Source organism: Mumia xiangluensis, assembly GCF_010994095.1.
In the GTDB taxonomy this organism is placed as follows: Bacteria; Actinomycetota; Actinomycetes; order Propionibacteriales; family Nocardioidaceae; genus Mumia; species Mumia xiangluensis.
Genome location: NZ_WJYO01000004.1, coordinates 57,029 through 286,651, shown reverse-complemented (window position 1 = coordinate 286,651; position 229,623 = coordinate 57,029). Strand labels below are relative to the sequence as shown.

Annotated in this window: 206 protein-coding genes, 4 tRNA genes and 1 pseudogene (2 of these 211 only partly in view); 62 read left to right on the top strand and 149 right to left on the bottom strand. The window is 70.8% G+C overall.

Going from position 1 to position 229,623, the window contains the following annotated elements:
* Positions 1-432 carry the 3' portion of an ABC transporter permease gene (locus GH747_RS14465; RefSeq protein ID WP_149770300.1) on the top strand. Its footprint begins 372 nt before the window's first position, so only the last 432 of its 804 coding nucleotides appear in the window; its start codon lies off the left edge, out of view; the stop codon is at positions 430-432.
* 90 nt (positions 433-522) lie between these two features.
* Here GH747_RS14465 and GH747_RS14460 read toward each other — a convergent pair whose 3' ends face one another.
* Genes GH747_RS14460 through GH747_RS14450 form a run of 3 tightly spaced genes read right to left on the bottom strand, consistent with a single transcriptional unit; the run spans position 523 to position 5,775 of the window.
* Positions 523-3,705, bottom strand: a complete 3,183-nt coding sequence (locus GH747_RS14460; RefSeq protein ID WP_163695640.1) for an ATP-binding protein — start codon at positions 3,703-3,705, stop codon at positions 523-525.
* Between the two features lie 38 nt (positions 3,706-3,743).
* On the bottom strand, positions 3,744-5,171 hold the full coding sequence (zwf, locus tag GH747_RS14455; protein ID WP_149770298.1) for a glucose-6-phosphate dehydrogenase: 1,428 nt from the start codon (positions 5,169-5,171) through the stop codon (positions 3,744-3,746).
* 28 nt (positions 5,172-5,199) lie between these two features.
* The gene (locus GH747_RS14450) at positions 5,200-5,775 is read right to left on the bottom strand and encodes a GNAT family N-acetyltransferase (RefSeq protein WP_149770297.1); all 576 of its coding nucleotides are present in this window, start codon (positions 5,773-5,775) and stop codon (positions 5,200-5,202) included.
* Positions 5,776-5,893: 118 nt separating this feature from the next.
* Here GH747_RS14450 and GH747_RS14445 point away from each other — a divergent pair, with 118 nt between their 5' ends.
* Both GH747_RS14445 and GH747_RS14440 read left to right on the top strand, forming a co-directional pair.
* Positions 5,894-6,985 carry a ferredoxin reductase gene (locus GH747_RS14445; protein WP_205602946.1) on the top strand — a complete coding sequence of 364 codons (1,092 nt, stop codon included), beginning with the start codon at positions 5,894-5,896 and terminating at the stop codon, positions 6,983-6,985.
* A 10-nt stretch (positions 6,986-6,995) separates the two neighbouring features.
* Positions 6,996-8,279, top strand: coding sequence for a fatty acid desaturase family protein (locus GH747_RS14440; protein WP_149770296.1), 1,284 nt, complete (start codon positions 6,996-6,998; stop codon positions 8,277-8,279).
* 74 nt (positions 8,280-8,353) lie between these two features.
* On the opposite strand, the gene GH747_RS14435 is transcribed toward GH747_RS14440, so the two are convergent.
* From GH747_RS14435 to GH747_RS14420, 4 genes are read right to left on the bottom strand one after another with little or no spacing between them, the layout of a single operon-like run.
* The gene (locus GH747_RS14435) at positions 8,354-10,456 is read right to left on the bottom strand and encodes a heavy metal translocating P-type ATPase (RefSeq protein WP_149770295.1); all 2,103 of its coding nucleotides are present in this window, start codon (positions 10,454-10,456) and stop codon (positions 8,354-8,356) included.
* A gap of 18 nt (positions 10,457-10,474) precedes the next feature.
* Positions 10,475-11,824: a protealysin inhibitor emfourin gene (locus tag GH747_RS14430; RefSeq protein WP_149770294.1), complete on the bottom strand. Its 1,350-nt coding sequence runs from the start codon at positions 11,822-11,824 to the stop codon at positions 10,475-10,477.
* Positions 11,825-11,860: 36 nt separating this feature from the next.
* Complete coding sequence (locus GH747_RS14425; protein ID WP_149770293.1) at positions 11,861-12,529, bottom strand: response regulator; 669 nt, start codon at positions 12,527-12,529, stop codon at positions 11,861-11,863.
* A complete protein-coding gene (locus GH747_RS14420) occupies positions 12,526-13,815 on the bottom strand; it encodes an ATP-binding protein (protein WP_228552935.1) in 1,290 nt (429 codons plus the stop codon). Before GH747_RS14420 ends, GH747_RS14425 begins: the two co-directional genes overlap by 4 nt.
* A gap of 141 nt (positions 13,816-13,956) precedes the next feature.
* On the opposite strand from GH747_RS14420, the gene GH747_RS14415 reads away from it, so the two are divergent.
* The 3 genes from GH747_RS14415 to GH747_RS14405 are packed head-to-tail and all read left to right on the top strand — an operon-like array spanning position 13,957 to position 15,907.
* Positions 13,957-15,330 carry a PspC domain-containing protein gene (locus GH747_RS14415; RefSeq protein WP_149770292.1) on the top strand — a complete coding sequence of 458 codons (1,374 nt, stop codon included), beginning with the start codon at positions 13,957-13,959 and terminating at the stop codon, positions 15,328-15,330.
* Positions 15,327-15,716, top strand: coding sequence for a hypothetical protein (locus tag GH747_RS14410; RefSeq protein WP_149770291.1), 390 nt, complete (start codon positions 15,327-15,329; stop codon positions 15,714-15,716). The genes GH747_RS14415 and GH747_RS14410 overlap by 4 nt, the downstream gene beginning before the upstream one ends.
* Entirely contained in the window at positions 15,713-15,907 is a 195-nt protein-coding gene (locus GH747_RS14405; protein WP_149770290.1) for a PspC domain-containing protein, read from the top strand. The genes GH747_RS14410 and GH747_RS14405 overlap by 4 nt, the downstream gene beginning before the upstream one ends.
* A 19-nt stretch (positions 15,908-15,926) precedes the next feature.
* On the opposite strand, the gene GH747_RS14400 is transcribed toward GH747_RS14405, so the two are convergent.
* Genes GH747_RS14400 through GH747_RS14385 form a run of 4 tightly spaced genes read right to left on the bottom strand, consistent with a single transcriptional unit; the run spans position 15,927 to position 20,226 of the window.
* Complete coding sequence (locus GH747_RS14400; protein ID WP_149770289.1) at positions 15,927-16,367, bottom strand: Lrp/AsnC family transcriptional regulator; 441 nt, start codon at positions 16,365-16,367, stop codon at positions 15,927-15,929.
* Between the two features lie 34 nt (positions 16,368-16,401).
* Positions 16,402-16,788, bottom strand: coding sequence for a nuclear transport factor 2 family protein (locus tag GH747_RS14395; RefSeq protein ID WP_149770288.1), 387 nt, complete (start codon positions 16,786-16,788; stop codon positions 16,402-16,404).
* A 35-nt stretch (positions 16,789-16,823) separates the two neighbouring features.
* Positions 16,824-18,569: an ABC transporter ATP-binding protein gene (locus tag GH747_RS14390; RefSeq protein WP_149770287.1), complete on the bottom strand. Its 1,746-nt coding sequence runs from the start codon at positions 18,567-18,569 to the stop codon at positions 16,824-16,826.
* Positions 18,562-20,226: an ABC transporter ATP-binding protein gene (locus GH747_RS14385; RefSeq protein WP_149770286.1), complete on the bottom strand. Its 1,665-nt coding sequence runs from the start codon at positions 20,224-20,226 to the stop codon at positions 18,562-18,564. Before GH747_RS14385 ends, GH747_RS14390 begins: the two co-directional genes overlap by 8 nt.
* A gap of 231 nt (positions 20,227-20,457) precedes the next feature.
* Between GH747_RS14385 and nhaA the strand changes: the two genes are divergently transcribed.
* From nhaA to GH747_RS14365, 4 genes are all read left to right on the top strand, one after another.
* Complete coding sequence (nhaA, locus tag GH747_RS14380) at positions 20,458-21,765, top strand: Na+/H+ antiporter NhaA (RefSeq protein WP_228552934.1); 1,308 nt, start codon at positions 20,458-20,460, stop codon at positions 21,763-21,765.
* A 208-nt stretch (positions 21,766-21,973) separates the two neighbouring features.
* On the top strand, positions 21,974-22,921 hold the full coding sequence (locus tag GH747_RS14375) for a GNAT family N-acetyltransferase (protein ID WP_149770285.1): 948 nt from the start codon (positions 21,974-21,976) through the stop codon (positions 22,919-22,921).
* An 83-nt stretch (positions 22,922-23,004) separates the two neighbouring features.
* On the top strand, positions 23,005-23,349 hold the full coding sequence (locus GH747_RS14370; RefSeq protein WP_149770284.1) for a YciI family protein: 345 nt from the start codon (positions 23,005-23,007) through the stop codon (positions 23,347-23,349).
* Between the two features lie 10 nt (positions 23,350-23,359).
* On the top strand, positions 23,360-24,607 hold the full coding sequence (locus GH747_RS14365; RefSeq protein ID WP_149770283.1) for an RNA polymerase sigma factor: 1,248 nt from the start codon (positions 23,360-23,362) through the stop codon (positions 24,605-24,607).
* A gap of 12 nt (positions 24,608-24,619) precedes the next feature.
* On the opposite strand, the gene GH747_RS14360 is transcribed toward GH747_RS14365, so the two are convergent.
* The 11 genes from GH747_RS14360 to groES form a co-directional block, all read right to left on the bottom strand.
* Positions 24,620-25,138, bottom strand: a complete 519-nt coding sequence (locus GH747_RS14360; protein ID WP_149770282.1) for a DinB family protein — start codon at positions 25,136-25,138, stop codon at positions 24,620-24,622.
* A 3-nt stretch (positions 25,139-25,141) separates the two neighbouring features.
* Positions 25,142-26,698: a glutamine-hydrolyzing GMP synthase gene (guaA, locus tag GH747_RS14355; protein ID WP_149770501.1), complete on the bottom strand. Its 1,557-nt coding sequence runs from the start codon at positions 26,696-26,698 to the stop codon at positions 25,142-25,144.
* A gap of 64 nt (positions 26,699-26,762) precedes the next feature.
* Complete coding sequence (locus GH747_RS14350) at positions 26,763-28,469, bottom strand: GMC family oxidoreductase N-terminal domain-containing protein (RefSeq protein WP_149770281.1); 1,707 nt, start codon at positions 28,467-28,469, stop codon at positions 26,763-26,765.
* Between the two features lie 102 nt (positions 28,470-28,571).
* The gene (locus GH747_RS14345; protein WP_149770280.1) at positions 28,572-30,188 is read right to left on the bottom strand and encodes a succinic semialdehyde dehydrogenase; all 1,617 of its coding nucleotides are present in this window, start codon (positions 30,186-30,188) and stop codon (positions 28,572-28,574) included.
* An 85-nt stretch (positions 30,189-30,273) separates the two neighbouring features.
* Entirely contained in the window at positions 30,274-31,989 is a 1,716-nt protein-coding gene (locus GH747_RS14340) for a helicase HerA-like domain-containing protein (protein WP_205602943.1), read from the bottom strand.
* 90 nt (positions 31,990-32,079) lie between these two features.
* Positions 32,080-33,183: a GuaB3 family IMP dehydrogenase-related protein gene (locus tag GH747_RS14335; RefSeq protein ID WP_149770278.1), complete on the bottom strand. Its 1,104-nt coding sequence runs from the start codon at positions 33,181-33,183 to the stop codon at positions 32,080-32,082.
* A 42-nt stretch (positions 33,184-33,225) separates the two neighbouring features.
* A complete protein-coding gene (gene guaB, locus GH747_RS14330) occupies positions 33,226-34,743 on the bottom strand; it encodes an IMP dehydrogenase (RefSeq protein WP_149770277.1) in 1,518 nt (505 codons plus the stop codon).
* Between the two features lie 113 nt (positions 34,744-34,856).
* A complete protein-coding gene (locus GH747_RS14325) occupies positions 34,857-35,906 on the bottom strand; it encodes a hypothetical protein (protein WP_149770276.1) in 1,050 nt (349 codons plus the stop codon).
* Positions 35,903-36,502 (bottom strand): sigma-70 family RNA polymerase sigma factor, encoded by a 600-nt coding sequence (locus tag GH747_RS14320; protein WP_228552933.1) that lies wholly within the window; start codon positions 36,500-36,502, stop codon positions 35,903-35,905. Before GH747_RS14320 ends, GH747_RS14325 begins: the two co-directional genes overlap by 4 nt.
* A gap of 160 nt (positions 36,503-36,662) precedes the next feature.
* Positions 36,663-38,258, bottom strand: coding sequence for a chaperonin GroEL (gene groL / locus GH747_RS14315; protein WP_149770275.1), 1,596 nt, complete (start codon positions 38,256-38,258; stop codon positions 36,663-36,665).
* A gap of 107 nt (positions 38,259-38,365) precedes the next feature.
* Positions 38,366-38,665 carry a co-chaperone GroES gene (gene groES, locus GH747_RS14310; protein WP_149770274.1) on the bottom strand — a complete coding sequence of 100 codons (300 nt, stop codon included), beginning with the start codon at positions 38,663-38,665 and terminating at the stop codon, positions 38,366-38,368.
* A 207-nt stretch (positions 38,666-38,872) separates the two neighbouring features.
* Here groES and GH747_RS14305 point away from each other — a divergent pair, with 207 nt between their 5' ends.
* The gene (locus GH747_RS14305; RefSeq protein ID WP_149770273.1) at positions 38,873-40,045 is read left to right on the top strand and encodes a THUMP-like domain-containing protein; all 1,173 of its coding nucleotides are present in this window, start codon (positions 38,873-38,875) and stop codon (positions 40,043-40,045) included.
* An 81-nt stretch (positions 40,046-40,126) separates the two neighbouring features.
* On the opposite strand, the gene GH747_RS14300 is transcribed toward GH747_RS14305, so the two are convergent.
* Together GH747_RS14300 and tsaD are read right to left on the bottom strand one after the other, a co-directional pair.
* Positions 40,127-42,853, bottom strand: coding sequence for an Ig-like domain-containing protein (locus GH747_RS14300; protein WP_149770272.1), 2,727 nt, complete (start codon positions 42,851-42,853; stop codon positions 40,127-40,129).
* A gap of 164 nt (positions 42,854-43,017) precedes the next feature.
* Positions 43,018-44,094: a tRNA (adenosine(37)-N6)-threonylcarbamoyltransferase complex transferase subunit TsaD gene (gene tsaD, locus GH747_RS14295; protein WP_149770271.1), complete on the bottom strand. Its 1,077-nt coding sequence runs from the start codon at positions 44,092-44,094 to the stop codon at positions 43,018-43,020.
* On the opposite strand from tsaD, the gene GH747_RS14290 reads away from it, so the two are divergent.
* The 3 genes from GH747_RS14290 (at position 44,093) to GH747_RS14280 (ending at position 46,752) form a co-directional block, all read left to right on the top strand.
* Positions 44,093-44,593, top strand: coding sequence for a DinB family protein (locus tag GH747_RS14290; protein ID WP_149770270.1), 501 nt, complete (start codon positions 44,093-44,095; stop codon positions 44,591-44,593). The two genes, tsaD and GH747_RS14290, sit on opposite strands and share 2 nt — an antisense overlap.
* A complete protein-coding gene (locus tag GH747_RS14285) occupies positions 44,593-45,570 on the top strand; it encodes an aldo/keto reductase (protein WP_149770269.1) in 978 nt (325 codons plus the stop codon). The genes GH747_RS14290 and GH747_RS14285 overlap by 1 nt, the downstream gene beginning before the upstream one ends.
* 144 nt (positions 45,571-45,714) lie before the next feature.
* Positions 45,715-46,752 (top strand): type IV toxin-antitoxin system AbiEi family antitoxin domain-containing protein, encoded by a 1,038-nt coding sequence (locus GH747_RS14280; protein ID WP_163695636.1) that lies wholly within the window; start codon positions 45,715-45,717, stop codon positions 46,750-46,752.
* Between the two features lie 108 nt (positions 46,753-46,860).
* Here the strand turns inward: GH747_RS14280 and GH747_RS14275 are convergent, their stop codons facing one another.
* The 9 genes from GH747_RS14275 to glmS all read right to left on the bottom strand — a co-directional run bounded on the left by GH747_RS14275 (position 46,861) and on the right by glmS (position 55,825).
* On the bottom strand, positions 46,861-47,622 hold the full coding sequence (locus tag GH747_RS14275; protein WP_149770267.1) for a lysophospholipid acyltransferase family protein: 762 nt from the start codon (positions 47,620-47,622) through the stop codon (positions 46,861-46,863).
* 47 nt (positions 47,623-47,669) lie between these two features.
* Positions 47,670-48,053, bottom strand: a complete 384-nt coding sequence (locus GH747_RS14270) for a RidA family protein (RefSeq protein WP_149770266.1) — start codon at positions 48,051-48,053, stop codon at positions 47,670-47,672.
* Complete coding sequence (gene rimI / locus GH747_RS14265) at positions 48,053-48,502, bottom strand: ribosomal protein S18-alanine N-acetyltransferase (RefSeq protein ID WP_149770265.1); 450 nt, start codon at positions 48,500-48,502, stop codon at positions 48,053-48,055. The genes GH747_RS14270 and rimI overlap by 1 nt, the downstream gene beginning before the upstream one ends.
* Positions 48,499-49,155 carry a tRNA (adenosine(37)-N6)-threonylcarbamoyltransferase complex dimerization subunit type 1 TsaB gene (gene tsaB / locus GH747_RS14260; RefSeq protein ID WP_149770264.1) on the bottom strand — a complete coding sequence of 219 codons (657 nt, stop codon included), beginning with the start codon at positions 49,153-49,155 and terminating at the stop codon, positions 48,499-48,501. The genes rimI and tsaB overlap by 4 nt, the downstream gene beginning before the upstream one ends.
* 66 nt (positions 49,156-49,221) lie before the next feature.
* Positions 49,222-50,271 (bottom strand): tRNA (adenosine(37)-N6)-threonylcarbamoyltransferase complex ATPase subunit type 1 TsaE, encoded by a 1,050-nt coding sequence (gene tsaE, locus GH747_RS22475; protein ID WP_323740636.1) that lies wholly within the window; start codon positions 50,269-50,271, stop codon positions 49,222-49,224.
* Positions 50,268-51,308, bottom strand: coding sequence for an alpha/beta fold hydrolase (locus GH747_RS14250; protein WP_149770263.1), 1,041 nt, complete (start codon positions 51,306-51,308; stop codon positions 50,268-50,270). The genes tsaE and GH747_RS14250 overlap by 4 nt, the downstream gene beginning before the upstream one ends.
* 12 nt (positions 51,309-51,320) lie before the next feature.
* Positions 51,321-52,469, bottom strand: coding sequence for an alanine racemase (alr, locus tag GH747_RS14245; RefSeq protein ID WP_149770262.1), 1,149 nt, complete (start codon positions 52,467-52,469; stop codon positions 51,321-51,323).
* Complete coding sequence (locus tag GH747_RS14240; protein ID WP_149770261.1) at positions 52,466-53,941, bottom strand: NAD(P)H-hydrate dehydratase; 1,476 nt, start codon at positions 53,939-53,941, stop codon at positions 52,466-52,468. Before GH747_RS14240 ends, alr begins: the two co-directional genes overlap by 4 nt.
* Positions 53,942-53,977: 36 nt before the next feature.
* Positions 53,978-55,825: a glutamine--fructose-6-phosphate transaminase (isomerizing) gene (gene glmS, locus GH747_RS14235; RefSeq protein ID WP_149770260.1), complete on the bottom strand. Its 1,848-nt coding sequence runs from the start codon at positions 55,823-55,825 to the stop codon at positions 53,978-53,980.
* 43 nt (positions 55,826-55,868) lie between these two features.
* Between glmS and coaA the strand changes: the two genes are divergently transcribed.
* Together coaA and GH747_RS14225 are read left to right on the top strand one after the other, a co-directional pair.
* Positions 55,869-56,837, top strand: a complete 969-nt coding sequence (gene coaA, locus GH747_RS14230) for a type I pantothenate kinase (RefSeq protein ID WP_149770498.1) — start codon at positions 55,869-55,871, stop codon at positions 56,835-56,837.
* A gap of 43 nt (positions 56,838-56,880) precedes the next feature.
* Positions 56,881-57,765 carry a bile acid:sodium symporter family protein gene (locus GH747_RS14225; RefSeq protein ID WP_149770259.1) on the top strand — a complete coding sequence of 295 codons (885 nt, stop codon included), beginning with the start codon at positions 56,881-56,883 and terminating at the stop codon, positions 57,763-57,765.
* Between the two features lie 6 nt (positions 57,766-57,771).
* Here the strand turns inward: GH747_RS14225 and GH747_RS14220 are convergent, their stop codons facing one another.
* Genes GH747_RS14220 through rplM form a run of 4 tightly spaced genes read right to left on the bottom strand, consistent with a single transcriptional unit; the run spans position 57,772 to position 61,150 of the window.
* The gene (locus tag GH747_RS14220; protein WP_149770258.1) at positions 57,772-58,764 is read right to left on the bottom strand and encodes a GNAT family N-acetyltransferase; all 993 of its coding nucleotides are present in this window, start codon (positions 58,762-58,764) and stop codon (positions 57,772-57,774) included.
* A 51-nt stretch (positions 58,765-58,815) separates the two neighbouring features.
* Positions 58,816-60,162, bottom strand: a complete 1,347-nt coding sequence (gene glmM / locus GH747_RS14215; protein WP_149770257.1) for a phosphoglucosamine mutase — start codon at positions 60,160-60,162, stop codon at positions 58,816-58,818.
* Between the two features lie 10 nt (positions 60,163-60,172).
* Positions 60,173-60,682 carry a 30S ribosomal protein S9 gene (rpsI, locus tag GH747_RS14210; RefSeq protein ID WP_149770256.1) on the bottom strand — a complete coding sequence of 170 codons (510 nt, stop codon included), beginning with the start codon at positions 60,680-60,682 and terminating at the stop codon, positions 60,173-60,175.
* 24 nt (positions 60,683-60,706) lie between these two features.
* Complete coding sequence (gene rplM / locus GH747_RS14205) at positions 60,707-61,150, bottom strand: 50S ribosomal protein L13 (RefSeq protein WP_149770255.1); 444 nt, start codon at positions 61,148-61,150, stop codon at positions 60,707-60,709.
* A gap of 350 nt (positions 61,151-61,500) precedes the next feature.
* Between rplM and GH747_RS14200 the strand changes: the two genes are divergently transcribed.
* The 5 genes from GH747_RS14200 to GH747_RS14180 all read left to right on the top strand — a co-directional run bounded on the left by GH747_RS14200 (position 61,501) and on the right by GH747_RS14180 (position 66,197).
* Entirely contained in the window at positions 61,501-62,814 is a 1,314-nt protein-coding gene (locus GH747_RS14200; RefSeq protein ID WP_149770254.1) for a citrate synthase, read from the top strand.
* A gap of 214 nt (positions 62,815-63,028) precedes the next feature.
* Positions 63,029-63,610 carry an LPXTG cell wall anchor domain-containing protein gene (locus GH747_RS14195; protein WP_163695633.1) on the top strand — a complete coding sequence of 194 codons (582 nt, stop codon included), beginning with the start codon at positions 63,029-63,031 and terminating at the stop codon, positions 63,608-63,610.
* A 105-nt stretch (positions 63,611-63,715) separates the two neighbouring features.
* Positions 63,716-64,762: an NADP-dependent oxidoreductase gene (locus tag GH747_RS14190; protein WP_149770252.1), complete on the top strand. Its 1,047-nt coding sequence runs from the start codon at positions 63,716-63,718 to the stop codon at positions 64,760-64,762.
* Positions 64,763-64,783: 21 nt separating this feature from the next.
* Positions 64,784-65,608, top strand: a complete 825-nt coding sequence (gene truA, locus GH747_RS14185; RefSeq protein ID WP_149770251.1) for a tRNA pseudouridine(38-40) synthase TruA — start codon at positions 64,784-64,786, stop codon at positions 65,606-65,608.
* On the top strand, positions 65,601-66,197 hold the full coding sequence (locus GH747_RS14180; RefSeq protein ID WP_149770250.1) for a class I SAM-dependent methyltransferase: 597 nt from the start codon (positions 65,601-65,603) through the stop codon (positions 66,195-66,197). The genes truA and GH747_RS14180 overlap by 8 nt, the downstream gene beginning before the upstream one ends.
* A 22-nt stretch (positions 66,198-66,219) precedes the next feature.
* On the opposite strand, the gene GH747_RS14175 is transcribed toward GH747_RS14180, so the two are convergent.
* Genes GH747_RS14175 through GH747_RS14165 form a run of 3 tightly spaced genes read right to left on the bottom strand, consistent with a single transcriptional unit; the run spans position 66,220 to position 69,077 of the window.
* Positions 66,220-67,008, bottom strand: a complete 789-nt coding sequence (locus GH747_RS14175; RefSeq protein WP_149770249.1) for an enoyl-CoA hydratase-related protein — start codon at positions 67,006-67,008, stop codon at positions 66,220-66,222.
* A 13-nt stretch (positions 67,009-67,021) separates the two neighbouring features.
* The gene (locus tag GH747_RS14170; RefSeq protein ID WP_149770248.1) at positions 67,022-68,242 is read right to left on the bottom strand and encodes an acyl-CoA dehydrogenase family protein; all 1,221 of its coding nucleotides are present in this window, start codon (positions 68,240-68,242) and stop codon (positions 67,022-67,024) included.
* Positions 68,243-68,258: 16 nt separating this feature from the next.
* Positions 68,259-69,077, bottom strand: a complete 819-nt coding sequence (locus GH747_RS14165) for an SDR family oxidoreductase (RefSeq protein WP_149770247.1) — start codon at positions 69,075-69,077, stop codon at positions 68,259-68,261.
* An 86-nt stretch (positions 69,078-69,163) separates the two neighbouring features.
* On the opposite strand from GH747_RS14165, the gene GH747_RS14160 reads away from it, so the two are divergent.
* The 3 genes from GH747_RS14160 (at position 69,164) to GH747_RS14150 (ending at position 73,525) form a co-directional block, all read left to right on the top strand.
* Positions 69,164-69,814, top strand: coding sequence for a TetR/AcrR family transcriptional regulator (locus GH747_RS14160; protein ID WP_149770246.1), 651 nt, complete (start codon positions 69,164-69,166; stop codon positions 69,812-69,814).
* Positions 69,811-73,035, top strand: a complete 3,225-nt coding sequence (locus GH747_RS14155) for an acetyl-CoA carboxylase family protein (RefSeq protein ID WP_149770245.1) — start codon at positions 69,811-69,813, stop codon at positions 73,033-73,035. The genes GH747_RS14160 and GH747_RS14155 overlap by 4 nt, the downstream gene beginning before the upstream one ends.
* A gap of 64 nt (positions 73,036-73,099) precedes the next feature.
* Positions 73,100-73,525, top strand: coding sequence for a hypothetical protein (locus tag GH747_RS14150; RefSeq protein ID WP_149770244.1), 426 nt, complete (start codon positions 73,100-73,102; stop codon positions 73,523-73,525).
* Between the two features lie 13 nt (positions 73,526-73,538).
* Here GH747_RS14150 and GH747_RS14145 read toward each other — a convergent pair whose 3' ends face one another.
* Entirely contained in the window at positions 73,539-75,245 is a 1,707-nt protein-coding gene (locus tag GH747_RS14145; protein WP_149770243.1) for an ABC-F family ATP-binding cassette domain-containing protein, read from the bottom strand.
* A 145-nt stretch (positions 75,246-75,390) separates the two neighbouring features.
* Here GH747_RS14145 and GH747_RS14140 point away from each other — a divergent pair, with 145 nt between their 5' ends.
* Both GH747_RS14140 and GH747_RS14135 read left to right on the top strand, forming a co-directional pair.
* Entirely contained in the window at positions 75,391-75,894 is a 504-nt protein-coding gene (locus GH747_RS14140) for a hypothetical protein (RefSeq protein WP_149770242.1), read from the top strand.
* Between the two features lie 24 nt (positions 75,895-75,918).
* A complete protein-coding gene (locus tag GH747_RS14135; RefSeq protein WP_205602942.1) occupies positions 75,919-77,424 on the top strand; it encodes a flotillin family protein in 1,506 nt (501 codons plus the stop codon).
* Positions 77,425-77,516: 92 nt separating this feature from the next.
* On the opposite strand, the gene GH747_RS14130 is transcribed toward GH747_RS14135, so the two are convergent.
* The 32 genes from GH747_RS14130 to rpsJ form a co-directional block, all read right to left on the bottom strand.
* The gene (locus tag GH747_RS14130; protein WP_149770241.1) at positions 77,517-77,783 is read right to left on the bottom strand and encodes a GlsB/YeaQ/YmgE family stress response membrane protein; all 267 of its coding nucleotides are present in this window, start codon (positions 77,781-77,783) and stop codon (positions 77,517-77,519) included.
* A 108-nt stretch (positions 77,784-77,891) separates the two neighbouring features.
* On the bottom strand, positions 77,892-78,455 hold the full coding sequence (gene rplQ, locus GH747_RS14125; RefSeq protein ID WP_149770240.1) for a 50S ribosomal protein L17: 564 nt from the start codon (positions 78,453-78,455) through the stop codon (positions 77,892-77,894).
* 48 nt (positions 78,456-78,503) lie between these two features.
* Positions 78,504-79,514: a DNA-directed RNA polymerase subunit alpha gene (locus GH747_RS14120; protein WP_149770239.1), complete on the bottom strand. Its 1,011-nt coding sequence runs from the start codon at positions 79,512-79,514 to the stop codon at positions 78,504-78,506.
* Between the two features lie 113 nt (positions 79,515-79,627).
* Positions 79,628-80,236 carry a 30S ribosomal protein S4 gene (gene rpsD, locus GH747_RS14115; protein WP_149770238.1) on the bottom strand — a complete coding sequence of 203 codons (609 nt, stop codon included), beginning with the start codon at positions 80,234-80,236 and terminating at the stop codon, positions 79,628-79,630.
* A gap of 27 nt (positions 80,237-80,263) precedes the next feature.
* A complete protein-coding gene (gene rpsK / locus GH747_RS14110; protein ID WP_139087808.1) occupies positions 80,264-80,662 on the bottom strand; it encodes a 30S ribosomal protein S11 in 399 nt (132 codons plus the stop codon).
* Positions 80,662-81,039 carry a 30S ribosomal protein S13 gene (rpsM, locus tag GH747_RS14105; protein WP_149770237.1) on the bottom strand — a complete coding sequence of 126 codons (378 nt, stop codon included), beginning with the start codon at positions 81,037-81,039 and terminating at the stop codon, positions 80,662-80,664. Before rpsM ends, rpsK begins: the two co-directional genes overlap by 1 nt.
* A 135-nt stretch (positions 81,040-81,174) precedes the next feature.
* Positions 81,175-81,288 (bottom strand): 50S ribosomal protein L36, encoded by a 114-nt coding sequence (gene rpmJ / locus GH747_RS14100; RefSeq protein WP_068116313.1) that lies wholly within the window; start codon positions 81,286-81,288, stop codon positions 81,175-81,177.
* Positions 81,289-81,368: 80 nt separating this feature from the next.
* The gene (gene infA, locus GH747_RS14095) at positions 81,369-81,590 is read right to left on the bottom strand and encodes a translation initiation factor IF-1 (protein WP_039345467.1); all 222 of its coding nucleotides are present in this window, start codon (positions 81,588-81,590) and stop codon (positions 81,369-81,371) included.
* Between the two features lie 114 nt (positions 81,591-81,704).
* On the bottom strand, positions 81,705-82,541 hold the full coding sequence (gene map, locus GH747_RS14090) for a type I methionyl aminopeptidase (protein ID WP_149770236.1): 837 nt from the start codon (positions 82,539-82,541) through the stop codon (positions 81,705-81,707).
* Positions 82,542-82,578: 37 nt separating this feature from the next.
* Positions 82,579-83,148 (bottom strand): adenylate kinase, encoded by a 570-nt coding sequence (locus GH747_RS14085; RefSeq protein ID WP_267236266.1) that lies wholly within the window; start codon positions 83,146-83,148, stop codon positions 82,579-82,581.
* On the bottom strand, positions 83,145-84,452 hold the full coding sequence (gene secY / locus GH747_RS14080; RefSeq protein WP_149770235.1) for a preprotein translocase subunit SecY: 1,308 nt from the start codon (positions 84,450-84,452) through the stop codon (positions 83,145-83,147). Before secY ends, GH747_RS14085 begins: the two co-directional genes overlap by 4 nt.
* A gap of 131 nt (positions 84,453-84,583) precedes the next feature.
* Positions 84,584-85,024, bottom strand: coding sequence for a 50S ribosomal protein L15 (gene rplO / locus GH747_RS14075; RefSeq protein WP_149770234.1), 441 nt, complete (start codon positions 85,022-85,024; stop codon positions 84,584-84,586).
* 14 nt (positions 85,025-85,038) lie between these two features.
* Entirely contained in the window at positions 85,039-85,221 is a 183-nt protein-coding gene (gene rpmD / locus GH747_RS14070; protein ID WP_149770495.1) for a 50S ribosomal protein L30, read from the bottom strand.
* The gene (rpsE, locus tag GH747_RS14065; protein ID WP_149770233.1) at positions 85,221-85,823 is read right to left on the bottom strand and encodes a 30S ribosomal protein S5; all 603 of its coding nucleotides are present in this window, start codon (positions 85,821-85,823) and stop codon (positions 85,221-85,223) included. Before rpsE ends, rpmD begins: the two co-directional genes overlap by 1 nt.
* A gap of 26 nt (positions 85,824-85,849) precedes the next feature.
* Positions 85,850-86,233, bottom strand: coding sequence for a 50S ribosomal protein L18 (rplR, locus tag GH747_RS14060; protein WP_149770232.1), 384 nt, complete (start codon positions 86,231-86,233; stop codon positions 85,850-85,852).
* Positions 86,233-86,775 (bottom strand): 50S ribosomal protein L6, encoded by a 543-nt coding sequence (gene rplF / locus GH747_RS14055; protein WP_149770231.1) that lies wholly within the window; start codon positions 86,773-86,775, stop codon positions 86,233-86,235. Before rplF ends, rplR begins: the two co-directional genes overlap by 1 nt.
* 16 nt (positions 86,776-86,791) lie before the next feature.
* The gene (gene rpsH, locus GH747_RS14050; RefSeq protein WP_149770230.1) at positions 86,792-87,199 is read right to left on the bottom strand and encodes a 30S ribosomal protein S8; all 408 of its coding nucleotides are present in this window, start codon (positions 87,197-87,199) and stop codon (positions 86,792-86,794) included.
* Positions 87,200-87,274: 75 nt separating this feature from the next.
* The gene (locus GH747_RS14045; protein WP_139087798.1) at positions 87,275-87,460 is read right to left on the bottom strand and encodes a type Z 30S ribosomal protein S14; all 186 of its coding nucleotides are present in this window, start codon (positions 87,458-87,460) and stop codon (positions 87,275-87,277) included.
* Between the two features lie 2 nt (positions 87,461-87,462).
* Positions 87,463-88,032 carry a 50S ribosomal protein L5 gene (gene rplE, locus GH747_RS14040; RefSeq protein WP_149770229.1) on the bottom strand — a complete coding sequence of 190 codons (570 nt, stop codon included), beginning with the start codon at positions 88,030-88,032 and terminating at the stop codon, positions 87,463-87,465.
* Positions 88,032-88,400, bottom strand: coding sequence for a 50S ribosomal protein L24 (rplX, locus tag GH747_RS14035; RefSeq protein WP_149770228.1), 369 nt, complete (start codon positions 88,398-88,400; stop codon positions 88,032-88,034). Before rplX ends, rplE begins: the two co-directional genes overlap by 1 nt.
* The gene (gene rplN, locus GH747_RS14030; protein WP_149770227.1) at positions 88,400-88,768 is read right to left on the bottom strand and encodes a 50S ribosomal protein L14; all 369 of its coding nucleotides are present in this window, start codon (positions 88,766-88,768) and stop codon (positions 88,400-88,402) included. The genes rplX and rplN overlap by 1 nt, the downstream gene beginning before the upstream one ends.
* Before the next feature lie 66 nt (positions 88,769-88,834).
* Positions 88,835-89,110 (bottom strand): 30S ribosomal protein S17, encoded by a 276-nt coding sequence (gene rpsQ / locus GH747_RS14025; protein ID WP_149770226.1) that lies wholly within the window; start codon positions 89,108-89,110, stop codon positions 88,835-88,837.
* On the bottom strand, positions 89,107-89,331 hold the full coding sequence (gene rpmC, locus GH747_RS14020) for a 50S ribosomal protein L29 (protein ID WP_149770225.1): 225 nt from the start codon (positions 89,329-89,331) through the stop codon (positions 89,107-89,109). Before rpmC ends, rpsQ begins: the two co-directional genes overlap by 4 nt.
* Positions 89,331-89,750: a 50S ribosomal protein L16 gene (rplP, locus tag GH747_RS14015; RefSeq protein WP_149770224.1), complete on the bottom strand. Its 420-nt coding sequence runs from the start codon at positions 89,748-89,750 to the stop codon at positions 89,331-89,333. The genes rpmC and rplP overlap by 1 nt, the downstream gene beginning before the upstream one ends.
* Before the next feature lie 3 nt (positions 89,751-89,753).
* Positions 89,754-90,590 carry a 30S ribosomal protein S3 gene (gene rpsC / locus GH747_RS14010; protein ID WP_149770223.1) on the bottom strand — a complete coding sequence of 279 codons (837 nt, stop codon included), beginning with the start codon at positions 90,588-90,590 and terminating at the stop codon, positions 89,754-89,756.
* Entirely contained in the window at positions 90,590-91,036 is a 447-nt protein-coding gene (gene rplV / locus GH747_RS14005; protein ID WP_149770222.1) for a 50S ribosomal protein L22, read from the bottom strand. The genes rpsC and rplV overlap by 1 nt, the downstream gene beginning before the upstream one ends.
* 29 nt (positions 91,037-91,065) lie before the next feature.
* On the bottom strand, positions 91,066-91,347 hold the full coding sequence (rpsS, locus tag GH747_RS14000) for a 30S ribosomal protein S19 (RefSeq protein WP_149770221.1): 282 nt from the start codon (positions 91,345-91,347) through the stop codon (positions 91,066-91,068).
* 13 nt (positions 91,348-91,360) lie between these two features.
* A complete protein-coding gene (gene rplB, locus GH747_RS13995) occupies positions 91,361-92,191 on the bottom strand; it encodes a 50S ribosomal protein L2 (RefSeq protein WP_149770220.1) in 831 nt (276 codons plus the stop codon).
* 19 nt (positions 92,192-92,210) lie between these two features.
* Positions 92,211-92,516, bottom strand: a complete 306-nt coding sequence (gene rplW, locus GH747_RS13990; protein ID WP_149770219.1) for a 50S ribosomal protein L23 — start codon at positions 92,514-92,516, stop codon at positions 92,211-92,213.
* Positions 92,513-93,172: a 50S ribosomal protein L4 gene (gene rplD, locus GH747_RS13985; protein WP_149770218.1), complete on the bottom strand. Its 660-nt coding sequence runs from the start codon at positions 93,170-93,172 to the stop codon at positions 92,513-92,515. The genes rplW and rplD overlap by 4 nt, the downstream gene beginning before the upstream one ends.
* Positions 93,169-93,828 carry a 50S ribosomal protein L3 gene (rplC, locus tag GH747_RS13980; protein ID WP_149770217.1) on the bottom strand — a complete coding sequence of 220 codons (660 nt, stop codon included), beginning with the start codon at positions 93,826-93,828 and terminating at the stop codon, positions 93,169-93,171. Before rplC ends, rplD begins: the two co-directional genes overlap by 4 nt.
* Positions 93,829-93,841: 13 nt before the next feature.
* A complete protein-coding gene (gene rpsJ / locus GH747_RS13975; RefSeq protein WP_039345402.1) occupies positions 93,842-94,150 on the bottom strand; it encodes a 30S ribosomal protein S10 in 309 nt (102 codons plus the stop codon).
* Between the two features lie 413 nt (positions 94,151-94,563).
* Between rpsJ and GH747_RS13970 the strand changes: the two genes are divergently transcribed.
* The 3 genes from GH747_RS13970 to GH747_RS13960 are packed head-to-tail and all read left to right on the top strand — an operon-like array spanning position 94,564 to position 98,587.
* Positions 94,564-95,064 carry a nucleoside deaminase gene (locus GH747_RS13970; protein WP_149770216.1) on the top strand — a complete coding sequence of 167 codons (501 nt, stop codon included), beginning with the start codon at positions 94,564-94,566 and terminating at the stop codon, positions 95,062-95,064.
* An 11-nt stretch (positions 95,065-95,075) separates the two neighbouring features.
* On the top strand, positions 95,076-95,981 hold the full coding sequence (locus GH747_RS13965) for an FAD binding domain-containing protein (RefSeq protein WP_149770215.1): 906 nt from the start codon (positions 95,076-95,078) through the stop codon (positions 95,979-95,981).
* Positions 95,966-98,587, top strand: a complete 2,622-nt coding sequence (locus GH747_RS13960) for a molybdopterin-dependent oxidoreductase (protein ID WP_149770214.1) — start codon at positions 95,966-95,968, stop codon at positions 98,585-98,587. Before GH747_RS13965 ends, GH747_RS13960 begins: the two co-directional genes overlap by 16 nt.
* Positions 98,588-98,702: 115 nt before the next feature.
* Here the strand turns inward: GH747_RS13960 and GH747_RS13955 are convergent, their stop codons facing one another.
* From GH747_RS13955 to GH747_RS13925, 7 genes are all read right to left on the bottom strand, one after another.
* Positions 98,703-99,614, bottom strand: a complete 912-nt coding sequence (locus GH747_RS13955; protein ID WP_149770213.1) for a cation diffusion facilitator family transporter — start codon at positions 99,612-99,614, stop codon at positions 98,703-98,705.
* Between the two features lie 170 nt (positions 99,615-99,784).
* On the bottom strand, positions 99,785-100,978 hold the full coding sequence (gene tuf, locus GH747_RS13950) for an elongation factor Tu (RefSeq protein WP_149770212.1): 1,194 nt from the start codon (positions 100,976-100,978) through the stop codon (positions 99,785-99,787).
* A gap of 72 nt (positions 100,979-101,050) precedes the next feature.
* Positions 101,051-103,159, bottom strand: a complete 2,109-nt coding sequence (fusA, locus tag GH747_RS13945; RefSeq protein WP_149770211.1) for an elongation factor G — start codon at positions 103,157-103,159, stop codon at positions 101,051-101,053.
* Positions 103,160-103,236: 77 nt separating this feature from the next.
* A complete protein-coding gene (rpsG, locus tag GH747_RS13940) occupies positions 103,237-103,707 on the bottom strand; it encodes a 30S ribosomal protein S7 (RefSeq protein ID WP_149770210.1) in 471 nt (156 codons plus the stop codon).
* Positions 103,707-104,081: a 30S ribosomal protein S12 gene (gene rpsL, locus GH747_RS13935; protein WP_139087780.1), complete on the bottom strand. Its 375-nt coding sequence runs from the start codon at positions 104,079-104,081 to the stop codon at positions 103,707-103,709. The genes rpsG and rpsL overlap by 1 nt, the downstream gene beginning before the upstream one ends.
* A gap of 271 nt (positions 104,082-104,352) precedes the next feature.
* On the bottom strand, positions 104,353-107,268 hold the full coding sequence (locus GH747_RS13930) for an FAD-binding and (Fe-S)-binding domain-containing protein (RefSeq protein ID WP_228552932.1): 2,916 nt from the start codon (positions 107,266-107,268) through the stop codon (positions 104,353-104,355).
* Positions 107,265-108,554: a hydroxyacid-oxoacid transhydrogenase gene (locus tag GH747_RS13925; protein WP_149770208.1), complete on the bottom strand. Its 1,290-nt coding sequence runs from the start codon at positions 108,552-108,554 to the stop codon at positions 107,265-107,267. Before GH747_RS13925 ends, GH747_RS13930 begins: the two co-directional genes overlap by 4 nt.
* Before the next feature lie 159 nt (positions 108,555-108,713).
* Here GH747_RS13925 and GH747_RS13920 point away from each other — a divergent pair, with 159 nt between their 5' ends.
* Complete coding sequence (locus GH747_RS13920; protein WP_163695630.1) at positions 108,714-109,880, top strand: hypothetical protein; 1,167 nt, start codon at positions 108,714-108,716, stop codon at positions 109,878-109,880.
* On the opposite strand, the gene GH747_RS13915 is transcribed toward GH747_RS13920, so the two are convergent.
* The 3 genes from GH747_RS13915 to rpoB all read right to left on the bottom strand — a co-directional run bounded on the left by GH747_RS13915 (position 109,856) and on the right by rpoB (position 118,507).
* Positions 109,856-110,941 (bottom strand): acyltransferase family protein, encoded by a 1,086-nt coding sequence (locus GH747_RS13915; RefSeq protein ID WP_163695626.1) that lies wholly within the window; start codon positions 110,939-110,941, stop codon positions 109,856-109,858. The two genes, GH747_RS13920 and GH747_RS13915, sit on opposite strands and share 25 nt — an antisense overlap.
* A 131-nt stretch (positions 110,942-111,072) precedes the next feature.
* A complete protein-coding gene (locus tag GH747_RS13910) occupies positions 111,073-114,951 on the bottom strand; it encodes a DNA-directed RNA polymerase subunit beta' (protein WP_149770205.1) in 3,879 nt (1,292 codons plus the stop codon).
* Between the two features lie 85 nt (positions 114,952-115,036).
* Positions 115,037-118,507, bottom strand: coding sequence for a DNA-directed RNA polymerase subunit beta (gene rpoB, locus GH747_RS13905; RefSeq protein ID WP_149770204.1), 3,471 nt, complete (start codon positions 118,505-118,507; stop codon positions 115,037-115,039).
* A 337-nt stretch (positions 118,508-118,844) separates the two neighbouring features.
* Here rpoB and GH747_RS13900 point away from each other — a divergent pair, with 337 nt between their 5' ends.
* On the top strand, positions 118,845-119,558 hold the full coding sequence (locus GH747_RS13900; RefSeq protein ID WP_149770203.1) for a class E sortase: 714 nt from the start codon (positions 118,845-118,847) through the stop codon (positions 119,556-119,558).
* 24 nt (positions 119,559-119,582) lie between these two features.
* On the opposite strand, the gene GH747_RS13895 is transcribed toward GH747_RS13900, so the two are convergent.
* The 20 genes from GH747_RS13895 to GH747_RS13800 form a co-directional block, all read right to left on the bottom strand.
* The gene (locus tag GH747_RS13895; RefSeq protein ID WP_149770202.1) at positions 119,583-120,323 is read right to left on the bottom strand and encodes a hypothetical protein; all 741 of its coding nucleotides are present in this window, start codon (positions 120,321-120,323) and stop codon (positions 119,583-119,585) included.
* Positions 120,320-120,883, bottom strand: coding sequence for a hypothetical protein (locus tag GH747_RS13890; protein WP_149770201.1), 564 nt, complete (start codon positions 120,881-120,883; stop codon positions 120,320-120,322). Before GH747_RS13890 ends, GH747_RS13895 begins: the two co-directional genes overlap by 4 nt.
* Positions 120,850-122,112: an MCE family protein gene (locus tag GH747_RS13885; protein ID WP_149770200.1), complete on the bottom strand. Its 1,263-nt coding sequence runs from the start codon at positions 122,110-122,112 to the stop codon at positions 120,850-120,852. Before GH747_RS13885 ends, GH747_RS13890 begins: the two co-directional genes overlap by 34 nt.
* Positions 122,109-123,212: an MCE family protein gene (locus GH747_RS13880; protein WP_149770199.1), complete on the bottom strand. Its 1,104-nt coding sequence runs from the start codon at positions 123,210-123,212 to the stop codon at positions 122,109-122,111. Before GH747_RS13880 ends, GH747_RS13885 begins: the two co-directional genes overlap by 4 nt.
* Positions 123,212-124,414 (bottom strand): MCE family protein, encoded by a 1,203-nt coding sequence (locus GH747_RS13875; RefSeq protein WP_163695623.1) that lies wholly within the window; start codon positions 124,412-124,414, stop codon positions 123,212-123,214. The genes GH747_RS13880 and GH747_RS13875 overlap by 1 nt, the downstream gene beginning before the upstream one ends.
* Positions 124,411-125,394, bottom strand: coding sequence for an MCE family protein (locus tag GH747_RS13870; protein WP_149770197.1), 984 nt, complete (start codon positions 125,392-125,394; stop codon positions 124,411-124,413). The genes GH747_RS13875 and GH747_RS13870 overlap by 4 nt, the downstream gene beginning before the upstream one ends.
* Positions 125,382-126,488 carry an MCE family protein gene (locus GH747_RS13865; RefSeq protein ID WP_149770196.1) on the bottom strand — a complete coding sequence of 369 codons (1,107 nt, stop codon included), beginning with the start codon at positions 126,486-126,488 and terminating at the stop codon, positions 125,382-125,384. Before GH747_RS13865 ends, GH747_RS13870 begins: the two co-directional genes overlap by 13 nt.
* The gene (locus GH747_RS13860) at positions 126,485-127,804 is read right to left on the bottom strand and encodes an MCE family protein (protein WP_149770195.1); all 1,320 of its coding nucleotides are present in this window, start codon (positions 127,802-127,804) and stop codon (positions 126,485-126,487) included. The genes GH747_RS13865 and GH747_RS13860 overlap by 4 nt, the downstream gene beginning before the upstream one ends.
* On the bottom strand, positions 127,804-128,631 hold the full coding sequence (locus GH747_RS13855) for an MlaE family ABC transporter permease (protein ID WP_149770194.1): 828 nt from the start codon (positions 128,629-128,631) through the stop codon (positions 127,804-127,806). The genes GH747_RS13860 and GH747_RS13855 overlap by 1 nt, the downstream gene beginning before the upstream one ends.
* Positions 128,631-129,410, bottom strand: a complete 780-nt coding sequence (locus GH747_RS13850; protein ID WP_149770193.1) for an MlaE family ABC transporter permease — start codon at positions 129,408-129,410, stop codon at positions 128,631-128,633. The genes GH747_RS13855 and GH747_RS13850 overlap by 1 nt, the downstream gene beginning before the upstream one ends.
* Positions 129,407-130,396 (bottom strand): ABC transporter ATP-binding protein, encoded by a 990-nt coding sequence (locus tag GH747_RS13845; protein WP_149770192.1) that lies wholly within the window; start codon positions 130,394-130,396, stop codon positions 129,407-129,409. Before GH747_RS13845 ends, GH747_RS13850 begins: the two co-directional genes overlap by 4 nt.
* 68 nt (positions 130,397-130,464) lie before the next feature.
* On the bottom strand, positions 130,465-131,484 hold the full coding sequence (locus GH747_RS13840; RefSeq protein ID WP_149770191.1) for a DUF6801 domain-containing protein: 1,020 nt from the start codon (positions 131,482-131,484) through the stop codon (positions 130,465-130,467).
* A gap of 262 nt (positions 131,485-131,746) precedes the next feature.
* Positions 131,747-132,136, bottom strand: a complete 390-nt coding sequence (gene rplL / locus GH747_RS13835; RefSeq protein ID WP_149770190.1) for a 50S ribosomal protein L7/L12 — start codon at positions 132,134-132,136, stop codon at positions 131,747-131,749.
* Between the two features lie 55 nt (positions 132,137-132,191).
* On the bottom strand, positions 132,192-132,776 hold the full coding sequence (rplJ, locus tag GH747_RS13830) for a 50S ribosomal protein L10 (RefSeq protein WP_149770189.1): 585 nt from the start codon (positions 132,774-132,776) through the stop codon (positions 132,192-132,194).
* Positions 132,777-133,048: 272 nt separating this feature from the next.
* Entirely contained in the window at positions 133,049-133,861 is an 813-nt protein-coding gene (locus GH747_RS13825; protein WP_149770188.1) for an SCO4651 family lipoprotein, read from the bottom strand.
* Positions 133,862-133,992: 131 nt separating this feature from the next.
* Complete coding sequence (gene rplA / locus GH747_RS13820) at positions 133,993-134,706, bottom strand: 50S ribosomal protein L1 (RefSeq protein ID WP_149770187.1); 714 nt, start codon at positions 134,704-134,706, stop codon at positions 133,993-133,995.
* An 80-nt stretch (positions 134,707-134,786) separates the two neighbouring features.
* On the bottom strand, positions 134,787-135,215 hold the full coding sequence (gene rplK, locus GH747_RS13815) for a 50S ribosomal protein L11 (RefSeq protein ID WP_149770186.1): 429 nt from the start codon (positions 135,213-135,215) through the stop codon (positions 134,787-134,789).
* A gap of 90 nt (positions 135,216-135,305) precedes the next feature.
* Positions 135,306-136,226 carry a transcription termination/antitermination protein NusG gene (nusG, locus tag GH747_RS13810; RefSeq protein WP_228552931.1) on the bottom strand — a complete coding sequence of 307 codons (921 nt, stop codon included), beginning with the start codon at positions 136,224-136,226 and terminating at the stop codon, positions 135,306-135,308.
* Positions 136,227-136,256: 30 nt separating this feature from the next.
* Positions 136,257-136,484 (bottom strand): preprotein translocase subunit SecE, encoded by a 228-nt coding sequence (gene secE / locus GH747_RS13805; RefSeq protein ID WP_149770185.1) that lies wholly within the window; start codon positions 136,482-136,484, stop codon positions 136,257-136,259.
* A 64-nt stretch (positions 136,485-136,548) separates the two neighbouring features.
* Positions 136,549-136,621, bottom strand: a tRNA-Trp gene (locus GH747_RS13800).
* Between the two features lie 140 nt (positions 136,622-136,761).
* Between GH747_RS13800 and GH747_RS13795 the strand changes: the two genes are divergently transcribed.
* On the top strand, positions 136,762-137,793 hold the full coding sequence (locus GH747_RS13795; protein WP_228552930.1) for an adenosine deaminase: 1,032 nt from the start codon (positions 136,762-136,764) through the stop codon (positions 137,791-137,793).
* 132 nt (positions 137,794-137,925) lie between these two features.
* Positions 137,926-138,948, top strand: a complete 1,023-nt coding sequence (locus tag GH747_RS13790) for a type IV toxin-antitoxin system AbiEi family antitoxin domain-containing protein (protein WP_149770184.1) — start codon at positions 137,926-137,928, stop codon at positions 138,946-138,948.
* Between the two features lie 27 nt (positions 138,949-138,975).
* On the opposite strand, the gene GH747_RS13785 is transcribed toward GH747_RS13790, so the two are convergent.
* The 4 genes from GH747_RS13785 to GH747_RS13770 all read right to left on the bottom strand — a co-directional run bounded on the left by GH747_RS13785 (position 138,976) and on the right by GH747_RS13770 (position 140,510).
* On the bottom strand, positions 138,976-140,007 hold the full coding sequence (locus GH747_RS13785) for a UDP-N-acetylmuramate dehydrogenase (RefSeq protein WP_149770183.1): 1,032 nt from the start codon (positions 140,005-140,007) through the stop codon (positions 138,976-138,978).
* 87 nt (positions 140,008-140,094) lie between these two features.
* Positions 140,095-140,265, bottom strand: a complete 171-nt coding sequence (gene rpmG / locus GH747_RS13780) for a 50S ribosomal protein L33 (RefSeq protein WP_149770182.1) — start codon at positions 140,263-140,265, stop codon at positions 140,095-140,097.
* A gap of 46 nt (positions 140,266-140,311) precedes the next feature.
* Positions 140,312-140,385 (bottom strand) — tRNA-Met (locus GH747_RS13775).
* A gap of 52 nt (positions 140,386-140,437) precedes the next feature.
* A tRNA-Thr gene (locus GH747_RS13770) sits at positions 140,438-140,510 on the bottom strand.
* A gap of 110 nt (positions 140,511-140,620) precedes the next feature.
* On the opposite strand from GH747_RS13770, the gene GH747_RS13765 reads away from it, so the two are divergent.
* Entirely contained in the window at positions 140,621-141,787 is a 1,167-nt protein-coding gene (locus GH747_RS13765) for a serine hydrolase domain-containing protein (protein ID WP_149770181.1), read from the top strand.
* A gap of 53 nt (positions 141,788-141,840) precedes the next feature.
* On the opposite strand, the gene GH747_RS13760 is transcribed toward GH747_RS13765, so the two are convergent.
* Positions 141,841-141,922, bottom strand: a tRNA-Tyr gene (locus GH747_RS13760).
* A 100-nt stretch (positions 141,923-142,022) separates the two neighbouring features.
* Between GH747_RS13760 and GH747_RS13755 the strand changes: the two genes are divergently transcribed.
* Positions 142,023-142,517: a YajQ family cyclic di-GMP-binding protein gene (locus GH747_RS13755; protein ID WP_149770180.1), complete on the top strand. Its 495-nt coding sequence runs from the start codon at positions 142,023-142,025 to the stop codon at positions 142,515-142,517.
* Between the two features lie 169 nt (positions 142,518-142,686).
* The gene (locus GH747_RS13750) at positions 142,687-143,241 is read left to right on the top strand and encodes a hypothetical protein (protein WP_149770179.1); all 555 of its coding nucleotides are present in this window, start codon (positions 142,687-142,689) and stop codon (positions 143,239-143,241) included.
* A gap of 48 nt (positions 143,242-143,289) precedes the next feature.
* Here the strand turns inward: GH747_RS13750 and rnhA are convergent, their stop codons facing one another.
* The 11 genes and pseudogenes from rnhA to GH747_RS13695 form a co-directional block, all read right to left on the bottom strand.
* Entirely contained in the window at positions 143,290-143,742 is a 453-nt protein-coding gene (gene rnhA, locus GH747_RS13745) for a ribonuclease HI (protein ID WP_149770178.1), read from the bottom strand.
* A gap of 16 nt (positions 143,743-143,758) precedes the next feature.
* A complete protein-coding gene (locus GH747_RS13740; protein WP_149770177.1) occupies positions 143,759-145,189 on the bottom strand; it encodes an NADH-quinone oxidoreductase subunit N in 1,431 nt (476 codons plus the stop codon).
* Positions 145,186-146,700 (bottom strand): complex I subunit 4 family protein, encoded by a 1,515-nt coding sequence (locus GH747_RS13735; protein WP_149770176.1) that lies wholly within the window; start codon positions 146,698-146,700, stop codon positions 145,186-145,188. The genes GH747_RS13740 and GH747_RS13735 overlap by 4 nt, the downstream gene beginning before the upstream one ends.
* Positions 146,697-148,442 (bottom strand): NADH-quinone oxidoreductase subunit 5 family protein, encoded by a 1,746-nt coding sequence (locus tag GH747_RS13730; RefSeq protein WP_149770175.1) that lies wholly within the window; start codon positions 148,440-148,442, stop codon positions 146,697-146,699. The genes GH747_RS13735 and GH747_RS13730 overlap by 4 nt, the downstream gene beginning before the upstream one ends.
* Positions 148,439-148,771 carry an NADH-quinone oxidoreductase subunit NuoK gene (nuoK, locus tag GH747_RS13725; protein ID WP_149770174.1) on the bottom strand — a complete coding sequence of 111 codons (333 nt, stop codon included), beginning with the start codon at positions 148,769-148,771 and terminating at the stop codon, positions 148,439-148,441. The genes GH747_RS13730 and nuoK (GH747_RS13725) overlap by 4 nt, the downstream gene beginning before the upstream one ends.
* The gene (locus GH747_RS13720; RefSeq protein ID WP_149770173.1) at positions 148,771-149,274 is read right to left on the bottom strand and encodes an NADH-quinone oxidoreductase subunit J family protein; all 504 of its coding nucleotides are present in this window, start codon (positions 149,272-149,274) and stop codon (positions 148,771-148,773) included. Before GH747_RS13720 ends, nuoK (GH747_RS13725) begins: the two co-directional genes overlap by 1 nt.
* A 227-nt stretch (positions 149,275-149,501) precedes the next feature.
* Positions 149,502-149,798, bottom strand: a pseudogene (locus GH747_RS22315) (4Fe-4S binding protein); the annotation flags it as partial.
* A 116-nt stretch (positions 149,799-149,914) separates the two neighbouring features.
* Positions 149,915-150,868, bottom strand: a complete 954-nt coding sequence (gene nuoH, locus GH747_RS13710) for an NADH-quinone oxidoreductase subunit NuoH (protein WP_149770172.1) — start codon at positions 150,866-150,868, stop codon at positions 149,915-149,917.
* Entirely contained in the window at positions 150,861-151,619 is a 759-nt protein-coding gene (locus GH747_RS13705; RefSeq protein WP_149770171.1) for an NADH-quinone oxidoreductase subunit C, read from the bottom strand. Before GH747_RS13705 ends, nuoH (GH747_RS13710) begins: the two co-directional genes overlap by 8 nt.
* An 8-nt stretch (positions 151,620-151,627) precedes the next feature.
* Positions 151,628-152,233, bottom strand: a complete 606-nt coding sequence (locus GH747_RS13700) for an NADH-quinone oxidoreductase subunit B (RefSeq protein WP_149770170.1) — start codon at positions 152,231-152,233, stop codon at positions 151,628-151,630.
* Positions 152,224-152,598: an NADH-quinone oxidoreductase subunit A gene (locus tag GH747_RS13695; RefSeq protein WP_149770169.1), complete on the bottom strand. Its 375-nt coding sequence runs from the start codon at positions 152,596-152,598 to the stop codon at positions 152,224-152,226. The genes GH747_RS13700 and GH747_RS13695 overlap by 10 nt, the downstream gene beginning before the upstream one ends.
* Positions 152,599-152,722: 124 nt before the next feature.
* On the opposite strand from GH747_RS13695, the gene GH747_RS13690 reads away from it, so the two are divergent.
* The 7 genes from GH747_RS13690 (at position 152,723) to GH747_RS22310 (ending at position 161,096) form a co-directional block, all read left to right on the top strand.
* Positions 152,723-154,702: a S8 family serine peptidase gene (locus GH747_RS13690; RefSeq protein ID WP_163695620.1), complete on the top strand. Its 1,980-nt coding sequence runs from the start codon at positions 152,723-152,725 to the stop codon at positions 154,700-154,702.
* A 74-nt stretch (positions 154,703-154,776) separates the two neighbouring features.
* Positions 154,777-155,280, top strand: a complete 504-nt coding sequence (locus tag GH747_RS13685) for a hypothetical protein (protein WP_149770167.1) — start codon at positions 154,777-154,779, stop codon at positions 155,278-155,280.
* A 129-nt stretch (positions 155,281-155,409) separates the two neighbouring features.
* The gene (locus GH747_RS13680; RefSeq protein WP_149770166.1) at positions 155,410-156,993 is read left to right on the top strand and encodes a M20/M25/M40 family metallo-hydrolase; all 1,584 of its coding nucleotides are present in this window, start codon (positions 155,410-155,412) and stop codon (positions 156,991-156,993) included.
* A gap of 148 nt (positions 156,994-157,141) precedes the next feature.
* Positions 157,142-159,070: a 2-oxoacid:acceptor oxidoreductase subunit alpha gene (locus tag GH747_RS13675; protein ID WP_149770491.1), complete on the top strand. Its 1,929-nt coding sequence runs from the start codon at positions 157,142-157,144 to the stop codon at positions 159,068-159,070.
* Positions 159,067-160,155 carry a 2-oxoacid:ferredoxin oxidoreductase subunit beta gene (locus GH747_RS13670; RefSeq protein ID WP_149770165.1) on the top strand — a complete coding sequence of 363 codons (1,089 nt, stop codon included), beginning with the start codon at positions 159,067-159,069 and terminating at the stop codon, positions 160,153-160,155. Before GH747_RS13675 ends, GH747_RS13670 begins: the two co-directional genes overlap by 4 nt.
* Before the next feature lie 9 nt (positions 160,156-160,164).
* Positions 160,165-160,896: an EamA family transporter RarD gene (rarD, locus tag GH747_RS13665; protein ID WP_228552929.1), complete on the top strand. Its 732-nt coding sequence runs from the start codon at positions 160,165-160,167 to the stop codon at positions 160,894-160,896.
* Complete coding sequence (locus tag GH747_RS22310) at positions 160,893-161,096, top strand: hypothetical protein (protein ID WP_228552928.1); 204 nt, start codon at positions 160,893-160,895, stop codon at positions 161,094-161,096. The genes rarD and GH747_RS22310 overlap by 4 nt, the downstream gene beginning before the upstream one ends.
* 30 nt (positions 161,097-161,126) lie before the next feature.
* Here GH747_RS22310 and GH747_RS13660 read toward each other — a convergent pair whose 3' ends face one another.
* From GH747_RS13660 to GH747_RS13580, 17 genes are all read right to left on the bottom strand, one after another.
* On the bottom strand, positions 161,127-163,844 hold the full coding sequence (locus GH747_RS13660) for an ATP-binding SpoIIE family protein phosphatase (RefSeq protein WP_149770164.1): 2,718 nt from the start codon (positions 163,842-163,844) through the stop codon (positions 161,127-161,129).
* A gap of 104 nt (positions 163,845-163,948) precedes the next feature.
* Positions 163,949-164,881 carry a polyprenyl synthetase family protein gene (locus GH747_RS13655; protein ID WP_149770490.1) on the bottom strand — a complete coding sequence of 311 codons (933 nt, stop codon included), beginning with the start codon at positions 164,879-164,881 and terminating at the stop codon, positions 163,949-163,951.
* Between the two features lie 95 nt (positions 164,882-164,976).
* A complete protein-coding gene (gene nuoN, locus GH747_RS13650; RefSeq protein WP_149770163.1) occupies positions 164,977-166,596 on the bottom strand; it encodes an NADH-quinone oxidoreductase subunit NuoN in 1,620 nt (539 codons plus the stop codon).
* On the bottom strand, positions 166,593-168,131 hold the full coding sequence (locus GH747_RS13645; protein ID WP_149770489.1) for an NADH-quinone oxidoreductase subunit M: 1,539 nt from the start codon (positions 168,129-168,131) through the stop codon (positions 166,593-166,595). The genes nuoN and GH747_RS13645 overlap by 4 nt, the downstream gene beginning before the upstream one ends.
* Before the next feature lie 5 nt (positions 168,132-168,136).
* The gene (nuoL, locus tag GH747_RS13640; RefSeq protein WP_456085355.1) at positions 168,137-170,092 is read right to left on the bottom strand and encodes an NADH-quinone oxidoreductase subunit L; all 1,956 of its coding nucleotides are present in this window, start codon (positions 170,090-170,092) and stop codon (positions 168,137-168,139) included.
* Positions 170,093-170,102: 10 nt separating this feature from the next.
* Positions 170,103-170,402, bottom strand: coding sequence for an NADH-quinone oxidoreductase subunit NuoK (gene nuoK / locus GH747_RS13635; RefSeq protein WP_149770162.1), 300 nt, complete (start codon positions 170,400-170,402; stop codon positions 170,103-170,105).
* Positions 170,399-171,187, bottom strand: coding sequence for an NADH-quinone oxidoreductase subunit J (locus GH747_RS13630; protein ID WP_240466189.1), 789 nt, complete (start codon positions 171,185-171,187; stop codon positions 170,399-170,401). The genes nuoK (GH747_RS13635) and GH747_RS13630 overlap by 4 nt, the downstream gene beginning before the upstream one ends.
* A gap of 26 nt (positions 171,188-171,213) precedes the next feature.
* Positions 171,214-171,780, bottom strand: a complete 567-nt coding sequence (nuoI, locus tag GH747_RS13625) for an NADH-quinone oxidoreductase subunit NuoI (protein ID WP_149770160.1) — start codon at positions 171,778-171,780, stop codon at positions 171,214-171,216.
* A gap of 7 nt (positions 171,781-171,787) precedes the next feature.
* Complete coding sequence (gene nuoH, locus GH747_RS13620; protein ID WP_149770159.1) at positions 171,788-173,044, bottom strand: NADH-quinone oxidoreductase subunit NuoH; 1,257 nt, start codon at positions 173,042-173,044, stop codon at positions 171,788-171,790.
* On the bottom strand, positions 173,041-175,521 hold the full coding sequence (locus GH747_RS13615; protein WP_149770158.1) for an NADH-quinone oxidoreductase subunit G: 2,481 nt from the start codon (positions 175,519-175,521) through the stop codon (positions 173,041-173,043). The genes nuoH (GH747_RS13620) and GH747_RS13615 overlap by 4 nt, the downstream gene beginning before the upstream one ends.
* A complete protein-coding gene (gene nuoF / locus GH747_RS13610) occupies positions 175,518-176,858 on the bottom strand; it encodes an NADH-quinone oxidoreductase subunit NuoF (protein WP_149770157.1) in 1,341 nt (446 codons plus the stop codon). Before nuoF ends, GH747_RS13615 begins: the two co-directional genes overlap by 4 nt.
* Positions 176,855-177,685, bottom strand: coding sequence for an NADH-quinone oxidoreductase subunit NuoE (gene nuoE, locus GH747_RS13605; RefSeq protein ID WP_377036062.1), 831 nt, complete (start codon positions 177,683-177,685; stop codon positions 176,855-176,857). Before nuoE ends, nuoF begins: the two co-directional genes overlap by 4 nt.
* Complete coding sequence (locus GH747_RS13600; RefSeq protein WP_149770156.1) at positions 177,682-179,034, bottom strand: NADH-quinone oxidoreductase subunit D; 1,353 nt, start codon at positions 179,032-179,034, stop codon at positions 177,682-177,684. Before GH747_RS13600 ends, nuoE begins: the two co-directional genes overlap by 4 nt.
* Positions 179,031-179,750, bottom strand: a complete 720-nt coding sequence (locus GH747_RS13595; RefSeq protein WP_149770155.1) for an NADH-quinone oxidoreductase subunit C — start codon at positions 179,748-179,750, stop codon at positions 179,031-179,033. The genes GH747_RS13600 and GH747_RS13595 overlap by 4 nt, the downstream gene beginning before the upstream one ends.
* Positions 179,747-180,301, bottom strand: coding sequence for a NuoB/complex I 20 kDa subunit family protein (locus GH747_RS13590; RefSeq protein WP_149770154.1), 555 nt, complete (start codon positions 180,299-180,301; stop codon positions 179,747-179,749). The genes GH747_RS13595 and GH747_RS13590 overlap by 4 nt, the downstream gene beginning before the upstream one ends.
* Position 180,302: 1 nt before the next feature.
* Entirely contained in the window at positions 180,303-180,662 is a 360-nt protein-coding gene (locus GH747_RS13585) for an NADH-quinone oxidoreductase subunit A (RefSeq protein WP_149770153.1), read from the bottom strand.
* 265 nt (positions 180,663-180,927) lie between these two features.
* The gene (locus GH747_RS13580) at positions 180,928-181,620 is read right to left on the bottom strand and encodes a demethylmenaquinone methyltransferase (RefSeq protein ID WP_149770152.1); all 693 of its coding nucleotides are present in this window, start codon (positions 181,618-181,620) and stop codon (positions 180,928-180,930) included.
* A 59-nt stretch (positions 181,621-181,679) separates the two neighbouring features.
* On the opposite strand from GH747_RS13580, the gene GH747_RS13575 reads away from it, so the two are divergent.
* On the top strand, positions 181,680-182,978 hold the full coding sequence (locus GH747_RS13575) for an isochorismate synthase (protein WP_163695617.1): 1,299 nt from the start codon (positions 181,680-181,682) through the stop codon (positions 182,976-182,978).
* Here the strand turns inward: GH747_RS13575 and GH747_RS13570 are convergent.
* Both GH747_RS13570 and GH747_RS13565 read right to left on the bottom strand, forming a co-directional pair.
* Positions 182,975-183,532: a DoxX family membrane protein gene (locus tag GH747_RS13570; protein WP_149770151.1), complete on the bottom strand. Its 558-nt coding sequence runs from the start codon at positions 183,530-183,532 to the stop codon at positions 182,975-182,977. The genes GH747_RS13575 and GH747_RS13570 overlap by 4 nt on opposite strands.
* A 105-nt stretch (positions 183,533-183,637) precedes the next feature.
* Positions 183,638-187,006, bottom strand: coding sequence for a DEAD/DEAH box helicase (locus GH747_RS13565; RefSeq protein ID WP_149770150.1), 3,369 nt, complete (start codon positions 187,004-187,006; stop codon positions 183,638-183,640).
* Positions 187,007-187,132: 126 nt separating this feature from the next.
* On the opposite strand from GH747_RS13565, the gene GH747_RS13560 reads away from it, so the two are divergent.
* Genes GH747_RS13560 through allB form a run of 6 tightly spaced genes read left to right on the top strand, consistent with a single transcriptional unit; the run spans position 187,133 to position 192,738 of the window.
* A complete protein-coding gene (locus GH747_RS13560) occupies positions 187,133-188,347 on the top strand; it encodes a pyridoxal-phosphate-dependent aminotransferase family protein (RefSeq protein ID WP_228552926.1) in 1,215 nt (404 codons plus the stop codon).
* On the top strand, positions 188,344-189,609 hold the full coding sequence (locus GH747_RS13555; protein WP_149770149.1) for an allantoate amidohydrolase: 1,266 nt from the start codon (positions 188,344-188,346) through the stop codon (positions 189,607-189,609). The genes GH747_RS13560 and GH747_RS13555 overlap by 4 nt, the downstream gene beginning before the upstream one ends.
* Positions 189,610-189,613: 4 nt before the next feature.
* A complete protein-coding gene (uraD, locus tag GH747_RS13550; RefSeq protein ID WP_205602941.1) occupies positions 189,614-190,138 on the top strand; it encodes a 2-oxo-4-hydroxy-4-carboxy-5-ureidoimidazoline decarboxylase in 525 nt (174 codons plus the stop codon).
* The gene (gene uraH, locus GH747_RS13545) at positions 190,135-190,470 is read left to right on the top strand and encodes a hydroxyisourate hydrolase (RefSeq protein WP_149770148.1); all 336 of its coding nucleotides are present in this window, start codon (positions 190,135-190,137) and stop codon (positions 190,468-190,470) included. Before uraD ends, uraH begins: the two co-directional genes overlap by 4 nt.
* A 1-nt stretch (position 190,471) precedes the next feature.
* A complete protein-coding gene (gene pucL / locus GH747_RS13540) occupies positions 190,472-191,401 on the top strand; it encodes a factor-independent urate hydroxylase (RefSeq protein ID WP_149770147.1) in 930 nt (309 codons plus the stop codon).
* A 2-nt stretch (positions 191,402-191,403) separates the two neighbouring features.
* The gene (allB, locus tag GH747_RS13535) at positions 191,404-192,738 is read left to right on the top strand and encodes an allantoinase AllB (RefSeq protein WP_149770146.1); all 1,335 of its coding nucleotides are present in this window, start codon (positions 191,404-191,406) and stop codon (positions 192,736-192,738) included.
* Positions 192,739-192,744: 6 nt separating this feature from the next.
* Here the strand turns inward: allB and ggt are convergent, their stop codons facing one another.
* Positions 192,745-194,568 (bottom strand): gamma-glutamyltransferase, encoded by a 1,824-nt coding sequence (ggt, locus tag GH747_RS13530; RefSeq protein ID WP_149770145.1) that lies wholly within the window; start codon positions 194,566-194,568, stop codon positions 192,745-192,747.
* Between the two features lie 155 nt (positions 194,569-194,723).
* Between ggt and GH747_RS13525 the strand changes: the two genes are divergently transcribed.
* The gene (locus GH747_RS13525; RefSeq protein WP_149770144.1) at positions 194,724-195,689 is read left to right on the top strand and encodes a type IV toxin-antitoxin system AbiEi family antitoxin domain-containing protein; all 966 of its coding nucleotides are present in this window, start codon (positions 194,724-194,726) and stop codon (positions 195,687-195,689) included.
* A gap of 36 nt (positions 195,690-195,725) precedes the next feature.
* Here GH747_RS13525 and GH747_RS13520 read toward each other — a convergent pair whose 3' ends face one another.
* The gene (locus GH747_RS13520) at positions 195,726-196,496 is read right to left on the bottom strand and encodes an SGNH/GDSL hydrolase family protein (RefSeq protein WP_149770143.1); all 771 of its coding nucleotides are present in this window, start codon (positions 196,494-196,496) and stop codon (positions 195,726-195,728) included.
* 74 nt (positions 196,497-196,570) lie between these two features.
* Here GH747_RS13520 and GH747_RS13515 point away from each other — a divergent pair, with 74 nt between their 5' ends.
* The 3 genes from GH747_RS13515 to pta all read left to right on the top strand — a co-directional run bounded on the left by GH747_RS13515 (position 196,571) and on the right by pta (position 202,091).
* Positions 196,571-199,120, top strand: coding sequence for a DEAD/DEAH box helicase (locus GH747_RS13515; protein ID WP_149770142.1), 2,550 nt, complete (start codon positions 196,571-196,573; stop codon positions 199,118-199,120).
* A gap of 83 nt (positions 199,121-199,203) precedes the next feature.
* Positions 199,204-199,725 carry a GNAT family N-acetyltransferase gene (locus GH747_RS13510; RefSeq protein ID WP_149770141.1) on the top strand — a complete coding sequence of 174 codons (522 nt, stop codon included), beginning with the start codon at positions 199,204-199,206 and terminating at the stop codon, positions 199,723-199,725.
* A gap of 284 nt (positions 199,726-200,009) precedes the next feature.
* Positions 200,010-202,091: a phosphate acetyltransferase gene (pta, locus tag GH747_RS13505; RefSeq protein WP_149770140.1), complete on the top strand. Its 2,082-nt coding sequence runs from the start codon at positions 200,010-200,012 to the stop codon at positions 202,089-202,091.
* A gap of 2 nt (positions 202,092-202,093) precedes the next feature.
* On the opposite strand, the gene GH747_RS13500 is transcribed toward pta, so the two are convergent.
* Positions 202,094-203,656: an aldehyde dehydrogenase family protein gene (locus GH747_RS13500; protein WP_228552925.1), complete on the bottom strand. Its 1,563-nt coding sequence runs from the start codon at positions 203,654-203,656 to the stop codon at positions 202,094-202,096.
* A 148-nt stretch (positions 203,657-203,804) separates the two neighbouring features.
* Here GH747_RS13500 and GH747_RS13495 point away from each other — a divergent pair, with 148 nt between their 5' ends.
* On the top strand, positions 203,805-204,629 hold the full coding sequence (locus GH747_RS13495; RefSeq protein ID WP_149770139.1) for an alpha/beta fold hydrolase: 825 nt from the start codon (positions 203,805-203,807) through the stop codon (positions 204,627-204,629).
* On the opposite strand, the gene GH747_RS13490 is transcribed toward GH747_RS13495, so the two are convergent.
* On the bottom strand, positions 204,630-206,252 hold the full coding sequence (locus GH747_RS13490) for a GMC family oxidoreductase (protein WP_149770138.1): 1,623 nt from the start codon (positions 206,250-206,252) through the stop codon (positions 204,630-204,632).
* Between the two features lie 192 nt (positions 206,253-206,444).
* Here GH747_RS13490 and GH747_RS13485 point away from each other — a divergent pair, with 192 nt between their 5' ends.
* A complete protein-coding gene (locus GH747_RS13485; protein ID WP_228552924.1) occupies positions 206,445-215,573 on the top strand; it encodes a type I polyketide synthase in 9,129 nt (3,042 codons plus the stop codon).
* An 11-nt stretch (positions 215,574-215,584) separates the two neighbouring features.
* Complete coding sequence (gene acpS / locus GH747_RS13480) at positions 215,585-215,962, top strand: holo-ACP synthase AcpS (RefSeq protein ID WP_240466182.1); 378 nt, start codon at positions 215,585-215,587, stop codon at positions 215,960-215,962.
* 7 nt (positions 215,963-215,969) lie between these two features.
* Here acpS and GH747_RS13475 read toward each other — a convergent pair whose 3' ends face one another.
* Together GH747_RS13475 and GH747_RS13470 are read right to left on the bottom strand one after the other, a co-directional pair.
* Positions 215,970-216,593 carry a TetR/AcrR family transcriptional regulator gene (locus GH747_RS13475; protein ID WP_149770135.1) on the bottom strand — a complete coding sequence of 208 codons (624 nt, stop codon included), beginning with the start codon at positions 216,591-216,593 and terminating at the stop codon, positions 215,970-215,972.
* 128 nt (positions 216,594-216,721) lie between these two features.
* Positions 216,722-218,143, bottom strand: coding sequence for a S8 family serine peptidase (locus GH747_RS13470; protein WP_228552923.1), 1,422 nt, complete (start codon positions 218,141-218,143; stop codon positions 216,722-216,724).
* A 252-nt stretch (positions 218,144-218,395) separates the two neighbouring features.
* On the opposite strand from GH747_RS13470, the gene GH747_RS13465 reads away from it, so the two are divergent.
* From GH747_RS13465 to GH747_RS13455, 3 genes are all read left to right on the top strand, one after another.
* The gene (locus GH747_RS13465; protein WP_149770133.1) at positions 218,396-219,901 is read left to right on the top strand and encodes an acyl-CoA carboxylase subunit beta; all 1,506 of its coding nucleotides are present in this window, start codon (positions 218,396-218,398) and stop codon (positions 219,899-219,901) included.
* Positions 219,888-220,097, top strand: coding sequence for a biotin/lipoyl-binding carrier protein (locus tag GH747_RS13460; RefSeq protein WP_149770132.1), 210 nt, complete (start codon positions 219,888-219,890; stop codon positions 220,095-220,097). The genes GH747_RS13465 and GH747_RS13460 overlap by 14 nt, the downstream gene beginning before the upstream one ends.
* Positions 220,098-220,190: 93 nt before the next feature.
* Positions 220,191-221,723 carry an AMP-binding protein gene (locus GH747_RS13455; protein WP_149770131.1) on the top strand — a complete coding sequence of 511 codons (1,533 nt, stop codon included), beginning with the start codon at positions 220,191-220,193 and terminating at the stop codon, positions 221,721-221,723.
* Positions 221,724-221,729: 6 nt separating this feature from the next.
* Here the strand turns inward: GH747_RS13455 and GH747_RS13450 are convergent, their stop codons facing one another.
* From GH747_RS13450 to GH747_RS13435, 4 genes are read right to left on the bottom strand one after another with little or no spacing between them, the layout of a single operon-like run.
* Positions 221,730-223,379 (bottom strand): FAD-dependent oxidoreductase, encoded by a 1,650-nt coding sequence (locus GH747_RS13450; RefSeq protein WP_149770130.1) that lies wholly within the window; start codon positions 223,377-223,379, stop codon positions 221,730-221,732.
* A gap of 12 nt (positions 223,380-223,391) precedes the next feature.
* Positions 223,392-224,297, bottom strand: coding sequence for an AurF N-oxygenase family protein (locus tag GH747_RS13445; RefSeq protein WP_149770129.1), 906 nt, complete (start codon positions 224,295-224,297; stop codon positions 223,392-223,394).
* Positions 224,298-224,351: 54 nt separating this feature from the next.
* Positions 224,352-226,046, bottom strand: a complete 1,695-nt coding sequence (gene menD, locus GH747_RS13440) for a 2-succinyl-5-enolpyruvyl-6-hydroxy-3-cyclohexene-1-carboxylic-acid synthase (RefSeq protein WP_149770128.1) — start codon at positions 226,044-226,046, stop codon at positions 224,352-224,354.
* Positions 226,043-226,969: an o-succinylbenzoate synthase gene (locus GH747_RS13435; protein WP_149770482.1), complete on the bottom strand. Its 927-nt coding sequence runs from the start codon at positions 226,967-226,969 to the stop codon at positions 226,043-226,045. The genes menD and GH747_RS13435 overlap by 4 nt, the downstream gene beginning before the upstream one ends.
* 90 nt (positions 226,970-227,059) lie before the next feature.
* Between GH747_RS13435 and GH747_RS13430 the strand changes: the two genes are divergently transcribed.
* On the top strand, positions 227,060-227,989 hold the full coding sequence (locus GH747_RS13430) for a formylglycine-generating enzyme family protein (protein ID WP_205602940.1): 930 nt from the start codon (positions 227,060-227,062) through the stop codon (positions 227,987-227,989).
* A gap of 2 nt (positions 227,990-227,991) precedes the next feature.
* On the opposite strand, the gene GH747_RS13425 is transcribed toward GH747_RS13430, so the two are convergent.
* The gene (locus tag GH747_RS13425) at positions 227,992-229,032 is read right to left on the bottom strand and encodes an AMP-binding protein (protein WP_228552922.1); all 1,041 of its coding nucleotides are present in this window, start codon (positions 229,030-229,032) and stop codon (positions 227,992-227,994) included.
* 108 nt (positions 229,033-229,140) lie between these two features.
* Here GH747_RS13425 and GH747_RS13420 point away from each other — a divergent pair, with 108 nt between their 5' ends.
* Positions 229,141-229,623, top strand: the 5' portion of a protein-coding gene (locus tag GH747_RS13420) for a 1,4-dihydroxy-2-naphthoate polyprenyltransferase (protein WP_149770127.1). Its footprint extends 390 nt past the window's final position; 483 of the gene's 873 nt are visible here — the first part of the coding sequence; it begins with the start codon at positions 229,141-229,143; its stop codon lies beyond the right edge, outside the window.

Sequence of the window (229,623 nt, the reverse complement as noted above, 5' to 3'; positions counted from 1 at the left end):
GGCGTCCGGTACGCGACGTCGATCGCGGTGACGCTCGGCTTCGGGTACGTGATCGGCTACCGCGCTACCACCAACGTGTGGTCGGTGCTCGCGGGCTGCGCACTCGTGCTGCTCGTGGCGTGGGCGCTGTGCTGGATCGCGGTCTTCCTCGGCATGGTGCTGCGCGAGTCCGGCTCGGTGCAGGGCATCGGCTTCATCGCGCTCTTCCCGCTGACCTTCGGGTCGAGCATGTTCGTCGACCCGGAGACGATGCCGGGCTGGCTGCAGGCCTGGGTCAACATCAACCCGGTCACGCACCTCACCGACGCCGTCCGAGGGCTCTTCACGGGCGGCGCGGAGAGCGGGGACATCCTGATCACTCTCGGGATGGCCGGGGCGATCACCGCGGTCTTCGCCCCGCTCGCGGTACGCGCGTACCGCCGCAAGGCCTGACGCGCCCCAGGCGGCGCCACCCGTTGGTGCGCCCGTGGTCACCGGAACCACCACAGTGACCACGGGCGCACCGACGGAGGTGGCTGCGGCTCACGACTCCGGCAGGGCGAGCGCCAAGGCGTCCTCGCGTGACAGCGCGGCCCCCTCGGCGACGAGCGCGTCGAACCGTGCTCGCCCGAGCGACTCGCCCAGCGTGTCCGTGAGCGTCACCGTGTCGCAGTTGCCGAGGTCGTCGGCACCGCGGATCTGCCGGGCAGCGCCCAGGCGCCGGGCGGCGAGCTCCGCGTCTCCGTCGTGCGCAGCGAGCACCGCGAACGTCGTGGCCACCAGAGCCGCGATCGGCATGTCGCGGGCTCGCCTGGCCTCGGCGGCGGCGCGCGCCAGGTACGCGCGGGCGGCCGCGGCGTCGTACGGGAGGGTCGCGACGGCGGACGCGCTCAGCGCGATCGCGCGGAACTGAGGGGCGCGGAAGGCGGATCCGTCGCTCTCGAGCTCGGTGACCAGCCGGGTCGCCAGACGCCAGGCCGTCTCCCTGTCGCCCACCCAGCGTTCGAGGTCGATCTCGGCCACCTGCGCGTACGCCTCGGTGTCGCGGTGCCCGAGACTCCGCGCCTCCTCGGCGACGACCGCGAGGTCACGGCGCAGCGTCGCGACGTCGCCGCCGGTCCGCGCCTGGTCACCCACGGCGAGCCACACGAGGCGCGCTCGCAGCTGCCCGGCGTCGCGGTCGGCACCGAGCTCGTCCAGGAGCTCGACGGCCGACTGCAGGTGGTCTCGGGCGACGTCGAGCTTCCCCGCGCGCTCGTACGCCGAGGCGAGCGTCGACTCGCCCATCGCCTGTCCCCACCGGTCGCCGACCTCGCGGAACCCCTCGAGCGCGTGAGCGAGGTCGTCCTCGTCCCCTCTCGTCGCCGCGCCGGCGTTGTCCTGCCAGGCGAGCCGGACGAACCGTGCGGCCGACCGCACCCACGGATCGCGGTGCTCCAACGCCGCCGACATGTCGATCTCGCTGACGTCGACCCGCCCTGTGTCGTCCCCGAAGGTCGAGAACAGGTCGGTCGCCACCAGGATCAGCGTGACGGTGGGCGCCTCCCGATCGAGGTCGGGATCCTCGCGGAGCGCGGCGATCCGCTCGATCAGCGCACCCCGTCCGGCTCGGGAGCGGGGGTCGTCGATCTGGGCGACGAAGCGCATGGCGACGCACACCAGCTCGGGCGTCGGCGGCAGCGGGACGTCCATCGCGAGGACGCGGGCGGAGAGGTCGGCGATCTCGTCGTGCTGGCCGCGCAGCGAGAAGTACCACGCCAGGTCGGAAGCGATCCACGCCGCCGAGTCCCCGTCGCGACTGTCGATCGCGTACGACACCGCCGCCAGGAGGTTGCCACGCTCGTCGTCGAGGACGGCGAGCGCCTCGATCTGCTCGCGCCGCCGGAGCCGGGGCTCGAGGTCGTGGGCGAGACGGCGGAAGTACGCGAGGTGCGCACGGCGCACGGCGTCGGCCTCTCCCCGCTCCACGAGCCGGTCGGTGCCGTACTCGCGCAGCGTCTCCAGCATCCGGAACCGCGGCTCCCCGAGGTTGTCGGCGATCGGCGCGAGCAGGGACTTGTCGGCCAGCGCGGTGAGGAGGTCGAGCGCACCCGCCTCGTCGATCCCGACGATCGCGGCGGCCGCTGGGACGGAGATGCCCGCAGGGAACACCGCGACGCGCTCCGCGAGCACACGCTCGGCCTCGTCGAGGAGGTCCCAGCTCCACTCGACGACGGCACGCAGCGTGCGGTGCCGCGGCAACGCCGTACGGCTGCCGCCGGTGAGCAGCCGGAACCGGTCACCGAGCCGCGCGGCGACCTGGGACGCGGTCAGCGTCCGGAGGCGCGCGGCGGCCAGCTCCAGGGCGAGCGGCTGGCCGTCGAGGCGGCGACAGATCTCGAGCACGGCAGGAAGGGTCGCGTCGTCGAGCACGAAGGCGGGGGCCGCGGCCCGCGCCCGCTGCACGAACAGGTCCACCGCGCTGTGCTGGAGGGCCTCCCGAGGGGTCGTCCCGTCCATCGGCACGTCGAGCGGGGCGACCGGCAGCACGACCTCGCCGAGGAGGTCCAGCGGCTCGCGGCTGGTCGCGACGACGCGGAGCTCCGGCAACGCCTGCAGGAGGTCCTCCGTCACCGCGGCCACGTCCGCGACCAGGTGCTCGCAATTGTCGGCGACGAGGAGCACCTGTCGGCCGGTGAGCGCCTCCACCAGCCGAGTCCGGTCGTCCACCCTCCGCTCGGCGGCCCGGTCGAGCACCACGACCTCGCGGAGGTCGAGCGCTCCGACGACGGCGTCGAGGATGTCCGCCGGGTCGGTGACGGCGGCGAGCTCGATCATCCAGACACCGTCCGGGTACGACGCCGCGACCCGCGCCGCGGTCTCGGCCGCGAGCCTGGTCTTGCCCGCGCCGCCCGGCCCGACCAGCGTGACGAGCCGGTGCGACGTCACCAGCGCGCTCAGCTCCGCGACGGCCTGCTCGCGACCGACGAAGCTCGTGAGCGCCGTCCGCAGGTTGGTGCGGGAGGGCGGCGCCTCTCGCGGCGCGCTCGCGGCGACCTCGCCGCTGAGGATCTCCTGCTGGACGGCCTGGGTCATCGGCGACGGGTCGAGGCCGAGGTCGTCGGCGAGACGGACGCGCATCCGCTCGTACGCCGCGAGGGCGTCCGCTGTGCGGCCGGTCGCGGCGAGCACCCGCATGAGCGCCGCCCACAGGCGTTCGCGGTAGGGGTGGGCATCGACGAGCCCGGTCAGCTCGGCGACGACGCCGGCGGGGTCGTACCGTCCGCTGGAGACCTCGTCCTCGAGGCTGTCCTCGAGGACGGCGATCCTGCGCTCCTCGAGCGCGGCGGTCGCCGGGACCACGAACGGGGCGTCGTCGAGCCCGTCGAGCGCGGCGCCGCTCCACACCCCGAGCGCCTCGCGTCTGCGCCCCTCGCCCGCGAGCCTCGTGAACCGGTGGGCGTCGACATCGTCCGCGGCCACGACGAGGCGGTAGCCGCCACCGCTCGAGGTGAGCACCCCGTCCGGGAGCCGGCTGCGGGTACGGGAGACGACGGACTGCAGGGCGTTGTGGGCGTTGCGCGGCGGGTCCGCTCCCCACAGGTCGTCGACGAGCGTGTCGACGGCGACCGCGTGCGGGGCGGCGAGGGCGAGCCGGGCGACGAGGGCTCGGCTGCGGGGGCCGCCGAGATCGACCGTCTCCCCACCGACGACGACCTCGACCGGGCCGAGGAGGTGAACCTGCACGACTCCCATCCTGACACCTGGCGGTGCGACGGCCCGGACTACTCCTTCTTCTCGCGCCAGGGCCGCTCGAAGGGCAGCCGCCACGCATGCGGGGCGATCAGCTGGTGGATCGCGTTCGGTCCCCACGACCCCACCGGATAGACCCGCACCGGTGGCGGGTGGTCGAGCAGCTGCTGCGAGATGCTCCAGAGCTGCTCGATGCCCTCCGCCGTCGTGAACAGCGTGTGGTCGCCCCGCATCGCGTCGTAGATCAGGCGTTCGTACGCCTCGAGCGCCGCGTAGTCGTTCGTCTCGTTGAACGCGAACTGCATCGAGAACTTGTCCATGCGCATGCCGTGCCCCGGGCGCTTGCCGTAGAACGACAGCGACAGGCGCGCGTGGTCGGCGAGGTCGAACGTCAGGTGGTCCGGGCCCTGCGCTCCGACGCCCGAACCCTCGGGGAACATGCTCTTGGGCGGCTCGCGGAACGCGATCGAGATGATGCGCGCCCCCTCGGCCAGCTGTTTGCCGGTCCGCAGGTAGAACGGGACGCCCGCCCACCGCCAGTTGTCGACGAAGCAGCGCAGCGCCACGAACGTCTCGGTGTCGGAGTCGTCCGCGACGTCGGGCTCCTCGCGATAGCCGGTGTACTGGCCGCGGACCACGTCGCTCGGCTCGATCGGCAGCATCGAGCGGAAGACCTTCGTCTTCTCCTCGGTGATCGCGTACGGCGCCAGCGCCGTCGGCGGCTCCATCGCGACGAACCCCAGCACCTGGAACAGGTGGGTGACGACCATGTCGCGGTAGGCGCCGGTCTGCTCGTAGAACCCGATGCGGCCGCCGAGGCCGAGGGTCTCCGGCACGTCGATCTGGACGTGCTCGATGTGGTTGCGGTTCCAGATCGGCTCGAAGAGACCGTTAGCGAACCGCAGCGCGAGGATGTTCTGGGCCGCCTCCTTGCCGAGGAAGTGGTCGATCCGGAAGATCTGGTCCTCGCGGAAGACCTCGTGCAGCGCGGCGTTGAGCCGGCGCGCGGAGGCGAGGTCCGTGCCGAAGGGCTTCTCCATCACGATGCGCGACCGCGCGGCCAGACCGGCCTCCTCGATCTCGTGCACGACCGCGAGAGCAGCCTTCGGCGGCACGCTCAGGTAGTGCAGGATCTGGGGCTCGCCGCCCACCTCGGACTCCGCACGGTGGACGCTCGACGCCAGGCCTTCAGGGCCGCCGTCGCCGGGTGCCCATCGCAGCAGGTCCGCGAACCCCGCCCAGTCCTCGTCGCTGGGCGCCGGGGTGCTGAACTCGGCGATCGCGTCGCGGGCGAGCGTACGGAACTTGTCCAGGTCCATCTCGTCCAGGGACGTGCCGACGATGCGGGCGCTCGGGAGGAGCCCCGCCTGCCAGAGGTGCAGGAGACCGGGCAGAAGCTTGCGCCGAGCGAGGTCTCCTGTCGCACCGAAGAGCACGAACACGTACGGCTTCGACTCCATGGTTTTCAGCGTAGTGCCGGATCGTGGTTCACGGTTCGCGAGACGACTGTCGCGCCTCCCACTCGCCCCGTGTGATCGCGTACTCGACGTCTCCGTGCTCGTCGCCGTCGATCCGCACCGGCCAGTCGGCGTGGAAGATCCGGACGCGCCGCATCCCGACGTTCTCCATCACCCGCCACGACCCGACGTTAACGACCATCGTGGAGGCGTGCACGCGGACGACGTCACAGGACGTGAAGCCGTGGTCGACGAGCGCCTGCGACACCTCGGTCGCGTATCCGTGGCCCCAGGCGGCGGTGTGCAGCCGGTAGCCCAGCTCGGGGTCCCGCGGGTCGTCGTGCTCCTCAGGCCGGTAGTGGAACCACCCCAGGAACCGGCCGCTGCCGCGCTCCTCGGCAGCCCAGAACCCGTACGCAGCGTGGCGGGCGTACCAGCCCAGGAACGCCGGGATCACCTCGTCGACGATCTCCTCCCGCGGCACCGCCGCGCCGCCGTTGATGTAGCGCATCACGGCTGGGTCGTTGTCGAGGGCGTACAGGAGGTCGGCGTCGTCGGCGGTGAACTGCCGCAGGCGGACGCGTTCGGTCGTCAGGAGGACCCTCACGGTTCCGAGTCTGGCAGCGCCACGTGACCTGCGTCACAGCGCCGCCAACTTGCGACATAACCTACGGTTGCGTAGGTTAGGCGGTGCACGGACGTTCACTGAATCCCTCGGAGGCCCCATGGGTATCGTCCGCAAGGCACTCGCCTCGCGACCGATCGCCGCTCTGACCTCGCCGCACACCATCGACCACTACCTCGACCAGATCCACCCCATGCTCGCCGTCAAGCACGTGCGGGCCAGGGTCGTCGAGGTCGTCCACGAGACGGGTGTCGCGAGCACGGTCGTTCTCCGACCCAACGGCGCCTGGCGCGGCTTCAAGCCCGGCCAGCACGTCGAGTTCGGCGTGGAGGTCGACGGCAAGCGTCGCGTCCGCGTGTTCTCGGTGTCGAGCTCCGCGCGCCGCAAGGACGGGACCTTCAGCGTCTCGGTGAAGGCACACCCCGACGGCTACGTCTCCCAGTACCTCCACCACGAGCTCTCTCCCCGGACGCTGATCCACCTCTCGCAGGCCGACGGCGACTTCGTGCTTCCCGACGTCGTCCCGGACGACCTGCTCCTGCTCTCCGGCGGCAGCGGCATCACGCCGGTCATGTCGATGCTGCGCACGCTGAGCGAGTCCGGCCACACCGGCCGCGTCACCTTCCTGCACTACGCCCGCAGCCGCGAGGACGAGATGTTCTCCGAGGAGCTCGACGCACTCGCGGCGTCGTACGAGTTCGTCCGCATCGTCCGCGTCTACACCCGCGAGCCCGAGGCAGACGCCGAGCTGGCCGGCCGCTTCGACCTCGTCCACCTCAAGCACCTCGAGGTCGACCCGACCAGCACCCTCTCGTACGTCTGCGGTCCCGCCGGACTCATCGCCTCCGTGCGCGACACGTACGACGAGCTCGGCGCAGCAGAGCAGCTGCACACCGAGTACTTCAAGGTCCCGACCGTCGACCTCGACGCCGAGGACGCCACCGGGACCCTCACGTTCGACGACAGCGGCATCGACGCCGCCAACTCCGGCGCGACGATCCTCGAGCAGGCGGAGGCCGCCGGGCTCACGCCCGAGTTCGGCTGCCGCATGGGCGTCTGCAACACGTGCGCCCTCAAGAAGAACCACGGCGCCGTGCGCCACGTCATCACCGGCGAGGTCTCCGCCAGCACCGACGAGACCGTCAAGATCTGCGTCCATGTCCCCGTCGGCGACGTCAACGTCGCCCTCTGAGAGGAACGCCATGTCCCACCTCCGCAAGCGGAACGCCCCGATCGAGCCGCTGAGCGCCAGCAACCACAACGCAGCGCCGGCGCCGCTCGTCGGCGAGGACACCACCAAGCGCGCGACCATCGGCCTCGACCTGATGACGTACGAGCAGCTCGAGGACTTCGGCAACGAGCTCGACGCCGTACGCCAGCGCGTCCTCGACGACCTCGGCCAGACCGACGCCGACTACATCCGCCGCGTCATCAAGGTCCAGCGCGTCTTCGACGTGCTGGGACGCGTCGGCATCTTCTTCCCGTTCTTCCTGCCCGTCTTCATCGCCGGCATCGTCTGCCTCGCGGTGGCCAAGATCCTCGAGAACATGGAGATCGGCCACAACGTGATGCACGGCCAGTACGACTGGATGAACGACCCCGTCGTCGACGGCAAGAAGTACGAGTGGGACAACGTGGCGCCGGCTCAGGACTGGAAGCACGGCCACAACTACATCCACCACACCTACACGAACATCCACGGCATGGACCGCGACATCGGCTACAACATGTTCCGGATCGACGAGGCCCAGCCGTGGTACCCGAGCCACCGGGTCAACCTGCCGCTGGCGTTCCTGCTCATGCTGTTCTTCGAGTGGGGCGTGATGTACCACGGCATCGAGCTCGACGAGTACCTCGGCGGCCGCATGAGCAAGTCCGAGTTCAAGGCCCGCAAGAAGCGCGCCTGGCAGAAGGTGCGCCGTCAGGTCGTCAAGGACTACGTCGCGTTCCCGGTGCTCGCGATCCCGCTGATCCCCTTCACCGCGTGGTGGGTGCCGCTGGCCGTGCTCGGCGGCAACGTGGCCGCCAACATCATCCGCAACATCTGGACGTTCATCATCATCTTCTGCGGCCACTTCCCCGCCGAGGTCGAGACGTTCACCGAGGACGAGGCGCAGAACGAGACCCGTGGCCAGTGGTACCTCCGCCAGCTGCTCGGCTCCGCGAACATCACCGGCTCCCGCCCGTTCCACGTGATGACCGGCAACCTCTCGTACCAGGTCGAGCACCACCTGTTCCCCGACATCCCGGCCCGCCGCTACCCCGAGGTCGCGGAGGACGTGCACCTGCTCGTCGAGAAGTACGGCCTGACGTACAACACCGGCCGCCTCTCGAAGCAGATCGGCAGCGTCGTCCGTCAGCTCGCGGTGCTCGGCAGGAAGCCGTCCGACCCGTACAAGGTCGGCAACTCGCCGGAGTCGAAGGCACTGCGCCGCGAGAAGCGCGAGGCCGAGAAGGCCGCCCGCGAGGCGATGGCGAACGCCTGACGCACGCTGAGGCACCCGTTGGTGCGTGAGTGGTCACGGCTGCGATCGCCGTGACCACTCACGCACCGACGCACTCAGGCCTCCGGCCGCAGGTCCAGCCGACGCAGCAGCTGGGCGTTGAGCGCGACCACGACGGTCGATGCGGACATCAGGATCGCCCCCACCGACATCGGCAGCACGAACCCGACCGGCGCCAGCACACCCGCGGCCAACGGGACCGAGATCAGGTTGTAGCCGGCCGCCCACCACAGGTTCTGCTTCATCTTGCGGTACGACGCCCGCGACAGCTCGATGACCGACACGACCGACCGCGGGTCCGAGCTCGCGAGGATCACCCCTGCCGATGCGATCGCGACGTCGGTGCCGGCACCGATCGCGATGCCGACGTCGGCCTGCGCCAGCGCGGGCGCGTCGTTGACACCGTCGCCGACCATCGCGACCTTGCGTCCCTCGTGCTGCAGCTCGGCGACCTTCGCGGACTTGTCCTCCGGCCGGACCCCCGCGTAGACACGGTCGATGCCGAGCTCGTCGGCCACGGCGTGAGCCACGGCCTCCGCGTCCCCGGTGATCATCACGACGCGCACGCCGCGCCGGTGCAGCGCGTCGATCGCCTGACGCGACTCCTCGCGGACCTCGTCTGCGAGCTCGAGCGCACCGACGACCGTGCCGTCGACCAGCACGTGCAGGATGATCGCGCCCCTCGCCCGCCACGACTCGGCGATCGCGAGCTCGGAGGCGTGCTCCTGCTCGAGCAGCGCGGGCCCGCCCACCTGCACCCGTCGAGCGTCGACCGTGGCGGTCACCCCGACAGCAGGGGACGAGGTGAAGTCGTGCGCGGCGACGACTGCCAGGCCGCGCTGCCGCGCCGCCGTCACGATCGCCTTCGCGAGCGGGTGCTCGCTGTCGGTCTCGGCCGCCGCCGCCAGGGCGAGGACGTCGTCCTCGACGTGACCGGTGGCCGGCGCGACAGCGACGACGGTCGGCTCACCCTTGGTCAGCGTCCCGGTCTTGTCGAACAGGACGGTGTCGACGGTGCGCATGCTCTCGAGCGCGAGGCGGTCCTTCACCAGCACTCCGCCGCGTGCAGCGCGCTCCGTCGCGATCGAGACGACCAGCGGGATGGCGAGCCCCAGCGCGTGGGGGCACGCGATCACCAGCACCGTGATGGTCCGGACGACTGCCTCGTCGGGCTGCCCGATCACGGTCCACACCACAGCGGTGATCGCGGCGGCGCCGAGCGCGAACCAGAACAGCCAGCCGGCCGCGGTGTCTGCGAGGCGCTGGGCGCGCGACGACGACGCTTGGGCCTGTGCCACCAGCCGCTGGATGCCGGCAAGGGCGGTGTCGTCACCCACCGCAGTGATCGCGACCCGCAGGCCGGAGTCCGTCGCCACCGTCCCGGCGACGACAGGATCACCGCTCGTACGGCGGACCGTCCGGGACTCGCCCGTCACCATCGACTCGTCCATGTCGGCGGCACCGTCGACCACGTGCCCGTCGGCGGGGATGCTGCCGCCCGGGCGTACGACGACGACGTCGCCCACGCGCAGCTCCGTGGGAGCGACCGTGACGATCTGGTCTCCCTCCACGCGCTCGGCCTCGTCCGGCAGGAGCGCCGCGAGCGAGTCGAGCGCCGACGTGGTCTGCGCGAGCGAGCGCATCTCGATCCAGTGACCGAGCAGCATGATCACGATCAGCAGCGCCAGCTCCCACCAGAAGTCGAGCTGGTGGTGGAGGACGCCGAGGCTCGCGCCCCACGACGACACGAAGGCCACCGTGATCGCGAGAGCGATGAGGAGCATCATCCCGGGCTGTCGCGACCTGATCTCGCTGACGGCGCCGGTCAGGAACGGCCGCCCGCCCCAGGCGTACATCACGGTGCCGAGCACGGGCGAGACCCACTCGACCCATCCGGCGTCGGGCAGGTCGTAGCCGAGGAGTGCCGCGAACATCCCCGAGAACCCGACCACAGGCACCGCGAGTGCGAGCATCACCCAGAACAGCCGGCGGAACTGGCCGACGTGGTCGCCGTGTCCCGCGTGGCCGCCGCCGTGACCGCCGTCACCGTGTCCCGCGTGGGACTCGTGCCCCTGATGGGACTCGGCGGACTCGCCGTGCCCGTGCCCGTGCGCGGCGTGATTCTCGTGCGTGGCGTGAGTGTGCTCGTGCGTGCTCATACCGCCGACCATATACCCCTAGGGGGTATCCGACAATCCCTCTTGCGCTCGTCCGAGGACCAGCGACGCGACCTGCTCCAGCTCGGGCGTCAACGCACTCTCGGCGATCGTGATCTCCGCGCCCTCGTAGGAGAAGGTGTAGGTGAAGCGATCGCCGCCGGGAACCTCGTCAGGGGCCTGGAGCCCGACGAAGTCCGTCCGCGCGAGCAGCGCGGCGACCTCCGCGCCGAGCGGCCCCTCGTCGAGATCGACCGCCGCCTCGCGACTGATCCCGGCGAACCCACCCGAGCGAGACACCACGACACGGCCCGACACGCTCGGAGCCACACCGCCGCCGGGCGCACCCCTCACCGGCGTCACACCGACCTCGGTCCACGCGTCACGCACCGCCTCGGCCTCCTCCGCGCCGTACAACGTCGTCGCTGCAGCCACGGTCGCCGCCGCGAACCCCGCGAAGTCGGTGGCCGGCCCGACGGCGCCGCCGGTCAGCGCGGCGTACCAGATCTGGCCCGTGCGCTCCCAGCTGTAGCCGCCGATCCTCAGCGCGGCCAGCACGAACGCCCGGTTGGGGATGCCGGAGTTGATGTGCACCCCGCCGTTGTCGGCGGTCGTCACGACGAAGTCGTCCATCGTGCCCACCTGCGGGTCCTTGCCGAGCACCGGATCGTCGTAGGCGGTGCCCGGCTCACGCATCGAGCGGAGCGCGACCGCGTTGATCCGCGGTGCGAAGAGCCCCTCACCGATCAGCCACTCGGCCTCCTCGGCGGTCTGGTCGAGCATCCGCTGGAGCGCCATCGCGGCGAAGCAGTCCGACATCGACTCGTTGAGCGCACCGGACTCCCCCGAGTAGCGGAGGTTGGCGGTGAACTGCGTGACCCCGTGGGTGAACTCGTGGAAGTTGACGTCCGGCGGCTTGGTGAAGCGCTCGAACACGTCACCGTCACCGTCACCGAAGACGAGCTGCTCGCCGTCCCAGAACGCGTTGTCGTACTCCTGGCCGTAGTGCACGGTGACCGTGACCGGGCTCCCCGCCCCGTCGATTCCGCTGCGCCCGAAGACCGTGTGGAACAGCTCGTGCACCACCCCCGTGCTGTCGTACGCCTCGTCGACGGCGACGTCGCCCGTCGGCGGGTCGGCGTCGCCCCGGGCCTTCTCGCCGGGCAGGCTCGTGCCGCCGCCGGCGCTGTAGATCGTCTTGGTGCCGTCGGCGTCGGTCGGCTGAGGCAGGGCCGAGGGCGCCGTGGCCCGGCGCTCCCGCAGCTGGGCGTCGAGGGCACGGGTGTGACCGCGGCGATCGGTCAGGTAAGGGTCGTCGCCGGCATCGGCGACGCGCTCCAGCAGGTACGGGGGCACGAACTGACAGCTCATGCGTCCTGTCTACCGCGCAGCGGTGACAGCCGCCGCTCAGATCAGGCGGCGGTCGCTGGCCCAGCGTGTGAGCTCGTGGCGGCTCGACAGCTGGAGCTTGCGCAGCACCGAGGAGACGTGGGTCTCGACGGTCTTCACCGAGATGAAGAGCGCCTTCGCGACCTCCTTGTAGGCATAGCCGCGGGCGATCAGGCGCATCACCTCGCGTTCACGCTCTGTCAGCCGGTCGAGGTCGGAGTCGACCTGCGCGACCTCGATCGTCCCCGCGAACGCGTCGAGCACGAACCCCGCCAGCCGTGGCGAGAACACGGCGTCGCCTCCGGCGACCCGCCGGATCGCGTCGACCAGCTCGTCGCCGGTGATGTTCTTCGTGACGTAGCCGCGGGCGCCGGCACGGATCACGCCGATCACGTCCTCGGCGGCGTCGCTCACCGACAGCGCGAGGAACTTGGTGTCCGGATAGCGGGTCGCGACCCTGCGCAGCACCTCGGCGCCACCGCCGCCGGGAAGGTGCACGTCGAGGAGCACGACATCGGGCCGGTACGCCTCCACGGCCCGGATCGCCTCGTCGACGTCGCCGGCCTCGGCCACGATGCGTACGGTGCTGCCCAGCTCGGCGCGGACGCCCGTCCGGAACATCGCGTGGTCGTCGACCAGCACGACCGCGAGGTCTCGTGGGCTGGCAGCGTTCGTCGGCGTGCTCACGCGTCTCCTCCTTCGGCGCCCTGGGGCGCGGTGTCGCGTCCGCCGTCGGACGACGGCTCGCGCACGAGCGGGAGGACGAGGCGCACCTCGGTGCCCTCCCCCGGTGCCGAGCGTACGTCGACGGTCCCGCGGTGGCGCTTCATCCTCTCCACGAGGGAGCGCCGGATGCCGAGCCGGTCCTCGGGCACCTGCTCGGGGTCGAACCCCACGCCCCGGTCGCGCACGAACACCTCGGCCGCAGCTCCGGCGACCTCGACGTAGACGTCGATACGGTCCGCGCCGGAGTGCTTCGCGGCGTTCGTCATCGCCTCGCGCGCTGCGGCGCGGAGCGCGTCGACGTCGGGATCCGGGTCGGTGTCGCCGACGCCGACCACCTCGATGGGCACCCGGTACGTCGTCTCGATCTCGGCCGCGTCGGCTGCAAGCCCGGATCGCAGCGTGGCGTCGTCCGGGGTCCGGTCGCCGTACAGCCAGTCCCGCAGCTCGCGCTCCTGACGCCGTGCCAGGGTCGCGACGGTAGCCGGGTCGTGCGCGTTCTTCTGCAGCAGCGCCAGGGTCTGGAGCACGGAGTCGTGGAGGTGGGCGGCGACGTCGGCCCGCTCCTGGGAACGCACCCGCTCCCGCCGCTCGGCGGCCAGGTCGCTCACCAGTCGGACCACCCACGGGCCGAGGAGGAGGAGCGCGCCCGCAACGGCGACGACCAGCGCCGCGAGCAGCTGGGCCGCTGACTGCAGGCCGCCGCCGAGCTGGGCGACGAACACGGCGTACGCGATGAGCACGAGCAGGGTCCCGGCCGCGATCCGGAGTGCGGCCTGCCAGCCCGACGTCACGCGGACCCAGCGCTCCAGCGACCGGTCGTCGGCCTGGCGCCAGATCAACGCGAACCCGGCGATCGCGAGGACCGCCGGGAAGACGAGCGTGGAGACGGTGTCGCTCCCGACGACGATCCAGACGACGCCCACGCCGAGGACGACGAGCGCAGCGGTCTGCAGCGTGCTCCGGTTCGACTGCGGGCCGGCGTCCTCGTCCGAGCCGCGGCGCAGTCCGCGCCGGGTCGCACTCGCGAGGCCCGGGGACTCCGCCGCGCTGCCCAGCGGCACGAACACCCAGAACGCCACGTAGGCGAGGACCCCGGCGAGCTGGAACAACGTGCTCACCACGAACGCGAGACGAACCCACAGGACGGGGACGCCGAGGTGGTCGGCGAGCCCCTGGGCCACGCCGCCGAGCACGCGCGGGCTCGGCGAGCGGTAGAGGCGCCTCGGCGGCATCGCAGTCGTCGTCACGTTTCCGATCGTCACACGCTCGACCCCTGCCGGACCACCCGGATCGACCCTGAGCGACCCCGGGGCCCCGTGCCACGGGACCGGCACGAATCAGGGGTCTCACCCATACTGCGAGTGCCGGACGCGACGCAGGATGGACGCATGGACGACTCGACCACACCTCTCGGCGCGGGCACCCCGCCGCCGGAGCCCGACGCGGGGCCTGGCACGCGACCGCAGGACGACCGGCGCACTCCGCACGCCGGAGCGCTGACCGACATCCGACGGACCGAGGACGGGCGCATGGTCGCCGGTGTGTGCGCCGGCATCGGCCGCTACCTCGGCATCGACCCCGTCATCCCCCGCATCATCTTCGGCGTGCTGACGCTCGTCGGCTTCGGCGGCGTCCTCGCGTACGCCGCCGCATGGATCCTGCTTCCCGACGAGGAGACGGGCGAGAGCTTCCTGAAGCGCTGGCTCGGGCTCGGTGAGAACGAGCCGCAGATCCGTCTGGTCGGACTCGGTGCCGCCGCGCTCGTCGCCATCACGTGGACGTGGGGCTGGGGCTGGCCGCTCGGACCGGTGTGGATCATCGCCGCTGCCGTGATCGCCTGGGTCGCCTACCGCGAGTACCAGGAGCGGCGTCGCACCCGACCGGCAGGTCCGCCCCCGCCGTACGGCCCGCCGTCGCCCGGTGCTTACGCGCCGAGCACCTATGCCACGTCCTCCCCTCCGCCGCCGTGGGCGCCGACCCGTCCGGGAACGACGACCGCACCGCCGCCGGCCGTCCCCTTCGCACCGACCGCGCAGGGGTCGTACGGGTACGGCCCGGGGCCGGCCGCGCCCACCGCACCGGTGGTGCCGCCGACGTACGGGCAGGTCCCGCCGGGACCGCCGGTCCGACCGCCGGTCGTGCCGCCGCCGCCCAGGCCGCCGAAGCGGCCGAACCCTCGACACGACCGCGGCGCGCTCACCGTGATCACGCTCTCCCTCGCGCTGATCGCCACCGGCATCGCCCTGGTCACCGGCATCGGCGGTGACGAGCCCTCTGTGTACGTCGCGGTGGCGACCGGCACCCTCGCGCTCGGTCTGCTGGTCGGGACGGTGTTCGGCAACGCCCGTCCGCTGATCCTGCCGGCGATCGTCGCCGTCGGTGTCCTCGCGGCCACCACCGCCGTCCCGCACTGGGACGCCGGCCGCATCGAGGTCACGCCGAGCAGCGCTGCGGACCTGCGCGACGACTACGACGTCGGGTTCGGTGAGGTCATCGTCGACCTGCGCGAGATCTCCGACCCCGCTGCCCTGGACGGACGGCGCCTCGACCTCGAGGCCGGCGTCGGCACCGTACGCGTGTACGTCCCCACGACGGTGGACATCGACATCGAGGCCGAGGTCGGCGCCGGCTCCATCAACGCCCTCGGCTACGAACGCGGGGGCTTCCAGACCTCTCTCGAGGTCGGCGAGCACACCGACCGCCCTGACCTGACACTCGACATCGGCGTCACCGTCGGTGCCGTGGAGGTGATCCGCTCATGAAGCGCCATCCGCTCGACGCCCTGACCCTGGTCGCTCTCGCCTTCGTGCTCGTCGCCGGAGTCCTGTGGGGCATGTGGTACGCCGGGTGGGAGCCCGTCTCCCTCGCGATCGCCGCACCGCTGCTGCTCGTGCTTCTCGGCACGGTCGGTCTCGTGGCGACGCTGATCGCGGCCCGGCAGGCCGGTCGCCGGCAGCGCGAGCAGCGTACGGCGGTGGCCGACCTCGGCGAGGATCGCCCGCCCGCAGACACGGAGGCGGCCGCCGAGGCCGAGCACGAGACCGGCCCGGAGGCCGAACCCGCGCCCGAGCCTGTCGACGCCCCGACGGACACACTCACCCTGGAGGACCTCACCCGGCCCTCCGACGACCGAGAGGACCGACGATGACCGGTACGAAGAAGCTCACCCGCACGACAGGCGACAAGTGGGTCGGGGGTGTCTGCGGAGGGGTCGCCCGCTACACCGGCGTCGATCCGAACCTCGTACGCCTGGCCGTCGTGGTGCTCACCGTGCTCGGTTTCGGCTCGATGATCCTCGTGTACCTCGTCGCCTGGCTCCTCATGCCCGCCGACGTCTGAGGCGTGACGAGCGGCCCCGTCAGCGCGAGCGGGGCCGCTCGAAGAGGCGCGACATGACGATCGCGCTCCGGGTGCGCTCGACCTTCGCGTGCTCGCGCATCCGCTCGACGACCTGCTCGATCTCGGTCATGCTCGTCGCCATCACGTGGACGATCGCGTCGGCATTGCCGGCGACCGTCCATGCGCCGACGATCTGCGGGATCGCCTCCAGGCTGCGCTTGAGCTCGGCGGCCGACACGTTGCCGTCGTAGTAGATCTCGACGTAGGCCTCGGTGCTCCAGCCGAGCGCCGCCGGATCGGTCAGTGCGGTGAAGCCCGTGATCTGCCCGCGCAGCCGCATCTGGTCGACCCGCCGCTTGACCGCGGGTGCCGACAGCCCGACGCCCGCTCCGATCTCGGCGTACGTGGCGCGCCCGTCGCGCATCAGGTGCCCGATGATCTCGCGGTCGACAGCATCCATCGGGGCAGCCCTCCTCGTGGTCGTCCCCGCCAGCCTAGGGCCCGCCGTCTCCGAGCTGGTACGGCGTGCGCCAAGCCGGGGCGTCGTCGAGGTCGGGTCCCGACCAGTATTCGCGGGCGGCGACCACCCGCCCGTCGCGCACCGTCCAGAACCCTGTGGCGACGAACACGCCGTCGACCCCCTCCTGGGTCACCTCGACGTCGGACGCGACGCGCTCGCCGCTCCCGACGACCTCGCGCACCCGGATCGACCAGCCCTCCGGGTAGTCACGGTTCATCGCGACGAAGGACGCGCCGCTGAACCGCTCGCCGGTGCGCGGCCACTCGATCACCGCGTCGGGAGCGACGAGCGCGGCCACGCCCTCCCAGTCGCGCGCCTCCATGCGTGCCTCCAGCCGGCTGACAACCTCGGTCGCATCCATGCCTCCACGATGCACCGTGCCACCGACAGGTCCGGTCAGCTCTGCCAGGACTTCCACAAGGCGGCGTACGACCCACCGCGCGCCACCAGCTCGTCATGGCTGCCGAGCTCGCTGATCTCGCCGTCCTCGACCACGGCGACGCGGTCGGCGTCGTGCGCGGTGTAGAGGCGGTGCGCGATCGCGACCACGGTGCGGCCTTCGAGCACCGCGCTGAGCGAGCGCTCGAGGGCGCGTGCCGCGCGCGGGTCGATCAGCGACGTCGCCTCGTCGAGCACCAGCGTGTGCGGGTCGGTCAGCACGACCCGCGCGAGGGCGAGGTGCTGTGCCTGGGCGTCGGTCAGCCGGTGCCCGCCGGACCCGACCATCGTGTCGAGACCGTGCGGCAGATGCCCGACCCACTCGCGCGCGTCCACGGCGTCGAGCGCGGCCCAGAGCCGGTCGTCGTCGGTGCCACCGGGTGACTCCAGCGCCAGCTGGAGGTTGTCACGGACGGTGCCGACGAACACGTGGTGCTCCTGGGTGAGCAGCGCGACGCGGCGGCGAAGGTCGTCGAGCTCCAGCTCGGTGACCCCGACACCGCCCAGGGTGACGGCACCCCGGGTCGGCCCCTGGATGCCGGCGATCAGTCGACCGATCGTCGACTTGCCCGCACCCGACGGCCCGACGACCGCGAGGCGCTCCCCTGCGGTCAGCTCGAGGTCCACGCCGTGCAGCACCTCGCGCCCCTCGACGTAGGAGAAGCGCACGGCGTCCAGCTCGATCTCCTCGCCTGCAGGAGTCCGGCCGCTCGCGACCCGGTCGTCGGGCACCTCCGCGACGCCGAGGAGCCGCGCGAGCGACGTGGCGCCGACCTGGAGGGTGTCCATCCAGTTGAGGAGCCGGTCGACGGGGTCGATGAGGAAGCGCACGTACAGCACGGCGGCCGTCAGCTCGGCGAGCGTGATCGACCCCTCCGCCATCAGCCAGCCACCGAACAGCAGCGTGCCGGCGACGGGGATGAGGTATCCGATCTCGACGGCCGGGAAGAAGACGGTCCGCAAGCGGCGGGTGTACGACTCGGCGGCGTACGACTCCGCGATGTCGGCGTCGATGCGCTCGCGGCGCTGGTCCCCGAGGCCGAGCGCCTCGACCGTGCGCGCTCCCTCGACGGTCTCCGCGAGGGTCGCGTTGATCTGCGAGTACGAGGCGTGCTCGCGGATGTAGCCGTCGCGTGCGCGCTTGAGGTACCAGCGGGTCGCCAGCCACAGCACCGGCACACCGAGCACGAGCGGCACCGCCACCCAGCCTCCGACGAGCAGGGCAGCGACGATGGTGCACACGGCCGTCACCAGCGCGACGACGGTCTCGGGGACCGCGAAGCGGACGGACCAGCCGAGCGTGTCGACGTCGCGCGACGTCCGCGTGAGGAGGTCACCGGTCCCGGCGCTCTCCACCACACCGATCGGGAGGGTCAGCGCCTCGTCGACGAAGTCCTCCCGCAGCCGCGCCAGGACGACCTCGCCGAAGACGGCCGAGCGGAGGCGGGCGTAGCGGGTGAGGATCGTCTGCGCGATCAGGCAGGCCGCGATGACGGCGGCGAGCCGGTCGATGGTGGCGTTCTCGCCACCACCGGTCGCCGCAGCGACGAGGTCGCCGACGAGCCACGGGACGACGAGCCCCGCGGCAGCTGCGGCGCCGTGCAGGACGACGATGCCGACCAGGGCTCGGCGATGGTCGCGGGCGACCTGGCGCAGGTACGACCGGAGCAGGCCGGTGCCTGCGATCGGGAGTGCGTCACGCAACGTCCTCGGCCTCCTCTCGGGTCAGGACCTGCCGGTAGCGGCTGTCGGTGGTCATCAGGTGGTGGTGCTTGCCTCGTGCGGCGACGCGCCCGCCGGACAGGAACACGACCTCGTCGGCGACGTCCAGCACCAGCGGGCTGCTGGAGGTCACGATGGTGGTCCGGCCAGCGCGGTGCGTGCGCAGCCGCCCGGCGATCCTCGCCTCGGTGTGCGAGTCGACTGCGGACGTCGGCTCGACGAGCACGAGCACGTCGGCCTCCGTGAGCAGCGCCCTCGCGAGGACGACGCGCTGCCGCTGCCCGCCGGACAGGGAACGTCCCCGCTCGGCGAGCTCGGCGTCGAGTCCGTCGGTCAGGGTCTCGAGGACGTCGCCCGCCGAGGCGCTCGCGACGGCGCGCTCGATCTCGGCATCGGTGGTCGCGTGCCGGACGTCGAGGGCGTCGCGCAGGCGCCCGCTGAACAGCGCGGATCCGGTGTCGTTGACGACGATGCGGCGGCGGAGCTCGTCGCGCGCGACCGCCCCGAGGGGCACACCGCCGTACGTCACCGCGTCGACGTCGCCGCCGGGCGCCGGGTATCCGCCGAGGCGGTCGGCGAGCGCCACGACGTCACGGGGGTCGTCACTGACCAGCGCGGTCAGCAGACCCTGGCGCACCACGGTGCCCGTGGGGGCGTCGACGAGATCGCCGTCGGGCGGGCTCACCGGAGCGACGGGATCGGTCACGCTCGGGACGATCCCCAGGATCCGCGTGATGTGCCGCGCAGACACGTGGCCCCGGATGAGCTTGTTGGCGGCCTCGGTGAAGGTGCGCAGCGGGAGCATCAGGAAGGTGGCGTAGCCGTAGAACGCGATCAGGTCGCCGGGCGTGATCTGACCCGAGGCGGCGAAGCGCGCGCCCAGCCAGACCACCAGGACCACGAAGGCTCCGGGCAGCAGGACCTGGAAGGCGTCGAGGTACGACTGGACGCGCGCGACCTGCACACCCGCGCGCTTGACGTCCTGCGACGCAGCACGGTAGCGGCGGTCGAACATCGCCTCGCCACCGATGCCGCGCAGGACCCGCAGCCCGGCCACGATGTCGCTCGCGAGGGTGTTGAGCTCACCCTGCAGCGCCCGGGCGTGCTGGTTGCGCCGGTTGAGGTGGCGCAGCAGCGGCCCGGTCGCGAGCATCAGCAGCGGCACACCGATCAGCACCACCAGACCGAGCGTCGGGGACGCCTCGAGCAGGATCGCGGCGACGACGAGGTAGGCCACGATCGACCCCACGAACCGCCCCATCACGTCGACGGCGTTGCCGAGGTTCGCGATGTCCGTCGCCCCGACCGAGACGACCTCACCGTGGGCGACGCGGCGGTTCAGCTCCGAGCCGAGCCGACCGGCGTGCGTGCTCACCAGCTGCACCGTCCGGTAGGCAGCATCCAGCCAGGTCTGGACGGCGAGGCGGTGGCGCATGATGCCGGCGGTCGCCTGGACCCCACCGATGACGAGGAGCACTCCGGTCCACAGGAGCAGCGAGGTGCCGAAGCCGTCGTCGACGACCGCGTCGATCGCCGCACCGATCACCGCGGGGATCGTCGCCTGAGCCACCATCCACACGATGCCGAAGGCGATCGCACCGATCAGGGTCCATCCCTGGACGCGAAAGATCCACGTCATGAATCGCGTCGCCGAGCGAATGTCTGGTGTGCCTGGATCGGCGAGCGGGAGGTTCTTCACGTCCTCCAGAGTAAGGACGCACCCAGACGCCGAGCGACCGAATATCGCCCGTCCGGACGGTTCTGTGACGCCCGTCTCTCTGAGCGCCTCGCCGGTCGATCGGTAGGATGGCTCCCGGTGTGCCGGGAAGTCTGGTCGGCGTCATTTCCGGCGATCCCTCAGGAGCCCATCGTGCAGCACGACGACACCGTCCTCGGGCGGGGATCGTGGACCGAGACCTCACGCATCGCGGCGCTCCTGCGCAAGGAGACCGTCGGTGGCTTCCTGCTGATCGGCGCCGCGCTCCTCGCGATGGTGCTGGCGAACTCGCCCGCCGGCGACGCGTACGTCTCCCTCCGCGACTACGAGGTCGGGCCGGAGTCGCTCCACCTCCACCTCACCCTCGGCACGTGGGCCGCCGACGGCCTGCTCGCCATCTTCTTCTTCGTCGCGGGCCTCGAGCTCAAGCGAGAGCTGGTCGCCGGAGACCTCCGCGATCCCCGCCGGGCTGCGATCCCGATCATCGCCGCGGTCGGCGGCATGGTGGTGCCGGCGCTGATCTTCGTCGCGGTGAACGCCCGCACGGGCGACGGCGCCCTCCGCGGCTGGGCGATCCCCACCGCGACCGACATCGCGTTCGCGCTCGCCGTCCTCGCGGTCCTGGGGTCCTTCCTCCCGACGGCCCTGCGGACGTTCCTGCTGACGCTCGCGATCGTGGACGACCTGCTCGCGATCGTCGTGATCGCCATCTTCTACACCGACGACCTCGACATCGCCTACCTCGCCGCGGCGGTCGTCCCCATCGCGCTGTTCGCGTTCTTCGTCCAGCGGCGGGTCCGCGCGGCCTGGCTCCTCCTCCCGCTCGCGTTCGCGGCATGGACGCTGGTGCACGCGTCGGGCGTCCACGCCACGGTCGCCGGCGTCGTGCTGGGCTTCACCGTCCCGGTGGTGCGCAGCGCCGCGGCCGGTGGCCCCGAGGCCGGTCCGGGTCTCGCCGAGCACTTCGAGCACGTCTGGCGCCCCATCTCCGCCGGGATCGCCGTCCCGGTCTTCGCCTTCTTCGCCGCCGGTGTCGACGTCGGCGGCATCAGCGGCCTCGTCGATGCCAACCGGTCGACGATCACCTACGGCATCCTGCTGGGCCTCGTCGTCGGCAAGACCGTCGGGATCTTCGGCGCGACCTGGCTCACCGCGAAGTTCACCCACGCCCGTCTCGACCCCGACCTCGCGTGGGTCGACGTCGTCGGTGTCGGGATGCTGGGCGGCATCGGCTTCACCGTCTCGCTGCTCATCGGAGACCTCGCGTACGGTCTCGGGTCGGAACGCGACGACTACGTCAAGATCGGCGTGCTCGAGGGGTCGCTGCTCGCGGCGGTCCTGGCAGCGATCCTGCTCACGACACGCAACCGGCACTACCGCAGCGTGGCCGAGGCGGACGCGGTGGACGCCGACCACGACGGGATCCCCGACACGTACCAGCGCCGCCGCGACGTCGAGTGACCCAGCGCGCAGAACCGGTTTGACCCGACCTCTCGCGGCGACAAGACTCGCGACCATGTCCGTCTCCCTCGCGCCCGTGCCGCTGCCGACCTCGCTGTCCTCGCCGGAGGACTGGGCGCTGCGCGGGGTCGTCCGGGTGCGCGAGGCGATCGATCGCTAGATCCGTGGTCACGACGACCTCGTCCCCGACCTGGCACTGTCGGCCGAGATGATGGCCGACAGGGTCTACCGGCCGCTCGACCGGTGGGTCGCCGTGGCCGACGACTCCCAGACCCCCGAGTCCGTGGTCGGGCACGCCTCCGTACGCCTACCGCAGGTCGGTGACACCGATGTGGTGATCGTCGACGTCGGGGTCGACCCCCGCTGGCGTGGCCGAGGGATCGGGACCGCACTCGCCGAGCGAGTCGCGAGCGAGGTCCGTGCGGCCGGGCGCCACGTCGTCCAGGCCGACACCTCCCACCCGCGTGGCCCGTGGCCGGACGCGGACGAGCTGCAGCCCTCGACGGGCGTGGGCACCGTCCCCGTCGATGCGTCCACCCGCTTCGCGCTCGCGCACGGGCTGGTGCTCGAGCAGGTCGAGCGACAGCTGACGATCGATCTCCCGGTCGACCCGGACCACCTCGCCCGCCTCGAGTCGGAGGCGGCGCTCGCGGCCGGCCCCGACTACCGCACGCACGTGTGGGTCGACGAGGTTCCCGCGGAGTGGGAGGAGCAGTACGCCGCCCTGATGACCCGCATGACCACCGCGCCGCCGGCGGGTGGGATGGCGCACGCCGAGGACGCGTGGGACGTCGCCCGTCTGCGCGCGGCCACCGCTCGGCGCCGCGCCAGCGGGCGGGTCGCCGTCGTCGGAGTGGTCGAGCACCGCCCGACGGGGACGCTGGCCGCCTACTCGGTCGAGGAGTTCGCCGACTCACGCCCGGAGTCGGTCATCCAGGCCGACACCCTCGTGCTGGACGAGCACCGCGGGCACCGGCTGGGGATGCTCGTCAAGACAGCGCTGATGGGCACGCTCGCGACCGTACGCCCGCAGGCGCGTCGCATCCACACGTGGAACGCTCAGGAGAACGCGCACATGCTCGCGATCAACACCACGCTCGGCTACCGTCCGGCGAGCGTCGCGGCACAGTGGCAGCTGCTCCTCGACGTCGCGTAGCGCCGGCTGTCGATCTCGACGCATGCTGTTCGTTACCTGAGTGAGGGCACCGATCGGCGGGGCCCCGGCGAAGGAGGCCCACCATGTCTGAGCGCTACCTCTTCATCCTCTTCGACGACGAGTCCACCTGGGTCGACGCGACCCCGGCGGAGTGGGGCGCGATGATGGCCGCGCACGAGCGGTTCAGCAAGGCCATCGTGGCCGCGGGAGCGATCGATCACGGCGGCGAGGCTCTCCAGCCGACGACGACGGCCACGACGGTCCGGACCGGACCGGACCCGGTCGTGACCGACGGGCCGTTCGTCGAGTCCAAGGAGGCCTTCGGCGGCTACTACGTCATCGAGTGCGACGGGCTGGACGCGGCGCTCGCGCTCGCCAAGGAGGCACCGTCCGCCGTGGTCGAGGTGCGGCCCATCATGGCCGTGTGATCGAGGCTCGATGACCGACGTCGCGGACGTCGTCGCGGACGTCGTCGCGTCCCTGCACCGCGACCACTGGGGTCGCGTGGTCGCGGCGACCGTCCGCACCGCGGGCGACCTCGACACGGCCCAGGACTGCGCCCAGCACGCGTTCGAGCGGTCGCTCGTGGCGTGGCAGCGCGACGGCGTGCCCGAGAGCGGCGTGGGCTGGCTCGTCCGCACGGCGCGCAACCACGCCCTCGACCTGCACCGCCGCGCGGGCTCGCTGCGCGACCGGATGCCCGACCTCGTCCAGCGCGAGGAGTCGCGCAACGTCGACGAGGCGGCGGCGCACTGGAACGACGACCTGCTCCGACTGGTCTTCACGTGCTGCCATCCCGCGCTCGCCGAGCAGGACCGGGTGCTGCTCACGCTCCGCGTCGTGTGCGGGCTCCCGACGCCGACGGCTGCGGGCCTGCTGCTCCTCAAGCCCGCGACGGCTGCCGCCCGCATCACGCGGGCGAAGCACAAGATCACCGCCGCGGGGATCCGGTACGCCGTCCCGACCGCCGACGACCTGCCCGCGCGCCTCGACACCGTGCTCGAGGTCGTGCACCTGGTCGCGACCGCAGCGCACGAGCGCCCCCGTGATCCCGAGACCGACTCCTTGGAGGAGTCCTCGCGTGCACTCGCGACGAGCCTCGCCGAGATCTTCCCCGACGAGCCGGAAGTCCTCGGGCTGCTCGGACTCGTCCTGTTCACCCAGGCACGGACCGAGGCCCGGCGTGCCGCCGACATCGTCCTCCTCGACGGTCAGGACCGCGGCTCCTGGGACGTACGCCTGATCGCCGGCGGGCGCGCAGCGACGGCACGGGCGGTCGAGAGGGCCGTGGCGAGAGACGGGCGGGCCGGCCGGTACGCGCTGCAGGCCACCATCGCCGGCGTGCACGCCGAGGCGGTCAGCGTCGAGACGACGGACTGGCCGGCACTGCTCCGCCTGTACGACCGGCTGGTCGAGGTCTGGCCGACCCCGGTGGTCAGGCTCAACCGCGCGGTGGCCGTGTCGTACGTCGAGGGTCCGGGCGCGGCGCTCGAGGCGCTCGACGCGGTGGCCGGCGCGCCGAGCCTGCGCGAGTACGCCTACCTCCCCGCGGTCCGCGCACGCCTGCTCGCCGACCTCGGGCGTACGGCGGAGGCTGCGGCCGCGTACCAGTGCGCGATCGCGATCGCCGGCGACGACGCCCAGCGGCGCTACCTGAAGGGGCAGCTCGAGGCGCTGGGACCGTGAGCGCCAGCGACGTCAGGCACCGACGTCGTGCGCGTGGTGCTCGATGTCGTGGAGGAAGTACGTCGCGAAGGTCACCACCGTGAAGGAGGCCCCGTCGGTACGGCGTCCGGTGCGCGACCACTGCTCGGGTGCCACGCCGTCGAACGCGTCAGCCGTCAGGGCAGCCTCGCGGGCGAGCTCCTCGGCGACGGTCGCCGGGTCCTGCTCGGCGTACCGCGACTCCACGGCTGTGGCGTCCTGGTCCCAGTTCGGGTAGAGCGGGTCGTCCTCGTCGAGCATCAGCCCCAGCCGGAACCGGTAGAGGGCGAGCACGTCACGCACGTGGCAGGCGTACTCCAGAGGCGACCACGTGCTGTCGTCAGGGCGTACGCCGACGGCGCGACGCGAGAGCACGTCGGGCCAGAGCGCGGCGTTCGTGCGTACGCGTGCTCCGACCTCGGCTGGGACGACGCCCGCCGGGTCGAACCCGCACTCCGGGCACGCCTCGCGCGCGGTCCAGGTCCAGTCCTTCGTGTCGGGGACGATGGCCACGCGTCACTCCCACTCGATCGTGCCCGGGGGCTTGCTGGTGATGTCGACGACGACTCGGTTGACCTCGCTCACCTCGTTGGTGATCCGGGTCGAGATGCGCTCGAGCAGCTCGTACGGGAGACGGCTCCAGTCGGCGGTCATCGCGTCCTCGCTGCTGACCGGGCGCAGCACGACGGGGTGACCGTACGTCCGCCCGTCGCCCTGGACGCCCACCGAGCGGACGTCCGCCAGGAGCACGACGGGGAACTGCCACACCTCACGGTCGAGTCCGGCGGCGGTGAGCTCCTCCCGCGCGATCGCGTCGGCCTCGCGCACGATCGACAGGCGCTCCTCGTCGACCGCGCCGACGATGCGGATGGCGAGACCCGGGCCGGGGAACGGGTGGCGCCACACCATCGCTGCAGGCAGGCCCAGCTGCTCGCCCACCTGCCGCACCTCGTCCTTGAACAGGGTGCGGAGCGGCTCGATGAGGCTGAACTCGAGGTCCTCGGGAAGGCCACCGACGTTGTGGTGGCTCTTGATGTTGGCCGCCCCCTCACCGCCGCCGGACTCGACGACGTCCGGGTAGAGCGTGCCCTGGACCAGGAACTTCACCGGGGCGCCGGGAGTCTCGAGGATCTCCCGCTCGGCCGCCTCGAACGTCCGGATGAACTCTCGACCGATGATCTTGCGCTTCTCCTCGGGGTCGGTCACCCCGGCGAGGTGGCCGAGGAACTGCTCCCGCGCGTCGACGACCTTCAGATTGACGTCGGTCGCCTCGACGTAGTCGCGCACCACCTGGTCGCGCTCGCCCTTGCGCAGCAACCCGTGGTCGACGAAGACGCAGGTCAGCTGGTCGCCGATCGCCCGCTGCACGAGCGCTGCTGCGACCGACGAGTCGACGCCGCCGGACAGGGCGCAGATCACCCGCGCGTCACCGACGGTCTCGCGGATCCGGTCGACCTGCTCGTCGACGATGTTGACCATGGTCCAGGTCTGACGGCAGCCCGCGATCTCGACGAGGAAGCGCTCGAGGATCTTCTGGCCGTGCTCGCTGTGGAGCACCTCCGGGTGCCACTGGACACCGGCGAGACCGCGGTCGACGTCTTCGAACGCCGCCACGGCGGCGCGGGGCGAGGACGCGGTGACGGAGAAGCCCTCCGGCGCGGCTGTGACCTCGTCGCCGTGCGACATCCACGACCGCAGGGTGTCGGGCAGGCCCGCGAGCAGGACGCCGTGGTCACCGACCGCAACGTCGGTCCGGCCGTACTCGCGCTGGCCGGTGCTGGAGACCGTGCCGCCGAGGACCTGCGCCATCGCCTGGAAGCCGTAGCAGATGCCGAAGACCGGCGTGCCCTGCGTGAACAGGGCCGGGTCGAGCCGCGGTGCCCCGTCCTCGTACACCGACGACGGGCCGCCCGAGAGGATGACGGCCTTCGGGTTCCTGGCGAGCATCTCCTCGACGGGCATCGTGTGAGGCACGATCTCGGAGTAGACCTTCGCCTCGCGGACGCGGCGGGCGATGAGCTGGGCGTACTGGGCGCCGAAGTCGACGACGAGGACCAGGTCGTGGTCAGGAATCTCGGTCACGCCCCCGATCCTATCGAGCGACACGGCCGCCCCCGCTGGTCGGTGGACGCGCGGCTCAGCTCACACCGACGATGGGCAGGCGCAGCGCCGCCGGTGCATCCGCGGGGACGACCGGGTTCTTCGGAGCGACCGCGTCCAGCCGGGCGTACGCGTGGCCGACCTCCGGACGTGCGTCCTCCTCGCCCTTGTTCGGCCAGAACGCCATCGCCCGCTCCGCCTGCGCCGTGATCGTCAGCGACGGGTTGACGCCCAGGTTGGCGCTGATCGCAGCCCCGTCGACGACGTGCAGCCCGTCGTAGCCGTAGAGCCGGTGGTACGGGTCGATGACCCCCGACTCCGCCGAGTCGCCGATCGCGCAGCCGCCGATGAAGTGCGCGGTGAGCGGGATGTTGAACGGCTCGCCGATCGTGCCGCCGGGCCAGCCGTCGATCTTCTCGGCCGTACGACGGACGGCCTCGTTGGCCTTCGGGATCCAGCTCGGGTTGGGCTCGCCGCTGCCCTGCTTCGACGTCAGGCGCATGCGGCCGGTGAGGCGGTTCTTCTTCATGTACGTCGTGATGGAGTTGTCGACCGACTGCATGACGAGCAGGATGATCACCCGCTCGGACCAGTGCTTGAGGTCGTACAGCTCGCGGACGTTGCCCTTCTGCGCCCACAGCTCCTTGAGCCACGACTGCCACCGCGGCCGCGGTCCGTCGCCGTCGGTCAGCACGGTCTGCAGCAGCGACATCGCGTTGGAGCCCTTGCCGTACCGGACGGGCTCGATGTGGGTGACCTCGTCGGGGTGGAATGACGACGTGATCGCGACGCCCTGCGAGTAATCGACGTCACGGTTGCCGGCGATCGCCCCGAGCAGCGACTCGGAGTTGGTGCGGGTGAGGACGCCGAGGCGGTCGGAGATCCGCGGGAGCACCCCGTGCGTACGCATGCGGTGGAGCAGCTTCTGCGTCCCGAGCGAGCCGGCGGCGAACACGACCTGGTCGGCGGTGAAGCGCCGGGGGACGCGCCGGCGGCGGTCGGTCCTGCGGGTGTCGACGGCGTACCCACCGCCGGGCAGCGGGCTCACGCTCGTGACGGTCGTGAGCTCGTGCACGGCCGCACCGGCCTGCTCGGCGAGGTAGAGGTAGTTCTTGACCAGCGTGTTCTTGGCGTTGTGACGGCAGCCGGTCATGCACTCACCGCACTGCGTGCACCCGGCGCGCTCGGGTCCGGCGCCGCCGAAGTACGGGTCGGCGACCGTCTCCCCCGGGCCTCCGAAGAAGACCCCGACCGGCGTCGGGTGGAACGTCTCACCGACGCCCAGGTCCTCGGCCACCTCGCGCATGACCTCGTCGGCTGGCGACACGAACGGGTACGTGTTGACGCCCAGCATGCGCTTCGCCTGGTCGTAGTACGGCGCGAGCTCGGACTTCCAGTCCGTGATGTGCCCCCAGGACCGGTCGCGGTAGAACGGCTCGAGCGGCTCGTAGAGCGTGTTGGCGTAGACGAGCGATCCACCGCCGACACCGGCCCCGGACATGATCATGACGTCCTTGAGGACGTTGATCCGCTGGATCCCGTAGCAGCCGACCTCGGGCGCGAAGAGATAGCGCTTGAGGTCCCAGGAGGTCGCGGCGAAGTCCTCGTCGGCGAACCGCGCCCCCGCCTCGAGGACACCGACGCGGTAGCCCTTCTCGGTGAGTCGCAGCGCCGTGACGCTCCCGCCGAAGCCGGAGCCGATCACGAGGACGTCGTAGTGCGTCGGGGCGAAGTCGTGGGTCACAAGCGTCAGGGTATGACCCCTGTCACGTCTGTGCTACCCCCGGGTAGCGAATACGTCATCTTCGATGTCGTATCGAGACCGGGAGCGGTCCGAGGACGCGGGCTACGCGCGGCCGGCCTTCTTCAGCAGCCTCAGCGCCGCGGTGATGGACTTCTGGTACGCGGCGTCGCTGACGTAGCGGGGAGCCGTCAGCGGCAGGAGACGCTGGTTGGCGACCGACTGCGTCTCCGTGTAGCGAAGGATGCCCTCGGCGCCGTGACGACGGCCGGTCCCCGACTCACGCATCCCGCCCATCGGCGCCTCGAGCGTGCCGAAGGTCGCGGCGAAGCCTTCGTTGATGTTGACCGTGCCCGCCTTGATCTGGCGCGCCAGCTCGCGGCCGCGGGCGATGTCGCGCGTGAAGATCGAGGCGTTCAGCCCGTACGACCCCGCGTTGGCGCGGTCGATGGCCTCGGACTCGCTCCCGAACCGGTACAACGACACGACCGGGCCGAAAGTCTCGTCGGCGAAGCACTGCATCATCGGGTGGACTCCCTCGAGGAGCGTGGGCTCGAAGAAGTACGGCCCGACGTCGGGGCGCGGCCGCCCTCCCGTGAGCACGGTGGCACCGTGGGCGACGGCGTCGGCGACGTGCGCGGTGACCGTGTCGAGCTGACGCTGCGAGACCAGCGAGCCCATGTCACCGTCGTACGCGAGCGACGCGGACAGCTTCATCGGCTCGACCCGCTTGACGAGCTTCGAGACGAACCGGTCGTAGATCGCGTCGGCCACGAACAGCCGCTCGATCGAGACGCACAGCTGCCCCGCGGACGAGAAGCAGGCACGGACCGCCCCCTCGACGGCCCGGTCGACGTCGGCGTCGGCGAGCACGAGCATCGGGTTCTTGCCGCCCAGCTCGAGCGAGCAGGACACGAGCCGCTGGGCGGCCTGCGCAGCGACACGGCGACCCGTGGCCGTGGAGCCGGTGAAGCAGACGTAGTCGGCGCGGTCGATGATCGCGCCGCCGATCAGCGGCCCGTCACCGTTCACCAGCTGCCAGAGGCTCGCCGGGAACCCGACCTCGCGGAAGAGGTCGATCGCGGCCAGCGCGGACAGCGGCGTCTGGGCGTCCGGCTTGTGCACGACCGCGTTGCCTGCGGCGATGGCGGGCAGGCCGTCGGAGACCGCCAGGGTCAGCGGGTAGTTCCACGGGGAGATGATCCCGACGACGCCCTTCGGGATCCGGTTGATCCGCGCCTGGGTGAGCAGCGGGTAGACGCCCGGCACGCGCCGGGTCTTGAGGTGCTTGTGCAGCGTGCGGGCGTAGTAGCGCGCCGTGAGCGCCACGTGCAGCACCTCGTCGAAGGCGTGCGCGCGAGCCTTGCCCGACTCCCACTGCACCAGGTCCATGAGGTCGTCCGCATGGTCGAGGACGGCGTCGTGGAGGTCGAGGAGGAGGTCGGCCCGGTGGCCGAGGTCGGTGCGGGCCCAGGTGCGCTGGGCGGCACGGGCTGCGGCGAACGCGTCCTCGACGTCACCCACGTCGGACACCGGCAGCGTCGCGATCGGCTGCCCCGTGAACGGCGCGTACGTCGTCACGCTCTCGCCCGAGGTGGCGCGCAGTGCGGGGACGAGCTCGCGGACGAGGGCAGGGTCCACGGCGAACGAGGCCGCCGGATCGTGCTCGGGGTCGGCAGGCAGCGCGGGAGGTGTCGAAGCGCTCGGGTCGCGGGGTGACATGCCGTCACTCTAGAACGGCGGTCACACCGCCGCTACCTCGCGGTAACCCATACGCCACGATCAGTGGCGCATTCGTGACGCCCCCTCAGCGTCTGCGGAAGATCCGCTTCGTGATCTCGCGCGCGAACGTCCTGCTCGCCTCGCCGACGGCTCGGTCGAGCGGCGACATCCGCGACGACCGCGACCCGCTGCGTGAACGCCTCTTCGGCGCAGGTTTCTCGTCCCAGCCCTCGGGGTAGACCTCACCCGGCTGGCCGCGACGCTCCTCCTCCGGGCCTGCGGGGTCACCTGCCGCCTGCTCGGACCGGCGCTGAGCGAGGACGCTCGCCGCTCCCCCACCGGTCGCGGCCGCCGTCGCGTACCTCTCCCGCAACGGCGAGGCCTGCACGGCCGCAGACATCGCGTCCGCCGGCATGGGGTCCATGGAGCCCTGTGGCGCCCGCACCCGCGTCCAGGCCACCGGCGACGGAGCGCCCTTCTCGTTCATGACGGTCACGACGGCCTCGCCGGTCGCCAGAGCCGTGAGGACCTCCGCCAGGTCGTACGACGACGTGGGGTAGGTCGAGACCGTCGCCTTGAGCGCCTTCGCGTCCGCGGGCGTGTGCGCGCGGAGCTGGTGCTGGAACCGCGAGCCGAGCTGCGCGAGGACGTCACCGGGCACGTCCTTCGGGGTCTGCGTCACGAAGAAGACACCGACACCCCGCGAGCGGATGAGCCGGACCGTCTGCACCACCGTGTCGAGGAAGTCGTCCGACGCGTCCTTGAAGAGCAGGTGCGCCTCGTCGAAGAAGAAGACCAGCTTCGGCTTGTCGACGTCGCCGACCTCGGGGAGCTCGGAGAACAGGCGCGACAGGAGATACATCAGGAAGGTCGAGAACAGCTCAGGCTGGTCCGCGACCGACGGGACCTCGAGGAGCGACACGATGCCCGTGCCGTCGTCGGCGACCCGGAGGAAGTCCGAGACGGCGATCGACGGCTCCCCGAAGAAGCTGTCCGCGCCGGCGTCCGCGAACGCGATCAGCTCGCGCAGGATCACCCCGGCCGTCGCCTTCGAGAGACCGCCGAGCTCGGCCAGGTCGGCCTTGCCCTCGGCGCTGGTGAGGTGCTGCACGACCGCGCGCAGGTCCTCGATGCCGATCAGCCCGAGATCGTGCTTGCGGGCGTAGTGGAACACGAGCCCGAGCGACGACTCCTGCGTCTCGTTGAGGCCCAGCACCTTCGCGAGCAGCGTCGGCCCGAAGTCGGCGACCGTCGCCCGGATCGGGACGCCTGTCCCGACGCCGCCGAGGCTGAAGAACTCGGTCCTGCTGCCGGTCGGCGTCCACTCCTGGCCGATGCTGGCGCAGCGGGCGGCGAGCGCGTCGCTCGGCGACCCGGGCACGGCGATCCCGGAGAGGTCGCCCTTGATGTCGGCGGCGAACACCGGCACACCGTGCGCGGCGATCTGCTCGGCGAGGACCTGCAGGGTCTTCGTCTTGCCGGTGCCGGTCGCACCGGCGACGAGTCCGTGACGGTTGAGCATGGCGAGAGGGATGCGGACCTGGGCAGCGGGGCGGGCCTCGCCGTCCTCGACGAGCGCCCCGATCTGGAGCGCCGATCCCTCGAACGCGTACGCGGCCGCGATCGAGGCGGCGAGCTCGCTCTCGGGCTGGCCTGCTGGCGCGGACGCCGGGTCCGCCTGCTCGGCAGCGGTCAGCGCATCAGCCTTGCGCCGCGCCTCCTCGGCGCGCTCCTGCGCCGCACGGACGGCCTGCTCGGCTTCCTCGGCTGCCCGGCGCGCCTCCTCGGCGTCATCACCCATGTCCATATCCAAGCGCCGACTGCGGGCACCTGCCACTCGCTCCGAGGAGGCTGCGCTCCAGCAAAGGCCTGTCTCGGCGAGGCGGACCCGCTACTGGACGACGACGGCGACCCTCTGGAACTCCTTGAGCTCCGTGTAGCCGGTGGTCGCCATCGCCCGACGCAGCGCACCGACGAGGTTCATCGTGCCGTCGGAGACGGTGGACGGCCCGAAGAGGACCGACTCGAACGAGCCCACCGTGCCGAGGTCGATCCGCTGACCGCGGGGCAGGTCGGCGTGCCATGCCTCCGCACCCCAGTGGAACCCTCGTCCGGGAGCCTCCTCGGCGCGCGCGAACGGCGAGCCGAGCATGACGGCGTCGGCACCGCAGGCGATGGCCTTCGCGAGATCGCCGCTGCGTCCGACCGACCCGTCGGCGATGACGTGGACGTAGCGGCCGCCCGACTCGTCGAGGTAGTCACGCCGGGCCGCGGCGACATCGGCGACGGCGCTCGCCATCGGGACCGCGAGACCGAGGACCTGGCGGGTCGTGTGCGCAGCGCCACCACCGAACCCGACGAGCACGCCGGCCGCGCCGGTCCGCATGAGGTGCAGCGCCGCCTGGTGCGTCGCGCATCCGCCCACGATCACGGGGACGTCGAGCTCGTAGATGAACTCCTTGAGGTTCAGCGGCTCCGTCTGACCCGACACGTGCTCGGCCGAGACGGTCGTGCCCCGGATGACGAAGAGATCGACACCCGACTCCACCACCGTCTGGGCGAACTGCTTGGTGCGCTGCGGCGAGAGGGCACCCGCGACCGTGACGCCGGCTTCGCGGATCTGCTTCAGGCGCTCGTGGATCAGCTCGGCCTTGATCGGCTCGTCGTACATCTTCTGGAGCCGCATCGTGGCCTCGCGGGGCTCGAGGCCGGCGACCTCCTCGAGCAGCGACGCCGGATCGTCGTACCGCGTCCACAGACCCTCGAGATCGATCACGCCCAGCCCGCCGAGCCGCCCGAGCTGGATGGCGGTCTCCGGGGACATCACCGAGTCCATCGGCGCGGCGATCACCGGGATGTCGAACCGGTAGGCGTCGATCTGCCAGGCCGTCGACACTTCCTCGGGGTCGCGGGTCCGGCGGCTCGGCACGATGGCGATGTCGTCGAACGCGTAGGCCCTGCGGCCGCGCTTGGCGGCGCCGATCTCGATGTCCATGCCTCGCAGTCTAGTGACGTGGCACGACGACCGGCGAAGGCGTCAGAGACGCGCGTAGTTCGGTGCTTCGACCGTCATCTGGATGTCGTGCGGGTGGCTCTCCTTGAGCCCGGCCGCGGTGATCCTGACGAACTGCCCGCGGTCCTGCAGCTCGGGCACCGTGTGAGCGCCGACGTAGAACATCGACTGGTGCAGCCCGCCGACGAGCTGGCGTACGACCGCGCCGAGCTGGCCGCGGTAGGCGACCTGCCCCTCGATGCCCTCGGGCACGAGCTGGTCGTCGCTGGTGACGTCGGCCTGGAAGTAGCGGTCCTTCGAGTACGACTTCTTGCCGCGCGACGACATCGCCCCGAGCGACCCCATGCCGCGGTAGCTCTTGTACTGCTTGCCGTTGACGAAGATCAGCTCGCCCGGGCTCTCCTCGGTGCCGGCGAGCAGCGAGCCCACCATCACCGTGTCCGCACCCGCGACGAGCGCCTTGGCGATGTCGCCGGAGTACTGGAGGCCACCGTCGCCGATCAACGGGATGCCGGCCGGCTTGGTCGCCCGCGAGGCGTCGTAGATCGCCGTGACCTGCGGGACACCCACGCCTGCGACGACGCGGGTCGTGCAGATGGATCCGGGGCCGACGCCGACCTTGACCGCGTCCACGCCCGCGTCGACGAGCGCCTTGGCGCCAGCGTACGTCGCCACGTTGCCGCCGATGATCTGGACGTGCGACGTCGCCGGGTCGGCCTTGAGACGTGCGATCATCTCGAGCAGCGCCTTCGCGTGGCCGTGCGCCGTGTCGACGACGAGCACGTCGACGCCGGCCTCGACCAGGGCGGACGCACGCTCCCAGGAGTCACCGAAGAAGCCGACAGCCGCACCCACCAGCAGACGCCCGTGCTCGTCCTTGCTCGCATCGGGGAACTGCTCCGACTTCACGAAGTCCTTGACCGTGATCAGCCCGCGGAGGTGCCCGGTCTCGTCGACCAGAGGCAGGCGCTCCTTCTTGTGGCTGCGCAGCAGCGCCGACGCCTCGTCACGGTCGATCCCGACCGGGCCGGTGATCAGCGGCATCGGGGTCATGATCTCGCCGACGGTCTTGCGGGACCACTCGGCGACGGGGACGAAACGGAGGTCACGGTTGGTGATGATCCCCAGGAGCTTGTCGTCGGAGTCGACGACGGGAAGCCCGGAGACGCGGTACTGGCCGCAGATCTCGTCGAGCTCCTCCAGGGTGGCCTTGGGGGTGATCGTGATCGGGTTGGAGATGACACCGGTCTGCGTGCGCTTGACGAGGTCGACCTGGTAGGCCTGGTCCTCCACCGAGAGGTTGCGGTGCAGGATCCCGATGCCGCCCTCGCGGGCCATCGCGATCGCCATCCGGGCCTCGGTGACGGTGTCCATCGCGGCCGACACGAGCGGGATGCGCAGCGAGATGCCACGGGTCAGCCGAGCGGTCGTGTCGACCTCGCTCGGGATGACGTCGGTCTCTCCGGGGAGGAGCAGGACGTCGTCGTAGGTGAGGCCCAGAGCCGCGAACTTCTCCGGCACTCCGCTGGCATTGAGATCCATGACGTCCTTCCTGATCACCCGACGGTCCCATCCTAACGAGGGTCCCTATCAAGGGCGTCAACGCAGGAGGGGCGCCAGCGCTTCCCGCCTGCCTGCCGCAGACAGGACGCGCATCAGTCGACGGCGTTCAGGAGCTTCCAGATCCAGTCGTACGAGCTGTCGCGGGCGCTGTCGCCGGTCGACGTGCCGCCGGGCTCCTCCTCGACGGGCCCCGGAGTCTGCCCCCTGGAGTCCCGGCCGCTGTCCCGGCCCGTGCCCTTGCCTTCCGCGTCCTTGTCGTCGGAGTCCCGGGTGCTGGGGTCCCGAGAGCCCGGATCCTTCGTGTCGGGCTCGCGGTCGCGGTCACGCCCCCACCCGCGGCCGTCGTCATCGTCGTCGTCGCGGTCCCACCAGTCGTAGCCACCCTTCGGCGGCTTGCTGCCCTCGGCGGGGGGCTTCGAGGGCGCCGGCGTCTTGTCCGGCGCCTCGGTCCTCGGAGGCTTCGGGGGCGTCGGAGACGCGGGTGGAGGGTCGTCGTCCTGCTTCTCAGGCGACCGCGGCGGCTTGGTCGTGGGCTCGTCGGTGTCCTTGCCGGGCTTCGGAGCGGGAGCGGGCTCGACCTCTGACGCGTCGTCCTTCCCCTTGCCGCCGGACGAGTCGGACGGGCCGGACGACCCGTGTGACGGGGGCTTCTGAGCGGCGTCGGTGGGCTCGAGCGTCCCCACCTCGGCGCGGCCGGTGTTCGGGGCGGTCGCGCTCGTCGACGACGGAGCCTGGGACCGCGGCACGTCGGACGCCGTCGGGCTCGCCATGCCGTCACCGAGGCCGACGGCCTGGGAGACGACGTACCGGATCGGTGCCACCGGGCTGCCGGCGACGGCCTGCCCGATGCCCATCGAGAGCAGGAGCGCGGCGCCGACGGTGACCGCGGCCGCTCGACGGACCCGGCTCGCGCGCCTCGGGGAGCGGGCGTGCCGAGCAGCCCGGCACGACGAGCCCAGCGAGCTCGGTGCAGCAGGCTCGGCAAGGGCGACGGCCGCAACCGGGAGCGGAGGCGCCTCCATCTCGGCGAGCGAGGTGCGCCACGCCGCCAGGCCCGCGAAGATCGGATCGTCCGGAACGCGTCCGGCGAGCAGCTCGTCGACAAGGCCGTCGTCGTGAGCGACGGGATCGTGCCTGCTCATGCTGTCACCTCCCCCCTCGTCACCGCGCGAGCCCGGTGAAGGTCTCGCAGCCGCTGGAGCGCCCGGTGCTGGGCGATGCGTACGGCACCGGCGGTCATCCCGAGCATCACACCGGCCTCCTGAGCAGTCAGCCCCATCGCCACCCGGAGCACCAGCACCTCGCGGAGCCGCTCGGGGAGCGACTCGAGCAGGTCGGCCATGTCGCGCGACTCGAGCCGTCCGATGACCTCGGTCTCGGCAGACGCGGTCACCTCCCCCGTGTCAGGGAGGACGTCGACGAGGACGTGCCGCGACCGGTACGAGCTGCGGCGCGCGTCAGCGACCTTGCGGCTCGCGATCGCGTACACGAAGGCCTGGAACGGCACACCCTTGTGGGTATACGTCGGGAGCGCCTGGAACACCGCGATGCAGATCTCCTGCGCGACGTCGTCCGCCAGCTGACCGCCGTCGCCGTTGCCGCTCAGCCGCGCACGGCTGTAGCGGTGCGACAGGACCCGCACGTTGCGCATCAGCGTGTCCATCGCAGACTCGTCCCTCATCGCGCGGAGCGCGAGCTCGGACAGGTCGGTGTCGGCAGACAGGTTGCGAAGAAGCATCCAGGGATCCTTCGTAGATCGTGGTGATCGGCGGTTCGGTGGCGCAGCGTGCCAGGAACACCGTGACACGAGCCTGCAGGGGTGCGCCACCGGTTGTGAAAACTGGGACGAAAAAGCCCGCCCCGGATCCCCGGGGCGGGCGTTCTCGTGAGGCTGACGATCAGTGCGTGTGCCCAGCCGACTCGTCGTCGGCCGGCTTCTCGACGACAAGCGTCTCGGTGGTGAGAAGCATCGCCGCGATGGAGCCCGCGTTCGCGAGCGCCGAGCGGGTCACCTTCACCGGGTCGAGGACACCCTGGGCGACCAGGTCGCCGTACTCGCCGGTCGCGGCGTTGTAGCCCTGGCCGCTCTCGCGGACCTTGGACACGACGACGTAGCCGTTCTCGCCGCCGTTCTCGGCGATCCACCGCAGCGGCTCGACGGCCGACTTGCGGACGATCGAGACACCCACGGCCTCGTCGCCGGTGAGCCCGAGGTCACCGTCGAGCACCGACACGGCGGTCACGAGGGCCGAGCCGCCGCCGGCGACGATGCCCTCCTCGATCGCTGCACGGGTCGCGGAGACCGCGTCCTCGATACGGTGCTTCTTCTCCTTGAGCTCGACCTCCGTCGCAGCGCCCACCTGGATGACGCAGACGCCACCGGCGAGCTTCGCGAGCCGCTCCTGGAGCTTCTCGCGATCCCAGTCGGAGTCGGAGGCCTCGATCTCGGCCTTGATCTGGTTGACGCGACCGGCGACGTCGTCATCGCTGCCGGCACCGTCGATGATCGTGGTGGCGTCCTTGGTGACGACGACACGACGAGCGGTGCCGAGCTCCTCGAGCCCGATCTGGTCGAGCTTGAGGCCGAGGTCGGGGGTGACGACCTGGGCACCGGTGAGGACGGCGAGGTCCTGCAGCATCGCCTTGCGACGGTCACCGAAGGCCGGGGCCTTCACGGCGACCGAGGTGAAGGTGCCGCGGATCTTGTTGACAACGAGCGTCGAGAGAGCCTCGCCCTCGATGTCCTCGGCGATGATCAGCAGGGACTTGCCGGCCTGCACGACCTTCTCCAGCAGCGGCAGGAGGTCGGACACGGCCGAGATCTTGCCCTGGTTGACGAGGATGTAGGGCTCGTCGAGGACGGCCTCCATGCGCTCGGTGTCGGTGACCATGTACGGGGACAGGTAGCCCTTGTCGAACTGCATGCCCTCGGTGAAGTCGAGGTCGGTGCCCATCGTGTTGGACTCCTCGACGGTGATGACACCGTCCTTGCCGACCTTGTCGAACGCGTCGGCGATGAGGCCACCGATGTGGGCGTCACGCGCGGAGATGTTGGCGACGTGCGCCATGTCCTGCTTGTCGTCGACGTCGCGCGCCTGCTCGAGGAGCTGTGCGGAGACGGCCTCGACGGCCTTGTCGATGCCGCGCTTGAGCGCGATCGGGTTGGTGCCGGCGGCCACGGCGCGAAGGCCCTCGTGGACCATCGCCTGGGCGAGGACCGTGGCGGTCGTCGTCCCGTCGCCGGCGACGTCGTTGGTCTTGGTGGCGACTTCCTTGGCGAGCTGGGCGCCGAGGTTCTCGAACGGGTCGTCGAGCTCGACGTCACGGGCGACGGTCACGCCGTCGTTGGTGATCGTCGGCGCGCCCCACTTCGAGTCGAGCACGACGTAGCGACCCTTGGGGCCCAGCGTCACCTTCACGGTGTTGGCCAGGGTGTCGACGCCACGCTCGAGCGAGCGACGAGCGTTCTCGTCGAACTCAAGAATCTTGGGCATGGGGATCCTTCTGTTGGTGTCGGACCCGCCGAGACACCGCGGGCCCGTGTGCTGCGGACGCGTGCGTACGCCCCAGCGATCCTGCGATCGCCGGGGCGAGCACGTCGTTACTTCTCGATGACCGCGAGGACGTCGCGCGCCGACAGGATGAGGAACTCCTCGCCGTCGTACTTCACCTCGGTGCCGCCGTACTTGCTGAACACGACGACGTCGCCGACCTTGACGTCGACAGGGATGCGCTCGTCGCCGTCCTCGTTGAAGCGGCCCGGGCCGACTGCCAGGACGGAGCCCTCGGTGGGCTTCTCCTTGGCGGTGTCCGGGATGACAAGACCCGAGGCAGTGGTCTGCTCCGCCTCAAGAATCTTGACGACGATACGGTCCTCGAGCGGCTTGATGGTGACCGACACTTGTCGACCTCCCCTTTCGGTGTAACCCCGTACGAATGACTGGGACTGTGGTCCAAGGAGGTGCTTCGTGCGTACGCCGTCGCGGGAGCCGTACGCGTCTGCACCGTTAGCACCCAGGATACGAGAGTGCTAAACCCACCGTAGGACCGGGCTGGCACTCGGTCAAGCAGAGTGCCAGCTTCGGACCGGACTGGGAGGATGGCCGCCATGGAGGTCTCCCCGTTCGAACGGCTCCTCTCCCCCGAGGGTCAGCAGATCCTCCACGAGGTCGCAGCCGCGGAGGGCTCGCTCGACGACCTCGCCCTCGGGACCCGCCTCCGCCAGGCAGGCCACCCCGTCGACCTGGTGGCGGCCGCGACCGGCCAGGCAGCCCTGCGACGCCGGGCACGCGTCAAGCTCGGCGCGGACGCCGCCGCGATGTGGCTCACACCGGACGCCCTCGAGCAGGCGACCCGCCCCGCGGTGGCGGTCCACCGCGGCGCACGGCTGCAGGCGGACGGCGTACGCACCGTCGTCGACCTCGGCTGCGGGATCGGAGCGGACCTGATCGCTCTCGCCCGCGCGGAACTCGCGGCGCACGGCGTCGAGCGCGATCCGCTGCGCGCTGCGATGGCGCGCGCCAACCTCGCCGCGCTCGGCCTTCCCGGGACCGTCGAGGTCGCCGACGCCACCGAGGTCGACGTGTCCGCGTACGACGTCGCGTTCGTCGACCCGGCCCGGCGCGACGGGCGCGGCAGGACGTTCGACCCTGACGCGTTCAGCCCGCCGTGGACGTTCGTCAGCGGCCTCCTCGACGACCACGGCGTCGCGAAGGTGCTCCCCGGGATCTCCCACGACCTGGTTCCCGACGGCGTCGAGGCTGAGTGGGTGAGCGAGCGCGGCAGCCTGGTCGAGGCATGCCTCTGGGGCCGTCGGTTCGCCGGGACCCGACGACGCGCGACCGTGCTGGGGACGCACGGCGTCGCGACGCTCACCGACGGCGACGCCCCGGCCGACGCGGAGGTCCGAGAACCCGGCGCGTGGTGGTACGAGCCGGACGACGCGGTGATCCGGGCCGGCCTCGTGACCGGCGTCGCCGCACTGACCGGCGGCTGGCTCGTCGACCCCCACATCGCCTACGTGTCGAGCGCAGCGCACGTGCCGACGCCGTACGCCCGCGCGTTCCGCGTCGTCGACGAGCTCCCGTACCGCGAGAAGCAGCTGCGCGCCGCGCTGCGCGCCCGCGACGTCGGCACGCTCACCGTGAAGAAGCGCGGCGTCTCGGTGGTCCCGGAGGCATTGATCAGACGCCTGCGCCTCACCGGGTCCCAGACGGCGACGGTCGTCCTGACCCGCGTGGCCGGCGAAGGCCGAGCGTTCCTGGTCGAGCCCGTCGCCTGAGGCAGGACGCACCGGTGGCGGGGTCCGGATCGGACCCCGCCACCGGCGGTCGCGTGATCTCAGCCGCGGTGCGGCCTCAGATCATCGGTGAAGCTGACCAAAGATCTTGCAGGCCAGCCACTTGAGCCACTTGAGCGGCTCCTTGATGGGGTTCGGCATCGGGCCGCACTTGTCCACCGGCGGGGTCGTCACCGGCTTGACGGTGACGGTCACCGCTGCGGAGGCCGTACCGCCCTTGCCGTCGTCGACCGAGTACGTGAACGAGTCGGTCCCCGAGAACCCGGCCTTGGGCGTGTAGGTGACGTTCGCGCCCGTGCCGGTCACCGTGCCGTTGGCCGGGGTGCCGTACGAGTAGGCGAGCGTGTCACCGTCGGCATCGGCGCCCTTGAGCGCGATGGCGACCGCCTTGCCCTGGTCGGTCGTCGCGGTCACGGCAGCAGCCGTGGGCGGCGTGTTGACCGGGGGCTCCTCGACCTCGTTGACCGTCACGGTCACCGTGCCCGTCGCCTCGTCCTCGCCGTCGGAGACGGTGTAGGTGAAGGTGTCCTCACCGAAGAACCCGTCCGCCGGCGTGTACGTGACGCTGCCACCAGTCCCGGTGACGGTGCCGTGGCCCGGCTCGCCGTAGGTGTACGTGAGCGCGTCACCGTCGGCGTCCGCACCCGCGAGCGCGATGTCGACGGCCGTGTCCTCGTCGGTCTCGGCAGCCACGTTGCCCGCGGTCGGCGGCGTGTTGTCCGGCGGGTCGACGACCTCGTTGACCGTCACGGTCACCGTGCCCGTCGCCTCGTCCTCGCCGTCGGAGACGGTGTAGGTGAAGGTGTCCTCACCGAAGAACCCGTCCGCCGGCGTGTAGGTGACGTCGGCACCCTCACCGCTGACGGTGCCGTTGGACGGCTCGCCGTAGGTGTAGGTCAGCTCGTCACCGTCCGCGTCGGCACCCGCGAGCGTGATGTCGACAGCCGTGTCCTCGTCGGTCTCGGCAGCCACGTTGCCCGCGGTCGGGGGCGTGTTGTCCGGCGGGTCGACGACCTCGTTCACCGTCACCGTCACCGCGCCCGTCGCCGAGTCGGTGCCGTCGGAGACGGTGTAGGTGAAGATGTCCTCGCCGAAGAACCCGTCCGCCGGCGTGTAGGTGACGCTGTCACCCGAGCCCGTCACCGTCCCGTTGGCCGGCTGCGAGTACGAGTAGGTCAGCTCGTCGCCGTCGGCGTCCGCGCCCTCGAGCGCGATGTCGACGGCCGTGTCCTCGTCGGTCTCGGCAGCCACGTTGCCCGCGGTCGGCGGTGTGTTCGGATCCTCGGTGTCGTTGACCGTGATCGCGATCGTCGCCGTGTCGGTGCCGCCGTTGCCGTCGTCGACCGTGAAGGTGAACGAGTCGGTGCCGACGAAGTCGGCGGTCGGCGTGTAGGTGACCGTCGCACCACTGCCCGTGACCGTGCCGTTGGCCGGCTGCGAGTAGGTGTACGTCAGGTCGTCGCCGTCGGCGTCGGTCGCCGACAGCGTGACGTCGGCCGAGGTGTTCTCGTCGAGCGTCACCGAGCCGTCGACCGCTACCGGCGGCGTGTTCGGCTGCTCGCCGACCGTCACGGTCACGGTGCCGGTCGCCTCGGCCTCACCGTCGGAGACGGTGTAGTCGAAGGAGTCCGAGCCGGAGAACCCGGCAGCAGGCGTGTAGGTGACGTTCGCACCCGATCCCGAGACGGTGCCGTTGGCCGGCGTGCCGTACGAGTACGAGAGGGTGTCGCCGTCGGCGTCCGCGCCCTCGAGCGCGATGTCGACGGACGTGCCGTAGTCGGTCGAGGCGCTCACGTCACCCGCGGTCGGCGGCGTGTTCGGCGCCTCGCCGACCGTGACCGAGACGGTGCCGGTCGCCTCCGCCTCACCGTCGGAGACGGTGTACTCGAAGGAGTCCGAGCCGGAGAACCCGTCGTCCGGCGTGTAGGTGACGTTCGCACCCGAACCCGACACGGTGCCGTTGGCCGGCTGCGCGTAGGTGTACGTCAGGTCGTCACCATCGGCGTCCGCACCCTCCAGCGCGACGTCGACGGCCGTGCCGTACGCGGTGGAGACGCTCACGTCACCGGCGGTCGGCGGCGTGTTCGGCTCCTCGGCCGCATTGATCCCGAAGGTGCCGAAGGTGCGGTCGCTGCCCGTGGGCAGGGCGCACGCCATCGTCACGGCACCCTCGCCGCCGACCAGGTCGCCGTTGGCGTTGCGCAGCGACGCGATCACGTTGAACGAGGCCGGCATGTGGATCGTGCCCGTCGTGGGCAGCTGGAGCCCGGGGTACTCGGCGGGGCTGGGGACGTCGATCGCCGGGACGTCACCTTCGGTCGGGATCTGCCACGGCGGGGTCGACGACGCGGGGACGGGTGACCACGGGGCGGCCAGGTTGGCGATCGGGTAGACGAACGGATCCGTGATGCCGGGGACCGTGATGGAGATGTTGGCGTTGTTGGAGTAGCCGCTCGCGGTCCGCGCGCTCAGCAGACCGTACGTCGCGTTGCGCAGCGTCTCGGGCAGCGTCAGCGTGATCTGGGTCTTGCGACCCGGGATCTCGGTCCCCGGGTCGACCGCATCCGGGATGACCACCTTGGCGTTGACCCCGACCGCGTGGTCACCGAGCGGGAGCCCGGCCGCGACCACGTTGCAGGTGTACGTGAAGTTCTTGTCGAGCTGTACGTCGTCAGCCTGGGCTGCCGACGTCCCGAGTGCCGTGACGCTGACCGCCATGCCGGCCACCAGGGCGCCGGATGCGGTGAGCGACAACGGCTTTCGGGCCGTTGAGCTTCTGAACCTGGACATGTAGATCCCCTCCAGATCTCTCGGACCCCCCCTCCAGGGGCCCTCTGTCCACACCCGTAAACGGGTGTTACGGCTCAGTAACCTACTCAGGTGTAACCCGCAGTTGCAATAGGCCGGACGAACTTTCTGTGGCGCACGACACACGCCGGGAGGGGCCTGCGGGCTCAGGCGACGATCTGCGTCACCGGCATCGACGAGTCGGCCGGGAGGTCGAGCGAGCTCGGGGCGACACCCTTCGCGACCAGCGCGGATCCGAGCGCGGCGACCATCGCGCCGTTGTCCGTGCACAGCACCGGCGGCGGGATCCGGACCTCGATCCCGGCCTCGCTCGCGCGCTCGAGCACGAAGTGGCGCAAGCGCTGGTTCGCTGCGACGCCCCCGCCCAGCACCAGGTGCTTCGCGCCGTGGTCGAGGCAGGCACGGACCGTCTTCGCGGACAGCACGTCGCACACCGCGTCCTGGAACGACGCCGCGACGTCAGGCACCGAGATCTCGCGCCCCATCCGCTCCTCGTGCTCGACATGACGCGCGACCGCGCTCTTGAGACCGGAGAACGAGAAGTCGTAGCGGTGCTTCTCCATGTCGCGCCCCGACGTGAGGCCGCGCGGGAACGCGATCGCCGTGGGATCGCCGTCGCGGGCAGCGCGGTCGATCTGGGGCCCGCCGGGGTACGGGAGGCCGAGCAGGCGCGCCACCTTGTCGAACGCCTCCCCGGCCGCGTCGTCGATCGTCTCGCCGAGCATGCGGACCGAGCTCGTGACGTCGTCGACGAGCAGGAGGTTGGTGTGGCCGCCGGAGACCAGCAGCGCGGCGGTCGGCTCGGGCAGCTCGCCGTGCTCCAGCCGGTCGACGCACACGTGGGCGACGAGGTGGTTGATGCCGTACAGGGGCTTGTCGTACGCGATCGCCAGCGCCTTGGCGGCGGCGATGCCGACCAGGAGCGCCCCGGTCAGCCCGGGCCCGCTCGTCACCGCGATCGCGTCGACGTCGGCGACGGACACACCCGCATCGGCCTGCGCCTTCTCGAGCATCGGCACGAACGCCTCGAGGTGGGCGCGGCTCGCGACCTCGGGGACGACGCCGCCGAACCGGACGTGCTCCTCCACGCTGGAGGCGACGGCGTTCGCCAGCAGCTCGGTCCCGCGGACGATCCCGACCCCGGTCTCGTCGCAGGACGACTCGATCCCCAGCACGAGGGGCGCAGCGTTGCTCACGCCTCCATGGTGCCAGGCTTGACGCATGAGCCGTACCGACGTCCCACCCGCCTTCGACGAGCGCACCATCGCGACGACCCTGCTGCGCTACGTCCGCGAGACCGCGCTCGAGAAGGCCGAGGGCCTCCCTGACGGTCTTGCGCACGCCACCCCGCTGCCCTCGTCGCCCCTGATGTCGGTCGCGAGCGTCGTCAACCACCTGCGCTGGAACGAGCACTACTGGGTCGAGGTGGTCGTCGCCGGCGGCGAGGACCGCGCCCCCTGGTCGGAGGAGCACCCCGACGGCGAGTTCGAGGTCGCCGCCCAGATGACGCTCGACGACGTCCTGACCGGCTATCGCCAGCAGATCGCCGCGTCCGACGCGATCCTCGACGGCCTCGACCTCGACACCCCGACGGCGCGCCCGCGCCGCGACTTCCACCCGACCGTACGCTGGGTCGTCGCGCACCTCGTCGAGGAGACCGCGCGCCACAACGGGCACCTGGACATCCTCCGGGAGCTCGCCGACGGACAGGTAGGCGACTGATGCGGACACGCCAGCTGGGCACGAGCGGCCTGATGGTCTCGGTGGTCGGGATCGGGTGCAACGCGTTCGGCGCCCGGATCGACGAGACCCGGACGAAGGAGGTCGTGCACGCCGCGATCGACGCAGGGGTCACGCTGTTCGACACCTCCGACACCTACGGCACCGGGTCGAGCGAGGTGCTGCTCGGACGCGCGCTCGGAGCCCGTCGCGGAGACGTCGTGGTGGCGACCAAGGGCGGCATGGACATGGGCGGCGCGAACGGACCGGACTGGGGCGCCAGGGCCTCGCGCCGCTACCTCCGCAAGGCGCTCGAGGCGAGCCTGACCAGGCTCGGCACCGACTACGTCGACCTCTACCAGCTCCACACCCCCGACCGGGTCACGCCGATCGCAGAGACGCTGAGCGTGATGGACGACTTCGTGCGCGAGGGCAAGGTCCGCTACGCCGGCTGCTCGAACCTGACCGCGTGGGAGCTCGTCGACGCGGACTGGACCGCGCGGACGACCGGCACGACCGCGTTCGTCTCCGCCCAGAACGAGTACTCCCTCTACAACCGTGCTGCCGAGGCCGAGCTCGTACCCGCGTGCGAGGCGCTCGGCGTCGGGCTGCTGCCGTACTTCCCGCTCGCGTACGGGCTCCTCACCGGCAAGTACGCCCGTGGCGCCGCCGCGCCTGAGGGCTCACGGCTGGCGGCCGGCAGCCAGGCCGCCCGTCTCGCGACAGCCGACTGGGACAGCATCGAGGCGCTCGAGGCGTACGCCCGTGAGCGCGGCCGCTCGATCCTCGAGGTCGCCATGGGCGGGCTCGCCGCACAGCCTGCGGTCAGCAGCGTGATCGCCGGCGCCACGACGCCTGCGCAGGTGCGGTCCAACGTCGAGGCCGCCGCGTGGGAGCCGACCGCCGACGATCTCGCGGCGCTGGACGCGGTCCGACCCGCCGAGCGCCGGTCGTACACGACCTTCGCGCCGCGCCGCTGACGCCCCGACCGAGCGCCGGTTGAGAGGACGCAGCGACGGATGCACCCGTCGCTCGGTTCTCGTGACCGGCGCTCGGTCGCGCTCCGGCGCTGTTGTCCACAGGCAGCCGACCCGCCCGTGCCGGATCAGGGCAGGATCTCTGCCATGCAAGGACTCGAACGCCTCGCACGGCGCACCGGCGGGTACGTGACGACACAGGCCGCAGAGGACCTCGGGTACGGCACCAACGAGCTCGGCGACCTGGTCGAGCGCGCCCTGCTGGTGCGCGTCAGGCGGGGCGCCTACGCGATCGCGAGGTCGTACGCAGCGTTGCCTCCACGCGAGGCCCACCTCGTCACGGCACGCCACGCCCTCGCCGCCCGCGGGCCGGGCCATGCGGTGACGCACGACTCCGCGGTCCTGCTCCACGGCCTGACGAAGGACGCCCTCGACCTGCCCGACGGCCGACTCGACCTCGACGCGGTCCACCTCGCTCGCACCGGCGGCACCACCAGCCGTCGCAGCAACCGGATCCACGTGCACCGCGACGCCCTCCTGCCGACCGACGTCACGACCGTCGACCTGCTCCCGACCGTGCGCGCAGAGCTGGCCGTCACGCAGGTGATGTCGAGCCGGCCGCTCGCGGTCGGCGCGGTCGTCGCGTCGTCGTGGCTGGCTGGACAGCGCCACGAGGCACGCGTACGCGGGATGGTCGAGGAGTTCGACGAACAGGCGTCGAAGGCGGAGCTCGCCGAGGCGCTCGGCCGCCTCGGCCGACGAGCGGGGGTGCGCACCGCCCGTGACGCGCTCGAGGTCGCCGACGCAGGGTGCGAGAACGCCGCCGAGGTGCTCGTGCTCCTGACCTGCTGGTCGTACGACCTGCCACGACCGCTGACGCAGTACCCGCTCGACCTGCCCGACCGCCGGGCGGAGGTCGACTTCCTGTGGCCGGACGTCCGGATGGTCCTGGAGTTCGACGGGAAGGGGAAGTACGAGGACGAGGTCGCGCAGGACGGGCGCGTCATCCGGTCGGGGAAGCAGAAGCTGTGGGCCGAGAAGGTGCGCGAGGACGCGATCCGCGGTCTCGGCTACCACGTCGTACGCATCGGCTGGGACGACGTGCTGCCGCACAACCGCGAGCGAACGGCTGCCCGCATCAGGCGGGAGCTCGCCTACGCAGCCCGTCTCGCCCGCCGGCGCTGAGGGCACGAAGCGCTGCTCCCGAGGACCGAGCGACGGTTGCATCCTCCGCTCGGCGGTCGGAAGTGGCGCTTGCGAACGGTCGGCGCCGCCTGGCGAGCGCCGCCGACGTCAGTCCTCCTGCGCCTTCGCGGCCTTGCGCGCGGCCCGGGCGGCGCGCTCCTCGACGTCGAGCTGCGCGGCCTCCTCCAGGGTCGGCGCGGTGCCGCCGAAGCGCGCCGGCGCCCACCACTGCCCCTCGGTCGGGTCGGGGTACGCGGCGATCGCCTCGTCGAGGAGCCCCTGCAGCGCGGCGTGCAGCTCCTCGGTCTCGGCGACCGGGTCGGCGCCCGTCGGGTGGAGCGGCTCGCCGACGCGGATCTCGATCGGGAGCCTGCGCGGCAGCGCGAGCTTGTGGCCCTTGGTCATGACGCGCTGCGTGCCGAAGAGCACCACCGGGATCAGGGGCACGCCAGCCTGGGCGGCGATGCGCGACGCACCCGACTTGACCTCCTTGATCTCGAACGACCGGCTGATCGTCGCCTCGGGGAAGATCCCGACGATCTCGCCGCGACGGCAGTAGTCGACGGCCGCCTCGAGCGACTCGGCGCCTGCCGCACGGTCGACCGGGATGTGGTGCATCGAGCGGAGGACCGGGCCGCCGACGGGGTGGTCGAAGGCCTCCTTCTTCGCCATGAACCGCACCATCCGCCCGCGCCGCTCGGCGGGGAACCCGTCGAGGACGAAGTCGGCGAACCCGATGTGGTTGGACGCGAGCACGGCCCCGCCCTCACGCGGGATGTGCTCGGTGCCGGTCATCGAGATCTTCCAGCCGCGCAGGCGGAAGAGGGTCTTGGCCGTCGCGATGATCGGCGGGTACGTGAGGTCGCGCATCCGGCAACCCTACCGACCTACGGTGGCGTAGGTCGTGGCCGGAGGCGCTACCGGCCCTCGGCGTACGCGTCGATCTCGACCTCGACCAGGTGGTCGGGATGCATCAGCCGGTTGACCTCGAGCATCGACGCTGCCGGCGGTGTCCCGCCGAACAGCTCGCGGTGGGCCCGCCCCACCTCGTCGGCGTCCGTGATGTCGACGACGTACATGCGGGTCCGCACGACGTGCTGGGCATCGAGCCCACAGCGTCGCAGCGCATCCATCGCGATCCCGAACGCCACCATCGTCTGGACGTACGGGTCACCGACGCCGATGACCGTGCCGTTGACGGTCGCCGTCGTCCCGGCGATCGCCACGTGCGGCCCGTACGAGACGGCGCGTGCGTAGCCGTACTTGTCCTCCCACGGTGTTCCCGACGCGACCCTGAACATCAGCCGTCCCTTCGGGGCACGGAGCGTCGTTCCATCACGACGGCATCCGCGCCCGAGCGGTAGTAGTGGGGCCGGGTCGCGATCGCGACGAAGCCTCCTGCCTCGTACAGCCCGATCGCCGCGTGGTTGTCGGATGCCACCTCGAGCAGCACCCGCTCCACACCTCGGCGTTCGGACTCCCCCAGCAGCGCCGACAGAAGCCGACGCCCTACCCCCGTTCTGCGCTGACCTGGCACGACCGCGATCCGTGCCACGTCAGCGGTGTCACCGGTGGCGAGCAGGCTCGCGTATCCGGTGACCACATCGTCTCGCGCCGCCACGACGACGTGACGGCTCGCTCCGGCGACTTCTGCCGCGACCTGCTCGCGGCTCCATGCGTCGGGGCCGAACGCGTCCTGCTCGAGCGCCGTCAGCGCGTCCACGTCGCTCAGGCCTGCCGCACGGATCACGCCGACGCGCGCTTGCGCTGAGCGGCCGGCGTCGCGTCGGGCCGACGCAGGTAGAGCGGCTCGGTCCCGATCTCGAGAGCCGACCCGGCTGCGACCATGCTCGCGAGGACAGCGGCGTCCGGGTCGGCCGGACCGGCGACGCGGTTGAGGACGTCGGCGTACAGGTCTGCTCCGCGCCCGAGGACCGGCATCGTGCCCGGGAGCCGCTGCGCCAGGTCCGCCGGCCGGGCGACGTCGGCGTCGCCGACGCGCTCCCCCGACGGGGTGTACTCGGCCCAGTAGACCTCTTTGCGACGGGCGTCGGTCGCGACGACGAACGCCTCGTCGACGACGCCGTCCGACACCGCCTGGGCCGCGACGACGTCGAGCGAGCAGACGCCGTGGAGCCGGGCCCGCAGCGAGACGGCGAGGGTCCGGGCGGTCACGATGCCGACCCGCAGGCCGGTGAAGGGCCCGGGTCCGACTCCGACGGTGACGTCGGTGAGATCGCGCCGGTCGGCTCCCGCGGTGGCCAGCACCTGGACGATCGCCGGACCGAGCAGCTCGCCGTGGCTCATCGCCCCCGCGTGCGAGACGGCCGCGAGCACGGCAGACCCGTCGTGCAGCGCGACGGAGGTCGCCGGGGCGGCGGTGTCGAGGGCGAGGATCAACATCGTGGCAAGCGTACGCCCTGGGCGCCGCGGCTCACAGGGGTGTCACGCGCTGCCATGCCTGCAGTCTCAGGCCATGGCCTCGCCGAGGCCGCGCGCCTGCACCGAGTGCGTGATCGCGTCGGGCTCGAGCAGCGTCGAGCGCAGCGGGACCCGCGCCCAGCGGGCGCCGTGCGGCTTCACGGTGACGAGGCGTACGTCGTGGTCGGCGGTGTCGTCACGGGCCGGGTCCTCGGCCCCGAGAGGGTCGAGGACGGTCGCCGCTCGGCGCTCCAGGCGCAGCTCCAGCCACGAGTCGCTGAGATCCTCGGCGACACCCTCGCCCCACTCGACCACCGTCACGGACTCCTCGGTCGCGGTGTCGAGGTCGAGGTCGTCGAGCTCGAGCGCGCCACCGAGCCGGTAGGCGTCGACGTGGACGAGCGGCGGTCCGCCGACCAGGTTGGGGTGCGTGCGGGCGAGCACGAAGGTCGGCGACGTCACCGGCCCCCGGACGCCGAGCCCCTCACCGATGCCCTGCGTCAACGTGGTCTTGCCTGCACCCAGCCCGCCGGACATCACGATCACGTCGCCTGCTCGCAGCAGCGAGGCGAGGCGCGCCCCGAACGCCTGCGCGTCCTCGGCCGTCAGCAGCTCGCGTGCGAGCCACAGCGTCTTGCCGAACTCGATGGTGCTCCCGTCTCGGCGCACCGGGAAGTAGCGACGGCGGGTCCAGAACGTCACGTTCTCCGGCAGCTCCTCGCGCACGTCCAGCCAGACGCCGTCGAGGCCACGCTCCTCGGCGGTGTCCTCGGCGACGCCGACCATCGCCGAGGCGACGCCGCGGTCCTGGTGGTCGGGGTCGACCGACACCCGCCGGAACCCGAGCAGCCCCGGCCGGGAGACGTCGTACAGCATCGCCCCGATCGGCTTGCCTCGCCGCTCGACGAGCAGGCCGCCGCCCTCGGCGAGCGCGGCACGGATCGACTCGACGCTCTCGGTCATCGCCGTCGACGGCGGGTCGAGCGCGGGGCGCGCACCGAACGAACGGCGGATGACGGCCAGCACGTCGGCGGCACGCTCCGGGGTCGCGTCGAAGACATTCAGCGCGTGGAAGTTGGGCAGGGTCGAACCGTTCACGCGCCGACCTCCTCCCGACGGTGAGCGGACGTGGGCGCGGAGCTCCACAGGTTGTCGATCGCCGCGGTCACGTCCTCGTGACGCTCGAGCATCATCATGTGCCCGGCGCCCTCGAACGCGACCAGCTCCGAGCCCACGATCAGCTCCGCCAGCCGGCGCGAGTGGCGGAACGGCGTCAGCCGGTCCTTCGTGCCACCCATCACGACCGTACGGGTCCCCGGCAGCGCCGGGAGGGCGTCGTACAGGTCGAGATCGACGAAGTTCGCGGCGAAGTCCCACAGCGCGCGCGTGCGGGCCCGAGCGATCATCTCGTCGGTCATGTCGGCGTACTTGGCGGGCGAGTCGGGGCCGACGGCGACCGCGCGCGTGACGGGGTACGAGTCGAGGCGCCGGGCTGCCCCGACCAGCAGGCCGAAGCGCGGGAGCCACGGCTGGAGCAGCGCGGCCGGGTCGCGGCGCCCGATGAGGTCACCCGCGCTGGTGCCCATCAGGACGACGCTGTCGACGCGGTCGCGGACGAGGTCGCCGTACTGGGCAGCGAACGACATCACGGTCATGGCACCCATGGAGTGACCGACGAGGACGAGCGGCCCGTCCGGGGCGACTGCGTCGATGACGGACTTGAGGTCGTCGCCGAGCTGGTCGAGGGTGCAGCTCTCGGGAGTGCCGTCGCCGGAGCTGCCGTGCTCGCGCTGGTCCCAGAAGACCATCCGGGCCTGGCCCCGCAGGGCAGCGCGCTGGTAGTGCCAGCAGTCGAGATCGAGGACCCAGCCGTGGCAGAAGACGATGGTGGGTCGGGCGTACGCGTCGGCGTCCTCGGGCTCCTCGACCTCGACGTGCAGCGGCACACCGTCGGTGGCGAGCACCGTCACGCCGGGCACATGGAGGGTGCCGAACTCCATCGCGTCGCCGCGGCGCGCCCGGCGCCGCGAACGCCGTCGGTCCGTCGCGACACGGGCAGCGGCGGCCGTGGCCCCGACGGCCACGGCGGTGCCCGCGGTCACGGCGGCGTACGTGCCCAGCCTGCGCCAGTCCATCCGTGCTCCTTCTCAGGTCGCGTCGACGTACGTTCGGACGATCCTGCCGCCCAGCCTAGTGACGACCTCGTAACCGATCGTGCCCGCCGCCGCCGCCCAGTCCTCGGCGATCGGCTCGCCGCGGGTCCCTGCACCGAAGAGGACGACCTCGTCACCGCGCTCGGCGGCGAGGTCGCCGAGGTCGAGGACGACCTGGTCCATGCAGACGCGGCCGGCGATCGGGACGAGCGTGCCGTTGACCCACGCGGAGGCTGCGTTCGAGGCGGCACGGAGGATGCCGTCCCCGTAGCCGACCGGCACGAGGCCGAGCGTGGTCTCGCGCTTGGTGACGTAGGTGTGGCCGTACGAGACGCCCGTCCCCGGCGGCACGCGGCGGACCAGGGACAGCGCCGTGCGGAGGGTCATCACCGGGGTGAGCCGGAGGTCGGCAGGCGTGCCGAGCGTCGGTCCGGGGCTGATCCCGTACGAGGCGATGCCGACGCGCACGAGGTCGTGGTGGACGCTCGGCCGGGTCAACGTCGCGGCCGAGTTGGCGAGGTGCCGCAGCTCCGGCTCGACGCCGTACGACGCCAGCTCGGCGACCGCCTCGCCGAAGGCGTGCTCCTGGGCCGTGTTCACCGGGCTGGCGGGCTCGTCCGCGCACGCGAGGTGGGAGAAGATCCCCACGATCTCGATGCTCCCGGCATCCTGCGCGGCGCGTGCGGCCTCGAAGAGGGCGCTGAGCTCGGCGCCGCGGACCCCGCCGCGGGCCATGCCCGTGTCGACCTTCAGGTGGACGCGGGGCCGCGTCGTCGCGCCGGCCCCCAGGACGGCCTCCAGCTGCGCGGTCGACCCGGCCGCGACGTCCACGCCGGCGTCGATCGCCGGCGCGAGGTCAGCCCCGGCGGGCGAGAGCCAGGCGAGGACCGGACCACGGTCGCCGCCCCGACGCAGCGCTGCCGCCTCCTCGATCGTCGCGACGCCCAGCCACTCGGCGCCGGCCTGGCGGGCGGCGCGCGAGATCTCCACGGCACCGTGTCCGTACGCGTCGGCCTTCACGACCGCCATCTGCAGCGCGGTCGGCGCGGCGGCGCGCAGGACGGCGAGGTTGGCGCGGTACGCGGCGAGATCCACCACCGCCTCAGCCGGGCCCGTCGTACGCCCCTTCGTCGGCGGGGTCACCGGTCCCTCCAGTCGCGGACCTGCGACTCGTCGAGGGTGCCGTTCCGCCAGGCTGCGATGACGCCCGGGACCGCGTCGGCGACCCGGCTGGCGGTGACCGGCCCCCCGCCCGAGGCGACGACGGCTGCCGCGCCGTGCACGAACGCGGCGAGCGCGCCCGCGTCGCGGGGGTCCGCGCCGGCCGCGAGGAACGAGCCTGCGACCCCTGCGAGGACGTCGCCGGCACCGGCGGTGGCCAGCCATGGCGAACCCGTCAGGTTCACCCGCGCGGGTTCACCGGGGGCGACCACCAGCGTGCGGGCTCCCTTGAGCAGCACCGTCGCCTCCCAGCGCTCGGCGGCACGGGTCGCGTGACCGAGGGGGTCGGCCTCGACCGCGGAGCGCTCGACGTCGAGCATCCGGGCGAGCTCGCCCGCGTGCGGGGTGAGCAGCACCGGGACGTCGAAGCGGTCGGGCACGTGCTGGAGCGCGTCGGCGTCGACGACGACGGGGACCTCGTCCTCCAGCGCCACGGCCAGGCGGGCCGCTGCCTCGTCGCCGCCGCCCGACCCGACCACCCACGCCTGCACGCGTCCGCGCTCGGCGGGGTCGGTGTGGGCGACGACCTCGGGGCACCGGTCCACCACGCGCGCGGCGAGGTCCTGCTCCCCGAGGAAGCGGACCATCCCTGCCGGACCGGACTGCGCCCCGCGCACGCAGAGCAGCGCGGCCCCGGCGTACGCGGTCGACCCGGCGGCGACGCCGACGACGCCGCGGGTGTACTTCTGCGTGGGTGCTTCCCCGCGCTGGTCGAGCGTCGATCCGAGCACGGACAGCAGGAGCCGGTTGTCGGCCGCCTGCAGGGCCTCGATCGAAGGGGCGGGGAGGTACGGCGTGAGGCCGATGTCGATCAGGCGCGGCAGCGCGCCGCGGACCGCCCACCCCGCAGCGGGATCCACGAGCAGTGCGTTCTTGTACGTCCCGAAGGTGCAGGTCGCGTCGGCGGGGATGAACGAGCCCCCGGCGACGGTCGCACCGTCCACGTCGACCCCGCTCGGCACGTCGACGGCGATCACGAACGGCCGCTCTGCCTCGATGGTGGCGCGCCAGGCGTCCGCCGGGGGTCGCAGGCCTGGTGCACCTCCGATCCCGACGACGCCGTCCACCACGACACCGAACCCGCGCGGCGAGTCGACGAGCCGGCACCCGGCCGCCTGCGCGGCGTACGAGCCCTCGACGTGCACACGCGACGGGTCGGCGATCGCGACGGCGACGAACCGCTCTCGCGCCAGCTCGGCCGCCGCGAACAGCGCGTCGCCCCCGTTGTCGCCGGTGCCGACGAGGAACACCACCGGGCCGGAGCCGGGCGCCACCTCGCGGACGTACGCGGCGAGGCCGGCGGCGGCCCAGCGCATCAACGAGCCGGGCGGCACCTGCGACATGAGCGCAGCCTCCGCCGCGCGGACGTCGGCGACCGTGTGTGCCTGCAGCATGTCAGCCCTCCCCGTTGACGGACGCGGTCGCGACGCTCACTCGACCGTGACGGACTTCGCAAGGTTGCGCGGCTGGTCGACGTCGTGGCCGAGGGCCGAGGCGAGCTCGGCGGCGAAGACCTGGAGCGGGACGGCCGCGAGGACGGGTTGCAGCAGCGTCGGTGCCTTCGGCAGGCGGATGACCACGTCCGCGTACGGGTCGACGGACGTGTCCCCCTCCTCGACGAGGACGACCGTGCGGGCGCCGCGGGCGCGGATCTCCTGGATGTTGCTGACGACCTTCTCGTGCAGCTGGTCGCGCCCCTTCGGCGGGACCACGACGAACACCGGCAGCCCAGGCTCGATGACCGCGATCGGCCCGTGCTTGAGCTCGCCGGCCGCGAAGCCCTCGGCGTGCAGGTATGCGAGCTCCTTGAGCTTGAGCGCACCCTCCAGCGCGACGGGGTAGCCGACGTGGCGTCCGAGGAACAGGAACGTCCGGTGGCCGGCGAGCTCGCGCGCAAGCTCGCGGACGGCGTCCGCCCGCTCGAGGATCGTCCGGATGCCGTCGGGGAGCTTCTGGAGCTCGGCGACGGTCGCAGAGATCTCGTCGCCGTACTTCGTGCCGCGCACCTGCGCGAGATAGAGGCCGAGGACGTAGCAGGCGGCCAGCTGCGTGAGGAAGCCCTTGGTCGAGGCGACCGCGATCTCGGGGCCCGCGTGGGTGTAGATCACGGCGTCGGACTCGCGCGGGATCGTCGAACCGTTGGTGTTGCAGATCGCGAGGACCTTCGACCCCTGCTGGCGCGCGTGGCGGATCGCCTGCAGGGTGTCTGCGGTCTCACCGGACTGGCTGATCGCGACGACCAGGGTGGACCGCCCGACGATCGGGTCGCGGTAGCGGAACTCCGACGCCAGCTCCACCTCGCAGGGGATGCGCGTCCAGTGCTCGATCGCGTACTTGGCGACCATGCCGGCGTACGAGGCGGTGCCGCAGCCGATGATGACGATCTTGTCGACGCCGCGCAGCTCGTCGTCGGACAGACGCATCTCGTCGAGGACGAGGCGCCCGGCGGAGTCGTGGCGACCCAGCAGGGTGTCGGCGACCGCCTGCGGCTGCTCGTCGATCTCCTTGAGCATGAACCAGTCGTAGCCGCCCTTCTCGGCAGCGGCGGCATCCCAGTCGACGTGGTACTCGGAGACCGTGGCCGGACGGCCGTCGAAGTCGGTGACATCGATGCCGTCGCGCGTGATCGTGACGACCTGGTCCTGTCCGAGCTCGACCGCGTCGCGGGTGTACTCGATGAAGGCGGAGACGTCGGAGGCGAGGAAGTTCTCGCCGTCGCCCCGCCCCGCGACCAGCGGCGAGTTCCGGCGTGCGCCGACGACGCGATCGGGGTCCGCGCCATCGGCGACCACGAGGGTGAACGCACCCTCGAGGCGGCGGCACACGCGGCGTACGGCGTCGCTGACGTCGGTGGCGTCGCCGAGGAGCTCGCGGTGCACGAGGTGCGTGACCGTCTCGGTGTCGGTCTCGGACGTGAACGTGTAGCCGTCGGCCTCCAGCTCGGCGCGCAGCTCGGCGAAGTTCTCGATGATGCCGTTGTGGACGACGGCGACCCGGTTCGCGTCCGAGACGTGCGGGTGGGCGTTGCGGTCGCTCGGCGGGCCGTGGGTGGCCCAGCGGGTGTGGCCGATCCCCGTGCTCGACTGCGGCAGCGGCCGCTCGGCCAGCTCCTTGTCGAGGTTGGCGAGCTTGCCGACCTTCTTGGAGACGGCGATCCGGTCGCCCATCACCAGGGCGACGCCCGTCGAGTCATAGCCTCTGTACTCGAGACGGCGCAGGCCTCCGAGGACGACATCCAGGGCTGGCCGTTGACCGACGTATCCGACGATTCCACACATGAGGACCAGGGTACCGACCGCCTCGTCACGGACGACGGCCACAATGGGCCCCATGTCCGTCACGCAGCCGGGTTCCGGGGATACGTCGCCGTACGTCGAGCTCGAGCGCAGCGCCTGGGCGGATCTCGCCGGCGACGCGCCACAACCTCTGTCCCAGGCCGAGATCGACGAGGTCCGCGGCCTGGGCGACGAGCTCGACCTGGAGGAGGTCCGTCAGGTCTACGTCCCGCTGGCCCAGCTGATCAGCATGCGGATCCGCTATGCGGGCGAGCTCTACCGGTCGACGGAGGCGTTCCTGCGACGTCCGCAGCCCAAGCGCACCCCGTACGTCATCGGCATCGCCGGGTCGGTCGCGGTAGGCAAGTCCACGACGACGCGCCTGCTGCGGGAGCTGCTCGCCAAGAACCCCGCGCACAGCAACGTGTCGCTCGTCACGACCGACGGCTTCCTGCTCCCCAACGCCGAGCTCGAGCGGCGCGGCCTGCTGGAGCGCAAGGGATTCCCCGAGTCGTACGACCGCAAAGCGCTGCTGCGGTTCGTGATGGCCGTGAAGTCGGGCCGCGAGACGGTCGAGGCGCCGGTCTACTCCCACCTCTCGTACGACGTCACCGACGAGGTCGTCACGCTGAACCGCCCCGACGTGGTGCTGATCGAGGGTCTCAACGTCCTGCAGCCCGCACGGAGCCGGGCGGACGGTCGTACAGGCCTCGCGACCAGCGACTTCTTCGACTTCTCGGTCTATGTCGACGCCGCTCGCAAGGACATCCGACGCTGGTACGTCGAGCGGTTCCTACGCCTGCGCGAGACCGCCTTCCGCAACCCCGACTCCTACTTCGTCCGGTACGGCGCGCTCGACATCGAGCAGGCCACGGCCCAGGCCTCGCTGCTCTGGGACTCGATCAACGGGCCGAACCTCAAGGAGAACATCGAGCCGACGCGCGGGCGGGCCACGCTCGTGCTGCGCAAGGACTCCGACCACTCCGTGCGATGGGTGCGTCTGCGCAAGCTCTGACCACTCTCGCGCTGTGACGTGACTCACCCCTACGCTGTGCGCCATGGACTCAGCGCTCAGCACCGTCGGCCTCCCCATCGCCCTCGGCATCATCATGTTCGGCCTCGGGCTGTCGCTGACGATCGACGACTTCCGCCGGGTGGGCCGCCATCCCCGCGCCGTCGTGGTGGCCCTGGTCTGCCAGCTCCTCCTGCTTCCCGCCGTGTGCTTCGGCCTCGTGCTGCTGTTCGACCTCCCGCCGCTGCTGGCCGTGGGCATGATGCTCCTCGCGGCGTCGCCGGGCGGCACCAGCGCGAACCTCTACAGCCACCTCTTCCGGGGCGACGTCGCCCTCAACGTCACGCTGACCGCGATCAACTCGATCATCGCGATCGTCTCGCTCCCCCTCATCACCAACCTCGCCATCGCGTACTTCGACGCCGACAGCTCGGTCTCCCTGCAGTTCACCAAGGTCCTCGAGGTGTTCGCGATCGTCCTCCTGCCCGTCGCGCTCGGCATGGCCGTCCGGTCGGCACGGCCGGCGTTCGCCGAGCGGATGGACAAGCCCGTACGCATCGCGTCGGCGGTCATCCTCGCCGTGCTCGTGCTCGGCATCCTGCTCGACCAGCGCGAGAACGTCGCCGACTACGCCGCGAAGGTGGGCGCGATCGCGATCGTGTTCTGTGCGACGAGCCTCGCGGTCGGCTACCTGGTCCCGCGGTGGGCCGGCGTCACCGAGCGCCAGGCGGTCGCGTCCTCCTTCGAGATCGGCGTGCACAACGCGACGCTCGCGATCTACGTGGCGGTCGAGGTGCTCGACGAGACCGAGGTCTCCGTCCCGGCAGCGGTCTACGGTCTCGTGATGTTCTTCGTCGCCGCGGCGTGGGGCGTCATCCTGACGCGCTATCTCGTGCGCGCCGACGAGCAGCGGGTCAGCTCAGGCACGTAGCCGCGCTCACAGGTCGCACCGGAACTCCCCCGTCATCGCGGCGAGCCGGAAGCCCAGCGCTTCGTTGACGGAGACCATCGGGGCGTTCTCGGCGGCGTTCCACGTGTGCAGGAGGGTTCGCGGACCGAGCTCGTCGGCCGCGGCGAGGAGGTTGCGGGCCTTCATGGCGAGTCCGAGCCGGTGGCCCCGGTGGTCAGTCAGGACGAGCGTGTCCCACTGGTAGGCGTTCTGCGGGTCCGTCGCCGGGACGATGATCTGGCTGTGCCCGGCGAGCGTCCCGTCCGGCGCGACGGCGACGGTGGTCCACGGAGTACGCTGCTGTGCCGCGAGCTCGGCCTCCTCGGTGCGGACGCGCTCGGGCGGGAAGTCCTCCTTCTCCCACCCCATGTCCCCTGACGGCGCCTCGACGGCCATCACGGCCCGCATCGCCGCGTAGTCCTCCAGCACCTCGTCAGGGACCGGACCCCGCCAGGTCCTCAGCGCGTACGCCGCGTGGTGAGGGGCCGCCCGTTCTGCCAGGCCCGCGAGGTGCTCGCGGTCGGGCGGCAGGTCGAGGACGCGCTGGGCCTCGATCAGGCCGAGCCGGAAGCCGTGGACCCGCAGGATCTTCGCGTCGGGACCCTCCTCGTCGCCGGGCGCCCACTTCGCGACCGACTCGAGACGACCCCGACCGATCCCTCGTACGCGCTGCTTGAGGTGCTCGAAGAACGCTCCGACCGCGTCGCGGTGCTCGGGAGCGGTCGCGACGTCGATCCAGGCGGTCTCGGTGTTGTCGCGCAGCGGCACCTCGAGCAGGCCGGTCGCGATCACGTCGCCGTCGTCGTGACGCGCCCACAGGAGCGTCCGGGAAGTCCAGGGGTCGTCGGTGCGTACCGCGACCGTCAGCTCGGGCAGTGTCCAGTTCGTCCCGTACGGCCGGGTCGCCACGACGCGTTCCTCGTGCGCATGGAACGCGGCCAGGGCGGAGTCGTCGTCAGGATCGATCTCCTCGATGCGCATCTCGCCACCGTAGGTCGTCCCGGCGCGGCGACGCACTCGCGTTTTTCGCGCTCAGAGCGCCAGCGCGGATCCGACCACGGACGCGAGCCGCTGGGCGACGGCGTCGGCCTGCTCGCTCGAGCCCGCCTCGACCATGACCCGGACCAGCGGCTCGGTGCCGGACGGCCGCAGGAGCACCCGACCGGCAGCGCCGAGCTCGGCAGTCGCGTCAGCGACGGCAGCCGCGACCACCGGGTCGGTCGACGCGCGGGACTTGTCGACCCCCGGCACGTTGACCAGGACCTGGGGGAGGCGTCGCATGACCGCGCCGAGGTCGGCGAGGGTGGACCCCGTGTCGGCCATCCGTCGTGCCACAGCCAGCGCGGTCAGCACCCCGTCGCCGGTGGTGGCGTGGTCACTCATGATGACGTGGCCGGACTGCTCGCCACCCAGGTTGTAGCCCCGCTCGCGCATGGCTTCGAGAACATAGCGGTCGCCGACGGCCGTCTGCACCACCGTCACGCCGTGGGCTTCCATCGCCTGGACGAAGCCGAGGTTGGACATGACCGTCGCGACGACGGTGTCGTCGACGAGGGCACCCTCGCTGCGCAGGGCGAGGGCGAGGATCGCGAGTATCTGGTCACCGTCGACGAGCACGCCGTCCGCGGAGACTGCCAGGCACCGGTCCGCGTCCCCGTCGAAGGCGAAGCCCGCGTCGGCGCCGTGGGCGACGACGGCGTGCTGCAGGTCCTCGGGGTGCGTCGACCCGCACCCGGCGTTGATGTTGAGCCCGTCTGGATCGGAGTGCACCGCCACGACCTCCGCGCCGAGCGCCCGGAAGGCAGCGGGACCGACGACCGACGCGGCGCCGTTGGCGCAGTCCAGCACGACCTTCAGTCCGTCGAGGCGCCGCCCGACCGCCTCGACCAGGTGACGCTCGTAGGTGCGCAACGCCGTCGGGCTGTCACCGACGCGGCCGACGGACGCGCCGGTGGGTCGTCGCCACGGCTGCTCGAGCGCGCGCTCGATGTCGTCCTCGATCGCGTCGTCGAGCTTGAGCCCGCCCCGCGCGAGAAACTTGATGCCGTTGTCGGGCATCGGGTTGTGGCTCGCGGAGATCATGACGCCCATGTCAGCGTCGAGTGCCGACGTGAGGTACGCGGCACCCGGTGTGGGGACGACGCCGAGGCGATGCACGTCGACCCCCGCAGACGCGAGACCCGCGACCACCGCTGCTTCCAGGAACTCTCCGGAGGCGCGGGGATCGCGGGCCACGACTGCCGTCGGCCGCTGGTCGGCGAAGGCTCCAGCCTCGCCGAGCACGTGGGCTGCCGCGACAGCGAGGTCGACTGCCAGCTCGGCCGTCAGGTCGACGTTGGCGACCCCGCGGACGCCGTCGGTTCCGAAGATCCGACCCACGGCTGAGCCGTCAGCGCTTGCTGTACTGAGGTGCCTTGCGGGCCTTCTTGAGGCCTGCCTTCTTGCGCTCCTTGGCGCGGGCGTCACGCGTGAGCAGCCCGGCCTTCTTGAGCGTCGCACGGTTGGACTCCTCGTCGACCGCGTTCAGCGCGCGGGCGACGCCGAGGCGGAGCGCACCGGCCTGGCCGGTCATGCCGCCACCGGAGACGCGAGCGATCACGTCGAAGCTCTCGCCGAGGCCGGTCGATGCGAAGGCCTCCTTGGCGATCTGCTGGTGCAGCTTGTTCGGGAGGTACTCTTCGAGCGGCTTGCCGTTGACCGTCCACGCACCGGTTCCCGGCACGATGCGGACGCGTGCGACAGCCTCCTTGCGGCGGCCGGTGGCTGCCGCGGGGGCGATGATCGACGAACGTGCCGCCGACTCCGCACTGGGTGCGGTCTCGGAGGTGTAGGCAACGCCCTCGGCGTTGGTCGTGAACTCGTCGGTCGTGTCGACGGTCTCGGTGCTGGTCTCGGCCACGTTGATCCTCACTGCTTCCTGGGCCTACTGGGCGATCTGCGTGATGTCGAAGGTCTGCGGCTGCTGAGCGGCGTGCGGGTGCTCAGGGCCGGCGTAGACCTTCAGCTTCTTCATCTGGGCGCGGCTGAGGCGGTTCTTGGGGAGCATGCCCCAGACAGCCTTCTCGACAGCCTTGCGCGCGTCCTTGTCGAGCAGGTCGCCGTAGGCAACCTGCTTCAGACCACCCGGGTAGCCGCTGTGGCGGTACGCGAGCTTGTCCTCGCGCTTGTTGCCGGAGAGAGCGACCTTCTCGGCGTTGACGATGATGACGAAGTCACCGTTGTCGACGTGCGGGGCGAACGTCGGCTTGTGCTTGCCGCGAAGCAGGGTCGCGGTCTGGACGGCGAGACGCCCAAGCACCACGTCAGATGCGTCGATGACGTGCCACTTGCGGTCGACGTCACCAGGCTTCGGGCTGTACGTGCGCACGCTAGTTCTACCTTCGTATGGATGGGGACTGATGGTGCACCTCGGGGGACGCAGGAAAACCGCATCGCCATCAAGGCACAACGACGTACAACAATAACTGTCCACCCTGGGCTCGGTCAAAACGGCCCGTGGCGAGGGTGCGTCGTACGCCGCACGCACCACGTGAAGCCTACCCCGACGCCCCAAGCAGCCGGTCGGCGGGAGCGCGCTCCCCACCGTCTGCGGGACCCGGATGCACGCGCGCTGGCGCGACGCAATAAGTTGGAGTGGGTCTCAACACCCAGGGGGACCCCTGATTCGAGCGGCGCATCGACCCAGTGTGCGCACGCCAGGCACAAGGAGAACTCCTCGTGACAGACGCCACACCTTCGGCCGACGGCCAGACCCTGACAGTCCGGGACGACCGGACCGGCAAGGAGTACGTCCTCCCCATCGTCGACGGGACGATCCGCGCGAGCGACCTCGGCAAGATCCGGGCCGGCGACGACGATCCCGGCATCGCCTCGTACGACCCCGGGTTCACCAACACCGCCTCGACGCGGTCCGCCGTCACCTACATCGACGGCGAGAAGGGCATCCTCGAGTACCGCGGCTACCCGATCGAGCAGCTCGCCGAGAAGTCCAACTTCCTGGAGGTCGCGTACCTCCTGATCCACGGCGAGCTCCCGAGCCAGTCCCAGTACGACTCGTGGGTGCACGACATCACCTTCCACACGTTCGTGCACGAGAACGTCAAGTCGCTCATGCAGGGCTTCCGCTACGACGCGCACCCGATGGGGATGCTGCTGTCCGCGGTCGGCGGGCTGTCGACGTTCTACCCGGAGGCGCGCAACATCCACGACGCCGAGACGCGTCACCTCCAGATCGTGCGGATGATCGCCAAGATGCCGACGCTCGGCGCCTGGTCGTTCCGGCACGCGCAGGGCAAGCCCTACGTCTACCCCGACAACGACCTCGGGTACGCCGAGAACTTCCTCGCGATGCTCTTCAAGATGAGCGAGCCGAAGTACGCCGCGGACCCGCGCCTCGTGAAGGCGCTCGAGGTGCTGTTCATCCTGCACGCCGACCACGAGCAGAACTGCTCGACCAACGCGGTGCGCTCGGTGGGCTCCAGCCAGGTCGACCCGTACTCCGCGGTCTCGGCCGGCATCGGCGCGCTCTACGGCCCGCTGCACGGCGGCGCCAACGAGGCGGTCCTCAAGATGCTGCGCCGCATCGGCGACGTCAGCAACGTGCCGGCGTTCATCGAGGGCGTCAAGGCCGGCAACGAGCGCCTGATGGGCTTCGGCCACCGCGTCTACAAGAACTACGACCCGCGGGCCACCATCATCAAGAAGGCCACCGACGACGTGTTCGAGGTCACGGGGGTCAACCCGCTCCTCAAGATCGCGGTCGAGCTGGAGCAGATCGCGCTCGAGGACGAGTACTTCGTCAAGCGCAAGCTCTACCCGAACGTCGACTTCTACTCGGGTCTCATCTACGAGGCGCTGCAGTTCCCGCCGGAGATGTTCACCGTCCTGTTCGCGATCCCGCGGACGGCCGGCTGGCTGGCGCAGTGGCTCGAGCTCGTGAACGACTCGGAGCAGAAGATCGCCCGCCCGAAGCAGATCTACACGGGCGACCGCGGTCTGGTCTTCCCGTCGCGCGAGGAGCGCTGGGCCTGACCCCACGCTTCACTCGACCTGAGCACCGCCGTCCGTCCACGATGTGGACGGACGGCGGTGTTTCTGTCCGTATTGCGACCGCTTTGCCCCGAAGGGGCATCTCACATGCTGCGCGAAGTCGGCCGCGCGTCGCGCGAGGGCCGAATCCTTCGCTAGGTTCCTTCTGGCCTCTCTTCGGACGAGCCACTCCCCCGCACACTCTCGAAGGACACTCGTGAACCCCCGTACCCCCTTCGTTCGGATCGCCCTGCCTGCCGCCGCGAGCATCGTTCTCGGCCTCGGCGTAGCGGCGGCTCCGTCCGCCTCGGCGCTCGCGCCCGCAACCGGCGGCCACCACGGCCATCACCACAAGCCGGGCAAGCCCCACAACCCGGACTGCCCGCCGAGCACCCCGACGCCCACTGCCACGTACTCGCCCCCGACCTCCACGCCGACCGAGACGACGCCGCCGACCACGCCGCCGACCACGGAGCCGACGGAGACCACGCCGCCGACCACGGAGCCGACGGAGACCACGCCGCCGACGACCGAGCCGCCCACCGAGACGACCCCGACGGAGACGACGCCCACGGAGACGACCCCGACGGCGACGCCGAGCGTCGCCGGAGAGAGCGAGACCCCGGCAGCCCCGTCGGAGACCACGCCGCCGAAGGACGTCGCGGGTGACACCGAGACCGACGACGAGGGCGTGCTCCCGAACACCGGTGGCTCCAACCTCGCCTGGACCGCCGGCGGCCTCGCACTGCTGCTCGGTGGAGGCGCCGCCATGGTCACGGCACGCCGCCGTCGCGCCTGACCCGCACGCTGTAGGCCGAAGGCCGCCCGGGGCCCTGCCCCGGGCGGCCTTCGCGCGTGCGCTGCCTCTAGAGTGGCCCGCGTCACTCGAGGAGGAATGCATCCTATGACCGACTCTGCGCCGACCGCGCCGTTCACCGCTCGTCAGGTCCTGCTGAAGCAGCGCCCGCACGGCTACCCCGACGCCACCACGTGGTCGGTCGTGACGACCGAGATCCCTGCCCCTGGTGACGGCGAGTTCGTCGTCCGGGTGTCCCACCTGTCGCTCGACCCGGCGATGCGCGGGTGGCTCAACGACTTCAGCTCCTACATCCCGCCGGTGGAGATCGGCGCCGTCATGCGAGCGGGCGCCACCGGCACCGTGGTCGCGTCGGCACACCCGTCGTACGCGGTCGGCGACACGGTCTCGGGGGCGTTCGGTGTCACCGAGTACGCGCTCTCCGACGGCCGGGGCGTCACGCACATCGACCTCGAGACCTGTGGCGCCCCGACGTGGCTCGGCGCACTCGGGATGCCGGGGATGACCGCCTACTTCGGCCTGAAGGACGTCGGCACGGTCCAGCCGGGCGACACCGTCCTCGTGTCCGGCGCGGCCGGCGCCGTCGGCAGCGTCGTCGGTCAGATCGCCAAGGCGATGGGCTGCACGGTGATCGGCATCGCCGGTGGCCCCGACAAGTGCGTCTGGCTCACGGAGATCGGGTTCGACGCCGTGATCGACTACAAGGCCGAGAAGGTCCTCTCCCGCATCCGCGAGGTCGCGCCGAAGGGCGTGGACGTGTTCTTCGACAACGTCGGCGGCGAGATCCTCGACGCCGGTCTCGCCAACCTTCGCCGCGGCGCGCGCGTCGTCCTCTGCGGGGCGATCTCCTCGTACAACGAGACGTCGTTGCCGCCGGGCCCCCGTCGCTACCTGTCGCTGCTCGTCTACCGCGCGACAATGGCGGGGTTCGTGGTCTTCGACTACGAGGACCGCTACCCGGAGGCCGTCGAGGCGATCTCCCGCTGGATCGGAGACGGCACCGTGGTCGCCCGCGAGACCGTCCTCCACGGCGGCGTGGACGCGTTCGGGGAGACTCTCCTCGGGCTGTTCTCGGGCGTGAACACCGGCAAGCTCGTCCTCGCGCTCGACGAGCACGCGCCGTCGGCCGGTTGACGCGATCGATAGGTTGATCAGGTGCGCTGGAGACTCGATCTTGCCTACGACGGCAGTGCCTACCGAGGCTGGGCGACCCAACCGGGCCTCCCGTCCGTCCAGCAGACGATCGAGGACGCCCTCGCCCTCGTCCTCAGGCTCGAGGAGCCCGCACGGCTGACCGTCGCGGGCCGCACGGACACCGGCGTCCACGCGCGCGGGCAGGTCGTCCACGTCGACCTGCCGGACGACGTGGAGACCGACGAGGTGCACCTCGTACGCCGTCTCGACCGAGTCCTGCCCGACGACATCGTCGTGCGCACGGCACGCATCGCCGCGGACGGCTTCGACGCCCGCTTCTCGGCGCTGCGCCGGCGCTACGTGTACCGGATCTGGGACGGTCCGACCGGTCCTGACCCGCTGCACCGCAACCACGTCGTCCACCACCACAAGCCGCTCGACGTTTCGGCGATGAACGACGCAGCCGTGGGGGTCCTCGGCGAGCAGGACTTCGCGGCGTTCTGCCGCCGCCGCGAGGGTGCCAGCACCGTGCGCTCCCTGCTGCAGCTCACGACTCGCCGGACCGACTCCGGCATCGTCGAGACGACGGTCGTCGCCGACGCGTTCTGCCACTCGATGGTGCGATCCCTGATGGGTGCCCTGACGGCGGTCGGTGACGGGCGCCACGAGCCGGCGTGGATGGGTCGTGTGCTCAAGGCCCGCACCCGCGACTCCCGGGTGAAGGTGATGCCCGCTCACGGGCTGACGCTGGAGGAGGTCGCCTACCCGGCAGACTCCCAGCTCGCAGCGCGCGCCCAGGAGACGCGCGTGTTCCGCGGCCCCGCCGAAGGTCCCGAGAGTGACTGAGCACTACTTCGACGCGCCGACCGGGCCGGAGGAGCGGCGCGACGTCGCCGTACGGATCTGGGACCACGACTACACGTTCACGACGGCCGCCGGCGTCTTCGCGCGCGACGGCCTCGACAAGGCGACCGCCATCCTCCTCAGGTCGTTCGACCCGCCGGACGGTGCCCGCACGGTGCTCGACCTCGGGTGCGGCTGGGGTCCGATCGCCGTCGCCGTCGCAGCCGAGGTGCCCGAGGTGACCGTGCACGCCGTCGACACCAACCCGCGAGCGCGCGACCTCACGCGTCACAACGCCGAACGTGCCGGGGTCGCGTCGCGGGTCGTCGTCGCGGCGCCGGACGACGTCCCTGCGACCACGGTGTTCGACGAGATCTGGTCCAACCCGCCGATCCGGATCGGCAAGACTGCGCTGCACGAGCTGCTGCTGACGTGGCTCCCGCGGCTCTCCCCCGACGGTGTGGCACGGCTCGTCGTCGGCAAGAACCTCGGCGCGGACTCCCTTCAACGCTGGCTGACCGACCAGGGATGGCCGACCGACAAGATCGCCAGCGCGAAGGGCTTCCGCATCCTGCTCGTACGCAGGGGCTAGCGCGCACCTCTCGTGGCACCGTTCACGGCACGGACACACCCGGGAACGCCGGGGCACGGCCCTCGAGATAGCTCGCGACCCCTTCGGCGACGTCCGCCCGGTGGAACGACTGCACCATCTCCGACTCGGCATCGGCCAGTGCGGACCGGATGTCGGTGTCGAGCGCCTGGAGCACCTGTCGCTTGATGACGCTCATCGAGGTCGGCGAGCAGTGCGTGGCGAGGTCCTGGGCGTAGGCGACGGCGGCGTCGACGAGGTCGTCCGCATCGACGACGCGGTCGACCAGCCCCATGCGCAGCGCCTCGTCCCCGCGGACGACGCGGGCCGACATCAGGAGGTCGAGCGCCCGGCTCTGCCCGACCAGCCGCGGCAGCAGCCACGCCACGCCGTACTCGGCGATCAGCCCGCGCCGCGCGAAGGACGTCGTGAGCTTGGCCTCGGGCGTCGCGAACCGCTGGTCGCAGTAGAGCGCCTCGACGAGACCGAGGCCCGCAGCCGCACCGTTGATCGCCGCGATCAACGGCTTGCAGAACATCAGCGGGCGGTGCCGTGGACGCGGATGCTCGGGAAGCTCGACGACCTCACGGGCTCCGATGCTCACGAGCACGTCCATGTCGGCGCCGGCGCAGAAGCCCCGCCCTGCCCCGGTGACGACGACGGCTCGCACCTCCGGGTCCGCCTCGGCCTCGTCGAGCAGGGCGAAGTAGCGCTCCTCGAGCTCGTCGTTCCAGGCGTTCAGTCGCTCCGGCCGGTTCAGGGTGAGCAGGAGGACGCTGCCGCGCCGCTCGGCCAGCACCACGTCTGCGCTCACGCGGGCGACTCCGTCACGCGGTCACCCCGGCGTACTTGCGCAGCTCCTGGCGCGCCAGCGTGCGCTTGTGGACCTCGTCCGGACCGTCGGCGAGGCGCAGCGTCCGCAGGTGCGCCCAGAACGACGCCAACGGGAAGTCGTCGGTGACGCCACCGCCGCCGTGGACCTGGATCGCGCGGTCGACGATCTGCAGGGCGACGTTGGGGACGTCGACCTTGATGGCGGCGATCTCCATCCGCGCCGCCTTGTTGCCCACCGTGTCCATCATCCAGGCGGCCTTCAGCGTGAGGAGGCGAGACTTCTCGATCTCGATCCTGGCCTCGGCGATCCAGTCCTGGATGTTCGACCGCTCCGCGACGGGCTGCCCGAAGGTCTCGCGCGTCAGGGCACGCTTGCACAGCAGCTCCAGCGCGCGCTCCGCCATGCCGATGGCCCGCATGCAGTGGTGGATGCGGCCCGGGCCGAGCCGCGCCTGGCTGATCGCGAACCCCTCACCCTCGCCCGCGAGGACGTCGCTGGCAGGCACCCGGACGTCCTCGAAGACGACCTCGGCATGGCCCTCGCGGTCCTGGTAGCCGAACACCGGCAGGTTGCGGACGACCGTGATGCCGGGGGCGTCGAGCGGGACGACCATCATCGACTGCTGGCGGTGGGGCGCAGCGGTCGGATCGGTCTTGCCCATGACGATGAGCACCGCGCAGTTGCGGTGCATCGCGTTGGAGGTGAACCACTTGCGACCGTTGAGGACGTACTCGTCGCCGTCGCGCTCCATCCGCATCTCGATGTTGGTCGCGTCCGAGCTGGCGACGGCCGGCTCGGTCATGGCGAACGCGGAGCGGATCTCACCCTCGAGCAGGGGACGGAGGTACTTCTCCTTGTGCTCGTCGTTGCCGAAGAGCGTGAAGACCTCCATGTTGCCGGTGTCGGGAGCGTTGCAGTTCGTCGCCTCGGGGGCGAGGTGCGGGCTGCGTCCCATGATCTCGGCGAGCGGGGCGTACTCGTAGTTGGTCAGCCCGGGGCCCCACTCGGGGTGGGGGTGGAAGAGGTTCCACAGGCCGCGCCGCTTGGCCTCGGCCTTCAGGTCCTCGAGGATCTGCGGGTGGTGGTGCGGGTCGCCGGCCTCGCGCATCTGCTCGGCGTACACCGCCTCAGCCGGGTAGACGTGCGCGTCCATGAAGTCCAGGAGCTCCTCCTGGTACTTCTTGCCGCGCTCGGTGGTCTCGAAGAATGACATGACTCCTCCTCGGAGCTCAGGGTCGGTCGGCGAGCAGGCTCGCCTGGTAGCGGCGCATGCCACGGATCCAGCGGTCGTAGTCAGCGCCCTTCTGGCGGTACATGTCGAGCACCTGCGGGTGGGGCAGGACGAGGAACTCCCCGGCGGTGACGGCGCGAACGACGTCGTCGGCGACGGCCTCCGGCGTCAGGACGTCGCCCGCGGACGTCACCGCACGCGTGGCGGCTTCGCCGAGCGGGTCGCCGGAGCGCTCCCCGGCGCGCAGCAGCGCTGTCTCGACGCCCATGGGGCACAGGCAGCTGACGCCGATGCCCTGGTCGCCGTACGTCATCGACAGCCACTCGGCGAACCCGACGGCCGCGTGCTTGGTCACCGCGTACGCGGCGGATCCGACCTGGGTCAGCAGGCCGGCCGCCGAGGCGGTGCTGACGAAGTAGCCGCTCCCCCGCTCCAGCCAGCGCGGGACGAGCACGTCGGCCGCACGGACGTGGGCGCGAAGGTTGACGTCGAGCGCGAGGTCCCACTGCGCCTCGCTGCCGAGGCCGGGTGCGCCGCCGACGCCCGCGTTGGCGGCGTACAGGTCGACCGGCCCGAACGCGTCCTCGGCCCGACCGACGATCGCACTGATCCCGTCGACGTCTGCGGCGTCGGCGCCGAGCGCGACGGCACTGCCGGGGCTGACTGCCTCGATCTCGGCCGCGACCGTCTCCGCCATCGCCGCGTCGAGGTCGGTCACGAGCACCCGCGCTCCGGCCGCCACGAAGCGCCGGGCAAGTGCGCCGCCGATGCCCCCGCCGCCGCCGGTGACGACGGCGACCTTTCCGTCGAGCTCCATCGCGCCCCTTCCGTCGTGGTCTGTGCTCTGTATACTTGAAACCGATTTCAAGTTCAAGTGGCAGGTCGACGATCCAGGAGGCGGGCATGCCGCAGTCGAGCGACGAGACCGACCGCGCCGACCACCGAGAGCCCCCGCGTACGCCCCGAGGCGTGCGCACGCGCGCACGCCTGGTGAGCGCCGCGCGCACGGTGTTCGAGCGCGACGGCTTCGTCGACGCCCGCCTCGCCGACATCACGTCGGAGGCAGGCACCGCGGCGGGTTCCTTCTACACCTACTTCGCGAGCAAGGACGAGATCTTCACCGCCGTCCTCGAGGAGGTGAAGGAGGAGATGCTCCACCCGCAGGTGCGCGAGGTGACCGGCTCCGACGATCCGGTCGCCGTGATCACCGCAGGCAACCGCGCCTACCTGGAGTCGTACGCACGCAACGCTGCGCTGATGCGCCTGCTCGAGCAGGTCGCCGCGATCGACGAGCGGTTCGCCGAGGTTCGCTGGCAGCGCGGTCGCGCGTTCACCGAGCGCAACGCCCGGAGCATCCGCGACCTCCAGCAGCGCGGGCTGGCGGACCCCGACATCGACGCCGACCTCGCGGCTACCGCGCTCTCGATGATGGTCTCCCGCACCGCGTACAACACCTACGTCCTCGGCGAGGCCCGCGACCTGGACACCCTCACCGACACGCTGACTCGCCTCTGGGTGAACGCCCTCGGCATCCCCGAAAGGGTCCTCGCATGAAGGTCCTCATCGCCAACCGGGGCGAGATCGCCGTCCGCATCCACCGTGCCGCTGCCTCGTTGGGCTGGCAGACCGTCGCCGCCCACGTGCGTGCCGATGCCGACACCGTCGCGGTCGTCGAGGCCGACCAGGCGTACGCCCTGCCGGGAGACGGCGTCGCGGGCTATCTCGACCCCGACGCGGTCGTCCAGGCCGCGCTCGCCACCGGCGCCGAGGCCGTGCATCCCGGATACGGATTCCTCAGCGAGGACGCCCGACTCGCCGAGCGCTGCGCCGACGCCGGCGTGATCTTCGTCGGTCCCGACGCTGACGCGCTGAGGCTCTTCGGCGACAAGGCCAGCGCCCGCGAGCACGCCGTACGCCTCGGTGTGCCGGTCCTTCCGGCGACGCCGGCCGGCCTCACGCTCGACGACGCCGGCCGCTTCCTCAGCGCGCACCCTGACGGCATCATGCTGAAGGCGACCGCCGGCGGCGGCGGTCGCGGCATGCGAGCGGTCACCGACCCCGGCACCCTCGCCGACGCGTACGCCCGCTGTCGCTCCGAGGCGCGGCGCAGCTTCGGCAGCGACACCCTCTACGCCGAGGCGCTCCTCCCGCGCGCCCGCCACATCGAGGTGCAGGTGGTCGGAGACGGCTCAGGGCGGGTCGTCCATCTCGGCGAGCGCGACTGCAGCCTTCAGCGCAGGCATCAGAAGATCATCGAGTACGCTCCGAGCCCCGCGCTCGACGACGGCACGCGCAAGGCGCTCCACGGCGCCGCTGTCGCGCTCGTCGAGCCGGTCGCGTACCGGGGCCTCGCGACCGTCGAGATGCTGGTCGACGCCGACGACCCTCGGCGGTTCGTCTTCCTCGAGGTCAACCCGCGCGTCCAGGTCGAGCACACCGTGACCGAGGAGGTCACGGGCATCGACCTCGTCGCCACCCAGCTGCGGCTTGCGGCGGGGGCGACCCTCGCCGAGGTCGGTCTCGCGACCGATGCACCGCCGCGGGGCGACTCGTACGCCGTCCAGGTCCGCGTCAACGCAGAACGCACCCTGCCTGACGGGGCCGTCGTCGCCACCACCGGCACGGTGACGGCCTTCCAGACCCCGGACTCGCCCGCGGTGCGCGTCGACACCCACGTACGCCCCGGGCTGCAGGTCGATGCGACGTTCGACCCTCTGCTGGCCAAGCTCGTGACGACCACGGCGGGGACCTTCGCGGAGGCCTGCTCGGCCGCCGCGGCCACCGTCCGCGCGACCGTGCTCGAGGGGGTCGAGACCAACCTCGCGTCGGCCGCGCGGATCCTCATGCACCCTGAGGTGGTCGCGGGAGCGGCGACGACGACCTTCCTCGCGCGCCACCCGGAGCTCGCGACGGGCGAGCACGCCGACCCCGAGAGCGCCGACCCCGAGAGCGCCGCGACGGTGGTGGCTGCGGGCTTCGCCGGGTCGGTCGTCGCCGTGGCGGTCGTCCCGGGCGACGCGGTCGCCGAGGGCACCGCCCTCGTCGTCCTCGAGTCGATGAAGATGGAGCACCCGGTGGTCGCTCCGGTCTCCGGCACGGTCCGTGAGGTCCACGTCGTCGACGGCGACCAGGTGGGCGACGGGACCGTGCTGGTCGTGCTCGAGCCCGGTGACGTCGTCGCCGGGGAGCGTGCGAGGACGGCGCAGGTCGACCCCGGCCACGTCCGTCCCGACCTTGCCGAGGTCCTCGAGCGCCACCGGCTGACCCGCGACGAGGCACGTTCGCAGGCGGTCGAGAAGCGCCACGGCCGCGGGCACCGCACCGCGCGCGAGAACGTCGACGCACTCTGCGACGGCGACTCCTTCGTGGAGTACGGCGCGCTCCCGGTGGCCGCGCAACGCACCCGTCGATCGCTCGAGGACCTCGTCGCGAGCACCCCGGCCGACGGGATCGTCACGGGCCTCGCCACCGTCAACGCCGCGGACCACGGCGAGGACGCCGCCCGAGTGGCGGTCCTCGCGTACGACTACACCGTCCTCGCGGGCACGCAGGGCTACTTCAGCCACAAGAAGACCGACCGGATGCTGTCGGTCGCCGCCCGCCTGCGCGTCCCCGTCGTGCTCTTCGCCGAGGGCGGTGGCGGTCGCCCGGGCGACACCGACACGTCCGCGGTCGTCACCGCCGGGCTCGACGTCGGCACCTTCGCCGCGATGGGAGCCCTCAGCGGCTCGGTCCCGACGGTCGGCGTGCTCAACGGCCGCTGCTTCGCGGGCAACGCCGCGCTGCTCGGCTGCTGCGACGTCATCATCGCCACGCGGGACTCGTCCCTCGGGATGGCCGGTCCCGCGATGATCGAGGGCGGAGGTCTGGGCCGGTTCGCGCCGGAGGAGGTCGGGCCAATGTCCGTCCAGGGCCCGAACGGCGTCGTCGACGTCCTGGTCGACGACGACGCCGAGGCGATCGCCGTCGCACAGGCGTACCTGTCCTACTTCCAGGGCCCCGTGACAGGCTGGTCGGCCCCCGACCAACGGCTCCTGCGTCACGTCGTCGGCGAGAACCGGCTCCGTGTGTACGACGTCCGCGAGGTCGTACGCACGCTGGCCGACACCGGGTCCGTCCTCGAGCTGCGTGCGGCGTTCGGGCGGGGCATGGTCACGGCGCTGGTCCGCATCGAAGGCCGCCCGTACGGCCTGGTCGCCAACGACCCGACGCACCTCGGCGGCGCGATCGACGCCGACGGCGCCGACAAGCTCGCTCGGTTCCTCCAGCTGTGCGACGCCCACGGCCTGCCCGTGATCTCGCTCTGCGACACCCCGGGCTTCATGGTGGGTCCGGAGGCCGAGCAGACGGCGACCGTACGCCACTTCAGCCGGCTCTTCGTCATCGGCTCGCACCTGCGCGTCCCCATGACGACGATCGTGCTCCGGAAGGCGTACGGGCTCGGGGCGCAGGCGATGGCCGGGGGCGGGTTCCACCGGCCGGTGGCGACCGCGGCGTGGCCGACCGGGGAGATCGGCGCGATGGGGCTCGAAGGTGCCGTGAGGCTGGGCTACGCCCGCGAGCTGGCCGCGATCGACGACCCCGTCGCGCGTGAGGAGCGGTTCCAGCAGCTGGTCGCCGAGCACTACGAGGCGGGCAAGGCGGTCAACGCCGCGATGACGTTCGAGCTCGACGACGTCATCGATCCCGCGGACACGCGACGCTGGCTGATCGCGACCCTCGCCGGCCGCAGCCCCGAGGCGAGTGCCCCGCGCGGCTACATCGACACCTGGTGAGGTCGCCGGCACGCCTGTGGACAACGCTGACGGGAACGAGCCCGGACACGCCACGATGTCGGGCATGACTGAAGCCGATCCCGACCTGCACGCACCGATCCGCAGCCAGCAGGACCTGCTCGACCGCTGGACGACCCTGATGGGCGAGCTGGGATTCTCCCGGCGCTCCCTCTGGTTCGCCGTCGTCGACCCGGACCGCCGATTGGTCTCCCCCATCACCCAGATCGCCGACATCCCCCCGTCCGCGGAGCCCGACAAGGTGGCTGCGCTGCTCACGATGACTGGTGCACGGCTGGCCGAGGTCGGGCCCGACGCGTCGATCGCCTTCCTGCTCAGCCGACCGGGCTACGGCGGCATGGACGCGGCCGACCGCTCGTGGGCCCGCCTGCTGGCCTCCACCGCACGCTACCTCCGGGTGCCGATCGAGACGATCCACCTCGCGACGGACGACACGCTCACCGCGTTCGCCCCGGACGACCTCGCCGCATGAGGCCCGGGAGCCCTCACCGCTCTCGCGCCACGCGCCCCTCGTCCCAGACCGGCTCGTCGCTCTCGTAGACCGTGCCGTCCTCGCCGAGCACCAGGAACCGGTCGAAGGTCCGTGCGAACCAGCGGTCGTGCGTGACGGCGAGCACCGTCCCGTCGAACGCCTCCAACCCGTCCTCGAGTGCCTCGGCCGACTCGACGTCGAGGTTGTCGGTCGGCTCGTCGAGCAGCAGCAGCGTCGCTCCGGACAGCTCGAGCAGCAGGATCTGGAAGCGCGCCTGCTGCCCGCCCGACAACGAGTCGAACACCTGCTCGGCGGAGCGTGCCAGCCCGTAGCGGTCGAGCTTGCGCGCCGCCTCCTCACGCCCCATCCCACGACGCCCGATCCCCCGCGCATCGACGTCACCGCGGTGCAGGATCTCCACCAGCGTCCGTCCGACCAGCTCGGGGTGCGAGTGGGTCTGCACGAACCAGCCCGGACGGACGCGGGCACCCAACCGAGCCGTCCCTCGGTGCGCGACCGGTGCGACGACCTGGTCCCCGACCGGCTCGTGCTCGAGATCCGGCCGGGTGCCGCCGGCCGCGAGCAGCCGCAGGAGGTGCGACTTGCCCGAGCCGTTCGAGCCGAGCACGGCGACGCGCTCGCCGTACCAGACCTCGAGGTCGAACGGCTTCATCAGCCCGGTCAGCTCGAGGCCTTCACAGACCACCGCGCGCTTTCCCGTACGCCCGCCGGTGAGCCGCATCGACACGTTCTGGTCGTTCGGGACGGCCTCGGGCGGCCCGGCGTCCTCGAAGCGCCGCAGGCGGGTCTGGGCAGCCCGGTAGCGCGCCGCCATGTCGGAGTTGTACGCGGCCTTGTTCTTGTACATCAGCATCAGCTCGCGGAGCTTGTGGTGCTCCTCGTCCCACCGGCGTCGCTGCTCCTCGAGCCGCTCGAACCGCGCTGCGCGGGCCTCGTGATAGGTCGAGAAGCCGCCCGGGTGCGTCCAGGCCGTGCTGCCCGCCGCGCCGAGCTCCAGCGCGACGATCCGGGTGGCGGTGTTCGCGAGCAGTGCACGGTCGTGGCTCACGTAGAGGACGGTCTTCTGGGTCGCGCGCAGCTGCCCCTCCAGCCACTCCTTGCCCGGGACGTCGAGGTAGTTGTCGGGCTCGTCCAGGAGGAGGACCTCGTCCGGCCCGCGGAGCAGCCCCTCGAGCACCAGCCGCTTCTGCTCACCGCCCGACATCGTCGACAGGTCGCGCCACTTCGCGCGCTCGTAGCCGATCCCGAGCGCAGCCGTGCAGCACGCGTCCCACGTGACCTCGAGCTCGTACGCCCCCGAGTCGGCGTACTCCGCGAGCGCCGACGCGTACCGCAGCTGCGTCGGCTCGTCGTCCTGCTCCATCAGCAGCAGCTCGACCTCGTCGAGACGCGCGGCCGCGGCACGGATGCGCGGCGGTGCGATCGAGAGCAGCAGCTCGCGGACGGTCTCCAGGTGGGAGCCGTCGGGATGCCGGGTCACCATCTGGCGCATGATCCCGAGACCGCCGCTCTTGTTCAGCGACCCGCCGTGCGGCGAGATCTCGCCGGTGATGATCCTCAGCAGGGTGGTCTTGCCGGCGCCGTTCGCACCCACCAGGGCGACGACCGCACCGTCCCCGACGCGGAACGAGACGTCGTCCAGCAGCACCCTCCCGTCGGGAAGGTCGTACCGGACTCCGGACAGCTCGACGTGACCCACGCCCTCCAGTCTGCGCCCGTCGTCAATGCGATTTCGTCCTACCCCCGGAACCAGGTGCCTGCGACCCCGCCGACCGGATACGATCCGGCCAGCGGTTGCCCGACGGTGGAGCCGACGACGGTTCCGACGTACGGGAGTGAATGACGTGACCGCCTTCCTGATCCTGGGCTGCATCGGCCTCGCCCTGCTCGTGGTGTCGCTCGTCGTCGGAGAGGTGCTCGACGGCATGCTCGACGTGCTCGGCAGCGACGCCTTCTCGAGCGCGGTGATCGGCGGCTTCGTCGCAGCCTTCGGGTTCGGGGCGGCCGCCGCCGACGCCGCCGGCATGCCTCTGCTGGGCTCGCTGCCCGTCGGCGTCGCGTGCGGTGTCGTCGTCGGCTGGTTCGCCGCGTGGCTCACCCGCCTCGTCCGCGGAGGCGGCAGCGACGGCACGCCCTCGACCGGTGACTCCGTCGGCTACAGCGGCCAGGTCATCACCGAGATCCCGGCGGAAGGCTTCGGCATCGTCCGCGTCACCGTCGGAGGCCACGTCCTCCAGCTCAACGCCCGTGCCGACACCGCGATCGGCGCCGGCACCGAGGTCCACGTCACCCGGGTCCTCTCCCCCACCGCGGTCGCCGTGGCACCCGTGTGGGACTCGCTCCCCTGATCACCCACCCGAAAGGCATCCCCCGTGCTGATCCCGATCCTCGGCATCGTCGCCGTCGTCTTCCTGCTCGTCCTCCTGGTGACCAGCCGCTACAAGGTCGCCGGCCCGAACCAGGCGTTCATCGTCACCGGCCGCAAGGGCAAGGCCGTCCTCAACCCTGAGACCGGCGCCCTCACCACCGACCTCTCCGGTCAGAAGGTCATCCTGGGCGGCGGGACCTTCGTGATCCCGTTCGTGCAGAAGCTCGCGACGATGGACCTGTCGAGCCGGCGCATCTCCGTGCAGATCCGCGGCGCGGTGTCCGGCCAGGGCATCAAGCTCAACGTCGAGGGCGTCGCCATCGTGAAGGTCGGCGGCAACGCCGACCAGATCCGTCTGGCCGCGCAGCGGTTCCTGTCGCAGCAGCAGGACGTCGAGCCCTTCACGCAGGAGGTGCTCGCCGGCGCCCTGCGCTCGATCGTCGGCGGTCTGACCGTCGAGCAGATCATCCGCGACCGCGCGGCGTTCGCGCAGCGGGTGGCCGACGAGTCCGAGAACTCCCTCACCGGTCAGGGCCTCATCCTCGACACGTTCCAGATCCAGGACGTCACCGACGACGGCAGCTACCTGGCCGATCTCGGCCGACCGGAGGCAGCGCGCATCCAGCAGACCGCCGCCATCGCCGAGGCCGCCGCCCGCCAGGCCGCCGAGCAGGCACGCCTGAAGGCGGAGGAGGAGATCGCCATCGCGCAGCGAGCCCTCGCACTCAAGCAGTCCGAGATCAAGGCCGAGACCGACGCCGCGCACGCGAACGCGACCTCGGCGGGACCGCTCGCACAGGCCGACCGAGACCAGGCGATCCTGCTCGAGCAGGAGAAGGTCGCCGTCCGTCAGGCCGCGCTCACCGAGCGCGAGCTGGAGACCAAGATCCGCAAGCCCGCCGACGCCGACCGCTACCGCGTCGAGCAGGAGGCCGAGGCACGCCGTACGGCGGAGATCGCTGCCGCCGAGGCACGCAAGGCGTCCACCATCGCTGCCGCCGAGGCGAAGGCGGAGGAGGCCCGTCTCACCGGTGAGGCCGAGAAGTCACGACGGGCCGCGCTCGCCGAGGCCGAGGCCATCGAGGGTGCGCGACGAGGCGAGGCCGAGAAGGCGCGCCGAGTCGCTGAGGCCGAGGCGACCCGCGCCGAGGGCGAGGCAGAGGCAGCAGCGACGCTGGCCGTCGGCCACGCCGAGGCCGAGGCCATGGACAAGCGAGCCGCTGCGTTCGCGAGCTACAACGATGCCGCCGTGCTGCAGATGCTCATCGAGGTCCTCCCGCAGATCGCCAAGGAGGTCGCCGCACCGATCGCGGCGATCGACCAGTTGACCGTGATCTCGACCGAGGGAGCGGGTGCTCTCCCGAAGCAGGTCAACGACAACGTCGTCCAGACGCTGCAGATGCTCAAGACCTCGACCGGCCTCGATCTCGAGGCTCTGCTGCACCGGTCCGTCGAGAAGGCAGCCAACGGGATGGGCGTCACGACCGGGCCCAACGGCAGCGCCAGCTGACCTGCCCCGCGAACGACCACGAGGCGGTCGCCACAGTCACGGACGTGACATGGCGACCGCCTCGTGCTCTGCCGAGGGGGCGGGTCTTCGGGTCAGGCCTTCGTGCTCTGCCGGCCGCGCAGCCACTGCCAGGCGAGCGTCACAAGGAGCGCGCCGACCAGCGAGCCGATGATGCCGCTCGCGCGCAGCTCGAGACCGTCGCCGGACAGGAGGCTGATGAGCAGCCCTCCGACGAACGAGCCGACGAGACCGGCGACGAAGGCCATCGGCCAGTCGATGCCGCTCGAGCCGCCTCCGAGGATGAGCTGGGCACCGGCGCCGATGAGCATGCCGAACAGGATGATCGCGATGATGAGCACGGGTGAAGCATAGAGCCTCTCGGCCCGGGTGTGCCCAGGACATGCAGAGAGCCGGCCCCGGATGATCCGGGACCGGCTCTCTGCTTGTCGACCTGCGGCCGGGGTTCGTCACGCCTTGTCGGCGTCACCCTCGGTCGTCTCGGCGGCGGCCTCGTCGGCCGGCGCCTCGACAACGGCCTCGTCGGTCGTCGTCTCGGTCTCGGCCTCGTCCGCAGCGGCGATCTGGTCCTTGACCTCGTCGGCGCTCTCGGCCACCGGAGCGGCCTCGGTCTTGGCAGCCTTCTTCTTCGGCGTCTTCGTCGTGACGGAGAAGTCCTTCTCCTCGACGAGCTCGATCACGGCCATGGGGGCGTTGTCGCCCTTGCGCGGACCGATCTTGGTGATGCGCGTGTAGCCACCGGGACGCGTCGTGTACTTCGGCGCGATCTCGGTGAACAGGACGTGCAGGATCTCCTTGTCACGGATCACCTTGACGACCTGGCGGCGGTTGGCCACCGTGTCGACCTTCGCACGGGTGATCAGCGACTCGGCGTACGGGCGAAGGCGCTTGGCCTTGGCCTCGGTCGTCGTGATGCGTCCGTGCTCGAACAGGCTGGTCGCGAGGTTGGCGAGGATGAGGCGCTGGTGCGCCGGGCTCCCGCCGAGCCGCGGACCCTTGGTGGGCGTAGGCATTGCTGTGTCTCCTGGGATGTTGTGCGGAGATCAGTGCTGAGCGCGAGCTCAGTACTGCTCGTCCTCCGCGAAGCTCTCGTCGTCGTCGTAGCTGTCGACCACCGCGGACGGGTCGAACCCGGCAGGGCTGTCCTTGAGACCGAGGCCCATCTCGGCGAGCTTCGCCTTGACCTCGTCGATGGACTTCGAACCGAAGTTGCGGATGTCCAGCAGGTCCTGCTCGCTGCGCGAGATGAGCTCACCCACGGAGTGGATGCCCTCGCGCTTGAGGCAGTTGTACGAGCGCACCGTGAGGTGGAGATCCTCCACCGGGAGCGCGAGGTCGGCGGCGAGCGCCTCGTCGACCGGCGACGGGCCGATGTCGATGCCCTCGGCCTCGACGTTCAGCTCGCGTGCGAGACCGAACAGCTCGACCAGCGTCTTGCCGGCCGACGCCATGGCGTCGCGCGGCAGGATCGAGCGCTTCGTCTCGACGTCGATGATGAGCTTGTCGAAGTCGGTGCGCTGCTCGACACGAGTCGCCTCGACCTTGTACGTGACCTTGAGGACCGGGCTGTAGATCGAGTCGACCGGCATGCGCCCGATCTCCTCGTCGCCGGTCTTGTTCTGGACTGCCGACACGTAACCGCGTCCGCGCTCGACCACCAGCTCCACCTCGATCTTGCCCTTGTCGTTCAGGGTGGCGATCTTGAGGTCCGGGTTGTGCACCTCGACACCGGCCGGGGGCGCGATGTCGGCTGCGGTGACGTCGCCGGGGCCCTGCTTGCGCAGGTACATGACGACGGGCTCGTCGTGCTCCGAGCTGACCACGAGGTTCTTGAGGTTCAGGATGATCTCGGTGACGTCCTCGGTCACGCCGGGGATCGTCGAGAACTCGTGCAGGACGCCGTCGATCTTGATCGAGGTGACTGCAGCACCCGGGATCGACGACAGGAGCGTACGGCGCAGCGAGTTGCCGAGGGTGTAGCCGAAGCCGGGCTCGAGGGGCTCGATGACGAACCGCGAACGGAACTCGTCGACGACGTCCTCGGACAGGGTGGGCCGCTGTGCAATGAGCATTTCTGTGGATTCCTTTCCGCGTCGCCCGCTATTTGACGGACACGGTCTGTGGAGGTGGTGGTGGCTGCCCGGGTCGGACCCGGGCAGCCTTCAAGCGATCGGTCGCCGGGCGATCAGATCTTGGAGTAGTACTCCACGATCAGCTGCTCGGTGATCGGCACGACGATCTGCTCGCGCACCGGCGGCTGGTGGACCAGCACACGGCCCTTCTCCGGCACGGCGGTGAGCCACGCGGGGACCGAGTCGGCGACGAACGTCTCACGGGCCACGATGAACGGCGTCATCTCGAGCGACTTGGGGCGCACGTCGATGATGTCGTACTGGCTGACCTGGAACGACGGGATGTCGACCTTGTGGCCGTTCACCATGAAGTGGCCGTGGACCACGAGCTGGCGAGCGTGACGACGGGTGCGCGCGAAGCCGGCGCGGTACACGACGTTGTCGAGACGGCACTCGAGGATCTGGAGCAGGTTGTCACCGGTCTTGCCGGGACGACGGTGCGCCTCCTCGTAGTACTTGCGGAACTGCCGCTCAAGGATGCCGTAGGTGTAGCGAGCCTTCTGCTTCTCCTGCAGCTGCGAGCGGTACTCGCTCTCCTTGACACGACCGCGGCCGTGCTGGCCGGGCGGGTACGGGCGACGCTCGAACGCGGCGTCACCACCGACGAGGTCGACGCCCAGGCGGCGAGACTTCTTGGTCAGGGGTCCGGTGTAACGGGCCATCTGTGTTCTCCTCTCCGATCCGGGCGATCAGACGCGGCGGCGCTTGGGCGGCCGCACGCCGTTGTGGGGGCTGGGGGTGACGTCCTGGATGGTGCCGACCTCGAGGCCGACGGCACCCAGCGAGCGGATCGCCGTCTCGCGGCCCGAACCCGGGCCCTTCACGAAGACGTCGATCTTCTTCATCCCGTGCTCCATCGCCCGACGCCCGGCGGCCTCAGCGGCCATCTGCGCGGCGTACGGAGTGGACTTGCGCGAGCCCTTGAAGCCGACGGTGCCGGCAGAGGCCCACGAGATCACCGCACCAGTGGGATCGGTGATCGTGACGATCGTGTTGTTGAACGTGCTCTTGATGTGGGCCTGGCCCGCGGCGACGTTCTTCTTCTCCTTGCGGCGCACCTTCTTGGCGCCTGTGCCCTTCGGAGGCATTACTTACCCTTCTTCTTGGCGCCGGCAACGGTGCGCTTGGGGCCCTTGCGGGTACGCGCGTTCGTCTTGGTCCGCTGACCGCGCACGGGGAGCCCGGCGCGGTGGCGGCGGCCCTGGTAGCTGCCGATCTCGATCTTGCGACGGATGTCGGCGGCCACTTCGCGACGAAGGTCGCCCTCGACCTGGAACTGGCCCTCGATCGCGTCACGGAGCGCGACCAGCTGGTCCTCGCTCAGCTCGTGGACGCGCAGGTCGGGGCTGATGCCGGTCTGCTCGAGCAGCTGCACGCTGCGGGTACGGCCGATGCCGTAGATGTAGGTGAGACCGATCACCACGCGCTTGTCGCGCGGCAGGTCTACACCGATGAGGCGTGCCATCAGGCGGTGTCCTTCCACTACGGAGGTGTGGACGTGACGCGTCCTGGCTGCCTCAGCCAGGCCCCGGCCTCCGGTCCGGGGGAAGCACCTCGTCAGCAGACGAGGTGAGCGGTCACGTGGTGGGTTGCGGGCTGGTCAGCCCTGCCGCTGCTTGTGGCGCGGGTTCTCACAGATCACCATGACTCGGCCATGGCGACGGATGACCTTGCACTTGTCGCAGATCGGCTTGACGCTCGGTTGAACCTTCATCGAGCTCTCTTATCTTGAACGGACGGATGGTTGGGCGGCACGCGTCGACGGCAGCCCTTGCGGGCGGTCGTCGGTGCGGGTCACTTGTACCGGTAGACGATCCGACCTCGGGTGAGGTCGTACGGGGACAGCTCCACCACCACACGATCCTCGGGGAGGATACGGATGTAGTGCTGACGCATCTTGCCGCTGATGTGCGCAAGAACCTTGTGGCCGTTGGTCAGCTCGACCCGGAACATCGCGTTCGGCAGGGCCTCGATGACCGAGCCCTCGAGCTCGATGACGCCTTCCTTCTTCGGCATGTCCTCCGCAATCTGTCGTACGTCTCTCGGACCGGCCGCAGGCATGCAGAATTGCAGACCACGGCCGACTGTCCATAGTACGGTGCTGGACTGCCGCGGGACAAATCCGCTCGGTCAGGCCTCGGCGGGGCCGCCGTAGGGCACCCCGAGCTCGGCCAGCTTGGCGCGTCCGCCGTCGACGGCGGTGAGCACCCATGCACCGGAATCGGTGAGCGTGAAGGTGTGCTCGAAGTGGGCTGCCCAGCCCTTGTCGTCGGTGACGACCGTCCAGTCGTCAGGCAGGGTGGTGGTCTCGATCGTGCCCTCGGTGAGCATCGGCTCCACGGCGAGGACCAGCCCCTTGACCAGCTTGGGGCCGTGCCCGGGGCTGCCGAAGTTGGGGACGTTCGGAGGCATGTGCATGGCGGACCCGATGCCGTGACCGACGTAGTCCTCGACGATCCCGTAGCGTTCACCGCCGGGCTGCTTGCGGATGTACGACTCGACGCCGTGGCCGATGTCGCTCACCCGACCCCCGAGGCGGGCCGCGGCGATCCCCCGCCACAGCGACTCCTCCGTGACCCGCAGCAGCTCGCGGCGGCTCTCGGACACCTCGCCGACAGCGACGGTGATCGCCGCGTCACCGTGCCAGCCGTCGAGGACGCAGCCGCAGTCGATCGAGACGAGGTCGCCCTCCTCGATGACACGCGGGCCCGGGATGCCGTGGACCACCTCGTCGTTGACCGACGTGCAGATCGTCGCCGGGAACCCGTGGTAGCCCTTGAAGTTCGGGGCTGCCCCGCGGCTTCGGATGTGGTCCTCGGCGATGGCGTCGAGGTCGGCGGTCGTCATCCCGGCGCGCACCGAACCGCGCAGGATCTCGAGGGTCTCGCCGACGATGAGCCCGGCCTGGCGCATCACCGCGACCTGGTCAGGCTTCTTGATCTCCAGACCGCTGCCGAAGAACCCCATTAACGAACCTGCCCCATAGGACTGCGTGCCCGTCGACCTAGCCGGCGTGCGGGAGCGCGTCGAAGATGCGCGCCTGGATGTCGTCGACGGCGCCGATGCCGTCGACCTGGACGAGCAGGCCGCGGTCGGCGTACACCGCCAGCAGCGGCGTCGTCTGCTCGTAGACCTCCTGGCGGTGCCGGATGACCTCTTCGGTGTCGTCGGTACGGCCGGAGGTCTCGGCGCGCTTCAGCAGACGAGCGATGAGCTCCTCACGGTCGACGACGAGCTCCACGACCGCGTCGAGCTTCTCGCCGAGCTCCTCGAGGATGCCGTCCAGGGTGTGGACCTGGTCGACCGTACGGGGGTAGCCGTCCAGCAGGAACCCGGTGCGGGCATCGGCCTCGCCGAGCCGTGCGCGGACCATCTCGTTCGTGACCTCGTCCGGGACGTACTCGCCCTTGTCCATGTAGCTCTTCGCCAGCACACCGAGCTCGGTGCCCTGGGAGACGTTCGCGCGGAAGATGTCCCCCGTGGAGATGTGGGGGATCCCGAGCTTGTCGGCGAGCAGAGTCGCCTGGGTGCCCTTGCCTGCACCCGGAGGACCCATGAACAAGAGACGCGTCACTTGAGGAACCCTTCGTAGTTGCGCTGCTGCAGCTGGCTCTCGATCTGCTTCACCGTGTCGAGGCCGACGCCCACCATGATGAGCAGCGTGGTGCCACCGAACGGGAAGTTCTGGTTGGCGTCGATGAGCATGAACGCGAGCAGCGGGATCAGGGCGACGAGACCGAGGTACAGCGATCCCGGGAAGGTGATGCGTGACAGCACGTACCCGAGGTACTGCTCGGTCGGGCGACCGGCACGGATGCCGGGGATGAAGCCGCCGTACTTCTTCATGTTGTCGGCGACCTCCTTGGGGTTGAAGGTGATCGACACGTAGAAGTACGTGAAGAACACGATCAGGAGGAAGAAGGTCACCATGTAGAGCGGGTGGTCACCTTGCACGAAGTTCTCGGTGACCCAGGTGGACCAACCCTCGCCCTGGTTGAACTGCGCCGCCAGCGCGGGAAGGTACATGAGGCTCGAGGCGAAGATCACCGGGATGACGCCGGCCTGGTTGACCTTCAGCGGGATGTAGGTCGAGGAGCCGCCGAACATCTTGCGGCCGACCATCCGGCGGGCGTACTGCACCGGGATGCGGCGCTGCGCCTGCTCGATGAAGATGACGGCCGCGACGACTGCGAGGCCGACGCCGGTGACGATGGCGAAGGTGCCCCAGCCCTTCTGCTCCTTGATCAGCCACATCGTGCCGGGGAAGGTCGCGATGATCTGGGTGAAGATGAGCAGCGACATGCCGTTGCCGACGCCGCGGTCGGTGATGAGCTCGCCGAACCACATGATGATCGCGGTGCCGGCGACCATCACGAGGACGATCAGGAGGAACAGCGACACGGAGTCGGTGTCGACCAGCAGGTCGCGCGCGCACTGGTTGCCGAACAGGGCACCCGAGCGCGCCATCGCGACGATGCCCGCGCCCTGGAGGACCGCGAGGCCCAGCGTCAGGTAGCGGGTGTACTGCGTGATCTTCGTCTGGCCGGACTGGCCCTCCTTCTTGAGGGCCTCCAGCCGCGGGATCACCACCGTGAGCAGCTGCAGGATGATGCTCGCGGTGATGTACGGCATGATGCCGAGCGCGAAGACGGTCAGCTGGAGCAGCGCGCCGCCCGAGAAGACGTTGAGCAGGCTGAACACGCTGTTGGCGTTCTCGCCGGTGGTGGCGGCGTTCAGGCAGAAACGGACGTTCTCGACGTCGACACCGGGCGCGGGGAGAACGGATCCCATCCGGAACAGCACGAGAATGAACAAGACGAACAAGATCTTCTTGCGTAGATCAGGCGTCTTGAACGCGTTGACGAAGGCGCTGAGCACCGGGTCCTCCTATGGACAACGGCGACGGTGTCCCGTGCGTGGAAATGGGGGGGTATGCGAAACATGGCGACTCTAACAGCCGCTCGAAGAGCAGCTGTCAGAGACCGCCATGTCTCATGAGCTGGTACGGCTCAGAGCTCGGTGACCGAGCCGCCGGCAGCTTCGATCTTGCTCTTGGCCGAGGCCGAGAACTTGTCGACGGTCACCTGGACCGCGACGGAGATCTCGCCGTTGCCGAGCACCTTGACCGGGCGGCCCTTGCGGACAGCACCCTTCTCGACGAGCGCGGCCACGTCGACCGCGCCGCCCTCGGGGAAGAGCTCCTCGAGACGGGTCAGGTTGACGACCTGGTACTCGACCTTGAACGGGCTCTTGAAGCCGCCGAGCTTCGGGAGGCGCATGTGGATCGGGACCTGGCCGCCCTCGAAGCCGACCGGCACCTGGTAACGGGCACTGGTGCCCTTGGTGCCGCGGCCCGCGGTCTTGCCCTTGCTTCCCTCACCGCGACCCACACGGGTCTTGGCGGTCTTCGCGCCCGGTGCGGGGCGGAGGTGGTGCAGCTTGAGCGTCATGTCAGTTCCTCCCCTCAGTCCACAGTCTTGACGTCGACGAGGTGAGGAACCGTCGCGATCATCCCGCGGATCTCGGGACGGTCCTCCTTGACGACGACGTCGCCGATGCGCTTGAGACCGAGCGTGCGCAGGGTCTCGCGCTGGTTCTGCTTGCGCCCGATGGCCGAGCGCGTCTGGGTCACCTGCAGCTTCGCCATCATGCACCCGCCTGGGCAGGAGCCTGCGTCGGCTCCTTGCTCGACTTGAGCAGCGCGGCAGGCGTGACGTGCTCGACCGGCAGGCCGCGGCGGTTGGCCACGTCCTGGGGCGACTCGAGCTCCTTCAGCGCCTGGATGGTGGCGTGCACGATGTTGATCGCGTTGGACGACCCGAGCGACTTGCTCAGGACGTCGTGGATGCCGGCGGCCTCGAGAACGGCGCGGACCGGGCCACCCGCGATGACACCGGTACCAGGAGCGGCCGGGCGCAGCATGACGACACCGGCAGCCTTCTCACCCTGCACGGGGTGCGGGATGGTCCCCTGGATACGCGGCACGCGGAAGAAGGACTTCTTCGCCTCCTCGACACCCTTCTGGATGGCGGTCGGCACCTCCTTGGCCTTGCCGTAACCGACACCGACCATGCCGTCGCCGTCACCGACGACGACGAGGGCCGTGAAGCTGAACCGACGTCCGCCCTTGACGACCTTGGCCACGCGGTTGATGCCGACGACCTTCTCGATGTATGCGGTCTTGTCCGCCGAGTCGCGACCGCGACCCCGACGGTCCCCGCCGCCACTGCGGCGCTGGGCTCCGCTCATTCGACTGTCCTCTTCTCTCGTCTGGCCTAGAAGGCCAGGCCGCCCTCGCGGGCGCCCTCGGCCAGGGCGGCGACGCGCCCCTGGTACTTGTTCCCTGCGCGGTCGAACACGACGGACTCGACCCCGGCGACCTTCGCGCGGTCGGCGATCAGCTCACCGACGCGACGGGCCTTGGCGGTCTTGTCGCCGTCCAGCGAACGCAGCTCGGCCTCCATCGACGAGGCCGACGCGAGCGTACGGCCCTCCAGGTCGTTGACGACCTGAGCGACGATGTGGCGGCTGGAACGCGTGATCACGAGACGGGGACGATCCTGCGTCCCTGCGACCCGCTTGCGACCGCGCACCTGGCGGCGACGACGGCCTGCGGTACGCGCAGCCTCGTGCTTGCGGTGCTTGAGTGCGATTGCCATTACTTGCCAGCCTTCCCGGCCTTGCGGCGAACGTGCTCGCCTGCGTAACGCACGCCCTTGCCCTTGTACGGCTCGGGCTTGCGCAGCTTGCGGATGTTGGCCGCGACCTCACCGACCTGCTGCTTGTCGATGCCGGTCACGGTGAGCTTCGTCGGCGACTCGACCGTGAAGGTCACGCCCTCCGGGGCCTCGAAGGGCACCGGGTGGCTGAAGCCGAGGTTGAGCTCGATCGCGGCAGGGCCCTTCGCCAGGACGCGGTAACCCACGCCGACCAGCTCGAGCTTCTTCTCGTAGCCCTGCGTCACGCCGACCATCATGTTGTTGATCAGGGTGCGCGTGAGGCCGTGGAGCGAACGGTTCTGGCGCTCGTCGTTCGGACGCTCGACCGAGATCGTGCCGTCCTCGGACTTCGTCGCGGTGATCGGTGCGGCCACGGTGTGCGCGAGGGAGCCCTTGGGGCCCTTCACGGTGACGACCTGGCCGTCGATCGCAACGTCGACACCGGAAGGAACCGTCACCGGCTGCTTGCCAATACGTGACATGTCTAGTCTCCTCCCGTCACCAGACGTAGGCGAGGACTTCGCCGCCGACGCCCTTGTGCTTGGCCTGCTTGTCGGTCAGGAGGCCCTGGCTCGTGGAGATGATCGCCACGCCCAGGCCACCGAGGACCTTCGGCAGGTTGGTCGACTTCGCGTAGACGCGCAGCCCCGGCTTGCTGATGCGCCGGATGCCGGCGATCGCACGCTCGCGGTGCTGGCCGTACTTGAGGGTGACGGTGAGCGTCTTGCCCACCACGCCCTCGGACGGCTCGGCCACGGAGAAGCCCGTGATGTAGCCCTCTTGCTTCAGGATCTCCGCGACGCCGGCCTTGAGCTTGCTGTAAGGCATGCTCACCTCGTCGTGGAACGCCTGGTTGCCGTTGCGGACACGCGTCAGCATGTCCGCGATCGGATCAGTCATCGTCATGAGTGTGTTTCCACTTTCCTGCCACGGTTTCCGCACCGGTGGTGCGGACCTGCGGCGTTCAGGGTCGAGTCGGGATTACCAGGAGCTCTTCGTGACGCCCGGGAGCTCACCGCGGTGAGCCATCGTCCGCAGGCAGATCCGGCACAGGCCGAACTTGCGGTAGACGGACTTCGGACGGCCACAGCGCTGGCAGCGGGTGTAGGCGCGCACGGCGTACTTCGGCTTGCGCGCGGCCTTCACCTTGAGCGAGGTCTTCGCCATGGTCAGTTCTCCTTGAACGGGAAGCCGAGCTTGGTGAGGAGCGCGCGCCCCTCCTCGTCGTTGGTCGCCGAGGTGACGATGGTGATGTCCATGCCACGGGTCCGGTCGATCTTGTCCTGATCGATCTCGTGGAACATGACCTGCTCCGTGAGACCGAACGTGTAGTTGCCGCGCCCGTCGAACTGCTTCGGCGAGAGCCCGCGGAAGTCGCGGATACGCGGGAGGGCGATCGTCAGCAGACGGTCGAGGAACTCCCACATACGGTCGCCGCGCAGCGTAACGTGCGCACCGATCGGCATGCCCTCACGCAGCTTGAACTGCGCGATGGACTTGCGAGCACGGGTGACCTGCGGCTTCTGACCGGTGATCGCGGTCAGGTCGCGGATCGCGCCCTCGATCAGCTTCGAGTCACGGGCCGCCTCACCGACGCCCATGTTCACGACGATCTTGGTCATACCGGGGACCTGCATGACGTTCTCGTAGGAGAACTCCTCGTGCAGGGCCGGGAGGATCTCCTCGCGGTAACGCGTCTTGACGCGCGGCGTGACCTTCTCCGTGGTCTCGGCGGTCATCAGATCTCCTCTCCGGTGCGCGTTGCGATGCGCACGCTGCGGTGCGCGCTGTAGGTCGAGCCGTCCGCACGCTTCTTGGTGACCTCGTCACGACGGAAGCCGATGCGGGTGGTGACCTTCTTGCCGTCGACCTCGACCAGGAGCGCCACGTTCGAGACGTGGATCGGGGCCTCCTTGGTGATGATCGAGCTGGTCGTGCCCGGCTGCAGCGCCTTCTGGTGGCGCTTGATGCGGTTCACGCCCTCGACGATCACGCGGTCGGCCTCGGGGAGCACGGCGATGACCTTGCCCTCGACGCCGCGGTCCTTGCCGGACAGCACGCGGACGTGGTCGCCCTTCTTGATGTTCAGGGTCTTCTGGACAGTCATCACAGCACCTCCGGGGCCAGCGAGATGATGCGCATGAAGCGCTTGTCACGCAGCTCGCGGCCCACGGGGCCGAAGATGCGCGTGCCACGGGGCTCGCCATCGCTCTTCAGGATGACTGCGGCGTTCTCGTCGAACCGGATGTAGGAGCCGTCGGGACGACGGCGCTCCTTCGCGGTGCGGACGACGACCGCCTTGACGACGTCGCCCTTCTTGACGTTCCCGCCCGGGATCGCGTCCTTGACGGTGGCGACGATGGTGTCGCCGATCCCTGCGTATCGACGACCGGAACCGCCGAGCACGCGGATGCACAAGATTTCCTTGGCACCGGTGTTGTCGGCGACCTTGAGTCGCGACTCCTGCTGGATCATCGGTTCTCTCCTGTTGTCTCGCTGGTTCTCACGGGGTGTCCGTGAGCCTGGCGGAACGAGTGGTGGTTACTTGGCCTTCTCGAGGATCTCGACGAGACGCCAACGCTTGGTCGCCGACAGCGGCCGGGTCTCCGCGATAAGCACGCGGTCTCCGATGCCGGCCTCGTTGGCCTCGTCGTGCGCCTTCAGCTTGCTCGTACGGCGCATGACCTTGCCGTAGAGAGCGTGCTTGACGTGGTCCTCGACGCTCACGACGACGGTCTTGTCCATCTTGTCGCTGACGACGAGGCCCTCGCGCACCTTGCGGCGGTTGCGCTCGCCTGCTGCGGTGTTGTTGCTCATGCCTCTTCACTTTCGATGATGCCGAGCTCGCGCTCGCGGACGACGGTGTAGATGCGCGCGATGTCCTTGCGCACCGTACGCAGCCGCGCGTTGTTCTCGAGCTGGCCGGTCGCGGCCTGGAAGCGAAGGTTGAACAGCTCTTCCTTGGCCTCGCCGAGCTTGGCGGCCAGATCCTCGGCGCTCAGCGAGCGGAGGTCGGCAGCGGTCGTGGCGTTCGCCATCAGAGTTCACCTGCCTCGCGGGTCACGATCTTGCACTTCATCGGGAGCTTGTGGATCGCACGCCGCAGCGCCTCACGCGCCACCGGCTCCGGCACGCCCGAGAGCTCGAACATGACGCGGCCGGCCTTGACGTTGGCGATCCACCACTCCGGGGAACCCTTGCCGGAACCCATGCGGGTCTCGGCAGGCTTCTTGGTCAGCGGACGGTCGGGGTAGATGTTGATCCACACCTTGCCGCCACGCTTGATGTGACGGGTCATGGCGATACGAGCGGACTCGATCTGCCGGTTGGTCACGTAGTGACCCTCGACCGCCTGGATGCCGAAGTCACCGAACGCCAGCGACGTGCCGCCCTTGGCGGCGCCACGGCGCTTGGGGTGGTGCTGCTTGCGGTGCTTGACCCTGCGCGGGATCAGCATGGTTCAGCTCTCCGTTCCGTTGGCTGCTTCCGCCGGAGCGGCAGCAGCCTCACTGCTGGCGGGAGCTGCCTCAGCGGCCTGCTCCTGCTGACGTGCGGGACGCTCGCCGCGCTGGCCGTCACGTGCCGGACGGCGTGCGCCGCCACGGCCCGGACGCTGACGCCCACCCGGAGCGGCCGCGCGGGCGGCGGCCTGAGCCTCGCGCTCGGCACGGGTGCCGGCGACCTCGCCCTTGTAGATCCAGACCTTCACGCCAATGCGGCCGAACGTCGTCCTGGCCTCGTAGAAGCCGTAGTCGACGTCTGCGCGGAGCGTGTGCAGGGGCACGCGGCCCTCGCGGTAGAACTCCGAGCGCGACATCTCGGCGCCGCCGAGACGGCCGGAGCACTGGATGCGGACACCCTTGGCGCCGGCGCGCATCGTGGTCTGCAGCGCCTTGCGCATCGCGCGGCGGAACTGCACGCGGCCGGCGAGCTGCTCGGCGACACCCTGGGCGACGAGCTGCGCATCGATCTCGGGGTTCTTGACCTCGAGGATGTTCAGCTGGATCTGCTTGCCGGTCAGCTTCTCGAGGTCTCCGCGGATGCGGTCTGCCTCGGCGCCACGACGACCGATGACGATGCCCGGACGTGCCGTGTGGATGTCCACGCGGACGCGGTCACGGGTGCGCTCGATCTCGACGCGGCTGATGCCGGCGCGATCCATGCCCTTGGTGAGCAGGCTGCGGATCTTGATGTCCTCGCCGACGTAGCTCTTGTAGAGCTTGTCGGCGTACCAGCGGCTCTTGTGATCGGTGGAGATACCGAGACGGAAGCCGTGCGGGTTGATCTTCTGTCCCACTAGCGGTTCCCACCCTTCTTGTTGGCCTTGCTTGTTCGGCTCTGCGCCACCGCGTCACGCGGCTGCACGACGACGGTGATGTGGCTGGTGCGCTTGAGGATGCGGTTGGCCGCACCACGAGCGCGCGGACGCCAACGCTTCATCGTCGGACCCTCGTCGACCCTGGCGGCCGAGATGATCAGCGACGACCGGTCGAGACCCTCAGTGGTCTCGGCGTTCGCGGCGGCGCTCGCCACCAGCTTGTACACGTTCTCGGCTGCTGCCTGCGGTGCGAACTGCAGCAGCGGCAGTGCCTCGTCCACCTGCAGGCCGCGGACCATGTCGACGACCCGGCGCGCCTTCTGCGGCGTGACGCGGACGAAGCGTGCGACCGCGAAAGCACCGGGCTCGTCGCCGAGCAGGCTCTCACGTCGGGCGCTGACGCCCTTACGCTCCAATGTGCTCATCTGAACTCTTCCCTTGGTTGTCGCCCGCGTCAGCGGCGGCGGCTCTTACGGTCGTCCTTGACGTGTCCGCGGAAGGTACGCGTCGGCGCGAACTCGCCGAGCTTGTGCCCGACCATCGCGTCGGTCACGAAGACCGGCACGTGCTTGCGTCCGTCGTGCACCGCGATGGTGTGACCGATGAACGACGGGAGGATCATCGAGCGGCGCGACCACGTCTTGATGACGGAGTGCGTGCCGGCCTCGTTCTGAGCCTCGACCTTCTTCATCAGGTGGTCGTCGACGAACGGCCCCTTCTTCAAACTGCGTGGCATGTCAGGTTCTTCCTCAGCGCTTTCCGGACTTGCGGCGACGGACGATCAGCTTGTCGCTGGCCTTCTTCTTGCGGGTACGGCCCTCGGGCTGACCCCACGGCGACACCGGGTTACGTCCACCCGAGGTCTTGCCCTCGCCACCACCGTGCGGGTGGTCGATCGGGTTCATCGCCACACCGCGGACGGTCGGGCGCTTGCCCTTCCAGCGGTTGCGGCCGGCCTTGCCCCAGTTGATGTTCGACTGCTCGGCGTTGCCGACCTCGCCGATGCTGGCGCGGCAGCGGACGTCGACGTAGCGCATCTCGCCCGAGGGGAGACGCAGCTGCGCGCGGTTGCCCTCACGAGCGACCAGCTGGACCTTGGCACCAGCCGAACGGCCCATCTTCGCGCCGCCACCGGGGCGGAGCTCGATCGCGTGGATCGTGGTGCCGACGGGGATGTTGCGCAGCGGCAGGTTGTTGCCGGGCTTGATGTCGGCGCCGGGACCGGCCTCGACGGACATGCCCTGCTTCAGACCCTCCGGCGCGATGATGTAGCGCTTCTCGCCGTCCGCGTAGTGCAGCAGCGCGATGCGCGCGGTGCGGTTGGGGTCGTACTCGATGTGCGCGACCTTCGCCGGCACACCGTCCTTGTCGTAGCGCTTGAAGTCGATGATGCGGTACGCGCGCTTGTGACCGCCGCCCTGGTGCCGGGTGGTGATCCGGCCCTGGTTGTTGCGGCCGCCCTTCTTGGGCAGCGGACGCGTCAGCGACTTCTCGGGCGTCGTGCGAGTGATCTCGCTGAAGTCGGCCACCGAGGAGCCACGACGGCCCGGGGTGGTCGGCTTGTACTTACGGATTGCCATAGGTGCTCAGTCCTCGTTCTCAGGCGCCCGGCGCAGCGAAGATGTCGATGCTCTGACCCGGGGCGACGCTCACGATCGCCCGCTTGACGTCGGCGCGCTTGCCGAGGCCGTTGCGCGTACGACGCGTCTTGCCCTTGCGGTTCTGCGTGTTCACCGCGGTGACCGTGACGCCGAAGACCTTCTCCACGGCGATCTTGATCTCGGTCTTGTTCGCGTCGGGCCGGACGATGAACGTGTACTTGTTCTCGTCGAGCAGGCCGTAGCTCTTCTCGCTCACGACCGGCGCGAGCAGGATGTCGCGGGGATCCTTCTGCAGCGTGCTCACTTGTCACCGTCCTTAGCGGTAGCAGCCTCGCTCAGCTTGACCGTCTCGGCGTCACCGCTGGAGCGGAGCGCGACGAAGGCGTCGAACGCGGCCTTGGTGAAGACCACGTCGTCGCTGAGCAGGACGTCGTACGTGTTGAGCTGCGCCAGCTCGATCAGGTGCGTGCCGGCGACGTTGCGCAGGCTCTTCACCGTGACCTCGTCGGTCGACTCCACGACGACCAGCACGCGCGGGCGGGCGCTGATGGCGCGGAGCGCGGCGACGGCAGCCTTCGTCGAGGGGGTCTCGCCGGTGACGAGGGACTCGACGACGTGCAGGCGACCGTTGCGAGCCCGGTCGGTGAGGGCGCCACGGAGCGCGGCGGCCTTCATCTTCTTGGGGGTGCGCTGGTCGTAGCTGCGCGGGGTCGGACCGTGCACCACGCCACCACCGGTGAACTGGGGTGCGCGGATCGAGCCCTGGCGAGCGCGGCCGGTGCCCTTCTGGCGGTACGGCTTGCGGCCGCCGCCGGCGACCTCGCCGCGGGACTTGGTGTCGTGGGTGCCCTGGCGCGCGGCAGCGAGCTGGGCGACGACGACCTGGTGGATCAGCGGGATGTTGACCTGGACGTCGAAGATGTCCTTGGGGAGGTCGACGTCGATGACGGTGGCGGTCACTTCACGGCTCCCTTCTTGGCGCCGGTGCGGATCATGACGATGCCGCCCTTGGGACCGGGAACCGCACCCTTGATGAGGATGAGGCCCTTCTCGGCGTCGACGGCGTGAACCGTGAGGCTCTGCGCGGTGACGCGGTCGGTGCCCATGTGGCCCGCCATGCGGAGGCCCTTGAACACGCGGCCCGGCGTGGCGCAGCCGCCGATCGAACCCGGCTTGCGGTGGTTGCGGTGCGCGCCGTGCGAGGCGCTCACGCCGGCGAAGCCGTGACGCTTCATGACGCCGGCGAAGCCCTTGCCCTTGCTCGTGCCCGTCACGTCGACGAAGTCGCCGGCCGCGAAGACCTCGGGGCTGACGGCCTGGCCGAGCTCGTAGTCGGCGATCGCCTCGGTGCGGATCTCCGCGAGGTGGCGGCGCGGGGTGACGCTGGCCTTGTCGAAGTGACCGGCCTGCGGCTTGTTGACCTTGCGCGGGTCGATCTCGCCGAAACCGATCTGGACGGCCGTGTAGCCGTCGGTCTCAGCGGTCCGGATCTGCGTGACGACGTTGGTGTCGGCAGCGATCACGGTGACCGGAACCACGCGGTTGTTCTCGTCCCACGTCTGGGTCATGCCGAGCTTGCGCCCGAGCAGCCCGACGGGTGCCTTCTGGTTGCTCATCAGCGATCGTTCCTCAGAGCTTGATCTCGATGTCGACGCCGGCGGGGAGGTCGAGGCGCATGAGCGAGTCGACGGTCTTCGGCGTGGGGTCGATGATGTCGATGAGGCGCTTGTGGGTGCGCATCTCGAAGTGTTCGCGGCTGTCCTTGTACTTGTGCGGCGAACGAATGACGCAGTACACGTTCTTCTCCGTCGGCAGAGGCACCGGGCCAGCGACCGTCGCACCCGTACGCGTGACGGTGTCGACGATCTTGCGCGCCGAGGTGTCGATCACCTCGTGGTCATAGGCCTTGAGCCTGATGCGGATCTTCTGTCCCGCCATGCTCTCGCTTCGTCCTTCTCTTCGTACTGCCTCGGTCTCTCCACCTCGGGGTTTCGAGGAAGAGCGTTGCTTTCCTTCGACCCCCGAGGTCGGGCGTGTCGCGGGCACGTTGCGCGCGCGAGTTCGTCACACCTCTGGAGTTTGATGGTTGGGCCCGAGACCGCCGCCCATCCCTGCGGGATGTGCCTGCCCTGTCTCCAGCCAGGCGCTGCCACACCGATCTCCGCTCGGAAGAAAGGCAGACTACGCCGAAGCAACTTTCCAAGTCTGACAGACACCACCCCGTAATGCCAAATCGGGGGGCGAGACCTGTCTCACCTGAACTGCTCCAGGCTACCGAATCCCGCCAAATGCCTAGAACCAGGCGGGAGAGCCCTCCGAGGGGCAGTCTGGAGGTACCGAACGGAGGCACCATGGACGACCACGACCCCGCACCCGCCGCCGCAGACGCGCACGCCTTCCACCTCGAGCGCGCCGTCGGACTGGCGACCGCCAACGTGGACGCGGGTGGCGGGCCGTTCGGGGCGCTCGTCGTCGTCGACGGGATCGTGGTCGCCGAAGGCGTCAACCAGGTGACGGCCACCCACGACCCGACCGCGCACGCCGAGGTCACCGCGATCCGCCGTGCGTGCGCCGAGCTCGGGACGTTCGCACTCGGCGGCGCCGTCCTGTACGCCTCCTGCGAGCCCTGCCCGATGTGCCTCGCCGCCGCGATGTGGGCACGCGTGGACGCGATCTACTACGCCGCCGACCGCGACGACGCCGCGCGGGTCGGGTTCGACGACCGCGCCTTCCACGAGCGGTTCACCTCACCCCGCGAGTCCTGGCCCCAGCCGGTGCACGCGATCCCGCTCCGTTCCCGGACCGCGCCCTTCGACGCCTGGCGCGCGCACGGCTCGCGGGTCGAGTACTGAGAGCGGCCACGATGGATCTCGTCGACGTGCGGTCGGTGACCACCCCCGGCACCCGCCGGGAGCTCGCGGACTGGCGCCCCGGCGACGCCGTACTCGCGGGTGGCACCTTCCTCTTCTCCGAGCCCCAGCCGTCCGTACGACGCCTCGTCGACGTCACCGGACTCGGCTGGGCGCCGCTGGTGGTGGACGACGACGGCCTCGAGATCGCAGCCACCTGCACGCTCGCCACGCTCGCCGCCGCCGCCGGCGACCCCGCTCCGCTGCTGCGCGGCAGCGCCCGACGCGTCGCGCCGGCGTACGCCTTCCCACCGGGTTGGACGCTGGGCGCGGTGGTCCGGCAGGCCGTCGACGCCCTCGTCGCGTCGTTCAAGATCTGGCACCTCGCGACCGTCGGGGGCAACGTGTGCCTCGGACTCCCCGCTGGGGCCATGACGTCGTTGCTGAGTGGGCTCGGCGGCACCGCGACGGTCTGGCGCAGGGACCTGTCGACCTACGAGGTCCCGGTCGCCGACCTCGTCATCGGTGAGGCAGAGACGCTGCTCTCCCCCGGTGACGTCGTCCGTTCGTTCCGGGTGCCGATCTCGGCGCTGACGGCGCCGGTGGCGTTCGGTCGCGCGTCGCTCTCGTCGCGTGGGCGGTCGGCCTCCGTCGTGGTCGCACGGTCGGCCACCGACGAGTCGACGGGCAGGGACGTCGCGATCATCACCGTCACCGCCGCGACCCCGCGCCCGTACGCCGTCGTGCTGCCCGCCCGCGTCGCGGCGGACGACTGGCACGCAGCCCTCGACCACGCGATCGGCGCGTCGACCTGGCTCGACGACGTGCACGGCGCGGCGGACTGGCGGCGAGCGCAGACCCATCGGCTCGGGCTCGAGGTGCTGGCCGGGATCGGGGTGCTGCGATGGCCGTCACGGTGAACGGGGTCGCGGTCGCCGCGACGCCACGTCCCGGGCAGTGCCTGCGCACCTACCTGCGGGAGGCCGGCGCGTTCGACGTCCGCAAGGGCTGCGATGCCGGGGACTGCGGCGCCTGCAGCGTCCTGCTCGACGGCGTGCCGGTCCACTCGTGCCTCATTCCGGCGGTGCGCGTCCCGGGCCACGACGTCATCACCGCCGCGGGTCTCTCCCCCGGTGACACGACCGACGACACGGCGCGCCGGTTCCTCCAGGCACAGGGGTTCCAGTGCGGGTTCTGCACGTCGGGCATGGTCGTGACGGCCAGCTGCCTCGCTCCCGACGACGCCGAGGACGTCGACCGGCTGCTCAAGGGGAACCTGTGCCGCTGCACGGGCTACCGCTCGGTCCGCGACGCGCTGGCGGGCAGGCGGAACGTCGAGACCGAGGCGCTCGCCGCGCCGCTCGGGCACAGCGTCGCCGCACCCGCGGGCCGTGCGATCGTGCGGGGCCGCCAACGGTTCACGCTCGACGAACCGCCCGACGGAACCCTCCACGCGGCGATCGTCCGGTCACCGCACGCGCACGCCCGGGTCGTACGGGTCGAGACCGCGGGCGCCCTCGCCTCCGCCGGGGTCGTCGCCGTCCTCACCGCCGACGACGCGCCCGACGTCTTGTTCTCGACCGCGCGTCACCACTCCCGCGACGACGACCCGCGCGACACCCGGATCCTGGACCGCGTCGTACGCTTCGTCGGCCAGCGGGTCGCGGTCGTCGTCGCGGAGACCCCCGCGCAGGCTGCCCGTGCGGTCGCCCTGGTCCAGGTCACGTACGAACCACTGCCGGCCGTGACCGATCCCGACGGCGCTCGTGCCCCGGGGGCGCCGCTGCTGCACGCGGACAAGGGTCCGGAGTCCGGCATCGCGGACCCCGGCCGCAACGTCGTGGCGACGATCGACGCCGAGACCGGGTCGGTCACAGCGGGCCTCGATGCCGCCGCGCACACCTACGACGCCGTCTTCACGACCGCGCGCATCCAGGCCAGCCACCTCGAGACCCATGGTGCGGTCGGCTGGCTCGCCGACGACGGCGGCCTGGTGATCCGCACGAGCAGCCAGGTGCCGTACCTCGTCCGCGACGAGCTCGCTCTGGTCCTCGGACTCCCCCGCGACCGCGTCGAGGTGGTCACAAGTCGGGTCGGCGGCGGGTTCGGCGCGAAGCAGGAGATGCTCGTCGAGGACCTCGTCGGCCTCGCGGTGCTGCGTACCGGGCGTCCCGTGCAGCTGGAGCTCAGCCGTACGGAGCAGCTGACGGCCACGACCGTCCGCCACCCCATGCGCATCCGCGTCCGCGCGGGGGTCGACGGCGCAGGGATCCTGACCGCGCTCGACGTCGAGGTGCTCGCCGACACCGGCGCGTACGGCAACCATGCGCCGGGGGTCCTCTTCCACGGCTGCAACGAGTCGGTCGCGGCGTACCGCTGCCCCAACAAGCGGGTCCGCGCCGAGTCGGTCTACACCAACACGGTGCCGTCGGGCGCGTTCCGCGGCTACGGCCTGGGACAGCTCGTGTTCGCGATCGAGCAGGCGCTCGACGAGCTCGCGCGGGCCGCGGGGGTCGACCCGTACGACCTGCGCGCCCGCAACGTGGTCCTCCCCGGCGACCCGATGGTGTCGTACTCGACCGAGCCGGACGACGTCGAGTACGGCAGCCACGGCGCGCTCGAGTGCCTGATCCTGGCCCGCGAGGCGGTGGGACGCGACGTCGCCCCGGTGCCGGACGGCCCGCAGTGGCGCACCGGCACCGGCATGGCCCTGGCGATGATCGACACCATCCCGCCCCGCGGGCACCATGCCGAGGCCGAGGTGCGTGCGCTCGCGGACGGGACCTTCGAGGCCGTGGTCGGCTCCGCCGAGTTCGGCAACGGCTCCGCCACCGCCTACGTGCAGCTCGTCGCGCAAGCACTCGGCACGACGACCGACCGGGTCCGGCTGGTGGCAGGGTCGACACGCGGTGTCCACCACGACACCGGTGCGTTCGGGTCGACCGGTCTGGTCGTCACCGGTACGGCGCTGGCTGCGGCCGCGGACGACCTCGCCCGCCGCGTGCGCCACGCCGAGGAGGCGGGAGAGTCGATCACCGGACTGGTCGGCACGGGGACCGCGGACGGCTCGCCCCGCTCGATCGCCTTCAACGTGCACGCCTTCGCCGTCGCGGTGGACGTCGGGTCCGGCGAGGTGCGGATCCTGCGTTCGGTCCAGGCCGCCGATGCCGGTGTCGTCGTCAACCCCGAGCAGTGCCGCGGACAGGTCGAGGGCGGCGTCGCTCAGGGGATCGGGACGGCGCTGTTCGAGCAGGTGGTCGTCGACGCCGCGGGGGTGGTGCGGACGCCCGTCCTGCGGACCTACCACGTCCCCCAGATCGTGGACGTCCCGGAGACCGAGGTCCTCTTCGCGTCCACGTCCGACCGCATCGGCCCGTACGGCGCGAAGTCGATGAGCGAGTCCCCCTACAACCCGGTCGCCGCCGCCCTCGCCAACGCCGTACGCGACGCCATCGGCGTCCGCGTCACCGACCTGCCGATGTCGCGGGACCGCGTGTGGCGGGCGGCCACCGACGCCCCGCGGTGAGTGTGGTCCCACCCCGCACGCCCGGCGGTGACTCTGGTCCCACCCCGTACGCCCCGCGGTGACTCTGGTCCCACCCCGTACGGCTCGGGTGGGACCCCACTCACCGCTCGGGGGGTCAGCGGTGGGTGTGGTGCTCGGTAGCCGCGTGGCTCGCGGGCTCGAGCTGGAACGTCGAGTGCTCGACGTCGAAGTGGTCCGACAGGCAGCTGCGCAAGTGGTCGAGGACCCCGTGGCCGGCGTCGACCTCCAGCACGACGTCGTCGACCACGACGTGGGCGGACATCACCGGCATCCCCGACGTGATAGTCCAGACGTGCAGGTCGTGGACGTCCAGGACCCCGGGGGCCTCACGCATGTGGGCCCGCAGCTCGTCCAGGTCGAGGCCACGCGGCGTCGACTCCAGGAGCACGTCCGCGACCTCCCGCAGCAGCCCGATCGCGCGCGGGGCGATGAGCGCGGCGATGGCGAGGGAGGCGACCGCGTCCGCGCCGTACCAGCCGGTCAGCATGATCACCACGGCCGCGACGATGACCGCGACCGACCCGATCGCGTCACCCAGCACCTCGAGGTACGCGCCGCGCACGTTGAGACTCTCCTGGGCGCCCCGGCGCAGGACGATCAGCCCGACCACGTTGGCGGCGAGACCCAGCGCGCCCGCGGCCAGCATCCACGGCGAGTCGACCTCGGGCGCGTCGCCGAGTCGGCGGATCGCCGAGACCGCGACGACGGCGCACAGGACGAGGAGCACGAGTCCGTTGAGGCCCGCCGCGAGGATCTCCGAGCGGTGGTAGCCGAACGTACGGCGCGGGCTCCCCTGCCGCTGGGCCACGGTCACCGCGACGAGGGCCATGGCGAGGCCGAAGGTGTCGCTGAGCATGTGCCCCGCGTCGGCGAGGAGCGCGAGGCTCCCCGTGAGCGCGGCGGCCACGACCTCGATCACGAGGACGAGCACCGTCAGGCCGAGCACCAGCGCCAGACGCGGGCGGTGCTGGGCGGACGGAGTCCCGTGCGCATGGTCGTGTCCCACGCATTCACGATACGTCCGTACGCCCGGCCGCGGCGGCGAGCCTCGCGAACTGGGACGCGAGCCACACGTGGGCCAAGGTCGCGACCGCGCGGGTACGACGAAGCCCCGCCCTGCAGGTGCAGGACGGGGCTTCGGCCAGAGACCGGACCCGGGACGAACCCGGGATCAGATCACTTGTTGATCTTGGTGACGCGACCAGCGCCGACCGTACGACCACCCTCGCGGATCGCGAAACGAAGACCCTCGTCCATCGCGATCGGCTGGATCAGCTGAACCGACATCTCGGTGTTGTCGCCCGGCATGACCATCTCGGTGCCCTCAGGCAGCGTGACGACGCCGGTGACGTCCGTGGTGCGGAAGTAGAACTGCGGGCGGTAGTTGTTGAAGAACGGCGTGTGACGGCCGCCCTCCTCCTTCGACAGGATGTAGACCTGGCCCTCGAACTCCGTGTGGGGAGTCGTGGTGCCCGGCGCGATGACGACCATGCCGCGCTCGACGTCCTCGCGCTTCGTGCCACGAAGCAGGAGGCCGACGTTCTCGCCCGCCTGGCCCTCGTCGAGGAGCTTGCGGAACATCTCGATACCGGTGACGGTCGAGGTCTGCTTCTCCGTACGGATGCCGACGATGTCGACGGTGTCGTTGAGCTTGACGATGCCGCGCTCGATACGGCCGGTGATGACCGTACCGCGACCCGTGATCGTGAAGACGTCCTCGACCGGCATGAGGAACGGCTTGTCCGTCTCACGCGGGGGCTCGGGGATGTACTCGTCGACAGCGTTCATCAGCTCGAGGATCGACTCGCCCCACTTGGCGTCGCCGTTGAGCGCCGGGAAGGCGGCCACGCGGACGACCGGTGCGTTGTCGCCGTCGAACTCCTGCTCGCTGAGGAGCTCACGGACCTCGAGCTCGACGAGCTCGATGAGCTCGTCGTCGTCGACCATGTCGCACTTGTTGAGGGCGACGACCATCGCCGGCACGCCGACCTGGCGGGCGAGCAGGACGTGCTCACGCGTCTGGGGCATCGGGCCGTCGGTGGCGGCGACCACGAGGATCGCGCCGTCCATCTGTGCCGCACCCGTGATCATGTTCTTCACGTAGTCGGCGTGACCCGGGCAGTCGACGTGCGCGTAGTGACGGTTCTCGGTCTGGTACTCGACGTGAGCGATCGAGATCGTGATACCGCGCTGGCGCTCCTCAGGAGCCTTGTCGATCTGATCGAAGGCCGAGGCCTCGTTCAGATCCGGGTACTTGTCATGCAGCACCTTGGTAATCGCCGCGGTCAGCGTCGTCTTACCGTGGTCGATGTGACCGATGGTGCCGATGTTCATGTGCGGCTTAGTCCGCTCGAACTTCGCCTTAGCCACTGGGGCTCCTCCTCGATTGAATGTTGCTTGCGCCGTGCGGTTGAGCTGATCCAAGCCTAGTCAGGCCTGCGATCACTCGCCCCTGGCCTTCTTGATGATCTCTTCTGCGACGTTCTTGGGAACCTCGGCGTAGGAGTCGAACTCCATGGAGTACGACGCCTGCCCCGACGTCTTCGACCGGAGGTCTCCGACGTACCCGAACATCTCGGAGAGCGGAACGAGTGCCTCGACGACCCGGTCTCCGGACCGTTCCGTCATCTGCTGGATCTGTCCGCGGCGAGAGTTGATGTCGCCGATGACGTCGCCCAGGTAGGACTCAGGGGTGGTGACCTCGACCTTGAACATCGGCTCGAGGAGCACCGGGTCTGCCTTGCGTGCCGCCTCCTTGAACGCCATCGAACCGGCGATCTTGAAGGCGAGCTCGGACGAGTCGACGTCGTGGTACTGACCGTCGGCCAGCGTCACCTTGACGTCGACCATGGGGTATCCGGCGAGAACACCGAACTCCATGGCTTCCTGCGCGCCCTCGTCGACAGCAGGGATGTACTCCCGCGGGACGCGTCCACCGGTGACTTCGTTGACGAACTCGTAGCCGCCCTCGCCACCAACGACCGGGCCCGTGGGCTCGATGTTGATGAGGACCTTGGCGAACTGGCCCGAACCACCGGTCTGCTTCTTGTGGGTGTAGGAGACCTTCTCGACCTTGCGCTTGATGGTCTCGCGGTACGCGACCTGCGGCTTGCCGACGTTGGCCTCGACGCGGAACTCGCGCTTCATGCGGTCCACGAGGATGTCGAGGTGCAGCTCGCCCATGCCGGCGATGATGGTCTGCCCGGTCTCCTCGTCGGTGTGGACCGTGAACGTCGGGTCCTCCTCGGCGAGGCGCTGGATGGCGACGCCGAGCTTCTCCTGGTCGCTCTTGGTCTTGGGCTCGATGGCGACCTGGATCACCGGAGCCGGGAACGTCATCGACTCGAGCACGATCGGGTTGCTCGGATCGGAGAGCGTCTCACCCGTGGTGGTGTCCTTGAGACCCATCACGGCGACGATCTGTCCAGCACCGACCGACGCGATCTCCTCGCGCTTGTTGGCGTGCATCTGGTAGATCTTGCCGATCCGCTCCTTGCGCCCCTTGACGGAGTTCAGGACCATCGTGCCGGCCTCGAGACGCCCCGAGTAGAGGCGGATGTAGGTCAGCTTGCCCAGGTGCGGGTCCGCGGCGATCTTGAACGCCAGGGCCGAGAACGGCTCGGCCTCGGTGGGCTCGCGCGTGAACTCGGTGTCCTCGTCGCCGACCTTGTGGCCCGCGACGGAGCCGACGTCGATCGGCGAGGGGAGGTAGTCGACCACCGCGTCGAGCAGCGGCTGGACGCCCTTGTTCTTGAACGCGGTGCCGCAGAGGACCGGGACGATCTTGTCGGCGAGGGTCGCGCGACGGATCGCGGCCTTCAGCGTGTCGACGTCGATGTCCTCGCCCTCGAGGTACAGCTCCATGAGCTCGTCGTCAGCGGTCGCGACGGTGTCGAGGAGCTTCTCGCGGTACTCGGCGGCCTGGTCGGCGAGCTCGGCCGGGATCTCCTCGACCGCGTAGTCCTCGCCCATCTGGGTCTCGCCGCGCCAGGTGAGGGCGCGCATCCCGACGAGGTCGACGACTCCGAGGAAGTCCGACTCGGCACCGATCGGGAGCTGCAGCACCGCCGGGTTGGCGTTGAGGCGCTCCACGATGGTGTCGACGCAGTAGAAGAAGTCGGCACCGGTGCGGTCGAGCTTGTTGACGAAGCACATCCGCGGGACGTGGTACTTGTTCGCCTGGCGCCACACGGTCTGCGACTGGGGCTCGACGCCGGCGACGCCGTCGAACACCGCCACCGCACCGTCGAGGACGCGGAGCGAACGCTCCACCTCGACGGTGAAGTCGACGTGACCCGGCGTGTCGATGATGTTGATCTGGTGGTTCTTCCAGAGGCAGGTCGTCGCGGCGGACGTGATCGTGATGCCGCGCTCCTGCTCCTGCTCCATCCAGTCCATCGTCGCCGCACCCTCGTGGACCTCACCGATCTTGTAGGTGATGCCGGTGTAGAAGAGGATGCGCTCGGTCGTCGTCGTCTTGCCCGCGTCGATGTGCGCCATGATGCCGATGTTGCGCACCGTGGCGAGGTTGGTGGTGATGTCTACGGCCACCTTGGCTGACTTCCCTTGCTGTCGTGAGTCGGTTCAGATGAGGGGTGCCGCCGGCCCGAGGGCCTGCGGCACTCGCGTCACCAGCGGTAGTGAGCGAAGGCCTTGTTGGCTTCGGCCATCTTGTGCGTGTCCTCACGCTTCTTGACCGCACCGCCGAGGCCGTTCGAGGCGTCGAGCAGCTCGTTCATGAGGCGCTCGGCCATGGTCTTCTCGCGACGCTCGCTGGAGAACCGGACGAGCCAGCGGAGCGCGAGGGTGTTGGCGCGCGAAGCGCGGACCTCGATCGGGACCTGGTAGGTCGCACCGCCGACACGGCGGGACTTGACCTCGAGCGTCGGCTTCACGTTGTCGAGCGCGCGCTTCAGCGTGATGACCGGGTCGGTGCCGGTCTTCTCGCGGGTGCCCTCGAGAGCGGTGTAGACGATGCGCTGTGCGACCTGCTTCTTGCCGTCCTCGAGCACCTTGTTGATCAGCTGCGTGACCAGGGGGCTCGAGTAGACCGGATCGGCCTCGACGGGGCGCTTCGGTGCGGGACCCTTGCGCGGCATCAGCTCTTCTCCTTCTTCGCGCCGTAACGGCTGCGAGCCTGCTTGCGGCTCTTGACACCCTGGGTGTCCAGCGCGCCGCGGATGATCTTGTAACGCACGCCCGGGAGGTCCTTCACGCGGCCACCGCGAACGAGCACGATCGAGTGCTCCTGCAGGTTGTGACCCTCACCGGGGATGTAGGCAGTGACCTCGATCCCGCTGCTCAGCCGGACACGAGCAACCTTCCGCAGCGCGGAGTTCGGCTTCTTCGGCGTGGTCGTGTACACGCGGGTGCACACTCCACGGCGCTGCGGCGAACCCTTCAGGGCGGGCGTCTTAGTCTTCGCCACCTTGTCCTGACGGCCCTTGCGGACCAACTGCTGGATCGTTGGCACTACATGCTTCTTTCTTCTGTCCGGCTCTGTCGTCTTGCGGTGTGCGGCGGGCGCGGCCCAGGCGGCGCGCCTCAGGCGTGCCGCCACCGCGACGTGCGATGGTAGGTGTTGCTTTCTCGCGGCCCTGCACTCCGTTCGTTCGACCAGGTCCATGACCCGTTCGGACGACTCGACCGACAGTGCGGCGACACGCGAATCGGTGCACACGGACAGTGAGTCCACGGCACAATGTCCAAGACTACCGGGTGCCCCGTGAGGGGTCAAAACGGGTTCACTGTGACCCGCCGACGGGCGTCCGCCCACGTGCCTGTCGGTCGAGCAGCTCGGCCAGGTGCAGTGCCTGGACGTCGGCGAGGTCGTCGAGCTGCGTACGGCACGAGAACCCGTCGGCGAGGACGATCGCCCCCTCCGGCGCCGTACGGACGGCCGGGAGCAGCTGGTGCTCCGCCACCTTCACCGAGACCTCGTAGTGGCCCTTCTCGACACCGAAGTTGCCGGCCAGGCCGCAGCAGCCACCGACCCGGGTCACCGTGGCCCCGGCCCGTTCGAGCAGCGCGGCGTCCGCCTGCCAGCCCAGCATCGAGGCCTGGTGGCAGTGCGGCTGTGCGACCAGTGTCACACCGCGCAGGTCCGGCGGCTCCCACCCCTCGGTCCGGGCGAGCAGCTCCGCGAGGGTGTGGACGCCTGCGGCGACCTCGGCAGCCCGTGGGTCGTCGGTGAGCTCGACCGCGTCCGTCCGCAGGGCCGTGAGGCACGACGGCTCGAGCCCGACGACCGGGATCCCCGCCGCGACGTACGGGTGGAGTGCGGCGACGGTCCGCTCGACGTTGCGTCGTGCGCCGTCGAGCTGACCGGTCGAGATCCAGGTGAGGCCGCAGCACACCGACTCGTCGAGCAGGCGTACGCGGTAGCCGGCGGCCTCGAGCACGCGTACGGCCGCCTGGCCGGGCGCCGTCTGGAAGTAGTTCGTGAAGGAGTCGGCCCAGATCAGCACGTCGGGCCGGCCGTCCGCTCGCCCGAGGGCGTGCATGCCGGCGTCTCGCGTCCGGGTCGCGGTGCCGGCCGACCGGCTCCACCGGCGCAGCGTCGTGGTCGCGAACGCCGGGATGCTCCGCCGCGCGTCGACGCCGGCGAGCCAGAGGGCGACCTGCCGCAGCCCTGGGATGCGGAGCGCGAGGTTGGCCACCCGAGCGATCGGAGCAGACAGGCGTGCCCACCGCGGGAGCATGCCGAGCGCGTAGTGGTTGCGCGGTCGCAGCCTGCCCTTGTACGTCTGGTGGAGCGCCTCGGCCTTGTAGGTCGCCATGTCGATCCCGGTCGGACAGTCGCGTGCGCAGCCCTTGCAGGAGAGGCAGAGGTCGAGCGCGTCGTGGACCGCCGGGTCCTTCCAGCCCTTGCCGACGAGCCGTCCGTCGACCATCTCCTGGAGCACCCGCGCGCGACCTCGCGTCGAGTCCTTCTCCTCGCGCGTCGCCTGGAACGAGGGACACATGACCCCGCCCGCACCGGTGTTGTCCGCGATGCACTTGCCGACGCCCGTGCACCGGTGGACGGCAGCGCCGAGGTCGCCGTCGTCGTGGAGCAGGCGCAGGGCGAGGCGGTCGCGAACGCGCCCCACGCCGGTCCCCCGCAGGTCGGCGTCGAGCGGCGCCGGGTCCACGAGGACGCCCGGGTTCAGCAGGTCGTCCGGGTCGAGGACCGCCTTGACCCGCCCGAAGAGCGAGATCGCCTCCTGGCTGTACATGAGCGGCAGCAGCTCCGAGCGTGCTCGCCCGTCCCCGTGCTCGCCTGACAGCGACCCCCCGTGCCCGGCGACGAGCACGGCGGCATCGCGAAGGAAGTCGCGGAACACCCGCGCGCCGTCGTCCTGCGCGAACGGGAAGTCGATCCGGACGTGCACGCAGCCGTCGCCGAAGTGTCCGTACGGCACGCCGTCGAGGTCGTACTGGCGCAGCAACGCCTCGAACTCCCGCAGGTAGGTGCCCAGCCGCTCGGGCGGGACCGCGGTGTCCTCCCAGCCTGCGTACGCGGGGCGTGAGAGCGAACGTGCGGCGAGGCCCGCGCCCTCCTCCCGGATCCGCCACAGGACCGCCTGCTCCGCAGCGTCGGTCACGAGCCTCGTTGACCGGGTGCCCACGTCGGCGGACACCGCCGCGGCGCGCGACTCGAGCTCGGCGAGCGAGTCTCCGGCCAGCTCCACGAACATCCACCCGGCGCCGGCGGGGAGCTCGGGCACCGACGACGCGCCACGCTGCGCGCGGACGACGTCGACGATCCGGGCGTCGAGGCCCTCGCACGCCGTCGGCCCGTGCGGGAGGATCGCCATCACGTCGTCGGCCGCGTCCGCCATCGTCGGGTAGCCGAGCAGGAGAAGCACGCGGTACGGCGGATCGGTGACGAGGTCGACCTCGGCCTCGAGCATCACCGCCAGCGTGCCCTCGGTGCCGGCGAGGAAGGTGGCGACGTCGAACCCGTTCTCGGGAAGCAGGTGCTCCATGCTGTAGCCCGACACCTGGCGCCCGAACGTCCCGAACTCCGTCCGGACGGTGGCGAGGTCGGCGTCGACGACCGCCCGCAGGGCGTCGAGGGTGGGTGAGGCGGGCAGCGTGGACGCCGACCCCCGGGCGGGGCGTACGAGGTCGAGGCGCTCCCCCGCGATCGTGACCACGTCGAGGGCGGCGACCGTGTCGGCCGAGCGGCCGTACGCGAGCGCGCGCGACCCGCACGCGTTGTTGCCGATCATCCCGCCGACGGTGCACCGCGTGTGGGTCGACGGGTCGGGACCGTAGCGCAGGCCACGAGCAGCCGCCTCGCGCTGGAGCGTCGCGTGCACGGTGCCCGGCTGGACGCGCGCCCGCCGGGCGTCGACGTCGATGCCGACGACCTTGTTGAGGTGGCGGGTGAAGTCGACGACGATGCCCGGGCCGACCGCGTTGCCCGCGATGGAGGTGCCCGCACCCCGCGACGTCAGCGGGACCCCGCTCGCGCGCGAGACCCCGACGGTCGCGAGGACCTCCTCGACCGAGCGCGGGCGTACGACGACCTGGGGGACGACTCGGTAGAGCGAGGCGTCGGTGCTGTAGAGAGCGCGTGCGAGCGTGCTGTCGTCGACGTCTCCCACACCCGCGCGCCGCAGCGCCGCGGCGACGTCGCGGCCCACGTCGGCGACGACAGCGGCGCCGCTCACCACAGGTTGATCGACCGCTCGAAGATCGCCGTGACGGCGTCCTCGTGGACCGGCTTCGGGGCCGTGGCGAGCAGACGCTGCTGCTTCATCGTGCCCTCGACGAGCGTGGGGATGTCGCCCTTGTCGAACCCGACGGCGCCGATGCCGGCCGGGATCTCGATGTCGCGCATCAGCCGGACGAGCACGTCGGGCAGGAAGTCCGCCAGGTCGTCCGGACGTTCCGCGCCCGGCTCGAGGAGCTCGGCCGCGCGCACGTGGCGCTCGGGCGACGCGTCGAAGGTGAAGCGGAACGCCTCGGGTGCGGTGAGCGAGACTGCCATGCCGTGCGGGACCATCGCCTCGCCCTGCGGGTAGCCGTCCGGGCAGAAGTCCCGGACCTGTCCGGCGATCGGGTACGCGTTCGCGTGAGGGATGTGGACCCCGGCGTTGCCGAAGCCCATCCCGGCGAACGTCGCCGCGAGCGACATCTGCTCACGGGCCGCCACGTCGCTGCCGTCGCGGACCGCCGTACGGAACGCCGACGCGAGGAGGCTCATCGACTTCTCGGCCCACATGTCGGAGATCGGGTTCGCGCCGCAGTACGGGACGCGCTGCGCGGCCGTCTTGCGCTCGTACGACGTGTACGGGCGGGCTGTGTAGCTCTCCAGCGCGTGGCACAAGATGTCCATGCCGCTCGCCGCGGTGACCTGCGGCGGCTGCGAGAGCGTGAGCTGGGGGTCGATGATGGCGAGCTCGGGGCGCAGCCGTGGGTGGCTGATGCCGGTCTTCACGTGCTGCTCGAGGACGTCGAGGACGCAGATGGTCGTGCTCTCGCTCCCCGTGCCGGTCGTCGTCGGCAGAGCGATCATCGGCAGCAGCGCCTTCGCCGGAGCGCGACCCGCACCGACCGGGACGTTGATGTAGTCCATCAGCTCGCCGTCGTTGGTGGTGAGGAGGTTCACCGCCTTCGCCGTGTCGATCGCCGAGCCGCCACCCAGCGCCACGACCGCGTCGTACGGCCCGTTGGCGCGGGCGTGGTCGATCGCGTGACGCAGGCTCGCGTCCGTCGGCTCCACGTGAGTGTCCGCGTAGACGTCCAGAGCCACCCCCTCGCCGGCCACCTCGTCGGCGATCCGTGCGGGGATGCCCGTCGCCTCGAGCCCGCGGTCGGTGACCAGCAGCGCCCGGCGCACGCCGAGCGAGGCCAGCTCGTAGCCGAGCTCCGCGCTCGCCCCGGACCCGAACTTCAGTCGCGGCGATCCGTAGGTGAACACGCTCTCGGGCGTGGTCGGGGCAGAGAACGGCATCGAGGACTCCTGGGGTCGGGCCACACGCGGCAGGGGGGTGACGTGCACGACAATACGACGTCACGGGCACGTGTCAGGCACCTGACCACGTTGCCATAGGGTGATCGGGGTCGACATGGAGGTGCAACAGCAATGATTCGGTCGCTGGTGGCTGCGGGAATGGCAGCGGCCGTGGTGGGTGGCGTCAGCGCCTGCAGCCCTCTCGCCCCTGCCGACCCCGACCGGTCGGAGACGACGCACTCCGGCCTGAAGGTCGACGTCGGACAGCACGAGACCTTCGCGGGGACCCCGATCGCGTTCACCCTCACCGTGCCGGAAGGCACGACCCAGCTCGGTCCCCTCGTACGCCGTCGTACCCCGGAGCTCGTCGCCGCGTACCAGCCCGTGCTCGCAGAGGCCGAGCGTCGTCAGGCCATCGAGGCAGCCGAAGAGGCGGCCGAGGATCCCGACGCAACCACGCCGACCCCGACGGAGCCGCTCAACCCGCTCCCGACCACCGACACGTTCGCGATCCTCACCGATCCCCCGGAGCCCGACGTCACGACGGCGCTCCTTCGCGTCGACGGCGATCCCGGCGAGGTCTTCAGCGAGGTCGTCGACCAGGTCGCGAGCCTGATCCCGGACCTCGGCCTCGACGCAGACACCTGGTCGCAGTTCTGCACGGCGGTCGACGGGCTCTACACGAGTTGCTCCTTCGACGTCACCGGACGCACCACCGACGACATCGGTGTCCGGGTGGCCGTGACCCTGGACCCGGGCAACCTCCGCAAGAAGCAGTCGCCCGCCGGTTCGCAGGGCCGCCCGGTCATGACGTACACCGCCGTGGCGACCGACCCGCCGGACATGCGCCCGGCGTGGCAGGCGCTCGACGAGGAGCTCGAGGCGCCCGGCGACGCCGAGACGCCGGAGCCGCCGGTACCGGAACAGATCCCCGCCACCACGACGCCGCTCGCCGCGCAGCCCGAGGTCGATGCCGAGTGGCCGGACCTCCCGGTCTCCCGCCCGGTCACCACGGGCGGCACTCTGGTGACCCAGCGCTGGCGCCTGCGCGACGACTCCGCGCTGCTGCTGTCCGGCGACAAGCCCGCCTTCGCGAGCATCCTCGTCGAGCGCGGCGTCAACGCGGACGCGATCGCCCGCAGCTACGTGCTCAGCTACAGCACGGCCGGCGAGCCGACGCAGGACGTGATCGAGGACCGCACGGAGATCAGCACCACCTACCGGGCCGTGACCCGGCCCGGCGGCCCGTCCGTCTCGGCCACGTTCACGCAGGCCGGACGCGGCAACTACATCGCCCTGTTCTACCTGCCGCCAGCGCGCGCCTGAGCCTCGCCGCGGAACGCCCAGGACAGCTTGGGCGCCACCAGCGGACTGACCACGCGGGCGACGGGGTCCGACATCAGCGCAGTGCCGAGCAGTGCCGAGACCACGAGCACGATCGGGACGGCGAGCGCACCGAGTCCGGCCAGCACGTCGAAGACACCGAAGTGCGCGAGGGCGATCAGGACGAACCCGTGCACCATGTACGCGTTCATGGTCCTCCGGCCCAGTGCCGTCGTGGCATCCTCACGACGCGGCACGACCGAGAGCACAGCCGCCGTCAGGGCGAACCCCACGACCAGCAGGCCGGCCCGCGTCAGCACCCCGCCGACCGGGTCTGCGTCCAGTGGCGACTGGGCGTACGCGTCGCGCCAGTAGAGCCAGGAGACCAGCCAGTCGTCCTGGCGCACGAGGCACCAGACGAGCGTCGCGGCGAGGGCGACCGCCGACGCGACGCGTACGACCGGGCGCCGCAGCATCGCGAAGTGCTCGGGCCGCAGGTACATGCCGGCCACGTAGAACGGGAGCAGGCCGAGGATCCGGTGGATCGACACGACGTTGCTGACCTGCCACAGACCCGCGACGAGGCTGATCGCGATCGCGACCAGGACCGGGGCGCGGACCACGCGCCACAGCGGCGTCGACAGGCGCCACGCCACGAGGGCGATGAGGAACCAGGTCGACCAGGCGGGATCGAGCAGGTTGATGTCGAGCGGCTTGCCGTCCAGGAGGGCACGGAAGCCGTCCAGGCCCACGTTGAGCGCGACGTACGGCAGCACCAGCGTGGTCACGAGCGCGCGGGTCTGCTTCGGCGACCCCTCGTAGCGGCGCGCGACGTAGCCGGAGACGAGCACGAACGCCGGCATGTGGAACGAGTAGATCCAGGCGTACGTGCCGCGCGCGGCGGGCACCTCGAGGAGGTACTGGAGGGCGTGACCGGCCACCACGAGGAGCATCACCCAGTAGCGGGCGTTGTCGAGGAGGGGGTCACGGGTCGTCTGGCGGGCCGGGCCGATCGAGCTGCCGGCGGCGACCTCTGCGGGGGGTTGCATCAGTGTCGAAGACATCCCCATCGACGTAACCAGGCGATCCTTAACAATCCCTGAGAGACCCTGTGAAACCCCTGTGACCTGCACCAACACGTGAAAAGGCCCCCGGAGCACGAAGCTCCGAGGGCCCTTTCGTGGACCAGAGTCGATCAGCCGGAGAAGCTGCCGAAGTCGAAGTCGTCGAGCGCGACCGACTGGCCGGCCGAGTTGCCGAAGTCGTAGTCGTACGACTCGTACCCGGTCACGGCGTACGCCGCCTGACGCGCCTCCTCAGTCGGCTCCACCCGGACGTTGCGGTACCGCTCGAGGCCGGTGCCCGCCGGGATCAGCTTGCCGATGATGATGTTCTCCTTCAGGCCACGGAGCTGGTCCGACTTGCCCTGGATCGCCGCCTCCGTGAGGACACGGGTCGTCTCCTGGAAGGACGCCGCACTCAGCCACGACTCGACCGCGAGCGAGGCCTTCGTGATGCCCATCAGCACCGGACGACCGGAGGCCGGCTGACCGCCCTCGGCCACCACGCGGCGGTTGGCCTCCTCGAACGTCGCACGATCGTGGAGGTCACCCGGGAGCAGCGTGGTCTCGCCCTGGTCGATGACCGTGACGCGACGCAGCATCTGCCGCACGATGATCTCGATGTGCTTGTCGTGGATCGCCACGCCCTGGCTGCGGTAGACCTCCTGGACCTCGTCCACGAGGTGCTCCTGCGCACGACGGACACCGAGGATGCGCAGGACCTCCTGCGGATCGGGCGTACCGTGCGTGAGCTGCTGACCGACCTCGACCTCCTGGCCGTCGACGATCAGCAGGCGCGAGCGCTTCGAGACGGGGTACTCGTGGGGCTCCGAGCCGTCGTGCGGCACGACGACCAGCTTGCGCGCCTTGTCGCTGTCGTCGATCTGGACCCGACCAGCGGCATCCGAGATCGGCGCACGGCCCTTGGGCTGGCGAGCCTCGAAGAGCTCGACAACACGCGGCAGACCGTGGGTGATGTCGTCACCGGCCACACCACCGGTGTGGAAGGTACGCATCGTCAGCTGCGTGCCGGGCTCACCGATCGACTGGGCCGCGATGGTGCCGACGGCCTCGCCGATGTCGACGAGCTTGCCGGTCGCGAGGGACCGGCCGTAGCACTTGGCGCACGTGCCGGACTTCGCGTCGCAGGTCAGGACCGTACGGACCTTGATCTCCTCGATGCCGGCCGCGACCAGCGTCGCGATCTCCGGATCACCCAGGTCACCCGCAGCCTCGACCAGCACCTCGCCGGTCTCCGGGTGGGTGATCTCGGTCGCCGCGTTGCGGGCGTACGCCGAGGTCTCGACGTTCTCGGCCAGGATCAGGCGGCCGTCCTCGAGGCGCTCGGCGATCCGCTTGGGCAGACCGCGCTCGGTGCCGCAGTCCTCCTCGCGGATGATGACGTCCTGGCTGACGTCGACGAGTCGACGCGTCAGGTAGCCCGAGTCGGCCGTACGGAGAGCCGTGTCGGCCAGGCCCTTACGAGCGCCGTGGGTCGCGATGAAGTACTCGACGACGGACAGGCCCTCGCGGTAGTTCGCCTTGATCGGGCGCGGGATGATCTCGCCCTTCGGGTTGGCCACGAGGCCTCGCATCGCGGCGATCTGACGCATCTGCATCATGTTGCCGCGGGCGCCCGACTGGATCATCATCCAGATCGGGTTGTCCTCGCTGAAGGTCTTCTCCATCTCGGCGGAGACCTCGTTGGTGGCCTGCGTCCAGATCTCGATGAGCTCGCTACGGCGCTCGTCGTCGGTGATCAGACCGCGCTGGAACTGCTTCTGGACCTTGGCGTCCTGGTCCTCGTAGGTGGCGAGGATCTCCTGCTTGCGATCCGGGGTGACGACGTCCTCGATCGAGATCGTGACGCCGGAGCGGGTCGCCCAGTGGAAGCCGGTGTCCTTCAGCGCGTCCAGCGATGCCGCCACGTCGACCTTGCTGTAGCGCTCGGCGAGGTCGTTGACGATGATGCCGAGCTGCTTCTTGCCGACCTGGTAGTTGACGTACGCGTAGTCGACCGGCAGCGCCTCGTTGAAGAGGACGCGACCGAGGGTCGTCTCCAGCGTGAGGGCGTCGCCGTAGCTCCAGCCCTCCGGGACCTCGACGCCGACCGGCGGCACGACCTCGGGGAACCGGATCTTGACCTTGCTCTGCAGCGTGATCTCGCCGCGGTCGAACGCCATCCGGGCCTCGGCTGCGGACGCGAACGCGCGACCCTCGCCAGGCTGGCCGTCACGCTCGAGCGTGAGGAAGTAGAGCCCGATGACCATGTCCTGGGTCGGCATGGTGACCGGACGTCCGTCGGCCGGCTTGAGGATGTTGTTCGTCGACAGCATGAGGACGCGGGCCTCGGCCTGCGCCTCCGCCGACAGCGGGAGGTGGACGGCCATCTGGTCACCGTCGAAGTCGGCGTTGAACGCCGAGCAGACGAGCGGGTGGATCTGGATGGCCTTGCCCTCGATCAGCTGCGGCTCGAACGCCTGGATGCCCAGACGGTGCAGGGTGGGTGCACGGTTGAGCAGCACCGGGTGCTCGGCGATGACCTCTTCGAGGACGTCCCACACCTCGGCGCGAGCGCCGCGCTCGACCATGCGCTTGGCCGACTTGATGTTCTGGGCGTGGTTGAGGTCGACCAGACGCTTCATGACGAACGGCTTGAACAGCTCGATCGCCATCTGCTTCGGCAGACCGCACTGGTGCAGCTTGAGCTGCGGGCCGACGACGATGACCGAACGGCCCGAGTAGTCGACGCGCTTGCCGAGCAGGTTCTGACGGAAACGACCCTGCTTGCCCTTGAGCATGTCGGAGATCGACTTGAGCGGACGGTTGCCCGGCCCGGTCACCGGACGTCCGCGGCGGCCGTTGTCGAACAGCGAGTCGACGGCCTCCTGCAGCATCCGCTTCTCGTTGTTGACGATGATCTCCGGCGCACCGAGGTCGAGCAGGCGCTTGAGCCGGTTGTTCCGGTTGATGACGCGACGGTAGAGGTCGTTCAGGTCGCTGGTCGCGAACCGGCCACCGTCGAGCTGGACCATCGGCCGCAGCTCCGGCGGGATCACCGGGACCGCGTCGAGGACCATGCCGGCCGGGCGGTTGTCGCCCTGCATGAACGCGGAGACGACCTTGAGCCGCTTGAGGGCGCGCGTCTTGCGCTGGCCCTTGCCGGTGGCGATGGTCTCCTTGAGGCTCTCTGCCTCCGCCTGCAGGTCGAAGTCCTGGAGGCGCTTCTGGATCGCCGCGGCGCCCATGTAGCCCTCGAAGTACTTGCCGAAGCGGTACGTCATCTCGCGGTAGAGCAGCTCGTCGCCCTCGAGGTCCTGGACCTTGAGGTTCTTGAAGCGGTTCCAGACCTCGTCGAGGCGATCGATCTCGCGCTGCGCACGGTCACGGATCTGCTTGACCTCACGCTCGGCCGCGTCCTTGACCTTGCGCTTGGCATCGGCCTTGGCACCCTCGGCCTCGAGCGCGCCGAGGTCCTCCTCGAACTTCGCCATGCGCTGCTCGATGTTGTTGTCGCGACGCGACTCGAGGTTCTTGCGCTCGACGTCGATCTTGGCCTCGAGCGAGGGCAGGTCGCGGTGACGTGCGTCCTCGTCGACGCGCGTGATCATGTACGCGGCGAAGTAGATGACCTTCTCGAGGTCCTTCGGAGCGAGGTCGAGCAGGTAGCCGAGACGGCTCGGCACACCCTTGAAGTACCAGATGTGGGTCACGGGAGCGGCAAGCTCGATGTGGCCCATGCGCTCACGGCGCACCTTGGAGCGGGTCACCTCGACGCCGCAGCGCTCGCAGATGATGCCCTTGAAGCGGACCCGCTTGTACTTGCCGCAGTAGCACTCCCAGTCCCGGGTGGGACCGAAGATCTTCTCGCAGAACAGACCGTCGCGCTCGGGCTTGAGCGTGCGGTAGTTGATCGTCTCGGGCTTCTTCACCTCACCGTGCGACCATGCACGGATCTCGTCGGCGGTGGCGAGGCCGATCTTGAGCTGATCGAAGAAGTTCACGTCGAGCACGTTGTCTTCTTTCCTTCGTGATGAAAAATCTGGGGACGAGGTCGGAGGCGGGGCGCGGACTCAGGAGAGGCCGCGCCCCCGCGTCTCAGACCTCCTCGACGCTGGCGGGCTCGCGGCGCGAGAGGTCGATGCCGAGCTCCTCAGCAGCCCGGAACACGTCCTCCTCGGCGTCACGCATCTCCACCGCGGTGCCGTCGGACGAGAGGACCTCGACGTTCAGGCACAACGACTGCATCTCCTTGACGAGAACCTTGAACGACTCCGGGATGCCAGGCTCGGGGACGTTCTCGCCCTTGACGATCGCCTCGTACACCTTCACGCGGCCGAGGATGTCGTCCGACTTGATGGTGAGGAGCTCCTGCAGCGCGTAGGCGGCGCCGTACGCCTCGAGCGCCCAGACCTCCATCTCGCCGAAGCGCTGTCCACCGAACTGCGCCTTACCGCCCAGCGGCTGCTGGGTGATCATCGAGTACGGGCCGGTCGACCGTGCGTGGATCTTGTCGTCGACGAGGTGGTGCAGCTTGAGGATGTACATGTAGCCGACCGAGATCGGGTCCGGGAACGGCTCACCCGTACGTCCGTCGAACAACCGCGCCTTGCCGTCGCGTCCCACCATGCGATCGCCGTCGCGGTTGGGGAGCGTCGACTCCAGGAGGCCCTGGATCTCGTCCTCGCGCGCACCGTCGAACACCGGCGTGGCGACGTTGGAGTCCATCGGCGAGCGGTCCGCACCGATCTGGCGCAGGCGCTCGGCCCACTCGTCCTTGCTGTCGCCGATGTCCCAGCCGGCCTTCGCGACCCAGCCGAGGTGCGTCTCGAGCACCTGGCCGACGTTCATTCGGCCGGGGACACCGAGCGGGTTAAGGATGATGTCGACCGCGGTGCCGTCGGACAGGAACGGCATGTCCTCGACGGGGAGGATCTTCGAGATGACGCCCTTGTTGCCGTGGCGGCCGGCGAGCTTGTCACCGTCGGAGATCTTGCGCTTCTGCGCGACGTAGACGCGGACCAGCTGGTTCACGCCCGGCGGCAGCTCGTCGCCCTCCTCACGGTCGAAGACGCGGACGCCGATGACCGTGCCGGACTCGCCGTGCGGCACCTTCAGGGAGGTGTCGCGGACCTCGCGCGCCTTCTCACCGAAGATCGCGCGGAGCAGGCGCTCCTCGGGGGTCAGCTCGGTCTCGCCCTTGGGCGTGACCTTGCCGACGAGGATGTCGCCGTTGGAGACCTCGGCGCCGATCCGGATGATGCCGCGCTCGTCGAGGTCGGCGAGCATCTCGTCGCTGACGTTCGGGATGTCGCGGGTGATCTCCTCCGGCCCCAGCTTCGTGTCGCGGGCGTCGACCTCGTGCTCCTCGATGTGGATCGAGGTCAGCAGGTCGTCCTGGACGACACGCTGCGAGAGGATGATCGCGTCCTCGTAGTTGTGACCCTGCCACGGCATGAACGCCACGAGCAGGTTGGAGCCGAGCGCCATCTCGCCCTCGTCGGTGCAGGGGCCGTCGGCGATCGGCGAACCCTGCTCGAGGCGGTCACCCTCACGGACCAGCGGGCGCTGGTTGATGCAGGTGCCCTGGTTCGAGCGGGTGAACTTCGACATGCGGTACGTCTTGTAGGTGCCGTCGTCCTGCATGACCTCGACGTAGTCGGCGCACACCTCGGTGACGACGCCGGGCGCCTTCGCGACGGTGACGTCACCGGCGTCGACGGCGGCACGGTACTCCATGCCGGTGCCGACCAGCGGCGCGTCGTTGCGGATCAGCGGGACCGACTGACGCTGCATGTTGGAGCCCATGAGCGCGCGGTTGGCGTCGTCGTGCTCGAGGAACGGGATCAGCGCCGTGGCGACCGACACCATCTGGCGCGGCGAGACGTCCATGTAGTCGACCTCGTCGGCCGGGACGAGCTCGGCCTCGCCACCACGCTGGCGGACCAGGACGCGGTCCTCGGCGAACGTGCCGTCCTCGAGGAGGGAGGAGTTCGCCTGGGCGATGATGTAGCGGTCCTCGTCGCTCGCGGTGAGGTAGTCGATCTGGTCGGTGACGCGGATGCCGTCGACCTTGCGGTACGGGGTCTCGACGAACCCGAACGCGTTGATGCGGCCGTACGAGGCGAGCGAGCCGATCAGGCCGATGTTCGGGCCCTCAGGCGTCTCGATCGGGCACATGCGGCCGTAGTGCGACGGGTGGACGTCACGGACCTCGTAGCCGGCGCGCTCACGCGACAGACCACCCGGACCGAGGGCCGACAGACGACGCTTGTGCGTCAGGCCCGCGAGCGGGTTGTTCTGGTCCATGAACTGCGACAGCTGCGACGTGCCGAAGAACTCCTTCAGCGCCGCCACGACGGGACGGATGTTGATCAGGGTCTGCGGCGTGATCGCCTCGACGTCCTGGGTCGTCATCCGCTCGCGGACCACGCGCTCCATGCGGGCGAGGCCCGTACGGAGCTGGTTCTGGATGAGCTCGCCGACGCTGCGCAGGCGACGGTTGCCGAAGTGGTCGATGTCGTCGGCCTCGACGAACGTCGTGCCGGCAGCCATCTCGAGCTCGGCCTCGCCGGCGTGCAGCGCGACGATGTACTTGATGGTCGACACGATGTCGTCGATGGTCAGCGTCTGCTGGTCGAACGCCTCGTCGGTGCCGAGCTTCTTGTTGATCTTGTAGCGACCGACCTTCGCGAGGTCGTAGCGCTTGGAGTTGAAGTAGTAGTTGTCCAAGAGCTGCTGGGCGGCCTCGGTCGTCGGCGGCTCACCCGGACGCAGCTTGCGGTAGATGTCGAGCAGCGCGTCGTCCTGGCCGGACGTGTGGTCCTTCTCCAGGGTCGCGCGGATCGAGTCGTACTGGCCGAACTCCTCGAGGATGTCGGCCTCGGACATGCCGAGGGCCTTGAGGAGGACCGTCACGCTCTGCTTGCGCTTGCGGTCGAGGCGGACGCCGACCTGGTCGCGCTTGTCGATCTCGAACTCGAGCCATGCGCCACGCGAGGGGATGACCTTCGCGGTGTAGATGTCCTTATCGCTGGTCTTGTCCGGCGTGCGCTCGAAGTAGACGCCCGGCGAACGGACCAGCTGCGAGACGACGACACGCTCGGTGCCGTTGATGATGAAGGTGCCCTTGTCCGTCATCAGGGGGAAGTCACCCATGAAGACGGTCTGGCTCTTGATCTCGCCGGTCTCGTTGTTCATGAACTCGGCGGTGACGAACAGAGGTGCGGCGTACGTGACGTCGCGGTCCTTGCAGTCCTCGACCGAGTTCTTCGGCGGCTCGAAGCGGTGGTCACGGAACGACAGAGACATGGTCTCCGAGAAGTCCTCGATCGGGGAGATCTCCTCGAAGATCTCCTCCAGACCGGACTTCTGAGAGACGTCCGTACGCCCGGCGGCCAGCTGCTGCTCGACGGACGCCTTCCAGCTCTCGTCACCGATCAGCCAGGAGAAGCTGGACGTCTGGAGCGACAGCAGCTCCGGCACCTCAAGAGGCTCGGAGATCTTTGCGAAGGAGACACGGCGGGGATTGGTGGTGGCAGAGGCGGCGACAGTGCGCGAGGAAGCCAAGAGGGGTCCTTCCGAAGGCTCGCAGTTCCCGATTGCGGCACCGTCCAGAACCCATGCCGAACGACCCCCGTCAAGGGGTGAGGGCAGGATGCAGGAGGCGCAAAGAAATAGTCTAGACGCCAACGTGGGCAGATTTCAACCCAGGGTGTCAAGCCTCCGCCGTCGATGATGAACGCATCTTCGCCTCAGGTCAAGCAACCCGCCGGAATCGTTGTGCAACGCGTCGCGGAATGCACACTCTGCGGGGCCGTCGCTCGGGGCCCTCACGGGGGTGTGCCACCCTGGGTGTGACCCGCGTTACGCCCGTGATCTCGGCCGAGCACCAGGAGGAGGAGCTGTGCCCGTCGACACCGCCCCGCCCCGGCGCGAGCGCCCGGAGCTGAAGCCGACCCCGCACCTGCGTCCGGCTCGGATGCTCGCGACCGCGCTGACCCTCGTGCTCATCATCGGCGGCGGATGGATCGCCTGGAAGTACGTCGGCACCAACATCGTCGCCAAGCAACGTCAGGGCGAGATGGCGGTCGCGCTCGCCGACGACTGGCGCGGCAACCGCGCCGGTGACGCGACCACCGACGAGGTCCGCATGGGCGAGGCCATGGCAGTGCTGCGGATCCCTCGCTTCGGCGACGACTTCGAGGTCCCCGTCGTCGAGGGCGTCGACGACTCGGCCCTGACCTCCGGCGTCGGCCACTTCCCCGACACGCAGCGCCCCGGGCAGCTCGGCAACTTCGCGGTCGCCGGCCATCGGATCACCAACGGGCAGCCGTTCAAGGACTTCCCGGACCTCCGCAAGGGCGACGAAGTGGTCGTCGAGACGCGCACCCACGTCTACACGTACGTCCTGCAGGGCTCGGGCACCGGCACCATCGTCGACTTCACCGACGTCTGGGTCGTGCAGCCCGTGCCCGAGAAGGCGAAGCACAACAAGAGCCAGCGATCTCGGGCGATCCCCAAGGAAGCCCTGCTCACGCTGACGACGTGCTCGGAGATCTTCCACACCGACAACCGGTCGGTGGTGTTCGGCCGGCTGGTCGACGCCCGCCACGTGTGACCGGGCGGGCTGTGAGCGGCCCGGTCAGGTCGTCGTGAGCTCGGCGACGAGCCAGTCGCCGTCGACCTTCTCCATCCGCACCACGACCGACAGCGCGGCCGGAGAGCCCGCCTTGCCCGCGACGGTCCGGTTCTGGTCGACGAACGCCAGCAGCCGGACGCTCGTGTCCGAGCACTCCTGACCGCACTCCAGCGGAGCGATCGCGCGTACGGTCGCAGCGACGTCGATCTTGCGCTGCTCCGCAGCCGATGCCACCTGCGGCGACAGCTGCTCGTACTCTGCGGCGAAGTCGTCGGTCATCAGCTCCGTGGCCGACTTCAGATCCTCGGCCACGGTCTCGTGGCCGTAGCTGAGGACCGTCTCCAGCGCCGGCGTCGCCGCCGCGGTCGCCGCGTCCTCGGTCGCGACGCGCTCGTCGGCCGACGACTCGGTCTGCTCGACCGCCGCGGTCGCCACGACGGCGAACACCACGGCCACCACCGCGAGGACGCCGAGCGCCGCGAGCAGGACACGGGCGCGGCGGCTCATCGGCGGGCGCGAGGGACGAGGGGTCTCGATCGACTCCGTCGCCTCGACCAGCGGGGAGGGGGTCGCGTCGGCCGGCGGGGAGGGGGTCGCGTCGGCCGGCGAAGAGGGGGTCGCGTCGGCCGGCGAAGAGGGGGTCGCGTCGGCCGGCGAAGAGGGGGTCGCATCGGCCGGTGCGGTCTCGGCGGGATCCGTGGGGCGGCGCCGCTCTCCGGCGATCCGCGGGCGTCGGCTGCTCACGATCCGTCCTCCTCGTCGGGTGTCGCGGTCGGCTTCTCCGACTCGACCGGGACGTTGGCGAAGTTCTCGACGAGCCAGCGGTCACCCTCCAGGACGAGCGAGATCCTCCACCGCAGCCGCGGCTGGCCGACCTGGACGTCCTCGGGTTTCGTCGCGACGGTGATCGCAGCAAGCACCTCGGCGCTGTCGCTGTCGAGGCTCTCGATCGCCACCTGCTCGACCGTGCCCACCGACGTGATCTCGGTGTCGGCGAACTGGGCCAGCAGGTCCTTGGTCGACGCCTCGAACTGCTCGGCCATCGTGTCCGTGAGCAAGGGGGTCACACGGTCCACGTACGGGTCGAGGTCCGTCACGTCGTACGAGTTGACGCTCGCCGCGAACTTCTCCGCAGCCGCCCGCACGTCCTGGCGGGTCGAGGTGTCGGCGTTCGCGGGGATCTGGGGCCCGCGAACGACCGCGCGGACGCCGATCGCGAGACCCGCGACCGCCACGAGGACGAGCACGAGCGCGAGCACGCGCGTCCGGGTCAGCGTGCGACCGCCGGTCCGAGCAGCATCCACTTCCAGGACTCCTTCCCGAGATCCGGAGCATCGGGGATCGTCGTCGGGTCCGAGACGTCCACCTGCTTCGTCGCAACATCGTACGTACCGAGGGTCTGGCCCTCCGTCGCGGCCGCCGGCGACGCGGAGGCACCCGCAGCCTTGGCACCCCGCGTGAGCTTCTCGGTGCAGCCGAGATCGCGCTTCCAGGGCGCTGGCGTCCGGTCGAACGGTGTGCGCTGACGGGCCTCCGGGACGTAGCCCTTGGTGCACGGCGGGTTCTCGGCCTGGATCGCAAGGCTCAGGCGTACGGCGTACTGGCCGGTCCGCGAGTCCTTCGCGATGATCGAGAACGCGCTCTCGACGCCGTACGGGGCAATCACGAGCACCCCACGGATCCCGTCGAGGTGTGCGCGGACGACCTTGTTGAGGCGGATCGCCCGGTCGAGGAGCACCGCCAGGTCGTCGGCGTTCTCGGCGATCACGGTCCGCAGCGTCGTGGCCGTCGGCGCGCCTGCCTCGATGACCGCGCGAAGATCGGCGTCCGACGTCCTCATCGCCGTCGACAGGTCGCGCAGGTTCGTGGCGAAGTCCTCGATGTCGTCCGAGGAGTCGACCTGCGTCTGGAGGACCTGCGTCGACTCGCGGATCAGGTCGGCCGTGACCTCGTACTTCTGGTCCGCCTTGGTGATGAACGCGCTGGTGGCGTCGATGGTGGTCCGGAAGTCGCCGGCCGAGCCCTCGAACGCGTCGCCCAGCTCGGTGATCACCGTGCTGAGGTCGTCTGCATCGACCGAGGTCAGCAGGGCGCTCACGTCGGTGATCAGCGACCGCGTGTCGATGGGGACCTGGGTGCGTTCGCGCGCGATCACGTCCTCGTCAGCGAGGTACGGGGTCGAGTCGGACGTGGGCTGGAAGTCGAGGTACTGCTCGCCGACCGCTGACTTGTTGGCGACCACCACGTCCGTGTCGGACGGGATCGGCGGGGCCTCCTCGTCGATGCGCACCTCGACGTCGACGCCGTCGGTGGTGAGCCACATGTCCTTCACGCGCCCGACGCTGACCCCGCGGTACGTGACGTCGGCGCCGGTGAAGATCCCTCCCGACTCGGCCATCTCGACCGTCACGGAGTAGCCGTTCGCGCCGAACAGCCGATCGAGCTGGGCGTACTTCGCGCCGACGTACGTCACGCCGAGCAGGGTGATGACGACGAAGAGGATCAGCTGGGCCTTCACGCGACCGGTGATCATGGCGCCACCACCGTCGCTGCCATGACCGACGCGACGTCGTCGCCGCGCAGGGCGTCCTTCAGCGAGGCCCGCTCCGCCTCCGTCATCAGGCCGATCGTCGTGGAGAAGTCGGTGGTGAAGTCGATCGACACGTTGGTGTAGTCACCCATCTGGTACGCCGCCGCCTCGGACGGTGTCTCACCGAGCAGGCTGTCGGGGAACGGGAACGTCGGCAGCACCTCGAGCGACGAGATGAGCGCGTCGCCGGCGGACGCGAGGTTGTCGAGAACCGGGTTGAGGGCCTTCAGGTCGGCCACCACCGCCTGCTTGGACTTCACGATCACCTCGGTGCCGACGCTGCTCAGGTCGGTCAGCGCGCTGAGCATCCGGACGAGGTTCTCGCGCTGCTCGTCGACGGTCTTCAGCGCGGCCGGGAGGTCGTCGAGGGCGCTGTTGATCGCGCTCTGCTGGGTCTTGGTCGCCTTGGCGAGACGATCGATCTGCTCGATCGCGGTGACGATCTGCGTCTTGGAGGCGTCCGCGGTGCCGACGAACTCGTCGAGGCGGCGCAGCAGCGTACGCATGTTGGCCTCGCGTCCGGTCGACATCGCGTTGAGCTCGCGGGCGATCACCTGGACCTTGTCGATGGCGCCGCCGTTGAGGACGAGCGACATCGCGCCGAGGACCTCCTCGACCTCGGGCGTGTGCCCCGAGCGCGCGAGCGGGATCTGGTCCCCGTCGGACAGCCGCCCCTCGGCGCCCGTCGCGGGCGGCGCCAGGGACACGAACTTCTCGCCGAGGATGCTGGTCTGCCGGATCGACGCCGTCGCGTTGTCCGGCAGCTCGACCGACCGGTTGACCTTCACGGTCACCTTCGCCTGCCAGCCGTCGAGCTCGACCGCCGTGACCCTGCCGACCGACACGTCGTTGACCTTGACCGCGCTCTGCGGCACCAGGTCGAGGACGTCGGAGAACTCCACGACGACGGTGTACGGGTCGTCGCCGAGGTCGGCGCCACCCGGCAGGGGCAGGTCACCGACGGAGCTGCTCCCGCAGCCGGCGACGAGCGCCAGAGCGGCGGCGGTCGCGACTGCGCCCGCGGCGCGACGGGGCGTGCTCATCACGCAACCCCCATCAGCGTCGCCAGGTCGTCCGCGCCGGTGTCCGCCCGCGCGTCGCCGGCGGTCGACCGCTTCGCCGTACCGTCGGCCTGCTGGCCCAGCCACGTGATCACGTCGCCGAGGGCGTAGCACGCGTCCGCGTACTCGGGGTGCTGGCCCGAGGCGAGCCCGCAGTAGGCGGACACGTAGGCGGGCTGGGTGAGCGTACGGAAGGTGCCGTCGGCCTTGCCCTTGATCGTGCCGCGGGTGTCGATCGTGCCCGTCGTCGGGTTGTAGGCGGTCGCAAGGTTCGCCAACGCCGTCGGCCCCTTCTCCAGGAGCGCCGCCAGGTTCTTGCGCTGGGACGCGAGCGACTTGGTGACGTCGGCGAGGCCGTCGACGTTCTTGCGCAGGCTGACGCGGTTCTCGTCGACGTAGCCCTGGATCATGCCCAGCGCCGACGCCAGCTCGCGCAGGGCTGCCTGGAGGTCGTCACGCTCGCCGGAGAGGACGTCCGAGACCGAGGCGAGGCTGGAGTTGAAGGAGCGAACGCTCTCGTCGTTCTTCTCCAGCGCCTCCACGAACCGCTCGATCTTCTCCATCGACGAGAAGAGCTCGTCCTTGGAGCCGTCGACGGTCGTGGTGACCTTCGCCAGCGCCGCGATGCTGCGCCGGATCTCGGCGCCGCGCCCGTCGAGGTTGTCGGCGCTGGTCTCCAGGAGATCGCTCAGCGCGCCGTCCTTGTTGGCACCCTCAGGCCCGAGGGCGGTCGCCACCCGGTCCAGCGCCTCGAAGGTCTCGTCGAGCTCGGTCGGCGTGGCCGATCGGGTCTGGTCGAGGTGCGCGCCGTCGGCAAGCCTGGCGCCGCCGGAGTAGGCGGGGGTCAGCTGGACGAACCGGTCACCGACGACCGAGGGCGAGACGATGACCGCCTTCACGTCCTCCGGGACGTCGTACCGGGCGTCCCACGACAGGCGCACCCGCACGCTGGAACCCTGCGGGGTGATCGACTCGACGGTGCCGACGTCCACCCCGAGGATGCGGACCTTCGAGCCCTCGTACAACGACACGGTCCGGTCGAACTCCACCGTCGCGGTGTGCTTCTCCGACCGAGGCACCAGCACCACGACGAGCGCGGCGATCAGGGCGAGCACCCCGACGACGACCACGATCTCGACGAGTCGGCGGCTCACGCGCGGACCGCGGGTGACGTTCGCGCTCACAGTCCCTCCTCCAGACCCAGGATGCTCAGCAGGTTGTAGATGAAGCCGTCGAGCCACGGGCCGTTGGCGCTGTTGGAGGCGACCATCGAGTAGAACGCCGGCAGCTGCTGCATGGCGGACTCGATGTTCTTCTCGTTCGACTGCAGGACCTTGACGACGCCGGCGAGCCGGGCGAGCGCGGGCTTCAGGTCCTCCCGCGTCGCGCCGATGAGCTTCTCGATCTCGTCCGACATCCGCGTGACGCCGACGAGCACGTCGTGGATCGCCTGCCGGCGGGCCGTCAGCGCGTCGAACAGGACGCCGCCATCCTCGAACAGGGACACGACCTCCGAGTTGCGGTCGGCGAGGACGCCGGAGATGCCGTCGATGTTCTCGAGCAGCGTCTTGATCTCCTTGTCACGTGCGGCGAGGTTCTCGGAGAGCTCTGTCACGCCGGTCACGGCGCGCTGGAACTCCTCCGGGGTCTTCGCCGTGACCTCGCCGAGCGTGCGCATCGCGTACGCGAGCTGGTCGGTGTCGATCTCCTGGGTCGTCTCGCTGAGGTCGGAGAACGCCTGGACGATGTCGTACGGCGGTGTCGTACGGGAGGCCGGGATCACCGAGCCCGCGTCGAGGGTGCCGTCGCCGGCCGGGTCGAGCGCGACGTACATCGTGCCGAGCAGCGTCTTGATGCGGACCGACGCGCTGGTCTCCTCGCCGAGTCGCTCACGCTCCTTCTTCATGCGGAACGACACGCGGACCTTGTCGCCCCGCAGCTCGAGGTCGCGGACCTCTCCGACCAGGACGCCCGCCATGCGTACGTCGTCGCCCTTCTTGAGGCCGCCGACCTCGGTGAACTCGGCCGCGTACGTGGGACCGCTGCCGACGACGGGGAGCCTGCTCGCCTGGCTGGCGAGGACGAGGAAGGAGGCAATCACCAGGAGGCCGACCAGCCCGACGAGCACGGGGTTGCGGTCGCGGAACGGCTTCATCGCGCGCATCGGCTCACCCCCGCCCCGGTGACCGTGACTCGCTTGGTCGTCTTGAAGGGCCGCGCCTTTTCCCACCCGGGGACGCCGCTCAGGCTCGGGAGCCGGCCGTCGACGCCCACGTCGCAGACGTAGAAGTTGAAGAACGAGCCGTACTGGCCCGTCCGCCCGATCCTGTCGATCTTGACGGGGAGGATCTGCAGCGTGGAGTCGAGCGCCTTGCGCGCCTTCTTGGTGCCGATCTCGTCGGTCAGGTCGCGCAGGTGCGCGATGTCCTGGGTGAGGTCGGGGCGTACGTCGGTCAGCAGGCTCGCGGTCTCGGACGTCAGCACCGCGATGTCGTCCAGCGACCCCGTGAGCACGCCACGGTCGTCCTTCAGCCCGCTGATCAGCTGCTGCAGCGTCGAGATCGTGCTGGACAGCTCCTCGTCACGGTCGTTGAAGGACTTGAGGACCGTGGTCAGGTTGGAGATGACCGACCCGATGAGGTCGTCGCGGTCGGCCAGCGTCTGCGTCAGCGACGCGGTGTGCCCGAGCAGCGACTCGACCGTCCCGCTCTCACCCTGGAACACCTGGATGAGCTCGTAGGCGAGCTGGTTCGTGTCCTCCGGAGACAGCGCCTGGAACAAGGGCTTGAACCCCGCGAAGAGCACCGTGAGGTCCAGCGCGGGCTGCGTGCGGTCCATCGGGATGGTCTCCCCCGGCTCGAGGTCGGCGCTCGAACCCTCGGCGCCCTCCGTCAGCGACAGGTAGCGCTGGCCGATCATGTTGCGATAGCGCAGCGTTGCGAGCGTGCTCTCGGTGAGGTCGATCGAGCGGTCGACGGTGAACGTCACCTGCGCGGTGGAGTCGGAGTGCACGCGTACGTCGTCGACGGTGCCCACGCGGACGCCGGCGATCCGGACGTCGTCGCCCTTCACCAGGCTGGTCACGTCCGCGAACTCGGCCTTGTACTGGTGGGTGTCGATGAAGGAGCGGTTGCCGATGACGACGGCGAGCAGCCCGGTGAGCAGCCCGGTGATCACCAGGAACACCAGGAGACGTACGAGCGCTCCAGCGGTCAAGCGGTCGAGGCGCGGGTCGAGCGTGCGGCGGCGACGGGTCATCCGAGCGTCACCTCCGCCCCACGGAGCACGGGACCGGCGAGTGCCTGCGCGACTGCCGGCACCTCGTCCGGCGCGACGCCGAGCGTGGTCGCGAGCAGCGCGTCGATCTGCTCGGCCTCGGCCTGCGACCCCGCAGGGGTCACCGCTGCGCTCGGGGCGACGAGAGGCTTGGTCTTGCCGAGCGGGCCAGAGATGCCGAGCTGCTCGAGCAGGGCGTTGCTCATCCCGGGTGCAGGTGTGTCCGCGTCGTACGACGTGCCGGGCAGCGACGCGCAGGTCGGGTCAAGGGCGTCCGGTCCACCGGTCGCCGGCGGGAGCGCGTCAGCGTCCGCCTTGGTGTACGCCCGTGGCGTGCGCGCCGCGAACTCGACGGTCGCGTGGGCCCGGTGGTCGCGGAACGCCGAGTCGATCCGGGGCTTCAGCCGGTCGATCCCCTTGAGGACGCAGCCGATCGTCGGGGCGTACTCGGCGAAGAGCTCGAGCGTCGGCCTGGACTGCTTCGACAGCGTGATGATGTCCTGCCCGGACCGGTCGAGGAACGCGTCCGCGGTCGTCGCGAACGCCGCGGTCTCCACGAACAGCGCCTGCAGCTGCGCCCGGCGCGCGGTCAGGGTGTTGCCGGTGACGACGGCGTTGCGCAGCGTCTCCCCCACCTCCGGCATCACGTCGGCGTAGGTCTGCGCGGTCTCGCCGAGGAGCGTGATGTCCTCGACGATCCGCGGTGCCAGCGGCGTGATCTTCTGGAGGTAGCCCTCCAGCGTCTCCAACGTCTCGCCGATCGCCGCGCCCTGTCCGTCGAGCGCCTCCGACAGCGCCGTCAGCGTGAACGACAGGTCGGCGGGGTTGAGCGCGGTGAGGATCGGGTCGAGGTCGATGAGGAGGTTCTCGACCTCGGCAGGGAGGTCTGCCTGCACGATGACGTCACCGGACTCGATCGGGGTCCCGGCCGAGCTGGACACCGGCTGCAGGTCGACGAACTTCTCGCCGAACAGCGTCTTGGGCACGATGAGCGCTTCCACGTCGGAGGGGATCAGGGGCTGGAAGTCCGGGTCGATCATCAGATGGATCGTCGCCGCACCCGCGTCGGAGGTGATCTCCGAGACACGTCCGACGATCACGCCGCGGAGCTTCACGTCGGCGTTGCGGTTCAGCTGCAGGCCGACGTTCTCGCTGCGGATCGTGACCGGGACGTCGCCGGAGAACTGCTTGGTGAAGACCGCGTACGTCGCGTACACGGCACCGATCATCAGGGCCAGCATGAGGATGCCCAGCGTGCGGACGGTGCCGGGGCGGTCGAGGGCAGGGGTGCGCGCCATCAGCCGGCCAGCCTCACCGTTGTCGTGGTGCCCCAGATCGCCATCGACATCAGGAGGTCGACGACGTTGATCATCACGATCGAGGTCCGTACGGCACGGCCGACGGCGACGCCGACGCCGACGGGACCGCCCGACGCGTAGTAGCCGTAGTAGCAGTGGATGAGGATGACCAGCACTGCGAAGACGATCACCTTGACGAAGGACCACAGCACGTCGGCCGGCGGGAGGAAGAGTGTGAAGTAGTGCTCGTACGTGCCGACGCTCTGGCCGTAGATGCCGGTGACCGTCAGGCGGGTCGCGAAGTACGAGGCCATCAGCCCGACGACGTACAGCGGGATGATCGCGACCATGCCCGCGATGACGCGCGTCGTCACGAGGTACGGGAGGGACGGGATCGCCATCACCTCGAGCGCGTCGACCTCCTCCGAGATCCGCATCGCGCCCAGCTGCGCGGTGAAGCCGCAGCCGACCGTCGCGGCGAGCGCGATGCCGGCGACCAGCGGCGCGATCTCGCGGGTGTTGAAGTACGCGGAGAAGAAGCCGGAGAAGGCGCTCGTGCCGAGCTGGTCGAGCGCGGTGAAACCTTGGAGACCGACCTCGGTGCCGGTGAAGTACGACATCGCGGTGATCACGCCGACGGTGCCACCGATGACGGCGAGGGCCCCCTGGCCGAACGTCACCGTGGCGAGGAGGCGGAGCACCTCGCGCGGGTAGTGCACGAGCGTCCGCGGGATCCACGCGAGCACCCGCAGGTAGAACGCCAGGTGACGGCCCAGCGTGTCGATGCCGCCGAGGGGTCGCTGGTAGAGCGCCTTCACGTCCGCCATCACAACGCCTTCGCCGGGACGAGCTGGAAGTAGAGCGCGCTCATCACGAAGTTCGCGAGGAAGAGCAGCAGGAACGTGATGACGACGGCCTCGTTGACGGCCTGCCCGACTCCACGCGGACCACCGTCGGCGTGCATGCCCTTGTAGGCCGCGACGATCGCCGCGATGAAGCCGAACACGAGCGCCTTCGCCATCCCCTGGTAGAGGTCGGCGGTCTGCGCGAGCGCCGTGAAGGAGGCGAGATAGGCGCCGGGGGTGCCGCCTTGGAGCACGACGTTGAACGCGTAGCCGCCGATCACGCCGACCACGCTGACGAGCCCGTTGAGGAAGACGGCGACGAGCATGCACGCGAGGACGCGCGGCACGACGAGGCGCTGGATCGGGTCGATCCCGAGCACCATCATCGCGTCCAGCTCCTCGCGGATCTTGCGCGCGCCGAGGTCGGCCGCGATCGCCGAGCCGCCGGCGCCGGCGACCAGGAGCGCCGTCGCGATCGGACCTGCCTCTCTGACGACGGCCAGCACGGCGGCCGACCCTGCGAACGACTGCGCCCCGAACTGCTGGATGAGGCTGCCCGCCTGGAGCGCGATGACGGCTCCGAACGGGATGGCCACGAGCGCCGTCGGGATGATCGTCACGGAGGCGATGAACCACGCCTGCTGGATGAACTCCCGCACCTGGAACGGCCGCCGGAACACCCCCAGGACGACGTCGGCCCCGAACGCGAAGAGCTTGCCGGCGGTCGCGAGAGGTGCAGTGACGAGGGTCGCGGTGCTCACGCCGCACCGCCGGACGACACCGGCTGTCGAGAGGCGGACGCACCGAGCGCGGTGCCGTCGTCGAGGAACGACCCGGGAGGCGGCGTGACGCCGTTGGCCACGCACCACGCCCCCGGCGGCGCCTGCGTGGGGCGCGGGCGCCCGTCGGTGGGCAGCAGCTGGAGCGGGATCGGGGGCAGCGGCGGCAGAAGGTCGTGGTTCTCGCCGGCGAGCTCGTCGGCGTCCTTCTCCTCGCTCATGCCGATCGGACCGATGGTCTGAGCGTTGAGGAACTGGCGGACCGCCGGCTCCTCGCTGGACAGGAGCATCTCCCGGGGACCGAACATCGCCAGGTGACGGTGGAACAGCAGGCCGATGTTGTCGGGCACAGTGCGGGCGGTGTTGATGTCGTGCGTGACGATGAGGAACGTCGCCTCGATCTGGGCGTTGAGATCGACGATCAGCTGGTTGATGAACGCCGTACGGACCGGGTCGAGGCCGGAGTCCGGCTCGTCGAAGAGGACGATCTCGGGCTCGAGCACCAGTGCCCGCGCCAGCCCGGCGCGCTTGCGCATACCGCCCGAGATCTCCCCCGGCAGCTTGTCCTCGGCGCCGACCAGACCCACCATCGACATCTTTTCCATGACGATCTCGCGAATCTCGGTCTCGGTCTTGCGCGTGTGCTCGCGCAGCGGGAACGCCACGTTGTCGAACAACGTCATCGAGCCGAACATCGCACCGTCCTGGAACAGCACGCCGAACAGCTTGCGGATGTCGTAGAGGTCCCGCTCGCTGCACGTGGCGATGTCGGTGCCCTCGATGAAGATGTGGCCCTCGTCGGGCTTCAGCAGACCGATGAGCGCCTTCAGGAACACCGACTTGCCGGTGCCCGACGGGCCGAGCATCACGCTGATCTGTCCGGCGGGGAGCGTCAGCGAGACGTCACGCCAGATCGTTTGCTTGCCGAAGGACTTGGTCAGGCCTTCGACACGTACCTCGACTCCCACGAGAGAGACTCCTTTGGGGGGACGGGCTCCCCGACGCGCGGGGAGCCACAAGGGGCCAGCAGGGTGTGTCAGGCCTGCGGACTGCGACGACGGGTCCGGACGGCGAGGGCCACGCGACCGACGGCTGCGAGGCCGAGGAGAGCAATGATGCCGATGCCGATCGGAGCGCCCGTCGCCGGGAGAGCCGTGGTCGTGTACGGGGCGACGTCGGTGTCGTCGTCGTTGCCGTTTCCGTCCCCGTTGCCGCTGTCGTTGCCGCCGTCGCCACCACCGTTGTCGTCGCTGGCGGGCGTCGTCGGGTCGATGACCGGCGGGTCCTCGCCGCCGGTGCCGCCACCGTTGCCCGGATCGGGGTCCGGATCGGTCGAACCACCGCCGGCGCCGGGGAGCGGGCACGAGGACTCCTCGCAGCCGTCTCCGACGGGGATCGTGCCGATGACGCGAGCAGCGCGCGTGTCGGCGTCGCGGGTGCACTTGAGGTCGGCCTCGGCGATCGAGCCGAGGACCGGCGGGTCCATCTGCGAGTGGAGGACGAACGAGGGCGGCATCTCGACGTAGATCAGGCCGTTGCCCTCAGGGATCTCGGGAACCTCGATGGGAGCGACCTGGCCGGTGACCTTGATCGCGACCTCCTTGCCCGGCGTGAGGGTGACCCAGTTGGGGGCGACGAGGTTGCTCACCGGCTTGTTCATCTTCTCGATGACCTCGCCGCCCGGGGCGACCCCCTCGAGGACGACGTCGGAGGTCGCCGAGCCCTTGACCCGCTCGACCTCCATCGCGCCCGTGAGCCGGTCGACGAGCTTGACGGGCAGGAACAGCGTGAGGCTCGTGTCGGTCTGCGGCACGGTGTCGCCGGACGCGACGCTGTCGGGGAGGACGGTCTCGGCCGTGACGTAGAACTGCTGCGGGCCTTGCAGCGACGCGTCGACGATCGGGTTCGTCGCCTTGCACGTGTATCCGACGCGCTCGACGCGTGCCTGACCTGCCTGTGCGGCAGGAGTGGCGATCATCATCAGGCCTCCGGCGACCAACCCGACGGTGGCCACGAGTCCTGAGCCTCGACGTGCTGCAGCAGCGCTGACGCGCATGCGGTTCTCCCTCCCAAGCGAACCTCAACGTCCTGGCAGCCCGCGATTGCTACTCCCAGGTAATAACCGTGACTGTAACCAAAGTTTGCACTGTGACACAACCCACAGATCGCGCAATTCGGTCACAACACCGTCACGCGTCCGTGACGTCTCTCACAGCGGGAGCGTACCCAGCCGGACATGCAGAACGGGCGCCCACCCCAGCAGGGTGGACGCCCGTTCGAGGCAGCGATGCTGCCCCAGATTCACACGAAGTGTGACATCACTTGAGGGTGATGGTGGCGCCGGCGGCCTCGAGGGCCTCCTTGGCCTTCTCCGCGGCATCCTTGTTGACGCCCTCGAGGATGGCCTTCGGCGCACCCTCGACGAGGTCCTTGGCCTCCTTGAGGCCGAGGCTCGTGAGTGCACGGACCTCCTTGATGACCTGGATCTTCTTGTCGCCGGCCGACTCGAGGACGACGTCGAACTCGTCCTTCTCCTCGGCAGCAGCGGCCTCACCGGCGCCACCGGCGGCCGGGGCAGCGGCAACCGCGACCGGAGCTGCGGCGGTGACGTCGAAGGTGTCCTCGAAGAGCTTCACGAACTCGCTGAGCTCAAGAAGGGTCATCTCCTTGAACGCGTCGAGCAGGTCCTCGGTGCTGAGCTTCGCCATGGTTGGCGTCCTTCCTGTTGGGGACCCCGAGGGGGGTCGGATACGTGATCGGGCCCTAGCCCTCGGAGCCCTCGGCCTCGGCCGGGGCTTCTTCGGTCTCGGCGGGAGCCGAGGTCGCGGGAGTCTCCTGCTCGAGCTTCGTCTGCAGGGCACCCACAGCACGCGCCGCCTGGGCGAGCGGTGCCTGGAACAGTGCGGCGGCCTTCGAGAGGTTCGCCTTCATGCCGCCAGCGAGCTTGGCGAGGAGGACCTCGCGCGACTCGAGGTCAGCAAGCTTGGTGATCTCGGCAGCGTCGAGCGCCTTCCCCTCGAGGAAGCCACCCTTGATGACGAGGTTGTTGTTCGCCTTGGCGAAGTCACGCAGACCCTTGGCGACCTCGACCGGATCGCCCTTGATGAAGGCGATGGCGGTGGGCCCGTTGAGCAGGTCGTCGACACCGTCGACGCCGGCGTCACGAGCCGCGATCTTGGTCAGCGTGTTCTTGGCCACGGCGTAGTTGACGTTCTCACCGAGCGAGCGGCGCAGATCCTGCAGCTGCTTCACGGTGAGACCGCGGTACTCGGTCATCACAGCGCCGTTCGAGCTGCGGAACTCGTCCGTCAGCTCGGCAACCGCTGCGGCCTTGTCCGGTCGCGCCATGGTTCTCCTTCGTGTCGTACCCGCCGTGCGACGGGCACCTGGTTCGTACGAAGGCCACCGGCGCAAACTCCCTGACATGACGAACGCCCCGGCGCAGGGCACGGGGCGTGGCGTACGGGAGAGTACGTTTCACTCGGTGAACCTGCGCGGGCCGCCCGCATCAGCGGGCCCTTCGATCCGAGGCGCTCCCTTGCGGGACCGTCGCGGACGACCGGCGGTCTTCGGCGTCACCCAGCGTACGTGACGGACCTGGGCAGATCCAAATCGGGTCTTCAGCCACCCAGCATCGACGAGCCGTCGATGACCGAGTCGGGCGACGGGGCGGTCACCTCGACCTTCTCGCCCCACTTGCTGAAGGTCATCTCCATCGGCGTGCCCAGACCCTCGAGGACGATCTTGCGCGGCAGGTTGTCGGGTCCGACCCAGTACTGGTAGGTGATCTCGTCCGGCAGCTGCGCGCCTGCGGCCGCCGGGAGGTCCGCGAGCTTCGAGGTGTCGACCACCGCGTCGTACCGCTTGGCCTCGACGCCGTCGATCGTCGCGGTCTCCCCCGTGTCCTTCAGGTCCTTCAGGGAGTCCTTGAGGTTCTTGATGCTCTGCGCGGGATCGATCGACTCGCGCAGCTGAGCGAACGACCCGCCGGCCGCACCGGCCGCTTCGTCGAGGTCGATCTTCATCCACTTGCCCTCGGGCATGCCGGGCGCCTGCGTGTAGATCGCGCCGTCGACCATGAGCATCTCGACCGCCTGGCCGCCCATGTCCATCGACATGCGCATGGCGGTCTTCGCGGGGTCGGCGTCGGTGGTGAGGTCTGCCTCGGCGTCGATCGACTGCCCGGCGATGTCCATCGACATCGTCATGTGCGTCGACTGCGCGTCCGTCTGCGCACCGGCGACGACCTCGGCGAAGTTCGCGGCGGTGAGCGTCGTCGTACTGTCGCTGCCGTCGCCCGAGCCCTGCGACGAGCTCGACGTCTCCTGCGAGGACCCAGAGGCGTCCGAGACGACGTCAGCACTGCTGCCGCAGCCCGCGACGAGGGCGAGGCCGATCGCGGCGACGGCGGTGGAGAGGGTTCGCATGCGCATGCACCCACGCTACCCGGTGGGTGGGGGCAGCCCACGCCGATCCCCGCTCCGCAGAAGCACAGGAGCCGCCTCCCCGGTGGGGAGACGGCTCCTGGTGCAGTCACGTCACGCGCACGTCGTGCGCGCGGGTGTCACTCCTCGTCGGAAGCGATGTTGCGGGTGCGGTTCGGGTCGACCGGCACGCCCGGGCCCATCGTCGTCGAGACGGTGACCTTGCGGACGTACTTGCCCTTCGAGCTCGACGGCTTGATCCGGAGGATCTCCTCGAGCGCGGCGGCGTAGTTCTCGGCCAGCGCGGAGGCGCTGAACGAAGCCTTGCCGATGACGAAGTGCAGGTTCGAGTGACGGTCGATGCGGAACTCGATCTTGCCGCCCTTGATGTCCGAGACAGCCTTCGCGACGTCGGGCGTCACGGTGCCGGTCTTCGGGTTGGGCATGAGGTTGCGGGGGCCGAGCACGCGACCCAGGCGACCCACCTTGCCCATCATGTCCGGCGTCGCGACGACGGCGTCGAAGTCGAGCCAGCCGCCCGAGATCTTCTCGACCAGGTCGTCCGCACCGACGTAGTCAGCGCCGGCCTCGCGAGCGGCGTCGGCGTTGGGGCCGGTCGCGAACACGAGGACGCGAGCGGTCTTGCCGGTGCCGTGCGGGAGGTTGACCGTGCCGCGGACCATCTGGTCCGCCTTGCGGGGGTCGACGCCGAGACGCATCGAGACGTCGACGGTGGAGTCGAACTTCTTGGAGCCGGACTCCTTGACGAGCTCCATCGCCTTGGCCGGCGAGTACAGCGCGTCTTTGTCGATCTGCTTGGCGGCGTTCTCGTACGCCTTGCTGTGCTGAGGCATTCTGGTTCTTCTCTCTCTACCAGTCGTGGTCGTCGGGCCCAGCTGGCCCTGCCACAGTTCGGTCGGTCGGGACGACGAGGTCAGTCGACGGTGACGCCCATGGAACGGGCGGTGCCGGCGATGATCTCCATCGCGGCGTCGATGTCGTTCGCGTTCAGGTCAGGAAGCTTGGTCTGGGCGATCTCACGGACCTGGTCCTTGGAGATCGAGCCGACCTTGTCCTTGTGCGGGACGGACGAGCCCTTCTGCAGGCCCGCAGCCTTCTTGATCATCTCCGCAGCCGGGGGCGTCTTGGTGATGAACGTGAACGACCGGTCCTCGTAGATCGTGATCTCGACCGGGACGATGTTGCCGCGCATGGACTCCGTCGCGGCGTTGTACGCCTTGCAGAACTCCATGATGTTGACGCCGTGCGGGCCGAGGGCCGTACCGACGGGCGGCGCCGGCGTGGCTGCGCCGGCCTGGAGCTGCACCTTGACGAGGGCAGCGATCTTCTTCTTCGGAGGCATATCTCTTTTCCTTCTCGTGGTCACGGTGGGCCTGCCTCGGCCCTCCCACTGGTGTTGCGCGGAACGCCCTTGCGAGCGTACCCGGGTGGCTCAGACGCGCTGGATCTGCGCGAAGCTGAGCTCGACGGGCGTCTCCCGCCCGAAGATCTCGACGAGCGCCCGCACACGCTGGGCGTCGACGTTGATCTCCGTGATCGTGGCGTGCAGGGTCGCGAACGGCCCGTCCACGACCATGACCGAGTCCCCGACGGCGAAGTCGGTGAACTCGACCTTCGGTGCCTGCGGCTGCGTCGACGACGCTGCGGCAGGCTGGTCGACCGCGACCTGCGCCTCGACGGCCGGAGCGAGCATGCTCTCGACCTCGGCGAGGGTCAGCGGCACGGGCTGGTGGGCGTTGCCCACGAACCCGGTGACCGACGGCGTGTTGCGCACCGTCGACCAGGACTCGTCGGTCAGGTCCATGCGGACCAGGACGTAACCGGGGAGAACGGTGCGCTTGACGAGCTTGCGCTGACCGTTCTTGATCTCGGCGACCTCCTCGGTCGGCACGACGATCTCGAAGATGTAGTCCTCCATGTGCATGGAGGTCGTGCGGTTCTCGAGGTTCGACTTGACCCTGTTCTCCATGCCGGAGTAGGTGTGCACGACGTACCAGTCGCCGAACTGGTTGTGGAGCTTCTCGCGGAACTCCGCGAGAGGGTCGGACTCGACCGGCTCGGTCACGGCGTCGAGCGCGTCCTCGAGGGTACCTGCGGCGTCAGCGATCTCCTGCGCCTCCTCGACGACCTCCTCGGCGGCGTCGTCGAGCTCGGCATCGGCCTCGGACAGCTCCTCGAGCGGCTCCTGCGGCTCGGGGTCGTCCTGCTCGGTCTCGTCGGCAGCGGCGTCGAGGCCTTCCTCGAACTCCTCCACCTCGAGCTCCTGCTCGGTCTCGTCCAACGGCGCACGGTTGCCCTCGGACGCGACGGCGTCGCGCAGGGCGTCGTCGAACTCGTCATACGGCTGGGACACAGCGCCTCTTTCCTCGTCTCGACCCGTGGGTCAGGCGAAGACCCAGAACATCAGCTTGCCGAAGCCGTAGTCCAGGCCCGCCACGATGGCCATCATGACGAGCACGAAGAAGAGCACCACGACAAAGTAGTTGGCGACCTGCGAACGGGTCGGCCAGACGACCTTGCGGAGCTCCGCAACGACCTGACGGTAGAAGGTCACCGGCGACGTGCGACCGGAGCGCGTGCTCTCGGTCGACGCGTTCGACGTCTCACTCATGGTGACCGTTCCCTTCGATCGTGGTGCCCGTCTCGGTCCGCCGTCGGGACGGACCAGGCGTTTGCAGGGCAGGAGGGACTTGAACCCCCAACCTTCGGTTTTGGAGACCGATGCTCTGCCAGTTGAGCTACTGCCCTTCGTTGGAGGTCTTCGCTGCGCGCCTGCACCCGGCCTGGACGAGGTCGGGAGGGCATGACGACACAGTGGAAACTTCCACCAGTCGTCAAGTGTACGGGGTGCCCCAGCGCTGCGTCGAACCGGCTGGCACGATGACCGCATGGCCGCACCGATGCGTTCGATCGACGCCCTCCCGAAGGCCCATCTGCACCTGCATTTCACGGGCTCGATGCGGCACGGGACCCTGGTCGAGCTGGCCGAGCGCGACGGCGTACGCCTCCCCCCGGCGCTGGTCGACGAGTGGCCGCCGCAGCTGCGCGCGACCGACGAGAAGGGCTGGTTCCGGTTCCAGCGCCTCTACGACACCGCACGATCGGTGCTGCGGACCCCCGACGACGTACGCCGCCTCGTGCACGAGGTCGCCGAGGACGACGCGTCCGAGGGGTCGGTGTGGACGGAGATCCAGGTGGACCCGTCCGGCTACGCCGCGAAGTTCGGCGGGATCACCGCGTTCACCGACCTCGTCCTCGAGTGCGTCGAGGAGGCCGGCGCGGCGTACGGGATCGGCATGGCCGTCGTGATCGCCTCCAACCGGACGCGCCACCCGCTGGACGCGCGTACGCTCGCCCGGCTGGCCACGCAGTACGCGGGGCGAGGCGTGGTCGGGTTCGGCCTCTCCAATGACGAGCGGCGCGGCGACACGGCCGCGTTCGCGCCGGCGTTCGCGATCGCCCGTCGCGCCGGGCTGCGCAGCATGCCGCACGGCGGGGAGCTGCGCGGGCCGGCGAGCGTCGCAGCCGTGCTGCAGTACCTCCAGCCCGACCGGATCGGCCACGGCGTGCGCTCCGTCGAGGACCCGGAGGTCCTCGCGGCCGTGGCACGGGCCGGCATCACGCTCGAGGTGTGCCCGTCCTCGAACGTCGCTCTCGGCGTCTACGACACGTTCGAGGAGGTGCCCGTCCGCACGCTGGTGGAGGCGGGCGTCGGCGTGGCGCTCGGTGCGGACGACCCGTTGCTGTTCGGGGCGCGCCTGTCGGGCCAGTACGCCGCCCTCCGCGCCGCGCAGGACTTCAGCGACGCCGAGCTCGCCGAGCTCGCGCGCATGTCGCTGCGGGGGGCGTACGCGCCGGACGACCTGCGCGAGCGGTCGCTGGCCAAGATCGACGCCTGGCTCGCCGCGGACCCCACCTGATCCGAGCTCAGCGGCGGTTCGACCCTCCCCGCGTCTCGACCGAATCGGCGCTGAGCGTGCCGAAGCGTCGCGAGCAGAGTTTGTCCACAGGGGTGCGCACGCCAGATGGCACCTCTCGGCCACTGTTGACCGATGGAGCGACTGCGGCGTACGAGTCACGAGCGGGGCGGCTACTTCACGCGGAAGGACGGCGACGACTGCGGATATCCCCCGTCAGAGCTCGGGCGTCTAGTCGACCGCGCGATCCTCGTCCGACTGCGGCGGGGAGCGTTCGCGTTCGCTGACGACCACAGAAGCTGGTCCGTCCGCCAGGCGCACCTGGTCACCGCGCGAGCAGTGCAGGCGTGGCTCGGCCCTGACTACGCCCTCTCGCACGACAGTGCCGCTGTCGCGCACGGCCTCGGCACGTACGGCCGAAGTCTCGACGTCGTCCACGTGGTCCGGGTCGGCGGCACCACCAGTCGCACACGCAACGGCATCAAGCGGCACCGCGACACCATCGGCGCATCGGACGTCGTCGTGGTCGAAGGTCTCCGCGTCGTGCGTGCGCAGCTGGCAGTTGCCCAGACGCTGACGACGTCCGACCTCGAGGCCGGCGCTGTGCTCGCATCGTCGTGGCTGTCCCATCTGATCTCGGACGCCAGGCGGCGCGGGCGCTGGGAGTGGTTCTCGCAGGACGACGCGAAGGAAGACCTCCGCAACGAGCTCGCTGCCCTCGGGGGACGGCCCGGCACGCGCGCTGCCGCCGACGCGATCACGATCGCCGACGGACGCTGCGAGAGCCCGGGCGAGGTGCGGGTGCTCGTGCTGTGCTGGCGGTTCGGGATCCCCCGACCTGACGCTCAGTACGAGATCCCGCTCGAGGAGGGCAGGGCGGAGGTGGACTTCCTCTGGCCGACCGAGCGCCTCGTCGTCGAGTTCGACGGGCACGTCAAGTACGACGACACCGACCGGGAGGCCGCCCAGCGGACGGTGTGGGCCGAGAAGCGGCGCGAGAAGCGGATCACCGACCGCGGCTACCACGTGATCCGTGTGACGTGGGAAGACCTGGCGCCGGAGAACGCAAAGCGTACGGCGGCGCGCCTCCGCCGCGAGCTCGCGCGGGCCCAGCGCCTGTACGGCCATCTCGGCGCCGGTTCGACCTCGACGCAGTGAGGGCCAGACCGTCGCTGAGCGGCCGTGTCAGAGCGTCGCGCCGACCAGCACCGGCTCGTTCTCGAGGCGGACGTCGAACTTCGCCTCGACACCGTCGCGGATCTCGCGGGCAAGGGCGAGCAGCTCGTAGCCGGTCGCGCCGCCGCGGTTCGTCAGCGCCAGGGTGTGCTTGCTGGAGACACGCGCCGCCGTGTCGCCGTACCCCTTGGAGAAGCCGGCGCGCTCGATCAGCCACGCGGCGCTGGTCTTCACGCGGCCGTCGGGCTGGGTGAAGCGCGGCGCGTCGGTCGGCAGCCCAGCGGCGGCCTCCGCGCTGAGCACGGGGTTGGTGAAGAACGAGCCGGCGCTCCACGTGTCGTGGTCGTCGGGATCGAGCACCATGCCCTTGCCGGCGCGCAGCTCGAGAACCGCCTCGCGCACCGCGCCGAGCGGGACCCGGGCGCCGACCTCGACTCCGAGAGCGCGCGCCAGCTCGGCGTACTGCACCGGGGCGCTGAGGGAACCCAGCCGCAGCTGGAACGTCACCTCGAGCACGACGTGACGGCCGGGCTCCTGCTTGAAGCGGCTCGTGCGGTAGCCGAAGCCACAGTCGTCGGCCGAGTACGTGACGACCCGGCGGTCGAGGCGGTCGTAGGTGCGGACGCGGGAGATGGTCTGCGAGACCTCCTGGCCGTACGCTCCGACGTTCTGGATCGGCGTGCCGCCGACCAGGCCGGGGATGCCCGACAACGTCTCGACACCGACCCACTCCTCGGCGACCGCGTGGGCCACGAAGTCGTCCCACACCTCGCCGGCCGCGACCGTCAGCGTCGCGCCGCTGCACGAGTCGACGTCGGCAACGAGGCCCTGGGTCCGGATGAGCACGACCGTGCCGTCGAACCCCTCGTCGGAGACCACGACGTTGCTCCCACCGCCGAGCAGGAGGACCGGCTCGCCGGCTTCGTCGAGGTCCCGGACGGTGTCGACGAGGTCGTCGGCGCTCGTCACCTCGACGATGTCCCGCGCAGGCCCACCGATCCGCAGCGTGGTCAGCGGGGCGAGGACGAACAGGTCACGCATCCGTGGGGCTCCCAACATGACACTGGGGTCCTCGCCTGCAGGCGGGACCCCAGTGGGAAGTGGTACGAGTGTGCGTACGAGCGACGATCAGCGGGTCTCGCGGTGGACCGTGTGAGTGCGCTCGTGCGGGCAGAACTTCTTCAGCTCGAGGCGGTCGGGGTCGTTGCGACGGTTCTTCTTGGTGATGTAGTTGCGTCGCTTGCACTCGGTGCACGCCAAGGTGACCTTGGGACGGATGTCAGAGCTCTTGCTGGCCACGAGTCTGCCTCTTCTTCGCTGGAACTGCTTCTGTCGACTGGTTGTGTAGCGGGGGCGGGACTCGAACCCGCGACACCACGATTATGAGCCGTGTGCTCTAACCACCTGAGCTACCCCGCCATGCGTCATCCCGCGCCTCGCCACTGGGGGCGAGACACGGGCTGAGACTCAGAGCCCCTTTACGGAATCGAACCGTAGACCTTCTCCTTACCATGGAGACGCTCTGCCGACTGAGCTAAAGGGGCGTATCGGCGAACCGAAAAGCAAAGATACACGGCCGCCGTACGGAACCGAAATCGGGGGTCGGTCCCATGACGTGGGTCACGTGGCCGACCTCTCGGCACACAATGGACCCATGGTTCTCCGCCCCGTGATCGCTGCGACGACGGCTGTGCTCATCCTGTCCGCGTGCAGCGCGGGGGGTGGTTCGGCGTCGCCCGAACCGGCGCGTGAGGCCACTTCGGCGACGCCGAGAGAGACCGTCTCGACGGGTCCGACGGTACCCGGCGAGGAATGGGCACTGACCCCACCGTCGTCTGCCGGCTTCGACGACACGGCGTTGCGGGCTCTCGACCGCCGGCTCGAGCCCCTGGGCACCTCGTGCCTGGTCGTGACCCGCCACGGCGAGCTCGTCCACGAGGCCTACTTCGGCGACAGCGACGCCACGACCATGGGTCCTGCGTTCTCGGTGACGAAGTCGGTGACGTCGCTCGTCGTCGGGATCGCGGCCGACGAGGGTCTGCTCGACCTCGACGACCGTGCCTCCGACTACATCCCGCAGTGGAAGGGCACCGCCGCCGCTCGCGTGACGATCCGCGACCTGCTGGCGAACGTGTCGGGGCGGCACTGGGACGTGCAGACCGACTACCAGCAGATGGCGATCGGCGCGGTCGACAAGACGGCCTTTGCCGTCGGCCTGGCGCAGGACGCGCGGCCCGGGACGGTGTGGCGCTACAACAACTCCGCCATCCAGACCCTCGAGGCCGTCGTCTCGCGGGCCACCGGGATGGCGCCGTCGGAGTACGCCCGCCGCAAGCTGTTCGCACCGATGCAGATGACCGAGACCTTCTGGGGCGCCGACACCGCCGGCAACACCACGATGTTCTCCGGGATCAACGCCTCCTGCCGTGACCTCGCACGGCTCGGCGTCCTGATGCTCGACCGCGGGCGCTGGGGCGACCGGCAGCTCGTCTCCGAGGAGTACGTCGCCGAAGCGGTCGGGCGCTCCTCCTCGCGCCTCAACGCGGCGTACGGGTTGCTGTGGTGGGTGAACCGGAAGGGACCGGTCCTGGGAGCGCTGGCGGCGACCGGGGGCGCGCAGGGCACCGCCCCGGCCGCTGCCGGCCGACTGGCCCCGGGGGTTCCGGCAGACGCCTTCTGGGCCCTCGGCCTCGCCAAGCAGATCGTGGCCGTCGTCCCGTCGGCGGGCATCGTCGCCGTACGGATGGGGGCCGCGCCGCAGGACGCCGAGGCGCTGACGCCCGGGGCGTTCACCCGTGACGTCCTGGCGACGCTGGGGTGAGCCGGCGGTGAATCGGAAGAGCCCGGCCCCATGCGGGACCGGGCTCTTCGACGTGGCAGGTGCAGGATTCGAACCTGCGAAGGCATTGCCGGCTGATTTACAGTCAGCTCCCATTGGCCGCTCGGGCAACCTGCCTCGGGGTTGTTACTCTGCGCGAGCAACAGCAAAGACTTTATCGCAGGGCTCCAACCCACCCGAAACCGGGTGAGCGTCAGCCCCGACCGAGAGGATCCCCATGGCCGCGGACTCGTCGTTCGACATCGTGAGCAAGCTCGACCACGCCGAGATCGACAACGCGATCAACCAGGCCGCGCGCGAGATCTCGACCCGCTACGACTTCAAGAACACCGGCGCCTCGATCGAGAAGAGCGGCTCGACCGCCGTCGTCATCAAGGCCAACGCCGACGAGCGCGCTCTCGCGGTGCTCGACGTGCTGAAGGACAAGCTCGTCAAGCGCGGCGTGTCCCTGAAGACGCTCGAGGCCTCGGACCCGAAGCAGTCCGGCAAGGAGTCGGTGATCAACGGCACGTTCTCCGAGGGCATCACGCAGGAGCAGGCCAAGAAGGTCGCCAAGGTGATCCGCGACGAGGGCCCCAAGGGCGTCAAGGTGCAGGTCCAGGGCGACGAGCTGCGCGTGACGAGCAAGAAGCGCGACGACCTGCAGGCGGTGATCGCGCTCGTGAAGGGCGAGGACCTCGACTTCGCGGTGCAGTTCGTCAACTACCGCTAGACCGGCGAGCTCGTTCCGCGAGGAGCCCGCGCTCGGTCCGGTAGGGTCGCCGCGTGCTGCCACCTCGTGATGATCCAGGTCCCGCCCGCGGGCGGCCGCACTATCGGTTGGTCGCAATAGGCCAGGCCGGCCTCGGTCGCCCGACCTGCCGCCCCGAATGGGGCACCTCGTGACCGAGGTTCGAAGCACGGGTGACAATATCTGGCGACCGAGCCCAGGTCACCGACTTTCCGGCCTTCTGGTCGGCGCGGCGTTCCTCGCCGGCACGACCTGGCTGGCGAGCAACGGCGAGTTGTCCCTCAAGGACAAGATCCTGTTCGGCGCAGCAGACATCACACTCGTGATCCTGTTGCCCGTCATGTTGTTCCGCTGGCGCATGGTTCTCGACCGCGATGCCGTCACCTTCGTATTCCTTCGTGTCCGACGAGTGCCCATTGAGGAGATCGTCGACGCAAAGACCGTGCCGCGTGACGGTTTGACCTTCGTGCTTCGCGATGGCGGGCAGGAGTCGTTCGCAGGGCTGGCAAACTCTGCATGGGGGCACCGCCGGACGACGCCGACGCGAGCTGACAATGCTGCTCGGGAGGTTCTCTGCGCGGCCGCAGCGGCCCGTGGGGAGATTCCACCCGCGGACTTCCGCCTGCCACCGATGCGGGCCCTGAAAAGGGCCGCAGTCGAAGGCGGGATTTGGGCGGCCCTCGTGGCACTGTTCGTCGGCAACTAGCCGCAAGCCCGACTGCAGCGCAGACCTGGCGCCAGCCCTACCGCTGAGCTAGCTGCTGCCCCGGGCCTCGATCGCGCCGCGGCCGGCGAGCTCGTCGGCGCGCTCGTTGCCGGGGTCGCCGGCGTGGCCCTTCACCCAGTGCCAGCGCACGTCGTGCCGCTGCGTCGCCTCGTCGAGCCGGCGCCAGAGGTCCTCGTTCTTGACCGGCTGCTTCGCCGACGTCCGCCACCCGTTGGACTTCCACCTCGAGACCCACGACATGATCCCGTTGCGGACGTAGCTGCTGTCGGTGTGCAGGTCGACGACCGACGGGCGGGTGAGCGCCTCCAGCGCCGCGATCGCGGCCATCAGCTCCATCCGGTTGTTGGTGGTCGCCGGGTCGCCGCCGTACAGCTCCTTGAGGTGGTCGCCGTAGCGCAGCACCGCGCCCCATCCGCCGGGGCCCGGGTTGCCCAGGCAGGCCCCGTCGGTGTGGATGGTCACTGCTGGTTCGTCAGGCACAGCCGAACCCTAGTCGTCAGGGCAGCGGACCGAAGACGAGCGTCGGGTAGACCGACGTGGCGAGCAGCAGGACGACCCCGATGGCGACCACCGAGTACGCGATCGTGGTGCCGCGGCCCCCGCGGACGGCGGCCCCGGTGACCACGGCGCCTTCGTCGACGCGGTCCGCCGGGGCGAACGCGACCACGACCAGCCGCAGGTAGTAGACCAGCCCGAGGGCGACGTTGAAGGCCATCACGACGGCAAGCCACGCGTAGCCTCCCAGCATCACCGGCTGGAGGACGACGTACTTCGCGACCAGCCCGATCACCGCAGGCGGGAACCCCGCGAGGGCGAGCAGGCCCATCACGAGCGCGACGCCGAACAACGGCTGGCGGCGGGCCACGCCGGCGTAGTGGGCGTACGAGGTGCCGCCGAGCGTCCGCAGCCCGACCGCGGCGACCGCGAACACCGTGAGGTTCGCGATGGCGTACACCGCGAGGTAGCGCAGCGGCGCGGACAGGATGTCGTCGGAGCCGAGCGACACCGCGACCAGCGGCGCCAGCACGAACCCGCCCTGGGCGATCGACGACCAGGCGAGCATCCCGACCACGTCACGCTGAGCCAGCGCGCCGAGGTTGCCGATCGTCATGGACAGCGCGGCGACGACCGCGATGAAGATGTCCCAGCGCGGCTGCAGGGGAAGGAACGGGTACGCGAGGACGACGAGCAGGGCGGCCAGCGCGCCGCCCTTGGAGACCACCGACAGGAACGCCGCGACCGGGACCGAGGCGCCGCGGTACGCGTCGGGGATCCACAGGTGGAACGGCACCGCTCCGACCTTGAACACCAGTCCGACGAGGACGAGCACCACCACGACCGCGGTCGTCCGCTCCGGGACACGGTCGTCCTGCAGGCCGACGAGCACACCCTCGTACGTCAGGGTCCCGGTGACGCCGTACAGCAGCGAGAGCCCCATGAGCGTGATCGCCGTGGCCGTCGCCGACGCGATGAAGAACGTCCACGCCGACGACACCGCCGCGGCACGGTCGCGACGCATCGCGACCAGCGCGATCGACGGGAGCGACAACAGCTCCAGCGCGACGACCAGCGTCACGAAGTCGTCCGCCGCCGCGAGGGTGAGCGCCCCCGCGGTGGCCGACAGCAGGAGGAAGCCCGACTCCCCCGCCGGCATCTGCGCGTCGTCCTCGAGCACCTGCGCCAGCAGGACCACCGCGAGCGCCGACAGCAGGATCACCCACGAGAAGCCGGCCACGATCGCCCCGCTGGACCCGCCGTTGGCCAGCCAGGCCGCGGCGGCCGCCAGCGACGCGATCGCGAGCGTACCGGACCGGCGCCACCCGCCCGCGGGCCAGAAGGCGTCGACGACCAGCACCACGATCGCACCGACCGCCACCAGCAGCGGCACCCCGGCCGAGGTCCAGTCGATCGCGTCCACGACCGTCATCGTGCGCCTCCCAGGATCGCCGGGATGCTCGGCTCGACCACACCCATCACCAGGCCCGGCACGAGACCGAGCACGAGCACGGCCACGACCAGGACGATCGCGATGCCACGCTCGGACCCGGCGAGGTCGGTGTCGGCGTCGTGCGGCGTCGGGACGCCCTGGAGCGTACGGCGGAGCACCCGCAGGAAGTACGCGGAGGTCAGCAGGACCCCCAGCAGCGCGCCGACGAGCAGGACGGCGGCGAGGGCCTCACCCAGCCCGGCGCCGTCGGCGCCTGCCGCTGCCTCGTACGTGCCGCGCAGCGCCATCATCTCGCCCCAGAAGCCCGCGAGGCCGGGCAGACCGAGGCTGGCGACCGAGGCGAACGCGAGCACGACCGCGAGCGCCGGCATCCGTGCGTACATGCCGCGACCGAGCACGGAGATCTCCGCGGTCCCGAACCGGCGCTTCAGGGACCCGGCGTTGAAGAAGAGCAGGGCGGTGACGACGCCGTGCGCGACGCTCGCGAACACCGCAGCCGCGATGCCGATCTCGGTCAGCGTCGCGATCCCGAGGACGACGAAGCCCATGTGGCCGACGCTGGAGTACGCGATGAGGCGCTTGAGGTCGGCCTGCCGCAGGCACGCCAGCGAGGCGACGACGATGCCGACCACGCCGAGGAGGCCGAGCCAGGGCGCGAGGTCGCGCGCAGGTCCCGGGAGGACCGCGACGAAGACCCGCAGGAGACCGTACGTGCCGAGCTTGAGGAAGACCGCCGCCAGCAGGACCGACCCGACGGTGGGCGCCTTGGCGTGCGCATCAGGCAGCCACAGGTGCAGCGGCCAGACCGGCGTCTTCACGGCGAGCCCGAGCGCGATCATGCAGGCCGCGAACAGCGCCCAGCCCCCGTCGAGCTGGGCGCCGAGCGCGGCGAGCTCCGGGATCTGCACCGTGCCGGCCAGCGCCCACACCGTCACGAACCCGACGAGCATCAGGGCGGAGCCGACCACGGTGTACAGCAGGAAGCGGGTCGCGGCCGTACGGCGGCCGACGGGGTCGTGCGGGTCGCCCCAGCGCGCGATCACGAACCACATCGGGATCAACGCGAGCTCGAAGAACACGAAGAAGAGCACCAGGTCGAGCGCGGCGAACACACCGATCGAGGCGGTCAGGACGACCATCAGCAGCCCGACGAGACCCGGTGTCGCGTTGTCCCCCCGCGGCGGGTCGTCGACCAGTGCCCAGCAGACGAGCGCGGTGACCAGCGCCGTCATCAAGAGCAGCGGGAACGAGATGCCGTCCATGCCGAGGTGCAGGTGCAGGTCGAGCGAGCGCACCCAGACGAGGTCGACCTCGGCCACGTAGCCGTCGCCGTCGCCCCCCACCCAGGTGACCAGCAACAGCATCGCGACCACCACCGAGACCCCGACCCCGGCCCAGGCCGCGAGCCGGTCGGTCAGCATGTCGCGCAGCACCACGAGGAGCAGCGCCGCCACCGCGGGCAGTGCCAGGGCGACGACCAGGCCGTTCATCGCACCACCACCAGCAGGGTCGTCAGCAGGGCGCCGGCCGCCAGGACGGTCACGTAGGTCTGAGCGTTGCCGCTCTGCGCGCGGGCGAGCACCCGCGACAGCCACACGCTCGTCGCGGCGGCCGCGCGGGGGTAGAAGCCGATGACGTCACGGTCGGTCGCCGTCACGAGGTCGCCTGCGCGGCGAGCAACCACACCGGCGCCGGCGTACCCGAGGTCCCAGTCGAGCTCGCGCGTGAACGCGGGCTGTGCCGGCCCGAGCAGGCTCGCGGGGTCCCGCCCGGCCGACATGGTCCGCCACGCGAGCCACCCGGCGGCGACGACGATCGCGGTCGTCACGAGACCCATCAGCAGGTCGAACGGCATCGCGAGGCTGAGCAGCAGCGTCGCGGCGGCGAGGACCACCAGCGGACCGACCATCAGCGGCGGAGCCTCGTGGACGGCGACGGACGCGCGTGCTGGAGCACCGTGACCCACGAAGGTCATCGACCACGCGCGGAAGGAGTACACGACCGTCACCGCGGCGGTGACCAGGCCGACGACCAGCACGACGACGGCGACCAGCGGCGCGACCGGGGCGTCGTGGCCGATCGCGTGCCACGCGGACTCCAGCACCGCGTCCTTGCTGAAGAACCCGACCGTCGGCACCACCCCGGCCAGCGCGGCGAAGCCGATCGTCCCGGTCAGGAACGTCAACGGCATCGCCACGCGGAGGCCCCCCATGTCGCGCAGCGCCGTGGACCCGATCGCGTGCGCGACCGAGCCGGCGACGAGGAACAGCAGCGCCTTGAAGGCGCCGTGAGAGAGGAGGTGGTCGATCCCGGCGTCATAGCCACCCACGGAGAGCGCGGCGAACATGTACGCGAGCTGGCTGACCGTCGACCACGCCAGCACGCGCTTGAGATCACCCGACGTCAGAGCCAGCAGCGCGGCGAGCAGCATGGTGACGCAGGCGACGACCGCGAGGACCGTCATCGTGACCGCCGACTCCGCGAGGACCGGGTATAGCCGCGCGACGAGGAAGACCCCGGCCGCGACCATCGTCGCCGCGTGGATCAGCGCGCTGATCGGCGTCGGGCCGGGCATCGCGTCGGCGAGCCAGGTGTGCAGCGGGAACTGCGCCGACTTGCCGATCACGGCGACCACGAGCAGGAGCCCGATCGCGGTGAGTCCCTCCGGAGCGTCCGGCGAGGCCATCGCCGTGAGCACCTCGCTGATCTCGTACGTGCCGAAGGTCTGACCGATCGCGAAGACGGCCACCAGCAGGCCGAGGTCACCGATGCGGGTGAGCAGGAAGGCCTTCACGGCCCCCGCGCGGGCCGGCGCAAGCTCCCAGTGGTGGCTGATCAGCAGGTACGAGCAGAGCCCCATGACCTCCCACCCGACGACCAGCAGCCACAGGTTGTCGGCCACCACGACCGTCGCCATCGCCACGAGGAACAGCTGGATGATCGTGGTGTACGAGCGGTAGCGGGCGTCGCCGGCGAGGTAGGCCACCGAGTAGACCTGCACGAGCAGACCGACCGTCGCGGCGAGCAGCAGCATCACCGCGCTCAGATGGTCGACGTAGAACGTCACCGAGACGCCGAGGAGGTCACCTCCGTCGACCAGCGTCGTCGTACGGCCTGCCGGGAGGCCGTACGGGCCCGTGTCGTCGCCGAGCCTCGGGAACGCGACCACCGCCGCGCACACCGCCATCACGGCGGTGATGCCGACCGCAGACGCGGAGTAGCGGCGGTTCACAGCTCGTCACCGCCCTCCGCGAGCAGGGACGTCGGCGGCTCCTGACCATCGACGTCGGAGTTGCCGACCGCCCGGAACAGCGCCAGCACGATCGCGAGGCCGAGCCCGATCTCGGCCGCGGCCAGCGCGATCACGAACAGCGTCAGCGACTGGCCCGTGTGCACGGTGTCCGCCCACCAGGTGTCGAACGCGACCAGGTTGAGGCTCGCCGCGTTCAGCATGAGCTCGATCCCGAGCAGCACCATCACCGCGTGCCTGCGGGCGAGCACGGCGTACAGGCCGAGCCCGAACAGACCGCACGACACCACGAGCGGGAGCATCAGCGGCATCAGCGCTCACCCCTGCGCGTGAGCACGATCGCGCCGACCAGCGCCGCCAGGAGTACCACCGACAGCACCTCGAACGGCAGCACCCACGTCCGGAAGATCGCGTCGCCGAGGCGCGCGGCGGTACCGACCCGGACCTCGTCCTCGTCGATCACCTCGCCGCCGAACCCCGCCCACATCACCGCACCGAGTGCGACCGTCGTCGCTCCGGCCACCACCGTCGCGAGGGGCTGGTTGCGGGTGACCGTGGCCGAGCCCGGACCGGTCGGAGTCCGGGTGAGCATCAGCGCGAACAGCAGCAACACCACGACGGAGCCCATGTAGATGAGGACCTGCACCCAGGCGACCAGCTCGGCCGCCAGCAGGACGTACAGGCCGGCGACCGCGCCGAGCGTCACCACCAGCCACAGCGCGGCGTGGATGATCTGGTCGCTCGTGACGACGAGGAACGCCGACACGAGCGCGACCAGCCCCATCGCCGCGAAGACCACCGTCACCGCCGTCATGCGAGCGGCCCCGGGGGATCCTGCGCCTTCTCCGCCTCGCGCTCTGCCGCCTTCTCCGCTTCGCGCTCTGCCGCCTTCTCCGCTTCGCGCTCTGCCGCCTTCTCCGCTTCGCGGTGGGCAGCCTTCTCCGCCACCCCGATCTCCTTCGGGTCCTCGGCGGCAGGATCGAGCGCCTGCGGCGGGGGCACCGTCCACATCCACTCGCGGAGGCGGTCCTTGTCGTGCGTGAGGTCGCGGATGTCGAGCTCGGCGTACTCGAACTCCGGCGACCAGTGCAGCGCGTCGAACGGGCAGACCTCGATGCAGATGCCGCAGTACATGCAGAGCGAGTAGTCGATGTCGAAGCGGTCCAGGACGTTGAAGGACCGCTCGCGACCGCCCTCGGTCACGGGGGGCGCCGTCTCCTTGTGGGAGTCGATGTAGATGCACCACGCCGGGCACTCGCGGGCGCACAGCATGCAGGAGGTGCAGTTCTCCTCCTGCAGCGCGATCACCCCGCGGCTGCGCGGCGGCAGCTCCGGCATCACGTCCGGGTACTGCTGGGTGACCGCTCGGTGCGTCAGGTTGTGCCAGGTGACCTGGAGCCCCTTGACCAGCCCGCTGCCCTTGACCGCACGTCTCATCGAAGCGCCGAACCTGCTCATGCCAGAACCACCACCGTCGTCAGGGCCAGCTGCCCCAGCGCCACCGGCACCAGGGCCTTCCAGGCCAGTGCATTGAGCTGGTCCTCGCGCATGCGGGGCCACGCGACGCGGAACCACACCACGAAGAACGCCACGACCATCGTCTTGGTCAGCGCCCACAACCACCCGAGCTCCTCCGACGACGGCCCGCGCCACCCGCCGAGGAAGAGCGTCGTCGTCAGCGCGGCGAGCACCAGGATGCCTGCGTACTCGGCGAGCAGGAACATCGCGAACCGCATGCCGCCGTACTCGGTGTAGGGACCGAGGACCAGCTCGGCGTCGGCGATCGGCATGTCGAACGGCGGTCGCTGCAGCTCGGCGAGACCTGCCGTCACGAACACCACCAGCGCCGGCAGCTGCCACAGCAGCCACGACCACTGCCACGCCTCGGCGATGCCGACGAGCGAGAGCGTGCCGGCCATCATCGCCACCGACACCGCGGACAGCACCATCGGCAGCTCGTAGCTCATCAGCTGCGACGCGACGCGCAGACCGCCGATCAAGGAGTACTTGTTGGCGCTCGCCCAGCCGCCCATCAGCGAGCCGAGCACCCCGATGCTCATCACCGCGAGCGCGAAGAACAACCCCAGGTCGAGGTCGGCGCCGACCATGCTCGGGCCGAGCGGGATGACGAAGAGCACCACGAGGTACGGGACGAGGGCGACGGCGGGCGCCAGCGCGAAAACCGTACGGTCGGCGGCACGCGGCGTGACGTCCTCCTTCTGGACGAACTTCACCCCGTCGGCGATGAGCTGGGCCCATCCGTGGAAGCCGCCGGCGTACATCGGGCCGACCCGCGACTGCATGTGCGCCATCGTCTTGTGCTCGATCTGACCGATCAGCAGCGGCAGCACCAGGAACGCCGCGAGGACGACGAGGCACCGCAGCGCGATCTCGAGGACCTCACCCATCCGCGCCGCCCTCCTCGGGTGCCGGAGGCGTCGCCTTGCGGGCCCGGCGCGGCCGGGCGGGGCCGGATGCCGGGCCTGCGGTCGCGTGCGCGAGCGGGTCGGGCGCCGGCGAGCCAGGCTCGCGCGGACCCCACTGCTCGGCGTCCGGCACACCTGGCGGCCGCATCCGACGGCGTCCCGGCGACGCGTCCGCCGCAGCGACGTCGTGGTCGGACTCGCCGGGCTCCTTCGCTCCCGGCCACGGCTTGACGACGCGCGACGCCAGCACGAACTCCTTGCGCAGCGGGTGCCCTTCGAACGCGTCCGGCAGCAGGAGGGTGTCCAGAGCGACGCCGCCCCGGAAGTCGATCCCGAACATCTCGTACGTCTCGCGCTCGTGCCACGCCGCGCCGGCGTACACGGCGACGACCGAGTCGAGCACCGGCTCGGCACGCGTCACCGTCGTCTGCACCAGGACGTCGCGGACGGCGGTCCTGCGGACGCCCGGCGACAACGCCGCCACGTGGCACACGACGCGGAAGCCGCCGGCGAGGTCCGGCTCGTCGGCGTACGGCGTGGGACCGCCGGCCTCGTCGACCGCGCTCAGCCAGTCGAAGTAGCCGCACCCCGCGCGGTCGCGCAGCGCTGCGACGATCGGTCGCCACCAGCCGGACGGGACCGTCAGCGTGACCTGCCCGAGCTCCTCGGAGACGGTGACGCGGTCACCGCCGATCACGCGCCCGAGCTCGAGGACGTCGGAGGCCCAGCCCATCGCGGCCCCTACCTGTCCCGCTCGGGGGTGACCGGGGGGCGGAGGAGCGAGGAGACCGAGCGCCTCGGCCCCGTACGTCCGTAGCGCTCGGCGAGGTCCTCGCCGGCGATCTTGTCCTGGAGCGTGACGATGCCCTGCAGCAGCGCCTCCGGGCGCGGCGGGCAGCCCGGCACGTAGACGTCGACCGGGATGATCTGGTCGACGCCCTTGGTGACGCAGTAGGAGTCCCAGTAGGGGCCGCCGGAGTTCGCGCAGGAGCCGAACGAGATCACGTACTTCGGGTCGGGCATCTGGTGGTAGAGGCGCTCGATGGCGGGCGCCATCTTGTCGGTGACCGTGCCCGAGACGACCATGAGGTCGGCCTGGCGCGGACCGGGCGCGAAGGGGATGACCCCGAGGCGGATGAAGTCGTGCCGGGCCATCGAGGCCGCGATGAACTCGATCGCGCAGCAGGCCAGACCGAAGTTGAACACCCAGAGCGAGTAGCGGCGCCCCCAGTTGAGGAGGTAGCGCACCGGTCGGGGCGCGAGCGCGGAGCCGACGCCGAGGTCGGCCTCGCCGAGGCGCTGCAGCGACGGCACGCCGAGCGGGACGGGCGCGGGTGTCACGTCCACGACAGCACCCCCTTGCGCCAGGCGTACACGAGACCGACGGCGATGAACCCGAGGAACACGGCCATCTCGATCGCTGCGGCCCACCCGATCGACGCGAAGACCACCGCCCACGGGAACAGGAAGACGGCATCGACCGCGAACACGACGTAGAGGAACGCGTACACGTAGTAGCGGACGTTGCTCTGCGCCCAGCCGGCGCCGACGGGGTCCACGCCCGACTCGTACGTCAGCAGCTTCGCGGGGGTCGTCAGCGTGGGTCGGAACAGCCGGTTGACGCCGAGCATCCCGGCCGCGAGGAGCACGCCGACGCCGATGATCGCGGCCACCGACGCGTACGTCGCGAGGTAGTCGGCGTAGTCGGACATGCGCCTGAGTCTAGGGGGTCGAGCGACCCGCGCGGGTTCTGTGCCCGCCGCCCGTGTCCGCGTCGCGACGCCCGGCCGAAGGGGTCCGTACGAGGTGGCCCCCTCGACACGTCACACTGTCCGCATGCCTCGCCTGATCCGCCCCCTCAGCATGCTCGCGTCGCTGGGTCTCGTGCTCGTCGCGGTCCCCCCGGCCCTGGCCTCCGCACCGTCCACCGACGCTCCCGCCGTGGAGAGCCCGCCGACCACCAGCACCCCGTCGCCGCGCGCAGCCGGTCTCGTCGTCACGTACGAGGACGGGTCCCGTCCGATCGCGGCGGTCGCCCGCCGCGCCGACGCCGTCGCCGGGGTCGAGACGTCACCCGCCGCGGCGACCCCTGTCACCGAGAACGTCGAGGCACTGGCGTTCGACGAGCCGACCACGCTCGCGAAGGCACGGGCCGCGGCCGCCGACGTCGCCGCGCTCCCCGGCGTCGCGTCGGTCGAGCCGGACGTCCTCGTCACTCCGGCCGCTCCGAACGACCAGCTCTGGGCGCAGCAGTGGGGCATCCACGGCACGTACGGCTCGCAGACCCACACCGTGTGGCCGGTCACGACCGGTCGCGTCGTCGTCGGGGTCGTCGACACCGGCTCCACCTCGCACGCCGACCTCAACGCAGGGACCGTCGCCGGCTTCGACTTCATCGCGAACTCGTGGACAGCCCGAGACGGGCACGGACGCGACTCCAACCCGAGCGACGCGGGCGACTGGCAGGCCGCCGGCCAGTGCGGTCCCGGCACACGCGCCGCGAACAGCACCTGGCACGGCACCCACGTGGCGGGCATCATCGGCGCCCGCAGCAACACCATCGGTGTTGTCGGCAATGCCCCCGGCGTCCGCATCCAGCACCTGCGCGCGCTCGGTCTCTGCGGTGGCGCCGGCTCCGACATCGCCGCGGCCATCGTGTGGGGCTCGGGCGGCAGTGTGCCCGGTGTCCCCCGCAACCGGACGCCCGCCAAGATCCTCAATCTCTCCCTCTCGGGTGCGCTGAACTACTGCCCCGGTCTCGTGCAGTCCGCCATCTCCGGCGCGCGTGCCCGCGGCACCACCGTCGTCGTCGCCGCGGGCAACGACAACCGGGACGCGCGGGGCTACATGCCCGCGAACTGCCCGGGTGTCGTCACCGTCGCAGCGACCGGCAAGGCCGGCCAGCGGGCCGGCGGCTTCACCGCGACCGGAACGTGGTCCCCGTACACCAACTACGGCCCCGCCGTCGACCTCGCGACCGCCGGCGGCGACGCCGGGGACTCGATCCTCTCCACCTGGAACACGGGCACATCCGTGCCGAGCGTGGCGGGATACGGGCGGATGGCCGGAACCAGCATGGCGACCCCCGCGGTCGCCGCCGCGGCAGCCCTCCTCGCGTCGCACGGCGCGTACTCCCCCGCGACGATCGAGGCCGCGCTCCGCTGGGCCGTCAAGCCGTTCCCGGCGATCGCGAACGGTCGCCCGAACTGCACCAGGGCGCTGTGCGGCACCGGCATCCTCGACGTCTCGCGGCTGTCGCTCGCCCGGACCGGTCCGGTCATGAGCGGCACCGCGCGCCTCGGCGCGACGCTGTCCACCACGAGGGGCACGTGGACGTCGTCGCCGACCAGCTACTCCTACCGCTGGCTGCGGAGCGGTCGGCCGATCGCTGGCGCGACTGGCCCGACGTACCGCGTGTCGATCGCCGACGGCGGGGCGCTGATCCAGGCGCAGGTCGCGGGCCGCAAGGGTGCCACCTCGCCGGCGATGTGGCGCTCGACCGCCGGACAGCGGGTCCCGAAGATCGCGTCGACGGTCCGGCTTCGTGTCAAGCCGAAGGCGACGACGTACGGCCGCAAGGGCGCCAAGCTGGTCGCGACGGTGCGCGTCGCGGCGGGCTCGGTGTCGGGCAAGGTCGTGTTCCGTGACGGCAAGAAGCGCATCAAGTCCGTCAAGGTGAAGCACGGCAAGGCCGTCCTGAAGCTGAAGTCGACCAAGCTCAAGCGCGGCAAGCACAAGATCACCGCGGTGTTCGTCCCGCGCTACTCCGCGTACTCCCGGGCAACGTCGCGCCCGAAGTCGCTGCGGGTGCGCTAGCCCGTCGGGCGACGCCGTACGTGCGTGAGGGCGGGGACATCGATCATGTCCCCGCCCTCTCGTACGCTCAGGCCATGACTGAAGCGACCGCGACCCCGGACCCCGTCATGCAACGCGTCACCGAAGCGGTGACACTCGGGCACCAGGGCGACCGCGACGGCGCCCGCGCCGGGTTGCAGGAGGTCTGGGACCAGATCGGCGCCGAGGGAGACCCGTTCCACCGGTGCGTCGTCGCGCACTACCTCGCCGACGTGACGCCGGACCCGCAGGAGGAGCTCCGCTGGGACGAGCGAGCGCTCGCCGCCGCCCACGAGACCACCGACGCCCGGGCCCAGGAGTACGATTCCGGGCTCGCGGTCGCCGGGTTCTTCCCGTCGCTGCACCTCAATCTCGCCGACGTCCTCCGCCGCCTGGGGCGGTTCGACGAGGCCGCCGTCCACGCCGAGCACGCCGCGGCCAGGATCGACATCCTCCCCGACGACGGCTACGCGAGCACGATCCGTGAGGCGCTCGCCGGCGTCCGCTACGCGATCGCGGCACGCGACACCAGCGCGCGCGAGTCGTCGCCGAGCTCCTAGCGGGAGGCGGCGTGCACAAACGACCAGCAGGCGCTGAGGCGGGCGTCTAGTCTCAGGACCGTTCGGCAGTCTCGGGCACAGGGGGCCGAGCGCTTCAAGAGAAGGGCTCGTTCAGTGTTGCGAAACCCAATGAGGACCGTCTACGCCGGAGTCGCGATCGCGGCTCTGGTCGTCGCTGGCGCTGCGCCGTCGGCAGCCGTCCCCAACAACAACTCCGTCAAGAAGCTCACCAAGGCCGTCACGGTCGACGGCGTCATCGACCACCTCGAGGCACTCCAGGACATCGCCGACGAGCACGGAGACCGCGCCGCGGGCCGGGAGGGCTACGACGCCTCCGTCGACTACGTCGTCGACCAGCTCGAGGGGGCCGGCTACGACCCGGTCGTCCAGGCGTTCCCGTTCGACTACTTCGAGGAGAACTCGGAGCTGATCCGGGTGAGTCCCAACCCTCGGACGTTCGTGAACGAGACCGACTTCCTCCGCAACACCTTCGACTCCGGCAGCCCGGAGGGCACCGCGACCGGCCCGCTGGTCCCCGTCGGCGTCGTCGTGCCCGCTGCGGGGCTCCCGCCGAACAGCAACACGAGCGGTTGCGAGGCGACCGACTTCGCCGGCTTCCCGGCCGGCGGCATCGCGCTCGTCCAGCGAGGGACCTGCGGCTTCAACGTGAAGGTCCTCAACGCGCAGGCGGCGGGTGCCGCAGGCGTGGTCGTGATGAACGAGGGCCAGCCCGGGCGTACCGGACTGATCAACATGATCGGCGACGCCACCGGCCTCACGATCCCCGCGGTGTTCGCGACGTCCGCGGCGGGCGAGGACCTCGCAGCGACACCCGGCGCCACGGTCACCGTCACGGTGGACTACGTCGCCGAGACCCGCACCGCATACAACGTCCTCGCGGAGACGTCGCACGGCGACGACCGCAACACGGTCATGGTCGGGGCGCACCTCGACAGCGTCCAGGGCGGTGCCGGCATCAACGACAACGGCACCGGCAGCGCGGCACTGCTCGAGACCGCGATCCAGATGCAGAAGGTCAAGCCGAACAACACCGTGCGGTTCGCGTGGTGGGGTGCTGAGGAGTCCGGCCTGCTCGGGTCCGAGCACTACGTCGCGAACCTGACGCCCGCCGAGGCGGACGACATCGCTCTCTACCTGAACTTCGACATGATCGGATCTCCGAACTACATGTTCGGTGTGTACGACGGAGACAACTCCGGCGGCACCGCGGCCCCCGGCTTCATCCCGGAGGGCTCGGCGCAGATCGAGGACACGTTCGAGAAGTTCTACGCCGACCGCGGTATCCCGTTCCAGGACACGGAGTTCTCCGGTCGGTCCGACTACGGCCCGTTCATCGCGATCGACATCCCGGCGGGCGGCCTGTTCACCGGGGCCGAGGGCGTGAAGACCGCGGCGGAGGAGGAGCTGTACGGCGGTGTGGCCGGCGCGGCGTACGACCCGTGCTACCACGCGTTCTGCGACAACCTCCGCGGGGACGGTCAGAACGTCGCGCTGTACGACCAGCTCGAGGAGGACTACACGCTGGTCGGCAACGTGAACGAGTACGCGCTCGACGTGAACTCCGACGCGCTGGCAGCCGCGACGATCACGTTCGCGTTCGACACGTCGACCGTCAACGGTGTCCGCAAGCCAGGCAAGTCGCACGGTGCGGGCAAGAGCACGGACGCCATGCAGGACCGCTTCGCTCGCTAGCGGTGGTCGTCGCTGCCCGGGGCTCGGGTCCCGGGCAGCGACGACGCGCGTCTGGCACACTGCGGCAGCCCCGCGCGACATGCCCGTGATCTGATATGGAACAGTGTTCCAAATTCACTCCCCTTACTCTGAAGGTGTGGCTAACCTGATGAAGGGGCACCACTTCAGAGACGACGCACAGAAGGGCCGGGCCTTGGCGAGCGAGAGCAAGCAGGTCGAAAAGCTGGACCGGGTAGTCATCCGGTTCGCAGGAGACTCCGGCGACGGGATGCAGCTGACAGGAGACCGTTTCACGCAGGAGACGGCGGCCTTCGGCAACGACCTGTCCACGCTGCCGAACTTCCCGGCGGAGATCCGCGCACCTCAGGGGACGCTCCCGGGCGTCAGCTCCTTCCAGGTCCACTTCGCCGACCACGACATCCTCACCCCGGGGGACCGGCCCGACGTGCTGGTCGCGATGAACCCGGCCGCCCTCGCGGCCAACATCAAGGACCTGCGACCTGGCGGCATCGTCATCGTCGACAGCCACGACTTCACCAAGCGCAACCTGGCCAAGGCCGGTTACGACACCTCGCCGCTGGACGACGACTCGCTCGCCGACTACCAGGTGCACCCGCTGGACCTGACCGGCATGACCGTGGACGCCGTCGCCGACTTCGGTCTCGGCCGCAAGGACGCCGCACGGTCGAAGAACATGTTCGCGCTCGGCCTGGTGTCGTGGATGTACGGCCGCCCGACCGACGCGACGCTCGCCTACCTGGAGAGCAAGTTCGCAAGCAAGCCCGCGATCCGCGATGCGAACGTCGCCGCGTTCAAGGCTGGCTGGTACTTCGGCGAGACGACCGAGGCCTTCGCCGTCTCGTACGAGATCGCGCCGGCCCCGATGGCGTCCGGTCGCTACCGCAACATCACGGGCAACACCGCACTCGCGTACGGCATCATCGCCTCAGGCCAGCAGTCCGGGCTCCCGGTCTTCCTCGGCGCGTACCCGATCACGCCGGCCTCGGACATCCTCCACGAGCTGTCCAAGCACAAGCACTTCGGCGTCACGACCTTCCAGGCCGAGGACGAGATCGCCGGCATCGGCGCCGCGCTCGGAGCATCCTTCGGCGGGGCGCTCGGCGTCACGACCACGTCCGGCCCCGGCATCTCGCTGAAGTCGGAGACGATCGGCCTCGCCGTGATGCTCGAGCTCCCGCTCGTCATCGTCGACGTCCAGCGCGGCGGACCATCGACCGGTCTCCCCACGAAGACGGAGCAGTCCGACCTCCTGCAGGCCATGTTCGGCCGCAACGGCGAGGCGCCGCTGCCGGTGATCGCGCCTCAGTCGCCGGCCGACTGCTTCGACGCCGCGGTCGAGGCCGCCCGGATCGCCGTCACCTACCGCACCCCGGTGATGCTGCTGTCCGACGGATACCTCGCCAACGGCTCGGAGCCGTGGAGCATCCCCGACGTCGACGCACTCCCTCGCATCGAGCCCGCGTTCGCCACGCTCCCGGCCGACGGCGCCGAGTTCCTCCCCTACGCCCGTGATCCCGAGACGCACGCCCCCGCGTGGGCCCCGCCCGGTGTGGCCGGCCTCGAGCACCGCGTCGGCGGCATCGAGAAGGCCGACGGCACCGGCAACATCTCCTACGACCCCGCCAACCACGACCGGATGGTCCGCAACCGCGCAGCCAAGGTCGCCCGCGTCGCCGACACCATCCCGGACCTCGTCGTCGACGACCCCTCAGGCGAGGCCCGCGTCCTGGTGCTCGGCTGGGGCTCGACGTACGGCCCGATCGGTGCCGGCGTCCGCGCCGCACGCGCCCAGGGCATCGACGTCGCTCACACCCACCTGCGTCACATCCACCCCTTCCCGCGCAACCTCGGCAAGGTCCTGCGGTCGTACGACCACGTGATCGTGCCGGAGATGAACCTCGGCCAGCTGGCCCTGCTGCTGCGTGCGGAGTTCCTCGTCGACGTCCACGGCTACGACAAGGTGACCGGCATGCCGTTCGGCTCCGAAGAGCTCGCCGAGGTCATCGCGCAGGCCGTCAAGAGCATCGACACCCACCGCCTGGAGAATGACCGATGAGCACCCCGACCACCGACCTCCCCACCCCGACCTTGGCCCGCGACGGACTCGCCGGGATGCCCGCGGCGGACGCGAAGCAGACCGGCAAGGAGTTCACGTCCGACCAGGAGGTGCGCTGGTGCCCCGGCTGCGGTGACTACGCGGTGCTCAAGGCTGTCCAGGGCTTCCTGCCCGACCTGGGCCTCAAGCGCGAGAACATCGTCTTCGTCTCGGGCATCGGCTGCTCGTCGCGCTTCCCGTACTACCTCGACACCTACGGCATGCACTCGATCCACGGACGTGCGCCGGCGATCGCCACCGGCCTCGCGACCAGCCGCTCCGACCTGTCGGTGTGGGTCGTCACGGGCGACGGCGACGCGCTGTCGATCGGCGGCAACCACCTGATCCACGCGCTGCGCCGCAACGTCAACATGACGATCCTGCTGTTCAACAACCGGATCTACGGGCTCACCAAGGGCCAGTACTCCCCCACCTCCGAGATCGGCAAGGTCACCAAGTCGACCCCGATGGGCTCCCTCGACAACCCGTTCAACCCGATCTCGCTGGCCCTCGGCGCCGAGGCCAGCTTCGTCGCCCGCACGATCGACACCGACCGCAACCACCTCACCGGGGTGCTGCGCGAGGCTGCGGCCCACCGCGGCACGTCGCTGGTCGAGATCTACCAGAACTGCCCGATCTTCAACGACGGCGCGTTCGACACGATCAAGGACCCCGCGACCCGCGACCACGCGGTGATCCCGCTCGTGCACGGCCAGCCGATCACCTACGGCCCGGACGGCGAGCACGGCCTCGTCCGCAACCCGGCGACCGGGACGATCGAGCCCGTCGAGATCAGCGACGCCAACCGCGACCAGGTCCTCGTCCACGACGCCCACGCCGACGACCCGACCCTCGCGTTCGCGATCAGCCGCCTCACCGACGGCGGCCACCTCGACCGGGCACCGATCGGCATCTTCCGTCAGGTGGAGCGACCGGCCTACGACGACCTCGCGCGCCAGCAGCTCGACACCGCCGTCGGCACCATGGGCAAGGGCAACCTGCAGCAGCTCCTGACCGGCAACGACACCTGGACCATCGACGCGTAACCTCACCAGGTGACACCAGCCGGACAGACACGCGACTTGTCGGACACCGCCCAGGGACTCGCACTGGGAGTCGGGGCGTACCTCATCTGGGGGATCGTCCCGCTCTTCTGGCCGCTGCTGGAACCGGCTTCGCCGCTGGAGGTGCTCGCGCACCGGGTGGTCTGGTCGCTCGTCGTCGTCACCGTGCTGCTGCTCGTCGTACGGCGGTGGACGCACGCCGTCGCGGTCCTGCGTGACCGGCGCCGGATGGCGTACGTCGTCGCAGGCGCTGTGGCGGTCTCGATCAACTGGGGCACCTTCATCTACGCGGTCAACAGCGACCGCGTCGTGGAGGCGTCCCTCGGCTACTTCATCAACCCGCTGATCACGATCGCCTTCGGTGTCGTGTTCCTGCGCGAACGGCTTCGGCCGCTGCAGTGGTGCGCCCTCGGCATCGCGGCGCTCGCCGTGGTGGAGCTGACCTGGGACTACGGTCACCTGCCGGTGATCGCACTGACGCTGGCGATCTCCTTCGGCGTGTACGGCTTGCTGAAGAAGCAGGCCGGCATCGGGTCGATCGAGGGGCTGGCCGTCGAGACCCTCGTGATGCCCCCCCGGCGTTGGCCTACCTCGCGTTCCTGGCCGCGACCGGCGCCATCAGCTTCGGGCAGCACGGCGCCGGGCACGCGCTGCTGCTCGCCGCCACGGGTGTCGTCACGGCAGCGCCGCTGCTGCTGTTCGCAGGAGCGGCGACCCGGTTGAGCCTCACGACGCTCGGGCTCCTCCAGTACGTCGCACCCATCCTCCAGTTCGCGATCGGCGTGCTCGTCATGCACGAGCACATGACCACCGGGCGGTGGGTCGGCTTCTTCCTGGTGTGGGCGGCACTCGTCCTCATCACGGTCGAGGCGACCCGCCACCACCGGCGTACGCTGCGCCGGTCGGCCGACAACATCGTCTGATCCGTCGGACCCGGGCGGCGCGCGCCGAGGTCACTGCGCGCTCACCGGCGTGCGCGGCGTCGTCACCACCCGGGCCCGCACCGTCGACCCCTCGCCGGTGCTCAGCGTCTGCACGTCGCTGCTGAGCTGGCGCACGATGAAGAGCCCCCGGCCCCCTTCCGTCCCCGCCGGAGGCGGCGTGAGGCCCTGCTGGGCAAGGTCGGGATCACCTCGGCCGTCGTCGCTCACCACCAGGACGAGCGCGCCGTCGACGACCTCCGCCGACAGCACGGCTCGCGTCCGTGCCGCGGCGATCGCGTTGGACAGCAGCTCGCCGGCGACGAGCAGGGCGTCGTCACCGGTGATCTCCTGCTCGCTCATCCACTGCGCGAGCTCGCGGCGTACGCGTCCGATCATCGACGTCGCCTGCGGACCGAGCTCCCAGCGCACCACGGAGGCGGCGGCAGGTCGCGCCGCGCGCCTCACGACCAGCGCGAGAGCGTCGTCGTGCCGCTCGGCGCCCTCCAGCGAGCGCAGGACCAGCGCGTCAGAGAGCTTCTGGGCCGGGAGGTCGGCGACCTCCGAGGCGATGCGCTCCAGCTGCGCCATCCCGGCGATGATGTCGCGTCGGGCCTCGACGAGCCCGTCGGTGTACAGGATGAGAGAGTCGCCCGCCCCGAGACGCGTCGAAGCGACGGAGCTGCTCCCGACGCCCGGCCACCCGATCGCGCCACCGCTGCTCGACACCTCCCGGACGGCACCGTCCGGCGACACGACGATCGCCGGCGGATGCCCACCCGAGGCCACGCGGAGGTCGCCGGTCGCCGGGTTGAACCGCGCCACCACGACCGTCGCGACCAGGTCGCTCTCCTGAGCGCCCAGAAGGTCGTCGGCCCGCACGATCAGCCGCTCGAGCGGCGTCCCCTCGACCGCGACGTAGCGGAGGGTGTGGATCACCGTCAGCGCGTCCCGGGTCGCGGTCACACCGTGGCCGAGCACGTCCACGACCGCCACGTGCAGCTCACCGGTGGGGAGCAGGTGCCAGTCGAACAGGTCACCCCCGGTCGGCGCGGTCGGGTCGGACGCGACGTACGAGACGGCGATGTCGACGCCGTCGATCCCCGGCGGCTCCGGAGCCACGGCCTGCTGGAGGTGGTCGACCACGAGCCGCTGCGCCGCCTGCACCGCGACGAGGTGCTTGAACTGCTCGCGCAGCTCGTGGAACTCCGTCGCCGGCGTGATGTCGCGCGCGACCACGACGAGAAGGGGTGAGCCCTCGCTGCCCTCCGCTCCGGCGAAGGAGCACGCCAGCTGCCGCGAACGGCCGTCCGTCGCGGTGATGACCATCTCCCGCGGGAAGTCGTCGATCTCCTGCCACTCGCTCAGGTCGACCGGGCGGTTGGTCGCCGTCCGCGCCTGCACCCGCTGGAGCGCGTCCCGGCGCCCCACCACGTCCGCCGCCGCGAGGCCGGTGATCTGCTCGCACGCCGGGTTCCACGTCGCGATCCGACCGGCCGCGTCCACCGTGAAGATGCCGTCCGACGTGCTCTGGAGGATCTCGGCGAGCGACCGCTCGTTCTGGACCACCTTCGCGATCGCCCAACCACGGGTCAGGGTGTGCGCGGTCTGCCGGGCCAGGGTCTTCATCACGGCCATCTGGTCCCGCTCGCGGCGTCCCGTGGTCGGCTCGGGCACGTCCAGCAGGACGATCACGCCGACGTCCCTCGGACCGATCTGCATCGGGGCCGACAGGCACGACGTCCGGCCGCCCTCGCGCAACAGGCGTGCGATGGCGCTGTTGTCGTCGACCGACGCCCGCGTCGCCTCGCCGCCGCGGGCCAGCCGGCGCTCGAGTGGGCCCACGGGGACGTCCTCCTCGTAGTCGTCGTCGGTCGACAGCCGGTACGCGCTGGCGCGCGCGTCCTCGCGGTGCACCACCAACGACACCGCGCGCGCGTCGAAGCGGTCACGGATCTCCTTGAGGAACGGCCGCACCGCCGTCATCGGGTCGACCGGGTCGGAGAGCACACGGACGGTCTCGCTCAACGTCTCGACGCGTGCGCGGTCGGCGTAGGCCTCCTCGTACAGCCGCGCAGCGGTGAACGTCAGCAGCAGCGGGACAGGCACCAGCAGCACGCCGAACGGGCTGCCGGCGAGCGCGAACACGAACAGCAGCCCGAACAGGGCGTTCACCGCGAGGTGGGCCGCGGCCCCCACGGCCAGGTGGCCGACCGAACGGATCGGGTACGGCCATGAGTCGGCGTCCGTCACCGCTCCCTCGATGACGACCCAGAGCGTGTTCACGACGACGATCACGACGAGCGCTGTGAGCAACGCGAAGATCGCCCGGTCCGTGAGCGCGGCCCCGACGCCGAGGAGGTCGGCGACAGCCGTCCCGGCGGTCGCCGCCAGGGTCCAGCGCGCCATCAACGTCCACGTCCGCATGCGAGGGACTCGGCGGGAGAACAGCGACGGGACGTGGGCGAGAGCAACGGTCGCGGCGACGACGCCGACGCCGTACCCGTAGACCAACGGCGCGATCGCCGACGTCACCAAAGTGAACCGGAAGGGGTCGCGCGGACCGCGGACCTCCACCGTGAAGTGGCTGGCGGCCGCGACCGTGACGAGCAGGACCGGCAGGCACGCCCACGGCAGCGTCGTGCCGGGTTCGAGGTCGTACACGCGCCACGTCACCGAGATCCCTGCCGCGAGCGCCAGCGAGAGCACGACGAGCACCGTCAGGTGGGCGTACGACCTGTGCTTGCTCACTCGGGACCTCCGCGACAGCGTGCTGCCAGTATCCTCCGACGAGCGGGCGTCGGTGGCCAGACGGCGCGGCGAGGTGTCCCCGCCCTGAGCGTCGGCCTGCGGGGTCAGCCCAGGCGCGTCACGACGCGGTCGCAGACTCCCAGCAGTGCCGTACGGGCAGGTCCTGCGGCGAGCTGGTCGAGCAGCGACCGGGCGATGTCGGCCTCGCGGCGCACCATGCTGCGCGCCTGCTCGAGCGCCGGGTTCGTCCGCAGCAGCGAGAGCGCCTCGTCGACCTCGGCGTCGTCGCTGAGCGGTCGGCTGAGCAGGTCCAGGAGACGTGCGTCCTCCGAGCGCGCTGCCTGCTGCACCAGCAGCGTCGGGAGCGTCGGGACGCCTTCGCGCAGGTCCGTGCCCGGTGTCTTGCCCGAGTCGTGCGATTCGCTCGCGATGTCGATGACGTCGTCGGCGAGCTGGAACGCCGCGCCGATCCGCTCGCCGAACTCGGTGAGCGTCGAGACGACACCCGGGTCGGCGCCGCTCATCATCGCGCCGAAGCGCGCCGCCGTCGCCACCAGCGACCCCGTCTTGTCGGCCACCACGCCCAGGTAGTGCTGCAGGGGGTCGTCGCCGGTGCGGGGCCCGACCGTCTCGTGGATCTGGCCGTGCACCAGCCGCTGGAACGTCTCCGCCTGGATCCGGACCGCGTCGGTGCCGAGTCCCGCGACCACCCGCGAGGCGACTGCGAACAGGTAGTCGCCGGTCAGGATCGCGATCGAGTTGTCCCAGCGCGCGTTCGCGGACACCGCCCCGCGCCGCAGCGCGGCCTCGTCCATGACGTCGTCGTGGTAGAGCGTCGCCAGGTGCGTCAGCTCGATGACCACAGCGGACGGGACCACGTCGTCGGCACCCGGATCGTCGCCGAACTCGGCGGCCAGCAGGACGACCAGCGGCCGGAACCGCTTGCCGCCTGCTGCGAGGAGGTGGCTCGCCGCCTCGTCGATGAAACCGTCGTCGTCGTGGACCGCAGCACTCAGCTGCTTCTCGACCTCGTCCATCCGAGCGCGGATGCGTGCATCGAGCTCGGTGTCGGACTCGGCGATGCCCCAGGCGTGTGACGCCACGGCTGCTGCTCCCTCGGTCGTGCGACAGGTCAACGGACGAACGCCCCGGCCTGCTGCACGAGATCGAGCAGCGGACCAGGAAGAACTCCCAGCACGATTGTGACAGCCACCGTGATGGCGACGACCGACCAGGTCAGCGGGCTCGGCACGGCGACCGTCGGTCCGTCACCCTGCGGAGGGGCGAAGAACAGCAGGACGACGACCCGGATGTAGAAGAAGAGCGCCAGCGCGGAGGCCACCACACCCACCACCACGAGAGGCCACGCGCCGCCGTCCCAGGCCGCCGCGAACACCGACCACTTGCTGATGAAGCCGCCCGTGAGCGGGATCCCCGCGAACGACAGCAGGAAGATCGTGAACGCGACCGCGAGCACCGGAGACTCCTTGCCGAGTCCGGCCCAGCGCCCCAGGTGCGTCGTCTCACCACCAGCGTCGCGGACCAGGGTGACCACCGCGAACGCGCCGATCGCCGCCGCTCCGTAGGCGACGAGGTAGAACAGCACCGCCGACACGCTGGTGACGCCGTCGCCGCTGGTGAGCCCCGCCATGCCGACGAGCAGGAACCCGGCGTGCGCGATCGACGAGTACGCGAGCATCCGCTTGACGTCGGTCTGGGCGATCGACGCGATGGCGCCGAACAGCATCGTGATGATGGCGATCGCCCACACCGCGGGAGCCCAGTCCCAGCGAGCGCCGCCGAACGCGACGAAGAAGATCCGGAGCATCGCGACGAACGCCGCCGCCTTCGTGCCGGCCGCCATGAAGGCCGTCACGGGAGTCGGTGCACCCTGGTAGACGTCGGGCGTCCAGGCGTGGAACGGCACCGCGGCCACCTTGAACAGCAGGCCCACCAGGATGAGCGCCATGCCGGCGAGCAGCAGGTTCTGGCCACCGATCTGGCTGCTGACGGCCGTCGAGATCTCCGCGAGCCCGAACGAGCCCGCGTAGCCGTAGACCATCGCGATGCCATACAGGAAGAACGCGCTGGAGAACGCGCCGAGGAGGAAGTACTTCATGGCCGCCTCCTGGCTGAGCAGTCGACGACGCCGCGCCAGCCCGCACATCAGGTAGAGCGGCAGGCTCAGGACCTCGAGCGCGACGAACATGCCGAGGAGGTCGTTGGCCGAGGCGAAGAACATCATCCCGCCCAGGGCGAACATCGCGAGCGGGAACACCTCGCTGTGCTCGATCCGAAGGCGAGTCGCGTGACGCTCGTCCGCGCTGCCCGGAGGGGTCGACGCCTGGCTCGTGAACGCGCTCAGGCCGCCGTCCAGCCGCCGCTCGGCGAACAGCAGGACGCCCAGCAGACCGAAGAACAGGAGCATCGCCCAGGTGACGACCGCAGGTCCGTCGACGCTCAGCGAGCCCATCGCGGTCGGCCCACCGCGGCCGGTCACCTCGCCGTCGACGGTGTCGAGACCGGCACCGACCACGACCGTGGCCACGAAGGCCGCCACCACGCCGACGACCGCGACGGCGATCTGCGTGACGAACCGGTACGCGCGCGGGACGAACGCCTCGACCAGCACGCCGAGGACAGCGGCTCCGAGGATGATGAGCAGCGGCGAGATCGTCGCGTAGTCGACGTCCGGCGCCTCGATCGGCGACGGCGCCGCGCCGACGATGGCTTGCACGCTCACGGCACTCACTTGGAGCTCCCCTCGGCGATCGGGAAGGACGGGGTCTTGGGCTCGGGGTCACCGACCTGCACGTGCTCGAGCGTCTCCGACACGGCCGGATTCACCAGGTCGAGGATCGGCTGCGGGAAGAGGCCGAGCCCGATGAGGAGCACGACCGCAGGGGCGATCGCCACGATCTCGCGCGGCACCATGTCGGTGACGCCGCGGTTGTCCTCGCGCAGCGGACCCGTCATCGTGCGCTGGTACATCAGCAGGATGTAGAGCGCCGCGAGCACGATGCCGAGCGTCGCGAAGACCGCAGCGGTGGTCGAGCGCGTGAACGTGCCCGCCAGCACCAGGAACTCGCCGACGAACGTCGAGAGCCCCGGCAGCGACAGCGAGGCGAGGCCCGCGATCAGGAACAGGCCGGCCATGATGGGCGCGATCTTCTGGACGCCTCCGAAGTCGGAGATCCGGGCCGAGCCGCGCCGCTGGATGAGGAAGCCCGCGATCAGGAAGAGCGCGGCCGTCGACAGGCCGTGGTTGAACATGTAGAACGTCGAGCCCGATGCCGACTGCGACGTCAGCGCGAAGATCCCGAGCACGATGAAGCCGAAGTGCGACACCGACGTGAACGCGATCAGCCGCATCATGTGGTCCTGGCCGATCGCCAGCAGGGCGCCGTACAGGATGCTGATGACGGCCAGCGTGATCACGACCGGGCTCGCCCACTCCGACGCCTCGGGGAAGAGCCCCAGGCAGAACCGGATCATGCCGAACGTGCCGAGCTTGTCGAGCACGCTGACCAGCAGCACCGAGGTGCCCGGGGTCGCCGCGGACGCCGCATCGGGCAGCCACGTGTGCAGCGGGACCATCGGCGCCTTCACCGCGAACGCGATGAAGAAGCCCAGGAACAGCCACCGGCCCTCGACCGTGCCGACCGACAGGTCCTTCATGTCCGCCAGCAGGAACGACGGGTCCCCCTGGCTGCTGGAGATCACCCACATGCCGATCACCGACGCCAGCATCAGCAGGCCGCCCGCGAGCGAGAACATCAGGAACTTGAGAGCTGCGTACGACCGTCGCGCACCGCCGTAGCCGCCGATGAGGAAGTAGGCGGGGACCAGAGCGGCCTCGAACAGGACGTAGAAGAGGAAGACGTCCGTCGCAGCGAAGACGCCGATCACGAGGCCTTCGAGGGCCAGCATGAGCGCGAAGAACGTCTTGACGCTCCAGCGCGCGCCGTCGGCGTCGTTCCAGCCGGCCACGATGACGATCGGCACCAGGATCGTCGTCATCAGGATCAGGGTCAGACCGATCCCGTCGACGCCGAGCGCGTAGTGGACGCCCAGCGGCTCGATCCACTCGTGCTGCTCGGAGAGCTGGAACCCGCCGGAGTCCAGGTCGAACTGCGCCAGCACCGCGAGCGAGATGCCCAGCGAGACGAGCGAGACGCCGAGCGCCGTCCACTTCGCCAGCTCCGGGCGGCTGCGCGGCAGGGCAGCGACGAGCACCGCTCCGACCAGCGGGACGACCATCAGGACGGTCAGCCAGGGGAAGGACATGTCACTCACGCGAGGTTCACCGCCAGGAGGGCCAGGACGAGGACGAGGGCACCACCGAAGATCTCGGCGGCGTAGGTCCGGACGAAGCCGGTCTGGAGCCGCCGCAGTCCGCGGGCTCCATCACCGACGAGCTCGGCCGTCCCCGTGACGGCACCGTCGATGCCGGTCCCGTCCACGTAGACGAGCGACCGGGTGAGGTACTGGCCGGGCCGCATGAAGACCGCCTCGTTGACGGCGTCGCCGTACAGGTCGGCGCGGCCGGCCCGGGTGAAGACCGAGACCTGCTGGGGGGCGGTGTCGGGGACGTCACGGCGTGCGAAGAGGACGTAGGCCAGCGACGCTCCAACAGCGACCACCGCCACGATGATCAGCGTGATCACCCACGCCGGGACACCGAGCTCGTGGTGCTCGGACCCGGTGACCGGTGTCAGCCAGTCCTCGATCCAGTCCGAGAAGGTCAGCGCGCCACCGACGACCGAGAGCGCCGCCAGCACGATCAGCGGGACGGTCATGATCTTCGGCGACTCGTGCGGGTGCACGTCCTCCCGCCAGCGCCTCTCGCCGAAGAAGGTCAGGATCATCACGCGCGTCATGTAGAACGCGGTGACGCCCGCACCGAGCAGCGCAGCGAGGCCCGCCCAGAAGTTCGTGGCGAACGCCGACTCGATGATCCGGTCCTTGGAGAAGAAGCCCGAGAAGCCCGGGAAGCCGATGATCGCCAGGTAGCCCATCGCGAAGGTGATGAACGTCAGCGGCATCAGCTTGCGCAGCGCCCCGTAGTGCCGCATGTCGACGTCGTCGTTCATGCCGTGCATCACCGAGCCGGCGCCGAGGAACATGTTGGCCTTGAAGAAGCCGTGCGTGATCAGGTGGAAGATCGCGAACGCATAGCCGGCCGGGCCGAGGCCCGCGGCCAGCATCATGTAGCCGATCTGGCTCATCGTCGAGCCGGCGAGCGCCTTCTTGATGTCATCCTTCGCGCAACCGATCCAGGCACCGAACAGCAGCGTGACGCAGCCGACGATCACCACCGCCGTACGCGCGACCTCGGACAGGTCGTAGATCGCGGCGGAGCGGACGACGAGGTAGACGCCCGCGGTGACCATCGTCGCCGCGTGGATCAGCGCCGAGACCGGGGTCGGGCCCTCCATCGCGTCGAGCAGCCAGCTCTGCAGCGGGACCTGCGCGGACTTGCCGCACGCGCCGAGCAGGAGCAGCAGACCGAGTGCCGTCGCCACCGACTGCGAGGCGTTGGTGACGTTGAGCCCGACCTCGTGGATGTTGGTGGTGCCGAACTGCGCGAACATCAGCATGATGCCGAGCGCGAGCCCCAGGTCGCCGACGCGGTTGACGATGAACGCCTTCTTGGCGGCGACCGCGGCCGAGCGCTTCTCCTGCCAGAACCCGATCAGCAGGTACGAGGCGAGGCCCACGCCCTCCCAGCCGAGGAACAGCACCAGGTAGTCGCCGGCGAGGACCAGCACGAGCATCGCGGCGATGAACAGGTTGAGGAAGCCGAAGAACCGGCGCTTGCGCGGGTCGTGCGCCATGTAGCCGATCGAGTACACGTGGATCAGCGACCCGACACCGGTGATCAGCAGCACGAACAGTGCCGAGAGCTGGTCGTAGTAGACGCTCATCGTGACGTCGAACCCACCGACCTGCATCCAGGTCCACAGGTCCTGCGTCACGGCACGCTCGGCGACGTCCTGACCGAGCAGCGCGACGAAGCCCACCACGCCCACGACGAACGACGCGATCGCCGCCGCCGTGCCGAGGAGGTGACCGAAACGGTCGAGCGGCCCGTGGTCCCCGGCACCGTCGCCGATCAGCAGGATCGCCGCGCTGACGGCGGGGATCGCCACCAGGAGCCACATCCAGGAGAACACACCGTCGGCAGCGACCGGCACGACGTCGGCGTGCTCGCTCGCTGCCAGCACGATGGAGGACATACTCGTCATTCCCGCCACCTCAGAGCTTCAGCAGACTGGCGTCGTCGACCGAGGCCGAGCGACGGGTACGGAAGATCGACACGATGATCGCGAGGCCGACGACGACCTCGGCCGCGGCGACCACCATCACGAAGAACGCGGCCACCTGGCCGTCGAGGTTGCCGTGGGCGCGGGCGAACGTCACGAACGAGAGGTTGCAGGCGTTCAGCATCAGCTCCACGCACATGAAGACCACGATCGCGTTGCGGCGCACCAGCACCCCGATCGCGCCGATCGCGAACAGCAGGGCCGACAGGCCGATGAAGGGCTCGACGGTCACAGGTCCTCCTCGCCATCGTGTCGCGCGGGTGTCGAGGGCGGCGGCTCGACCCGGCCTCGCTCGGGACCGTCCGCCTCGAGCCGGCGCATCGTGACGGACACGTCGCCGGCGAAGGCGCCGTCACGGACGACACCGCGGTCGCGGAGCGTCTTGGAGGTCGAGATCTCCGACGTCGATCCGTCGGGCAGCAGCGCCGGCACGTCGACGGCGTTGTGGCGGGCGTACACACCCGGCGTGGGGAGGTTGCCCGGGTGCTCGCCGTGCTCGGCGTAGCGCTGCATCCGCTCGAGCGCGAGGTCGCGCTGCGTGCGGCGCGGCTCGAGGCGCTCGCGGTGAGCGAGCACCATCGCGCCGAGGACCGCCGTGATCAGCAGTGCGCTGGTGGCCTCGAAGGCGAACACGTACCGGTTGAAGAGGAGCTTCGCGAGGCCGTGGACGTTGCCGTCGGCGTTGGCCTCGCCGAGGCCGACCACCGGACCGACGAACGCCTGCGCGACGACCGTGACGAGCACCCCGCCGAAGAGCAGACCGAGCACGATGGCGACGAGGCGCTGGCCCTTGATCGTCTCGACCAGCGAGTCGGTCTTGTCGACACCCACCAGCATCAGGACGAAGAGGAACAGCATCATGATCGCGCCGGTGTAGACGATGATCTGCACCGCGAACAGGAACGGTGCGTCCTGCATCGCGTACATCATGGCGAGCGAGATCATCACCACGGCGAGGCAGAGGGCCGAGTGCACGGCCTTGCGCGAGAGGACGACGCCGAGCGCGGCGACGACCATGATCGGTGCCAGCAGCCAGAACGCGGTCACTGCTCGCCTCCCGGCCCCGCGGCGACCGACCCCTCGGCGACCGCACGTGCTGCGGCCTGCCCGCTGTAGTAGTCGCGCTCGTCGTCGCCGAGGCGCAACGGGTGGGGCGGCTGCTCCATGCCCGGCAGCAGCGGCGCCAGGAGGTCGGACTTCTCGAAGATCAGCGACTCACGGCTCGTGTCGGCGAGCTCGTACTCGTTGGTCATCGTCAGTGCGCGGGTCGGGCACGCCTCGATGCACAGCCCGCACAGGATGCAGCGGAGGTAGTTGATCTGGTAGACGCGGCCGTACCGCTCGCCGGGCGAGAAGCGCTCGTCCTCGGTGTTGGACGCGCCCTCCACGAAGATCGCGTCCGCTGGGCACGCCCACGCGCACAGCTCGCAGCCGATGCACTTCTCGAGACCGTCCGGCCACCGGTTGAGCTGGTGCCTGCCGTGGAACCGCGGCGCGGTCGGCCGCTTCTCGAACGGGTACTGCACCGTCACGGGCTTCTTGAACATCGTCCGGAACGTCACGCCGAAGCCGGCGATCGGGTCCCAGAGCTGCTCCTTCAAGGTCGCCATCGCGAGATCAGGCCTCCTTCTCGCCGGAGGGAGCGACCGGTGCGCCGCTGGGGGCGACCGGCTGCTTCCCGGGCATCGGGGGTACGGGGAAGCCACCGGCGAACGCGTCGGGCTCGGGAGCCTCGACGGCCGGTGTCCGGCGCTCGGGGATGAACTGGACGACGAGCAGCGCGACCACGAGGACGCCCGCGACCACCAGGATCTTGGTCGGGTCGAGGTCGTCGTCGATGATCAGACGGCGCATCACGCAGACCACGACGATCCACGCCAGCGAGGCCGGGATGAGGACCTTCCATCCGAACTTCATGAACTGGTCGTAGCGCAGCCGCGGCAGCGAACCGCGCAGCCAGATGAAGAGGAAGACGAACAGCAAGGTCTTGCCGAGGAACCACAGCACCGGCCAGTAGCCCTCGTTGGCACCGTCGATCTGGGAGATGCCCCACGGTGCACGCCAGCCGCCGAGGAACATCGTCGTCGCCAGCGCCGACACCGTCACCATGTTGATGTACTCGGCGAGGAAGAACAGCGCGAACTTCAGCGACGAGTACTCGGTGTGGAAGCCGCCGACCAGCTCGCCCTCGGCCTCGGGAAGGTCGAAGGGCGCGCGGTTGGTCTCTCCGACCATCGCGATCATGTAGATGATGAACGACGGCAGCAGCGGCAGGGCGAACCAGGTGTCCTCGGCCTGCGCAGCCACGATCTCCGACGTCGACATCGAGCCGGCGTAGATGAAGACCGCGACCAGGGACAGGCCCATCGCGACCTCGTAGGAGATCATCTGGGCCGAGGAGCGCACCCCGCCGAGCAGCGAGTAGGTCGAGCCGGACGCCCAGCCGCCGAGCACGATGCCGTACACGCCGATCGACGTGACGGCGAGGATGTAGAGGACGGCGACCGGCATGTCCGTCAGCTGCAGCGGTGTGACCGTGTCGGTGAACGGGATCGTGACCTCGGGGCCGAACGGGATCACCGCCCACGCCAGGAACGCGGGGATCGTCGCGATCACCGGCGCGATGAAGTAGACGACCTTGTGCGCGTGCTTGGGGAAGATCTCTTCCTTGAGCGCGAGCTTCACACCGTCGGCGAGGCTCTGCAGGAGCCCGAACGGACCCCAGACGTTGGGTCCGACGCGGTGCTGCATGCGGGCGACGACCCGGCGCTCGAACCAGATGTTGAAGAGGGTGAAGACCACCAGCACGACGAACACCAGGAGCGCCTTGAGGATGATCACCCACCAGGCCTCGTTGCCGAAGAGCTCGCTCACTGCTCGTCCTCCTCAGTCGGCACGTGCGGATGCGGCGGACCCGACAGCGCGTCCGCCTCGTCGGCAGGGACCGAGCGCTCGACGGTGACGACGGCTCCGTAGGCGGCACCGAGGATCCCGAGCAGCGACAGCCCGTTGGAGTTCGCCGGGGTCCACACGACTCCGTCGGCGATGTCGGCGATGCCGGCCGGCACCGCGACCGCGCCTCGATCGGTCCTCAGCACGATCTCCTCGCCCTCGCGGACGCCGAAGGCCCGCGCCGTCGCGGACGACAGCAGCGCCACCGAGGGACGAGCCGTCGCCTGGTAGTGGCGGTCGCCGTCCTGGCCGCGACCGTCGTCGATCAGGCGACGCCAGGTGTCGAGGACGACCTCGCTGGGGTCGGTCCGCGGGGCGCGTCCGGGCACCACCTCGGGCTTGGGTGCACGAGCGCCGTCCCAGACGCCGACCTCGGCGAGCTCCGCGGCCGCCGCCTCGGGCGTACGGAACCCGAGGTCGTGGCCCGCTGCCTCGGCGATGCCTGCGAGCACGCGGGTGTCGGGCAGGGCGTGCGGCACGGGGATGACGGCCTCGAACGGGCGGCGACGGCCCTCCCAGTTGACGAACGAACCGGCCTTCTCGGCGACGGCGGCCACCGGGAGCACCACGTCGGCGCGCTCGGTCACTGCGCTGGCGCGGACCTCGAGGCTCACCACGAAGCCGGCTGCGTCCACCGCGTCCAAGGCCGCCTGCGGGTCTGCGAGGTCGTCGACCTCGACGCCGGCGACCAGCAGCGCGCCGATCTCACCCGCGAGGGCCGCCGCGAGGATGTCGTCGGTGCTGCGGCCGGGCTCGCCCGGGAGCGAGGCGACGCCCCAGGCGGCTGCCAGGTCGGCGCGCGCCTCCGCATCGGCGACCGGTCGCCCGCCCGGGAGCAGGTTGGGGAGGCAGCCCGCCTCGACGGCGCCGCGGTCGCCTGCGCGCCGCGGCACCCACGCCAGGCGAGCACCGCTGCGCGACGCCGCTGCCAGGGCTGTCGTGAACGCACCCTCGACGCGTGCGAGCCGCTCGCCGAGCAGGACGATCGTGCCCGGGGCGAGTCCGGCCTCGCCGAGCGCCTTCGCCTCGTCGCCCGGGATCGTACGGACCAGCTGGCCGCCGACCTTCTCCAGCGCCCTCGTCGCGTGGCTGGCGACGGCGACGACCTGCGTGCCGTTGGTGCGCCACGCCTTGCGGAGCCGCAGGAAGATCGTCGCGGCCTCGTCCTCGGGCTCGAGACCCACGAGGACGACCTTGGTGGCCTCCTCGAGGTCGCGGTAAGTGACGCCGAGGCCGCTGCCGGCCACCGCGTGCGCGAGGAACTCCGCCTCCTCGGCCGACTGCGGTCGGGCCCGGAAGTCGATGTCGTTCGTCCCGAGGACGGTGCGCGCCAGCTTGGCGTACGCGTACGCGTCCTCGGTGGTGAGGCGGCCACCGGTCACGACGCCGACACCGCTCGTCGCGGCGGCCGCCGCGAGTCCACGGGCGGCGGCCAGGAACGCGGCGGGCCACGACGCCGGCTCGAGGGCTCCGGTCTCGGGGTCGCGGACGAGCGGGCGGGTCAGCCGGTCGGCCTGCCGGGCGTAGGTGAACGCGAAGCGGTCCTTGTCGCTGATCCACTCCTCGTTGACCTCGGGGTCGTCCCCGGAGAGCCGGCGGACGACCTTGCCGCGCCGGTGGTCGACACGGATCGCCGCGCCGCAGGCGTCGTGCTCGGCCACCGCCGGCGTCGACACGAGGTCGAACGGCCGCGAGCGGAACCGGTACGAGCTGCTGGTCAGTGCGCCGACCGGGCAGATCTGGATGGTGTTGCCGGAGAAGTACGAGGAGAACGGCTCGTTCTCGTAGATCGCGACCTGCTGGAGCGCGCCGCGCTCGGCCATCGCGATGAACGGGTCGCCCGCGATCTGCTCGGAGAACCGGGTGCAGCGCGCGCACAGGATGCAGCGCTCACGGTCGAGCAGGATCTGGGACGAGATCGCCAGCGGCTTGGGGTAGGTGCGCTTCTTCTCGGTGAACCGCGTCTCCCCCTGCCCGTGGCTCATGGCCTGGTTCTGCAGAGGGCACTCGCCGCCCTTGTCGCACATCGGGCAGTCGAGCGGGTGGTTGACCAGGAGGAACTCCATGATCCCGTGCTGTGCCTTGTCGGCGACCGGCGACGTGACCTGCGTCTTCACGACCATGCCGGGCGATACCGGCAGCGTGCACGACGCCTGCGGCTTCGGGAAGCCACGACCGTTGCCGGCGTCGGGGACGTCGACGAGGCACTGCCGGCACGCCCCCACGGGAGCGAGCAGCGGGTGGTCGCAGAACCGCGGGATCTCCACACCGATCAGCTCGGCCGCACGGATCACCAGCGTGCCCTCGGGAACGCTCACCTCGACGTCGTCGACGGTGAGCGTGACGAGGTTCTGGTCGGCCAGCTCGGTGCCGGGTTCGTTGCCCTTGGTGACCGTCATGCGGTCGCCCCCTTCGCTGCGTCGGTGGCGGGCTTCGCCCAGGCGGTGGACCCCTCGTACGGGAACAGGTCCCACGCCGGCGTGTGCATCCCGGCCTCGAACTCGTCGCGGAAGTGCTCGATGGCCGACGTGATCGGGCTCGTCGCGCCGTCGCCGAGCGCGCAGAACGCCCGGCCGAGGATGTTGTCGCACTGGTCGAGGAGCAGCTCGATGTCACCCTCCTGGCCCTTGCCGGCCTCGAGGCGCTCGAGCGTCTGCACCAGCCACCAGGTGCCCTCACGGCACGGGGTGCACTTGCCGCAGGATTCGTGCTTGTAGAACTCGGTCCAGCGCAGCACGCAGCGGACGACCGACGTGGTCTGGTCGAAGAGCTGCAGGGCCTTCGTGCCGAGCATCGAGCCCGCTCCGGCGACGCCCTCGTAGTCGAGCGGGACGTCGAGGTGCTCCGCGGTCAGCAGAGGCGTCGACGAGCCTCCCGGCGTCCAGAACTTCAGCTCCGAGCCGTCCCGCATCCCGCCGGACATGTCGAGGAGCTCGCGCAGCGTGATGCCGAGCGGGGCCTCGTACTGGCCGGGCTGCTTCACGTGGCCCGACAGCGAGTAGATCGTCATGCCCTTGGACTTCTCGGTGCCCATGGACGCGAACCAGTCGGCCCCACGCTCCACGATGCATGGCACCGAGGCGATCGACTCGACGTTGTTGATGACGGTCGGCGCGGCGTAGAGGCCCGCGACGGCGGGGAACGGCGGACGCAGCCGTGGTTGGCCGCGACGCCCCTCGAGCGAGTCGAGGAGAGCAGTCTCCTCGCCGCAGATGTACGCGCCCGCGCCGGCGTGGACGACCACGTCGACGTCGATGCCGGACCCGAACACGTCCGCGCCCAGGAAGCCGGCAGCGTACGCCTCCTCGACCGCGGCCTGGAGCCTGCGGATCACGTGCAGGACCTCGCCGCGGACGTAGATGAACGCCTTCTTCGCGCGGATCGCGTGGCAGGTGATCGCGACGCCCTCGACCAGGACGTGCGGGTTCGCCATCATCAGCGGGATGTCCTTGCACGTGCCCGGCTCGGACTCGTCGGCGTTGACCACCAGGTAGTGCGGCTTGTCACCGCCCGGCTGGGTCGGGTCCTGCGGGATGAAGCCCCACTTCATGCCCGTGGGGAAGCCGGCGCCGCCCCGGCCGCGCAGGCCCGAGTCCTTCACGGTCGCGATGACCTCGTCGGGGTCCTGCCGAAGGGCGGAGCGCAGCGCGGCGTAGTCGCCGTACGCGTCGAGCGTCCACGAGCGCTCGTGGTCCCAGCCTCGCGAGAGGACCGGGGTGAGGGGTGCGGCGCTCATTCGGCCTCCTCGGCATCCTCGCGCTGCGCGGGCGGGGTCGTGCTGTCGTCGATCTTGGTCTCGGACTCGGCGCGCTGCGTGTCCGCCTGCGCGACGGCGGCCTCGGCGCTTCCGTCGCCGGCTTCGGCTCGCTCAACCGGCGGTTGGTCGCTGGTCGAGCGAGCTTGCGAGTCGAGACCCTCCTCCCCCGGCGCCTTCCAGCCGTGCTGCTGGGCGAGCCGCAGGCCGGCGAGCGACGCGTCGCCGGCCGACGGGCCTTCGTCGGCGCGACCGTCGGGGAACCCGGCGAGCACGCGCTCGGCCTCGCGCCAGGTCGTGATCTGCGCGCCGCGGGTCGCCTCGCGCGTCTTGCCGGCGCGCAGGTCGTCGACGAGCTCGACCGCCGAGTCAGGGGTCTGGTTGTCGAAGAACTCCCAGTTGACGGTCATCACGGGCGCGTAGTCGCAGGCCGCGTTGCACTCGATGTGCTCCAGCGTCACCTTGCCGTCGGCGGTCCGCTCGTCGTTGCCGACGCCGAGGTGCTCGCGCAGGCGGGAGAAGATCGCGTCGCCGCCCATCACCGCGCACAGCGTGTTGGTGCACACGCCGACGTGGTAGTCGCCGACGTCGCGCCGCTTGTACATCGTGTAGAACGTCGCGACGCCGTTGACGTCGGCCGCCGATAGGTCGAGCAGCTCGGCGCACAGCTCGATCGCCTCGGGCGTCACCCGGCCCTCGACGGACTGCACGAGGTGCAGCATCGGGAGCAGGGCGGAGCGCTTCTGCGGGTAGCGGGCGATGATCGCCTGCAGGTCGTCGCGCACGCGTGCGGAGTCCAGACCGCTCACCGGTCCACCCCTCCCATCACGGGGTCGATGCTGGCGATCGCGACGATGACGTCGGCGAGCATGCCGCCCTCCGACATCGCCGCGGTGGCCTGCAGGTTGCTGAAGGACGGGTCGCGGAAGTGCGCGCGGTACGGGCGGGTGCCGCCGTCGGAGACGAGGTGGCACGACAGCTCGCCGCGCGGCGACTCCACGCTCACGTACGTCTGGCCGGCCGGGACGCGGAAGCCCTCGGTGACGAGCTTGAAGTGATGGATCAGCGCCTCCATCGACTCGCCCATGATGTGGCGGATGTGCTCGAGCGAGTTGCCCTGGCCGTCGGGCCCCACCGCGAGCTGCGCGGGCCACGCGATCTTCTTGTCGGCGACCATCACCGGCGCGCCCTCGAGGCCCCGGAGGCGGCTGACGCACTGCTCGACGATCCGCAGCGACTGGTCCATCTCGTCGAGGCGGATGCGGAAGCGGCCGTACGCGTCCGGCTCGTCGCGGGTGATGACGTCGAAGTCGTACGTGTCGTAGCCGCTGTAGGGCTGCTTCTTGCGCAGGTCCCAGTCGTAGCCGGTCGAGCGCAGCGCCGGACCGGTGACGCCGAGGGCGAGGCAGCCGGCGAGGTCGAGGTAGCCGACGTCCTGGAGGCGCCCCTTGAAGATCGGGTTCTGGTTGCACAGCGCGGCGAGCTCCGGAAGCCGCTTGCGCATGAGTGCGACGAACCGGTCCACGGCGTCGAGCCCGCCGTCGGGGACGTCGGCCGACACGCCACCGGGACGCAGGTAGGCGGAGTTCATGCGCAGACCCGAGAACAGCTCGAAGATGTCGAGGCAGAGCTCGCGCTCACGGAACCCGACCGTCATGACGGTCAGCGCGCCGATCTCCATGCCGCCGGTGGCGATCGCGACGAGGTGCGAGGAGATCCGGTTGACCTCCATCATCATCACGCGCAGGACCTCGGCCTTCTCGGGGACCTGGTCGGTGATGCCGAGCAGCTTCTCGACCGCCAGGACGTACGCGGCCTCGTTGTGCATCGGGGACAGGTAGTCCATCCGGGTGCAGAACGTGACGCCCTGCGTCCAGGTGCGGTACTCCATGTTCTTCTCGATGCCGGTGTGCAGGTAGCCGATGCCGCAGCGGGCCTCGGTCACCGACTCGCCCTCGATCTCGAGGATCAGCCGGAGCACGCCGTGCGTCGACGGGTGCTGCGGGCCCATGTTGACGACGATCCGCTCCGAGATGTCGGGATCGACGCCCGAGACCACGGTGTCCCAGTCCTGACCGGTGACGGTGTAGACGGGACCGGAGGTCGTCTCCTGGCTGGGAGCGTACGGGTCGGTCTGGGTCTGGTCGGTGGTGCTCACGAGTACGACCTCCGCTCGTCCGGCGGTGGGATGGTTGCGCCCTTGTACTCGACGGGGATTCCGCCGAGCGGGTAGTCCTTGCGCTGGGGGTGACCCGGCCAGTCGTCCGGCATGAGGATCCGGGTGAGGGCCGGGTGGCCGTCGAAGACGATGCCGAAGAAGTCGTACGTCTCGCGCTCGTGCCAGTCGGCGGTCGGGTAGACCGAGACGACCGACGCGATGTGCGGGTCGGACTCCGGGGCGGCCACCTCGAGCCGGATGCGCCGGTTGTGGGTCATCGACAGCAGGTGGTAGACGGCGTGCAGCTCGCGGCCGGCGTCGTGCGGGTAGTGCACGCCGGAGATGCCGCTGCACAGCTCGAACCGGAGGCCGGCGTCGTCGCGCAGGTGCTGGCACACGTCGCGGACCCGCTCGCGGGAGACGTGCAGCGTCAGCTCGCCGCGGTCCACGACCGCGGACTCGACCGCACCCGCACCGACGCTCTCGCCGAGCACCTGCTCGAGCCGGTCGGCGACCTCGTCGAACCAGCCGCCGTACGGCCTGGCGGACGCCTCCGGCATCGCGACCGGGCGCTGGAGCCCGCCGTAGCCGGAGGTGTCTCCGGACCCGTGGACGCCGAACATGCCTTCCCGGACGTCGATCACCTCGAGGGTGCGCGCTGTGGACGGGACGACCTCCTCGCCGCCGACCGCGGTGCTGCTCGGGTCCTGAGTCATCGCAGCAGCCCCTTCATCGCCGTGGTCGGGACGGCCTCGAGGGCGACCTTCTCGTCGGCAGCGATCTCGGCGACGCGGTGCGCGCCGAGCTTCGTGTCCTGGATCTTGGTGTGAAGCTTCATCACCGCGTCGATGAGCATCTCGGGCCGCGGCGGGCAGCCGGGGAGATACATGTCGACCGGGACGATGTGGTCGACGCCCTGCACGATCGCGTAGTTGTTGAACATGCCGCCTGAGCTGGCGCACACGCCCATCGCGAGGACGTACTTCGGGCCGGGCATCTGGTCGTAGATCTGACGCAGGACCGGCGCCATCTTCTGGCTGACGCGTCCGGCGACGATCATGAGGTCGGCCTGTCGCGGCGACGCGCGGAAGACCTCCATGCCGAAGCGCGACGAGTCGTACTTCGGGGCGCCGAACTCCATCATCTCGATCGCGCAGCAGGCCAGGCCGAAGGTGGCCGGCCAGAACGACGCCTTGCGGAAGTAGCCCGCGAGACCTTCGACGGTCGTCAGCAGCACTCCGCTCGGGAGCTTTTCCTCCAGGCCCATGTCAGTCCCACTCCAGTCCGCCGCGGCGCCAGACGTAGACGTACGCGACGAAGACCGTCGCGATGAACAGCAGCATCTCGACGATGCCGAACCAGCCGAGCAGGTCGAACTCCACCGCGAACGGGTAGAGGAAGATGATCTCCACGTCGAAGACGATGAAGAGCATCGCCGTGATGAAGTACTTCACCGGGACACGACCGCCGCCCGCTGCCTGCGGGGTCGGCTCGATGCCGCACTCGTACGAGTCGACCTTGGCGCGGTTGTAGCGCTTCGGCCCCGTGAGCGGGGCGATGAGCACGGAGAACACCGCGAACGCTCCCGAGATGGCGGCAAGCACCAAGACCGGGGTGTACTCGGTCACCGCATCCTCCCTTCGTGAAAATGTTCACGAGCCTGTCCACAGGCCGTCACCATGAGGTGTTTCCTGTGTTGCACGTCACTATGCCACGGCCCACGGACGGCCACGACACGGGGTGGGCGAGGTCACAGCGCAATTCTCCAAACGCCGCCCGACCTGCGATTACGCAAGATTTTCGGTGCGTAATTCAGCATCCCCCGAAGGGCGTTTCAGCGCAGGTCGGAGCGCCCTCGCACCGATCGGCGGAGGGTCGGGCGTACGGCGCCCGTCAGGCCCTGGTGGCCGTGTGCAGCGCGACGATGCCGCCGGACAGGTTCTCCCAGCGCACGGGGCCCCACCCCGTCTCGGCGATCACCTTCGCCAGGCCGAGCTGGTCGGGCCACGCCATGATCGACTCCGCGAGGTAGACGTAGGAGTCGGGGTTCGAGGAGACGGCGCGAGCGACCGGAGGCAGGGCCCGCATCAGGTACTCGAGGTAGATCGTGCGGAACGGCGCGAACGTCGGGTGGCTGAACTCGCAGACCACCAGGCGTCCCCCACGCTTCGTCACCCGCAGCATCTCCGCCAGCGCGACCTCGGGCTCGTGGACGTTGCGGAGCCCGAACGAGATCGTCACGGCGTCGAACGTCGCGTCCGCGAACGGAAGACGCATCCCGTCGCCGGCGGTGAACGGCAGCTCGGCGTGGTGCCGCTTGCCCTCGCGCAGCATCCCGATGCTGAAGTCGCACGGCACCACGTAGGCGCCGTCGTCGGCGAACGGGACCGAGGACGTGCCCGTCCCGGCCGCGAGATCAAGCACACGATCCCCGGGCAACGCATCGACCAGCGCCTGCACGCGGCGTCGCCACCGCCGGTCCTGGCCCAGCGACAGCACGTCGTTCGTGAGGTCGTACCGCTTGGCGACGGCGTCGAACATCGACGCGACCTCGTGCGGCTGCTTGTCCAGGTTCGCTCGGCTCACGGAGCAACTGTGTCACGCACCGCGGTGCGCTCGACGGCACGGGTCGTACCCTGGCAGACGTGACCGACACCGTCGTGCCCCTCCGTGGCCCCCTCCGACTGGTGGCGCAGTCGGTCCCGCTGGCGCCCTCCGTCCTCGACGACGTCCCGCTCACCCACCTGCTTCCGGCCGACCGCGCGCTGGCATGGGTCCGCGACGGGGACGGGATCGTCGGCTGGGGCGAGGCCGCCCGGATCGAGACGTCCGGCGACGACCGCTTCACCGACGCCGGCGCCTGGTGGCGCGAGGTCTCGGCGCACTGCGTCGTACGAGACAAGGTCGGGGTCCCCGGGAGCGGACTGGTGGCCTTCGGCTCCTTCGCGTTCGCCGACGACTCCGGGCGTACGCGTGGCCGCGCCGGAGGCAGCTCGGTGCTCGTGGTGCCTCGTGTCGTGGTCGGCCGCCGCGGCGCCACGACCTGGGTGACGACGATCAACGAGTCCGCGCTCGCGCCCACGCCGCGGGTCGCTCCCACCGACGAGCCGGCCAGCCCCGAGGGGGTCGTGTTCACCGACGGGTCCACGTCGGGCGCCCAGTGGGAGACCATCGTCTCCGACGCCGTCCGCCGCATCGAGGCCGGCGACCTCGACAAGGTCGTCCTCGCACGCGACCTCGTCGCGGACCTCGCCGCCCCGCTCGACGTGCGTGCCCCGCTGCGGCGCCTCGCTGCCGCGTACCCGAACTGCTGGACGTTCCACGTCGACAACCTCTTCGGCGCGACACCGGAGATGCTGGTCCGCCGCGAGCGGGGGCTGGTGACGTCGCGGGTCCTCGCGGGCACGATCCGCCGGACCGGCGACGACGCCCGCGACCTTGCGCTCGCCGGCTCGCTCGCGCGGTCGAGCAAGGACCTCGAGGAGCACGAGTACGCCGTCCGCTCGGTCGCCGACGCGCTCGAGCCGTACTGCTCGTCGACGAACGTCCCCGAGGCGCCGTTCGTCCTGCACCTGCCCAACGTGATGCACCTCGCGACCGACGTGGCCGGGGTGGTCGACGCCGAGCACGAGTCCGCGACCTCGCTCGACCTCGCCGCCGCCCTGCACCCCTCCGCGGCGGTCGGCGGGACCCCACGGTCCACGGCGCTCGAGCTGATCGCCGAGATCGAGCACCTCGACCGAGGCCGCTATGCCGCCCCCGTCGGCTGGATCGACGCCGACGGCGACGGGGAGTGGGGCATCGCGCTGCGGTCAGCGGAGTACGACGGCTCGCGGGTCCGGCTGTTCGCCGGGTGCGGCATCGTCGCCGACTCCTCTCCCGAGGCCGAGCTCGCCGAGTCGCAGGCCAAGCTCGTGCCGGTCCGTGACGCGCTGACGGGTTAGCGCAGCCAGGCGTTCGCCTTCACGAGGTCGAGCGCGCCCCAGGTCCGGCCGAGGCCCCACGTGTCGCCGGCGAGCGCCAGCCCGCAGACCACGACCGCGAGAAGGCCGATGATGTGGTCGTCGATGACCGGGTTGGTCGCCGGCGGCAGAGCGACGGTCCACATCAGGAAGTACATGAGGGCGCCGCAGGCCGCCCCGATGCGGATGGCGATGCCCAGCAGCAGGGACACGCCGATCCCGAGAAGCCCGAGCATGAACAGCCAGTCGGCCCACCACTGACCGGCGATCGCGTGGTAGAAACCCTCGAACGGGCCGTCCGCGGCGTTCGACAGGTAGCCGTCCGTGGGGCTCACGCCGTCGAGCCACGACTCGTCGGTCGGCGTCGAGAAGGTCAGACCGAAGGTCTTGTCGAAGAACGCCCACAGGAACGTGAAACCGATCGCCATCCGCAGGAGGGCCAGCGCCCTCGCGACCGGCAGCGACACGACCGGCTGGATCTCCCCGCTCGACGGGAGGGCGTGTGCGCCGCCGGTGTTGGTCTCGGATCCGGCCATCGGGATTCCCCTCGTCGTGGGCGTCTTCCCCCGGCGCCCTTCCCCCAATATGGCGTCCCTCCAGTGGCGTTGCAGCGAAGGTGTCCGGAATGTCTGACAATGCGGTCAGGCGTCGAACAATCCGGCGAGGTCCCCCGCCGTCAACGCGCCCGAAGACAACGCCTCGTCGTCGAGCACACCGGCGACCAGCTCGGCCTTGCGGGCCTTGAGCGCGACCACCTTGTCCTCGATCGTCCCCGCCGATACGAGCCGGTAGACCATCACGGGCGACTCCTGACCGATCCGGTGCGCCCGGTCCACCGCCTGCGCCTCGACGGCAGGGTTCCACCAGGGGTCGAGCACGAAGACGTAGTCGGCCTCCGTGAGGGTCAGCCCGACGCCGCCCGCCTTCAGGCTGATGAGGAACACGGGCTGGTCGCCGGTCTTGAAGCCGTCGACGGCGGCGGCACGGTCACGGGTGCTGCCGTCGAGGTACGCGGTGTCGATGCCCTCGCGCTCGAGCCGGGCCTGGACGCGGCGGAGGAACGTCGTGAACTGGCTGAAGACCAGGGCACGGTGGCCCTCCGCGGCGAGCTCATGGATGTGGTCGACGAGCAGGTCCGTCTTGGCAGACCCCACGCCCTCGTAGCGCTCGTCGACCAGTGCGGGGTCGAGGCTCAGCTGCCGCAACCGGGTGAGCGCCGCGAAGATCGTGATGCGGTGCCGCCGCAGCGCGGCCTCGTCGTCGCCCGCCTCCTCGAGCAGGCCGAGGATGCGCTGACGCTCACGCTGCAGGTGCGTGTCGTAGAGCTTGCGGTGCCGGGCGGACAGCGCCACCTCGAGGACCTGCTCCTGCTTCGGCGGGAGGTCGGCCGCGACGAGCTCCTTGGTGCGCCGGAGCATGATCGGGCGGATCCGGCGCTTGAGCATCGCCAGCAGCTCGGTGTCCTCCCCCTTCTCGATCGGCTTCGCGATCTCGTGGGAGAAGTGGTTGGGGTGCGGGAAGAGGCCCGGCGCGGTGAGCGACAGCAGGGACCACAGCTCCATGAGGTCGTTCTCGACCGGGGTGCCGGTGATCGCCAGGGAGAACGGCGCGTCGACGCGGCGTACGGCTTGGTAGGTCTTGCCGCGGTGGTTCTTCACCGCCTGCGCCTCGTCCAGGATGCGTCCCGACCACGGCAGTGCCACGTAGTCGTCCGCCTCGATCCGGAGCAGCGTGTACGAGGTGACGACGATGTCCGCGCCCTCCGCCACGGCGGCCAGGGAGTCACGGCGACGCGCAGCCGACTCGGTCACCGTGCGGACGACGAGACCGGGCGCGAACGCCGCGGCCTCGCCCGCCCAGGTCGCGACGACGCTCGTCGGTGCGACGACGAGGAAGGGCGGCGCTCCCGGGTCGCGCTCGCGGGCGTGCGTGATCAGGGCGATCGCCTGCACCGTCTTGCCCAGCCCCATGTCGTCGGCGAGGATCCCGCCGAGGCCGTGCTCGGCGAGGAACGCCAGCCAGGAGAAGCCCTCGCGCTGGTACGGGCGGAGCGTCGCCTTGAGCCCCGCGGGTGGCTCCAGCTCGGGGACGCCCTCGGACCCGGCGAGACGACGCGCCAACGCGACCCACCGCGCCGCCTGGGCGTCGACGACCCCGATCTCGTCGAGCTCGTCCCACAGGTCGAACGCGCTCGTGGCGACGCTCATCGTGCCCTCGTCGCGACGGCGGTCGCTCAGAGCGCGCGCGTCGGCGAGCATCCGGGCCAGCGCGTCGAGCTCGGGGTGGTCGACGCTCACGTAGAGGTAGGTGCCCTTCCGATCGGTCTTGTGGAGCAGAATCTTGTCCTGGCCGGTCGCGATCGCCTCGATGATCGTCGCCAGCCCGACCTGCCGTCCTCCGATGGAGACGACCACCTCCAGGTCGAGCCAGTCGGTGCGGCCGGACGGGGTCGGCGCAGTGGTGAACGAGATCTCCGGCTTGCCGACGACCTCCGCGTACGTCGGCTCGTGCCCGTCGACCTGCACCTCGAACGCCGCGTTGGCGCGCAGGCCAGGGAGGACGTCGTGCGCGAAGCGGACGGCATCCATCTCGCGCAGGACGAGCTCGGGGTAGGGAGAGGGCATCGACGTGCCGGCGCGCAGCAGCAGCACCGTCGCGGCCTCGTCGAGCACGATGCCGGCGAGGACGGCCGCCTCGACGGTCGTGTCACGCATGCCGTACGGGGCGGGCTCGTCGTCGAGCGCGAACACCCGCACCGTCTCGCCGGTCGCACGGCTCCGGTAGTGCCAGGCCCACGACAGCCGCGCCTCGGCACCGCCGACCCAGCTGGTCGCGAGGACGAGGTGCGGCGCCGGCGGGTCCGGGACGTGGACGGAGTCGTCGCGCGAGGTCACCTCGAGGAGGCGTCCCACCCGCGGCAGGTAGGTGTGGCGCAGCTCATCCATGCCCTCGGGCGGCACGGTCACCGGGGCGCGAGCGGCGAGCAGCTCCTTGACCGCCGGCGTGAGCGGCCGGTCGAGCGGGGCCAGCGTGACGACCGCGTCGTCGCCGTCGCCGTCCCACAGGGCGACGCCGTGCTCGGGGGTGCCGAGAAAGGCGACGTCGTCGGCCGGTCTCCACGCACCCCCCACGGCTGCCCCGGCGACGAGCACCGCCCCGCCGTTGCCGTCGGCACGCGCGTCGAGCGACACCCGCGCCGGCTGCGGCGCGATCCGGACCTCGCCGAAGCCGGACGCGACCACGGGCAGCCCGACCTCGCCGGCCTCACGCAGGAGCCGCCACAGCGACCCGCCGAGCGCGTTGAGCGGCAGCGCGTCCTCGGAGCCGAAGCCGTAGGAGTAGCGGGCGCGGTGCGTCCCGTGGATCGCCCGCAGGACGTCGAGGTGCTCGGGCACGAAGCGCCCGTCGCGCGGGTCCGCGACGACGAGGTCGCGCCACCCGACGCCGGTCTTCACCCACGTCCCCCGGCGCCCGCGGGTGACGGGCCGCAACCTCAGCGCCGGGCGTACGGCACCGGCCCAGGCCCTGCCGAAGCGCCGCTCCTGCGGGGCGCTCACGCCGGCCTCGACCCGCAGCGCCAGCTCCTGCCCCGGCCGCGCCGGGCGCGGGGACGGAGAGTCGTCACCGCCGGCGTCGCCGAGCAGGTCGTCGAGGACCCGGGTCCAGCGAGACCCGGGATCGCCGGCCGGGGACTCTGCACGGACCGCGCGGTCGCGCGCGACGAGCACGGTGGCGACCGCGTGCTTGCACCAGTGGCTGACCGGGCACGAGCAGGCGGTGTAGAGCTCGATCGGCTGCCCCGGCTCGCTGCGTGCCGAGACGACCGTCTGGTAGCTCGCGGCGCTGGTGCCGGCGACGCTGCTCTGGAGCAGGTAGCCGTCGCGGTTGCGCGCGACGTCCAGGTCGATCACGTAGCCGTCGCGGGCGTAGGTGCGGCCGCGCGCGATCGTGCCCGCATCGATGTGCAGACGCAGCAGTGCCTCGTCCGCGAGGTCGTCGAGCGTCAGCACCCCACCAGCCTATGCGGCGTCACCGACGGGCCGACGCTTCTCCACAGGAGCGGGAAGCAGCGGGTTCTCCGGCCGACACGGCGCGTCGGTGCCAGAGTTGACGACGAGCCACCGAAGGAGGAGGACGTGCCCGTCGCGCCGATCGACCCACCTCCGCGTCTGCTCATGGGGCCAGGACCCGTGAACGCCGATCCGCGGGTGCTGCGGGCGATGTCGGCGCAGCTCGTCGGCCAGTTCGACCCGTGGATGACGGCGACGATGAACGAGACGATGGCCCTCTACCGCGAGGTGTTCCGGACCGCGAACGACGCCACCCTGCTGATCGACGGCACCTCGCGCGCCGGGATCGAGGCCGCACTCGTGTCGCTGCTCGAGCCGGGCGACCGGGTGCTGGTGCCGGTCCTCGGACGGTTCGGCCACCTGCTGCGCGAGATCGCCGAGCGCTGCGGGGCGGACGTGCACGTGATCGAGACGCCGTGGGGCACGGTGTTCGACGAGGAGCAGCTCGCCGACGCCGTACGCCGCGTCCGCCCGAAGGTCCTCGCGACGGTGCAGGGCGACACGTCGACGACGATGTGCCAGCCGCTGTCGCAGATCGGTGCGGTGTGCCGCGAGCTCGGCGTGCTGACGTACGTCGACGTGACCGCGTCGCTCGCCGGCAACGCGTTCGCGATGGACGACTGGCAGCTCGACGTCGCGACGGCGGGGCTGCAGAAGTGCCTCGGCGGGCCGTCGGGGAGCGCGCCGATCAGCCTCTCCGACGCGGCGGTTGACGTCGTGAACGGGCGGCGGCACGTCGAGGCGGGGATCCGTGAGTCCGGCGACGACGACCGCGGCGAGCGGATCCGCTCCAACTACCTCGACCTCGCGATGATCCTCGACTACTGGGGCCCGCGACGGCTGAACCACCACACCGAGGCGACGACGATGCTGTACGGCGCCCGCGAGTGCGCGCGGCTGCTCGTCGAGGAGGGCATGGACGCCGCCGTCGAGCGCCACCGCCTGCACGGGTCGGCGATGACCGCCGGCGTCCGTGCGCTCGGGCTGGTGCTCTTCGGCGACCAGGCGCACACGATGAACAACGTCGTCGCGGTCGAGATCCCCGACGGTGTCGACGGCGACGCGGCGCGGGCCCAGATGCTCACCGACTTCGGGATCGAGATCGGGACGTCGTTCGGCCCGCTCCACGGCCGGGTCTGGCGGATCGGCACGATGGGCTGGAACGCGCGCCGCGACGCGGTCCTCACCACCCTCGCCGCGCTCGAGCAGGTCCTGCGCGCCGCCGGGACGTCGCCGGCTCCCCGCGCCGGGGTCGCGGCCGCTCAGGAGGTGTACGCGTGAGCGTGGACGACGCGCTCGCCGGCGCCCGTACGGCGCTGGAGCGGTGCGACGCCCTCGCGACGCTCAGCGCGCGCGCCGGCCGCATCGACCGCTTCTACCTGACACCGGAGCACGCGGCCGCCAACACCCTCGCGGCGTCGTGGATGCACGAGGCCGGCATGTCCACGTGGACCGACGCGGTCGGCAACGTGTGCGGCAGGCTCGAGGGGGCGACCAACGGACTGCCCGCACTCCTCCTCGGCTCGCACCTCGACACCGTGCCCGACGCCGGACGGTACGACGGTCCGCTCGGCGTCGTCGTCGCGGTCGCCGTCGCCGAGCGGCTGCGCGACCGGATGCCGTCGATGCCGTTCGCGCTCGAGGTCGTGGGGTTCTCCGACGAGGAGGGCACGCGGTTCGGCGCTGCGCTGATGGGCAGCCGCGGGCTCGCCGGGACCTGGGACCACGCGTGGTGGGACCAGGTCGACGACGTCGGTGTGACGCTGCGCGAGGCGTTCGCCGCGTTCGGGCTGCGGCCGGAGGCGGTCGGCGACGCCGCACGGGACCCCGGGTCGCTGGTCGGCTACCTCGAGTCGCACATCGAGCAGGGCCCGCACCTCGAGGCCGCCGACCTCCCGCTCGGCGTGGTCCGCGCCATCGCCGGCGCGCGGCGGTTCTCGCTGCGCGTCGTGGGCGAGGCGCGGCACGCCGGCGGCACCCCGTACGCCCGTCGGCGTGACGCGCTGATCGGCGCCAGCCGTGCCGTGATCGACGTCGAGCGCATCGCCCGCGCCGAAGGGGTCGTCGCCACCGTCGGCTCGATGCAGGTGCACCCCGGCGCGGTCAACGTCGTCCCGGGTCGCGCGGACTTCACCCTCGACCTGCGCTCCGAGCACGACACCGACCGCGACCGGGCGTGGAGCCTGATCGCCGACGCGATCTCGACGCACTGCTCGGAGCGGGGGCTCACCTTCGAGGCGACGGAGACGCACCACGCCCCGGCGGTTGCGATGGACCCCGTGCTGCGCCGCGCGATCGACGCCGGGGTCCGCGCGACGACCGGTGAGCAGGAGCCGATGGTGCTGGCGAGCCTGGCGGGCCACGACGCGATGGCCGTGGCCGCGGTGACGCCGGTCGCGATGCAGTTCGTCCGCTGCCACGACGGCATCTCGCACCACCCGGACGAGTCGGTGCGCGGCGACGACGTCGCGCTCGCGATCGACGCGTTCGAGGCGGCGGTGCTGACGGTCGCTTCCGCGTACGAGAACGTCGTCGAGGCCTAGCGCCATGGACATGGACCTCACCGCCGTCAACACGGTGCCGCCCGCCGAGCTCGCGGCGGCACTGACGGCGTGCGCCGACGTCCCCCGCTGGGTCGACACCGTGGTTGCCGCGCGCCCGTTCGCGAGCACCGAGCAGCTCCTCGCGTACGCCGACGCTGCCGCCCGCAGCTGGAACGACGCCGAGGTCGACCGCGCCCTCGCGCGGCACCCCCGCATCGGCGAGCGGTCGCGGCGCCCCGCCGCCGAGGCCGCGATGTCCGCGCGCGAGCAGTCCGGCGTCCCCGCCGACGACGACGTGGCTGCGAGGCTGCGCGCCGGCAACGCGGCGTACGAGGAGCGGTTCGACCGGGTCTTCCTCGTCCGTGCCGCGGGGCGCGACGCCGAGGAGATCCTGGCGCTGCTCGAGACCCGACTCGGCAACGACGACGACACCGAGCGGGAGGTCGTCAAGGGCCAGCTCCGCGAGATCGCGATGCTGCGGCTGCAATCGCTGGTGGCGGCGCCGCCCAGCGGCAAGGATGGAGCATGACCAGCCACGTCACCACCCACGTCCTGGACACCTCCCTCGGACTCCCCGCAGCCGGTATCGCGGTCACGCTCAGCCACGTCGACGACCGCGCCGTCGAGCCCATGGCGGTCGGCACCACCGACACGGACGGCCGCATCACCGACCTCGGTCCCCGGCACATCCCCGCCGGCACCTACCGGCTGACGTTCGACACCGACGCGTACTTCGCCCGCGACGACCGCGCGACGTTCTACCCGGCCGTGGAGGTCACCTTCACGATCGACGGCGCCGCGCACGTCCACGTGCCGCTGCTGCTCAGCCCGTACGGCTTCTCCACCTACCGAGGGAGCTGACATGGCCGACCCGAGGGCGTCGTACACGCTCGGCCCCAACCAGTACGGCAAGGCCGAGGTCCGCCTCGTACGGGTCGACCGGGACACCCTGCGCCACCGCGTCACCGACCTGTCGGTCACGAGCCAGCTCGCCGGTGACTTCACGGCGGCGCACACGTCGGGCGACAACGCGCACGTGGTGGCGACAGACACGCAGAAGAACACCGTGTACGCGTTCGCGCGAGACGGCGTCGGCGCTCCCGAGACGTTCCTGCTGCGGCTCGCCGACCACTTCACCGGGTCGTTCGCGTGGGTGACCGGCGGTCGTTGGGCCGCGGAGCAGTACGCGTGGTCGCGCATTCCGACCTCCACGGCCCCCGAGGGGCACGACCATGCGTTCTCGCGCGACGGTGCCGAGACGCGTACGGCGCTGGTGGTCCGCGACGGCGACGCGACGACGGTGCTCGCGGGTCTGAAGGACCTCGTCGTGCTCAAGTCGACCGGGTCGGAGTTCGCCGGGTTCCCGCGGGACGAGTACACGACGCTGGCCGACACCGACGACCGGATCCTCGCGACCTCGGTGACCGCGCGCTGGCGGTACGCAGGATCCGTGCCGGCGTCGTTCGGAGCCGACAGGTACGACTCCGCCTACGCCACCGTCCGCGCTGCGATGCTCGACGCGTTCGCCGCGACGTACTCGCTCGCTCTCCAGCAGACGCTGTACGCGATGGGCGCCGCCGTCCTCGACTCCGTGCCCGAGATCGCCGAGATCCGGTTCTCCATGCCGAACCGGCACCACTTCCTCGTCGACCTGGCGCCCTTCGGCCTCGACAACCCCGGCGAGGTCTTCTACGCGGCCGACCGGCCGTACGGGTTGATCGAGGCGGCCGTGCTGCGCGACGACGCCGACGCCGCCGAGCCGGTGTGGGCCGCGGCGGCCGGATTCTGCTGACGATGCGCGAGACCAGCCTCAGCGCGGCGCACGTCCTGCTCGACGGCGCCCTGCGGCCGGCGACAATCACGATCCGCGACGGGCGCGTCTCGGCGCTGGCCGAGGGAGCCGACCCGAGCGCGGACGTCGCGGTCGACGCCGACACGTACGTCCTGCCCGGGATCGTCGACACGCACGTGCACGTCAACGAGCCAGGACGCACCGCGTGGGAGGGCTTCGCGACGGCGACCGAGGCGGCCGCCCGCGGTGGTGTGACGACGGTCGTCGACATGCCGCTCAACAGCATCCCCGCGACGACGACACCCGACGCGCTCGCACTGAAGCGTGGGCGCGCCGCCGGCCAGGTGCGCGTCGACACCGGCTTCTGGGGCGGCGCCGTCCCGGACAACCTCGGGTCGTTGGAAGGCCTGCAGGACGAGGGTGTCTTCGGGTTCAAGTGCTTCCTCGTCGACTCCGGCGTCCCCGAGTTCGCCCCGCTCGACCGCGACCAGCTGCATGCGGCGATGCGCGAGGTCGGCGGCTTCGACGGGCTGCTGATCGTGCACGCGGAGGACCCGGCGGTGATCGCCGCCGCGCCGTCACCGCCCAGCCGGGCGTACGCGGACTTCGTCGCCTCCCGCCCCGACGCCGCCGAGGTCGCAGCGATCGCGACGGTGATCGACGCGGTCCGCGAGCACGGGACCCGGACGCACCTCCTCCACCTCTCGTCGGCCCGCGCGCTGGACCTGATCGCGGACGCGCGCGCTGAGGGCCTGCCACTCACGGTCGAGACGTGCCCGCACTACCTCGTGCTGGACGCCGCCTCGGTGCCCGACGGTGCGGCGGAGTTCGTGTGCTGCCCACCGATCCGCGACCGCGGCAACCAGGACGCGCTGTGGGACGCGCTCGTCCACGGCGTGATCGACTGCGTCGTCTCGGACCACTCCCCCTCGACCGCTGCGGAGAAGACCCGTGGCGGCGGCGACCTCCAGCAGGCGTGGGGCGGCATCGCGGGGCTGCAGGTCGGCTTCGTCGCCGTCGCGGACGCGGCGCTGAGGCGCGGTGTCGGGATCGAACGGGTGAGCGCGTGGATGTCCGCCGCACCCGCCCGCGTCGCCACGGTCCGCGGCAAGGGCGCGATCGCGGTCGGCCACGACGCGGACCTCGTGCTCTGGGCACCCGGCGCGTCGTACGAGGTGCACGCGGACGCGCTGGCGCACAAGAACAAGCTCACCGCGTACGACGGGCTGACCCTGCACGGTCGGGTGACCCGCACCCTGCTGCGGGGCGAGCCGGTCTTCGACGCGGCCACCGGCGGCGTACCAACCGCTCCTACGGGCCGGCTGCTCCGCCGCTGACCCCCGTCACCACCGCTTCGGCCGCACCACCAGTCCCGTGCCGCCACCGCGGCGCACCGGCTCCGCTGCAGCCGTCATCGTTCCGTGCCGCCCGACCTCGATCGTCGCGGCCGCCCCGATCTCCGCGGCGGAGGTGAACGCGTCGCCGGAGGGCACCAGCCGCTGCCCGTACGGCGCGAGCGCGGCGCCGTACGCCTCGATGAACGCCGGCTCCGCCGGAGTCGTCGGCGCGTTGCGGCTCGAGGCCCGCGGGGCCGCGACCGCCTCCGGCAGCGTCATGCCGAGGTCGATCCGGTTCATGAGGATCTGCAGGACGGTCGTGATGATGGTGGCGCCGCCGGGCGAGCCGACCACGTACCTCACCTTGCCGTCGTCGACCACGATCGTCGGTGCCATCGAGGAGCGCGGGCGCTTGCCGGGTGCGATGCGGTTCGGGTCGTTCTCGTCGTACACGGCGGTGAAGTCGGTCAGCTCGTTGTTCAGCAGGAAGCCGCGGCCGGGCACGGTGATGCCGGAGCCGCCGGTCTGCTCGATCGTCAGCGTGTAGGCGACCGCGTTGCCCCACTTGTCGACGACCGAGAGGTGGGTCGTCGAGACGTTCTCGGTGTCCTCCTTCTCGGCCCGAGCGGCGGCGCCGCAGCCCGATCCGTCGAGCGCACCCGGCGCCACCGGCCGGATCGCCGCCGTCGTCGGGTCGATCACGCACGCCCGCGAGTCGGCGAAGCGCTGGCTCAGCAACGTACGGGTGGGCACGTCCACGAAGGCCGGGTCACCGACGTACGCGTTGCGGTCGGCGAACGCGTGCGCGCTCGCCTCGAGGAAGAGGTGCAGGCTCTGCGCCGTGCCCGAGCCGCCGCGCAGCCGGTAGTTCTCGAGGATGTTCAGCGCCTCGCCGACCGTGGTGCCGCCGGAGCTCGAGGGCGCCATCGAGTAGACGTCGTGGCCGCGGTAGGTGACCTTGCTCGGCGCCTGGTTCACCACCTCGTACGCCGCCAGGTCGGCCGCCGTCATCGTGCCGGCAGGTGCCGGGAGCGTGGATGCAGGGTCCTTCGGCGGGTTCTGCACCGTCTCGGCGATCTCGTCGGCGAGGGCACCGCGGTAGAAGGCCCGCGGCCCGCGCAGCGCGATCTTCGCGTAGGTCCGCGCGAGGTCGGGGTTGCGGAAGGTCGTGCCGACCTGCGGGGCGTCACCACCCGGCAGGAACAGGGCGGCCGTGTCGGGGAACGCCGCGAACCGCGCCTTGTTGTCCAGCGTCTGGTTGCGGAACGTCTGGTCGACCGGGAACCCCTTCGCGGCGACGCCGATGGCCGGGGCGAGAGACCGGGCGAGACTGCGCGTCCCGAACCGGTCGAGCGCCTCGTCCCAGGTCGCGAGCGTGCCCGGGACGCCGACGGCGACGCCGGAGGAGACGAGCTCGGGCGTGAACCGGTACGGCGCGCCGGTGGCGGGGTCGATGAACGCCGTCTCGGGGTCGATGCCTGCGGGGGCGGTCTCGCGTCCGTCGACCGTGGAGACCTTGCGCTTCTTCGCGTCGTAGAAGACGAAGTAGCCGCCGCCCCCGATCCCCGCGCTGTAGGGCTCGGTCACGCCGAGGGTCGCCGCCATCGCGACCGCTGCGTCGGCGGCGTTGCCCCCGCGGGCCAGGACGTCGCGCCCGACCCTGCTGGCGGTCGCGTCGACGGAGGCGACCGCGCCACCCGTGCCGTACGACGTGGGTGTCGGCTGTGGGGGCGGCGCTGGCTTGTGCGCCTCGGCCGCGGGGACCCCGGCCAGCACGGCCAGGCCCAGCGCGGATGCAGACAGAGTCGTGGTGATGCGCCTCACGTCCATCCTGCGACGCTACGGCGGGCACGGCCGCGGCGCAGATCGAGAGAGCGTTGGCGGCCTGTGCGGTCCATGGGTGTCACCTGCTGACACCTGTGGACCGCGCTGGCGGTCTGTGGACGACGGGCACGCGTCGGGCCTGCTCACGCCACGCTGGCGCCGTGGACGACGTGGCTGAGCTTCTCGCGACGCAGAGCGGCGTCGTCGCCCGTCGGCAGATCCTCGCGCTCGGGCTCGGCCCGAACGACGTCCGTCGAATGCTCCGACGGGATGAGCTCGTGTCCCTGCATCCCGGCGTGCTCGTGAACCACACCGGGGACCCGACCTGGATCCAGCGCGCGTGGGGCGCCGTGCTGTACGCGTGGCCCGCCGCGCTCGCGGGTGAGTCGGCGCTCCGCGCGGCCCGTAGGCACGGGCTCGACTCGACCCGCGAGGAGGTCGTGACCGTCGCGGTCGATCGCGGCCGCAATCTCAAGGCAGCACCGGACACGATCGATGTCGTACGACGGGCCCGTCTCCACGGGCTCGTGCTCTGGAACACGTCGCCCCCGCGCCTGCGCTACGAGGAGGCCGTGCTGGACCTCGCGCTGGATGCCTCCGACGAGGTCGATGCGGTCGCCGTGCTGGCCGGCGCCTGCGGGTCTCGACGCACCACGGCCCTCCGGCTCGTGTCCACGATCGCCGCTCGGTCCCGGGTCGCGCGCCGACGATGGCTGATCGCCGTGCTGCGCGACATCGCCGAGGGCACGCACTCCGTGCTCGAGCACGGCTACCTCGATCGTGTCGTGCGTCCGCACTGCTTGCCACGCGGGCGTCGCCAGCTCGTCACGAAGGTGGGCGGCCGCACCGCGTACCGCGACGTCGAGCACGGACTCGTGGTGGTGGAGCTCGACGGCCGGATCTATCACGAGTCGAGCGGACAGCGCGACGACGACCTCGAGCGCGACCTCGACGTCCTCGTCGAGGGCCGACCGACGGCGAGGCTCGGGTGGGGTCAGGTCTATCGACGTCCGTGCGCCACGGCTCTCAAGCTCGCGATGCTGCTCCGACGGCACGGGTGGGGCGGTTCGCCGGTCCCGTGCAGCGCTCCGGACTGCGCAGTGCGGTCCATGAGTGTCACCTGCTGACACCTGTGGACCGCGCTGGCGTCTGTGCGCGCCGGCTCAGATCGGCTCGAGGCTCGGGCGCTTCGGCTTCACCGAGTCGCCCGAGGAGGTGCCGTTCATCCGGCGCTGGACCCACGGCATCGCGAACTCCTTGGCCCACGCGAGGTCGGCGTCGCGCTTCTCCTTCTTGGACGGCGGCAGGGCCTTCGGGAGACGCGGCTTCTTCAGGTCGTGGGGGACGCCGAGGGTGTCGAGCACGTGGATCGCCATCTGCTTGTGGCCGGGCGTCGCCATGTGGAGACGATCGGAGTCCCAGTAGCGCTCGTCGCGGAACTCGCGGAACCGCCAGTAGTCGACCACGGTCGCGCCGTGGTTGTCCGCGATCTCCCGCACGATCTCGTTGTAGACCGCGACCCGCCCGCGCAGCTTGCCGAACACCGGCGCGTGGCCGAGATCGAAGCCGGTGAACACGACGACGCGTGCCCCGCAGACGGCGAGACGGCCGACCGCGGCGTCGTACAGCTCGCCCAGGAGATCGAGGTCGACCTTGGGACGGAGGATGTCGTTGCCGCCGGCGTAGATCGTCACGAGGTCCGGTGAGAGCTTGAGCGCCGGCTCGAGCTGCTCGGCGATCACCGGCTTGAGCAGGCGCCCCCGGACGGCGAGGTTCGCGTAGCCGAAGTCGTCGGTCCTCGTCGCCAGCACCTCGGCGACCCGGTCCGCCCACCCACGGAGGCCGTTCGGTCGGGACTTGTCGGGGTCGCCGACGCCTTCGGTGAACGAATCTCCCATGGCGACATAACGGTGGAAGGTGGGTTCGCTGACCATGACCACGATTGTTGCACCGGCGACCACGCGGGCCGAGCACCCCGGTAGGCCCCGCGTGGGAGGATGGACGCATCATGCGCCTCGTCGACCACCTGCCTGCCGCCGAGGAGTCCGACGACGCCGATCTGGTGTTCGATGCGTTCAGCAGCTGGGCCGAGAGTGAGGGCCTGACCCTCTATCCCGCCCAGGAGGACGCGCTCATCGAGATCGTGTCCGGCTCGAACGTGATCCTCGCGACACCCACCGGGTCCGGCAAGAGCCTCGTCGCCGCAGGAGCGCAGTTCGCCGCGCTGGCCAAGGGGAGGCGCAGCTTCTACACCGCCCCGATCAAGGCGCTGGTGTCGGAGAAGTTCTTCGCGCTCGTCGACATGTTCGGCGCCGACAAGGTCGGGATGATGACCGGTGACGCCTCGGTCAACGCCGACGCGCCGATCATCGCCGCCACGGCCGAGATCCTTGCCAACAAGGCGCTGCGCGAGGGTGCCGCCGCCGACGTCGGCCTCGTCGTCATGGACGAGTTCCACTTCTACTCCGAGCCGGACCGCGGCTGGGCGTGGGAGGTGCCGCTGCTGGAGCTCCCGCACGCGCAGTTCCTGCTGATGTCGGCGACGCTCGGCGACACCACCCGCTTCCAGGAGGACCTCACGCGCCGCACCGGACGCGAGACGACCCTCGTCGCCGGCACCGAGCGGCCGGTGCCGCTGGTCCACGAGTACGTCACCTCACCCGTGCACGAGACCGTCGAGGAGCTGCTCGCGACCGGTCAGGCACCGATCTACATCGTGCACTTCACGCAGGCCTCGGCGATCGAACGCGCGCAGGCGCTGTCGAGCATCAACGTGACCACGCGCGCCGAGAAGGACACGATCGCGACCGAGCTCGGCGACTTCAAGTTCCAGACGGGGTTCGGCAAGACCCTGTCGCGACTGGTCCGGATGGGCGTCGGAGTCCACCACGCCGGGATGCTGCCGCGCTACCGGCGCCTGGTCGAGCGGCTCACCCAGAAGGGCCTGCTCAAGGTCGTCTGCGGCACCGACACGCTCGGCGTCGGCATCAACGTGCCGATCCGCACCGTGCTGTTCTCCGGACTGTCGAAGTACGACGGCATCCGCCAGCGGCACCTGCACGTGCGCGAGTTCCAGCAGATCGCCGGGCGTGCCGGACGCGCCGGCTACGACACGATCGGCCGCGTGGTCGTCGAGGCGCCCGAGCACGAGGTCGAGAACGCCAAGATGGTCCGCAAGGCCGGCGACGACCCCAAGAAGCTCCGCCGGATCCAGCGCAAGAAGCCGCCCGAGGGATTCGTCAACTGGTCCGACCGCACCTTCGACAAGCTCTCCACCGGCCAGCCCGAGCCGCTCGCGTCGCGGATGCGGATGACGCACGCGATGGTGCTCAACCTCGTCGCGCGTCCCGGCGACGCCCGCGCCGCCGTACGCTCCCTCGTCACGGGCAGCCACGCGAGCGAGGCAGACCAGGAGCGGATGCTCGCCGAGGCCGAGTCGATCTTCACGACCTTGATCGAGGGTGGCGTCGTCGAGGAGCTGGCCGAGCCCGACGCCGACGGCCGTACGGTGCGCCTGACCATCGACATGCAGGAGGACTTCGCGCTCAACCAGCCGCTGGCCCCGTTCGCGGTGGCGGCGCTGGAGATCCTCGACCCCGACTCGCCGACGTACGCGCTCGAGGTCGTGTCGGTGTTCGAGGCGATCCTCGAGGACCCGCGTCCGATCATCAGCGCCCAGCGCAACCGCGCCAAGGGTGAGGCCGTCGCGGAGATGAAGGCGGAGGGCATCGAGTACGAGGAGCGCATGGAGCTCCTCGAGGAGGTCGAGCACCCGCAGCCGCTGCGCGACGAGCTCGAGGTCGCGTACGAGGCGTACCGCACCGGACACCCCTGGGTCTCCGACTACCAGCTCAAGCCGAAGTCCGTCGCCCGCGAGATGTGGGAGCGGTCGATGACGTTCGCCGAGTACGTGAGCATGTATCAGCTCGCGCGCTCCGAGGGGCTCGTGCTGCGCTACCTGTCCGACATCTACCGGACGCTGCGTCACACGGTCCCCGACAGCTACGTGACCGACGAGATCGACGACATCACGTACTGGCTCGGCGAGGTCGTCCGCCAGACGGACTCGAGCCTCCTCGACGAGTGGGAGGCGCTCGCGTCGGGCGAGGGCGGCTCGGTCGACGTCGTCATCGCCCAGCACGAAGCCCTCGACGCCGGCCCGCCTCCGGTGACGGCCAACGAGCGCGCATTCCGGGTGCTGGTCCGCAACGCGCTGTTCCGCCGCGTCGAGCTCATGGCGCTGCGCCGGTGGGTCGACCTCGGCGCGATGGACGGCGCCGCCGGGTGGAACGCCGACGTGTGGCAGGAGGCGATCCAGGACTACTTCGCCGAGTACGACTCGCTCGGGACCGGGCCCGACGCGCGTGGCCCGGCGATGCTCGTGGTCGACACCGATCCCGAGGGCGCGGAGACCCGGGTCTGGCACGTCCGCCAGATCCTCGACGACCCCGAGGGCGACCACGACTGGTGCATCTTCGCGACCGTCCACCTCGACGCCTCCGACGAGGCCGGCGAGGCCGTCGTGCAGGTCACGGACGTCGGCCCGATGACGGGCTGACCGTTCCCGTAGCACCCCGCTCCCCCGTTCCACGACACGGGACCGTGACCGCACGGCCGAGGCGGCGTCGTACGGTTCCCCGCGTGGCTCTCTTCTTCGTCGTCGATCCGCCCCTGACCCCCGCACTGCGCGACGGGCTCCTGCGCACCTGGACCGCCGCGTCCAACGCCGGCGGCGCGATCGGGTTCGTGCCGCCCGTGACCGAGGACGACGTCGAGCCGACCCTCGACCTCCAGCTCGCCGCCGTCGCGCGGGGCCGCATGCGTCTGCTGGTCGGGTTCGACGGCGACGAGGTGCGTGCCGCGGGCTTCGTGGAGCGCAACACCCACCGCCTGATGCAGCACTGGGTGTGGGCCAAGACCGTGATGGTGCACCCGGAGGCGCAGGGCCGTGGGGCGGGCTTCGCGCTCATGCTCGCGATCGCCGGCCTCGCGCGGAGCATGCCCGGCACCGAGGCGATCAGGCTCAGCTGCCGCGGAGGCCTGGGGCTGGAGGACTTCTACGCCCGGTGCGGCTACAAGGAGGTCGGGCGCGTTCCCGGAGCGATCCGTGTCGGCCCCGGTGACGACCGCGACGACATCACGATGCTCCTGACACTGGGCTGAGTGTCGTCCCACCCACGCCGTACCGCGGTGAGCCTGGTCCCACCCACGCCGTACCGCGGTGAGCCTGGTCCCACCCACGCCGTACCGCGGTGAGCCTGGTCCCACCCACGCCGTACCGCGGTGAGCCTGGTCCCACCCACGCCCTCGCCCGTGGGACCACACTCACCGCCCGGGCGGATGGGCCGGGGGATCGGCGGGACATGGGCAGGGGAATCGGCGGGATGACGCGGGGCTGACCCGCCGCTCGCGGGCGTACGACACCGCCCGCCCCTACGCTCGAAGGCGTGGGAAGCAGCGTCTACATCGCATCCGTCGAAGGATTCACCGGCAAGTCGACCGTGGCGCTCGGGGTCGCCGAGCAGCTGTCGAGGCGGGTCCGTACGGTCGGCGTCTTCCGCCCGGTCGTGCGCGGCGACGCCCACGACACCGGCGGCCGTGACTACGTGCTCGACATGCTCGTCGCGCACGACGCGGTGACCACCTCGTACGAGGACGCGGTCGGCGTCACGTACGACGAGATCCACGCCGACCCGGTCGCTGCGATGGAACGGATCATCGAGCGGCACGCGACGGTGGCGGCGGCGTGCGACGTCGTGGTCGTCGTCGGCACGGACTACACGGACGTGGCGGCGCCGACCGAGTTCGCGTACAACGCGCGCATCGCGGCGAACCTCGCCGCACCCGTGCTGCTGGTGCTCAACGGGGCCGAGCGGACGCGGGCCGAGGTCCAGGGCATCTCCGACGTGACCGTCGCCGAGCTCGAGGCGAACCACGCCGAGCTGTTCGCGGTGATCGTCAACAGGGTGACGGACGCGGCGATCACGGCCGAGCCCGGCACGCTCGTCGACCGCGACGTGCTCGTGTACGCGGTGCCCGACGAGCCGGTGCTGTCGTCCCCGACCGTCGCCGACCTGATGACGGCCTGCGAGGGCACCCTCGTACGCGGCGACGCCCGGCTGCTCGGACGCGAGGCGAGCGGCTTCGTCGTCGCCGCGATGACCTTGCCGAACGTGCTCGACCGGCTCTTCGAGAGCGCCGTGGTCATCGCCCCCGGCGACCGTCCCGAGATCGTGCTCGGCGTGCTCACGGCGCACGCGTCGACGGAGTTCCCGCAGATCGCCGGCATCGTCCTCAACGGCGGCATCGCCCTTCCCGAGCAGGTCGACCGCCTCCTGCGCGGTGTCGGCTCGACGATGCCGATCATCGCGACCGACCTCGGCACGCACGCGACCTCCCAGGCGCTCACCGGGAGGCGCGGTCGACTGACCCGGGACTCGCCCCGCAAGATCGCGACCGCCCTGGCGCTGTTCGGCGAGCACGTCGACGGCGACGAGCTGCTCGACCGGCTGGAGGTCTCCCGGACGACGGCGGTGACGCCGCTGATGTTCGAGCACACCATCCTCGACCGGGCGACGGCCGACCGCCGCCACATCGTGCTGCCAGAGGGTGAGGAGGAGCGCATCCTGCGAGCGGCGGACATCCTGCTGCGCCGCGGGGTCGCCGACCTCACGCTGCTGGGCGACCCGATCGCGGTGTCGGCGCGGGCGGCGAGCCTCGGCGTCGACGTCTCCGCCGCGCGGGTGGTCGACCCGCGCACGTCTGACGACCGCGAGCACTTCGCGCAGGAGTACCACCGCCGTCGCCAGCACCGCGGGGTCGACCTCGACGAGGCTCGATCGACGGTCACCGACGTGTCGTACTACGGCACGATGATGGTCGAGCTCGGCTACGCCGACGGCATGGTGTCCGGTGCCGTCCACACGACCGCGCACACGATCCGACCCGCGCTCGAGGTCGTCAAGACGGTGCCCGGCGTCTCGACGGTGTCGTCGGTGTTCTTCATGTGCCTCGAGAACCAGGTGCTCGTGTACGGCGACTGTGCCGTCGTCGTGGACCCCGATGCCGTCCAGCTCGCCGACATCGCGATCTCGTCGGCACGGACGGCCGCCGCCTTCGACATCGAGCCGCGGGTCGCGATGCTGTCGTACTCGACCGGCGCCTCCGGCAGCGGCGCCGACGTCGAGAAGGTCCTCAACGCGACGGGGCTCGCGCAAGAGCGCGCGCCGGAGCTGATGATCGAAGGGCCGATCCAGTACGACGCCGCGATCGACCTCGCGGTCGCCCGGACGAAGCTGCCCGACTCCGAGGTGGCGGGGCGTGCCACGGTCTTCGTGTTCCCGGACCTCAACACCGGCAACAACACGTACAAGGCTGTGCAGCGCTCCGCCGGGGCCGTCGCCGTCGGCCCGGTGCTGCAGGGACTGCGGAAGCCGGTCAACGACCTGTCTCGCGGGGCCACGGTGCGCGACATCGTCAACACCGTGGCCATCACCGCGATCCAGGCGCAGGAGCTCCCAGCCCGCTAGGGCTACTTGTCCTTGACGTCGAGCGCCTTGCCGCCGTGGAGCATGGTGAGGACCTGGACGAACCGCTTGTCCTCCTTGGCGGTGCGACCGAAGCTCGTGAGCGCCATCACGGGCTTGAACCGCTGCACCGTGACGGCGTGGGAGTACGTGAACTCCTTCAGGCCGTCCTCGCCGTGGATGCGGCCGAAGCCCGACTCGCCGACGCCGCCGAAGGGCAGCGACGGGACACCCGCGAACGACGTCACCGAGTTGACCGACGTCATGCCCGAGCGGATCTGGTGTGCGATCTCGGCGGCACGCTTGCGACCGAACACGGCGCCGGCGAGGCCGTACGCGGTGGCGTTGGTCCGGCGTACGGCTTCCTCCATCGACGGCACCGAGTTCACGACGAGGGTCGGGCCGAAGGTCTCCTCGGTCACCGCGGGCGAGTCCTCGGGGACGCCGGTGATGATCGTCGGCTGCACGAAGCGCTCACCGACGGCATCGGGGCCGCCGACGACGGCGGTGCCGCCACGGGCGACCGCGTCCTCGATGTGGCGCTTGATGATCGGCAGCTGGCCGGGCATCGTGATCGGACCGAACTTCGCCTCGGGGTCGGAGCCGGCGCGGACAGTCGACGCCTTCGCGGTGATCTCGGCGACGAACGCGTCGAACACCTTCTCGTGGACGTACACGCGCTCGGTCCCGATGCACGTCTGGCCGGCGTTGCTCATGCCCGCCCACAGCGCCGCATCGGCCGCCGCCTCGATGTCGGCGTCCTCGTCGACGATGAGCGAGTCCTTGCCACCGGCCTCGATGACGACCGGGGTGAGGTTCTTCGCGGCGGCCTCCATGACCTTGCGGCCGGTGCCGGGAGAGCCCGTGAACGCGACCTTGTCGACCTTGGACGACGCGAGCGCCGCGCCCGTCTCGCCGAGCCCTGTGACCAGCTGCAGCACCGGGTAGTCCGAGACGACCTCGTTGAAGGAGTCGACGAGCCACCTGCCGACGCCGGGGGTGTACTCCGACGGCTTGAACACGACCGTGTTGCCGGCAGCGAGGGCGTACGCGATCGAACCCATCGGCGTGAAGACGGGGTAGTTCCACGGACCGATGACGCCGACGACGCCGAGCGCCTTGTACTCGATGGTCGCCTTCTGGTTCACCATGAGCATCCCCGAGGAGACCGTGCGGCGGCCGAGGAGCTTCTTGGCGTGGCCCGCGGCCCAGCCGATGTGGTCGATCGCCAGGCCGATCTCGAGCGCAGCGTCGGCGTGCGGCTTGCCGGTCTCGGCGTGCACGACTTCGGCGAGCTGGTGGATGCGGCGCGTGATGACACCCTTCCAGCGGTTGAGGACGTCCTTGCGGCCGTCGAACCCGATCTCCTGCCACCACTGGGTCGCGGCACGTGCGCGCTCGACCGCGGCGTCGACCTCCTCCCGCGTCGTCAGCGGGTAGGTGCCGACCACGTCGCCGGTCGCCGGACTCAACGAGTCGAACGTCGTCGGGGCTGCCGCGCTCTCGGCCGCGTCGGCAGCCTTCTTGCGCGAACGGCTGGTCTTCGGCATCGGGCTCGTGGTCGCCATCTCGTCCTCCGGGGGCTGTGATGCAGGGCACAGGGTGTCTGCGGGAAGCCTACTGCGCGGTAGCGCTCGACAACAGAGCGGTAAGTGAATGGCGAATCACATGGCTCCCCCGGCGATGAGTTCGGCCCGCACCCCCGGTCGTACAGGCATGAGCGTCGATCGCGCCGCGACCCGGTCCGTCGTCACGTCCGACGACGGCACGCGCATCGCGGTGACGCGCCGCGGCGCAGGTCCGCCGGTCGTGCTGGTCGACGGAGCCCTCGCGTCGAGCCGCACCGATCCCGACCGTCCGCTCGCCGAGCACCTGGCCGGGGCGTTCACCGTCTACGACTACGACCGGCGAGGCCGCGGCGACAGCACGGACACGCCGCCGTACGCCCCGCGCCGCGAGGTCGAGGACCTCGCGGCAGTCGTCTCCGCAGCCGGCGTGGGCTGCCACCTGTTCGGCGTCTCCGCCGGGGCGGCGCTCGCGCTCGAGGCGACCGCCGCCGGAGTCCCCGTCCGCCGGCTCGCCGTCTACGAGCCGCCGTACACCGGCGAGGTCGTCGGGTCCGCCGACGTCCGGCGCACGCGCAACGAGCTCGAGGCGCTCTTGGACGACGAGGCGCGAGGACACGCGCGGTACGGCGAGGCGGTCGCGCAGCTGTTCACCGTCTCGGGGATGCCCAAGGAGATGGTGACGCTGCTGCGGTGCACGCCGATCTGGCGCGAGTACGAGGCTCTGGCGCCGACCATCGCGTACGACCTGGCGGTCCTCGACGACGGCGTCGTGCCGCGCCAGCGGTTCGAGTCGATCGACGTCCCGACGCTCGTGCTGGACGGCGCCGCCAGCCCCGAGCTCCTGCGCCGCCCGGCACGGATCGTGGCGTGCGTCGCCAGCGCAGCGGCGTACCAGTCCCTGCCCGACCAGACGCACGACGTGGCCCCCGAGGTTCTCGCCCCGGTGCTCGCCGACTTCTTCGGGAGCCGCTGACTACGACGTGGCGATGGCGCCCGCGGCCACGGCGGGCGGCAACGCACGTCCCCGCAGGAGGTCGGCGGCCTTCTCGCCCACCATGATCGTCGGCGCATTCGTGTTGCCGCGCGGGACCATCGGCATCACCGACGCGTCGGCGACCCGCAGTCCCTCGACCCCGCGCACGCGCAGCTCGGCGTCGACGACCGATGCCTCACCGGAGCCCATCGCGCAGGTCCCCACCGGGTGGTAGAGCGTCTGGCTCTGCGCACGGATGTGCTCGACGAGCTCGGCGTCGGTGGGCACCGCGCCTCGCGTCCTCGGCATCCACAGGTCGACGAGGAAGCGGGCGAGCGGCCCGGACGCGACCGTGTCCAGGACCCGTCGCGTCCCGGCGAGCATCGCGTCGAGGTCGGTCTGGTCGTCGTAGTAGGCGGCGTCGATCTCCGGGTGCCACGCCGGGTCGGCCGACCGCAGCCGCAGCGACCCGCGGCTCGCGACGTTCACCAGCGTCGGCGCCACCGTGAACATCTGCGCCTGCGGCTCGTGCATCCCGTTGTCGTAGAACCCCGACGGCGCGACGTGGATCTGGAGATCCGGGGCAGGCAGCCCGTCGCGGCTGCTGAAGAACGCGCCGGCCTCGCCGATGTTGGACGCCAGCGGCCCCTTGCCCGTCGCCTTCCAGCGCACCAGGTTGGGGAGGTTGCTGGCCTGGGCGAGATCGGTGGTGCCGCGGGTGGTCCAGATCATCGGCAGCGCAGGGTGGTCGTGCAGGTTCGCGCCGACGCCGGGCAGGTCCGCGACGACGTCGATGCCGTGCTCACGCAGGTGCGAGGCCGGACCGACGCCGGAGAGCATCAGCAGCTGCGGGCTGTTGACCGCGCCGCCGGAGAGGACGACCTCGCGCTCCACGCGCGCAACCTGCTCGACTCCCGCCACGGCGTACGCGACACCGGTCGCACGCCCGCCCTCGATCACGACACGACTGACCAGGGCACCGGGGAGGACGGTGAGGTTCGGGCGATCGCGCACCGGGGAGAGATAGGCGTCGGCGACGGACCAGCGGCGTCCCTTGCGGCAGGTCACCTGGTAGAGCCCCGCACCCTCCTGCACCGCGCCGTTGAAGTCGTCGGTGCGCTCGAAGCCCGAGGCCACCGCGGAGTCGACCCAGGCCTGGCTGAGCTCGTGGGTGAAGACGCGGTCCTCGACGCGCAGCGGGCCGTCCGTGCCGTGGTACGGGCCGGCGAGGCGAGTGTTGCCCTCGGCGCGGACGAAGTACGGGAGGACGTCCTCGTAGCCCCATCCCTCGGCGCCGTACGCGTCGCGCCAGGTGTCGTAGTCGAGCGCGTTGCCTCGGATGTAGATCATCGCGTTCATCGACGAGCACCCGCCGACGGCCTTCATGCGGGGCCAGTACGCCCGGCGTCCGTGCAGCTGCTTCTGCTCGGTCGTCGTGTAGTTCCAGTCCCAGCGGGTCTTGAACAGGCTCGAGAAGGCCGCCGGGATCGAGATCTCGTCGGCGTCGGCCTCGGGCCCCGCCTCGAGCAGCAGCACCGTCACGGACGGGTCCTCGGTCAGCCGCGCCGCGACCACCGCTCCGGCGCTGCCGGCCCCCACCACCACGTAGTCGTACGACGTCATGCGCGGAAGTGTGACACACCTCATAGAGGGGGGCCCAGGATCCCGCCATCGGAGGACCCCGCGGCCCCTGGAAGCGCTCCCAGGCGTCCAAAACATGAGGCATGCCTCACGTAAATGTTGAGGCATCCCTCATGTTTGGGTCATGATGAGTCCTGGCCCAGACCGCGCACCACCAGGAAGCTCGAGGGACTCGTGACGATCATCGACACCCCGACCACCCGGACGACGACGCACGACCACCGCACGCGGCTGGTCGATGCACTCAACGACGCGACACCGTACGCGATCGCGTTCGGAGGCCAGGGAAGTCCTTGGTTGGAGCCGCTCAGCGACCTCCTGCGGACCTATGCGCTAGGTCCGCAGCTGCACGCGATCTGCGCCGCGGCCGAGTCGCGGCTGGCACCGGTCCAGGGGGATCTCGCCCGGATCCCCCTGCCGTTCCAGCCGCTCGCGTGGGCGGACGCGCTCGCGAGCGCCGAGTCGGCTGCGGCCGACGAGGAGTCGACGGCACCCGACACGGACGTGCTTACGCAGCCCGCCGTGTCGGTGCCGGGCATCCTCCTGGCACAGCTCGCCGGCATCGAGGCCGTGCGTCTCCAGGGCCTCGACCTCACGAACCACGCCCCCCGCGCGGTCGTGAGCCACTCGCAGGGCGTGCTGGCCGCCGAGGCGCTCGCCGGACGTACGCCGTCCGACGTTCTCGCGGTGGCCCGCCTGATCGGTGCCGCGATCCAGGTCACCGCGCAGCGTCGCGGCCTGCTCGGCGACACCATGCTCGCCGTACGCCGGGTCGACCCGGCCGAGGTCACGGTCCTGCTCGCCGAGGTGGACGGCGTCGACGTCGACGTCGCCCTCCGCAACGGCCGCCGTACGGTCGTCCTCAGCGGACCCGCCGGCGACCTCGTCACGGTCCGCCGACACCTGGAGCGCGAGGCCGAGGCCCAGGCCGCCCGACGCGAGCGCAAGGCCACCGGGGGCACGCCGTTCTCGCCGGTCTTCGAGACGCTAGAGCCGCGTGCCGCCTTCCACCACCACGGCCTCGCCGAGGCCGGCGACCTGGTCGCCGAGTGGGCCGCGGCGTGCGGCCTCGACGGCGAGTGGGCGCGCGACCTCGCCACCCGCGCCGTCATCGCTCCCGGAGACTGGGTCCGCGACCTCGAGGGCGCGCTCGACAGCGGAGCTGAGTGGATCCTCGACCTCGGTCCCGGCAACCTCGCGTCCCTGCTGGCCGAGTACGAGGCGACCGCCCGCGGCGTCGGTCTCGTCGCACCGGCCACCCGCCAGGGCCAGCGCATCCTCACCACCCCGGGTGCCGCGCCCCGCCGCGCCGCCGCCTGGTCGACGTACGCCCCCAGGCCCGTCACCCTCCCCGACGGCCGCACCGTCCTCGAGACGAGCTTCACGCGTCTCACCGGGCGCTCCCCCATCCTGCTCGCCGGGATGACACCCACCACCGTGGACGCCGGCATCGTCGCCGCCGCGGCCAACGCCGGCTTCTGGGCCGAGCTCGCCGGTGGCGGGCAGGTCACCGAGGGCATCTTCGCCGACCGGCTCGAGGAGCTCGGGGGGCTCCTCGAGCCGGGCCGGACCTTCGCGTTCAACGCGCTGTTCCTCGACCCCTACCTGTGGAAGATGCAGCTCGGCCAGCAGCGTCTGGTCCAGCGCGCCCGCGCGAACGGCGCGGCGGTCGACGCCGTCGTCGTGAGCGCCGGCATCCCCGAGCTGCCCGAGGCGACCGCGCTCGTCGAGGAGCTCCGCGACACCGGCATCTCGTACGTCGTGTTCAAGCCCGGCACGGTCAAGCAGATCCGCGAGGTGCTCGCGATCGCCCGCGAGGTCGCCCCCGTCCCGATCGTCGTGCACGTCGAGGGCGGCAAGGCCGGCGGCCACCACTCGTGGGAGGACCTCGACGACCTCCTGCTCACCACGTACGCCCAGCTGCGCGCGCAGGACAACGTGATCGTCTGCGTCGGCGGCGGCATCGGTACGCCCGAGGCCGCGTCGTCCTACCTGACCGGCGCGTGGGCACGACGTCACGGCTACCCCGAGATGCCGCTCGACGGCATCCTCGTCGGCACCGCCGCGATGGCGACGCTCGAGGCCACCACCTCGCCGCAGGTCAAGCAGATGCTCGTCGACACGCCCGGCACGCCCGACTGGGTCGGTGCAGGCCGCGCCGACGCGGGCATGGCGTCCGGCCGCAGCCAGCTGGGTGCCGACATCCACGAGATCGACAACGCCGCCTCGCGCGCCGGACGCATCCTCGACGAGGTCGCCGGCGACGCCGAGGCCGTGGCGAAGCGGCGCGACGAGATCGTTGCCGCGATCGCACCGACCGCCAAGCCGTACTTCGGAGACGTCGAGGACATGACGTACGCCGGCTGGCTGGCGCGCTACGCCGAGCTGGCGGGTGCCGAGCCGGGCGAGAACGAGATCACCTCTTCGACTTCGCTCGCTTCGCTCCCTCCGCTCAGGACGAGCGGCGCCGGCGCCGAGAACTGGCTCGACGTCACGCTGCGCGATCGCTTCCACGCCATGCTGCAGCGCGCGGAGGCCCGCCTCGCCGCCGAGGACCACGGCACCATCGCGACGCTGTTCGCCGACGCCGACGCCGCGAACGACCCGTACGCCGCCATCGGCGTTCTCCTCGCCGCGTACCCGCACGCCACCGACGTCACGCTCCACCCGGCCGACGTCGCGTTCTTCGTCGAGGTCTGCCGCCGGGCCGGCAAGCCCGTCCCGTTCGTGCCGGTGCTCGACGCCGACGTACGCCGCTGGTACCGCTCGGACTCGCTCTGGCAGGCCCACGACGCCCGCTATCCCGCGGACGCCGTCTGCATCATCCCCGGCACCGTCGCCGTCGCCGGCATCACCCGCGTCGACGAGCCGGTCGCCGACCTGCTGCGCCGCTTCGAGGACGAGACCGTCGACGACGTGCTCACCGCCGGCGCGCTGACCTCGCGGGTGGCCGGCCGCCGACGTGTCGATGCCGCCGACGACCTGCTCGGTCTCGTGCTCGCCGCACCGGACGTCAGCTGGGCCGGCCGGACGGTCCGCAACCCCGTCCACCGCCTCGGCGTCGACTGGGTCATCGTCGAGCCGAGCCGGGCCGAGCACGCCGAGACCGGCGCGGTCCTGTTCACCGACGGCGACGACGCCGTCCTCGAGGTGCCGCTCGGTGGCACCCGCTCGCTCTCGGTCCGCATCCAGATCGCCGACGCGGCCTCGGGCGGCGCCCCCATTGTCACCGTGGACAGCGCCGTCACCGCCATGCGCAGCCTCGCCGGCGTCGCAGCCGGCGGGCAGCTTCCCGCGGCCGCGGACGGCGTGGCAGAGGCGACGGCCACCTGGTCCGGCGACCTCGGATCCGACCACGCCGCTGTCACGGGCGGGACAGCCGCTCGCGGCAGCCGCCCGGCGCCCGACGCGCTCGTCGGTCTCGCGTGGCCGTCGGTGTTCGCCGTGCTGGCCGACACCCACGTGCCCGGCACCGACGTCTCAGTCGTCGAGGGCATGCTCGACCTGGTCCACCTCGACCACGCGATCAACCTCGCGGGCGAGCTGCCGACCGACCGCACCCCGCTCGCGATCAAGGCCCGGCTCGCGGGCGTCGAGGACGCCGGCGTCGGCCGTGTCGTCACCATCGACGTCACCGTGACGACCGAGTCCGGCGAGCAGGTCGCGACGCTGCGCGAGCGGTTCGCGATCCGCGGCCGCAACGGCACCGCCGACCTCACCGATCCGGCTGTCGCGGGAGGCGCGGCACGTGGGGACGTGACCGAGACCTCGCGCCGTACCCGTGCGTCGCTGTCCGCCGTCGCCCCGACCGACCTGTCGGCGTTCGCCGCCGTCACCGGCGACCACAACCCGATCCACACCAGCGTCGCCGCCGCGCGCCTCGCCGGCCTCGGCGACCCGATCGTGCACGGGATGTGGCTCTCGGCCACCGCCCAGCAGATGCTCGTCGGCCGCCACATCGACGGCTGGACGACGCGCTTCCTCGCCCCGGTGCGCCCGGGCGCGACCGTCGACCTCGCCGCCGTCCGTACCGGCCTCGACGCCGGCGCGGAGATCCTCGAGATCACCGGGCGCAGCGAGGGCGAGCTCGTGATCGCCGCCACCGCGCGGATCTCGGCCCCGCGCACCGCGTACGCGTTCCCGGGCCAGGGCATCCAGCACGCCGGGATGGGCATGGCGGGCTACCGCCGGAGCAAGGCCGCTCGCGAGATCTGGGACCGCGCCGACGTCCACACCCGCGAGGTCCTCGGGTTCTCGATCCTCACCGTCGTGCAGGACAACCCGACGGTGGTCGTCGCGAACGGCGTCACCCACAAGCACCCCGACGGCGTCCTGTTCCTGACGCAGTTCACCCAGGTCGCGATGGCCGTGCTCGGATCGGCGCAGATCGCCGAGCTGCGCGAGGCCGGCGCGTTCGTCGACGACGCGGTGCTGGCCGGCCACTCGGTCGGCGAGTACAACGCGCTCTCGGCCGTCTCCGGCGTGATCAGCCTGGAGGCCGTGATCGAGGTCGTGTTCCAGCGCGGCTCGGTCATGCACACCCTCGTGCCCCGCGACGCCGAAGGCCGCAGCGACTACCGTCTCGCGGCGATCCGCCCCAGCCAGATCGGGCTCGACGACGCCGAGGTCACGCCGTTCGTCGACCGGATCGCGCAGGAGTCCGGCGAGTTCCTCGAGATCGTGAACTACAACCTGCGGGGCTCGCAGTACGCGATCGCCGGCTCCGTCAAGGGCTTGGAGATCCTCGAGGCCGAGGTCGCACGACGCCGGGCGGAGTTCGGCGGCAAGGCTGCCTTCATCCTCGTCCCCGGCATCGACGTGCCGTTCCACTCCAGCGTCCTGCGCGGCGGCGTCCCCGACTTCCGTCATCGGCTCGAGGAGCTCCTGCCGGAGACGATCGACCCGTCGATCCTGCTCGGCCGCTACGTCCCGAACCTCGTGCCGTGGCCGTTCACCCTGGACCGTGCGTTCGTCGCCGAGATCGCCGCGACGGTGCCGTCGGCGCCGCTCGAGGAGGTGCTCGCCGACTACGACGCGTGGGCCGCGACGCCTGGTCGCCTGGCCCGCCGCCTGCTCGTCGAGCTGCTCGCGTGGCAGTTCGCCAGCCCGGTCCGATGGATCGAGACCCAGGACCTGATGTTCGGTGCGCTGGGCGTCGAGCGCTTCGTGGAGATCGGCGTCGCCAACGCGCCGACCGTCGCGAACCTCGCATCCTCGACCCTCAAGCTGCCGACCGCTCCCGAGCGGACGATCGAGGTGCTCAACATCGAGCGCGAGGCGGCCTCCGTCTTCGCGACCGACACCGACCCCGCGCCTGCGGAGGACGTCGAGGACGCACCCGCCGAGTCCGCCGCTCCCACCCAGACCGCCGGTGCGGCGACGGCACCCTCCGCCGCCGCCGCACCGGCACCCAGCGCCGACCGCCCCGCCGACATCGCGTTCGACGCGGCGGACGCGACGACGGTCCTGCTGGCCTGGTGGACCAAGATGCGCCTCGACCAGATCGGCTCCGCCGACTCGATCGAGTCGCTCTGCGACGGCGCGTCCTCGCGGCGCAACCAGCTGCTGGTCGACCTGGGCGGCGAGCTGTCGCTCGGTGCGATCGACGGCGCCGCCGACGCGGACCTGCCGACGCTGTCGGGTCAGGTCAAGGGCCTGGCTCGCGCGTACAAGCCGTTCGGCCCCGTCCTGTCGAGCGCGCTCGGCGACCACCTCACGAAGATCCTCGGCCCGACGGGCAAGCGCCAGGGCGCGATCACCGACCGCGTCACCGGCGTCTGGCAGCTCGGCCCCGGCTGGGCGAGCCACGTGACCGCCGAGCTGGCGCTCGCGACGCGCGAGGGCAGCAGCGTGCGCGGCGGGAGCTTCGGCGACCTGGACGCGCCGTCCAGCGCCGCCGACCTCGACACCGCCATCGACGCGGCCGTCCAGACCGTGGCCGCTCGCCGCGGTGTCGCCGTGGCGCTCCCGTCCGCGGGAGGTGCCGACGTCACCGTCGACGCCGCCGCGCTGGGCGAGATCACTGCCGGCATCACCGGACCCGACGGGGTGCTCGCCTCCACGGCGCGCCACCTCCTGAAGACCCTCGGGCTGTCCGGCGTCTCCACCGCTGCCGACGACACGGGCACGGCCGACGCGGCCGTGGTCGCCCGCGTCGAGGCCGAGCTCGGGAGCGACTGGGTACGCCTCACCGCTCCCGCGTTCGACGCCCGTCGCGCGCTCCTGCTCGACGACCGCTGGGCCAGCGCCCGTGAGGACGTCGCCCGCATCGCCGCCGGCGCCGTGGTCGATGCCTCGCCCGAGTCGTTCGCCGGCACCGGCGAGGACGTCGCGGCGCAGGCACGCTGGTGGGCCGCGCGCAGCGAGGACGCCGAGATCGCCGCACGCCTCGCGGAGATCAGCAAGGCCGCGACCGACACGACGGCCGGAGTCTGGGCCGACGACGTCGCCGTCGTGACCGGGGCGAGCGCGGGCTCGATCGCGTCCGCCGTCGTCGGGCGCCTGCTGTCCGGTGGCGCGACCGTCGTCGCGACCACCTCGCGCCTCGACCAGCCCAAGCTGCGGGCGTACAAGGAGCTCTACCGGACGCACGCCCGTGCCGGCGCCCGGCTGTGGGTCGTGCCTGCCAACCTTGCGTCGTTCGACGACGTCGACGCGCTCGCGTCGTGGGTGACCGAGGAGCAGACGACCACCGCCGGCGGCACCACGACGGTCACCAAGCCGGCCCTGACGCCGACGCTGCTGTTCCCGTTCGCAGCCGGCCGGGTCGCGGGCGACATGACCGAGGTCGGGCCCCGCTCCGAGATCGACATGCGGATCCTCGTGTGGTCGGTCGAGCGGCTCGTCGCGACCCTGGGCACCACCGGGCGCGCGCACGACCTCACCTCCACCCTCCACGTCGTCCTGCCCGGCTCCCCCAACCGGGGCATGTTCGGCGGCGACGGAGCGTACGGCGAGGCCAAGGCAGCGCTCGACGCGCTCACGACCCGCTGGTCGGCCGAGGCCACCTGGAGCGAGCGCGTGACGCTGGTCCACGCGATCATCGGCTGGGTCCGCGGCACCGGGCTGATGGGTGGCAACGACCCGCTGGTCGACGCCGTCGAGCGTGCCGGGGTCCGCACCTGGTCCACCGAGGAGATGGCGACGGCACTTCTCGGGCTGGCGTCGGTCGAAGCACGGGCTGAGGCACGTACGGCTCCCATCACTGCTGACCTGACGGGCGGCCTCGGCGAGGCCGACCTGGATCTCGGGGCGCTGGCCCGCGAGGCCTCAGAGGGTCTCGATCGCTCCGCGCCTCGACGAGCGGAAGGGGCGGGGACCATCGACGCGCTCGCACCGTCGCCGGCCCAGCTGCCGGCGCGCCCGCCGGTGTCGTGGCCGAGCACGTCCGCGGCGCCCGAAGACCTCGTGGTCATCGTCGGCGCCGGCGAGCTCGGCCCGTTCGGGTCGGCGCGTACGCGCTTCGAGTACGAGGTCGCCGAGGAGCTCTCGGCTGCCGGCGTGCTCGAGCTCGCCTGGTCGACCGGGCTCATCGCGTGGGACGACAACGGCGGCTGGTACGACGTCGAGTCCGGCGAGGCGGTCACGGAGCCCGAGATCCACGAGCGCTACCACGACACCGTGGTCGAGCGGTGCGGCATCCGCCGCTACGGCGACGACGGCTCGCTGGTCGATGCCTCGACCCCGCTCCTCGCCCGCGCCTACCTCGACGACGACATCACGTTCTCCGTCGGGACCGAGGCGGCGGCGAAGGCGATGTACGACGCCGACCCGGAGCGTACGGTCATCGCACCCGGCACGGACGGCGACTGGACCGTGACCCGCAAGGCCGGCACCGAGATCCGCGTCCCGCGGCGCCTCGCGCTGACCCGCACCATCGGCGGTCAGATCCCGACCGGGTTCGACCCGGCCGTGTGGGGCGTGCCGGCCGAGATGCTCGAGTCGCTGGACCGCGTCGCGGTCTGGAACCTCGTCTGCACCGTGGACGCGTTCCTGTCGTCCGGCTTCAGCCCGGCGGAGCTCATGCGCTGGGTCCACCCCGCGGCGGTCGCCAGCACCCAGGGCACCGGCATGGGCGGGATGACGTCGATGCGCTCGCTCTACATCGACACGCTCCTCGGCGAGGCGAAGCAGAACGACATCCTGCAGGAGGCGCTGCCGAACGTCATCGCGGCGCACGTCATGCAGTCGTACGTCGGTGGCTACGGCGCGATGATCCACCCCGTCGCCGCCTGCGCGACGAGCGCGGTGTCGGTCGAGGAGGGTGCGGACAAGATCCGCCTCGGCAAGGCCGACTTCGTGGTCGCCGGCGGCTTCGACGACCTGTCGACCGAGGGCATCGTGGGCTTCGCCGACATGTCCGCGACGGCCGACTCCGCTGCGATGCTCGCCAAGGGCATCGACGCGCGGTTCGTCAGCCGGGCCAACGACCGGCGTCGCGGCGGGTTCGTCGAGAGCCAGGGCGGCGGCACGATCCTCCTGGCGCGCGGCGACGTCGCGCTGCGGATGGGCCTGCCCGTCCTCGGCGTGGTCGCATACGCCGGCTCGTTCGCCGACGGCGTCCACACGTCGATCCCGGCGCCGGGCCTCGGCGCGCTGGCCGCGGCCCGCGGGGGCACGCAGTCGCCGCTGGCACGCGGGCTCGCTGCCCTCGGGCTCGGCGCGGACGACGTGGCGGTGGTGTCGAAGCACGACACCTCCACCGCGGCGAACGACCCGAACGAGTCCGAGCTGCACGAGCGGATCGCGGCGTCGCTGGGTCGGACCGAGGGCAACCCGCTCTTCGTCGTCTCGCAGAAGACGCTGACGGGCCACTCGAAGGGCGGCGCTGCGGCGTTCCAGATGATCGGCCTCACGCAGATCCTGAGCAGCCAGGTGCTCCCCCCGAACCGCAGCCTCGACTGCGTCGACGACGTGCTCGACGAGAACCCGCACCTGGTGTGGCTGCGCGAGGCGCTCGAGGCTCCGGCGCCGATGCGTGCCGGGCTGGTCACGAGCCTCGGGTTCGGTCACGTCGCAGCGCTGGTCGCGATCGCGCACCCGGAGGCGTTCCTCGCGACACTCGACGCGACGCAGCGTGACGAGTACGAGCGGGCCGCACGCGCCCGTGAGGTCTCCGGCCGCCTTCGTCTGGTGCGCGCGATGTACGGCGGTCCCGCGCCGTACCAGCGCCCGGTCGGACGACGCCTCGGCGACTCCGGCGTCCGCGAGCGGGAGGCCTCGGTCCTCCTCGACCCGCAGGCGCGCCTGGGAGCCGACGGGACGTACGTGGTGGCGCAGACCAGCGCGCACAGCGAGCGGTGAGCGTGATCGGCGTGGGCGTGGACCTGGTCCACGTCCCGTCGTTCGCCGAGCAGCTGGCACAGCCGGGAAGCCGGTTCGAGCAGCTGTTCACCCCGGGTGAGCGAGGTGATGCCTCGGACGGCCAGTCCGACCGTGCGCGTCACCTCGCTGCCCGCTGGGCGGCCAAGGAGGCCGTCGTGAAGGCGTGGTCGGCGTCCCTGCACGGGTCGCCACCGGTCGTCGACGAGACGAAGGCGCTCGCTGCGATCGAGGTCGTGAAGGACCTGTGGGGCCGGCCGCGCATCGCGCTGCACGCCCCTGTGTCCGCGCACCTCGACGCGGAGCGCCTGCACGTGTCGCTGTCGCACGACGGCGACTACGCGATCGCGTACGTGGTCCTGACCGCGTGACGGGCCGCTAGCCGGACTGCTCGGCAGCCAGCAGGTACGAGCCGAGCAGGCGCTTCAGCTCGATGACGGCCTCGGCGTGCTCCTGGCCGTCGCGGATCGAGAAGTTGAGCATCGAGTAGGCGACGTGGACGAGGACCTCGGCCACGATCTTGCGGCGGCCGCGCGGGGTTCGAGGTGTCAGCGGTGCGAGGACGCCCGCGACGTCGACGGCCAGCTCGCGCTCGGTGACAGCGGCGGTCGCGCGGGTCGCGGGCGTGGACTGGACCGCGTGCCACACCGCGCGGCGCGACGGGTCGGTGACCCAGAGGGCGGCGATGTGGTCCACGAGCTGGTCGAGGAGCCGGAGCCAGTCGAGCGTCGGCAGCGCGGCGGCGAGCCGCGCGAGCTCGGCGCGGACGGCGACGACGTCCTGGCGGTCGAGCTCGCACACGACGACGTACTTGTTCTGGAAGAACTGGTAGATCGTGCCGATCGGGATGCCTGCGCGGTTCGCGACCTCCTCGAGCGTGAACGACTCGAAGCCGACGTCGAGCAGCAGGTCACGCGACGTCTGCAGGATCAGGTCGAACTTCTTCTGGCTCCGCTCCTGCGTCGGGCGGCGCCGAGGTTCGAGGATCTCCACGGTCGTCACTCCTCAACCCTACCGATCCGTAGGTTGTATCCGCTGGAGGATCGGTCCCGTTGACACCGCGAGTTGCGGGCCGTGCGCCGGCGCGGCACGGCTCGTCGAGAGCCGTGCCGCGCCTGCGTCGTACGGTGTCAGCGTCCCTGGGTGGCGTCCAGGGCGTCGACGAGTCCGTCACCGAAGAAGCCGTTGTACGCGGCGGTGCCGGTGCAGCGGACGTCGCTCGGGCACGGCTTGTCGTCGGCCTGTGCGCGCACGAGAGCCACGAGCTCGGCGGGCGACGCGTTCGGGTGCGACGACTTCAGCAGCGCCAGCACGCCGGCGACGTGCGGCGACGCCATGGACGTCCCGGACTTGAGCCCGTAGCCGCCGTTGAGGACGGTCGACAGGATGCGCGACCCCGGTGCGGTCACGTCGATCACGCCGTCGCCGTAGTTGGAGAAGCTCGACTTCGCGCCGGCCTGGTCGTTCGAGGCCACGGTGACCACACCCGGGAGCTCGGTCGGGATGTCCTCGCACCCGGCGTCGATCGGACGCGGCGCGGGAGTGGTGTCGTTCGGGCTGGTGGTGTCCGTCGTCTTGTTCGCCAGGTCGTAGTTCGAGTTCCCCGCAGCGGCGGCGCTCACGACGCCGTTGCGCTCGGAGTACGAGACGGCGCGACGGACGGCCTCCTTGGCCGCTGCCTGGTCGGGATCGTTGCTGCACCAGAACATCCACGGATCGACGTAGTAGCTGTTGTTCGTCACGTCGACGCCGTGCTCGGCCGCCCAGACGAAGCCGCAGATCGCGTACTCGGGGTAGATGAACCCGTCGTCGTCGACGACCTTGATCGACGTCATCCGGACGTTCGGCGCGACTCCGACGATGCCCACGCCGTTCTTGGCCGCGGCGATCGTCCCGGCCACGTGCGTCCCGTGGTCGCTGGTCGTCGGGATCCATGCGGCACGGCTGGTGTCGGGAACCCCGTTCGCGGTGCAGCCGACCGAGTTCTTCGCGTCCAGGTTGGGCGCGAGGTCGGGGTGCGTGTCGTCGATGCCGCTGTCGAGCACGCCGACCGTGACGTCACGGCTGCCGTCGCTCGCGACGTCCGCCTTGATCTGGGTCATGTCCCACTGCTGCGCCTCGAGCGGGTCGGGCGCGACCTCGGTGGCCGAGACGCCCTGCCTGATCTCGAACGCCGACCGCGTCTCGGTGCTGCGCGCCAGGGAGCGCGGCTGAGCCGCTGCGTCGGCCGGCGTCTTGACCGCTGCCGTGCGCGTGGCACCGACCGACTGGACGGCGTGGCCCTTGGCGACGTCGACGACGTCGTCGCGGAACGAGCCGGACGTGGAGTGCGCGACGACCACGCCGATCTCGGGCCAGGACTGGACGACCGTGCCCCCGGCGTCGCGGACTGCGCGCTCGGCGAGACGGGTCTGCCCCGGGTTGGCCTTGCTGTTGACGACGTAGCTCATGAGGACGCCGTCGGCCGCGGGCGCTGCCGCGGGGGCAGCGGATGCGGCGGGCGCGACCGCGCCTGCTGTGAGCGCCGCGGCGACGAGCCCGAGGCCGCCCAACGCTGCTGCTGCGAGGTGCCGCCTGGGGCGGCGAGAGGGCCAAGAGGGGGATTCTGCGGGACGGACCATGGGGTGGTGACCTCCATTGCTGCCGGGGAATCTGTTGTGTCCCGCAACCGTAGACCGGGGATCGACCGTGCGCTGGTCGCCACTGAGACCGAGGACACGTCAGGCGTCGGCTTGACAAAACATGAGGCACCCCTCATCTTTGAAGCAAGTCCTGAGGCTTCCCTCATGTTTTAGGAGACCGAGTTGACCACGATCAACACGGAGACCGCAACCTCCGACCACCGCGCCCGGCTCGCGCAGCGACGCCAGGATCGGTTCCGCCACGTCGAGCCGCGCGGACGCCGCGAGTACACCGCCCGCGAGCGCGCCGAGATGCTCGTCGACGCCGGCTCGTTCGTCGAGATGACGCCGATGCGCGTCGACGGCAACGGCAACGGCGCCGGCGTGGTCATCGGCTGGGGCCGCGTCGACGGCCGCGGAGTCGTCATCGCCAGCCACGACGCCGCCGTCGCGTCCGGAGCGATCGGCGCCGTGATGGCCGAGACGATCCAGAAGGCCCAGCGCTTCGCGATCGACAAGGGCTACCCGATCGTCTACATCAACGACTCCGGCGGCGCCCGGATCCACGACGGGATCCTCGCCCTGCACGGCTGCGGAGAGATGTTCGCGCTCAACGTCCTGGCTCAGAAGCGGATCCCCCAGATCTCCCTGATCCTCGGACCGTGCGCGGGCGCCGCGGCGTACTCCCCCGCCCTGACCGACTGGACCATCATGGTCCGCGAGCAGGGCCAGATGTTCCTCACCGGGCCTGACATCGTCAAGGCGACCACCGGCGAGGACGCCAGCGCCGAGGACATCGGCGGGGCGCAGATGCACACCGAGACCAGCGGCGTCGCACACCTCGAGGTGACGAACGAGGGCGAGGCGTTCCACGCCACGCGCCTCCTGCTCTCGTACCTGCCCTCCCACGTCGGCGCCGCGATGCCGCTCGTCGCGCCGCGTCGTCCGGACCCGGTCGCTGCCGAGCGCCTCCCGTACGTGGTCCCGGACAAGGCCAGCGTCGTCTTCGACATGAACAAGGTGCTCGACGGCGTCCTGGATGCCGGCCCGCGCCTGGAGCTGATGCCGGCGCACGCGCCGAGCGTCCTCACGCTGTTCGGCCACCTCGACGGCCGCCCGGTCGGAGTCCTCGCCAACCAGCCCAACTCGCGCGGCGGTGTCCTCGACGCGAAGTCCTCGGTCAAGGCCGCGCGCTTCATCGAGTTCTGCGGCCGGTTCGGGCTGCCCGTGGTGACGTTCGTGGACGTCCCCGGCTTCCTCCCCGGCACCGTCGAGGAGGGGCGCGGCGTCATCACGCACGGCGCCAAGCTCCTCAAGGCCTACGTCGAGACCACCTCGCCGCTGCTGACGGTCGTGGTCCGCAAGGCGTACGGCGGCGCGTACATCGCGATGGGGTCGGCCTCGCTGGGCGCGGACTACTCGTGGGCCTGGTCCGGTGCGGAGATCGCGGTCATGGGTCCGGGTGGCGCCGTGGCGCTGCTGCACCGCCGCGCCCTGCGCGACGCGGACGACCCGGAGGCGCTGCGCGACGAGCTCGCCGCCGAGTACCGCGAGAACGTCGCCCGCCCGTACGTCGCCGCCGAGGCCGGGATCCTCGACGACGTGATCCTGCCCGAGGAGACGCGGGACCGGCTCGTCGACGCGCTCGCGACGCTGGGCTTCGAGAGTGGGGCCGATGTACGCCGCTAGGGCTGAGATCGTCGGCAACGTCTGGCGCCTGCACGCGCAGGAGGGCGACCACGTCGCCGCAGGGGACCTCGTGGCGGTCCTGGAGACCATGAAGATGGAGATCCCCGTGCTCGCCGGCGAGAGCGGCACCGTCCGCCTGCACGTGCGCGAGGGGCAGATCGTCCAGGAGGGCGACGTCATCGCGGAGATCGCCTGACGTCGCCGCGACTCCCGTCGTCCGGCTCCTCGTGATAGGACGTGATCAGGGTCACTCTCCCGGCGTCCCGGCCCCGATCGTACGAGGTGCTCGATGTTCTTCCCGCTCACCGTCCGCGACTTCCTCGACCGTGCCGTCACGGTCTATCCCGACCGCGTGGCCGTGGTCGACGAGCCCGACCAGCCGGCGCCGTCGTGGGGCGAGGTCACGTACGCGGAGCTCGGCCGCCGGGCGCGGTCGCAGGCGGCGTACCTGGACGGGCTCGGTGTCCCTCCGGGCGCGCGGGTCGCGATCGTCTCGCAGAACTCGGCCCGCCTGCTGACGTCGTTCTTCGGCGTCTCGGGGTGGGGTCGCATCCTGGTCCCGGTGAACTTCCGGCTCGCGGCGGCGGAGGTGAAGTACATTGTCGAGCACAGCGGCGCCGAGGTGCTGCTGGTCGATCCCGAGGTGCGCGGACTGCTCGACACGGTGACGGCGAAGCACACCTTCGTCATCGGTGAGTCCGACGAACCGATGTGGACGACCGGCGGCGAGCCGCAGCCGTGGGAGGCCGACGAGGCGGCCACGGCGACGATCAACTACACCTCCGGTACGACCGCGCGACCCAAGGGCGTCCAGCTGACCCACCGCAACCTGTGGACCAACGCCAGCATCTTCGGCTGGCAGGCGGGCGTGAACGACCGGGACGTCTACCTCCACACGCTGCCGATGTTCCACGCCAACGGATGGGGCATGCCGTACGCCGTCACCGGGATGGGCGGCCGGCACGTCGTGATCCGCAAGATCGACGGCGCCGAGATCCTGCGCCGCGTCGAGCGCCACGGCGTCACGTTCATGTGCGCTGCGCCGGCGGTGGTGCAGGCGGTGCTCGACGCCGCGAAGACGTGGGACGGCGAGGTCCCCGGACGCGACCGGGTCCGGATCATCGTCGCGGGCGCCCCGCCACCGACGCGGACGATCGAGCGCGTCCGTGGCGAGCTCGGCTGGGAGTTCATCCAGATCTACGGCCTCACCGAGACCTCACCCCTGCTCACGATGAGCCGGATGCGCGAGGAGTGGGACGGGCTGGAGCCGCTCGAGCAGGCGCGGCTCCTGGGCCGTGCGGGCGCGCCCGCGGTCGGCGTACGGATCATGGTCGACGACGACGGCGAGGTGCTGGCGCAGTCCAACCACAACCTCGACGCCTACTGGGAGAACCCCGACGCAACCGCCACGGCGCTGCAGGGCGGCTGGTTCCACACCGGCGACGGCGGCACGTTCGAGGACGGCCACCTCACGATCGCGGACCGCAAGAAGGACGTCATCATCTCCGGCGGCGAGAACGTCACGTCGATCGAGGTCGAGGACGCACTGATGCTGCATGCGGCCGTCCGCGAGGTCGCCGTCATCGGCATCCCCGACGAGAAGTGGGGCGAGCTCGTCACCGCGCTCGTCGTCCTCGACCCCGAGGAAGGCGAGGTGAGCGCCGAGGACCTGATCGCACACACGCGGCAGCACCTCGCCGGCTACAAGTGCCCGAAGCGGATCGAGTTCCGTGACGAGCTGGCCCGCACGGCGACGGGCAAGCTGCAGAAGTTCAAGCTGCGTGCGCCGTACTGGGAGGGCAAGGAGCGCCAGGTCAACTGACCTGGCTCACCGGCGGCGGCTCCGCCAACGGCCCGGCGACCCCGCCGCGAGCAGCTCGGGCACCGTCGCGAACTTGCGCCGCGGGCGCCCGTGCGCAGCACCGCCGAGCCGCTCGGCGCGGTCGATCGACCGCATCCACCGCAGGCCCACGACGTCGTCGTTGCGACGCCGCAGGAGCTCACGGAGCGCCCGAGGAGACCCGGTCGGCTCGGCGAGCCGGCCCGCCGACACGTCGTCGACGATCGCCGCGACCGTCTCCTGCGCGCAGGCACGGTTGGCGCCGATCCCGCCGGTCGCGCCGCGCTTGATCCAGCCCACGACGTACGCCCCGGGCAGGGGCTCGCCGTCCGCGTCGAGGACCCGCCCCTGGGCGTTCGGGACGGTCGCCGTGCCGGGATCGAACGGCAGCCCGGGCAGCGGGGATCCGCGGTAGCCGATCGAGCGCACGAGTGCACCCGCGGCGATCGTCCGCCCACCGGTGACCCGCACGGCCTCCACGCGGTCGGCGCCCTCGACCGCGACCGGGGCGGTCCAGAACGCCAGCACCACGCGCTTGCCCGGCGCGGGCGGCGCGTCCCAGTCGATGCTCACGCGCTCGACGTCGCGGAGCATCGCGGCCTTGCTCCCGACCGGTGCCGCATCGACGGCGGCGGCCGCGTCCGGGTGCTCCTCGACGACCAGGTCGACCCCGTCGATGGTCCGCATGCCGACCAGCTCCGACATCGTGAACGCGGCATCCGCAGGTCCTCGGCGTCCGAGCACGACGACCTCGCGGACGCGGCTCCGGCGCAGCGCCGCGAGAGCGTCGTCGGCGATGTCCGTGCGGCTGAGCTCGTCGGGGTCGGTGAGCAGCACGCGCGCGACGTCGAGGGCGACGTTGCCGTTGCCGACCACGACGACGCGCTCGACGGACAGGTCGATCTCGGTGGCGACGCGGTCGGGCTGCGCGTTGTACCAGGCGACCAGCTCGGACGCCGGCACGCTCCCTGCAAGGTCCTCGCCGGGGATCCCGAGCCGCCGGTCCGCGCTCGCACCGACGGCGTACACCACGGCGTGGTGGTGCTCCAGCAGCTCCTCGTGCGTGACGTCCCGGCCGACGTCGACGTTGAGCGCGACGGTGACGCGCGGATGGGCGTACGTCCAGGCGAACGTGTCCTCGATGCGCTTGGTGTCCGGGTGGTCCGGCGCGACGCCGGAGCGGAGCAGGCCGCCCGCGACCGGCAGCCGGTCGATCATCGTGAGGGTCGCCGGAGTGCCGGTGAGCAGTGCGCGGGCTGCGTATGCGGCGGAGGGGCCGGTGCCGACGATCGCCACGTGGAGGTCACCCGACCCCTGCGGCACCGTCGTCGGGAACGTCAACGCGTCCCAGGTCGCCGACTCGGGGTGCGCCGCGTAGTAGTCACGGTTGAGGTCCGCGAAGACCGTGTCCGGCCCTCGCAGCAGGTCGACCGGGGTGATCGCTCCGACCGGGCACGCGTCGACGCACGCCCCGCAGTCGATGCAGCCGACCGGATCGATGAAGACCATCTCCGAGCTCGCGTAGCCGCCGGCGGCACCGGCCGCACGCTCCTCGGGGGTGGGGTGGATGCAATTGACCGGGCAGACCGACACGCAGGTGGCGTCGTTGCAGCAGCTCTGCGTGACCGCGTATGCCATCGAGGTCCTCGCTCAGATCATGTCGACGGACTGGTAGACCCGCATCGCCCGCTTGGTCAGAAGACCTGCGTCGGCGAGGAAGTCCATGAGGTGCACGCACGACAGGCGCATCATCGCCTTGCGGTGCTGGTTGGTCCGTACCTCCGCGAGCGCGCGCTCCTTGTCGAGTCCGACGTTCGTGTAGACCTCGGGGCTGACCATCGCTCGGACGATGAAGTAGGCGGCACCGGCGAAGAGCATGGCCGAGCGCTCCCGCCGGAAACGGCTGGCGTGCTCGAGGCCGTCCATGATCTCGGCGCGCGCGAACTTCATGTGGCGCGCCTCCTCGACCACGTGGATCTTGCTGGTGGTCCGGACGATGTGGACGACGTTCTCGCCACGCATCCAGTCGCGCTGCATCACGTCGAGGATCTCCTCGGCGATGAGGATCGGTCCGTACGCCTGCTCGGCGCGCGCCGTCGTCTTGATGAGCCGGGCGAGCTCGATCGTGAGGCGGGGCGGAAGGTACTTCGGGATGCCGAGGACGTCGCAGGTGCGGGCGAACATCAGCGAGTGGCGGCACTCGTCGGCGATCTCGGTCAGCGCGAACCGGAACTCGGTGGCGGCGGGATCCTTCGCGTACTGGTCGCGCAGGATCAGCTGCTGCAGCATCATCTCGAACCAGATGCCGGTCTGCATGATCGAGCCGACCTCGTGGCGGGTGAGGAGGACGCGCTGCTCCTCGCTCATCTCGTCCCACAGCCGCGTGCCGTACAGCGTGCTCCACTCGGGGTTGAGCCCGTAGTGGTCGTCGGGGATCGGCTGGTCCCACGCGACCTCGGTCTGCGGGTCGTACGACAGCTCGTCCGACGAGGTGAGGAGACGCGCAGTGACGTCGTCGATCGTCGTGCGCTCGCGGAACGCGGTGGCGGCGGTCATGTGGCCCTCCAGTCTCCGATGACGTGACGGGCCTTATGTTACATCGCTGATGTATTAATGCAACCGTGCAGCGCCGCGGAGCTTCCGGTCGATCTCGCGCCGGTCGGTCCGGTCGATGACAGCCTCGACGACGCGCAGCCCGCCGTCTGTCGCGAGAGCCTCCTGCAGCTCGTCGCTCGTCCTGGCGAGGCGGTGCTCCACCCCCATCGCCTGGCAGAGCCTGCCGATGCTGACGCCGGTCGGCGTCGCGAAGACCCGCTCGAACGCAGCGGCGTACGGCACGTCACCCTGCTCGAGCGTCGAGAAGATGCTTCCGCCGTTGTCGGAGGCCACGACGATCGTGAGGTCAGGCACGGGCTCCGACGGGCCGATCACGAGGCCGTTGCTGTCGTGGAGGAACGTCAGGTCACCCATGAGTGCCAGCGTCCTCTCGCCGGACCGGCGCCCGAGCGCAGCGCCGATCGCCGTCGACACCACGCCGTCGATGCCGGCCAGCCCTCGATTGGCGGTGATCATCCGCCGCTGCCCGACCTGGTACGGCACGGCCATGAGGTCGAGGTCGCGTACGGGGTTCGAGGAGCCGACCACCAGCTGCCCGCCCGGCTCGACCGCCTGCGACACGGCACGGGCCACCAGCCACGGGGTGAGCGTGTCGCCCCCGAGCACGATCTCCTCCACAGCCGCGAGCGTCGCCGCGTCCGCGCGTGTCCACTGCTCGAACCACGAGGGATCGTCGGCGCCATCGACGCGCACGGACGGGTACGTCGCTGCGAGCCGGTTGCCGGGATCCGAGAACGGGGCCGCGCCGACACCGACGATCTCGACATCGTCGCGCGAGAGCAGACGGGTGATCGGACGCGACAGCGTCGGGTGCCCGAAGGCGATCACCCGCTCGATCCGGTCGGCGAGCTCGGGGAGACCGAGCAGCAGCCGGTAGGTCGCGATCGGCTGCGTCCCGTTGCGCGCCCCGGACGTCGGCTCGGCGAGCAGCGGCCACCCTGCCTCCTCGGCGAGCAACCGTGCGGCCGGACCCGCGTCGTCTCCGGCGACCACGACCGTGCGGGGACCGAGGGGCAGCGTCGAGGCCGGCTCCGGCGTGACCGGGGCCGGACGCCTCCACGGCGCGCCGTCCGGCCGACCGACGAGCTCGGCGGACAGGTCGCCCCCGACCTCGTCGGCGCCGGGCACCAGCGGCTCACGGAACGCCACGTTCAGGTGCACGGGGCCACCCTGCGGTCGCGCCATCGGGCCCTCGCCCGTACGCCCGACCGCCGCCGCGACGACTCGTGCGACGGCAGCTCTCCAGGCCGCCGGGCTCGCCGGCACGACGTCGGGAGCGGCGACCTCGACGTAGGCGCGCACCGCGTCGCCGTACAGCTTCACCTGGTCCGTCGTCTGGTTGGCCTCGGTCCCCCGCAGCTCCACGGGTCGGTCGGCGGTGATCGCGATCAGCGGCACGCGCGCGTGCGACGCCTCCAGGATCGCGGGGTGCAGGTTGGCGGCGGCGGTGCCGGAGGTGGTCACGACGGCGACCGGCCGGTGCGAGCCCTTCGCCAGGCCGAGCGCGAGGAACGCCGCGCTCCGCTCGTCGATGCGGACGTGCAGCCGCAGGTCGCCGTGGGCGTCGGCGGCGTGCAGCGCGAGTGCCAGCGCCGCGGAGCGTGAGCCGGGCGACAGCACGACGTCACGGACGCCGGAGCGCACGAGCTCGTCGACGAGGACGCGGCCGAGCGCGGTCGACGGGTTCATCGGGCCACCGCCCGGACCGTACGGATCTCCTCCAGCCGCGCCGCCCAGCGCGCGACCAGGTCGGGGTCGGGCGCTGTCGCGAGGAACGCCGCCGACGGCTCGGGGCGTACGACCGGGAGCACGCCACCCCGGGGCACCAGCGGGGCGTCCACCACGTCGTGCTCCAGCAGGGACACCGTCCCCAGCCCGCACGCGTACGGCAGCTCCGGCAGTGCCGCGGCCAGCGCGACACCGGCCGCGATGCCGACCGACGTCTCCAGAGCGCTGGACACGACGACCGGGAGTCCGATGCGCTCGGCGATCTCCAGGCACGCTGCGACGCCGCCCAGCGGCTGCACCTTGAGGACCGCGATGTCCGCGGCACCGAGCTCGGCCACGCGGTAGGGGTCCTCGGCGCGGCGGATCGACTCGTCGGCCGCGATCGGCACGGGGGTACGACGGCGCAGCGTCGCCAGCTCCTCGACCGTGCGGCACGGCTGCTCGGCGTACTCCAGGCCTCCCGCGGCCCGGTCCAGCACCGCGAGCGCCTCGAACGCCTCGTCGACCGACCATGCCCCGTTGGCGTCGACCCGGACGGCACCGTCAGGCCCCAGCGCGTCGCGTACGGCCGCGACCCGCGCCTCGTCGTCGGCGAGGGTCTGGCCGGGTTCGGCGACCTTCACCTTCGCCGTACGGCAGCCGTGGCCGCCGCGCACGATCGCCTGCGCCTGCTCGGGCCCGACGGCGGGCACCGTGCAGTTCACCGGCACGGCATCGCGCACCGGCGTCGGCCACACGCGTACGGCGTCGGTGGCGGCGGCGTCGTACCAGGGGCGCGACGCCGCGGCGTCGTAGTCCCAGAAGGGGCTGAGCTCGATCCACCCGGTCTCGCCGCGCGCGAGCAGCCCCTCCCGCACGGTGATCCCGCGGAAACGGGTCCTCATCGGGATCGAGTACGGCAGCCAGGCGAGGTCGGGTTCGGTCACGTCCGCCACGTTATCCCGAGGTCGACCCCACCCCGTACGCTGACGGCCATGACAGCCAGGCACGACATGGCGCTGGTGCCCGGCGGCACCCTCCTGCAGGGCAGCACCGAGTTCTACCCGGAGGAGCAGCCCGTCCGCGAGGTCGCCGTCGGTCCGGTGCGGGTGATGCGGCACGCCGTGACCAACGCGCAGTTCCGCAGGTTCGTGAAGCACAGCGGCCACGTGACCGTCGCGGAGAAGGCTCCCGACGCGGCCGAGCTCCCCGACGCCGACCCTGCAGACCTGGTGCCGGGATCGCTCGTGTTCACGCCCACGAGCGGGCCCGTCCCGCTGAACGAGTGGCAGCGCTGGTGGCGTTGGCAGCCCGGCGCCGACTGGCGGCACCCCGAGGGCCCCGGCAGCAGCCTCGACGGCCGCGACAAGCATCCCGTGGTCCACGTCGCGCACGAGGACGCTCTCGCGTACGCCGCCTGGGCGGGGATGCGCCTGCCGGACGAGGCCGAGTGGGAGTGGGCGGCCCGGGGCGGCCTGGCCGGCGCCACCTACGCGTGGGGCGACGAGTTCATGCCCAAGGGCCGCGTGATGGCCAACACGTGGCACGGGGACTTCCCGTGGCGCAACGACATCCCCAAGAAGCACGGGCTCACGACGCCGGTCGGCTCGTACGCCCCGAACGGCTACGGGCTGTTCGACATGACCGGCAACGTCTGGGAGTGGACGCGGTCGCCGTGGTCCGCGTCCCACGCGGAGCACCACGCGCCGGAGCCGTCAGGGCGTCCGGGTCTCCCGATGGCCAGCTGCTGTGCCCCGGTCGCCCCGGCGACGCCCGCCGTCGAGGGCACGAGGTTCGTGACGAAGGGCGGCTCCCACCTGTGCGCGCCGTCGTACTGCCACCGCTACCGCCCCGCGGCACGCCAGGGGCAGGAGGTCCACAGCACGACCGGCCACATCGGCTTCCGCTGCGTCGTCGACGCCTGAGCTCAGGCCCCCGCCAACCGGCGTACGGCCTGGCGGTCGACCTTGCCGTGCTCGAGCAGGGGGATCGCCTCCACCGCCACGACACGACGCGGGGCCCAGCTGCGTGGCAGGCCCGCGGCCTCGACGCCGTCGCGGACCTCAGGAGTCCCCGGCGGCGTGCCCGCGACCACGGCGACCACGAGCTGGCCCCACTCCGCGTCAGGCACCCCGACGACCACCGCGTCGGTGATCCCGTCGAGCCCCCTCAGCGCCGCGGCGACCCGTGGGAGCACGACGTTCACGCCACCGGAGATCACGACGTCGTCGCTGCGTCCGAGGACCTGCAGACGACCGTCGGGGTCGAGGCGGCCGAGGTCGTGGGTCCGGAGCCAGCCGTCGCGCAGCGCGTCGGAGGTCGCCTCCGGGTCGCCGGCGTAGCCGTCGAACAGCACGGGGCCCGCCAGCCACACCCGTTGCTCGACGTCGATCCGCAGGGCCACACCGTCGAGCGGCACGCCGTCGTACACGCACCCGCCCGCGGTCTCGCTCATGCCGTACGTGCGCACGATCCGGACGCCCGCGTCCACCGCACGGGCCCGCAGCGCCGGGTCGAGCGCGGCTCCCCCGACGAGGACCGCATCGAGCGAGGCGAGCACGTCGAACCGCCCTGCCTCGGACAGTCGGTGCAGCTGCGTCGGGACGAGCGAGGCATACCGGCGATCCCCCGTCATCGCCGCGACCGCCTCGTCCAGCCCGCCGTGCTCGGCGGTGACCACCGGTGAGGTCCCCGCGAGGATCGAGCGCGCGATCACCTGCACCCCGGCCACGTAGTTCGCGGGGAGGTCGAGCAGCCACTGGCCCGGTCCTCCGAGCCGCGCGTGCGTCGCCCGCGCACTCGACGTGACGGCTCGACGCGACAGGAGCACGTCCTTCGGGTGTCCCGTGGAGCCCGACGTGCGGATCGCGAGCGCGCGCGGCTCCTGCTCCGCGGCGAGCCACCCGCGCATCGCCGCCTCGACCTCGCGCGCGGTGCCCGTCACGGGGCGCAGGGTGCCACTGTTCACAGGCCCACGCTATGCCCTGCAGGAGACTCGACATTCCTGGTGCTCGGACAGCGGGAATGTCGAGTCCGTCGACCTGGCGTCCACCAGCAGGTGACAGGATGGGCGACCGTGGCAACAGCATCGCAGTGGATCGCAGGAGCACGCCCTCGTACGCTCCCGGCCGCCGTCGCGCCGGTGGTGGCCGGTACGGGCGCGGCCCTCTTCGCCGACGGCGCCGTCTGGTGGAAGGCTGCGGTCTGCCTGATCCTGTCGCTCGCGCTCCAGATCGGCGTGAACTACGCCAACGACTACTCCGACGGCGTGAAGGGCACCGACGACGACCGCGTCGGGCCGATGCGGCTCGTCGGGTCGGGTACGGCGAGCGCGGGCGCCGTCAAGCGGGCCGCGTTCACGTGCTTCGGGATCGGCGGCGCGCTGGGTCTCGTCCTCGCGGCGACCTCGGGCTGGTGGCTGCTCGTCGTCGGCGTCGCCGCGATCGCCGCCGCGTGGTTCTACACCGGTGGCTCCACGCCGTACGGCTACCGCGCGCTCGGCGAGGTCAGCGTCTTCGTGTTCTTCGGGCTCGTCGCCGTGCTCGGCACCACCTACGTC

Excerpts from the sequence above, each read along its gene's own strand:
- zwf (WP_149770298.1), bottom strand. The coding sequence starts at position 5,171 with ATGGAGTCGAAGCCGTACGTGTTCGTGCTCTTCGGTGCGACAGGAGAC.
- GH747_RS14445 (WP_205602946.1), top strand. The coding sequence starts at position 5,894 with ATGGGTATCGTCCGCAAGGCACTCGCCTCGCGACCGATCGCCGCTCTG.
- GH747_RS14440 (WP_149770296.1), top strand. The coding sequence starts at position 6,996 with ATGTCCCACCTCCGCAAGCGGAACGCCCCGATCGAGCCGCTGAGCGCC.
- GH747_RS14435 (WP_149770295.1), bottom strand. The coding sequence starts at position 10,456 with ATGAGCACGCACGAGCACACTCACGCCACGCACGAGAATCACGCCGCG.
- GH747_RS14430 (WP_149770294.1), bottom strand. The coding sequence starts at position 11,824 with ATGAGCTGTCAGTTCGTGCCCCCGTACCTGCTGGAGCGCGTCGCCGAT.
- GH747_RS14415 (WP_149770292.1), top strand. The coding sequence starts at position 13,957 with ATGGACGACTCGACCACACCTCTCGGCGCGGGCACCCCGCCGCCGGAG.
- GH747_RS14410 (WP_149770291.1), top strand. The coding sequence starts at position 15,327 with ATGAAGCGCCATCCGCTCGACGCCCTGACCCTGGTCGCTCTCGCCTTC.
- GH747_RS14405 (WP_149770290.1), top strand. The coding sequence starts at position 15,713 with ATGACCGGTACGAAGAAGCTCACCCGCACGACAGGCGACAAGTGGGTC.
- GH747_RS14400 (WP_149770289.1), bottom strand. The coding sequence starts at position 16,367 with ATGGATGCTGTCGACCGCGAGATCATCGGGCACCTGATGCGCGACGGG.
- GH747_RS14395 (WP_149770288.1), bottom strand. The coding sequence starts at position 16,788 with ATGGATGCGACCGAGGTTGTCAGCCGGCTGGAGGCACGCATGGAGGCG.
- GH747_RS14385 (WP_149770286.1), bottom strand. The coding sequence starts at position 20,226 with ATGACGTGGATCTTTCGCGTCCAGGGATGGACCCTGATCGGTGCGATC.
- GH747_RS14375 (WP_149770285.1), top strand. The coding sequence starts at position 21,974 with ATGATGGCCGACAGGGTCTACCGGCCGCTCGACCGGTGGGTCGCCGTG.
- GH747_RS14370 (WP_149770284.1), top strand. The coding sequence starts at position 23,005 with ATGTCTGAGCGCTACCTCTTCATCCTCTTCGACGACGAGTCCACCTGG.
- GH747_RS14365 (WP_149770283.1), top strand. The coding sequence starts at position 23,360 with ATGACCGACGTCGCGGACGTCGTCGCGGACGTCGTCGCGTCCCTGCAC.
- GH747_RS14345 (WP_149770280.1), bottom strand. The coding sequence starts at position 30,188 with ATGTCACCCCGCGACCCGAGCGCTTCGACACCTCCCGCGCTGCCTGCC.
- GH747_RS14340 (WP_205602943.1), bottom strand. The coding sequence starts at position 31,989 with ATGGGTGATGACGCCGAGGAGGCGCGCCGGGCAGCCGAGGAAGCCGAG.
- GH747_RS14335 (WP_149770278.1), bottom strand. The coding sequence starts at position 33,183 with ATGGACATCGAGATCGGCGCCGCCAAGCGCGGCCGCAGGGCCTACGCG.
- guaB (WP_149770277.1), bottom strand. The coding sequence starts at position 34,743 with ATGGATCTCAATGCCAGCGGAGTGCCGGAGAAGTTCGCGGCTCTGGGC.
- GH747_RS14325 (WP_149770276.1), bottom strand. The coding sequence starts at position 35,906 with ATGAGCAGGCACGATCCCGTCGCTCACGACGACGGCCTTGTCGACGAG.
- GH747_RS14320 (WP_228552933.1), bottom strand. The coding sequence starts at position 36,502 with ATGCTTCTTCGCAACCTGTCTGCCGACACCGACCTGTCCGAGCTCGCG.
- groL (WP_149770275.1), bottom strand. The coding sequence starts at position 38,258 with ATGCCCAAGATTCTTGAGTTCGACGAGAACGCTCGTCGCTCGCTCGAG.
- GH747_RS14305 (WP_149770273.1), top strand. The coding sequence starts at position 38,873 with ATGGAGGTCTCCCCGTTCGAACGGCTCCTCTCCCCCGAGGGTCAGCAG.
- GH747_RS14300 (WP_149770272.1), bottom strand. The coding sequence starts at position 42,853 with ATGTCCAGGTTCAGAAGCTCAACGGCCCGAAAGCCGTTGTCGCTCACC.
- GH747_RS14290 (WP_149770270.1), top strand. The coding sequence starts at position 44,093 with ATGAGCCGTACCGACGTCCCACCCGCCTTCGACGAGCGCACCATCGCG.
- tsaD (WP_149770271.1), bottom strand. The coding sequence starts at position 44,094 with ATGCGTCAAGCCTGGCACCATGGAGGCGTGAGCAACGCTGCGCCCCTC.
- GH747_RS14285 (WP_149770269.1), top strand. The coding sequence starts at position 44,593 with ATGCGGACACGCCAGCTGGGCACGAGCGGCCTGATGGTCTCGGTGGTC.
- GH747_RS14280 (WP_163695636.1), top strand. The coding sequence starts at position 45,715 with ATGCAAGGACTCGAACGCCTCGCACGGCGCACCGGCGGGTACGTGACG.
- GH747_RS14275 (WP_149770267.1), bottom strand. The coding sequence starts at position 47,622 with ATGCGCGACCTCACGTACCCGCCGATCATCGCGACGGCCAAGACCCTC.
- GH747_RS14270 (WP_149770266.1), bottom strand. The coding sequence starts at position 48,053 with ATGTTCAGGGTCGCGTCGGGAACACCGTGGGAGGACAAGTACGGCTAC.
- tsaB (WP_149770264.1), bottom strand. The coding sequence starts at position 49,155 with ATGTTGATCCTCGCCCTCGACACCGCCGCCCCGGCGACCTCCGTCGCG.
- GH747_RS14250 (WP_149770263.1), bottom strand. The coding sequence starts at position 51,308 with ATGGACTGGCGCAGGCTGGGCACGTACGCCGCCGTGACCGCGGGCACC.
- GH747_RS14240 (WP_149770261.1), bottom strand. The coding sequence starts at position 53,941 with ATGCTGCAGGCACACACGGTCGCCGACGTCCGCGCGGCGGAGGCTGCG.
- glmS (WP_149770260.1), bottom strand. The coding sequence starts at position 55,825 with ATGTGTGGAATCGTCGGATACGTCGGTCAACGGCCAGCCCTGGATGTC.
- coaA (WP_149770498.1), top strand. The coding sequence starts at position 55,869 with ATGGGCCCCATGTCCGTCACGCAGCCGGGTTCCGGGGATACGTCGCCG.
- GH747_RS14225 (WP_149770259.1), top strand. The coding sequence starts at position 56,881 with ATGGACTCAGCGCTCAGCACCGTCGGCCTCCCCATCGCCCTCGGCATC.
- GH747_RS14220 (WP_149770258.1), bottom strand. The coding sequence starts at position 58,764 with ATGCGCATCGAGGAGATCGATCCTGACGACGACTCCGCCCTGGCCGCG.
- GH747_RS14190 (WP_149770252.1), top strand. The coding sequence starts at position 63,716 with ATGACCGACTCTGCGCCGACCGCGCCGTTCACCGCTCGTCAGGTCCTG.
- GH747_RS14170 (WP_149770248.1), bottom strand. The coding sequence starts at position 68,242 with ATGTCATTCTTCGAGACCACCGAGCGCGGCAAGAAGTACCAGGAGGAG.
- GH747_RS14165 (WP_149770247.1), bottom strand. The coding sequence starts at position 69,077 with ATGGAGCTCGACGGAAAGGTCGCCGTCGTCACCGGCGGCGGCGGGGGC.
- GH747_RS14160 (WP_149770246.1), top strand. The coding sequence starts at position 69,164 with ATGCCGCAGTCGAGCGACGAGACCGACCGCGCCGACCACCGAGAGCCC.
- GH747_RS14155 (WP_149770245.1), top strand. The coding sequence starts at position 69,811 with ATGAAGGTCCTCATCGCCAACCGGGGCGAGATCGCCGTCCGCATCCAC.
- GH747_RS14150 (WP_149770244.1), top strand. The coding sequence starts at position 73,100 with ATGACTGAAGCCGATCCCGACCTGCACGCACCGATCCGCAGCCAGCAG.
- rplQ (WP_149770240.1), bottom strand. The coding sequence starts at position 78,455 with ATGCCTACGCCCACCAAGGGTCCGCGGCTCGGCGGGAGCCCGGCGCAC.
- GH747_RS14120 (WP_149770239.1), bottom strand. The coding sequence starts at position 79,514 with ATGCTCATTGCACAGCGGCCCACCCTGTCCGAGGACGTCGTCGACGAG.
- rpsD (WP_149770238.1), bottom strand. The coding sequence starts at position 80,236 with ATGGCCCGTTACACCGGACCCCTGACCAAGAAGTCTCGCCGCCTGGGC.
- rpsK (WP_139087808.1), bottom strand. The coding sequence starts at position 80,662 with ATGCCTCCGAAGGGCACAGGCGCCAAGAAGGTGCGCCGCAAGGAGAAG.
- rpsM (WP_149770237.1), bottom strand. The coding sequence starts at position 81,039 with ATGGCACGCCTCATCGGTGTAGACCTGCCGCGCGACAAGCGCGTGGTG.
- rpmJ (WP_068116313.1), bottom strand. The coding sequence starts at position 81,288 with ATGAAGGTTCAACCGAGCGTCAAGCCGATCTGCGACAAGTGCAAGGTC.
- infA (WP_039345467.1), bottom strand. The coding sequence starts at position 81,590 with ATGCCGAAGAAGGAAGGCGTCATCGAGCTCGAGGGCTCGGTCATCGAG.
- map (WP_149770236.1), bottom strand. The coding sequence starts at position 82,541 with ATGGGGTTCTTCGGCAGCGGTCTGGAGATCAAGAAGCCTGACCAGGTC.
- rplO (WP_149770234.1), bottom strand. The coding sequence starts at position 85,024 with ATGACGCTCAAGCTGCACCACCTCCGCCCCGCACCGGGCGCGAAGACC.
- rpmD (WP_149770495.1), bottom strand. The coding sequence starts at position 85,221 with ATGGCGAAGCTGCAGGTGACCCAGACGCGCTCGGCCATCGGGCGCAAG.
- rpsE (WP_149770233.1), bottom strand. The coding sequence starts at position 85,823 with ATGAGCGGAGCCCAGCGCCGCAGTGGCGGCGGGGACCGTCGGGGTCGC.
- rplR (WP_149770232.1), bottom strand. The coding sequence starts at position 86,233 with ATGGCAATCGCACTCAAGCACCGCAAGCACGAGGCTGCGCGTACCGCA.
- rplF (WP_149770231.1), bottom strand. The coding sequence starts at position 86,775 with ATGTCACGTATTGGCAAGCAGCCGGTGACGGTTCCTTCCGGTGTCGAC.
- rpsH (WP_149770230.1), bottom strand. The coding sequence starts at position 87,199 with ATGACGATGACTGATCCGATCGCGGACATGCTGACGCGTGTCCGCAAC.
- GH747_RS14045 (WP_139087798.1), bottom strand. The coding sequence starts at position 87,460 with ATGGCGAAGACCTCGCTCAAGGTGAAGGCCGCGCGCAAGCCGAAGTAC.
- rplE (WP_149770229.1), bottom strand. The coding sequence starts at position 88,032 with ATGACCGCCGAGACCACGGAGAAGGTCACGCCGCGCGTCAAGACGCGT.
- rplX (WP_149770228.1), bottom strand. The coding sequence starts at position 88,400 with ATGACTGTCCAGAAGACCCTGAACATCAAGAAGGGCGACCACGTCCGC.
- rplN (WP_149770227.1), bottom strand. The coding sequence starts at position 88,768 with ATGATCCAGCAGGAGTCGCGACTCAAGGTCGCCGACAACACCGGTGCC.
- rpsQ (WP_149770226.1), bottom strand. The coding sequence starts at position 89,110 with ATGAGCAACAACACCGCAGCAGGCGAGCGCAACCGCCGCAAGGTGCGC.
- rpmC (WP_149770225.1), bottom strand. The coding sequence starts at position 89,331 with ATGGCGAACGCCACGACCGCTGCCGACCTCCGCTCGCTGAGCGCCGAG.
- rplP (WP_149770224.1), bottom strand. The coding sequence starts at position 89,750 with ATGCTGATCCCGCGCAGGGTCAAGCACCGCAAGCAGCACCACCCCAAG.
- rplV (WP_149770222.1), bottom strand. The coding sequence starts at position 91,036 with ATGAGCACATTGGAGCGTAAGGGCGTCAGCGCCCGACGTGAGAGCCTG.
- rpsS (WP_149770221.1), bottom strand. The coding sequence starts at position 91,347 with ATGCCACGCAGTTTGAAGAAGGGGCCGTTCGTCGACGACCACCTGATG.
- rplB (WP_149770220.1), bottom strand. The coding sequence starts at position 92,191 with ATGGCAATCCGTAAGTACAAGCCGACCACCCCGGGCCGTCGTGGCTCC.
- rplC (WP_149770217.1), bottom strand. The coding sequence starts at position 93,828 with ATGAGCAACCAGAAGGCACCCGTCGGGCTGCTCGGGCGCAAGCTCGGC.
- rpsJ (WP_039345402.1), bottom strand. The coding sequence starts at position 94,150 with ATGGCGGGACAGAAGATCCGCATCAGGCTCAAGGCCTATGACCACGAG.
- GH747_RS13970 (WP_149770216.1), top strand. The coding sequence starts at position 94,564 with ATGGACGACCACGACCCCGCACCCGCCGCCGCAGACGCGCACGCCTTC.
- GH747_RS13965 (WP_149770215.1), top strand. The coding sequence starts at position 95,076 with ATGGATCTCGTCGACGTGCGGTCGGTGACCACCCCCGGCACCCGCCGG.
- GH747_RS13960 (WP_149770214.1), top strand. The coding sequence starts at position 95,966 with ATGGCCGTCACGGTGAACGGGGTCGCGGTCGCCGCGACGCCACGTCCC.
- rpsG (WP_149770210.1), bottom strand. The coding sequence starts at position 103,707 with ATGCCGCGCAAGGGTCCCGCACCGAAGCGCCCCGTCGAGGCCGATCCG.
- GH747_RS13925 (WP_149770208.1), bottom strand. The coding sequence starts at position 108,554 with ATGCCGTTCTCTGCCCCGACCACGCCCGAGAGCGTGTTCACCTACGGA.
- GH747_RS13920 (WP_163695630.1), top strand. The coding sequence starts at position 108,714 with ATGGCAGCGGCCGTGGTGGGTGGCGTCAGCGCCTGCAGCCCTCTCGCC.
- GH747_RS13915 (WP_163695626.1), bottom strand. The coding sequence starts at position 110,941 with ATGTCTTCGACACTGATGCAACCCCCCGCAGAGGTCGCCGCCGGCAGC.
- GH747_RS13885 (WP_149770200.1), bottom strand. The coding sequence starts at position 122,112 with ATGATCACCGGTCGCGTGAAGGCCCAGCTGATCCTCTTCGTCGTCATC.
- GH747_RS13880 (WP_149770199.1), bottom strand. The coding sequence starts at position 123,212 with ATGAGCACGCCCCGTCGCGCCGCGGGCGCAGTCGCGACCGCCGCCGCT.
- GH747_RS13870 (WP_149770197.1), bottom strand. The coding sequence starts at position 125,394 with ATGCGCGCGATGAAGCCGTTCCGCGACCGCAACCCCGTGCTCGTCGGG.
- GH747_RS13865 (WP_149770196.1), bottom strand. The coding sequence starts at position 126,488 with ATGACCCGTCGCCGCCGCACGCTCGACCCGCGCCTCGACCGCTTGACC.
- GH747_RS13860 (WP_149770195.1), bottom strand. The coding sequence starts at position 127,804 with ATGGCGCGCACCCCTGCCCTCGACCGCCCCGGCACCGTCCGCACGCTG.
- GH747_RS13855 (WP_149770194.1), bottom strand. The coding sequence starts at position 128,631 with ATGGCGGACGTGAAGGCGCTCTACCAGCGACCCCTCGGCGGCATCGAC.
- GH747_RS13840 (WP_149770191.1), bottom strand. The coding sequence starts at position 131,484 with ATGCGCGTCAGCGCTGCTGCAGCACGTCGAGGCTCAGGACTCGTGGCC.
- rplL (WP_149770190.1), bottom strand. The coding sequence starts at position 132,136 with ATGGCGAAGCTCAGCACCGAGGACCTGCTCGACGCGTTCAAGGAGATG.
- rplJ (WP_149770189.1), bottom strand. The coding sequence starts at position 132,776 with ATGGCGCGACCGGACAAGGCCGCAGCGGTTGCCGAGCTGACGGACGAG.
- GH747_RS13825 (WP_149770188.1), bottom strand. The coding sequence starts at position 133,861 with ATGCGCATGCGAACCCTCTCCACCGCCGTCGCCGCGATCGGCCTCGCC.
- rplA (WP_149770187.1), bottom strand. The coding sequence starts at position 134,706 with ATGCCTCAGCACAGCAAGGCGTACGAGAACGCCGCCAAGCAGATCGAC.
- rplK (WP_149770186.1), bottom strand. The coding sequence starts at position 135,215 with ATGCCTCCGAAGAAGAAGATCGCTGCCCTCGTCAAGGTGCAGCTCCAG.
- secE (WP_149770185.1), bottom strand. The coding sequence starts at position 136,484 with ATGAGTGAGACGTCGAACGCGTCGACCGAGAGCACGCGCTCCGGTCGC.
- GH747_RS13795 (WP_228552930.1), top strand. The coding sequence starts at position 136,762 with ATGGCCGCACCGATGCGTTCGATCGACGCCCTCCCGAAGGCCCATCTG.
- GH747_RS13790 (WP_149770184.1), top strand. The coding sequence starts at position 137,926 with ATGGAGCGACTGCGGCGTACGAGTCACGAGCGGGGCGGCTACTTCACG.
- GH747_RS13785 (WP_149770183.1), bottom strand. The coding sequence starts at position 140,007 with ATGCGTGACCTGTTCGTCCTCGCCCCGCTGACCACGCTGCGGATCGGT.
- GH747_RS13765 (WP_149770181.1), top strand. The coding sequence starts at position 140,621 with ATGGTTCTCCGCCCCGTGATCGCTGCGACGACGGCTGTGCTCATCCTG.
- GH747_RS13755 (WP_149770180.1), top strand. The coding sequence starts at position 142,023 with ATGGCCGCGGACTCGTCGTTCGACATCGTGAGCAAGCTCGACCACGCC.
- GH747_RS13740 (WP_149770177.1), bottom strand. The coding sequence starts at position 145,189 with ATGACGGTCGTGGACGCGATCGACTGGACCTCGGCCGGGGTGCCGCTG.
- GH747_RS13735 (WP_149770176.1), bottom strand. The coding sequence starts at position 146,700 with ATGAACGGCCTGGTCGTCGCCCTGGCACTGCCCGCGGTGGCGGCGCTG.
- nuoK (WP_149770174.1), bottom strand. The coding sequence starts at position 148,771 with ATGCCGCTGATGCTCCCGCTCGTGGTGTCGTGCGGTCTGTTCGGGCTC.
- GH747_RS13720 (WP_149770173.1), bottom strand. The coding sequence starts at position 149,274 with ATGACGGCGGTGACGGTGGTCTTCGCGGCGATGGGGCTGGTCGCGCTC.
- nuoH (WP_149770172.1), bottom strand. The coding sequence starts at position 150,868 with ATGGGTGAGGTCCTCGAGATCGCGCTGCGGTGCCTCGTCGTCCTCGCG.
- GH747_RS13705 (WP_149770171.1), bottom strand. The coding sequence starts at position 151,619 with ATGGGCTGGGCCTCCGACGTCCTCGAGCTCGGGCGCGTGATCGGCGGT.
- GH747_RS13695 (WP_149770169.1), bottom strand. The coding sequence starts at position 152,598 with ATGTCCGACTACGCCGACTACCTCGCGACGTACGCGTCGGTGGCCGCG.
- GH747_RS13690 (WP_163695620.1), top strand. The coding sequence starts at position 152,723 with ATGCCTCGCCTGATCCGCCCCCTCAGCATGCTCGCGTCGCTGGGTCTC.
- GH747_RS13685 (WP_149770167.1), top strand. The coding sequence starts at position 154,777 with ATGACTGAAGCGACCGCGACCCCGGACCCCGTCATGCAACGCGTCACC.
- GH747_RS13680 (WP_149770166.1), top strand. The coding sequence starts at position 155,410 with ATGAGGACCGTCTACGCCGGAGTCGCGATCGCGGCTCTGGTCGTCGCT.
- GH747_RS13675 (WP_149770491.1), top strand. The coding sequence starts at position 157,142 with ATGAAGGGGCACCACTTCAGAGACGACGCACAGAAGGGCCGGGCCTTG.
- GH747_RS13670 (WP_149770165.1), top strand. The coding sequence starts at position 159,067 with ATGAGCACCCCGACCACCGACCTCCCCACCCCGACCTTGGCCCGCGAC.
- GH747_RS13655 (WP_149770490.1), bottom strand. The coding sequence starts at position 164,881 with ATGGACGAGGTCGAGAAGCAGCTGAGTGCTGCGGTCCACGACGACGAC.
- GH747_RS13645 (WP_149770489.1), bottom strand. The coding sequence starts at position 168,131 with ATGTCCTTCCCCTGGCTGACCGTCCTGATGGTCGTCCCGCTGGTCGGA.
- nuoL (WP_456085355.1), bottom strand. The coding sequence starts at position 170,092 with ATGACGAGTATGTCCTCCATCGTGCTGGCAGCGAGCGAGCACGCCGAC.
- GH747_RS13630 (WP_240466189.1), bottom strand. The coding sequence starts at position 171,187 with ATGGTCGTCGCCGCGCTCGGCGTCGTCCTCTCGCGCAAGGCCGTGCAC.
- nuoI (WP_149770160.1), bottom strand. The coding sequence starts at position 171,780 with ATGGCGACCTTGAAGGAGCAGCTCTGGGACCCGATCGCCGGCTTCGGC.
- GH747_RS13615 (WP_149770158.1), bottom strand. The coding sequence starts at position 175,521 with ATGACGGTCACCAAGGGCAACGAACCCGGCACCGAGCTGGCCGACCAG.
- nuoF (WP_149770157.1), bottom strand. The coding sequence starts at position 176,858 with ATGAGCGCCGCACCCCTCACCCCGGTCCTCTCGCGAGGCTGGGACCAC.
- GH747_RS13595 (WP_149770155.1), bottom strand. The coding sequence starts at position 179,750 with ATGACTCAGGACCCGAGCAGCACCGCGGTCGGCGGCGAGGAGGTCGTC.
- GH747_RS13590 (WP_149770154.1), bottom strand. The coding sequence starts at position 180,301 with ATGGGCCTGGAGGAAAAGCTCCCGAGCGGAGTGCTGCTGACGACCGTC.
- GH747_RS13570 (WP_149770151.1), bottom strand. The coding sequence starts at position 183,532 with ATGGCCGGATCCGAGACCAACACCGGCGGCGCACACGCCCTCCCGTCG.
- uraD (WP_205602941.1), top strand. The coding sequence starts at position 189,614 with ATGGACATGGACCTCACCGCCGTCAACACGGTGCCGCCCGCCGAGCTC.
- uraH (WP_149770148.1), top strand. The coding sequence starts at position 190,135 with ATGACCAGCCACGTCACCACCCACGTCCTGGACACCTCCCTCGGACTC.
- pucL (WP_149770147.1), top strand. The coding sequence starts at position 190,472 with ATGGCCGACCCGAGGGCGTCGTACACGCTCGGCCCCAACCAGTACGGC.
- allB (WP_149770146.1), top strand. The coding sequence starts at position 191,404 with ATGCGCGAGACCAGCCTCAGCGCGGCGCACGTCCTGCTCGACGGCGCC.
- ggt (WP_149770145.1), bottom strand. The coding sequence starts at position 194,568 with ATGGACGTGAGGCGCATCACCACGACTCTGTCTGCATCCGCGCTGGGC.
- GH747_RS13520 (WP_149770143.1), bottom strand. The coding sequence starts at position 196,496 with ATGGTCAGCGAACCCACCTTCCACCGTTATGTCGCCATGGGAGATTCG.
- GH747_RS13515 (WP_149770142.1), top strand. The coding sequence starts at position 196,571 with ATGCGCCTCGTCGACCACCTGCCTGCCGCCGAGGAGTCCGACGACGCC.
- GH747_RS13500 (WP_228552925.1), bottom strand. The coding sequence starts at position 203,656 with ATGGCGACCACGAGCCCGATGCCGAAGACCAGCCGTTCGCGCAAGAAG.
- GH747_RS13495 (WP_149770139.1), top strand. The coding sequence starts at position 203,805 with ATGAGCGTCGATCGCGCCGCGACCCGGTCCGTCGTCACGTCCGACGAC.
- GH747_RS13490 (WP_149770138.1), bottom strand. The coding sequence starts at position 206,252 with ATGACGTCGTACGACTACGTGGTGGTGGGGGCCGGCAGCGCCGGAGCG.
- GH747_RS13460 (WP_149770132.1), top strand. The coding sequence starts at position 219,888 with ATGTACGCCGCTAGGGCTGAGATCGTCGGCAACGTCTGGCGCCTGCAC.
- GH747_RS13455 (WP_149770131.1), top strand. The coding sequence starts at position 220,191 with ATGTTCTTCCCGCTCACCGTCCGCGACTTCCTCGACCGTGCCGTCACG.
- GH747_RS13450 (WP_149770130.1), bottom strand. The coding sequence starts at position 223,379 with ATGGCATACGCGGTCACGCAGAGCTGCTGCAACGACGCCACCTGCGTG.
- GH747_RS13445 (WP_149770129.1), bottom strand. The coding sequence starts at position 224,297 with ATGACCGCCGCCACCGCGTTCCGCGAGCGCACGACGATCGACGACGTC.
- menD (WP_149770128.1), bottom strand. The coding sequence starts at position 226,046 with ATGAACCCGTCGACCGCGCTCGGCCGCGTCCTCGTCGACGAGCTCGTG.
- GH747_RS13435 (WP_149770482.1), bottom strand. The coding sequence starts at position 226,969 with ATGAGGACCCGTTTCCGCGGGATCACCGTGCGGGAGGGGCTGCTCGCG.
- GH747_RS13430 (WP_205602940.1), top strand. The coding sequence starts at position 227,060 with ATGACAGCCAGGCACGACATGGCGCTGGTGCCCGGCGGCACCCTCCTG.